Below are 161,761 nucleotides of genomic sequence, written 5' to 3'. Positions count from 1 at the left end.
TATGCACAAGGCCATGGGCCAAGGTGCCAACTCAGCTGTACAAGTGCCAACAGGATTGCTGCTCTCGGCGGGAGTCATTCTGAAACGATCAGTAAGGCAGTTCATGCTCAGCCTGAGCACCGAGGTCGAGGAGGCCGCCATCATCGACGGCGCGGGCCCCCTGCGGATCTTCGTCCGGATCATCCTGCCGATGTCGTCCGCGCCGATCGCCACCGTGTCACTGCTGATGTTCGTCAACGCCTGGAACGACTACTTCTGGCCGCTGCTGATCGCCAACGACCAGAGCGTCCAGCCCCTCACCCTCGCCCTCGGCGTCTTCAAGCAGTCCTCACCCCAAGCCGCCCCCGACTGGGCGGGCCTGATGGCCGCCGCCCTCATCGCGGCGCTGCCGATGCTGCTGCTCTTCATCGCCTTCGGCAAACGCATCGTCAACTCCATCGGCTTCTCCGGCCTCAAGTGACCAGTGAAAGAAGGAACCATGAGAGTTCGCAAGACTGTGGCTATGGGAGCCTCACTCACCCTGGCGGCCGTCCTTTCCGCCTGCTCCTCCAACTCCGGTAGCGGCTCCGGCTCCTCGGCCCTGAACTGGTGGACCTGGGACGACAAGCAGGCGGCCGCCTACAAGGTCTGCGCCACGGACTTCGAGAAGGCCAACCCGGGCGTCACGGTGAAGATCACCCAGTACAACGTCGTGGACTACTTCACCAAGCTGACCGCAGGCTTCGTGGCGGGCAAGGCCCCCGACGCGTTCCAGAACAGCGTCCAGTTCTTCCCGCAGTACGCCGACCAGAACCAACTGCTGCCACTGGACGACTACATCAAGAAGGACAAGTTCGACCTGTCGCGGTTCTCCGTCGGCGTCGACTCGTGGAAGTACACCGACGGCCACCAGTACGGCCTGCCCCTGGACTGGGCGGCCACCGGCCTGTTCTACAACACCGGCATGCTCACCAAGGCCGGTTACACCGCCAAGGACGTCCAGAACCTGAACTGGAACCCCGACAACGGCGGCACGATCGGCAAGATGATCGCCCATCTGACCCTCGACACCAAGGGCCGACGCGGTGACCAGCCGGGATTCGACAAGGCACACATCAAGACCTACGGCTTCGGCCAGCTGGCCGCCAAGGACTTCCTGGGCCAGTCCACCTGGAGCTCCTTCGTCTCCACGACGGGCTGGCGGCTCGGCAACAAGGCCAACTGGCCGACCGAGCTGAACTACAACGATCCGCGACTGGTGAAGACCATGGACTGGGTCCGCACCCTGGTGGCGAAGGGCTACGCGCCCAAGATCGGCACGTTCACCAACACCGTGTCCGACGTCGACCTGCTCTCCTCGGGCAAGGTCGCGATGGAGACGGGCGGTTCGTGGACGGCGTCCACCTTCGCCAAGATCCCCAACGTCAAGGTCGCAATCGGTCCCACGGTCCTCGGCCCCGACGGAAAGACACGTGCCGTCTTCAGCAACTCCAACGGCAACACCATCTGGGCAGGCACGAAGAACCCCGACCTGGCCTGGAAGTGGGTCTCCTACATGGGCTCCGAGACCTGTCAGACCAAGGCGTCGGCGAGCGGTACCTTCTTCCCCTCCATCCCCGCCTCGATGGACGCCTCCGCCAAGGCCCTCAAGGCGCAGGGCGTCGATCTCACGGTCTTCACCGACATGCTCAAGAACAAGGAGCTCTACCCCTCGCCGGACTTCCGCAACGGCGCGGCCCTGCAGGACGCGATCGAGCCTCTGATCGAGGCGTACTTCGCCGGGCAGAAGAACGACAGCGTCTTCGCCGACATGCAGGCCAAGACGAAGAGCATCCTGAACGAGAAGTGACCGCCGCCTCTTCGGCGCACCGCGGCCGGGACGCGGCCCGTACGGCGCGTCCTTCCGTCCTCCTCGAAAAGAGACCGCATGCCACCGCGAAGGTCAGCCTCCTCGCGAGGGTGCGGATCACCTCGCGCCGGCCGGCGTCCCACAGCAGGACCCCGCCGCCGTCACCGAGGCGGTCGCCTGGAGCCCCGACGGACGATGGGCCACGTCGTCCGCCGACACCGACGCACTGCCGTGGGAGACCGAGACCAGGTACACCTGGTTGGTGCCGCCCGCGCATCCGAAGCCCTGGACCGGCTGGCCGTCCTTCCCGGAAGAGCCGGCCTCCGCGTCCAGGCAGAAGCTGTCCGGGGCGGTGACCAGTGTCCGGCCTCCGGACGGACCGGAGGCGCCGAGGTCGGCGTCCAGGCAGCTGTGGTCGTCCTGATCGAATGACGGTGGCTCCTCCCAGAAGTACGCCACGAAGGCGCGAGCGTCGCCCCAGCGCGGTGGGTTTGTCTTTGCGGGCGTCCGAGTTCACCCGTTGTCCGCTGTTCCTGGTCTCGTCGGCCATGAGTGTGGTGAGGTGGCGGGGCCGCCCGCCGGGTCAGTCGTGGATGCGGAGGCCGGTGAGCCGGCTGACCGTGGCCGGGTCACGGTGGTCGAAGAACAGCGACTTGCCGGTGTCCAGGTCGGCGATGGACGCCATCTGGTCGTCGGTGAGCTCGAAGTCGAAGACGTCGATGTTCTCCGCCATACGGTCGGCGCGGACCGACTTGGGGATCGCGACGATGCCGCGCTGGGACAGCCAGCGGAGCACGACCTGTGCCACGGACTTGGCGTGCTTGGCGGCGATCTCGCTCAGGAGCGGATGCGTGAAGAGGTTGTTGCGGCCTTCGGCGAACCCGCCCCACGACTGGATCTGGACCCCGTGCTCGCGCATGACCTCTTGGTCGGTGGCGCGCTGGAAGAACGGGTGGGTCTCGATCTGGTTGACTTACGACGTCGTCGGACGCAAGAGGATCCAGAAGACCTTCCACCACCCCCAGGTCGGCATCCTCACCCTCAGCGGCCAGAGCATGCACCTCGAAGGCACCCCGGGCCAACGCCTCGGCGTCTACACCGCGGAACCCCGGCACTCCCGACCACGATGCCATGCTCCTGCTCGACGCGATCGCCCCCGAGCCCGCCAGACACCCGGACTTGAAGGCGAAGCAGCAAGCGCACTCACAGCCCTGACCGAGACCTCCGCGGCGGTCCAGTCAGTCAGGAAGGGCCACCGGGCGTCGGCCGGCAACTGCTCCGGCAGTCTCCACAGCCGTCGTGCGTTGTCCGTACCGACGGCGTGGCGGGCGACTCCATGCAGGTCTCTCCGCGCACGATCTTCCGCGGTCAGGGCCTGAGCAGTCGGTCCTGCTCCATCGGCGGAGTCCCGTCGTGCCAGGGCAGGGCCTTGCCGAAGCGGATCAGCTCGCCGTAGAGGGCGGGGTCGACGTCCTCGGTGAAGACCAGGTCGAGCACCGCACGGGCGGCCTCGGAAGGCGACTGGGCCTGGCTGAAGTCGCTGAACCAGGGCCGGGAGGTGGCGGTGTCGACCATGCCGGGACACACGGAGGCGACCAGGGTGCCGCCGGAGAGGTCGTGCTCGCGGCGTTCGGCCGCGACCGCGCGGACGGCGGCGACCTGAGCCACCTTCGAAGGCACGTTCAGCCAGCGTGGCCAGCCCGCCTCCTCGGCGGTCCTGTTGTGGATGGCGGCGCGCCAGGACTCGACGGCGTACTCGACCTGGTCGAGGCTCGCGCCGTCGAACAGGTGCTGCAGTCGCGGATTGAGGTGGCCGAGGGTGCCCAGGCTGCTGGCCACGACGATCAGTCGGCCGCCCGGACGCAGGACGGGGCCGAACGAGCGCAGGATCGCGTGGGTGGCGGTGTTGGAGACATCGATGAACTCGTCGGCGCGCTCGGCCTGGGACTCCTCGGGCAGCAGCCGGGCGATGGCGTTGGAGAGCACGACATCGACCCCGCCGTGCCGTGCCCGGAGTTCGTCGGCGAGTCGGGCGACGGCGTCGGTGTCGGTGACGTCCAGGACCCGGCCCTGGACATGGCCGCGTGTGCCCGGGAGTTGCGCCACTTCGCGGGCGGCGTCCGAGACGCGCTGGTGGCTGCGGCCGGTGAGCAGTACGAGGTCGTCGGGGCCCATACGGGCCGCCAGCCCTTCGGCGAGCGCACGTCCGAGTCCCTGGTTGGCGCCCGTGACGAGGGCGATTCGCGAAGCGTTCATGCATGCCACGCTAGAAACGCGGCAGCCATGAGTCCAACGAGATTCACGCACAGCTACTATGCGGAATCATCATGGATTTGGGAATCGTCATGGACTTCACGGATGTGTCACTGACGGCGCTGCGTGTCTTCCGCGCCGTGGCCGAACAGGGGACCTTCACCGCGGCCGCGGCGTCGCTGGGCTACACCCAGTCGGCCGTGTCCCGGCAGATCGCCGCGATCGAACGCGTGGCAGGAGCGGAGCTGCTGGAGCGGCGGCGTGACGGAGTACGGCTGACCGCGGCCGGCCTCGTCGTCATGCGCCGTGCGACGACCGTGCTCGACGAGATCGACGCGACCGCGCGGGAACTGTCCGGCCTGCCCGGGCAGACCGGGACGGTCCGGCTGGGCTGGTTCCCCAGTGCCGGAGCCGTCCTGCTGCCCCGAGCCCTGGTCGCGCTGCGCCGCACGGATCCCGGCCTGCGCATCGTCAGCCGCGAAGGCAGCACTCCGGCGCTCGTGCGCGCCCTGCGGGCCGGCAGCCTGGACCTCGCCCTCCTGGCGTCGGCGCCGCCCTTCCGCCCGCCGGACGCCGAGTCGCCCCCACTGGTGCTGCACACACTCACCGAACACGCGCTGTGTCTCGCGCTGCCCGCCACCCACCCGCTCGCCCGCGGCGACTGCGTCGACGTGGCCGATCTGCGCGGGCAGCGCTGGATCGCCGGCTCCTCCGCCGGTGAGGACCGGCTGATGGGGGTGTGGCCCGGTCTGGACGAACGTCCCGAGATCGCCCACACCGCCCGCGACTGGCTGGCCAAGCTTCACCTCGTCGCCGCCGGGTGCGGGCTGACCACCGTGCCGCCCGCACTCGCCCAGGCCGCGCCACCGGGGGTACGCATCCTTCCCGTGCGCGGCGGGCCCCAGGAGCAGCGGCGTCTGTTCCTGGCCCGTCTTCCCCACCCGCCGAGCGAACCGGTCACGCGTGTGGCCGCGGCCCTCCGTGCCGCGGCCCTCGACGGCGACAGGCCGGGCTCAGACCCGTGACCGTCCCGGTTCCCACATGTACGGTCCCGGGCCCCACATGTCACGGCCGGTTCGGGGCGATACGGACGTTGACGTTCTTCATCAGTGGCTGATCGCTTTGCGTGCTGTAGTCGGCCGCGCCGATGAGGGCGTTCATTTCGGGCATGTACCCCGCCGCGCAGCCGCGGGGCATGTCGTAGCTCAACGCCCGGTACCCGGTGAGGGAGCGCTTGCTGCCGTCCTTGGAGGTGGCCGTGATGTCGACCAGGCTGCCGGGAGTGATGCCGCGGGAGCGCATGTCGGCGCGGTTCATGAGAACGAGCGTGCGCAGGTTCTTGATGCCCCGGTAACGGTCGTTGTCGGAGTAGATGGTCGTGTTCCACTGGTCGTGGGAGCGCATCGTCTGCAGAACCAACATGCCGTCCTGGGGCACGATGTCCGGCAGCGCGGCGGCGGAGAACTCGGCCCGGCCGGACGGGGTGAGGAAGACGAGTTCGCGGGCCGGTTGCTTGATCCGGAACCCCAGCGGCAGTCGGACGCGGCGGTTGAAGTCCTCGAAGCCGTCCAGGGCTTGGGCCATGGTGTCCCGGATACGGTCGTAGTCCTCGATGTACTGCTCCCACGGGACGGCGCTGTCGGGAAGAGTCGCCCGCGCCATGCCGGCGATGATGGCGGGTTCGGACAGCAGATGCGGCGACGCCGGGCGCTTCATGCCGAGCGACAGGTGCACCATGCTCATGGAGTCCTCGACGGACGTGGACTGCAGCCCACGGCGCTGGTGGTCCTTCTCCGTCCGTCCCAGACACGGCAGGATGAGTGCCTTCTTGCCGTGGACCACGTGGCTGCGGTTGAGCTTCGTGCTGACGTGGACCGTCAGTCCGCAGCGCCGCAGTCCTTCCGCGGTGTACGTGGTGTCGGGTGCGGCCATCGCGAAGTTGCCGCCCATTCCGACGAACACCTTGACCGTGCCCCGGTACATCCCCTCGACCACGCCGATCGTGTCCAGCCCGTGCGCGCGGGGAGGGTCGATGCCGCAGACCTCGGCGAGCCGGTCGAGGAACTCGGGTGTCGGCCGGTGGTCGATGCCGCACGTACGGTTCCCCTGCACGTTGCTGTGCCCACGCACGGGGGACGGCCCGGCGCCCTCGCGCCCCAGGTTCCCGCGCAGCAGCAGGAGATTGACGATCTCCCGAACGGTGTCCACGCCGTGTTCGTGCTGGGACACCCCCAGACACCAGCTGATCAGGGTCCGGTCGGACCGCGAATACACCTCGGCGGCCTTCAGGATGTCCGCGCGCGTCAGCCCGGACTGGCGCTCCAGCTCCTGCCACGGTGTCGCCTCGCACAGGGCCCGGTACTCCTCGAATCCCTGGGTGTGGCGGTCGATGAACTCGCGGTCGAGTGCCTTCGGGTCCGAGGCCGACTCCTCGATCACCGCCTTGGCCATGCCGCGCAGGAGCGCCATGTCGCCGCCCGCACGGACCTGGAGGTTGAGCGTGCTCGTGCGCGTCGACTTGAACAGGGCCATGTTGACGAACTCGTGAGGGACGATGGTCCGGGTGGCGGCCGCCTCGATCAGTGGATTGACGTGCACGATCTGCGCACCCCGCCGGTATGCCTCGGCGAGCGCGGTCAGCATGCGCGGAGCGTTGGAGGCCGCGTTGACACCCATGATGAACAGGGCGTCCGCACTCTCCCAGTCCGCGAGGTCGGCCGTGCCCTTTCCGGTGCCGAGCGACGCCTGCAGGGCGCGTCCGGACGCCTCGTGGCACATGTTGGAGCAGTCGGGCAGATTGTTGGTGCCGTACTCACGGGCCATCAACTGGTACAGGAACGTCGCCTCGTTGCCGAGGCGTCCCGAGGTGTAGAAGGCGGCTTCGTTCGGGTCGTCGAGGGCCCGCAGCTCGCTTCCGACGAGCTCGAACGCGGCCTTCCAGGTGATGGGCTCGTAATGGTCCGTCTCCTCGTTGTAGACCATCGGCTCCGTCAGTCTGCCCGTGTCCTCCAGCTCGAAGTCGGTCCATGTCGCCAGCTCCGAGACGGAGTGCGCGGCGAACAGCTCACGGCCCGCACGCTTGGGCGTCATCTCCCAGGTGACGTGCTTGATGCCGTTCTCACAGATGTCGAGCTTGAGGCCCTTGGTGTCGTCGGGCCACGCGCACCCCGGGCAGTCGAACCCCCCGCTCTCGTGGTTCATCTTGAAGATGGCGCGTGGCCCGTCGATCAGCGCGTGCTCCCGCATGAGAACGTGCGTGACGCTCTTGGCGGCACCCCAGCCGGCGGCCGGATGATGGTAGGCCCGCTGCGACGGCTGCTGCTCGGTGGTGGGGCCCTCGCCTCCAGCCGGTGTCCCCCCGCCGTGCGGGGAATCGTTTTCCGCGACCGCCCTGTCGGCATCCGAGGTAGTCATGCTGATCAACCCTTCGTATCCGCGGTCGAAGGAGTATGTGGAAACGCTACAACCATCCTGTGGTTCCCTCAAACGGGCCACAGACTCGAACGCACCCCTCGTCATCATGCGGTGCCCGCCCTTCAGCGGGAGGGCTGGAGCCGCTCCAGGAACTCCTGGGGAGTGATGGCGGGACCTCCGTCCGTTTTCACGACAGGAATGACCTCGTCGTCGTACCGGACAACGGGTGTTCCGATCACACCGAAGGAATCGAAATTCCCGAGCACCTCTCCGGCCCAGGTGAGATACGTGCCGGCCGTGACCTTCGTGTCGAATTCGGCGTTCCTGAGTCCGTTCACCTGGTCGGCAAGGGACAGCAAGACCGAGACGTCGGAGAATTGATCGTCACCAGGGGGAACCGGTTGGGAGGCGAAAAGCGCCGTCAAGTAGTCGACGAACTGTCTCTGTCCCACGTCGCTCGCCGCGGCCAGCGCGCTCAGAGCACGCCGAGAACCGCTGCCGCCGACCGTGTCGTCGATTGTCGCCGCGAAATGAAACTTCGCCACGAACTTGCCGTCGTCGGCTGCTTGGCGAATGGTACCGAGAAGACTGTCCGCCATTCGGTGACTGGCCCGGTCGCGCAACTCGACGAACACTTCGAGGACGTGGGGTGCGTCCAGATCGCCGTAATACAACGCGGTGCCGTCCACGCCGGTCGAATGCGCGGGATTCATGGCACGAGTCCGGCACGGACGGGGGCGCGGAGCATGGCGGCCGATGGTTCGATGAAGGTGCTCGAGCAGTACATAGGCGCGCTGCTCCGCGGCTGCCAGTCGGGCGGGGTCGACATCCGCCGCGTACAGCTCCCCGGCGGCGGCGTCGTCCGCCTCGCGCAGCTCCACCACTGCCACCGCCAGCTGTGTCTGAACGGCAGAGTGCGGTACGGCGGCGGAGCCGGCCAGCGCCTGTTCGGCACGTTCGGATGCTTCGCCGCACGCGGCCAGCGCTCGTTCCACACGTGCTGCCGGGCGCCCGTGGACCACCAGCAGGGCACAGGCCAGACCGATGAGGATGCCGAGCACACTGCCCAGCGTCCGGTCGTGGACGAGCGTGCCCACAGGTGCCGGAGACGCCAGGTCGCTCAGCAGCAGCGCGAGCGGGGTGAGGAAGACGACGCCGAGGCCGTAGTTCCGGGCCACGGTGTATTCCAGCAGGAATTCGAAGACCACGATCAGGGCGACGAGAGCCGTCGGCGCCGGGTGGGTGGCCAGCACGCCGAACGCGATCAAGAGCCCTGCTGCCGTGCCCAGGGTGCGTTGGAGAGCACGCTGCAAGGTGGAGCGGACGTTGACGGAGTGCAGGACGGCGGCTGCGGAGAGCGCGGCCCAGTAGCCGTGTCCGAAGCTCAGGAACGCGGCCAGGCCACCTGCCAGGCCGGTGCCGAGAGCCATCCGGAACGCGGGGACGACAAGGACCGCGACATGGCCCGGGCTGGCGACACCGGGCCCCACGGTCAGTTCGGCGGCGCGCCGGGCCGCGGGACCGGCCTCGTCCGGATGGCCGATCGCCGTAGCGGCGGACAGGCCGGACAGGGCGGTCGGGGACATCGGGTGCGGCAGAGGGGATGGGAGACGGCGGTACCTGACGGTCAGGTGCCGAGCCTGCACACGCAGGTACCGCGCGGTCGGGGCGTCGGGCGCCTGCCGGCGTGCGGAGGTGATCAGGACTGACCAGGCGAGGTCGGTCAGGTAGACACATGTCCCGCTCCGCTCGCCGTGCCGCTGATCGGTTGTCAGGGGACACAGGCCGAGCGACTGATACGCCCGGAGCACGGCGGCGGTTGCCCGGTGCCGTGTCTGCCGGCTTTCATCGGCTCCTCCGGCGGGTTCCAGCAGGTCGGCGAGTTCGCGGAGGGCCACGGCCACCGCGAGCCGCTGCGGGCGGTCCGGGTGCACGAACCAGCCCACCAGTGCCAGTGCCCAGGCGGTTGCCGCGCCCGTTGCGGCGAGCCCTGTCTGGACGAGCACGTCGCTGAGCGTGTCGGCTGGGCCGTTGGCCGCCACGGCGAACGAGAAGAGCATCAGCACGGCACCGAGGCCACTCAGTCGTGTCGCGTCGCAGAGGAACTTCGCCAGGCCGGCCGTGACCGCCATCGCGGCGATCACCACGGCGGTGCCGATGCCTCCCGCTTGCGGATCGGTCAGTGCGGCGAGCGTCGCCCCAAGCCCGACGCACATCGTCATGGCCACCGCGGCTACGGCGAGGACGCGGGCGCGGCGGCGGTAGGGCAGGTTGCGCCCGAACGTGGTGGTGAACGCGCCCAGCATGGGGAAGACGGCGAGCGCGGTTCGTCCGGAGAGCACCAGTGGCGCCGCGGGCAGTGCCATGGCGAGCGCCGCGCGCAGAGCGAAGAGGAGCGCCCCATCCACTGCGTGCAGGGAGAGCGCGCCGCGCGGTGAGAGTGCGCGCGTCACATGGGTGCGGTGATGGTGGGACATGCCCACTTCTTCGACATCAGTGAACGAGGATTCCTGCGAAGAGGTTGATGGCGGTAGCCAGAATGCTGGTACCGAAGACGTACGACAGCAATGTGTGCCGGAGCACCATCGAGCGGACCACCGCACTGGAGACGTCGGTGTCGGAGACCTGGTAGGTCATACCGAGGTTGTAGCTGAAGTAGAAGAAGTCCCTGTACGCCGGCGGCTGGTCGGAGTTGAAATCGATCCCGCCCGCGGAATCCACGTAGAAGAGGTACGCGTAGCGGGTGGCGTACATCAGATGCAGTGCCGCCCAGGCCATGAACACGCCGAGCAGCGCCGTCGCGGCATGGCCGGTGTCGGAGTTGCCGAGCAGGAATACCACGATGCCGACCAGACCGCACAGAGCGACTGTGACGACGACGATTTCCTCGAGGACGGGACGCAGGTCCTCGCGTCGAGCGTTGCCTCGGGTCGAGGCGGCATCCATCGGCCACAGCACGATCCAGCCGACAACCACGAAGAATGTCTGGGTCGCGGCGATGCCCGCAAGAATGGCCAGCGGGGTGTCGCTGGACGATGCGACGGCCACGCCGACCGCCGCTCCGACGGCGACCGCGATGGCGAGCCGTGGGACTGCGGAAAGCGACAGACGGATGCTCACGCTCACAAGCCACAACGGTAGTGCTTCGTGGCTGCTCGGCACGGCGAGAGCGGGACCAGGGGGTGACGGTGTCCCGCCCATGGCCAGGACGTACGGGACGCCCACGCTTCGCGATCGTGTCACGAGCCCCTACGGGACCGGAACTCCTTCCTTGAGAAACCACAGACCTTCGATGTGCCCTTTTCCGTCGAAGACGACGCGGAAATCTCCGGGCTGCTCGGCCATGCGCAGTGATATGTCGACCACCGTCCGATCGCCGGATACGACCTGCCGGGGCTCCCCGTGTGACTGGTAGCGACCGAAACCGAGATGATCCTGGTATTGCTTCCACGCGTTCGCGAGAACCGCGGGATTTCCCTCTTGCCGAATCGACTCGTCGAAGCGCGCTGAGACGGCGACGAAGTTTCCCTTCACGACCTGGTCGAGGGTTTTGAGAGCGAGCTGTTTGTAAGGGGGCGGGCTGGGGGCCGTGACCGGTGCCGGGGCCACGACCGCCGGGTCGATGGCCGACGCCGCGTTCGATACGGGCCCGCTGACCAGCACCAGCGCGCTGGAAGCCACGGTGACGGCGAAACCGAACTTGCTGAGCCTGCTGAACATGGATCCTCCCACTGGGTGTCCGTGGCGCGATCATGGAGTGATCATGGGGCCTCTGACCTGACGGTTGTGACGGCGGCGCATCACCTCGAAGGGGAGTACCGAGGCCCCGCAGCAAGCGACCAATCCCACCCAGATCGGCAGCATGAAGATGAGTGTGAATGAGCTGACGATCCAGCCCGTAGTGAACGTCACGTCGGCCCATAGTGGAAAAAGCGCGAGCCGGGTGGAGAACAGAGGGATCGGTCGTCCTGGTCTGCGCGACGCGGCGTACTGCACATAGGTAACGCTGGACAATGCCCCGACGATGACGGCGGCCGTGGCGGTGATGATCTGCATGAGAATCTCCTGACCTGAGAAATTCTGTATCCAGAAAAGGTCACCGAGGGGCTTCGCGTCATGTCACGTAACAGCGTGACTTGAAATCAGGAACCGATCTTGATAAACGGGGTAGTCACGTACGAGTTGGCACACCACAGCAGGCTCCAGCGTCAACAGCGGCCACTTGCCCGCTTGCCACGCGACGTCCGATGACTCCTGGGGCGAGCGGTGCGGCGAGCTCACGACTATGCTCGCAAGCAGCGGAATCGCCCATCGTCACCCAGCTGTTCCACCTGCACAACGGGAGCAGGAATGACCAGTGAAGCCGGGCCGATCAGCGCCGCAGCCCGTCGGGCGCTCGAACAGGAACTTGCGGATCTCCAAGCCGAGCACAACGCGGTCGCGGCAACCCTGGGCGGCACAGACTCAGCGGGAGACACAGCGGATCAGGCCGACGAGTTGCAGCGTGCCACTCAGTTGGACCGCGTCGACGCCCGTATCACCGAGATCACCGTGCGGCTGGACGGGGCGGCAGAGGCTGGTCCGCCCCGCACCGACGTGGTCGGTCTGGGAAGCACCGTCACCGTACGGTTCGCGGACGGCGCCGAAGAGACGGTCCAGATCGGTGATGTCGCCGAGCGGTTGGACCAGACATTGGTCACCACCGACAGTCCTCTCGGCCACGCACTGCTCGGCCACCGTGCCGGTGACTCCGTCAGCTACGACGCGCCCGACGGACAGACGACCGTGACGGTGCTGTCCCTGGGCGCCCCGTAGGACCCGTATCGCCGGCTCCTGGGGCAATTCCCCGACCGCTCGGGCGTCGCGCGGTCACGAGCCGAGTGCCACCACGGCCTCGTCGGTGTACACGAGGAAGGTCATGCTCTGGCGGAAGTACAGCTCGATCTCGTTCGCGTCATGCGCGGTGTAGCCGATCGCGAGGTCCTCACCGAGCCGCAGTTCGAAGTCCCCACCACGGGTGGACAGCAGAAAGGCGCCGTCTACCGCGGGCGCCCAGATCGGTGGGGCGTCCAGCATCCGGCTGAGATGCTCGGTAATGGGATACCCGTGGTCGGACGTCTCGCTCACCAGGGTGTACGCGTCGGCGCCCAGCAGCAGCGAATACGGGCCGGCGACTCCGGCCAGGCGCAGGGTCGTCAGCGCGCGGCTGACGGCATCCGGGTAATCACGTGTCTCCGCGGGCAGGCCGTGCACCGGATGGGAGGTGCGCCTGCGCAGCCCGTCGATGCCCGCTGCCTCGTATCCCTCGAAGACGGCCCGGTCTTCGGTGAACGCCATGGCGCGCGCCGCGTCCTTGACCGGTTGCCAGTCGGAGTCGTTCGAGCCGCGTTCGACGTCGTCCACCGCGTCGCGACCGACCTTGAAGGGGACGCGCAGTTCGACCAGGGGCTGTGCCTGGCGCAGGAGAGCGGTGACGCCCGGTCCGGGCGCTTCGACGCGGGTGAGATGGCCGGTGCCGACCGAGGCAAGCGCGGGACCGTCGGGTCCGGTGACGTCCACGACACGACGGCCCCCCACGTTGCGCTGGAAGGTACGGCGGGCTTCCTCCTCGATCTGTGCCCATGCCTCGGGCGTGATCGGCGCGAGTTCGCGGTGCAGGTTGTTCATACCGTTGGGTGTGGACACGTGATCAGGCTCCTTTGAGACTGCCGATCCCCAGGGAGCCCTCGGCCGCCGACGCTCCGGTGGGTGCGGCGGGCGGGTCGTCGAGGAAGTCGGCGCTCGGTACGTAGAACAGACAGCCGGTGACCGCCGTGGAAAAGTCGAGGATTCGGTCGTGGGTATGGGGATGGTCACCGAGGAACATGTTCCTCAGCATCTGTTCGGTCACCTCGGGAGTGCGCGCATAGCCGATGAAGTAGGTACCGAACTCCCTTTGTCCGATGCTGCCGAAAGGCATGTTGTCACGGACGATCTTCCGTTCGTTTCCGTCCGCGTCGGTGATGGTGTTCAGTGCGACATGCGAGTCACCGGGCTTGATGTCGTCCGGCATTTCGACGTTCGCCAGCTTTGAGCGGCCGATGGCTTTTTCCTGTTCCTGCGTCGGCAACGCGTTCCAGGCGGCGAGGTCGTGCACGTACTTCTGGACGATCACATAGCTGCCGCCCGCGAAATCGGGGTCCTCGACACCGATGAACACCGCGTCGGACGCGACCTCGCCCTCGGGGTTCTCGCTGCCGTCGACGAAGCCGAGGAGGTCGCGCTCGTCGAAGTACTTGAAACCGTGCACCTCGTCCACCACGGCGACCGCTCCGTAGAGGCGTTCGCCGATCAGTTGGGCCAGTTCGAAACAGAGGTCCATGTGGTGGGCTCGCAGATGGAAGAGCAGGTCACCAGGGGTGGACGGGGCTCGGTGCCGGGAGCCCGTCAACGCGACGAACGGATGCAGATCGCGTGGGCGGGGTCCTTCGAAGAGCCGGTCCCAGGCGGCGGAGCCGATGCCGACGACACAACTCAGCTCCGCATCCGGAGCGCGGAAACTGACCGATCGTCGCAACCCGGCCACATCCTGGAGCAGGTCGCGAACAGCGGGCTCGCCGCCAGGTGCCATGGTGCACACGAGGAACAGGGCGGCTTTGGCGGGCGGGGCCATCACGGACTGCGACTCAACCACGGAGCCTGCCTCCTACTTGTCGTGGCTATGGCGCTACGCACGGCAGGATAACGTGAGGAAACAGACTAAATTCTAAGATTGGCTCACGGCGATGTCGACCGCTGCGGGTACACGGGCGCCCGCCTGCGTGAATCGCACCCGCCCCCTGATGGTCGAGGATTAGCACCGCAGCAATTGCGCCTTCTTCGTGAGGGAATCCTGGCGATCCGCAAAAAGGTTTGTGGCGGACAGGACTTCTAGGCGCTCGCGGGGGAGTGCGGCACCACGAAACCGCGCCCCTCCCGCGACGACGAGAAGACCCACTGGGGCGAACCGGGCTAGACCACGGGGCCGAGGTTGCCTTCCATGGTGGTCCGGGTGATCAGAGGGCGGCCCCAGAGGGCGAGGAGTTCGTTGGCGAGGGCCACGATCGGGAGCGGGTGGCGGGTGCCGTGGATCTCTATGGAGGCGGCCGACAGGCTGCGCGGGACGGCTCCGGCATCGAGCAGGACACGCCAGTCCTCCGGCCCGAGCTCCAGGAACTCGAGCCCGGTCAGCTTGGCGATCTCCGGCGGGTCGGCGAGCGTACCGGGGTAGGCGGTGAGAGTCCGTAGGCGGGGCAGTCCGGTGAAGGGAGCGAGGCTGAGCGGCTCTCCCTCCCACACGCCGATGGACAGGACCTCCAGCCCGGGATGGACGGCGGCCTCGACACGGCTCAGGTTTCCGACGTTGACGTAGGTCACGGCCGGTGGCTGGTCGCCGCAAGGGCCCCGGTGCCCTTCGCCGAGTCCGTTCATCACCAGGTCGGTCAGGGAGTCGGCGAGCAGGTCGCCGCCGACGCTCTGCTCATGGTCGAGCATGATGATCTGTCCTGCGTGTCCGCGCGGGCCCGGTGTCAGGTCGACCGCGATGCGGTCGCCGCCGCCGTTGTCGCCGAAGACGATCCAGCCGGGGGGCCGACCAGCCCCTGCACGGCGGCGTCGGGCGGGGTGACGACCGCCTTCATCGCCGCGAACTTCCAGGGGGACGGACGGGACTGCGTGTCGGCGAGGTACAGGTCATCCAGGGAGGAGAGCTCGCAGCCGACCGCATCGGAGACGCGCTCCGCCGCCTCGTAGCCGTCGTTCCAGTCCTCCCACCGTGCCCTGGTCACGCGGTAGAGCACCTTCAACTCGTCGGGCGACACGACGCCGAGGCGCGCTTCCGCGGCGGCGATCTCCGCCTCGGTGGCGCCGATGGCATCGGGGATCCGCTCGCGGAGCGTCCGCTCCAGCGACGCCAGATCCACCGACGGGGCGGGCAGCGCTCCGGGGATCCGTCGGGAAGGCGGCGCCAGGGCTCGGGGACGGCATCCTCGACCAGGATGAGCGAACCCGGATGCGGATTGCCGATGCCGGGGCTCCGCGGCGGGGCTGGGATTGAGCAGGTGGAGTACGGCACTCCCGTCGGGCGAGATCTCCGCCGCGAACGAGATGTCGTCGACACCCGAGTCCGCGAGTGCGTCGCGTACCCGCTCCACCGCGTCGAACTCGTCCTGCATGTCCTCCATCTGGAGGGCTCGTCCGGGTTGCGGGCGCCGCCGCGGCATGGGCAGGCTCCACCCGTGCCGGCCGATCTGTCCCGCCACGTAGCCGCCCGGTGCGGCGATGCTCTCCGCGTTGGCGGTCCGCGGAACCCGCAGCACGGGCTCCCAGGTCGCGAAGTCATGTATCGAGGACGACGGCGGCCTCCGGTTGCTCTGGTGAACTGGCCTCGCGCCCTAACGAGTACGCGCGTCTGATAGTCGGTCAAAGAGCCGAGGAGCGCCGCCGACCTGGGACGAAGGGACCTGTTCGGGCTCCCGTTCGTCGCCGGGAAAGCTGCACTCCTCAGGTGAAGAAGCGCATCGGGTCCTCCTCGCGTGTATGTGTGGAGGGAGACGGCGACTGCGTGGCGACACAGGCCGTCGCCGAGTTGCTCATGGCTACGAGTTGTAGCCTCCCGACACCTCGATGTCGGCCGGCCGGGTCGACCCGCGCCGCCTCGACGTGGTCGTCGCGAACCTGGTCGGCAACGCGCTCCGCCACGGCGCAGACCCCGTAGAACTGCTCCTGCACGCACCGGAGTCGGCGGACGCGGACGACACGGGGTGGGCGGTCATCTCATCGGTGGCCCAGTACGTTGACCACCCGCCCGTTGGGATCACGAACGAAGAACCGGCGCACTCCCCACTCTTCGTCCTGCAAGGGGTGCACGATCTCCGCGCCGCTGACGCGCATGACCTCATAGGCCGCGTCCACGTCATCCACCTCCACGCTCATGTCGGGCGTGACCGGTGCTGTCTTGTCACTGGTCATCAAGCTGACCTGTGCCGCCGGGTGGGACGGCGAGGCGAGCGTGACGATCCAGCCGTGGTTCATGACCTCTTCGAAGCCCAGCAGGCCGTAGAACTCCCGGCTCTCCCGCACGACTTCCGACTGGACATTGGGCACGACACGACGAACGGCCATCGACGACTCCAGGTGAGAGCGAATCTGTCCCTACGTCTCACCGTACGATGACGTCGCGGTCGGCCTCGGCGAAACCTCCTCGGGCGGCACTCGTCACCGTCCTGGTAGTCGCACCTGGACCTCCTGCAGCACCCACCCGTTGCCGTCCGGATCGCTGAACGAGGCGTACGAAGCGTAGCTGCGGCCCTCTGGATCGGGGCCGTCCGCCTGATCCTGCACTCCGGCGTCGTAGACGTTGTGGTAGATCTCGCTCACCTCGACGCCTCTGCTGATCAGGTCGGCACAGGCCTGCTCCAAGTCGGAGACCACAAGGTAGTTGTGGGCGGAGCCCGGCGCCGCGGGAGTGATCCCGCGGCCGAAGTGAATCGAGCATTCCGACCCTGGTGGCGTGAGCTGCACGAGCCGGAATCTCGGACTGGCCTCGAAGTCCGCATCGAGCCGCCACCCCAGGCTTCGATAGAAGTGCAGCGCGCGACTGACGTCGGTGACCGGGATGACGGCGACCTCGAGCCTCATGCTCATGGTCGGCTCCTTGACGACGTCCGTTGCGCCGTCCTGCTCTCTCTGCTGGGTGCTCATGGCGATCTCCCATGACGGCCGCCCGGTTCGGCTGTGGCCCCTGATAGGCCTCCACCGGCGGGAACCCGAGCACCGGCTCCGGGTCACCCATGGACCGACTACGCGGTAGTTGTCGTAGGACCGATGATATTGGCGATGGCGGCTGACGGCGCGCCGAGTTCGTCGTTCCCCGGGTGAACCAAGGCCACCGGAGATCCTTCATTGACATTATGCAGGTAAGTGCCTGCATAATGGAGTGTGACCCTCGAAGCCGGAGCGATGGACTTGCTCTTCAAAGCGCTGGCCGACCCCACCCGGCGGCTCCTGCTCGACCGCCTGCGCGAGCGCAACGGCCAGACGCTGAGCGAGCTGTGCGAGCGGTTGGACATGAAGCGCCAGTCGGCGACGCAGCATCTCGACATCCTGGGGCAGGCCAACCTCGTGACCGTCGTGCGACGGGGACGGGAGCGACTTCACTACCTCAACCCGACACCGATCCACGAGATGGAGGAGCGCTGGATATCGGGGTTCGACAAGCCCCGCCTGCAAGCGATCAGTGCCATCAAGAACCAGGCAGAGGAGTACGCCATGACCGACGGACCCACGTCCGTGCCGACCTACGTCTATGTCACCTACATCCGCGCAAGCGCGGAGCAGGTGTGGCAGGCCCTGACGGACGCGGACCTGACGGCGCGCTACTGGGGACACGCCAACGTCTCGGACTGGCAGCAGGGTTCGACCTGGGAGCACCGACGCGTCGACGGCTCAGGTGCCGTCGACGTCGTCGGTCAAGTGATCAAAACCGAGCCTCCGACGCGCTTGGTCATCACCTTCGAGGACGCCCCCGACGCCGAAACGCCGAGGGAACCGTCGGTGGTCACCTTTCTCGTCGAACCACACGAGGACATCGTCCGCCTCACCGTGACCCACGAGAAGCTCCCCGACCAGGAGATGCTCAACGGCATCTCGCGGGGATGGCCGGCCGTGTTGGCGAACCTCAAGTCGCTGCTCGAGACCGGCGATGTCCTCCCGCAGGCGCCATGGGAGATGTCTCCCGGGCACGCCTGAGACGGCACTCGCCACTGCCCTTCCCGTACTCACCCTCGCGAGCGTCCGCGGAAACCCACGCACGACCGCAGAAAGAAGTCGACATGATGGACACCACCCCGCTGCGGGACGCCTACCGCTCGCTGCTGGACGCTGCCGCCACCGTGGCCGGCTCCGGCGAGACGAGCCCCGTCCCGCCGGCCGGCGAATGGAACGCCGAGCAGATTCTGGCGCACGTCGCCCTCGTCAACGCCGCCACCATCGCCGCGGTCTCCTGCGTCGCCGCGGGATCGAACACGACGTACGACAACCGCATGGCGCTCGACACCTGGACCATCGAACGCCTCATCGCGCTCGCCGGCGGCAACACTGGGCTCCGAGACCGCATCCGTCTCCAAGGCGACGCCCTCTGCGCACTCGGCGGACCGACGCTGAGCGACGCCGAACTCGACACGCCCGTGCCGACCCGTCTCCTGTCCAAGGGCACCGTCCTGGTCGATCAGCCGATGCCGCTGAGAGACCTCATCACCGGCCTCGCGGAAGTGGAGCTGCCCGGCCACACCAAACAGCTCCTGGCCCTCCTGGGTTGATCACCCCCCGAGTTCTCACCCGGGCGTGGTCCGACGAGGCGGCCAGTAAGTAGAACTGAAGCTTTCCGAAACAAAAGCTAACTGGAACTTCTCCTTCTGGTCGCAGATGGTGGAGCCATGTCCACCCGCATCACGTCTCCCCGCTTCCTCGCCCTGGCCGGCACCGTGGTGCTGTGGGCGTCGGCCTTTCCCGCCATCAGGGTCGGCATCGACGGTCTGGGAGCGGCGGCGCTGTCGTTCCTGAGGCTCCTGATCGCCGCCGTCGCGCTGCTGGCCGTGGCACCCTTCGCGAAGGTACGGCTGCCGCGACGCGGCGACCTGCCGCTGATCACCCTGTGCGGGGTCACCGGCATGACCGCGTACCAGCTCCTGCTCAACTGGGGCGAAGTGCACGTGCAGGCCGGGACCGCGAGCCTGCTCATCGCGATCGCCCCCGTCTTCAGCGTGCTGCTCGGAAGTCTGTTCCTCGGCGAGCGGCTCACCCACACCATCGTCGTCGGCAGCGTCGTCGCGCTCGTGGGCGCGGCCGTCGTCAGCCTGGCCGAGGGCACCGGCGGGTTCTCCGTCTCGGCCCTCGTCATCCTGGCGGCCGCCGTGGTCCAAGGGGTCTACCACTTCGCGAGCAAGCCCCTGCTGCGCCACTACACCGGGCTGGAGGTCGCTACCTACGCGATGGTCGCGGGTACGGTCTTCGCACTGCCCCTGATCCCCGCCACCTGGCACGCGACCGCCCACGCCCCGGCCGCCGCGCTCGCTTCCGCCGCCTACCTGGGCCTCCTGCCCTCCGCCCTCGGCTTCGTCATCTGGGCCTACGCGGTTGCCCGGCTGCCGCTCGCCGTCTCCACCGCGGCCCTGTACCTGGTGCCGCCGGTGGCGCTGATCGTCTCCTTCGTCTGGCTGGGGGAGGTGCCCCGTCCCATCGCACTGGCCGGTGGAGCGATCAGTGTCGCGGGAGTGATCCTGATCAGCCGGCACAGGCAGAACCACAATGCCACCAACGCCCCCGCCGTGGACGGGTCCGAACCGCAAGGAGCCGCTTGTGCTTGACGTACGCCGCCTGCGCATCCTCCAGCACCTGGCCGCCTACGGAACCGTCGCGGCCACGGCGGATGCGCTGCACCTGACAGCACCGGCTGTCTCCCAGCACCTCGCCGCCCTGCAGAAGGAGGCCGGCACGCCCGTCGTCGAGAAACACGGCCGCACGCTGCGCCTGACCGCGGCCGGGGAACTGCTGGTGGCCCACACCGAGGTCATCCTGGCAGAGCTCGCGGCGGCCGAGTCGGGCCTGGCGGCGATGAAGGGAGGCCGCCGCGGCACGGTACGGATCAGCGCCTTCGCCTCCGCCGCCCGCACCCTCGTTCCACCCTTGTTCGAACGTCTCGCCGGCCCCGATATCGCCCCCGGCAACGGCACCGGTGCCGCCCGGGATCTCTCGCTACGGCTCTCCGTCCAGGAGCCCGACGAGGCCCTCGACGAACTCCACAAACGCTCGACCGACCTCGCCCTGGTGCACAGCTACACCGTGCTGCCGCGCAGTGTCCCCGCGGCGTGGGAGCAGTCGGTCCTGATGGAAGAACCGGTCCTGCTCGCCCTGCACCCCGACCGGGCCGGACTGGAGGGCCTCGCCGCCGGGCAGCCCGCGGACCTGTCCCGTCTCGCGCATCTGCCGTGGCTGACCCCCGGCCCGGAGACCTCCTGCTACGAGATGATCCAGCGGGCCTGCGGCGCGGCCGGCTTCGTCCCGGACATCCGGGCCGCCAGCAGCGATTTCTCCGTGCTGACGGCGCTGGCCGCCGCCGACGCCGGTGCCGTCCTGGTTCCCCGCATGGCTCTGCCGGACCACACCGCGCCCCTCAGTCTCCACCCCCTGGTCCGTCCCGTGTCCCGGACCGTCTTCACGGTCAGCCGCGCGGGCACCGGCAAGCACCCCGATCTGCGGGCCGTACTGGACCTGCTGCACGAGACGGCCACGGCGCTCGACGACAGGGGCGGCAACCGGCCCGGCCGGCCCCGGTGATCGTTGGCTCCGGCGGTGATGAGCCCCCCGCACTGGAGCACAGCGGCCGCCCCGCGCAACCTCGAAGAGCGCTGCCCCCTCATACCAGGGGAACCCACCCGGATACTCGGAGAGGAGCGCCTGTTGGCCGGTCAGTTGTCCCGCCGGAAGTTCATGGTCTACTCGCTCGCGGCGTCCACACTGACCGTCGCGGCGCCCATCGGCTGCGACACGTCGTCGGCGGAGGGTGTCGAGCCCACCGCGGCGGAGGTGCACGGGCCGTCCCGCGTCCTGGTGACCGGCGCGGACGACGAGATGCTGGTCCTGGAGGTCACCGCGGCCAACAAGGTGGTCGTACGACTGCCGCGCGTCGAGGTCGGGCAGGGCATCACGACCGCGGTCGCCATGATGATCGCCGAGGAACTGGACGCCCGGCTCGCCGACATCGACATCCCGCTCGCCGAGGCCCGCACCAAGGGGAACCAGTACACCGGCGGCTCAAGTTCCGTCCGTTCCCTGTACGGTCCCGCCCGCGCGCTCGCCGCCACCGCCCGGGCCCGGCTGGTGACCGCGGCCGCCCGGCGCTGGCACCTGCCCGCCCGGAGCCTGCGTACGCGGGACAGCAGGGTGGTCGCCCCCGACGGCCGTACGGCCACCTTCGGATCGCTGACTGCGGCCGCCGCCCGGATCCACCGGCCCGATGTGTCGAGCGAGCCCAAGCCCGCGTCCCGGCACAAGGTGATCGGACGGCCGACAGGCCGGATCGACGCGCGGGACATCGTCACGGGCAAGGCGAAGTACGCCGGGGACCTGGAGGTCGCCGGGGCGAAGCCGACCGTGGTGGCCCGGCCGCCGACGCTCGGTGGGCGCCTCGTGTCGGTCGACGACCGGGCGGCCCGCGCGATGCCCGGCGTTCACGCGGTGGTCAAGGTCGCCGGCGGTGTCGCCGTGGTCGCGGAGTCCTTCCACCACGCTTTCAAAGCCCGCGACGCCCTGCGCGTCACCTGGAAGCCCGGCCCGTTGGCGCCGTTGTCCGACGCCGCCATACGTTCCCGGCTACGGGCCGCCGTTCCCTCGGTCGGCGCGCCGCCGCGCGGATCGGCGCAGGTCGAGGGCGAGTTCGAGTTCGCCTTCGTCAGCCATGCCCCGATGGAAGTGCTGACGGCGGTGGCGGACGTACGCGCCGACGGTGCGGAGATCTGGTTCTCCTCCCAGACACCGATGGACGCGCGGGAAAGCATCGCCTCGGCGATCGGAGTGCCGAAGTCGAAGGTCCGGGTCCATGTCGTGCGCGGCGGCGGCTCGTTCGGCCGGCGGCTGAACTACGATGCCGCGATCGAGGCCGCCCTGATCTCGAAGGCGGCACGGCGACCGGTGAAGCTGATGTGGAGCCGCGGGGACGACATCCGGCACGGCCGGATGCGCCCGGCCTCCCATCACCACATCCGGGCCAGCCATGCGCACGGCAGGGTGGTGGCCTTCAGCCATGCGATGGCCTCGGTGAGTGAGTCGTTCGAGCGGCAGAGCCTGGCCGCTCAGGGCGGCGTGGCCGTGCAGGGCGGTGTGGCCACAGTGGCCGCGGGCCCGCTGCCCAGCGACAGCGGCCTCTACGACTTCGGGCGTGTATCGGGGAGTTCGGGCTCGGTTGAGCTGGCGATGCCCCTCGGAGCCTGGCGGTCGGTGGACTCCGGGACGATGCGCACCGCGGAGGAGATCGTCGTCGACGAGGTCGCCGCCAAGCTGGGCAAGGACTCGGTGGCCTTCCGGCGCGACACGCTCAGGAACAAGGCCGTCAAAGCCGTACTCGACAAGGTAGCGACCGCCGGGAACTGGGGTCGGCCCCTGCCGTCCGGCCAGGCACAGGGTGTGGCCGTCCACGAGGAATACGGCTCCTGCGTGGCCTGCCTGGTCGAGATCGACGCCACCGACCCGAAGAACCCGCGGGTGACCAGGGTGGTGATGGCGGCCGATGTCGGAATGGCCGTCAACCCGCGCGGACTCGAGGCCCAGCTCATGGGTACGGCCGTCGACGGCATCTCCACCGTGCTGCGGGCCGGACTGCACATCGACCGGGGTGCGGTGCGCGAGGGGAGCTTCGCCGACTTCCGCTACGCCCGCCAGCAGCACTCCCCGCTGCGCTTCGAGGCGTACATCATGCCGTCACGGCACGAGCCCGGCGGGGCCGGCGAACTCGGCGTGCCGGCGGCGGCCGGTGCCGTGGCGAACGCCTACGCCCGCGCGACCCGTACCAAGCCCCGCCGCTTCCCGATCAACTTCTGATCGCTGTCCGAGAAGGTGCTGATGCCCTCCTATTCCTTCGTCCTCAACGGAAAGCCGGTCACCGTCGAGGCCCCCGCCGACATGCCGCTCCTGTGGGTACTGCGCGACCTGCTGCACGTCACCGGGCCCAAGTACGGCTGTGGCGTGGGCGTTTGCCGTGCCTGCACCAGCCACCTGGACGGGGCGGAGATCCAGCCCTGCGTCGTCCCTGTCGCCGACTGCGTGGACCGCGGGGTCACCACCATCGAGGGCCTGGCCGACGGCGACACCCTGCACCCCGTACAACAGGCGTGGCTCGACTGCGATGTCGCTCAGTGCGGCTTCTGCCAGCCGGGCCAGATCATGGCCGCCGCGGCCCTGCTCAAAAGGACGCCCCGGCCCACCGACGACGACATCGACCGTATCGAGAACGTCTGCCGCTGCGGCACGTACTCCCGGATCCGTGAGGCGATCAAGAAAGCCTCCGCCGCCGACGACAATGTCAACCGCCCTGGTCGGAGCCGTCCTTGAGGCACGAGGTGGCGTTCGGTCCCGGTGGGGTCAGGCGTCCGCGACCGTCGCCGTGACGGGCGTGCCGATCTCGACCGTACGGCTGACCGTGCAGAGCCGTTCGTGGGAGGTCTTGACCGCTCGGGGGAGGATCGCGCGGGCGCGGTCGCCGAGGTCGCCGTCCGGGAAGGTGACGGAGAAGGTGACCACGAGGTCGGTCATCCGGTTTCCGGACTCGTCGCTGATCTTGTCGCCGGTGACGGAGACGGCGAACCCGGTGGGCTCCGCGTGGCGGGCGGTGGCGACATCGACGTCGGCCGCGGTGCAACCCCCGATCGCGGCGAGCAACAGCTCGACCGGGGTGAAGTCGGTGCCGCCGTGGGGATCGGAGCTGGTGCCGAAGCTGATCGTGCCGCCGCGGGGGTTCGTCGCGGTGAAGTGGCCGGTGCCGGTCCGCTGGATGGTGACGGAGCGCAGGGTGTTTTCGGTCATGCCGACGACACTAACGCGCAGGTTGAGAGACCTGGCTCTGTCGACGGTGCAACGCGAGAAACGGCGCCCGCGCGTCCCCGCGCCGGCTTACGGGGTGCTTCTCAGGGGGTGCAGTACGGCGGCGCCGACCCGCAGGAGCGCGGACAGGGGTGGCTCGACCCATCGGGTCAGTTCGCGCTGCAGGGCCGGGTCGAGCTCGATGGTCACCCGGACGTATCGGGTGTGCAGGTGAGTGACCTTGGCGGGGCGGGATGCGGCGACGTCGGGTTCGCGCTGCAGTGCCGCTCGGTAGGTGTCCTTGCGCTGGTTCACGCCTTGTCCTGACGTTTGATGAGTTCGTCTGCGAGGTCCATGTACGCCGAGCCCTTGACCTCGACCGGGCTGCCGAACGACTGGGCGTACAGGTCGAGTCGGGGAATGTGGGTGGACAGCACGTCGAAGCCCCGCTCGGTGAGGGCTTCGCGAGCGTCGGCGTCGGGGCCGGTGCGCGTGGCATCGGGACGATTGGTGCGGTTCAGCAGGACAGCGGCACGGGCCGGCTGCGCCCGCAGCGACTGCACGTCGCTCATCTCGCTGCCGATGGGCGCCATGCGATCCAGCTCGATGGGGGCCGGGGTCAGCGGCACGATCCACTCGCTCGCGTATCTCATGATGCTCCGCGCGATGTGGGCATGGTCCTCCAGCTGCGGGGCGTCGAACACCACGGACTGTCGGTTGCCGAGAAAGTCGTTCACGCGCCGGTGCACGTCGCCCACCGGAAAGGCGATCACAGGAAACGGGAAGCCTCCTGCCAGTTCGCTCCAGCGCAAGGCGGAGGAGGCGGGGTCACTGTCCACCAGCAGGGGTGAGAGGCCCGACTCGTGCAGGGCGTGGGCCAACCAGACCGCGCTGGTCGTCTTTCCCACTCCGGGTTTCAGGTTCACAAAGGCATAGCTCAGCGACACGAGACGCAACGCTAACGGTCGCGAGCGGCCGACTGCCGTCGGCGCGGCACACGCTCCCCCTTTTCACCCTGCGGCGCCGGGAATCATTCGTAGGGGCTAACGCGGGAGGCCGACGGCGGGTCAGTCGGCCAGTGCGGAGGCCAGTTCTCGCGCGGCTTGCACGAGTTCCTTGTCCGGTTCGTCGAGCAAGCGCTGGAGCGCCTCGCGATGGGCGCGTACGGCTCGACGTGCGTCGCGTTCCCATCCCACGTAGTTCTCGCGGCGATTGAGCAGCTTGGGGTAGGCAACGGCCGTACTCTCCCACTGCCGGGCGTCGGCGATGCTCTTCAGCAGCTGAAGGACCTGCACACGGCAGGGGACCTGAGGGAGCTCGGCGATTTCCCACAGGAAGGGGACCGTGGCGGCGGTGGCCTGGTCCACGACGAAGCCGTACTGGCAGATGCGTTGCCGTAGACGCGCGAGCGCGGCAACGGCGGTGTCTTCGTCACCCGTGGTGATGGCCGCGAGCAGGAAGGGGATGCCCGTGGCGGACCCGGTGGAATCCTGGAGCTCGCGCCATGGGACGTCTCTCAGGTTCTTGAGGGTTGTCTCCATGTCCGCTCCCACGAGAGGTGTTGCGTGATGCCGTGCGCCGGGAGGCTCTGCCGATGCGGCGCCGGTCATGTCGGACCCTGCCAGGGCGGTGATGTCGGCCGAGACAGGGGAGTGGGCAGCATCGCCCAGACGGTCTTGCCGGCACGTGAGCGAGTCCAGCCCCAGTGCTCGGACAGTTCTTCGACGATCCGCAGGCCGCGGCCGTGGACATCCAGCGGGGCGTCCGTGCGTGGGCAGACGGGCGGGCTGTCGTACTGATCGGTGACGGCGCACACGAGATGGGCGCGTCGAAAGGTCAGATTCAACCGCACGCCGTTCTGCCCGGCGGGGGAGTGCGGTGCCGCGTGAAGCACCGCGTTCGTGGCCAGTTCATTGACGATGAGGACGGCGTCGTCAATGCGGTGGTCCAACGCCCAGTGGCCAAGGGTGCGGCGGGTGAAGGCGCGCGCTTGAGCGAGCCCCTGGTTGGTACCGGTGATGCGCAGGCTGGCGAATCTGGGTGAGTTGCACGCGGGATCGCTCCCCCCGGGCCGCCCTTGCCCCGCGATGGAGGAGCGCGCTTCTTCCATGAGTGAGCCGGTCGGAGCGGCTCGACCCGACGATGGCGCGGCCTTGCCGCTTGCAAGGCTCGGTGCTTGGCGTGCAGGTAACGACACGACATCTCCCTGATGCGACGTCAGGTGCGGGGCGGCGACAGTGCGGTTGACGCCCGAGCTATTATCCATCCTGACAGCGCCCGTCGTGCAATTTCACGGGAAATTGCACGAGTGGGTGGCTGGGGCAGGCCGCGCGGGTTCGGTCCGCCCCAGTGGGCGGCCGACCTGTACACCGTGGTGGAACGTGAGCAAGGAGAGTGCGGTGCCGTCAGTGCGAAACGGAATGCGGGCCAGTTCACTGGGCGTTCGCTGGGTGAAGAGCCGGCACAGCAACGCCGAGGGCAACTGCGTCGAGGTGGCATCCCTGGCCGAGGGAGGTGTGGCGCTGCGCAACTCGCGCGACCCCGACGGGCCGGCCCTCATCTACACAGCGGCTGAAGTGGCCGCTTTCCTGGCCGGGGCGAAGGAGGGGGAGTTCGACCATCTGGTGTGAAGCGGAGTCGAACGATTCCACTTCTGCCGACGCGTGCGACAGTAGGCCGCGGGATGCGAGGATGGACTTCGTCGTCTGCCGTTCTACAGGGAGTCCAGGATGTCCGCCGAGTCACCTCGTGTCTCCCGCCTCGAACCGTATCTGACGCGGACCGAGCCCGCTCCGACCTTGCTGAAGATGCTGGTCGGTGTCCAGCTCGCGGGCATCCGCGAAGACGCCGGCCTCGCGCAGGAACAGGCCGCTCGCGCCATCGGGTTCAGTCCGGCGAAGCTGTCGCGCATAGAAGCGGGCAAGGGCCGTCGGCCGCCCACGGAAGGGGACGTCCGCGCACTGTTGGAGCTCTACAAGACCAACGACCACGAGGCGTCGGTTCTGCTCCAGTTGCTGCAGCGTGCCGGTGAGCCGGGATGGTGGCAGCGCTACGACAAGCGGCTGATGCCCGAGTGGTTCGATCGGTTGGTAGGGCTGCAGGAGGCCGCTGCGGCCATCCGCACCTTCGAGATCCAGTACGTCCCCGGTCTGCTGCAGACTCCGGCCTACACCAGGGCAGTCGTGGAGCGCGGTCTGCCCACGGCACCGGCCGGTGAGGTGCAGCGCCGTGTCGAACTGCGCATGCGCCGACGTGAACTGCTGGGTCGCGAGGACGGTCCGCAACTGTGGGCGATCATCGACGAGTCGGTCCTGTTGCGCGTACTGGGCAGCCGCGAGGTGATGCGCGAGCAGCTCGAGTACCTCGTGGAAATGGCTCAGCGTCCCCAGGTGACGTTGCAGATCGTGCCCCTGGACGTGACGAACGCCTCCGCGCCCGCCATCCCCATCACCTACCTGCGCTTCGGCGGCCTCGATCTGCCCGACATCGTCTACCTGGAGCACATCAGGAGCGCGAACTTCCTGGAGGACCGGGACGAGACCGAAGAGTACCGACTGGCTCTGGACCGTCTGGGAGACGAAGCCCTCACCCCGCGGGATTCACTGACGCTGTTGCGGGACACGACCGCGGGGCGCTATTCGACCTCGTGACCGCCTCCGGCTCCACCGGCCGAATCCCGGTGGAGCCGACGGGGGCAGTCCCGTGGTCCTGCGGTCTTATTGGATCCGGCCGGCGCCGCCGAACTCGACCCATTCCTGGGTGAGCTGACGGGGTGCGACCTCGCTGTCGGGCCGCCAGGTGGACACCTCCACCAGACCGGGCTCCAGGACGTCGAGTCCCTCGAACCACTCCGCCACGTCCTTCTCCTGGCGGACCCTGCCCCAATGACCCTGGGTCGCCTGATCCATGAAGTCGGTGACGAACTCCCGGACCTTCTCGTCCTCGCTGACCAGCTGACACATCACCATGAAGCTGCCGGGCACGAGCCGTTCGGCCACCCGGTGGGCCACGGCGAGCGGACCGTCGGCCTCGCCGTCCGGAATGCAGTGGAAGACCGAGTTGAACAGCACGGCTACCGGCTGCGAGAAGTCGAGCAGGCGCTGAGTGTCCGGGTGGGAGAAGATCTTCTCCGTGTCACGCAGATCGGCGTGGATGACCGTGGTGCGGTCATTCTGGTCCAGCAGCGCCCGTCCGTGCACCAGCACCATCGGATCGTTGTCGACGTACACCACGCGCGACGAGGGATCGACGCGTTGCGCGACCTGGTGGACGTTCTCCTGGGTGGGCAGGCCTGACCCGTGGTCGAGGAACTGCCTGATTCCGTACTCGGCTGCGAGCGTCCCGACGACCCGCTGCAGGAAGCGCCGGTTGTTCAGCGCCAAGGCGCGTGTGCTGGGCACGACCTTGTCCAGCTCCGCGCAGGCTGCCCGATCGGCCGCGTAGTTGTCCTTGCCGCCCAGGTAGTGGTCGTACATTCGAGCGGCCGTGGGTACGGTGGCGTCGATCTTCGTGGACAACTGCTTTCCAGCCTGCATCGTTCCCCCAGCTCCAAGCTGCTTCTAGTGGCTTGGCTTGACAGACAATACATCCTAGGCAGTGGGCAATTGGGGATACCAGCCTGTTGACCGAGGATCTCCGGGACAGCACCTGCGGGACCCTCTGGCCCGGCGCGTGTCCGGTCCTCGCCGTGGCACCGTGCGGCCGTGCCGCCCGGTGAGGAAACATGGGACCGCAAGTGATGAAAAACCGAGGTGGAGGTGCGGGTACATGCAGCACGAACGAGCGGGCACTCCGGCCGGTCCCGAGGACCTCGTCGACGTGGCCCGGCTGGTCACGGCGTATTACGCGCTGCACCCCGACCCGGCGGAACCCGGCCAGCGCGTGGCCTTCGGCACGTCCGGACATCGTGGGTCGTCACTGGCGACCGCGTTCAACGAGGACCACATCGCCGCGACGAGCCAGGCCATCTGCGAGTACCGCGAGGGCCAGGGCATCGACGGTCCCCTCTTCCTGGGCGCCGACACCCATGCCCTGTCGGAGCCCGCGAAGGTCACCGCACTGGAGGTGTTCGCGGCCAACGGAGTGTCGGTGCTCCTCGACAGCTCGGACGGCTACACGCCCACTCCGGCGGTCTCGCACGCCATTCTCACCCACAACCGCGGACGGACCTCGGGTCTCGCGGACGGGGTCGTGGTCACCCCCTCCCACAACCCGCCCGCCGACGGTGGCTTCAAGTACAACCCGCCGAACGGCGGCCCGGCCGGCTCCGAGGCGACATCCTGGATCCAGGACCGGGCCAACGAACTCATCGAGGGCGGACTCAAGGGCGTACGGCGCATCCCCTACACGAGGGCGCTGGCCGCCCCCGGTACCGGCCGCTACGACTTCCTCGGCACCTACGTGGCCGATCTGCCGAACGTGCTGGACCTGGACGCGATCCGCGCGGCCGGCGTGCACATCGGCGCGGACCCCCTGGGCGGGGCCTCGGTCGCCTATTGGGGACGCATCGCCGAACAGCACGCGCTCGACCTGACGGTGGTCAACCCGCTCACCGACCCGACCTGGCGATTCATGACGCTGGACTGGGACGGCAAGATCCGTATGGACTGCTCGTCGCCCTACGCCATGGCCTCGCTCATCGAGCAGCGCGACCGTTTCCGGATCGCCACGGGCAACGACGCCGACGCCGACCGCCACGGGATCGTCACACCGGACGCCGGGCTCATGAACCCCAACCACTACCTCAGCGCAGCCATCTCCTATCTGTACTCCCACCGGGACCAGTGGCCCGCGGACACCGGGATCGGCAAGACGCTGGTGTCGTCCGGCATGATCGACAGGGTCGCCGCCGACCTGGGGCGTCAACTGGTCGAAGTGCCCGTGGGATTCAAGTGGTTCGTGGACGGGCTGGTCAGCGGCTCACTCGGGTTCGGCGGGGAGGAGTCGGCCGGCGCGTCCTTCCTGCGCCGCGACGGTTCGGTGTGGACCACCGACAAGGACGGCATCATCCTGGCCCTGCTCGCCTCCGAGATCACGGCGGTGACCGGGAAGACCCCCTCGGAGCACTACACCGCGCTGACCGCACGCTTCGGCGCCCCGGCGTACGAGCGCATCGACGCGCCGGCTTCCCGCGAGGAGAAGGCCCTCCTCGCGAAGCTCTCGCCCGCGCAGGTCAGCACGCACACCCTTGCCGGAGAAGCGGTCACCGCGGTGCTCACCCATGCTCCGGGCAACGACGCGGCCATCGGCGGTATCAAGGTGACCACCGCCAGCGCCTGGTTCGCGGCCCGTCCTTCGGGCACCGAGGACGTCTACAAGATCTACGCCGAGTCGTTCCTCGGAGCCGATCACCTGCGCCAGGTACAGGAGGAGGCGAAGGCCGTGGTCTCGGCGGCATTGAGCGGCTGACAGCACGCGTGCGACCCGAGCGGATCCGGACAAGGGCTGTTCCCGCAACGGCCCTTGTCCGCAAAGGTCCTTCAGTCCGTCAACCGGCGTCCCGACCACCGCCTGCCGCTGCCGCCGAACTGCCTTCGGCCACGGTCGAGATGTCGATGTCCCACTCCAGGTGCTGGAGGAGGTCGTCGTCCCCGGGGCGGGGAGCGGGCGCTCTTTGACCGGCGCGTGACGGTGTGTGGAAGCCACGGGAGATCCTGCCGCTGGTCGTGATGTTGTGCTCCACGCGCGGGCGACGGAGGGCCTCGTAGAGGGAGAGCGCGGACTCGGTGTCGGGCGCGTCCCGCAGTGACTTCGCGAGTACGACAGCGTCCTCGAGCGCCATCGACGCTCCTTGCCCGGTCGCGGGGGAGGCCGCGTGGGCAGCGTCGCCAATGATCAGAGTCCGTCCGTGCCGCCATCGTGTGCCGGTCGGGATCTCGGTCGCGTTGGTGACCATGATGCGGTCGGTGGTGGCCGCGACCACGTCCGCGGCGGGAGTGGCGTCCCCGCGCAGCAACGGCACGAGCAGCCCACGCCAGTGGCCGGGCGTGCCGTGCGCGATGTCGTCGGCGGACAGCGGCGCACCGGCCACACGCGCGAACCAGTACGTCTCTCCGCCGGGCGACACCGCACAGCCGAAGGCGGCCGCCCCGCCCCTCACCATGGTGAAACGCCCGGTTTCCGCGACCAGGGGCGCCGCACTGGCGTAGCCGTAGAAGACGCTCTCACCCGCGAAGCAGGACTGTGTCTCAGGGGCGATCGATCCCCGGACGGTGGAGTTCAGCCCGTCGGCGCCGATCAGCAGGTCGCCGGTCGCGGAGGAGCCGTCGGTGAAACGTGCGGTGACGCGGTCCGGACCCTGCTCGACGGAGGCGAGCCGGGTGCCGCGCCGGAGCTTGATGCCCCGGCGTGCGGCCTCTGCCTGCAGGGCGGCGTTGAACTCGCCGCGGAGCAGGCACCGGTACGCGAGAAGCGGGTCGTGGGCCTCTCCGAGTGGCATCTGTGCCACCTCGGTGCCCGCTGCGTCGAGCACGCTCATGGAACGAAGCGGGAAGCCGACCTCGGTGACCGCGACGGAGGCGTCGATCTGGGCGAGGGCACGCATGCCGTTGCTCGCGAGTGTGAGGAAGGCACCGATGTCCTCGGCCGATTCGGGGTGCGCCTCGTACACGGTGACGTCGAACCCCGCCTTGTGCAGGGCCAAGGCCGTCGCCGTACCGGCGATACCGCCTCCGATGACAAGTATCTCCGTCATGTCGTATCCCCCGGCACCCGTTGGACTCTCGCTCGATGTACCCGCGCAGTGCCCAACGCGTGGGCGCCTGCGAGGGGTTCCCGACCGGTCCCTGGAACTTCCCGGTCGGAGACAGACGTGAGACGGCCGCCTTCTCAGGTGAGCAGGCCCAGGCCGCTGTACCAGAGTGGGCCGGGGTTGAGCCGGTCGCCGTGGAGCTTCATCATCTCGTCGAAGAACTCCAGCGGCGTCGGGTTGCCGGCGAGGAGTCGGATCGCGTCTCGCAGGTATCGGCCGGTCTCGTCCAGGATCCTCGGATCGTCGGGCAGGTCCCTGTTCTTGTGCCCGGCGACTACATGACGCGGGTGGAGCGCGGCGACCCGGTCGATACCTTCGAGCCAGGCCTGGAGGCCGCCGTTGCCGCCTTCCAGCATCATCTGATGCACACCGTTGTAGACGACGTCTCCGGCGACGACGAGACCGATCGACGGTACGTGCAGGACGCTGGAGTCGTCCGTATCGGTGTGGCCGGTCTCGACCGCGCGCAGGACCTGGCCCTCCAGGCGGAACCCCTCGGCCGGTACGGGAACGGCGAGTACCGGGGTGTTCTCGGGGACCTGGGAGAAAGTCCTCGCGAACCCCTCCTCCTTGCCCTTCAGTTGCTCCCGCATCTGCCAGATGGTGCCCTCGGTGGCGTACACGACGGTGTCGTCGTCCCCGAACTGCTCCAACAACGTCGCCGTGCCGAACCAGTGATCGGGGTGGCCATGGGTGATGTACACGTACGCGATCCGCTTGCCGGAGCGCGCCACTCCCTCGGCGACCTGTGCGATCTGCGGGTGGGTCAGCGGCGGATCGACCAGGGCGGCGTCCCGTTCCCCGTAGATGAGGGTGGAGGAGACCGGCGAGGAGACGATCTCGTCGCCGTTCGGCATCCGCAGATCGATCTTCCTGGGGACTCCGTCGGAGACGAGTACCTCGTAGGACAGGGGAGCGGAATGGCTCATTTTCGGCACTTTCCTCATGGATGAGAGACACCGCGAACCACTCTCACACGGAGGGAAGCGGCCTGCCCGTCGAAGGTCTGCGTGCGACCGATCCAGAGGGGGAGGTCGCGCCGGCCGCCCTGCCACTCGATGCCCGGCGGGCGTCCGCGCGATGCTGTCGATCTACCGCGCGCTGCTCCTCGACGCCGAACGGAACCGGCAAACAGTACTCCGGTCACCGATGAACGCCGAGCCCCCGAGCGCCGGCAAAAAGTGACGACATGATCTAGTTCCCCTTTCGGTCGGCTCTCACGGTGCGGAGGACGCTCTCGCGGAGCAGGGAGCGACGTTGTTCGTGAACTTCGGGGGGCTCCTGGGCGGTTGCCGCGTAGACGTTGCTGACCGGTGACCAGGCCATGGACATGGCGATGACCATGGCCATCACGTCGAACGGGTCTCCCTGGCGCACCAGGCCGGCGGCCTGGGCTTCGGCGATGGCACGCAACTTGCGGTCGTCGAGGCGGTCGGGATCGTCCACCAGGTGCCCGGTCGGGCGGCGCTCCAGGCGCGCCCAGGTGGCCAGCCGGATGAGGTCGGGGCGGCGGAGGTACTCGTCGTAGAGCCGTACGGCCCAGTCCGCGAGGTCGGTGGCGTCGATCGGGACGACGTTCACGATCCGCTCCAGCGAGCCGAAGAAGATGGCGTCGAAGAGCCCTTCCTTGTTTCCGAAGTAGGCGTAGAGCTGTGCCTTGTTCGTGCGCGCGGCGGCCACGATCCGCTCGATGCGTGCGCCGGCGATCCCGTGCTCGGCGAACTCACGGGTCGCCATATCGAGGATGCGCTGGTACGTCGCCGCTCCGCGCGAGGTCAGGGGCCGGTCTGTCATGTCCGCCAGGCTACCAAACAGAACAGTTGGTTTGCCTGGTGCGGCAGGTGTGTCTTCGCTGAGATAGACCGAACAGTCTGTTTAAGGAGATGCGCGGTGCGGACAACAACTGGCTGGCAGGCGGACGGCCCGACGGCGACGTGGGGAGTACGCCATGTGCCGGGCCGGCCAGGAGAACTTCTGCCACGCCTTCCCGACCCTGACCTACGGCGGCGTCGACCGGCACGACGGATCGACCACCCTGGGGGGCTACTCCCGCGAGTACGTGGTCCGCGACCGGTTCGCCCACCCTCTTCCCGCCGGTCTGGACCCGGCCGCCGCCGCTCCTCTGCTCTGCGCCGGGATCACCGTCTGGGAACCGCTGCACACCTTGGGCGTGGGGCCGCACAGTCGCGTCGCCGTGGCGGGGCCGGGTGGCCTGGGCCATCTCGCGGTCAAGTTCGCCGTGGCTCTCGGGGCTGACACCTCGGTCATCAGCCGCTCACCCGACAAGCTCGACGATGCTCGTCGTCTCGGCGCCCACGGTCTCGTCGTCTCCACGGACCCGGAACAGCTGGCCGACGCCCGTGACCGGTTCGACGTCGTCATCGACACCATCTCCGCCCCGCACGACCTGGGGCCCTATCTGCGCCTGGTCGCCATGGACGGGACGCTCAGCCACCTCGGACACCTCGGACCCGTCACCGTGGAGACCATCGACCTCCTCGTGGGACGCAAGAGGCTCAGCTCCGCAGGCAGCGGCGGCAGGCCCGCGACCACCGCCATGCTCGATTTCTGCGCCGAGCACGGCATCACCGCCGACATCGGGCTCCTCCCCTCGGCACGCGTGAACGAGGCCCTCGAACGCCTCGGCCGCAACGACGTCCGCTACCGCTTCGTCCTCGACATGTCCGACCTGGCAGCCTGAAGGAGGTGCCGCTCGGCTGAAATTCCGGCTCGGTGTCCGTCGGCCTGAACCTCAAGTCGTGCCGTGCGACGGCGACAAGAAGCGTGTGTTCACCCGCGACCGGTGCCCCGGGGGCGGGTACGAGGGCGGCGCCCCCACTCCACGGCGGCCGTCCCGATCAACCCTGGCGGGCCGCGTCGCGCTGTCGGGGTGTGTAGTCCGGCGGTCGTGGGGGACCATGGAAGGCGACGCGCCTGTGGAGACAGGCAGGCCGCGCTCCAGGCCGGCGGATCACCCCGCGTGCTGTCGGCCGCGGAAGGAGTGCCTGTGATGAGCGAAGCCGAATGGCCGTCGGGCATCGACTGGGCTCGCACCCGCCGCGACAGCGAGCCGTCGCAGCCGAGCGGGCTGATGGACCTCCTCGGCGTCGCGGCGACACTGCTGGACGCGGACGGAAGGATCGTCCTGTGGAGTCCCCAGGCGGAGGAACTGTATGGCTACACCGCGGAGGAGGCGCTCGGACAGTACGCCGCACTGCTGCTTGTCCGTGAAGAGGACTGGGACTGGGTGATCAAGAAGTTCGCCGAGGTCATGGAGACCGGTCAGGGCTGGGGCGGCACGTTTCCCGTCCGGTGCAAGGACGGGAGCAGCCGGCAGGTGGAGCTGCGCAACACTCGGCTGTTGGACTCCCGCGGCGACTTCTACGCTCTCGGGCTCGGCACCGACTCACCCACGCTCCGTGAGGTGGAACGGGATGTCGCCCTGTCCACCCGGCTGATCTCCCAGTCCCCCTTCGGGCTGGCGATCCTCGACACCGGCCTCAGGTACCTGGCCGTCAACCCCGCGCTGGAGCGGATGCACGGCCTCCCCGAGAAGGAGCACCTCGGCCGCCCCTACCGCGAGATCATGAGCCCCGACAAGTTCGAGGTGATCGAGGCCGCGATGAGGAGGGTCCTTGAGACCGGGGTCCCCCTGGTCGACGAGTCCACCGTTGTCGGCTTCACGCCGGCGGACCCGGAACAACGGCACGCGTGGTCGATCTCGGTGTACCGGCTGGAGGACACCCAGGGCCGTGTGCTCGGGGTGGCCGAACTCGTGGTGGACGTCAGCGAGCGCTACCGGTCGGCCATGGAGGCCACCGAGACCCGGCGGCGCCTGGCCCTGATCGCCGACGGCTCCGCTCGTATCGGCACGACCCTGGAGGTCGAAGAGACTGCCCGGGAGCTGGCCGAGGTGACCGTTCCCGAGTTCGCCGACATGGTCGCCGTCGACGTGCTCGACTCCGTCCTCGACGAGCACCGCTCCGCCTCCGAGAAGGGCCCCGCGCTCTTCCGCGCCCTCGCCGTGAAGGCCGCCTACCCCACCGATGCCGTCCGGGCCGCCGATCCCCCGGGCAACATCACCTCCTACGAAGCCGATCGCGTGGCCACCCGATGTGTGCGCACCGGCCGGCCCATCCTGATCGCCCACGCCGATGGGAACGACCTGAGTCGCATCGCCCGCGACGATCGCGCCGCCACGCTGCTGGCCCGGGCCGGGGTGCACTCCTACATGGCCGTCCCGCTGACCGCACGCGGCGCCGTCCTGGGCTTCCTGGGGCTCTCCCGCGCCCGGGACCCGCGGCCCTTCGACGAGGACGACCTCTCCATCGCCACCGAGCTCGCATTCCGCGCCGCGGTGTGCATCGACAACGCCCGCACGCACCAGAGCGTGCGCACCGCCGCCGAGACCCTCCAGCGCAGCCTCCTCCCCGACCACCCGTCCCGCCTTCCCGGCCTGCAGGTCGCTTCCCGCTACGTCCCGGCACAGGCCGCCTACGAGATCGGCGGCGACTGGTACGACGTCCTCCCGCTCGGCGGCGACAAGACCGCCCTCGTCGTGGGCGACGTCATGGGCAGCGGCATCGACGCCGCCGCGGCCATGGGGCGCCTGCGCACCGCCACGGCCGCCTTCGCCAGCCTCGATCTGGAGCCCGCCCGGGTTCTCGAGCAGCTCGACTCGATCACCTCCGGGCTGGAGCAGTACATCGCCACCTGCCTCTACGCGGCCTACGATCCCCACCGCGGAGAGTGCCGCATCGCCAACGCCGGCCATCTGCCTCCTGTCCTCGTGCGCAGTGGCGAGCGCCCACGGCTGCTCGAGCTGCCCGCCGGTATCCCTCTCGGAGTCGGTGGTGTCCCGTTCGAAGCGACCGCCGTCGAATTCGGCCTGGGCGACAAGCTGGTCCTGTACACGGACGGTCTGGTCGAGACCCGCCACGACTCCATCGACGAACGTCTCGCCGTCCTGGTCCACGCCCTGGAGGTGGCCGACTGCCCGTTGGAGGAGACGTGCGACCGCCTTCTTGAGGGGCTGCGACATCCGCGCGACCGCGACGACGTCGCTCTGCTGATCGCCCGCGCGGTACGTTCCCTGTGACGAGCACGCGCGGCCCGCCCGGCCGGGGAATGGTGCGGTCGGTCTCGTGCGGCGGTTACTTGCCCCAGATCTTCCGGTACGCCACCCGATAGCCCGACGGGTCCCAGGTCGTGGCCCCGTGGCTGTTGTCGGCCGTGGTGATGTGGACGGGGGCCACATATCCGCTGGCGGGCCGAGCCGAGAAGGCGCGGTTGAACTCGTCGACGATCTGCCAGCCCTGCAGGGACAGCGGCTCGGGGACGGTGGCGGCCTGGTACTGCTCGCTGTTGATGCGCTCGAAGGCGGAGGGGTCGCCGTCACCGGCGCCGATGTTGAAGGGCGGCCCGGCGCCGTTCCTGCCGGCGGCGCGGAAGGCGGGGGCGGCGTCGGCGAAGTACAGATCGTTGATGGCCACGGAGTAGCTCCACGTGCTCCCGAAACGGGAGAGGAGGGAGGAGATCTCCCGGGGGATGCGGCTGCTCGCGTCCGAGATCGGGATGTTCTCGTACGACAGGAGCCGCACGCCCGAGCAGGTGGAGAGGTCCCTCCTGATCAGCTCGGACTTGTTCCTGGCGAAGGGGATCGAGGCATCGGTGATGAGCACGACCCCGGCGTGGCCGTCGGAGTGCGCGATGATCCACTGGGCGCTGATTCCGGCCACGTCCTCGACCCGGGTGGTGACGTTGGTGAAGAGCCGGGGCCTTCGGCTGGGGCCGGGGGCGGCGACCGCGTGCCAGCCGATGAGCGGGATGCCTGCCTTGCCGGCCTGCGAGACCTGCCCTGACGTCGAGTTGGGGTCGAAGCCGCCGATGACGATGCCCGAGGGTTTGAGGGCCAGGGCCGTACTCATCGCCGCCTGGATGCCTGCGGGGGTGCCCCCGCCGTCGATCACCCTGACGCTCCAGCCGATGACCCGCGCGGCTTCCCGCACGCCGTTCGCGGCGCCTGCGACGCCGGGATTGGTCATGGCCTGGGCGACGTAGACGATGGTCTTGCCGGAGACCGCCGTGGGGCCGCTGGTCGGCCCGCTCCAGGGGACGTCGGTGTTTTCCGCCTGTCCGACGGCGGTCTGGGCGCGGTCCTGGATCGCGGGGCAGCCACCAGGGCCGGTGGGGAAGTCCCCCGGGCCGCTCGACGAGCCGCGTTCACAGCCCGCGAGGACCGTTGCCGCGATGAGCAGGGTGGTGGCGACGGACCGCGCCTTCATGACGCCGGGAGTGGCCTTGCGGTTGCCGTGCACGGGAGCTCCTCGCGGAGGAAGGGCGGAACGATGCGGCCGAGGGCATACGGGCGGTACCCGTGGCGCGGGTCATGGAGCAGTGCCCGCCGCACCACCGTCCCGCGTCGGGGAGGAGGGTGGCGGAGGCGGCGCGTCGGGCGAGTCGCGGGCCGCCGCGGCGCCGGTGCGAAGGCGGCGGGCGGAGTAGCCGGACAGACCGACAGCCACGAGCAGGGTGCCGCCGTAGAACAGCGGAATCGTCCAGAAGCCCGCGCCCATCTGACCGATGCCCGTGAGGCCGACGGCCAGGACGGCGACGGCGACGAGGGTGCCCATGGCGTTGAGGCGGCCGGGTCTGATCGCCGTGGAGCCGAGGAGGGCGGCGGCAAAGGCGGGCAGCAGGTAGTCGAGGCCGACGCTGGGGTTGCCGATCTGCTGCTGGGCCGCGAGCAGCACGCCGGCGAAGCCGACGATCAGCCCCGACGCGGTGAACGCGTAGACGGAGTACCTGCGCGTCGGGATGCCGATGAGGTCGGCGGCGCGCCGGTTCGCGCCGATGACGTACAGGTACCGGCCGAGCGGCAGCCGTTCCAGCACCAGCCAGAGCGCGACGGCGAGACCGAGCACGTAGAAGGCGGGGACGGGAAGGCCGAGGAACGTGGAGTCGTAGAGGTCGGTGAAGGCGGCGGGGAGGCCCTGCGGGCCGGGGACGATCCGGCCACCGTCCGTGATCCAGCCGGTCACGGCATACAGCATGCTGCCCGTCCCGAGAGTGGCGATGAAGGAGGTGATCCGGCCGAACTCGACGATGACGCCGTTCAGGACGCCCACGACCGCCCCACCGAGGAGCACCGCGAGGCAGGCGAGTGGCCAGGGCCAGCCGTTGTTGACGACGAGTTGCATCACCATGACGTGCGCCAGGCCGAGGCCGTAGCCGAGGGAGAGGTCGAAGCTGCCCGTCACGATGGGGACCATGGCGGCGAGTGCGAGGACGGCCGGGATCGACTGGGTGGACAGGATCGCGTCGACGGTGTCCAGGGTCGGGAAGGTACGCGGAAGAGCGAGGGAGAAGATCAGGAAGAGCAAGGCGGTGAGCGCCAGGAGGCCGTACCTGCCGATGAGGTGGCCGCCCGGTCCGCGCGGTCGCCGTGGCCCGCCCCGTCGGCCAGGATGTCGCAGCGGCCCCGGTCGCTGCGGCCGGGGTCGGGGAGCGGAGGGGGAGTCCGTCATGGGTGGGTCGCGGTTCCGGAGAGGGGCATGGCCGACGCCGCCCGGGTGAGCCCGGCGACGGTGAGGTCCGGACCGCTCAGCTCGGCCGTCACGGACCCGCGGACGAAGACCAGAGCGCGTCGGCACACGCCCGCGACCTCCTCGAAATCGGTGGAAATCAGCAGGACCGCGAGGCCGGCGGCCAGCCCGTCGTCGAGCAGACGGTAGATCGCGGCCTTGGCGCCGATGTCCACGCTCGCGGTCGGCTCCTCGAGGATCAGCAGGCGCGGGCCGATCCGGAACCACCGGCCGATCACGACCTTCTGCTGGTTTCCGCCGGACAGGGTGGCGAGGGGAGCCTCGCCGTCGGGGGGCCGCACCGAGAGCCGTTCGATCAAGCCGTCCGCCTCGGCGCGTTCGCGGCGGGGACTGATCCAGCTCAGCGCGGACAGGCCGCCCGCGCCGGGGTTGGCCAGGAGGTTCTCGCGTACCGTCAGCTCGGCGGCGCAGCCCTCCCGCTGTCTGTCGCCGCTCACGAAGCCCACCCCGAGGCCGACGGCATCGGCCACCGTACGCGGGCTGTACGGCTGACCGCCGAGCAGGACACGCCCGTCGAGGACGGGCCTCGAGCCGGCGAGGGCTCGGCCCAGGTCCATGTGCCCGGCGCCCGAGAGTCCGACCAGCCCCAGGACTTCCCCGGCCTCGAGGTCCAGGCTGACGGGTCCCGCGCCGGGGGTTCGTACGCCGTCGAGGGTCAGGACGGCCGGCCCGTCGGCCGGAACCGTGGCGGGCCGGTAGTCGGCCACCTCCTCGCCGACGATGTCGTGCACCAGACGGGCGGGGCTCCGGCCCGCCAGCGGGCCGTGGCTGACGAGGTGGCCGTCGCGCAGCACGGCGAAGGTGTCGGCGACCTTGTACACCTCGTCCAGCCGGTGGCTGACGTACAGAATGCCGTGCCCCTGGTCGCGCAGGGCGTGGAGCGCGCGGAAGAGCCGGGCGCAGTCCGCGGCGGGGAGTCGGGCGGTCGCCTCGTCCAGGACGATGAGCTTCGCGTGTGCCGCCAGGGCACGGGTGATGGCGACCAGCGAGCGCTCGGCGGGGGAGAGCCGGGCGATCGGCGCGTCGGGGTCGAGATGTCCGGCGACGATCCTCAGGGCGTCGGCACAGCGCTCCCGGGTCCGCCTCCAGGAAATCAGGCCGGCGCGTCGGGGGTAGCCGATGCTCAGGGCGATGCTCTCGGCGACCGTCATCCACTCCACGAGACCGAGGTCCTGGTGGATGAAGGACATGCTGCGGGAGGCGGCATGGCTTCCGAGCGGGTGCCCGTCCACCGTGATCTGCCCGGCATCGGCGTGGTGGACGCCGGCGAGCACCTTGATGAGCGTGGACTTTCCGGCGCCGTTGGGCCCCAGGAGGGCGAGGACGCTGCCGGCGTGGACGTCGAGGTCGACCCCGGCCAGCGCGAGGGTCCCGCCGAACCGCTTGCCGAGCCCGCGGATGCGGAGCAGCGGCGCCGCCCCCGAGGGTGGGACGTCCTTCGGGGAAGTGTCGGGAGCGTCATGCACGGACACCTCCGAGGGTCGCCTGGCGAGTTCTTCCCGACCTTCATCGTTGCAATTGGTGTGGCGAATCTGAGTATTTCAGACATCTTGCCCGCTGCTGCGACTCCAGCGGGTCAGTGGGCGCCCGAGCGCTCCGCGTGTCCCACGGTCACCTTTCCCCAGGCCGACGGTCGCGTCCGCTGGACTGCGCACGCAGTCCTTCATGTGCACGCAGTCCCTCATGCGCACGAAGTCCTTCAGGCGCCGTCGAGCCCGCATTCGGCCCAGATGACCTTGCCCTCGGGCAGATGGCGCGTACCCCAGCTCTGCGCCAGCTGCGCCACGAGGAACAGGCCACGGCCGCCCTCGTCGGTGCTGGCCGCCCGGCGCAGGTGCGGGGCGGTGTTGCTGGCGTCGGAAACCTCGCAGATCAGGGTGCGGCCGTGGAGCAGCCGCACCCGGATGGGCCCGGCGCCGTGGCGGATGGCGTTGGTCACCAGCTCGCTGAGCATAAGTTCGGCGGCGAACGCGGCCTCGTCGAGTCCCCAGTCGGCCAGTTGTCGCAGGGCGGCGGCGCGGACCTCACTGACCCGGGCCGGATCGGCGGGCAGGTCCCAGGCGGCGATCCGGTGAGGGTCCAGGGCGTGGGTGCGGGTGACGAGCAGCGCGATGTCGTCGCAGGGGTGGGCCGGCGCGACGGTTTCCAGGACCGCCTGACAGGTCTGCTCCGGAGTGCGCCCCGGGTGGGCCAGAACGCCGCACAGCTGATCGAGGACCACGTCGACGTCGCGGTGCCGGTCCTCGATGAGTCCGTCCGTGTAGAGGAGCAGCTGGCTGCCCTCGGGGAGGTGGATCTCGGCGGCTTCGAAGGGCAGGCCCCCGAGGCCGAGCGGAGGCCCGGCGGGCAGGTCGGGGAACGACACCGTGCCGTCGGGCCGCACCAGCGCGGGCGGAGGGTGCCCGGCCCTGGCCATGGTGCACTGCCGCGAGGTCGGGTCGTAGATGGCGTACAGGCAGGTCGCACCGATGACACCGACACCGGCGGCGGGTTCCTCCCGGTCCAGGCGTCCCACGAGGTTGTCGAGGTGGGTGAGGACCTCGTCCGGGGGGAAGTCGAGTTCGGCGAAGCTGCGCGCTGCGGTGCGCAGCTGGCCCATGGTGGCGGCGGAGAGCATGCCGTGGCCGACGACGTCCCCGACGAGGAGGCCGATACGGGTGCCGGAGAGGGGGATGACGTCGTACCAGTCTCCGCCCACGTCGGATTCGGCGGGCAGATAGCGATGAGCGACCTCGACGGCGTCCTGGTCGGGCAGTTCGTGCGGCAGCAGGCTGCGCTGGAGGGTCAGGACCATGGTGCGCTCGCGCGTGTAGCGCCGGGCGTTGTCGATGGACAGCGCGGCACGGTTGGCGAGTTCCAGGCCCAGCGAGCGGTCGTCGTCACCGAAGGGGGCGGGGTCCTGTGCACGGTAGAAGCTGGCGATGCCCAGGATCACGCCGCGGGCGACCAGGGGGACCGCGATGAGGGAGTGGACCTGGGTGAGCAGCCGTTCGGTGTGCTCGGGGTCCTGGGCGAGCCAGCCCGCGGCGGCCTTCAGATCCGGTTCCAGCACTGCCTGCCCGCTGGTCAGGCAGCGCATCTGGGGTGTGGTCGGACCGAAGTCGACCTGCTTGCCGACCGGGCTGAAGGGAAGGTCGTCGCGGATGCCGTGCACCACCGTGCGGTGCAGGTCAGTGCGGGGGTCGGCGGACTCCTCGCCCCGCAGTACGGCCTCGGGCAGGTCGATGGTGACGAAGTCGGCCAGTCGTGGCACCGCCGTCTCGGCGAGTTCCTGGGCGGTACGGCGCACGTCCAGGGTGGTGCCTATGCGGGCGCTGGCCTCGGACAGCAGCTCCAGGCGGCGCCGCGCGGCCAGGGCGTACGTCCCCACGCGCGGTTCCCCCACCATCACGAGCCCTGTCCGGGGCGGGGTGTCGAGGTGGTCGTCCGCCACGCCACCCCCGCCGACGGTGCCGAACGGGCCGTAGGTGATGCCGGGAAGGTGCCTGGACAACGCGGCGACGGACAGCCGTCCGGGGGCCGCCGCGGCCGGAATGAACCCGGGCGGCCGGACGGCGGTGACCACGGCGAGCCGGCTGGAGAAGCCCGGCGGTACGTCGACCCGGGTCGGGACGGCGAGGGGCTCTCGCGGTGGGGGGCCGGGGAGGACGGCCTCGATGGCAACGCCTTCCACCCCTGAGCCACTCCTCATCGGACGGCTCACGAGAGTGACCCGCCGGCCGTCGAGCAGGGACACGACGGCGGCGGCCCGCTGCCCGCGCGAGATCAGCTCGGCGGCCTTCTCCGTGAGCACCGCCCGGTCGCGGGGGTGCAGCTCGAGGGCCAGTTCGTCCACGCCGATGGTGTGGTGAAGGCCGACGGAGGCGACGGCTCCGGTGTCCAGGTACGCCCGCAACAGAGCGCGCTCACGTGCGGAACTCTGCCCGAGCAGCCGCCGCTCGATGGCCCGGGCCGCCCTGCGCAGCGTGGTCGCCAGCGCGGGGTCTTCGGTGCTGCTCGGATAGCCGAAGCACAGGACGCCCTCGATACGACCGCTGAGCGGATCGCGGACGGGAAGGGCGCGGCAGGCGCTTCGCTGGGAGCGCTCGGCGAAGTGCTCGGCACCGTGAACCCGGATGAGTTGCCGCTCCGCCAGTGCGAGACCGATGCCGTTGGTACCCGCGACCCGCTCGGCGAACACGAATCCCGGAACGCGCTGAAACGCCGGAAGGCTCCTGGCCAGCGACGCCTCTCCGAAACGGCGCAGGAGGACCGTCCCGCTCGCGTCGGCGACGGAGATGTTCATCTTGCTGCCGGCGAACCTGGCCTGCAGCCGGTCGAGCACGGGGACGGCCGCGCGGACGATCCGGGCGTCCCGGTCGAAATCCTCCCGGAAGGGCAGGTCGGCCTGGTCCGGCGAGAGGCCGAGGGAGCGGCTGCGCTGCCACGAACTCAGGATCGATGTGCGCACACCCGCCTCGACCGGCTCACCCTGAAGAAACCGCTCACGGGAACGGGCAGGCCCTGTGCCGCCTGTCGCGCGCCCCGTCGGCATCGGTTTCCCGCCGGTCAGAACCACGCTTTGCCTCACTCGCGTCTTCGACAGTCCATTCGTCGAAAATCACTTGGTATGCGCAAGAATACGGTTATTAAGGATGTGAGTCACGGTTTATGAGGCCTCGCACGCGTCAGGGCCGTACGGGGTTGTCACCGGAGGCGTGGACGGGATGGTGTCCGTCGTGGACCAGTACACCGAGGATCTGGACTCCGTGTCCTGCGCACCGACGATCCGCGCCTGCCCAGGCAATTCACTCGTCTGCTTTTCCATGAGCGCGCGTGCGGCGCAGCGGGGGCAGGCTGGCGTACGTCCCGCCGTCCTCGAAGGGGAGCAGCTATCTCTATGTCGCTCCTGACAATTTCCACGCGGTCTTCGCCGCGGACCTCCCCCGGACGACGACCTCGGTGATGGCCGCGGCCCAACGTCCGATCGCCTCCTCGGCCTTCGGCGACAAGGCGACTTCCGCCGCGTGGAGGACCATCCCGTCCTGGCACTGATGTACCGGCCGGCCCGGAAGCGGCAGGACTCGCCGCCGAGACAGAAGAAGGTGCTCCTCGCATCGTGAACACCGTGCAGAAGGTCGCCCTCATCACCGGCGCTTCGCAAGGCATCGGCGCCGCCCTGGTCACCGCCTACCGCGAGCTCGGCTACGGGGTCGTGGCGATCTCCCGCTCCATCGGCGATTTCAGCGACCCCCAGGTACTGGCCGTGCGGGCCGATGTGGCCGAGCCGGGCGTCGGCGCTCGCATCGTCGACGCCGCTCTGGGGCGGTTCGGCCGGATCGACACGCTGATCAACAACGCCGGAATCTTCATCGCCAAGCCGTTCACCGAATACACCGACGAGGACTACGACGCCGTGGCCGGGGTGAACCTGCGCGGTTTCTTCGAGGTCTCCCGCAGCGCCGTCGCCGCCATGCTCTCCCGGGCCGGTGGGGGCCACGTGGTGAACATCTCGACCAGCCTGGTCGACCACGCCGACTCGCAGGTGCTCGCGGCGCTCGCGTCACTGACCAAAGGCGGCCTGAACGCGGTCACCAAGGCGCTGGCGATCGAGTACGCGTCCCGCGGCATCCGGGTCAACACCGTCGCGCTCGGCACCGTCCGCACCCCGCTGCACCCGGCCGCGGAGTACGAGGCGCTCGCCGCGTTGCAGCCGGTCGGCCGGGTGGGCGAGATCGACGACGTGGTCGAAGCGATCCTGTACCTCGAGAGCGCCTCGTTCGTCACCGGAGAGATCCTGCACGTCGACGGCGGCCAGAGCGCGGGGCGCTGAGCGACGGTCCGCCGGCGCCGCGCGCTCCGGCCGCGACCTTCGGCTGCCGCCACGTCAACACCCGGTGACGGCCTGTTCGCGAAATACTTTCGGAAACGTGCCGGTGACATAGCGGCGTCGTGTCCCAATACTGTCTCCATCCGGCTCACGCCTCATTGAGCGGAATTCGCATCCGTGAGTAATCGAGGCTGCCGGCCTCACACTCCGTCAATCGGCAGTTCTCGATGCGGACTTCGTGCCGATCCTTCCAGGGGAATTGCATTGATACAGAAATTACGGAAGGCTCTCGCGTCGGCCTCAGCCGTCGGCGTCGGCCTGGCATTCGTCATCGCCTCCGCCGCGAGTGCGTCGGCATATCAGCCGAGCCCGTCGAACTTGTATGTCGCGGACAATCCCGCCGCGTGCAACAAGAATCCCTGCGTTCTGTACCCGAAGTCGGCCCAGCTTCCGAGCGGCCGGATCGTGGCAGCATTCGAGAACAGCCAGAGCGCTCCGGTGGGGCAGACGATGCCCATCTACAAGAGTGACGACGAGGGCACGACGTGGCAGAAGCTCGCCGATGTCAAAGCGCCCGCCTACCGGTCCAGTGATGCCCAGTACGCGAAGTACACGAGCAACTGGACGAACCCGTACCTCTACGTGCTCCCGCAGGACGTCGGAACCATGAAGGCCGGCACACTGCTTCTGGCGAGCATCGTCTCGGGGGACGACTACTACTACAAGGAGCAGAAGGCCGCGAACCCCAACTGGACTCCGTCCGGAGACGGGGACCGCAAGGACGTGGCGCTCGCGTTGTACTCCAGCACGGACGACGGCACGACCTGGAGCGTCCAGAACATCATCGCCACCGGCGGTTGGCAGGGCGGAAGCGCAGGAAGCATCGGCCGCGTCTCGAACGCCAACACCTCCGCGCAGGTCGACCCCATCTGGGAGCCGCACCTGACGGCCCGCAACGGCCGGCTCGTCGCCTACTACTCCGACGAGAACGACTACCTCGGTTACGACGCCGCAACCGGAGTGCCGATCCTCGACCCGGACAACGGCACGGCGCCGGACTCCGGCGGCCAGATTCTCGTTCACAGGACCTGGGACGGCAGCAGTACCTCCTGGAGCCAGCCGGTCGTCGACGTCCCGGGTTCCACCGTGGACCGGGGCAACGGCAAGACGGAGATCGGCGGCGGCCGCCCGGGCATGACGACCATCGCCCCGACCACCGACGGCAAATGGCTCCTCACCTACGAGTACTGGGGCGGCGGAACAGACGTCCGATACAAGCTCGCGGACGATCCCCTGAAGTTCTACGCATCCGCCGACGCCCCGATCACCAACCTGCCCGTGCCCACCGGCGGACACGCGCTGTCCACGGGCGGCAGCCCGGTGCTCCTCCCGATGCCGGACGGACGGATCGTCTACAACGCGTCGGGCAGCGGCAACGTCTGGGTGAACGAGTCCGGTCTCAGCAACGGGACCTGGAAGGAGTACCAGACACCCATCGCCGCCGGGTACAGCCGCAATCTCCAGTACGTCCAGGGAACGGGACGCGTCCTCATCCTCCAGGCATCCTGGAGCGGCGGAAGCGTCGGGCCCGTGCGCTATGCCGAGGTCGACCTCGGCCGGTCCGACGGTACCTACGACACCCTGGTCAACCGCCTGACCGGTCAGGTCCTCAGCCCCGACACCGGGAAGACGCAGGACGCGAACCTGACCGGAAACGTCCCCGACCTCGTCCTCAAGGCCCGGAACGCCACGGACGACTCGCAGCGCTGGCATCTCACGGCCAAGGGCGCCAACGTGACCCTGCTCAACAAGACCGGCGGCCGCTCGGCCGCCATCTGGACCGGCAGCGCGACGGCCGGGCAGAAGCTGGCCCAGTGGGTCGACGACGGCGCCACCGACAAGCAGTGGACCCTGGTCTCGTCGACCAGCGGGTACTACAACTGGGCGACGGCCAACGGGTCGCCCGTGGAACTCTGGACGGGCCTCGGCAACGCCACCCAGAGGTGGAGCCGGGCATAGCGCGCCGCGAGGGGTGCGGCACGCACCGGGCGTGCCGCACCCCTCGGACGGCGGTCAGTGGGACCTGTCCGTGTGCCGGGGAACGGACGTCGACGTCCGCAGCACCAGCTCCGTCGCCAGCTCGATCCGCGGGGACACGGGTGGCCGGCCCTCGGCGAGCTGTATGAGGACCCGAGTCGCCTCGTGCCCCAGTTCCTCGAACGGCTGGCGCACCGCGCTCAGGGGCGGACACGCCATGGCCGCGACCAGGGTGTCGTCGAAGGACATGACGGCCAGATCGTCCGGTACGCCGAACCCCTCCTGGCGGGCGGCCTCCAGCACACCGAGAGCCTGCGCGTCGCTGGCCGCGAAGACGGCCGTGGGCGGCTCGTCGGAGCGGAGGATCTGGAGGCTGGCGGTCAGCGCCTCGTCGTAGTCGAAGTCGGTGGAGCGGACGATCGACGGGTCGTAGACGATGCCGGCTTCCTCCAGGGCCGCCCGGTAGCCGTGCAGGCGAGCCGCCCCGGCCAGTGAGTGCGAGCGGCCCGCGACCATGCCGATCCGGGTGTGCCCGAGCCCGAGGAGGTGCTGCATCGCGTCCCTGGCCCCGTTCCAGTTGGTCACCCCGATGCTCGGGATGTCCAGGGACGGCGCGCTGAGCGGGTCGATCAACACCACCGGGAGACGCTGCTCGACGATGCGGCGCTGGTCGTCCTCCGCGAGCATCGAGATCACGATGATCAGCCCGGCGGCGCCGAGCGCCACGCACTCCTCCAGCCATCGTGAGATGGGCCGCCGACTCGTCGTCCCGGTCACCACGTTGATGCCGAGTTCGCCGGCCGCCTCCACGATTCCGCGGGCGACTTCCAGTGTGTAGGGCCCGGACATGTCCCGGAACACCGCGATGATCTGCCGGGGGCGGGCGGGCTCTCGCTCCCACGGGCGGACGTACCCGTTGCGCGCCAGCAGCTCCTCCACGCGGGCCCGGGTCGCCGCACCGACGTCACGGCGCCGGTGCACGACCTTGGACACGGTGCTGAGAGACACCCCCGCCTCGGCGGCGATGCCCGTCAGCAGCCCGTACTGCGCCTCCAGATGAGCCTTGCCCTGAGCTGCCACCCGATGCCCGCCCCATTGCCGACACCGATGCGCCGAAAACGCATCGAATCCCTGGTCAGAACCTCCGCCGCAAGCTAACGGGACCGCATGCCCAGGGGCAAGACCGGTGCCGCCGCCGCCATGCCGGCCCGGCTACGCCCGCTCGACGGTCACCTCCACGGTGTGGTGGCGTACGACCGTCGCGTCCCGTTCCTCGCCGACGAGGAGGACCGTTCCCCGCGCCGGTGTGTCCAGGCTCGATGACCCCGCGTACAGCAGGATCTCGCCGGGCTCGACCACGCGGTGCCCTTCCAGACCGGTGAAGGCCAGCCGGTCGGTGTGGACGGAGAAGCGGACGGTGGCCTGCTCACCGGGGTCGAGGCGGACCTTGGCGAAGGCCAGCAGCGCACGTACCGGCCGGGTGACCTGGGCGACCGGGTCGACGGCGTACAACTGGACCGTCTCGGCGCCGGGCAGGTCACCCGTGTTCCGTACCTGCGCGGAGACGCTGAACTCCCCGTCCGTAGGCACCTGTTCGCGATCGACGGCCATCCCGTCGATCGCGAAGGTGGTGTACGACAGGCCGTGCCCGAAGGGGAACGCGGGGGTCGGATCGAGGTTGGACAGCCAGCTCTGCCGGTCGCCCAGCGGCGGGTGGAGGTAGGTGTAGGGCTGGCCGCCGGGGGACATGGGGAGCTGCACCGGCAGCTTTCCGCTGAAGTTCGCCGTGCCGGCGAGGAGTTCGGCCACCGCCCGGCCGCCCTCCTCACCGGGCAGGAAGACCTGCACCATCGCGGCGGCGTCAGCGGCGAACCGGCCGACGGCGTAGGGGCGTCCACTGCTGATCACCAGGACGACCGGCTTGCCGGTCGCGAGGAGCGCCGCGACCAACTCCTCCTGCGCGCCGGGCAGTCGCAGATCCTCGACGTCGCAGCCCTCGCCGGAGGTGCCGACGCCGAACATGCCGGCCTTGTCCCCGACGGCCAGGACGGTCACGTCGGCGGTGGAGCAGGCTTCCACGGCGGCCGGGATGCCGGTGCGGTCCTCGTCGCGGATCGGGCAGCCCTGGACGAACTGCCAATCCGAGCCAGGCAGTTCGGCGGTCAGCGCGGTACGCAGGGACACCGCCTCCACCCCGTTGCCGAGGTCGTCGCGGTCGGCGAGGACGTGGTTGGGGAAGCTGTAGCAGCCGAACATGGTGCGGACGTCGTCGGCGCACGGGCCGATCAGGGCGATCCGGCCGGCCGAGGGGAGAGGCAGGGTTCCGTCGTTCGTCAGCAGCACGGCGCTCGACCGGGCGACCGCGTGGGCGAGTCGACGGTGTTCCGGCTTGTCCAGGTCGAGTGCGCCCGCGCGCAGGGCGGGCGGGCGCGGGTCCCAGCCCGGGGCGAGCAGCCCCAGCTCGATCTTCTGCCGCAGCACCCGGCGTACGGCACGGTCGACCGCGCTCTCGTCCACCTGCCCCTTCTCCACGGCGCTCACCAGTGCCTCGCCGAAGCCGCGCTGGTCGGGCAGTTCGACGTCCATCCCGGCTCGCAGGGCGAGGGCGCCGGCCGCGGGCAGGTCGGCCGCCACCCGGTGTGCGTTCACCAGGAACGGCAGCGACCAGTAGTCGGAGACGACAGTGCCCCCGAAACCCCACTGGTCACGAAGCACGGACGTCAACAGCCACTCGCTGGCGGCGGGCGCCTCGCCATCGATCTCGGCGTACGAGTTCATGACCGACCCCACACCCGCGGCGACGAGCCGTTCGAAGGGCGGCAGGATGACGTCGAACAGCTCCCGGCGGCCGAGCTGCGCGGGCGCGTGGTTGCGGCCGCCCATGGAGGCCGAGTACCCCGCGAAGTGCTTGAGGGTGGCGATCACCCCCGCGCTCTGCACACCCAGGACATACGCCTCGGCCAACTCGCCGACGAGATACGGGTCCTCGCCGAAGGTCTCCTCGCACCGGCCCCAGCGGTAGTCGCGGATCACGTCGACGACGGGGGCCAGCCCCTGGTGGACACCGGCCTCGGCCATGTCGGAGCCGATGGCCTCGCCGACCCGGCGGATCAGGGCGGGGTCGAAGGTGGCCGCCATGCCCAGGGAGGTGGGGTAGATCGTGGCGCCGTAGGCGGTGAAGCCGGTCAGGCACTCGTCGTGCGCCATGGCGGGGATGCCGAACCGGCTCTGGGCCATGACCTGCCGCTGGCGCCCGGCCAGCAGGCGGGCGTGTTCCAGGGCGGGCCGGGGGAGGGTGCCGTAGGGGCGGGTGAGCTGGCCCAGGCCGTGCCGGGCGGTCTCGTCGAGGTCGCCGACCCGGCCGAAGTGGTTGCTGCCCGGGGCGACTTCGGGGCCGTCCGCCTCGATGTCCTCCCAGGTGCTGCTCAGCTGTGCGACCTTCTCGGGCAGGGTGAGCCGGGCGAGCAGGGCCTCGACGCGCTCGTCGACCGGCAGCGCGGGGTCGGTCCAGGGGCGATCGGGCCCGGTGCTGTCTCCCGGGTGGGAGAGGCCGCCGTGGTCCGGCATGGTGGTCGTCATTCACGACTCCTCGGGGAGGTGCGGGGGCACGCGTCGCAGCGGCCGGGGGTCCACCCGGCCGCCGTCGCGGGACGCTGTGCTGAGAAGAAGGCGGGGATGCGGGCGGGGGCCCGCTACTTGGAGAATCCGGCGGTCAGGCCGGCCACGAGCTGGCGTCGGGCGAGCACGAACACCACCAGCACGGGCAGCGTGGAGAGCACCACCGCGGCCATGGTCGCCGGGACGTTGATACCGAACTGGCCCCGGTAGAGCGTCAGGGCGAGCGGCAGCACCGCCTTGTCGCCGCTCTGGGTGAGGATCAGCGGGAAGAGGAAACCGTTCCAGACCTGGAGGCCGTCGTACACGGCGACCGTCACCAGCGCCGGGCGGGCCAGCGGCGCCGCGAGCGACACCAGCATGCGCCAGTCGCCCGCGCCGTCGACGACCATCGCCTCGAACAGGGAACGGGGCACGTCCCGCAGGAAGCTCACCAGGATCAGCACGGTGATGGGCAGCGCGAACGCCACCGACGGCAGCACGATCGCCGCCAGGCTGTCGTACAACCGCATCCGGATGATCAGCAGGTACACCGGGATGATGACCGCCTGCAACGGGATCGCCAGGCCCAGCAGGAACAGCCGGAACGTCACCCGCGACCAGCGGCTGCCGGAGTCGCGGACGATCGCGAACGCGGCCATCAGGGCGACGACGACGGTGAACACGACCGTCGCCATGGTCACGACGGCGCTGTTGAGCAGATAGGTCGCGAAGTCGCCGTCCAGGACGGTCCGGTAGTTCGCCAGGGTGGGGCGGCCGGGCGGGACCAGCGGACTCGCCGTGGTGAAGTCCGTACCGCTGCGCAGACTGGTCACGACGAGCCAGTAGACGGGGACGACGACCAGCGCCGTCCACAGCAGCGCGGCGCCGCCGGTGACGGCACGGCGCAGGACCGTGGCCGCCCGGTGCGGCCAGGGGGCCCGCCGCGCCGTCACCGGACGCCCCGCGGCGTCCGCCCCGTCGTCCTTGCCGACACCTGCGCGGGTCCGTGTCAGGGTGGTGCTCACAGGCCCTCCTGTTGGCTGTCCATCCGGGTGAACCCGGACAGGCGGGTGGTCAGCAGCGACAGACCGAGGCCGAACGCCACCAGCAGGGTGGCGACCGCGCTGGCCCGGCCCATGTCGTGCGCCTGGAAACCCGTGATGTACATGGCCAGCGGCAGCACACGGGTGGCGGTGCCGGGACCGCCGGTGCCGCCGGACAGAACGAAGATCAGGTCGAAATACGTCAGCGAGCCCACCAGCATGAGCGTGCTGGACGTGACCATCGTGTACTTCAGCTGCGGCAGCGTGATGCGCAGGAACCGGGTCGCAGGACCGGCGCCGTCGATCGCGGCGGCCTCGTACAGCGCCGTCGGGATCTGCCGTATCCCGGCCTGGTAGAGCAGCGCGTGGAACGGCACGAACTGCCAGGCGATCACGAAGATCACCGTATACAGCGCGAGGTCCGGCGAGCCGAGCAGCGGCTTTGCCAGCCAGTGCAGTCCGGGCGTGGCACCGATGCCGAACGACGGGTCGAGCAGGGCCTGCCAGGTCAGTCCGATCGCCACGGCGGACAGCAGCAGGGGCAGGAACCACAGCACCGCGAAGAGTGAGCGCAGGCGTCCGTTCGGCGCCTGGAAGACACCGAGCGCGAGCGCCAGGGGCGTCTGGACCAGCCAGCTGATCACCATCACCTTGACGGTGAGCCACAGCGCCTGCCAGGTGGCGCCGTCCGTCAGGACGGAACTCCAGTTGCCGGCGCCGGCCCAGCCGATGGAGCCCAGGCCGTCCCAGCGGGCGAAGCCGAGCGCCACCACGCCCACGAGAGGGACCAGACCGAACAGACCGAAGAGGAGCAGGGCGGGGGCCGCCATGAGAGCGCCGCTGAAGCGACGCCCGCCACGGCCGGTCGTACGGGTCCTGGGGGTCGTACGGGGGGTGCGGAGCGTGGTGGCCACTACGAGCCCGCCTTGCTCATGTTCGCGCCGAACTGCTCGGGCTTGATCTGCCGCAGGAACGACTTGTCGACGTTGGTCAGCAGCGGGTCGGACTGGTCCGAGGGCAGGGCCTGGTCCCAGGAGAGCTGGAAGCTCGGGGCGTTCTGCACCAGGTCGTAGACGAACGTCAGCCACGCCTTGTCGGGCGACTTCGTCGCCGCCAGCTTCGACTCCAGACCGTTGACCGGCGGAACGCTGCCAGCCGCGAGGTAGGCGTCGACCTGGGAGTCGTCGAGGACGTAGTTCTTCAGGTAGGTGACAGCCGCGGACTTGTGCCCGCTCGACGCGTTCAGCGACAGGAAGTTCGAGGGGTTGCCGACGATGCTCTTCGCGTTGCCCGCGCCGCCGGTCAGCGCCGGGAAGGCGACATAGCCCAGGTCCTTCTTGACGAAGTCCGGTGCCGCCTTGACGAGGTTGGCGTACTCCCAGGTGCCCATCACCTCCATGCCCGCCTTGCCGGTGTAGAGCAAGGCCGTGGAGGCCCCCTGGTCGTAGTTCACGGAGGAGGCGTTGTTCCCGAACGCGCCGGCCTTGGCCAGGTCCTGGAGGTACTGATTCGCCTTGGTGACCGTCGGATCCGTCCACGCCGTGGCGTCACCGGAAGCGATCTTCGAGAAGGCGCGGGCCCCGCCCGTGCGGTCGAGCAGGTACTCCAGGTACATCAGCGTGGGCCACTTGGAGTTCGCCGCGAGGGACAGCGGAATCACTCCGTCGCCCTTCAGCTTCCCCACGGCCGTCATCAGCTCGTCGTACGTCTTCGGCGGCTCCACGCCCGCGCTCTTGAGAACCTTCTTGTTGTAGTAGAGGACGGCCGGGGCGAGGCCGTTGGCGGGCACTCCGTAGACCTTGCCGTCGAAGGTGGCGCTCTGCATCACGCTCGGCGTGAACCGGTCCGTCTTCACCTGTGCCGCCGTCAGCCCGTCCACCTTGCCCGCCTTGACGTAGTCGTCCAGCGCGCCGCCGCCCCAGTTGAAGAAGATGTCCGGCGCCTGGTTCGCGCCGAAGGCCACCCGCAGCTTCTGCTTGTAGTCGTCGTTCGCGTACAGCCGCAGCGTGATCTTCTCGTCGGGATGGTCCTTGTTGTAGGCGTCGACGGAATCCTTCAGGATCGTCTGGTCGTTCAGCGCCCACATCGTCAGGCCCTTCGCCGACGTCGTCGTGGACGGTCCCGAAGTCCCGCACGCGGCGAGGCCTATGGCCGCCGCGACGGTGACGGCGGACGCGACGACGCGCCGGGCTCTGATTTTCCGGAATCCGCGCATGTTCTGCCTCATCTCTCTGCACGCCATGGGTGCGTCAGGCAGATCGGAAAGCATTACGAAAGGCTTTCGGGTTTCCCGCCGAGGCGGCCTGCCTGCTGGATCGGGAGACTGACATGTCCTTCACACCCGGGACAAGGAGGGGAAATGCCTCGGTTACGAAAGACTTTCGTGACGCGGACTCCGCCCGTGGACACGTACGGCCTTCGGCATCGCATGAGGATCGAGCGGGGGAGAGACGCTGCGGTGGCGGGCCGTCGTTCACCCGAACTTCGGCCCGGGATCGAGCGCGGCAGGGTCGACATCCACTGTCGCGGCCGGCCGGACGACTCCCTGCTCGCGCAGCTTGCGCACACGCTCGTGCGCGGCACCAGGCCGGTGCCCAGGCAGCCGCCGACGGTGCTCGTCGTCGTGGTGTTGCGACGGCGGTATCGGACCCGGAATCCCGTCGGCGGGGCAAGGCGGCGCAGTGTCACGTTCGTGCGCCGGTACGCCGTGACCAGCAGCACCCGGTCTTCCAGCGCCAGGCTCCACGGCCGGTTCCGACGCCGTGATCACACCCACCACGCCGCGAACATCACCTCGGACCAGCCCGACGCCGAGACGATCCTTGCGGCTACGCTTCCACGGCGCAGCCGATGTTGAGCAAGACGGGGGAGATCGTGAACCGACCACTGCTGTTCCTCGACGTGGACGGGCCGCTCAACCCCTATGCGGCCAAGCCGCAGAAGCGCCCCGACGGCTACACCACACTCAGAGTGCCCCTGGACAGCGGAACTCCTGACGAACACAGAGGACTCTCGGCCCGGCGACTCCTGCGGGTCTGGCTCAACCCGGAACACGGGCGATCCCTGCTCCAGCTCGGCTACGAGCTGTGCTGGGCCACCACATGGATGGACGACGCCAACCGGTGGATCGCTCCGGTGCTCGGCCTTCCCGAACTCCCCTTCGTCGACTTCGGCGACGCGTTGTTCCAGGAGCGCCCCGACGGGGTCCACTGGAAGACCGGTCCCCTGGTGGACTACGCCAACGGCCGTCCCTTCGCCTGGGTGGACGACGAACTGAGCGATCTGGACCAGGCCTACGTGACCGCCCACCACCGCGGGCCTGGGCTTCTGCACCACGTCAACCCGCGAATCGGTCTGCGCGAGGACGACTTCCGCACACTCGCCGACTTCGCCCGGTCCCTGGACACTCCACGAGCCACCGGCTGAGTACCTCGCCAGTCCTTCAGAAGCTCCGTGCTCGGCTCCGCGATCACTGCGGGACAACGACCTTTAGGGTCTGCCGTATGACTCTCGCTTGCGATACAACCGGAGACGGTCCCGCGCTGGTACTACTGCACTCCGCGGTGTGCGACCGAAGGATGTGGGATCCGCAGTGGCCGGCCCTTGTCGATGCCGGATACCGGGTGGTGCGCTGCGACTTCCGTGGCTTCGGCCAAACTCCCTTGCCGGACCGGCGCCACAACGATGCAGAGGATGTGCTGGACCTGCTGGACGCCCTCGGAATCGAGCAAGCGGCGCTGATCGCCTCCTCTTACGGCGGACGTGTCGCCGTGGAGATCGCCGCACGCCGTCCGGACCGGGTATCCGCCATGGCGCTGTTGTGCGCCGGGCTGCCGGAGCACGAACCCACTGATGAGCTGCGCGCGTTCGGCGAGCGGGAGGACGCGCTGCTCGAGGCCGGCGATATCGCGGGGGCCGTGGAACTGAACGTCGACACCTGGCTGGGTCCGGACGCCGACGACGCGGTCCGGGAGAAGGTGCGCGGGATGCAACGGCATGCCTTCGAGGTGCAACTGGCCGCCCCTGAGGGGGCCGGGCGAAACGAGGTGGAGATCGACCTGTCAGCGATCAAGGCACCCTGTCTCGCTCTTTCGGGCGGCCATGATCTCGCGGATTTTCGGCAGATCGCGGCCCAACTGCCGGCCCTGCTCGCCGACAGCCGGCACCTCGAACTGCCCTGGGCCGGTCATCTCCCCAGTCTGGAGCGGCCCGCCGTCGTGACGGACCTGCTGACCGGCTTCCTGCGCGAGACGGTCCCCGCCGGCTGAGCGTGATGGCCGGGCGGCCCGGTCAGGACAAGCACTGTTTCCTCAGCGCGGGGACCGGAATCGAAGAGTGTGGTCCCCGTGGCTTGTCGCTGAGCCATTCCCACCTTGTCGTTCGGAGCAGCAGCGGCTCGTCGGGCCCGCGGTGTCGAGTCGGCAGAAGCACGATGCCTCGACCGGGACGTCCGCGAGCGCGGTGGCCATGGTGAGTTGCTGGGCGACGATGCGGGCTTCCCCCGTCTTGCCGAGCCGCAGGAGGCATTCGTGGAAACCGTGGAGTGCCCAGACGTTTCCGGGATGTTGTGAGGACCTGGGCAGCGTGTCGTCGAGTCCGAGGTCGGCCCGGTAGACCGCTTCGGCCTCCTCGACGCGGCCCTGTTCGAGCAGGAGCGCCCCGTAGGCGTGACGGGTCGGCTGCATCCAGCCCCACGGTTCGTCGTAGGGCAGGTGGTCGTCGAGTTCGATGGAGCGTTGCAGGGAGGAGAACGCGAGGTCGTACTCGCCCCTGCGGTACTCGAGTTCGCCGTCGAGCATGGCGGCGGCGATGGCCAGGATGTCCCGGCAGGTGTTGTTGAACAGCGTCCGCGTCTCGGGAACCCGTGCGACCGCGCGGCGGAACAGCTCTCGTTCGGCCGCGGCCTCGGCGGTCGCCCCGGTCGCGGAGTACGCCACTCCGCGCGCGTAGTGCAGCATCGCCGTGGTGACGCAGTACAACTGCTGGTCGGAGGGGACCGGCAGTGCGAGGATCTCCTCCCACCGGCCGAACCGGATCAGTACGTGCACCCGCATGGCGAGGAACCCCTCCAGCCAGTCGGCCATGGGCGGGCTCTCCACGCGCAGCAGATCCTCGGGGATGGACGCCTCGAGCTGCGCGGCCGTCTCCAGCGCCGTCCTGGACCGGCCGAGGAACATCGCGCCGTAGATCTTGAAGTGATAGTCGTGCGAGCGGTACAGCGTGTAGAAGTTCATCGCGCCGGCCCGTCGCAGGTACTTCTCGTCGGCCTCGATCGCGGCACTGTTGGCCGACACGACCCGTCGGTAGTCCCCGCACAGCACGTCGAGGTGGGAGGGCATGTGCTGCAGGTGCCCTGCGTCCGGTACCAGCCCCGGCAGCCGGTCGGCGACGGTGAGGGCTTCCTCCGGTGTCGGCGACATCTCCATCAGATGGATGTACATGTGCAGGATGCCCGGGTGGCGGGCGCCGGTTTCGGTCAGCAACGCGCGGTCGAGGACGGCCTTCGCGTCCAGCGTGCGCGCGCCGGGGGCGGGCTCGCCCGTGCGCAGGTCCCACAGTTGCCACGGGGTGAGGTTCATCAGCGCGTCCGCGTAGAGCGTGGCGACATCAGGGTCGTCGGGCGCGAGTTCGTACACGGCACGCATGGCCTCGGCGTACGGCTCGTTCCAGACGGAGCAGTCCTCGACGGCGCGCGAGGCGGGATAGCGCTCGCGCAGCGCCTCGATGAGCGCGCGCTCGATCGGCGTGGCCCTGCCGCACAGCGCGTGAGCCCATTCGACGGCGGCGTGCGTCCGTTCCACCGTGTGCCGCAGATCGACGTCGTCGAAGAACTCCCAGGGCTTGTTGTAGTTGGGGCCCAGGGCGTATGCGACACCCCAGTACGCCATGGCGCAGCCGGGATCCGCGGCCGCCGCCGATTCGAAGCAGGTAACCGCCTCTTCGTGGTTGAACGCGTAACTCCACACCAGACCGCGGTCGAACCAGCACTGTGCTTCCGGCGAACGGGTCGACACGGGCCGGGTCAAGGTCCCGAGGTCGAAGTAGTCCATGAGGATCTCCTGCAGAGGGATGCGGCTCGACGACACCGGCTTCTTCCTGCGTACAGCGTGCGCAGGCAGGCACCGGCAGTCTATTTCTGCGCTCCTTGCCGCCTCAGTACCCCATGTGGCCTCGTTGTGTCCTGCCCGGTCGGCACCGCGGAGCCTGACCAATCCGAGGGAGACCCTGGAGGCGGAAGAGCCCGGCAAATTCGCGGACTCCTCGGGGTGAACCCCGGGTGAAGGACGGCGTACAACCGTTGGCGCCCTGTGTGGGTCTTGATGGTTGCCGCGTGTGAGCAGCGCGGCCAACCACCTTCCACGCCTAGGGGTTTGCCTTGTCCTCTCGGAGATACCACCTGTCCGCCGTCGCTGTCGCCGCCGCCGTCATGGCCGTGACGGGGGCGGCCCCCGCGGTGTCCTATGCCGAAGACGCTCCCGCGGGCGCCCTCGCCGCCGCGGGCGCGGCGTCCGTGCGTGCCGACTTCGACGGTGACGGATACACAGATGTCGCGATCGCCGCCCCCGGCGGCACTGTCAACGGCAAGGCGGGCGCCGGATACGTCGCCGTCGTCTACGGCATGGCCGAGGGCCCCAACGGTGTCAAGCGCCAGGTGATCAGCCAGGACCGCTACGGGATACCCGGCACGGCGGAGGCGGGTGACCACTTCGGCGACCGGCCTACGGCGGCCGACCTGGACGGTGACGGATTCACCGACCTGGTGGTCGGAGCCCCGGGCGAGGACATCGGCAGCGCGCGTGACGTCGGGCTGCAGACCGTCGTGTGGGGAGGGGCGGGCGGGCTCGCCGCCGCCACCACGGTCGGACAGGGCCGGGCGGAGACCCGGGCCGGTGACTTCGACGGCGACGGGCACCTGGACCTGGCGACGGCCTATCAGATGCGGTACGGGCCCTTCAGCCGAAGCGGTGCAGCGGCCCGCACCGGTCCCCTCGTCGGCCTCGACGTCCGTGTCTACGCCATGGAAGCGGGCGATGTGGACGGCGACGGCACCACCGACCTGGTGGTCAGCAGTGGTTCTTGGGACTCGGACGACGGAGGGACGATCCCGCCGCCCCATCTGCAACTGCTGAAGGGGACTGAGAACGGTCTGGTGGCAGGGCCGTTCATCGCCTACCCCGACACCGTGTCCGCGGACAGCATCGCCCTCGGTGACATCGACGCCGACGGCCGGTCGGACGTCGTCTTCGGCCGCAGCACGGCCGCAGGGGGCGGTCTCGTGGGCGTGGTGCGCGGCACGGCGAACGGGTTCGCGGCGCGGGCCACACTGATCGGCCAGAACACCCCCGGAGTCCCCGGGGCGGGGGAGAACGGCGACCGCTTCGGCACCGACGTCTCCGTCGGCGACATCACGGGCGACGGATACGCCGACGTCGGCACCGGTGTCCCCGGCGAGGACCTCGCCGGCCGGACCAACGCCGGCACCTTCGCCGTCCTCAGGGGCAGCGCGACGGGTCTTTCCGGGACCAGGGTCCAGGTCTTCAGCCAGAACACGGCCGGAGTGCCCGGTACGGCCGAGAACGGTGACCGGTTCGGCAGCCGCACCGCCGTCGTCGGCGGGTACGTCGCCGTCTCGGCACCGGAGGAGAACAGCGGCTCGGGAGCCGTGTGGGTCTTCCGCGGCACCGCCTCCGGTGTCACCGCGACCAAATCGGTGAGCTTCGGACCGCGCACCCTGGCCGCGCCCGTGTCCGGCGCACGCTTCGGTGCCGCCTTCCACCGCTGACGGCCGCCTCGCGTCGCCGGACGGCAGAGGGTTCACCCCGGCAGGGAGCCTGCCCGCCCTGGAGCAGGCTCGGCGGAGACGAAACTGGCAGGCTGGAAGGACCCGGAGTCGGGGATCACATGCCCGGCCACTCACCCCCGGAGAAACCTCGTCATCGACTCGGCGGGTGTGCTGCGGCTGGCGCCGCGCCGGAGCGAGCACGTGGTGTGTGCTGGCGGTGGCCCCGTTCTGGGCGCCGGGGAGATGAGCTTCCGCGAGGAGTCCGGGCAGTGGGTGGTCGGTGAGGTGAGTAACCAGTCGACCGGATACTGCCCGGATATCAGCTCGTGGCCGGCCGTCGCGAAGGCTCTGGACGCAGCCGGGATTGGTCATCCTTCCGGCTTCACCCACGAGGTGGTCTTCCGGCGCTGTCTCGCCTGCGGTCAGGTGAACATCGTTCGGGAGGAGGACTTCGTCTGCGTCTTCTGTGACGAGGAACTGCCGCGGGAATGGAACGTGGAAGGGGCCGGGCGTTAGCGGACCGGGGGCTTGGCGGGCTTGTCGGTGGGGTTCTTGGGGCGCCTGTCGGGGCGGTAGCTGGGGCCGTTCATGATGACCTGGTGGCCGGTGTTGATGAGCCGGTCGAGGAGGGACTCGGCGACGACGGGGTTGGGGAAGAGGGGATACCAGTCGCTGGGCGCCCGGTTGCTGGTGATGATCAGGGATCGGCCCTGCCGCTCGGAGACGAGTTCGTAGAGGTCGTCGGCATGGGCTGCGGAGAGCTGGCGCATGGCGAAGTCGTCGAGGATGACCACGTCGGGCCGTACCAGTTCACGGATCCGTTTCTCCCAGGTGCGGTCCGCGTGGCCGCCAGCGAGTTCGGCGAGGATCCGGCTGGTCTTGGTGAAGCGGACGCGAGCGCCCTGGCATTACGGACTCGCCGGCGTGGAGCCAGCGCAGGGCTCCGAGGTCGCGGATCCGGGCGGCAGGGAGCTTCGAGGAGGCGGTGAAGTCGAACTCCTCCAGGGTGACCTGCTGCTCGAACTCCGCCCGCTGGAGCCTGCGTTGGAAGGCCACGGTCTCGCGGTGGGTGATCTCGTCCTGGCAGAGGACCTGAAGGAAGTCCAGATGGCCGAGTTCGCCGCCGTGGGCCTGGGCGAGGCGGCCGTCGAGAGTTTCCAGCATCCCGGACAGCCGCAGGGACTTGAGTGACTCGCGCAGGGCGGTGTCCATCACGGTCATCGTGCCGCCACCTCGTCTTCGCCGTGGACCTGGTCGTCGTGGGCGCCGTCCGGTGGGTCCGGGGGCGTGACGGAGCCGAAGAGCCCTTGCGGGCCGTGGAGGAAGGCCGCGGCGCCCGCGTCTCCGCTGGTCTTGGGCTCGGGATCGGTCTCGGTGCCGGTGACGAGGATGCCCTTGATGGTGCGGTAGGACGGGTCGCCGACCGTGATCGCTCTCGCGCAGGCGGCCTCCAGCCGTGTGTCGCCGTACTTCTTCCGCAGCCCGAGAACCCCCTGGGCGGCGCTGAGCCGGTAGAGCGCGCTGACTTCCAACAGCTGATTGACGGCCTCGCGGCAGGCGTCGGCGATCTCGGACCCCTGGGTGCGGCACCAGATGGGCGTCTTCATCTGGAAGGCGATCTTCTCTGGCGGGTAGTCGCTCTTGTCGGTGCGTTTTCCCTGTTCAAGGGCGGCATGGGTTTTGACCAGGCTGCCGTCGAGGAAGACCTGCACCATCGTGGCGGTGGAGCGGACGTCGACCCTGCGGCCGATCAGCTTCCAGGGCACCGAGTAGAGGGTGCGGCCGACCTTGATGTGGATGTCCGGGCCGACTACGGAAGTTCATCTAGACCACCTCGGTCAGGGGCGAGTGGGCGCCGGTGCCCGAGGTCTTTCGCTCGCGGCCCCCCTGAACCACAGGGGGTTCAGAGCCACCCGCGGCGGGCCGCCTGCGCGCCCGCCTGGAATCGGCTCGTCGCCCCGAGGCGGGTGGTCAGGTCGGTGATCCGGCGGCGCAGGGTGCGTTCGCTGAGGCCGAGTTGGCGGGCTATGGTCTCGTCCTTCAGCCCGGCATGGAGCAGGTGGAGCAGAGCACGGTCGGCCTCGCTGAGGTCGGGCTGCTCTTCCGTCTCCTGGGCCTCGCTGCCGAACACGGGGGTGGCCTGCTGCCAGCTGGCCTCGAAGAGCTCGACGAGGGCGTCGCACAGCGGTGACCCGTGGACCAGGGCGGCGGTACTACGCAGGCCGTCGGCGCCGGCGGTGAGCGGAACGAGGGCATCGCGGCGGTCGAAGACCAGCAGCTTCAGCGGCACATGGGGCCGCACCCGGGCCTGTTCCCCGAGGAGCACGAGATGCTGGAGCAGTTCCGCGTGCTCCGGGACGGCCAGCACCTGGCTCGAGTAGTTCGCCCGTGCCCGTACGTCACGGGCCAGCAGGTCCTCCTCGAACTGCAACGCACTCGCGTCGGCCGTGAGATAGGGCGGGGTGTCGAAGCACAGGACCTCGTGCTCGGCGCCCGCCATCAGCTCGGTCAACCAGGCGGTGATCGCGGTCGGCCCCTCGACGATCTCCACCAGTCGGCTCGGATCAGAGCTCAGCTTGCGCTCGTTGAACTCGTCCCCGTAGGCGTCCAGAGTGGCCGCCGCGCGTTCCAGCTCCAGACGGCGCGCGCGGATCAGGGCGGCCAGGCCGATGCGCGGGTCCACCGGGGCGTAGCGGGTGGGCCGTCCCGCCGAGGGGACCGCGAGGCCCGCGGCGACCAGTTCGTCCAGCATGCGGCGGGCCTGTGCCGTGCCGCAGGACTGGTGCCTGGCCAGTTCGGTCGCCGTCAGTGGCGGCGAAGCCAGGTCAACCGCATCAAGATGCTCAAGCGTCAGATGTTCGGTCGCGCGGGCTTCGCCCTCCTGCGGATAAGGGTTCTCATGTCCTGATCACCGAACCAGGCAGAGGAAGTCGCTGGCAGCACCGTCTGCGCATGTGCGAGCCTCCTTCTCTCAGACGCTGATCGAGAAGACTCTGATGACCCGCGACGACGCTCTCAAACAGCTCAGCCACATCGCGCGCGAGAGGGCATTCGGTAGGCACGTCGGGTCTGACCAGCTCATCCAGGCAGGGCTGAACGCGCTGATTGCCGGGGTTGAGAGTCCCTCCCTCGCTATGCTGGCCGGTCTCCTCCGAGGCGAAGAGCCCGAGGCTCCGGCACTCTTCGACCAAGTGCTGGAGGAGTTGGGACTGCTCTTCCACCCGCCCGCTGACCCTCGGGCCGCGAAGTGGGCGACGGCCTACTGGGTCGCCGGTCAGATCGCCGACGGATCCCTGGATCCCGCCGCTGGCACCCACCTCATCTGGGCAGACATCGCCTATGACCTCGGCTGCCCCGAAGAGCTGGAACCCCTTGTCCACTGCGCGCACAACCTGGACGGCTGGGAGGAGAGCTGGGGAGTCCCTTTCGAGGAACTCAACAGAGAAGCGGTTGAGGCAGCGAAGCAGTTCCTCAGCAAGCGGTCGGCAGCAGAGGCGGAAGACTGACCGCCGGTTCGTTGTCGCCATCGGGATTGGTCCAGCCGTTCCTCGCGCCCTCACTCCGCGTGGCCGCACCACAGAAGCTGAGCCAGAACCCGAGTTTTGACGGCACCGTGGTGCTTGCCAGGACAGCATGGGGATGCTCCTCGGTACAGGGGCTGGTCACACCGCTTTGTTGAGGGCAGGTTCTAATACCGATCCAGGCGGTGCGCGTACGGGGTCGGCAGAGACTGCGTGCCGCCTCTGGGGAACCAAGCCGTGCAAAGATCCCGGTACCGTTCGGGGACCGACATGCCGCGCGCGTATGCGTCATCGGTCGACCAGTAGCCAAGAAGCAGCCGGATGAGCGCCTTGTCATCGGGGAACAGATCGCCGCGTCGCAGCGCGTCGAACGCCTTGTCGTAGACCTGGTCCGACTGCTGCACGGCAGCCCGGCGCCGCAGCTCGGGCTCGAGCTTCCGCACCAGGGACGAGCGGTTCAAGACGGCGGCCATCATCCCGCCGCTCGGCGGAAATCTCTGCTGGTAGGTGCAGCCCATATGGCGAGCCACTCGGCCGATGAGGCTGTCGGCCGGCTCCCGCACGGTGAATTCGCTCAGACGCCGTTTCCAGCAGAGTCGGGCGATGGCCATGAGCAGCAGGCGTGCCGCGGCGGCATTCTCGGCCACCAGTTCGTCCACGGTCAGCGAACCCAGGGGGTCGCCGAACGCGCGGCCCTCCAGCACGGCATAGCCGGCGGCAGCACCATCGGTCTGCAGGATTAGGGTCTGCGACCCGGGCTTCCACGTGGCCTGGGGGATGAGCCGGTTCCAGCCTGCGTGCCGTGCGTGGGTCCAGGGCCGCTGGGCGTGCCCGGTGTTGTACATACGGATCATCGCCGGGAGATCGGCCGGAGAGCTGCTGCGGATGCCCGGGACGGCCGTACCCAGATCGTCTCCCGCCGCCTGTTCGACGTTGCGCACGGGGATGACCAGGTGCCCTTCGGCGACGGCTCCGACGAAACCGAACTGCTCGTACACCCCCTCGATACCGTCGGATACGCAGGCGACGTCCACCCGCTGTGCCATGCCTGCCAACGCCTGGCGGAGGAGTCGACTCATGTGCCCCTGACGTCGGAACCCGGGCTGGGTTTCCACGCCACCGATGCCTTCTGCGGCGACAGCCACCGCACCGAATCGCAATTCGAAGGAGAGCACCTCCAGCTCGGCGACCGGTTCGCCTCCAGCGGTCCGCAACCGGCAGCAACGCACTCGCAGACTGCGCACTTCTTGATCCGCGAGTTCGGTGTAAGCGACCCTTGGCTCATGATCCGACATGGAAGGTCCTCGGCCTCTTGATCGCACGGCGGTGCCGTCATTTCCCGCGAACATCAGCGATGTCCTTACCTGCCCACTGCTGCTGAAACCCGTCAACAAACGCTGCCACCAAAAGCGAACAAAGCCACCCTGTGTCCTTGCGCGACAGGGACGCGGTGCGCCCGGCACAGGGTTCGCGCCCGGCGGCCGGTCGGTGGGCTCGCAGTGCCGGCTTCTGTCGCTGAAGGCGAGCCGGGATCGCGCTGCTGCAGCCCCTGGCGGAGTTGGGCGAGTGCCCGGTGCAGTGCGCTCTTGACCGTGCCGGGCGCCATGCCGAGGGCGGTGGCCGTCTCGTCGGTGGACATCTGCCCCCACTACCGAAGGACCAGGACCGTGAGCTGTTGGGGCGGCAGTGTCTTGATGATGTCCATGAGCAGTGCACGGTCGGCGTGCTGCTCGGCCCAGTCCCCGACGGATGCGTCCGGCAGATGGGCGGTGGGGAACTCTTCGAGTTTCCGTGCCCGCCACCACTCGGTGCGCGTGTTGATCATGACGCGGCGTCACCCGGATCAATGGCCGCATCCGAGGTCACAGAGGGCAGCACGTGGCGCTGACTAAAGAAGGCGCTCCGGTTTGCCCTTCTGCCACGGGCGTGCGTAGCTTCTGCGGCCATAGCGCCGCGTCCACGCGGGAAGAGGGTCGGGGGAGGGGAGCCGTTCATGGCGGGGCGTCCGGAAAGCCCACTGGATCCAAGCGAGGGGCCGGTTGCGGGGTTCGCGGCCGAGTTACGCCGGCTGCGGGCCGCAGCCGGCAGTCCGAGCTACCGGGTGATGGCGCAGTGCACCGGTCAGGGGGCGAGCACGCTGTCGCAAGCAGCAGCCGGGGAGCGGCTTTCCAACCCTGACGGTCGTGCTGGCCTATGTGAAGGCGTGCGACGCTGATGTGGCCGAGTGGGAGGAACGCTGGCGCCAAGCAGCCGAGGAAGCGGCCGCCACCGGGGACCGGGACGATGATGCCGCTGCGCCCTACCGGGGTCTGGCCCGGTTCGAGCCGGGGGACCGGGACCTGTTCTTCGGCAGGGATGCGCTGGTCGACCAACTGGCCGCGCACATGGGCACCCATCGTCTGGTCGCCGTGGTCGGAGCCTCGGGCAGCGGCAAGTCCTCGCTGTTGCGCGCGGGCACTCCCAGAGTCAGCGCGAAACGACTCCCGAGGGGACTGCCGCAGCCAGACGACTCAACCGCTGGGCCGAACGCCCGAACCGCCGACCATGACCACACGCCTACCGGCGCGGGCTCTCACTCGCGGGGTCTCCTGACGGTGTGGCGGGCACGTATGTGTGAGGACTCAGCGGCGGTGGCCTCCGCCGATGACCACTCGCAGCAGGGTGAAGCGCACCACGGTCACCAGGGCGAAGCTGGGTACCAGCACCAGGGTCTCGCGTGCAGGTGAGGCGGTGGGCCGGTAGTGGCGGAAGAGCAGGACTGCTCCGGATGTGACCAGGTACGCAAGGACGAACAGGACGCCTGCCACGAGGTGTGCCCGGACGGCACGGACCGGAGAGCCGCGGAAGGTCAGCCGCCGGTTCGCCTCGGTGTTGAGAACGGTGACGACGCCGAGCGAGGCGAGATTGGCCACAAGAGGAGGCGACCAGTGGCGCAGCCCCCAGTACAGCAGAGCCTGACCCGCTGTGGAGGCGACGCCGATCATGGCGAACCAGCCGGCCTGTCTGGTCAGGGTGGCGTGGCCGGGCCGGTCGGAGGCGCTGTGCCGTGCGCTGGGGCGTCGCACCTTTTCATCATGACCCGGGGCACGGGGGATCTGGGGGACTGCCTGAAGCAGCGGTTCGACCGTTCGGCTGATGACAGACACCCGCTTGCACCTCAAGGTCCGGTCAGCCGGTCTGGTGTGTGTCAGCTTGTGAATGTCTTGTCCGTCAGGCACGGGGCGAGGCATGGAACCGCCCCGTCGTTGGGGCCGCTCAGCGACTGGAGGCGAGGGCCGATGGAAAGTAGCGGACGGCCGTCGGGGCCGGGGCCGTCCGGCGGGCCGCAACGCAGGAGATCGGCGCCGAAGCGACTGAAGCGCGTACGTGGCGCTGTGGCTGCCGCCGCGGCTGCGGGCCGTGCTCGGACTCGTGCAACGGCACAGCGTGTCGGGCAGCTGCCCCCGCCACCGGGTCCGTTCCGTCCTGGGTTCTGGCGCAGTCCGATCCGCGGGCCTTGGCTGACGTCGGTGTTCGGCCTGGTCCTCCTGGTCGGTATTCCGCTGCTGTTCGTCACCGGGGTGCTCTCCTACGCCTCCTACAACCCAGGGCTGAGCCCCCTCAATGACGAGACTCCCGACAAGGGCGTGCTGGGTTTCTATCTGTTCAGCTGGCCCACACACCCCTACTGGCTGTACCGACTGCTCCAGGGCGTGCACGTGACGCTGGGCGTGGTCCTGGTGCCGGTGCTGCTGGCCAAGCTGTGGTCGGTGATCCCGAAGCTGTTCGAATGGCAGCCGGTGCGCTCCGTCGCCCACGGGCTGGAGCGGCTGTCCCTGCTGATGCTGGTCGGCGGGGTCATCTTCGAGTTCGTCACCGGCATCTTCAACATCCAGCTCTACTACGTCTTCCCGGGCTCGTTCTACCGCCTGCACTTCTACGGCGCCTGGGTGTTCATCGCCGCCTTCGTCGTCCATGTGTGCCTCAGACTCGGCCGGATGACCCGGGCCCTGCGCTCACGCGGCCTGCGCGCCGAACTGCGCACCGGCCTCGCCCGCACCGTGCCCGAACCACCCGATCCCGACGGCCTGGTGGCGGACGCCCCCGCCCCGCCGACGATGACCCGCCGCGGCGCGGTGGGCATGGTGGGAGCGGGCTCGCTCCTCCTCCTCGCCGTGACCGCCGGACAAAGCATCGGCGGCTGGATGCGCGCCACCGCGCTCCTCGCACCGCACAACCGCGACCCCGGCAGTGGCTCGAACGCCTTCCAGATCAACAAGACGGCGGCGAAAGTGGGCGTCACCCCCGCACTCGTCGGCCCCACCTGGCGACTGGAGGTCCACGGGCGCGGAGCGCCACAGGTCTTCACCCGCGAGCAGCTCCTCGCCATGCCCCAGCACGCCGCCGCACTCCCGATCGCCTGTGTGGAGGGATGGTCCACCGACGACCAGCACTGGAGCGGTCTCCGGTTGGCCGACCTCGCTGCCATGGTCGGTATGCCCGTTGCAGGAAGCGTCTTGGTCCAGTCGATTCAACCCCCCGGCCCCTTCACCAGGGTAGTGCTGCGGGGCAACCAGATCCACGACCCCCGAGCGCTGCTCGCCCTCCGCGTCAACGGCGCGGATCTCTCGCTTGATCACGGCTATCCGGCCCGCATCATCGTCCCGGCCAACCCCGGCGTGAACAACACCAAGTGGGTCCACCGGCTCACCTTCAGGGCGTGACCATGGCACGATTTGTCCGCTGGTACGGCTCTGGACCTCTGCACCTTCTCGTCCTGATCGCCTCATTCGCCCTCACCGGCTACGCCATGGTGCGCCTGTTCGCGGTCCAGCCTTGGGAGGTGGCGATCTGGTTCGTGGGGGCGGCGATCCTCCACGACCTGATCCTGCTGCCCCTGTACTCGCTGGCCGACCTGTCGGCCCTCTACGTACTCCGTCACCGCGCCGCCGACAGCCCGACGGTGCCATGGATCAACTATCTGCGCGTCCCCACCTTCCTGTCAGGTCTGCTCCTGCTGGTCTGGTTCCCCCTTGTCTTCCGCCTCGCGGTCCCCTACCCCGGAGACACCGGGCTGTCCGACAGCGTCTACCTCGGCCGATGGCTGGCGATCACCGGCGTGCTCTTCGCCGCCTCCGCCGTGGCCTTCGCGGCGAGACTGCGCCGCGGCCGGCGGGCTGCCCGTGGTGACGAGAGCCGACCCGCCTCAGGTGGTGGCGCCGCACCGTGACGACTGACGAGGACGAGTTGTATGGCGCCGACGGGGATCCCTACGCGCTGGCTCTGCGACCCGGCAATGGACCGGTGTATCTACGGCTGGTCGACGGGCGCCGGATCCGGATGCCGGTCCATCGCTGGCACGAGCGGCCCACGGAGGCCGACAAGACCGTGCTGGAGCGCTGCATCGGCCCCGTCCTCGATGTCGGCTGCGGGCCGGGCCGCATGTGCAGGACACTCCTGAGCCGGGGAGTCTTCGCCCTCGGGGTCGACATCGCGCCTCGCGCGGTCGCGCTGACCACGGCCCTGGGAGGCCTCGCGATCTGCCGATCGGTCTTCGACCGGCTGCCGGCCGAGAACGGCTGGCGGACGGTGCTCCTCATCGACGGAAACATCGGCATCGGAGGCGACCCTCAGGGCCTGCTGCGCCGCTGCGGCGGGCTCATCGCCCCCGCCGGGAGCCTCGTCGTCGAGGTGGACCCACATGACGTCGAAGAGCTTTGCGCCGCCCGGTTCGAGGACCTCCATGGGCAGAGCGGTCCGTGCTTTCCCTGGGCGCGGCTGGGGCGACGAGCGCTCCACCGGATTGCCGCTGATCTTGACCTCAGCGTCACCGACCAGTGGACGAGCGGGCACCGCTGCTTTGCCACCCTCGTCCACCAGGGATCACCCTCGGACTGCTCTGACGTGGAATCACCGTGATGAGACGGGCGGGATCACCGTCGTCCGAGCCGAAGCCTGTCACGCTCCTGATGATCAAAGTCGCCGCGCTCGGTCGCGAGCTTACGTGTTCTTCGGGTTCCCAGCCCAGGCCGCGTGGAGGTCCCTCCCTATCGTTTGGGGGCCGGCCGCCCTACCAGCGCATGCCGAGGGCGTCGAGTTCCGCTGTCCAGGAGCGGCTTTTCTGATGAGGAGTTGCTGGTTTGGCCTGGGCTGATTCAGTTTGGTGACAGTGGCGGTGGTTCCTCGGTCTGGGGTTGGAGGGCCGGGGGACGGGGTGGGTGGAGGGGGTCCCCACCAACACCACAACCAGCCCATAACACTCGGAGCGTCGGAGGTAGGCGGGCAGGCTCTGTGCTACGCGGCCGCTTGGGGGGCCGGCACGGGCGTTTCAAACCTTATAGGCGGATAACGAGAATAGCGGCGGGCGGCGCCACAGCCGCCCGCCCCAGTTTCTCAACGCAGGGAGATTCAACCGTGGGACAGCTTGGTCCATCTGCGGAACAGCAAGGTAAGTCGCGCATGTTCTACGTCTGGTCATCAATTGCATCAGCAGTCCTAGTGATCGCCGGAGTGGCACTCGCGATCATGGGTAACGCCGCAGGTTGGGTACTGGTTGTCTTCGCTGCCGTTATGTGGACGGGACTCTTCCTCACTCTCAGGTATACGAAGCAAGCGCAGCCCTGAGCGGCATCGCGGGCAGGTCTCCTGGCCTGCAATCTGAAGTCTGGCCGCGTAGATGCGGAGTAGCGTGAGGCCCCTCGTCGGTATTGACGTACGGACCTCTCGTTACTGTCATTACAGAATGAATCGCGGACGGGCATGTCGACCTCCATGACGACCGACTTCCCCGTCGCCGGCATCGGGGGAGCCGGCGACCAGGTCGACAGCCGTCGGTGTCCGGATCCTGGCCGGGTCGACGGAACCGGTGGCGCAGCCCTACCGTTTCGCCGGCAACTATCAGGACCCCACGGGCCTCTACCGCCTGCAGGCCCGCTACTACGACGCCAACATCGGCCGCTTCACCCAGTCCGACCCCTCCGGCCAGGAACAGAACCCCTACCTCTACGCCGAAGGTGACCCCGTCAACCGCATCGACCCCGACGGCCTGCCTGCTCAGCCTGGGCAGCATCGGGGACGGACTCGGCATCGCGACCATGCTCTACGAAGGATTCACCAGCGGAACGGGAGCGGCCGAGAAGGCGACCGCAGGCATGATCGCGGACATCGGTATCACGGGCCTCTGCGAGGCTGGAGCCGCGGCGTTTACCGGACCGGGTGCCGTCCCCGCGCTGCCCTACTGCATGACTATCGGCGCGGCTGCAGGCGGCTACATCGGTGCCACCCACAAAAGCTGACGGGGCAATCGCGGGTGCTGGAGCCGGCATTGCCCTGCTCCAGCACCCGACCTTTCGAACGGAGAGAATGAGATGATCAGACCAGGAAGAGGGCGTCAGATCCTGCTCTTCGGCATGCTGGCTCTCGTCTGCGGCGCACTTCTTCTGCTGCTGGTCAGCCCCGAACTCGCCGACGTGCTGAGCACCATCATCCGACGCGTCCGAGATGCCGGCGGCGCGGTTCCCATGGTCACGGCCTACGACATCCACGAGCGCGTCTGGAACCCGCCGATGCCGCTGCTGTTCCAATACCGGTACGTCACCGAGCACCGCCAAGTCACCGCGCACGCCATCCGAGGCATGATCAACGGTGTCCTCGTCGGCGCAGGCCTCACCGGCCCGGACGGCGAGCCGCTTCGGCCCCAACCGCACGACTTTCGCAGGATGTTGGTCACGGACGTGGTCTCCAACGGACTTCCGCCCCACATCGCCCAGGTCATCTGCGGACACAGCGACATCAACACCACCATGGGCTACAAGGCGATCTACCCGCAGGAGGCCATCGAAGCGCACCGCTCCTTCATCACCCGGCGCCGGGCGAGCCGCCCCAGCGAGGAATACCGCACCCCCACCGAAGAGGAATGGGAGAAGTTCCTCGGCCACTTCGAACGCCGCAAGGTCTCGATCGGAACCTGCGGACGAGCCTTCGACACACCCTGCATCCACGAACACGCCTGCGTCCGCTGTTCCGTGCTGCGGCCCGACCCGACCCAACGACCCCGCCTCGTCGAGATCATCGACAACCTCAACGCACGCATTGAGGTAACCGAACGCGAGGGCTGGCTCGGCGAAGTCGAAGGGCTCCAGGTCAGCCTCGCCGGCGCCAAAGCCAAACTCGCTCAGATCGACCAGCGAACGACCGTCACGCTCGGCGTGCCCGACCTCAGCCGCATCACCGGACGCACCGTCACAAGTAATGGACAAGGAGATCTGTGACGTCGGGACTGACTCCGAAGGTGATCAAGCGTCCCAGAGGTTGCACCAAGCATCGATCGTGCTTCTGGACGCATCAGCCCACGCGCCTGCTGTTCCGCGGGTATGCGGAAGCGCATCGACCCACCGTTCCCAAAGACCGTCGCGGACAACGAACCGCTCGGCATGGCTCGTGCCCAACTGGGAGTCCAGTCGCAGCAAAGCCCCCAGGGCGGGGCCCTGGTCGTACCGGCACTCCAAGTGAGGAAGATACCGATCCAAGTAGGACACCAAGATCTCCGCATCGTTTTTGCCACCGAACCGGGCGAGCGCGAAGCAGTAGCCCTGACCTGCATACGTCAGCTCGCTGGCCAGCAGCAGTTCTCCGATGCGCTCCCGCCACCCAAACCGTCGAGCCACCCCAACGAGCCATGCAGCGGTCAGTCGGGAACGCCATTCGTATCCGAGCAAAGCACCGATCTCCTCTGGACTCACTTGAAGAGCATCGGCTCGCAAGGCGGCAGTGAACGCAGCCCGCTCCGCTTCTCCAAGTCGGAGAAAACCACCGCCCAGAAGTTTCAAATATCGCCGCTCATTGGAGACATAGCGGGCCACAACGTGTCCTTGGCCAACGTCTTGCGGATGCTGCACGCTCATCGCCGCATCATGGCTCATCCCCCGGAGGGACGCCACGAGAGGGGCTCCAGGGCCGCCTCCGACTTAGTTCAGAGAATCCGAGACGCTGATCACCTGGGCCGCCATCACCCTCATGACCAGGCGTCTCGCACGGAAGGGGGCCACCCCCAGCTGGCCGAGGAAACCTCCGGAGCATTTCACGGTCGACGACAGGCAGCCTGTTTGAGGAGCCAGCTCTGTGCTGCCTGCAGGACCTCGTCCCGGTTCCGTGCCACCGGGCGTGGGTCTTTGACAATCTCCACGTCAGGAGGAATCGGCGCGTCGTATGCACGGCCCGTTCGGTCCGCGTCCTTGACTTCCGTGAGGGCCAGCACAGCTCCGTCGGCTAGGTGGTACAGCTTGTTTCCCGTGGGGACGCCGTAGGTCGGCTCGCCGAAGAACCGAGTGTCAGGACGTCCCCGGAAGGCCACCACGACCGCTTCACCCGAACTGCCTGTTCGCTTACCGGTCAGGACCGCGACCGGCGGGGCGCTCTTGGCGAACGGACGGCCATCGTCCCAACCGACCAACTTGCCGTCTACGTATGGACTGCCGTGCTTGATCGACCAAACGGACTTGCTGCCGTCGACATCCACGAACGCACCGACCGTGCCATCGCCCAGGATCGGACCCACCACCTCAAGCATCGGCCACATGTCACCCCCGGTGTCCGAGCGCAAATCCACCACCCAGCCGCAGGCTTCACCCGCGCCGGCCTTCGCCACGCCACTCCGGCCCTGCCGCACGTACTGGTCGTACGCCTCTTGAGACCCCTGCACACCAGGCAGGGAAATGTAGCCCACACCGCTTTTCAGAGAACGGCCTGCTAAGCCATCGAAGTTGACCGCGGACGCTCCGAAACGCTCCTTCGCCTCATCCGGCTCCCAGAACAAACTGTGCCCGTCGCCCAGCGCATACAGAGCCGAGTCGATCGCCCCGTACGTGCCCGCCGTCTTCTGCGCGCCGCGCGCCTGCGAGAACGCCCTGCTCCGCAAGTCTGACCAGTCAACCTTGTGACGAAGAAGAGAGTGCTTCTCCATGATGTTCAGCGCCTGCGACAGGTAGGTCCGCGCACTGGGCGACATGTCGGTAGCCGCTGGATCGTCCGAACGGCGCGTGCACCCCGTCGCGGCGACCGCTATTCCAATCAGGCCAGCGCAGACCGCCATGCGCAATGAACGTTCCCGCCGCATCCATCCCCCCGAACAGGCTCTCGACTCACGAGTAACCCTAATTGACGATCAGCTACCGACGAAGCACCACAGATCAGAAACACGCACTCATCGGTTTACGCACGCCTTCCCGCGCCCCTATCCGCGGGCCCGCAGGACGACATGCGGCCTTCGGTTCGACTTTCAGCGCGCTGGCATCATCACTGATGAAGATCTGCGAATCGGCCAGCCCTGCTCTCGTTTCCGACTTGGTTGACGGCAAAAATGCCCGGACCCGTAGCTTTGGCGCTCGGTGCAAAGTAGCGATGCCACGGCTGAGCCGTGCCCCCGCCGCCTTCGCGGCGGGACGCGCGAGCGAACCGGATCCGGGCGTGAATCGTCTGGGTTGACGAGTACCTCGGCTACGTTTGCGGAGAGGGCGGATATGGGGTGGGCGCGGACGCAATTGGGCGGTCGGTACCGGCTCGACGAACCGTTGGGCCACGGCGCGATGGGCGAAGTATGGCTCGCCGAGGACTTGGAGCTACACCGGCGCGTAGCCGTGAAGCTGCTGCACCCTCGGCTTCCGCAAAACCCCGCAGACCAGCGTCGGTTCCTCCTGCGGTTCGAACGTGAGGGACGGGCCACCGCCCGGTTGCAGCACCCCAACATCGCAGCCGTCCACGATGCCGGGAAGCACGGGACAACGCCCTACCTGGTGCTGGAGTACCTGCGCGGCCGCGATCTGCGAGCGGTGCTGGCCCGGGACTATCCCGGCGGCATGCCGCCTGAACAGGCGCTCGCCTGCGCCGGCCAGATCGCCAGCGCGCTGGCGGCGGCACACGCCGCGGGCATCGTGCATCGCGACATCAAGCCGGCCAACGTGATGATGCTGGACGACGGTACGTGCAAGGTATGCGACTTCGGGATCGCGCGCCTGCTCGACTCGGCGGACCCCCAGTTGACACAGACCGGGAGCGTGATCGGCACTCCGGCGTACATGCCACCGGAACAATTCGACGGCGTCCCCGTAGACGCGGCCGCCGACGTGTACGCCTTGGGCGCCACGCTGTTCCACCTGCTGACCGGGCGTCCGCCCTTCCTGGAATCCCGGTTCGCCACGCTTCGCGCGCTGCACGCCTCGGGCCAGATGCCGCAGGTCAGTTCGCTGCGAGCCGAGGCGGCGCCGCTCCTGGACGCTCTGGTCGACCGGATGCTCGCGCGGCAGGCGTCCGACCGTCCGACCGCAGCCCACGTCGCCGCACGTCTCGGTGACCCCGCCCTGGCCGTGCCCCGTGCGCAAAGCGCCCCGCTGACCGACATGACGGCCGCCGCGCACGCGGCGCGACGCATCGAATTCGGTGGCACCCGAGGGCGCGTGCTGGCCACAATTGCTGCCGAAATGGCCAAGTCAGCCCCCGAGGAAGCGCGCAAACTGCGGGCGGAAGCGGCCGTCGCGGTGCGGAGCGAACGGTACGTCTCGCACCTGGATCTCATCGCTATTGCTCAGGCCATCCGGCCGCACGATCCACCTCACGCGGCAGAGCTGCTGACCGAGGCGGAGCGGCATATGCGAGGCGAGGCCGCGTCGGACGACGCCCCGGCGCTCCACCGGTCCGCCCGAGCGTTGAGCCAGTGGGACCTGCTGCGGCTATCCCGGGTGTGGGCCCTTGTGGACCTGGGGAAGGCCGAGCGCCTGGCCGGCGAGATCGCCGACATGGAGGCCCGGGACGACGCGCTGTGCGGAATCGCGCAAGAAGCGGCTCGGACGCGGCCGGGCGCAGCGGTGCGCATCGCGAGCGACCTCTGCGGCCTCGGACGGAACCATCGGCTGGAGCGCATCGCCGGGACTTTGGCGGAGGTGGACACCGAAGCCTGCCTGCAGGTCATGCGGATGCTCGATCCGGCGTCGCACACACCGGTGAAGTCGGTGTTCCGTGCCCTGGCCGCCTGCGACCGCGGCGAGGCCGAGCGGGTCGCCACCGCGCTCCCCGATCCCGATCTGAGAGCGCACGCACTCACGGCGATCGCCTGCCTTGTGGCGGGCGACGACGCGACGCGGACGCAGCGGATCCTCGCGACCATCGACGCGGACAACCGGCGCTGGGCGCGGCAGGACGTCGCCTTGGCCATGCTGGACGTGGATCCGCGCGCTGCCGCGGCCTTGCTCGCGTCGGCGGACTTCGACCGGTACGAGGAAGCGGTCGTGTTCCGCATCTGTCGGCAACTCGCGCCGGTCGTACCGGACCTCGCCGAGCGCTTGGCCCGACGTATGCCCGGTTCCTTCGACCGCGCCACGGCGCTGCGGTGCGTCGCCGCCGCTGTCGCGGGCTCCAGCCCGGCACGTGCGGCGGCGCTGCTGGACGACGCCGTGCGGCAGGCGGAGGAGTGCGCGCACCGGAGCGCGATGCCGATGCCGCTGGCGGAGTTCGCCGCCGAGGTGATGCCGCTGGATCCAGTGCGCGCCGCCGCGCTGTTCAAGGAGGCCGCCCGCATGGCCATGGCAAGGAGAATCGGCGTCCGGCGCGGCAAGGACACACAGCTCGAGGGGGCTGGTTCTCGCGCGATGCAGTTGCTTCAGGTCGCCGAGGCGCTCGCGCCCTTCGACGTCGCGACCGCCGAACGCCTGGTCTTCAAGGCGAGGATCGAAGCCAGGGATTGTTGGATGCTCAATCGTGTCGCCGCGGCGTTCGCCGCAGTCGACCCCGCCGCCGCGGCACGTGTCGCGGGACGCGCCCCCACGCCGCACCGGCGCGCCGAGGCGCTGACGGCGGCGGTCCCTGTGGCGGCGGCTGCCAACCTGCCCGCGGCGATGCGCATGGCCGAGCAGATCACCTCCCAGTTCGACCAGGACCGCGCTTGGGCGGCCATCACCACGGTGCTCGTCTCCGGATCCGCCGACGCTGCCGTGCGGTTCGCACGCACGCTCGCCGAGTCGCTGGAGGCCGCCGAGCCTCGGGGCTGGAGTCGGCGTACGCTGCCCGTGGTCGTCGTCGAGGAGATCGCCGCCGTCGACCCCGCGGCGGCCCAACGCCTGCCTCGTCACCGCGCTCGCCATCGGCGACCAGGACCGTGCCTGGGCGGCGATCGCGGGGGGTTGGGCGGGGGTGTGTCACCACTGCAAGGGCATTCCGGAGTACGACTGCCTGCCCGGGGTGTGTCCCAAGGGCCGTTCGGGGCGCGGCTCCGGGGAAGCGCGAGCTGACCAGGGCTCCGCAGCACCCCGAACCCTGCCGTCCCCAGCACCGCCCTCCGAGCCGGCGGCCACGGTCCGCGTGGACCGAGCGGTCGACAAGGGCTCGACCGAGAGCGCCGGGTAGTTCGCTTTTACGAACTCCCGGTCGTGCCGGTGTTGGCCTGGCGGCGGTGGGACCCACGCTTGGAAGGTAGAACAAGCTCAGGGAACTTCGCAGTGGCCATGAGCCGTACCAGTCCAGCCAGGCGGCAAGACCTGGCTGGTAACTTGACCCCATGACGGTGGCATTGATCGACTCAGGGCTTGGCCTCCTTTCCACTGCGGGCTGGCTTCGGCACCTCGCCCCGGAACTCGATCTGCTTCTGCTTCTGGACCCCGACGGCGCTCCCTGGGGATCGAGAACGGCGTCCTTCGTTACGGACCGTCTGTTCACCGCGGCTCAATTGGCCGTCCAGCGGGGCGCGGAGGCCATCGTGGTCCCCTGCAACACCGCCACCGTCACCGCGATCGACGCTCTGCGCGAGAGGTTCGAACCGCGCGTGGCCGTGATCGGAACCGTGCCCGCCGTGAAATCGGCCGCGGCAACCAGTCAAAGCATCGCCGTGTGGGCAACCGTCCGGACCACGTCGAGTGACTACCAGGATCGCTTGATCGCGGACTACGCGAACGGCATGCCTGTCGCGCGTGTCGCATGCCCCGGTCTGGCCGAGGCGATCGACCAGGGCGACCTGGCCGCAGCAGCAGAAGCGATTGCCGACGCAGCCGAGCGAACCCCCAAAAATTGCGACTCCGTGGTGCTGGGATGCACGCACTACCCCCTTGTGGCGCCAGAGATTCTGCAGAGCCTGCCCACCGGAACCACCCTGTACGACAGCGCGGAGGCAGTCGCTCGCCAAACACTGCGGCGATTGGACCGAACCAGGGAATCGCACAGCATCATGGGCTCCATCGACGTGGTACTCAGCGGTCGCCGCGGAAACCTCCCGGCAGGCGCCCACGCCCACCCAGTGGGCCGCGCCCTTGCCGCAGCAGGGCGAGTACCCAGCGAAATTCTCATCTCCGCCGCAACTCGCTCCCCGATGGCTGCACCGGCGATCTGAGCAGCCCCAGATCCTCTGCACCTTCTCGGCCAGGCGTACAACTACGCTGGCCATCGCTGCATGACAACCGGTGTCCACGACCAAGGTGGAAGCCCCGCCGCAGCGCGCCACCGTTTCCCGTACATCACGACAGACCCCAAAGGCATGGCTGCCGAGGACCCAGTGCATGTCGCGGAATACGACGAACGCAGGTGGGAGGAGCTGTACCGGCAGAACGTCGAAGACTGGGAGAACCCGCTGCCCATGCCCTTCGGATGTCCTCTGCACGGTGTGACACTGCGGTGACGCTGCGATCGTTGCACTCGCGGGCTGCATGCAGCAATCGGCGCGAAATTTTGTTCGGCCGCTCCGGAGCAAGGCCTGCCCGAGTGCTCCCAGTTCGCCAGGACCGGCGGGCGGTTCACCCGCGCAGGTCCTCGGGCAGTTTGAAGGGGCTCGGCCGGATCCTCGGCCGAGCCCCTTCGGCATCTGTTGAACCGCGCCCCTGTGGCCGCCGGTTACGAGATGTGCACCCCGTCTGCCTCGGCCGGTGCTCCCGTCGGGGCGCGCAGAGCCGGTCGCCGCGGGGGCGGCAGCAAGGTGCCCGCCAGCGTTGCGGCGACGCCGAGGCCGGCGGCCACCGCCATTGCCGCTCCGAAGCCGTTGCTGAAGGCCGCGGCGGAGGTGTAGCCACCGGAGGCGGCGAAGACCGCGGCGGTGATCGCGACGCCGAAGGCTCCGCCGAGCTGTCGCATCGTGCTGTAGGCGCCGGAGGCCTTGCCGATGTCGGCGGGTGTGCTGGTGCTGACCACCGCTTTGGTGACGGCGGGGATCGCCAGGGCGAAGCCGATGCCCGCGAGGCTCAGCGGGACGACCTGGGACGCGTACGAGAGGTGCGGGGCGGCGATCAGGGCGATCCAGGCCGTGCCTATCGTCTGCAGGGCGAGGCCGGCGACGACGAGAGAGCGTTCGCCCCAGCGGTCGGCGAGCGCCCCGGTGCGTGAGGCGAGCAGGACCACGAAAGTACCCCACGGGAGCAGCCGCAGACCGGCGCCCAACGGGCCCTGGCCCAGGGTGACTTGCTGATACTGGGCGATGAAGAACACCGAGGCGGACATCGAGCCGCTGAGCAGGAACATCACTGCGTTGCCCGCCGAGAACGCCCGGGAGCGGAACAGCCGCAGCGGCAGCATCGGCGTACGGGCCCGGGACTGCCACACCAGGAAGACAACGACCAGGACCGCTCCTCCGGCCAGCGCACCCGTCACCTCTCCGCTGCCCCAGCCCGCCGCATCCGCCCGGACCAGGCCCCAGACGAGCCCGAACGCGGCCAGGGTGAAGAGCAGCAGGCCCGGGAAGTCCACCGCCGTGCCCTGGCCGAAGCCCTCCTTGATCCGGGCGAGCACGAAGGGGATCGCGACCAGGCCGACGGGCACGTTCAGCCAGAAGATCCACTGCCAGGCCAGTCCCTCGGTGATCACGCCGCCCAGGACCGGGCCGAGCAGCACAGCGAGGCCGGTGACGCTGCCGTAGACGCCGAGCGCCCAGCCGCGCCGCTCGGGCGGGAACGCGGCGTTCAGCAGGGCCAGGGCGAGCGGCATGACGGTCGCCGCGCCGATGCCCTGGACGGCGCGCGCCGCGATCAGGGTGCCGGTACTGGGGGCCAGCGCGCATGCGGCCGACGCCACGGCGAATAGGGCGAGCCCGGCGACGAACAGCCGCCTGCGGCCGAAGCGGTCGCCGAGCGACGACGTGGTCATCAGCAGGGCCGCGAAACTGAGGGTGTAGGCGTTGATCGTCCACTCCAGGTCCTCGATCGACGCATGCAGGTCGCGCTGGATCGCGGTCAGCGCCGTGGCCACCACCAGCAGGTCGAGGACGACCATGAACGAACCCACCGAGGCGAGCGCGAGCGTCCACCGTTGCGCCGCCGTGACGGACTTCTCGTTGCTGTTCACTGGTGCTCCCGTCGCCGTGTGTCTGCAGTCGTGCTGTCGGTGGTGAAGACACGGGATGGTCCGGAAACTGGGCGGCGAACGGTCGCGGATTCTGCGGTCGGCTGTGGATTGCGCGGACGGTCGGGATTCGGCGACCAGTTTCGGCCGCCGTGGGTGTCATAACTGTCGACGAACCCGAACTGCCCAAACCCTCGACGAACCGGAACCTGGGAGGCGATGTAATGCCGAGCGAGGAGATGCCGATGCCGATGCCGATGCCCATGTCGACGCTCACGCTGGAGCGGGCGCGGGCGGGCGACGGGCAGGCGTTCCGTGAGCTCACCGAGCCCTACCGGCGCGAGCTGCAGGTGCACTGTTATCGCATCCTCGGCTCGGTGCAGGACGCTGAGGACCTGCTGCAGGAGACCCTGCTCGCGGCCTGGCGCGGGCTCGACGGGTTCGAGGAGCGGTCGTCGCTGCGCTCCTGGCTGTACCGGATCGCGACCAACCGCTGCCTGAACGCGCTGCGGGACGGCAGCCGCCGGTCCGGCGAGGGCTGGGCGTACCGCTTGGAGGTTCCGTTGCCCGAACCCACCCGCCGCGGTGACCCCAGCTGGCTGGAGCCCTATCCGGACGTGCTGCTCGCCGGGCTGCCGGACGCCGCGCCAGGACCGGAGGCCCATTACGAGACCAAGGAGGCGGTCTCCCTGGCGTTCCTCGTCGCGCTGCAGCACCTGCCGCCCCGGCAGCGGGCGGTGCTGGTCCTGCGGGACGTGCTCGGTTTCCGCGCGGCCGAGGTCGCCGGAATGCTCGACACCAGCGTCGACTCGGTCACCAGCGCGTTGAAACGGGCCCGCGCCACGCTCGCGACCCGGCTGCCCGCGGACGCCCACGCCGAGGCGGAGTTGCCGTACTCACCCCGCGAGCGCAAGCTCGTTGACGACTTCTCCCTCGCCTTCGAACGCGCCGACGTCGACGCGATCCTCGCGCTGCTCACCGACGACGCGTGGCTGACGATGCCGCCGCTGCCGTACGAGTACCAGGGACTGGAGGCCATCGGCCACTTCCTGAGGACGGTCGCGCTGCGCGACGGCCGCCGCTTCCGGCTGGTGGCCACGCACGCCAACGGCCAGCCCGCGTACGGCGTTTACCTCGTCGATCCGAGGACGCCGATCGCGCATGCCCACGGTCTGCTCGTCCTCACCCTGTCCGGGCACCGCGTCTCGGCGCTGACCCGTTTCGTCGACAACGGCCTGCTTCCTCGCTTCGGCCTGCCCCGCTCGCTACGCGCTACCGGCGCCTAGCTAGGAACTGTCCGGCCGATCAAGAAACAGATCGATCCAGCTGGCTTACAGGGGTGCGATTGTGGACGCATGAGCGATCTCAAGGTGCCGCCACCCCCGCCCAGAAACGAACTGGCCGCAGCCTTCCACTGCCCCGTCCCACCGGCTGACCGGCAAACCCCGCCCGCCACGACCCGAAGAACCCTGGAGAACCCGACCACCCCGCCGGGACTCCGCCATGCCCGAGCACCGAAATCACCTCGGCCACCCGGCAGTTACCCCTCGGCGACGCCTCATCACCCCAACCGAAACGGCGAGGGTAAGAGTCTCGATCAACGACGGCACCGCACACCCACCCTTGCTCAGCACCCGCACGCCTCACGGCGGGCTCGACCCCGCGACGGTAGAAGCCGACACGACCGGCCACATCCCAAACTCCTGCGAATCACCCCAATGAGGCACCCCCACAAGATCTGCACCCATTGACGTTCGTCCCTCCCGGGCCGGGCCTGCACCGCGTTCACCGTTTCAGGCAGCGGGCAGGACGGGACACCGTCCGTTCAGCGGCGCGGCGTCGGCGGCTGCAGACCGAACGCCGCGGTGTTCAGCCAGTGCCGCATGGCCTGTGCGATCGGGCGCTCGACGAACCGGTGTACGAGATACGCCAGTACGACCAGAGCGGTCACCGTGACCGCGACCAGGACCGAGGGGTCGACCCGGTCGCCGTAGTGGTGCGCGACGGTCATTCCGATCGTGTCGTGCAGCAGGTAGAGGGGGAAGGTCATCGTGCCCGCGACAGTCAGTCCGCGCCAGCGGATCCGGCGGGTCCAGCCGAGTGCGATGGCGGCGATCAGCAGGAAGAACACCGTGGTCACCACGATCAGCCAGCCGCGCCAAGGTGCCCAGGTGTCCCAGTTGTTGCGGCCGCCGACGGGTGCCAGCAGGAAGTGCAGCGCCAGCAGCCACGACATGGCGACGATGCCCCACAGCAGCGGTGTCGGCCGGTACCGGTGCATGAGGTAGAAGGCCATGCCCGCGATGAAGTACGGGGCGGATGTCGGGTTGACCATCAGTGAGAGCAACGGGATCTGGGCGCCGGGCGCCAGCACCGCGGCGACCGTCCACAACCCGCAGAAAATCACGACCCGTTGGTAGCTGAGGCCCTTCCACACCACGACCGCGAAGGTGAGGTAGAAGCAGAGCTCCGGCCAGAGCGTCCAGTAGACCGAGTCCAGGTTGTCCACGCCGAGCGGGGTCTGCAACATCGTGAAGTTCGCGAAGAGCAGCCGCGGGTTGGGGTGCCCGAACGGGCTGTTGGTCAGGTAGATGACGCACGCCGACACCACGATCGCGATCCAGTACATCGGGTACAGGCGGGTGACGCGCGAGATGAAGAAGTCGCGGGGGGTGCGCCCCCATGCGCTCATGCAGATGACGAACCCGCTGATCAGGAAGAACAGGTCGACGCCGAGCCGGCCGTAGGCGAAGTACCTGTGCGCCTCGGGGAACGTGCTCTGATACGGGCGGCCCCAGATCGTGATCATCGACCAGGGGGTCTGGCCGACGAAGTGGAACAGCACCACCGCCAGCGCCGCCAGGAACCGCAGGCCGTCCAGCGCGGCGAGCCGGTCCCTGCGGACGGCCGGCCTGGCCACGATCACCCGCCCCGGAGGCGCCGCCCGCGGGAGCGGCACACTGGGTGCGACCGCCCCCTCGTTCCCACGCCTCGTGGCCACGTCGACCCGTCCCCTGTGCTCCGCCTGGGTCATGCATCCCCGTTCCAGTGTTGCTCTTTGCTGTCAAGGCCCTATGAACCCCGATCACATGACCAACGGGCAGACGGAATGGTTGCCGAGCACACGATCTCCTGTTGCGGGACGCGTGACGGCCCGTCCGGTCGACCTCATCAAGACCGAAGCAGAACAGCGCGCGCGGACTGTCTGGCCGACTGCGGCCCGGCAACTCAGTTCCGCAAGGAGTTCCGCGTGCAGCCGGGGCCAGACACCTGCTTCGGTCCAGTCCCGCAGGCGGCGCCAGGCGGTCACGCCCGAGCAGCCCACCGCACTGGCAGGCACATCCCGCCAGGCCGCACCTTTGCGCAGCACGTAGACAATGCCGGCCAGTGCAATACGGTCAGGCACCCGAAGCTGGCCTGGGTGCCAGCGCCTTCGGGCGGGCTGCGGCAGCAGTGGGGCTATGCGCTGCCACAGGGCATTAGGGACAAGATCATCGGACACTCCGCAGACCCTGCCGATGAAAATCGTCGCCCATCAGCCGACACGCCCTCCCCAGTCCGCACACACCACCCCGAGGGAATTGCTCCGGAATCTCCCGGCAGTGAGCCCTTGCCTTCGCCCACCCGCAGGGAGCAAGATCCTCGCGCTGATCAAACGGAGATCGGGTGCCTGCGGTTCATGGAGTTCTAATGAGTGGCTTGGCCTGGTGCATCGTGCTCGTCACTGCCTGGATGAGCTGGTCTGTCTGGCGTATGGACGTGCTGCCAGCCTGGTGGCGCCGGCTGCCGATGCTGCTTCTCGCCGCCGGAGTGGCGGGGGTTGTCTCCGCATCGGAGCAGATGTTCGGAACCCCGGCGGACCGGATCGTCGCGGGTTCGAGCCTCGTCCTGGTCCTGGCCGCGTGGGCGGTGAGTCTGGGGGAACGCCGAAGGCAGGGTACTGGCCGACACTAGGGTGCCGTCCCTCGTGTGCCCCGGAACTCGGTAGCGGTCGACACGGGCACAGACCCTCCTCTTGAGAAACGTGCCAAAGCGATGCTCGCGGCTACGACGTGCGGATCGTGGACGGCACGCTGGTCCCGGTCCGTGACCGCAAGGTCGGCGCCTCGAGCCGCAACTACCGGTTCTCCGCGAACGTGCAGGTCATCATCGACGCCGACACCCGCCTGGTCGTAGCCACCGCCCGCCCGGCCCCGGGCTGCACGGCCGACGCCCATGTATGGCGCGACTCCGGCCTGCCGCAGCAGTGCCAGGGCGTCACCGTGCTCGGCGACGGCGCCTACATCAACACCGGCCTGGTCGTCCCGCACCGCAAACGACCCGGCCGGGCCCTCCTGGCCGGCGAGGAAGCCGACAACGCGGAGCATCGCCGGGTCCGTGCGCGGGTCGAGCATGCGATCGGCCGGCTGAAGAACTACAAGATCCTCCGCGATTGCCGACAGCACGGCGACGGCCTCCACCACGCAGTCCAAGCTCTCGCCCACATGCACAACCTCGCCCTGGCCACCTGATCAGAACAGCCATGATCGCCCTCTGGCCTGCAAAAACACGGCCTTCTGCAACACCCTTTACTGATCGTTTCAGAATGAGCCGCTGGCTGACCGCCCACCGTCGTCCTCTGCCAGCCGGTCCGCGGCATCGACGGGCCGTGCGGCGGGCTCGAGTGCCAGGAGGGGCCGCAGCTGCTGGATGACCCTGCACACCGTGGCAGGCGAGACCCCGAAGAGCGGCGCGAGCTGCCGCATGGTGAGGTTCGTGCGGTAGTAGACAGCCACCAGCAGCACCCGGTCGGCAAGCGGCAGACACCACGGCCTCCCGATGCGCGGCCCGCCGCCACCCCTCTCCCGCACCACCTTCAACAACCGCTCGAACTGCTTCATCGGCAGCCCCGTGAACGTCTCCACCCATAACGGATCAGCCGTCAACACCCCACGCATACAAGGGAAATGCCCTGATCACGGCCTTCTGCAACATGCTTTAAGTCGAACTTCATCGATGCGCTGCGGCTGTTGACCGACCCATTGGACGGGCGGCGCAGTAGGTGGTGGGAGACGGATGATGTCCATGCCTGGACTGAGAGCAGCGCTGAACTGGCCGCGGTGTACGGCGGATTGGAGCCTGCAGAGGCAGGCACGCACCTGCAGGCATTGGTGGGTGCGGCCGAAGAGGCCGGCCTGCCGGATGGTCACCGTGCCCGTTACACCGTGCAGTTCACCCGGCCGGCCGTCGACGCGAGGCCGCAGCGCCCGGCGCGGTCGGCGGGCCGACTGCTGGATGACCTGGAACCGGAGGCGCGCCGCACGATTCGGCACGTCTACCTGCCGCCGATGCGCAACGCCCAGCAGGAGCTGGCCTCCAGCTCCGGCAACCGGCTGCGGCTGATCCTCGCCGCCGAACTGGGCGGGGAGGAAGCCATCAAGGCCTTCGAGACGGAACAGGTCCAGCACTTCCGCGGCCTGGAGCGACACGACAAGATCAAAGCAGCCCGCAAGCGCATCAACGACCCGCTCGCGCTGCTCCCAGGAAGAAGAAGACCGAACCGGACGACGACAAGCAGACCGAAGCCGCGGGCGAGGGCCCGACCTGTGACCTCATCGCTGCTGCGGCCGCACCTGCAACGGACGACGGTAACGGTGACAGTGAGGACGACCCGCAGCCGGAGGTCGGCTTTAACCGCGCCTCCCACCTCAGACGTCACCTGCTGCAGTGGCAGGTGCCGGAGAGCGCCTTCCACATCGCCGAAAGCAAGCCCACTCTGGAACCGGAGCTGATGCGCGCCGAAAACCGTTCCCTGCTCGGAGAGGTCTTCTTCGACCTCCGCCCACGCTCCGACCATCACTGGGAGCCGGTGGAGAAAGCTGCCACCGACGAGGCGCGGGCCGCCGCGTTCGGAAGCCTGTTCACCTCCGCCACCGTCAAGCTGCCCAAGGGCGACTACGCCTACCGCCTGGCCGAGCGCCCCACCCTCAATCCAGACGGCTTTGAGGTGCCCGAGCATCCGGCCACCGCCATCCGCTGGATCGCAGGAGTGGACGGCCAGAGCGCATGAGCGAGAGCCGACAGTGGGCGCTATTTGATCCGAGGCGCGCGTCAGCCCACCATGATCCTCGTCCCGCGCACCGCGGAAGATCTTGAACAGGCCGACGCGGCGGCCCGTGAACTTGGTGGCCTGGTGGCGCGCGAGGAGTTCTTCCAGCAGCGGCTCGGTGAGGTCTTCACGACGGGGGCTGCCGTTCTGGCCGCGCCGCCCCCTTCGTCAGGCGCCGCACGGTTTACGGTAGGGGTGGATCCGGCCGACCGTCTGCTCCCAGCGCGTCCGGCTGATCGGGTGCGGGCCGAGGGAGCAGAGGTAAAGGTAGGCGTCCTTGGCCTTGTAGTCGGTGAGCCGGATGCCTTCTCCGCCGCCAGGCAGCCGGTTTGTCGTCATAGCCAGCGTCCGGCCGTCGGGGCTGAACTCGCCCGCCTGCGCGTACGGGTCCGGCAGTGTGCCTTGGTCCGAGGGATGCGCGGGGTTCCCTACGTCCCATAGGTGGGCCTGCCCGTAGGCCGGCTGCTCGGCCAGGGTGCGCAGGTCGGGGCTGAGCGAGAATGCCGACAGCTTGCCGTCTCCGGTGACCACCCCGATCTTCTTCGGGTGTGCGGCGGTGTCGCCTATGTTCCACAGTGTGATGCTGGAGTCGTTGGCGGTCGACACGGCGAGCGTATCTTCGTTGATGAAGCCCGCACTCTCCACTTTTGCCGAGATTCCTCCCGAGGAGATCTCATTAGGATGCCTTGGATCCGTCAGGTTCCACATGAACAGGGGGCCCGTGTAATCCCACATGGCCAGAAGATGCGTCTTGTCGTTGTACGCGAGACCGCTGATGTTGGTTGGCTGACGGAAGCGGAATAGGCGCTGCGGCGTGGTGATGTCGCCGATGTTCCACAGGTTGGCCCCCGTGTCATCCCAGACCAGCAGTAGGTTGTCGTTCAGCAAGTGCGTGAAGACCTGCGAGAATTGGCCTTTGTCGTGCACCGGGATCTTGCGGCCGTGCTGGGGGCTGCCAGGGTCGGTAATGTCGAAGATGGCGACAGCCGGGCGGTCTGCGGTGCTCACTGCAAGGGTCCGTCCGTCGTTGGAGACTGTTGCGTTGCCGACCGCGGCGAACTGTGACTTCCGCCTGGGTTTCCGGGGGGCGTGCATGTCCCACAAGGCGACTTTGTTCCGGTCCTTGTTCTGGGTGATCAGTGTCCTTCCGTCGCCGATGAAGTCGGCGTGGGCCCACTCCTGCGGGAATGTGTAGGCGACCGTGGGGTGGTGGGGGTCCGCGACGTCCCAGATCTGGGTGCGGCCCGGCGGGGTGGTGGGCGCTGAGACCGCGAGCAGCCGCCCGTCGGCGCTGAACGCTGTGCCAGGCGTGCCCGAGCCGGCTGCGGCGACGTCGCCTGGTAGCGCGGGCGGGCTTGCCGAGGTCCACAGTGCAACCGGGCCCTTGTCGCCGCCGCTGGCGAAGGTGGAGCCGTCCGGGCTGTAGGCGACTGCATAGACGGGCAGCGTGGTGGGATAACTGGTGAAGACGTCGATCCGTCGGGTGTCCGGGGGGCCGGCGTCGCCGGTGTTCTCCCACTGCTCGACCGTCCCAGTCGCGTCGGCGGCGAGGAACGTCCTGCCGTCCGGCTTGAAGGAGATCGACAAGATGGCGCCCTGACCATCCACCGAAAACGGTTCCACGTTCCTGGCCGTGGGGCGGTCGATTCTGGTGGTGTCCCAGACCGCCATAGCACCCAGCACCCCGCCGGCAGCGAGCAGAGTGCCCTGCGGGTTGAAGGCCAGGCTCTCGACGGAGTTGGCCCGCAAGGTCGCCGCCGGGGCCTTACCGGCCCGGCCGTGAGTGTCGAGGTCCCAGAGGGTGACCCTGCTGGTGCCCCGGCCGCCCCCGGTCGCCGCGGTGCCGACGGCGAGTGTCTTGCCTTTGGGCGCGAAGGCGACGGCATGCACGTCTGCTGTGCCAGCGGTCACCTGCGGGAGTTGTGTGGGGCGGTCGGCGGAGGTCGTGTCCCACAGGTGGACGACTCCGTGGGCGCCCGTCACGGCGAGCAGCGAGCCGTCCGGGCTGAAGGCGATGTGCGGCGGCAGGATCGCCGGGCTCGTTTGGTGCGCCGTCGAGACGGGCTTGGCCGGGTCGGTCAAGTCCCACAGGGTCAGCGAGCGCTCTGTCTGGACGGCGAGCGTGTTTCCGCCGGGCCGGTAGGCAATGGCCGCGAGCCCATCGGTGTGGATGACCGCGCGGGCGACCGGCCGGTGGGGGTCGGAGATGTCCCACAGCCGTACCGTGCGGTCCTTGGCGGAGGCAGCGAGGAGGCGGCCGTCGCCGCTGTAGGCCACGTTGAACACTCGGTCGGTGAGCCCGGTCAGGGCGGCGGGAGCCGTTGTCACGTACGAGTGCAGCACACTGGCGCTGGCCTCGGAGGTGGGAGAGACGTCGTAGGCGGCCAGGCTCAGCCCGAGGGCCGTCGCAGGGTCGCCGTCGCGCAGTGAGTCGGCGAGCAGCGCGAGTTGCCGGGATGCGATGACGTCTGCCCGGTCAGCTGCGACCCGGCTTTGCCACACGGCGATCAGGCCGCTGAGCAGGGCGGCGATCAGTACGCCCACGCCGGCCGCCACCTCTACTCTGCGGAGCCGGTGCCTGCGCACGCTCCGCGCTAGGAAGCGCTGTTCGGTGGCTGCGAGTGCAGCACGATGGCTGGCGTCGGCGAACCACTTGCGGGCTTCGGCAAGACGCGGGCCGCCGTACAGGACCGTACGGTCGCGTGTTCTGTCCCACTCGCGTGCCGCGTCAGTGAGCTGACGGTGGATCAGCAGTCCGCGCCGGTCCTCGTCGATCCACCCCCGCAGCCGCGGCCACGAGCGCAGCAGGGACTCGTGGGCGATCTGGGCGGTGTGGCCGTCGACAGTGATCAGCCGCGCGTCAGCCAGTGCGTTCAAGGCTGCCGTGATGTGAGCCGCCTCGGATGCCGGGCGCACTGCGGCCAGCTCGGTCAGGTCGACCCGCCGCCGAGTGTCCTCGAAGTCCCCGCCGACATGCACCATGCGCAGGAGCAGCAGCCGGGCAGCCTGGCGGCCGCCGGGGTCGAGCCCTTCGTAGACGCGGTCGGCCTCCCGGGTGACGGCATTCCATACTCCACCGCTCGCCTCATACCGCCGGATGAGCAGATCGCGGCCGTCGCGGTGCACCCAGGTCTGCTCCAGGGCATACGAGAGCAGGGGGAGAAACCCGGACTCGGTGGGCTCCCGCCGGTCCCCGCCGATCCGCAAGTCGCGCAGCACCAGACCGCTCAGGCCCTCCTCCAGCCGGTAACCGGCCACCGCAGCGGGCCGCTCGATGGCGTCCCGGAGTTCGTCGGGGGTCATCGGCACCACCGGCACCTGGTACTCCCGGAACGTTGGGGCCAGTTCAGGGTAGGCAAGGCAGCGGCTGTAGAAGTCGGCGCGGACCGCGGCCACGACCATGGCCGTCGCGGGCCGGGACCCGTCAGGTCTGCCGACCGAGCACAGCGCCTCGACGAAAGCGCGGCGCTCGACCTCGTCGGCGCACTGGGTGAACAGCTCCTCGAACTGGTCCACCAGGATCAGCAGCCGGCCGTCGTCCCCGTCCTGTCGGCCCAGTGCCTGCCTGATCAACGTGGACAGCTGTTCCGGATGCTCGCGCAGCCGCGCGGCGAGCGCATCCTCGGGCATCTCGACATCCTGGGCAAGTCGCCTGGCCAGCGTGCTCAGCGGACGTTCCCCAGGAGTCAGCGAAAGGTGCGGCCAGGTTTCCGATCCGGTAACCCGCAGCTCTCCGCTCCGGATCGCTGGCACAAGTCCGGCATGCAGCAGCGAGGACTTGCCCGCGCCCGACGGCCCGACGACAGCGACCGGGCCGCCTTTGTCAGACCATTCCGACATCTTCCGCAGCACCTCACCGACGAGCTTCTCCCGGCCGAAGTAGTACGCGGTGTCGTCTGTGGTGAACGAGCGCAGACCTCGGTACGGGCACGGCGGTTCGGGCCCTTCCTGCTCCGGCCCCGGCGCATTGTCCGGCACTCGCGCTGGGCCGGCCGCCGGATTGTTCGCCAGCACCAGCTCGCCCGCACGGTCGCTGAGGTGCCGGTGCGGCTCCGGCAGCCCCTGACTGGGTAGCGTGCGTCGCAGATGCCGGTAGGCGTCCTCGACCGTCAGATCCGGCAGCCCAGCGGGGGCGCCCTCGCGTAGGAAGGACAGCAGCTCGCCGGTGAAGGCCGTGTACTGTGCCCCGACCGGGGCCAGGGCCTGCTCGTCGGCGGATGCCGACGTCAGCACGTATGTCCCGCCAAGAGAGGCGAGTTCGAAGGCACGGGTGGCCGCGGTGCCGAACGTACCCCGGGCACGCCCGGCGAAGCAGCAGTCGAGCACCACTACGACCGAGCGGGCGCGGCACTCGCTGAGGGTGTCGCGCACGGCTTGGTACGGCAGCGCCTTGTACGCCAGGCCGGTCACTGGGTCGTCGGTCGCCCGCGTCGCCAGGTACAGCTCGTTGCCCAGGCTGACCAGGCCGTGGCCCACGTAGTACACGAGCAGGGTGTCGGTGGCCTCCCTGGCCACTGCGGTCAGGGCGGTACCCAGGACGATCGGGTTTTCAGGGTTGGTGACGGAGTCCAGGTGCTCTGGCCGCAGACCGCACCGCTCCACCAGAGTCAGACCCAGCTCGCGTACCGTCTCCTCGACAGCCGGCACGTCAGGCAGCAGCGAACCTGGCACGTGACGGCCCGAGCCCACAATCAGGGCGCGGGAGCCCTTTGAATTCAGCGCGGTCGGCCGGTTCAGTGAACCAGACGGCGTCATGCGCCTTCCGCCCCTTCTTGGGCGGGACCAAGATCCCGCGCCAGGCGCTCAGCCGTCTCCCGCAGCTCCTGCGCCGTCTGAGGCCGCACGAGGTCCGAACTGATCTCCACCGTCGAGCCGTCGGCCCTGATGATCTTCACCTCCATCCGACCTGCCCGTCGCCTCAGCCACGTCACCGCGACCGTCGCGAACACCGTGAAGGCCCCGCCGTTCCCGAGGGCGACCGCCAGGGCCTCCATCCCGGTGCCGAGCGTGCCATTCTCGGGTGCCCCGGCTACCAGCCGTACCCGTCCCCGCAGTGATTCGTCGGCAATGAGCCACTCCCGCAGCGACCGCAGCTCATCTGATGAATGCATGCCTGCAACTTCCACCCGTACTTCCACGCGGACATGGTGGCACCAATTCTCTTGCCCTGACAGTTAGTTGACCCCACCTTTCGCCCCATCCGCCACTACTGAGAGCCGGTAACGGCACCGTGCGAACAGGGCCTTGGCGGTAGGCGAACGGCTCGGAGGCCGTGTACCGCTGGGCGATCGCCCAGCGGTAGAACAAGGAGAGGATGCCGTGCAGGCGCAGCCCGGCGGAGGCCAGGTTGCAGCTCCGAGGTTCACGCCGTGCTTGTTGTACAGCTCCAGACAGGTCTCGTAGTCGGCTGGCCGCCAACCCTGCACAGTCGGGATGATGTCGAAGTCGGGGTCCTCGGCCATCAGGTCGACGAAGTTACACATGGGCGGTCGATGTGCTCGCGCACGGAAGCGAGATTTGCTCGGGTCGACGTCCGAGAGACCGTTCAGGAGTGGCGATGGCCGGTTCCGCGAAGCCATCGGCTTCGCGGCGGAGAGGTGGCTGGCCTCTCCCTACCGACCATCGTGCGGCGTCTGGCCCGCCGGGAGTTCGTCGATCCCTTAAACCAGAGGCCGCGGTCTTAGAAGCTGTTGTCTTTCCGGGTGTGATTGGCGTGTTTCCGCTGGTTGCGGATCGGTGCGTAAGACCCGTGGGAGTAGTGGTCTGTCAGGTCGTCGTTCCCCGGGAGGTCTCGAATGCCGTCAGTCGTTGGACTACTGGAACAGCACGAGCTCTTTGCTCGGCGTCGGGTCGATGGCCTGCGTGAGGAGGCCGACCGCATTCAGGCCGAGTTGGCCGCGGCCGAGGAGGAATGGCAGGAGTGGGCGATCGCCCGGCGGCGGGTTGATACGGTTCTGGCTCCGGACAGCGCCGCTGACGCCGGCCCCCGAGCTGCCGCCCGGGCCTCGGGATGCGGCCAACCCGAAATCGCAGGTGCCGGTGTGGCGTGAGGAGGTCGCCTCTTCGGTGCTGTCGGTCGAGTACCAGCGCATCCTTCAAGCCGTCGCGGACCGTGTCCGTCTCGGCCAGGGGCCGCTGTCCTGCCAGGAAATGGCCGCAGTGTTCGGCATGGACGTGGTGCCGGCGCGGGTGGAGGCCTTGCGGTCGAAGGCGAAACGCCTGGTCGCCCGAGGCTGGCTGGCCGAGCCCGCACCCGGCCGGTTCACCCTCGTCCCCGGTGGGGCCGGGCCAGGCGACGGGTCATGAGGGCGGCCATCGACCAGTAGATCATCGCCTCGGCACTGGCGATACGACGCTCGAAGTCGCGGGCCAGGCGGCGGCTTCGCATCAGGTGCGCGAAGAGACGCTCGACGATCCACCGCTTGGGCAGCACCACGAATCCCTTCATGTTGTCGCTGCGCTTGACGATCGCCAGGACCAGGGCGAACGCGGCCAGGCAGTGCTCGACCAGACTGCCGGTGTAGCCGCCGTCGGCCCAGACCAGGGCCAGGCGATGGTGAGCGGCAGCCACCTGTTCCAGCAGGATGTGGGCAGCGGCGCGATCGCCCACATCCGCAGCGGTGACCATCACGCCCAGCAGCAGGCCGAGGGTGTCGACCACGACGTGCCGCTTGCGTCCGTTGACCAGCTTGACGCCGTCGAAGCCCACGCGTGCAGGCGCCGACCACGGCATCCGCCTTGACCGACTGCGAATCAATCACCCCAGCCGTCGGCAGGGCATTGTGCCCTCCCCTCTCCCGGTCCTGCCCGCGCACCCGGTCATGGAACTCCCGGACCAGGCCGCGATCGCGCCAGCGGCGGAAGAACGCATAGACCCGGTCCCACGGCGGGAAGTCGGCCGGCATCGCCCGCCACTTGATGCCGTTGTCCACGAGATAGCCGATCGCGTCCAGCATCGCCCGGTGGCAGTACGCTTCCGGCTGCCCGCCCTGGCCCTGCATCCAATCTGGCACCGGCAGCAGCGGCCGCACCACCACCCACTCCGCGTCCGTCATGTCGCTCGGATACCGACGCTCTCGCAGGCGATTGTCGGCAGCGTTTCCGAACTGGTGAGCCAGACAGTCGCAGTCCCGAGTACCCGCGGTGGGCTGCACGGGCATCGGCACGCACGACTGCGACACCAGGGCCTCCTGATGCTCGGTGATTCGACACCAGCGAGCTGTTCAGGAGGCCCTCCTCGCATGCGCCGAGCACCCGACGACCATCCAATCGCGACGGCCGTTCGAGCACCAAGTCCCCAGAGCATTACGACAAAAGCTACTTACGCGTCGGGGTGCTCCGGCAGGACGAGCCAGTCCGACCAGGAGATCTCGCGGCCGAGGAAGCGCGGCTGCTCGAACGGCCAGTCGGCGGCGATCCACTGCGGCACCAGCTCGTCCAGGGCCTGCTCGACCTTGCTGCCCACCAGCTCGTCCACCACCCACCAGGAGATCTCGCCGTCCGCGCCGGCCCTCTCCGGTGGGTCGATGTAGACGCAGCCGAGCAGAGCTGTCTCCGCCGCGTCGAACAGCGCGTAGTTGAAAGACTGGTGTGCGGCGATCTCCTTCTCGTGCCGCAACAGGTCGGCCTGGTCGGCCTCGTAGGTCATGGTGGCCGCGGGCCAGCCCCAGGCTGGGCCGAAGATGGTCCACAGCCGCTCGCGCGAACCCATCACAGCCGGATAGTCGAGCGGGGTGTCCGCCTCCCGGATCGGCCGCAGGTGATGACCACTGCCCGGCAGCGGTACCAGGACGGGATGGACGAAGTCATCGGGGAGCCAGCTCATAGCGCCCGACCGTAGCAGCGCGCGGCCGTCCGCTCCCCTGGATTTTCCCCGTATACCGCCAGGCCCTGCTCTCATGCCGGGCAGTGCCCGCGATCACCCGATCGAGACTCCCGTTCGATCGACAGACTCCATAATCGGTATGGCAACGGCTTCTAAGCTAAGCGAAGCCCGAAAAAAATCTACACAAGACTACCCGATGATCACACGATGTGACCATCGGGTAGTCTGTGTTCGATTGTGGCACCTCAAAATCGGACAGACCATCTTGTCCAGGGGTGAATTAAACGAACTGCCCGAAAGGGGAGGCAGCGCCGCAACCGGCCCCCTGCTTCCGGGCCGAGAGCCAGGCCCAGGTAGACCCGTGCCGGCGGTCACGCTTTTCTTTCCCCATGATCTGCATGATCAGCGTCACACAATTCCGTGACCACAGCCCTGGGGAACGTGACCGTCGACAGCAAAGGCCCGCAGCTATCGAGGAAGGCCCTACTTCCGCCCGGCCGACGGGACCGGAACCGTGGTGCCTCCCGTTCCCCGTTCACCGGCGAGCATCCACCCCCACGTCGTCAGCGAGATCCGGTAGATCCGCGCGGAGGACTTCGCGGTGCCCGCACCGGTGAGGTACCGCTCGACCGCCGCGGTGTACGACGAGGGCGGGGGGACAGGGGCACCACCCGGGCGCGCGGCCGGTCCGCTATTTCCGTGAGCACTGTCGCCAGATCATGAGCGCTGTCCGAGCAGACGGAGTTGCACGTACAGGTCGCCCGGGGCTCGTCCGCGGAGGCCGGTCTGGCCTTGCCCGGTCAGGCGGATGCGAGTGCCGTCCCGGACGCCGGGCGGGATCCTGACGGAGAGGGTGCGTCGGGTGCGTACTCGCCCCTGGCCGGTGCACTTGTCGCAGGCAGTGGAGGCGACTGTGCCGCTGCCGTCGCAGGTCTCGCACCGTATGGCCGTGTCGAAGCTGATCTTCTTGATGGTGCCGGACCGGGCCTCCGCGGAGTCGATCCAGCGGACCAGCAGAACCGTCGGCTTGAGGTCCGAGCCCAGGCCACTGCCCTGAGCGAGGTCGGCGACAGCGCCCGCCGGGCCCCGCGACCAGCACGGCAAATGATCTACAAGGGATTGTTGGCGAACCCTTGCCACCCTCTTACTGATCATGGCTGTTGCGCCGCGTACGGTTCCCGTAGCGGGGTGTCCCGTCAAGGATCTTCGAACAAGGGGAACGGATGACACCCAGTCGCCGGGCAGTGCTGGCGGCCATGGCGGGAGGCGCGCTCGCCGGCTGTGCGGGCCCCCGGAGCGCGGCCGACCGCAGCGCTTCCGTCACCGGTTCTCCCTCCACATCCGCGGCGATCCGACCCAGTACGAGCGCGCCGGGCTCCAGCCCGTCGGCCACCGCGCCCAGCACGTCACGCGCCGTCACCCGCGCCGACATCGTGGCCCGGTACGGGCACGCGGTGCCGCATACCTGGGGCTTCGACGCACCCGCCGTGGTCCATGCGCTGCCGGCCGCCGAACGCGCGATCGCGCTGACCTTCGACGCCTGCGGCGGCCCGGGCGGCAGCGGCTACGACCGTGCGTTGATCGACTTCCTGCGCAGACGGGAGGTACCGGCGACCTTGTTCATCAACTCCCGCTGGATTGACGCCAACCCCGCCGTCTTCCGCCGGCTGGCCGCCGAGCCGCTGTTCGAGATCGCCAACCACGGCACCCGCCACCGCCCGCTTTCGGTCACAGGCCGCTCCGCCTACGGGATCCCCGGCACCCGCAGCGCCGCCGAGGTGTACGACGAGATCTCCGGCAACCAGACCAAGCTCACCCGGCTGCTGGGCACGCCGCCACGCTTCTTCCGCTCCGGCACCGCCTATTGCGACGACGTCGCGGCACGGATCGTCACCGCTCTGGGAGAACGCTTCGTCAGCTTCTCGGTCAACGGCGACGGCGGCGCCACCTTCACCCCCGAACAGGTCCGTTCCACCGTCGCCGCCGCCCCCGGCGGATCCATCGTCATCTGCCACATGAACCACCCCCGCGGCGGAACTGCCCGAGGCATCACCGCCGCCGTCCCCCAGCTGCTGGCCACCGGCCACAGTTTCACCCGCCTTTCGGACGCTCTCCACTGACGCTGCGTCCCGGCCGGAGCGGCGGCTGCCCCGAGGCGTCGGTGCAGGGCCTCGATCTTCCAGTGGTCGCGGACGAGTTGGGCGAGTTGCGCTCGATGGGCCGCGGTGGCCCGCTCGGCGGTCAGGCTGGTGACGGCGTAGAGCGTCTTGACGGTGGTCCTGCCGGTCTTGCGGTCAGTGCGCCGGCGCCTGATCTGGACGGCCTGGCGGGCTCCGGGGGAACAGGAGGCTGTTCACGGTGGCGACCTTGATCCGGCGCATCTCCGAGCGGCCGTGGCCGATGTCCCGGGTGCGTCCCTGAAGTGGGATGTCCTTCCAGGGAAGGGACTTGAGCTGCCGGCGCAGCTTCTTCTGGTTGCCCTCGACGATCACGATGGAGTGGGCGCCCCGGCCGAGGAGGTAGCCGGAGTGCTCACCCTGGGTGTGCACCGCGTCGCTGGTGACGACGGTTCCTGCCAGGTCGGCGACGGTGTCCAGCAGCGGCTTGAAGCAGGTGGTGGATCTTGCGGCCCTTGGCTCCGGCCGCGCCGCGCAGGCTTTGCCGTCCACCGCGCGGCCCGCGCAGCCCTTCCGCATCTGCGGAGCCGTTTCCCGTACAGGTGAGCTGCGACCGCAGGGCGCCGGATCCGCTCCCGAGCTCTTGTCTGCCGACGAAGGCCTTATCCAGGATCGCCATTGCGGCCTTGCCGTCCGGAATGGCACTGGACGAAGACGCACTCGTACGGGGCGTGGGCGACGATGATCCGGCCGGCTCACTGGGGTCGCAGGCCCCGGTGAGCGCCGCCGCGGCCACGAGGCACAGCGCCGCCGCGTTCCGTCGGGCTCCGGTTCGCGTCACGAATTCTGTCGCCCAATCGACATATCGCCCTTGAGCGGGTCCTTCACGACAATGGTCTTCGTCTTGACGTTACAGGGAGGCGCGATCCACGTCTTCACGGCGGTGAGCTTCCAGCCCACCTGCCCGCGGACGGCCCGGTACCCCTTGTTGGCGGTGTTCGTGTCGGTGACGGTCTACGTGCCCCTCCAGGTCCACGAGTTGCTGATCTTGGTGTCGACCTTCACCTTGGCCTTTTCGACGACAATGCTGGCCTCGGCGTACGTCGGAGGATCGTTCACCTCAGGGCAAGCCGCGGCGACCTGCGGCCTCTTGGCGGCGGTCTTGTCTCCGGTGAAAGTGAACTCGATTTCGTCATTGACGTGCGCGACGGTTCCGTCGTTCAGAACGCCCTGTGCGTCGTCAGCCGGTACCGGTTCGTCGTCCGACGTGGCAGCGCCGGCGTTGGTTGCCGCAGCCGCACGCCCGCAGCGGTCACGAAGCAAAGCGCGGTACGCGGGAGCTGGCGCGGAGTGCAGCGGCGATGTTGTGGGTGCCGGCGATGCGTAAGGCGCCGCATCCGGCGAGCCAGGCCTTGGTGCGCGGGCCGCCTCATCGCGTCAACGCAGCAGCGATCCAAGCCGGTTGACGACCGGCGAGGCGCGCTCAGGCGGAGGGTGCGCGGCGGGAGTTGGCCCGCAGAAGAAGTGCGGTGCCGACTGCGGCGGCGAGGAGGACGCCGCCCGCGGCCCAGGCCACCGTACTGGTGCGGAATGTCCCGGCTGAGTGCTCTGCACCTTGCTGCGCAGCGCAGGCTTTTCCGGGTGCGGCGGGGGTGATACGCAGACGGGCCCATGGCTTGCCGGGGCCGGCCTGGTCGGCGTCATGCCGGTAAACGACATAGACGCCGGGTGCGGAGTCGCATCTGAGGGTGGTGGTGGCGGTCAGGACGGCTCTGGCTCCGCGCAGGACGGAGCGGTCGGTGAATGCGCGGGAGGTGAGGGTGATGTCACCGTCCGATCCCTCGTCATAGTTGTCGGTGATCGTGACGCGGCTGCCGGCCCGGAAGGTCCGCACGTCCCATTCCGACTGGGGCCACGTCCTGTCGGGAGCCCAGCGTTCCTCCAGGCTGGGCGGGGACAGCTTCCGGACCTTGTTCCGGCAGACGCGGCGTGCCGCCTCGTCGGTGGCTTCAACGCGGACGCGTGCCCAACGGAACGGATGCTCCTCCGGGCCCACGTCTCCGGCGCCGTGCAGCAGGACCGGGTAGGTGCCGGGCCGGGTATCGCAGGCGACGGTCACGGTGGTGGTCAGCAGCGGATCCATCATCCGCAGCTTCCCTGCCCTGATGAACGCGGATGAGGTGATGGTCTCGGCGTAACTGGCCTCGCTGGTCTTGGCATTGACCGTCAGTGCGTCGCCGGGACGCACCGACCGGACGCTTCCGAACGGGAGGGACGACTCGAGCGGGGAGGCCGAGGCCGACCCGGCTGCCAGAAAGGACAGCAGGAGAGGGAGTGCCGCCCACGCGGTCCTGCGGAGTCGGTCCATCGCCTCGCCCATCACCTGTTTGACGCTATGTCAGTTGTTACTCGATAGTACAGTTTCATCGAACATGCGTACGACCAAAGGAAGTTCGGGGCTCGCTCACCGCACGGCCCCCTACAAGACGGAAAGGCACCTTGTTGCGTTCCAGACACAGATGGATTCCAGCCCTGGCGCTAGCCCTGTCGTCATATTCCCTCCCCAGCCTTCGGCCGGGAGGTGCCCCCAGCCCCGCGGCGCTGTGACGACAGGGCCTAGCCGTCAACTGCCGCCGCCCGCCGGGCCTTCGGGCCAGGTTGGCTGCGGTGGTCGGCCAGCCACGCGCCCACCAACCGGTCGAGCGCATCGGCATCGAGGTGGGCCAGGGTGCGGCGGATGGTCGTCTCGCGCGGCACCGGCAGGGTGCCGCTCAGAGCGCAGCGGCGCGCGCCGAGACGGTCCAGGACCGCCGGTGGCGCATCGGCGGCCCACTCGCTGATCGCCGGCAGCGAGGTCGCGCCGGTCGGTACCGCTCAGGCCGCGAGTGCCAGCACGTCCACCAGGCCATGGCGCACGTCGCGCGGCTTGCGGGGGTCGGGAACCCCGGCCAACCGGGCCAGCAGCCCCGGCAGTTCATCCTCGGCGGCGTCAGGCTGATCCCGGAGTTGGTGAAGGACGGGCGGGATCGGAGAAGATGCGACAGCGGGCACTGACTTCCGTAGGGATCACTGGACGGAGACATGGACGGCGCGAGCGGCCGTGAGGCCGCTCTGCGCCTCTGTCCGCCGGGAGTCAGCGCGGCGCCGTCGTCGGCCACGAACGCGGGTACGGCACGCGCAGCGTCTGCGTCTCGACAGGGGTGTGCTCCGCGGCGGCGTGCAGGCGCCCGTCGCGAAGGACGACGGCGCCGCTGCGGAGCATCATGGCGATGAGCTCGGCGGCGAGTGCCTCGGGCGTGCGGCCCAGAAGGCGCGCGGCGTCGGTCAGCCAGGCCCGCGCGTGCAGGTACGGCTCGACCTCGTCGTCGGGGATCCCGCCGCGGATCATGAGGGCGAAGGCGAAGACCCGCCGGACCCGTACCAGATGGCTCCGTCGGGGTCGTCGACGAGACGCCGAGCACGGCGCAGCGCGGTGACGAAGGCCGCGCCGGGGTCGGCGGGGATCGGCCCGTGCGAGGGGAGCAGCACGCGCGGGGCGAGGTCGGCCATCCGCTTCAGGGAGGCGAGAGCGGTGGCTGCCGCGTCGGGCCCGTCGAGGGCGAGGTTCACCCAGCCGACGTCGTAGTCCGACAGCGCGTCCCCGACCACGAGGAGCCGCTCTTCCGGCTGCCACAACGCGAGGTGCCCGGGCGTGTGCCCGGGGGTGCGGACCACTTCCCAGTCGGCAGCACCGAGGCGGAGGACCTGACCGTCGTCGAGCGCCATGTCGATGGTGTACGGGCTCACGGGCTGGTCGAGGTATTCCGCAGCGCAGCAGCCCGGGTCCCGGCACGCGACGGCGTCCGCCTCCGGGGCGCCGGCCGCGATGCCGGCGCCGCCCGCCTGCAGGAGGCCACCGACGTGGTCGGAGTGCCAATGGGTGTTCACGACCAGGCCGACGTCTCCGGCGTGGGCGCGGGCCCAGGCGGCCGTGTCCTCGGCGTGGCCGACGAATCCGCTGTCGACCAGGGCGGGTTGGCGTCCGTGGAGCAGGAGCAGGTTGGCGTCGGGAAACGGCCTTTGCTGCCAGGTCACCCAGGACGGCAGCGGCCGCGGGCTCACCGCTCAGGCCTGTTCACGCGGATCAGCGTCTGCTGGCCGTTGGCGACGAGCGACCGCCGGCCGTCCTGGACGCCGAACACCTCCAACTGGCACACGGTCAGGGTGCGCCCGGACTTCAAGACCGTTCCGACTGCCTCGATGTGGTCGCCGACGGTGGGCGCCAGGAGATTGATCTTGTACTCGACCGTGAGCACGTCGGTGTTCTCCGGGAACAGCGTGAACGCGGCGTAGCCGCCCGAGGTGTCCGCGATCGCGCTGGTGGCGCCGGCGTGGAAGTAGCCATGCTGCTGCGTCACTTCGGGCCGGCTCGGGAGGAGGATGTGCACACGGCCCGGCGCGATCTGCGTGATCCGTGCACCGAGGAGGCCCATCAGCCCCTGACGCTCGAAACTCGTCCGGATGCGCGCCTGCACCTCGGGGCTCGCCTGTTCCTGCTGCGCCTGCTCTTCCATGTGCTCTCCTTCGGCGGACATCACGCTGTTGAACGCGTTCGGGCGGGTCCGTCAGCCGGCCAGGCGTTCCACCAGTAGGAACCCACCGATGACGATCATCATGGCACCGGAGGCGCGGGTGACTGCCCGGGCCGCCGAAGGCCGGGTCTTCAGGACGGTGCGGGCCAGCATGCCGACGGCGAGGTAGACCACGGCGCAGGCGGTCATGTGGAGCGTGCCGAGCAGTCCGGTCTGCGCGGCGACCGGCCAGCCCGCCCCGGCGTCGATGAACTGTGGGAACAGCGAGAAGTACAGAAGCAGCGCCTTCGGGTTCAGGCCGCTGATGCCGGCTCCCCTGAGCATGATCCGCCGGCGCGAGGAGGGCATGCCCTCCGCGGACGCGCCCAGGACCGCCGGCCGCGACAGGACACCCCGGCCCAGCCACATCAGGTAGGCGGCCCCGGCGACGGTCAGCGCGGTGAGAACGGTGGCCGAGTTCGCCACGATCACCACCAGGCCGGCCACGGCGAGCACCGTGTATCCCGCGTATCCGGCTATCAGTCCGGCGACCGCCGGGACGACCGACCGGTCGCGTAGCCCAGCCGTGATCGCGTAGGTCCAGTCCGCGCCCGGGGTGAACACCAGCAGCAGATCCACTGCCAGGAAAGCCGCCACCGTCGTCGTGTCCATCGATCGTTCCCTCTCGCGTTCCTTGCCGTGAGAGGGAAGATTAGGTGTGATTTGCCCGAAGGTGTTTCTGTCTTTTCTCCATGATCGCGCCTGATGGGGGAAAATCTGTCTCATGGATGCCCTGGACCGGAAGATTCTTACCGAGCTACAGCTGGATGGCCGTCTGACGGTGACCGAGCTGGCCGCCCGCGTGAAGCTGAGCGTCTCGCCCTGCCACCGCCGCCTGCGTGACCTCGAACGCGAGGGCGCGATTCGCGGCTACCGCGCGGTCGTCGACCCGGCCGCCGTCGGTCTCCACTTCGAAGCCCTGGTCTTCGCCACCCTGCGCTGGGAGGACCGTGACACCGTCTCCGCGTTCGAGGAGGCCGTGGCCGCCGTCCCGCACGTGATCCAGGCCCAGCGCCTGTTCGGTGAGCCCGACTATCTCCTGCGCGTCGCCACCGCCGACCTGGCCGCCTTCCAGCAGCTGTACGACCAGCGGCTGGCCACCCTGCCGGGCGTCCAGCGCCTGACCTCCACCCTTGTCATGAAGCACGTCGTTGACGATCGCCCACTGCCCGAGTAGGCCATTTCGATCGTGGTCTTCTTGGGCCGGCGCGCCCGCGACTCCGGTCCGGAGCGCGGTCCGGACAGGGGAGTTGGCTTGACCGATTTCGGGCGCGTTGCCGGACTGCCCCTGGCCGCCCCTCGCTGCCACCGTGTTCTCCGACTCGACCTGACCCGGACTGGTGTCCGGGAGTGCGGCCGTCAGAGCGCGGCCGGGGCGGTCGCCAGCCGGTCGAGTATGAAACGACCGGCCCGGTCCAGTGCCGCGTCCGCTTCGTCGAGCGAACCGGTGAACGACTGGAAGACGTGTGGCACGTCGGCGGTGACGTCGAGGATCACATCGACACCGGCTGCGGCCGCCCGCGTCGCCAGTCGGGTCGAGTCGTCGAGCAGCACCTCGTTCGTTCCTGCCTGCAGCAGCAGCGGCGGCAGCCCGGCGAGGTCGGCGTGCACCGCGGGGCTCAGCAGTGGGTGCCGCGGGTCCTGGCCCGACAGGTAGTGGGCGCCCAGACGCTGCAGCGACTGGCGGGTGAACAGCGGGTCGATCCCGTCCTTGGTCGTCATGCTCTCGCCGCTGCGGGTCGCGTCCAGCCCGGGCGAGAACGCGACCACCCCGGCCGGGCGCGGCAGGCCGGCGTCACGCGCGGCGAGCACGGTCGTGATGCTCAGCCCGCCGCCGGCCGAGTCCCCGGCCAGTACGATCCGCTCGGCCGGCACACCGTGCTCGAGCAGGTCGCGGTAGGCCGCGACGCCGTCGTCGATCGCGGCCGGGAACGGATGCTCCGGTGCGAGCCGGTAGTCGAGCGAGACGGCCCGGGCACCCGTACGCCGCACGAGCGCCGCGGTGATGTGCTGGGCTGTGGCGGGCGAGCCAAATATCCAGGCCCCGCCGTGGAAGTAGAGGATCGTCCCTCCGATCGGCCCGTCCTGCGGCTCGATCTCCAGTGCCGGGCGGCCACCGAGGCTGCTCGGGGTGAGGGAGACTCCGAGCGGCGATGGGCTACCGGCCATCATCGCGGCGAAAGCCACGCGCAGTTCGTCCGGTGTGCGACTGGCGTCGAACGCCGCCGATCGCAGCAGGGCGTCAACCGTCGCGCGCTGTTCCTTGCTCATGCTGTCCTCCGTGTCGAGGTGAGTGCGGGATCATGACCCCGGGGCGAGAGCTCGACTATATTCCAAGGAAGATACTTCCTGAGAAGATGGGGTGCCATGTGACCAATCACGCACAGGTGTTCGCCGACCTCGTCCGGTACGAGACGAGGCTCTACAACGTCCTCGGCGAGCGTCTGCGGGCCCAGCACGGGTTGACCGCCAGCCAGTTCGAGTTCCTACGGATCATCGGCGGCCGTGACGACTGCCGGGTGAACGACCTCGCCCAGGAGGTCGCCATCACCGTGGGTGCGACCAGCAAGGGGGTCGACCGACTCGAGGCCGCAGGGTGGGTGAGTCGCCGTCCCAACCCGCAGAACCGCCGCTCGTCGCTGCTCGCCCTGACGGAGGCGGGCCGGCAACTCCTGGATGCCGCCACGCCGACCTTCGAGAACGAGTTGCGCACATGGCTCGCCGACCCGTTGACCGCGCGGTCACTCGAACAGCTGGCGACCGCCCTCGCCCAACTGCGGGGGACTGTCGAGGACGCGCGTGTCGGCATGCCCTCAGGCTGAACGATCGCGGCAGCCGTCGACGTCGAACGGCTCGGAGGATATGCCCGATGTCGAATGGCCGACACGTGGCCGAGTCGCGGGTGGCATGGCGGCGAGGGATAGCGGCGCCTGCGCACCAAGCGTCAGTCCAACGGCCCCACAAAGCCTGACGGTTATCGCTGCCCCCACTGCCGAACCGTCAGCTGCCCGCGGAGGCCGCCAACTACAGGTCAGTACAGCGACAACTACGGGCCAGGACGCCTCGCCCACCACAAGATGTCCGTCTCGCCGACTCGAAGGCCGGGCTCGCCGCGTGGATCGTCGAGCCGGTCAGAAACGCGCGTCCACGTCAGCCCAGTGGATGACGTGTCCGGGCTCCTGGCGGTCGCCATGCGCGGCGGTGAGCTGGTCGATGATCTCCAGCCCGCGGCCGTGCTCGCCGCGGGTGCAGCTGACTGCCCAGTCGCCGTCCACGGCGGCCGGGCCGCCGTCGGAGATTTCGATGTGCACGCGCCGGGTGTCCGGGTCGCGGCTCAGGTCGAGGTTCAGTGGGGGCTGTGCGTGCTCCACGGCGTTGGTGACGAGTTCGGAGACGGTCAGCAGCACCGAGTCGGCCGTCTCATCGGCGACGCTCCACTGAGTCAGGACCCTTTTGGTGATCCTGCGGGCTTCTGAGGCGGCTTCCGGGCGGTGCGCCAGGAGCCAGGCGCCCCCCGATGCCTGCGGGCGCCGGGCAGCGGCGTGCCACGCGGAGAGGTCCGGGGTGTAAACGCAGGTCACGGTCATCACCTTCTTCCGGCGCCGCGATGGCGCCTTGGTCGTGACCAGAACCCCTAACGGTTCACGATCAGATATATCACCGATCTATATAGACTGTCTATATAGATCGGTGATATAGATGAGGGTATGGATGAGACACCTGAAGAGGGTCCCCGGGAGGTGGCGGCGGCGCTGAACGAGCTGACCACCGGAGTGGCCAGGTACCTCCTGTCGGACCGGCAGGGCATGAGTCTGACCACCGTCGCGGTGCTCAACAGGCTGGAGCGGGAAGGTCCGATCCGGCTGACCGCGCTGGCAGCGGCGGAGGGCATCGCTCAGCCGTCGATGACCGTGCTGGTGCAGCGGCTGGAAGCCCAAGGTCTGGCAACGCGAGTGGGCCATCCCGAAGACGGACGGGTGCGCGTCGTCGCCATCACGGACGCCGGGCGCGAGCTGATGGCCCAGCGCCGGCGCACGCAGACCGCCCGGGTGGCCGACCTTCTGGCCGCGTTGCCCGAGCAGGACGTGCAAGCGCTGCTCCAAGCCATGCGCACGGCCCTGCCCATCGTCCAGCGGATGGTCCAGGCCGCCCCGTAACCCGGGGTTCCCAGTGGCGGGTCAGCCCCCAGAACCTCCGGGCGGCGCTCTCAGGTGTCCTCTCCTGCAGGCGGGACCTGCTCCGTTGCCCGTCGCGCCCCGCGCGCGCCGGGCCCCGGTCCTGGCGCCTGCCCCATATCGGAGTTCCGGAAAGGCCGGAAAGGGCGGAGATCCCATGAACACCATCTCGACACCCGGCACTGACGCGCCGTCGGCGGAGGCACCGGAGTACCCCATGACCCGGGCGGCCGGCTGCCCGTTCGACCCGCCGCCGGCCCTGCGCACCCTGCAGACCGAAGCCCCGATCAGCCGGGTCCGGCTGTGGGACGGCAGCACCCCATGGCTGGTCACCCGCTACGAGGACCAGCGGGCGCTGCTGACCGATCCGCGGATCAGCGCGGACAGCACTCACCCGCACTACCCGCACGTGGGCGCGGGCCAGAAGGAGCGCCGGAGGCAGTCGCGGAGCTTCGTCGCGATGGACGATCCGGAGCACGCCCGGCTGCGCCGGATGGCCACCGCGGCCTTCTCCATCAAGCACGTGGAGGCGCTGCGGCCGGCCATCCAGAAGATCGTGGACGATCTGATCGACGAGCTGCTGGCCGGCCCCAAGCCGGTGGACCTGGTCCAGGCGTTCGCGCTGCCGGTGCCGTCGCTGGTGATCTGCGAGCTGCTCGGCGTCCCGTATGCCGACCACGACTTCTTCCAGGCCAACAGCAAGGTGCTGGTCAAGCGCACCGCCACGCCGGAGCAGGGGCGGGCGGTCACCAAGCGGCTGGTCGACTACCTGGAACGGCTGATCGGCGACAAGCTCGTCCACCCGGCGGACGACCTGCTCTCCACGCTGGCCGCGCGGGTCAGGGCCGGGGAACTCTCCCGACGTGAAGCGGCCGACATGGGGTTGCTGCTGCTGGTCGCCGGGCACGAGACCACCGCGAACATGATCGCGCTGGGCACCCTGGCCCTGCTGCAGCACCCGGACCAGCTGGCCCGGCTGCGCGAGAGCGACGACCCGAAGGTGGTCGCCTCGACGGTCGAGGAACTCCTGCGCCACCTGAGCATCGTGCACAGCGGACGGCGCCGTGTGGCCCTGGAGGACATCGAGTTCAGCGGGGTGACGATCCGCGCCGGCGAAGGTGTCATCGTGGCCAACGACATCGGCAATCGCGATCCCGCCGCCTTCCCCGACCCCGACCGGCTGGCCATCGCCCGCGACGCGCGCCATCACGTGGCCTTCGGCTTCGGTGTGCACCAGTGCCTGGGCCAGCCGCTGGCCCGGGTGGAACTGCAGGTCGTCTACGGCACCCTGTACCGCCGCATCCCGACCCTGCGGCCGGCGGCGGACCTCGACCAGATCCCGTTCAAGTACGACGGGCTCGTCTACGGCGTCTACGAACTGCCCATCACCTGGTGACCGCGGCCAAGTGCCGCGCGGGAATGGAGGATCCGATGAAGGTGATCGTCGACCAGAACAAGTGCGTCGCTTCCGGCCAGTGCGTGTTGGCCACGCCGGAGGTGTTCGACCAGCGCGAGGAGGACGGCATCGTCGTCCTGCTCAAGAAGACCCCGCCCGAGCACCTGGTGGACGACGTCCGGCAGGCCGTCGTCCTCTGCCCGGCCCAGGCGATCTGGGTGGAAGAACAGGAGGACGTGAAAGAACAGGAGGACAGGAAGTGAAGCGGATCGTCATCGTCGGAGCCTCGGCCGCAGGTCTGACCGCGGCCGAGACCCTCCGCCGCCGAGGCTGGGACGGCGACCTCACCCTGATCGGCGAGGAGCCACATCCGCCGTACGACCGGCCTCCACTGTCCAAGCAGATCCTCACCGGCGCCTGGAAGCCCGAACGGACCACCCTGCGCTCCCTGCAGGACCTGGCGAGACTGGAGGCCGACCTGCGGCTCGGACAGCGCGCCACCGCCCTCGACGTGGAGGGCGGCCAAGTGCGCCTCGGCAACGGCGAGAGCATCGGCTTCGACGGTCTGATCATCGCTACCGGTGTGGCCCCCCGGCACCTTCCCGACAGCGATCTGGCCGGGGTCCACGTCCTGCGCACGCTCGACGACGCTCTCGCCCTGCGCGCCGCGCTGCTCACCGGGGCCCGGGTGGTCGTGGTCGGCGCCGGATTCCTCGGCACCGAAGTCGCCGCGGCGGCCCGGACCATGGGCTTGGAGGTGACCCTGGTCGAGCCGGAGCCCGTCCCGGTGCGGCGCCCGTTCGGCGACCGCGTCGGAGCGCTCATCGCCGACCTGCACCGCGACCACCACACGCGCCTGCGCTGCGGGATACCGGTGCGCCGGCTGTGCGGCGCGGGCGGCCGGGTGACCGGGGTGGAACTCGGCGACGGCACCACGCTGCCGGCCGACGTCGTCGTCCTGGCCCTCGGCTCCACGCCCGCGACCCGTTGGCTGACCGGCTCGGGCCTGCGACTGCGGGACGGGGTGGAGTGCGACGCGCTGTGCCAGGCCGCACCCGGCATCTACGCCGCCGGCGACGTCGCCTCCTGGCGCAACCCGCACTTCGGCATCCGCATGCGACTGGAACACCGGATGAACGCCACCGAACAGGCCATGGCCGCGGCCGGCAACCTGCTCGGCGACGCCAAACCGTTCTCTCCCGTGCCCTACTTCTGGACGGACCAGTACGACACCAGGATCCAGGCGTACGGCATCTTTCCACCCGGCTCGGACGTGCGGATCGTCCACGGTGACCCGGTCGACGGCTACTTCGCCGCCGCCTACGGGCACCACGGGAGGGTGGTCGGCGTACTCGGCTGGAACACCCCCCGCCAAGTACGTACGCTGCGCCGCCTGGTCGTCGAACGCGCGTCGTGGACAGCCTTCACGACCACACCCGCGCTCCTCCCCGCAACCGTGAACTAACCCCAGCCACAGGAAGCAATGCGGGAGAACGACCTGATCCGCCGGACAGGCCTAGCCGCGTGCGAGGCCGTCGATCATCAGGGCGAGGGTGAAGTCGAACCGGTCGTGGCCCTCGCCGGCGGTGAGCTCGGCCGCGTAGCGGGTGGTGTGAGGGAAGGTCTCGGCCGGCAGTGCGCTCAGTCGGCGCTGGAGCTCGTCGGTGTCGACGACCCAGTCCGCCTCGTTGTGGACCTTGCGCTGCTTCACGATGGAGATCTCCAGGCAGTAGCCCGCCACGTACAGCAAGAGGGCGTCGATGGCCCAGGCGGCGGACTGCGGGGCGACGCCGCCGGCGAGCAGGATGGCCAGCATGCCTTCACTGACACGCAGGGTCTCGAGGTCGGTGGGGGCCATGGCGAGCGCGGCGCGGGAGATTCCGGGGTATTTCAGGTACTGGTCGCGCATCTGGGCGCACACGCCGCGGATCTGCTCCCGCCAGGCTGAGGGGTCGGGCTCGGGTAGTACGAGCTCGGCGCACAGCCGCGCGATGAGCAGTTCGTCGAGGTCGGCCTTGTTGACCACGTGGGCGTAGAGCGAGGCGGGTCCGGTGTCGAGCGCGCCGGCCAGCCGGCGCATGGTCAGTGCCTCGTAGCCCTCTGTGGCGATGACGCCCAGCGCGGTGTCGATGACCTGTTCCACGGTGATCGGGGCCTTGCGCCGCCGCGGCCTGGGGGCGGCTTCGACCTCGGGGTTCGGCAGATGGTGGCGCGCCGCGCGTCGCTCTCTCGGGTTCACCCGACCACTATAACTTGACACGAACGCTGTTCGTGCATAGAACACTGTTCGTGAACACGAACGTGAACCAGGATGTGGACGTGACCGTGGTCGGAGCCGGGCCGGTGGGCCTCGTGCTCGCCGCCGAGCTGGCGCTCTCCGGGGCGACGGTGCAGGTACTCGAGCGACGAGCCGAGCCGGACGAGTCGATGAAGGCGCAGTCGATCAACATGCCGACGGCCGAGGCGCTCGACCGCCGCGGCCTGCTGCCTGCCGCCGAAAAGGTGCAGCGAGAGATACTCGAGCGGGTGGGATCGTTCGCCCGCACGGTCGGCGACCGGACGCCCGGTGAGGGCCGGCGAGCGCCCGCCCCGCGGTTCACCGGGCACTTCGCGGGAATGGTCCTCGACGCCGACCTCGTGGACTGGTCCGATCCCGACCTCGTCGCGCACACCGCGGCCGACGGAGCGCGGATGGTGCCGCAGCGTGAGCTGGAGGCGCTGCTGGCCGACCATGTCGCGCGACTCGGCGTACCGGTACGTCGCGGGGTGGAGGTCACCGCGCTGGAAGACACCGGCGACGGCGTGCTCGTCGGCACTACCGCCGGCACGGTGCGCACCGGGTGGCTGGTCGGGTGCGACGGCGGGCACAGCGCCGTGCGCCGCCTCGCGGGCATCGACTTCCCCGGCACCGACCCCGAACTCACCGGGTACCAGGCGGTCGTCGACATCGCCGACCCGGAGAAGCTCGCGAACGGATGGGCGTGGTCGCCCGAGGGGGTGTACCGCTACGGGCCGCAGCCCGGGCGGGTGGCCACCGTGGAGTTCGACGGCCCTCCCGCCGACGTCCCCCACGCTCGGCTTCGCTCGCGCGAGAGGACCCCCATGGCGCCGGTCACCCTCGAGGAGCTGCAGACCAGCCTGCGCCGGGTCTCGGGTACCGACGTCACGCTGACCGCGCTGCGCGCCACCCCGACCCGCTGGACCGACAACACCCGCCAGGCCGCGGCCTACCGGTCGGGACGGGTACTTCTGGCCGGCGACGCCGCGCACGTGCACCCGCCGTTCGGCGGCCAGGGGCTCAACCTCGGGGCCGGCGACGCGATGAACCTCGGGTGGAAGCTCGGCGCCGTGGTCGCCGGGTGGGCACCCGAAGGGCTGCTCGACACCTACGACGCCGAGCGCCGTCCCGTTGGCGCCTGGGTGCTGGACTGGACGCGGGCCCAGATCGGGGTGCTGCGCGGGGATGCCAAGTCGGCCGCGCTGCGGGGGATCATGGCCGATCTGCTGAGCACTCGGGCGGGCACGACCTACGCGGTCAAGAAGATCTCCGGAGTCGACCAGCGCATCGACCTGCCCGGCGACCATCCGCTGGTCGGCCGGTTCGTCCCCGACCTGTGGCTGAGGGACGGCTCCCGTCTGGTCGACCACGGTCACGGCGGCGGGTTCCTGCTGCTCGACCGCACTCCGGACGGCGCGTTCGCCCGCCTCGCTGCGCCCTGGGCAGGGCGAGTGAGCAGCGTGAGCGACGGCCACGCGACGCCGGCCGGGGTGTTGGTACGCCCGGACGGGGTGGTCGCCTGGGCCTCCGACACCACCGACGTCGCCGGCCTCGAATCCGCCCTGCACCGATGGACCGGCGCGCCGTCGCCCTCACCCGAGCACGAGCCGGTGCGCTGAAACCCGGTCCGTGTCGACGACAGGGCCCAGGCCGATGAGAACAACAACTCCTTCGGCCGGAGTGCGACCTCTTCCACGGCCCCGAACTGTCAGCCAGGGGCCGGGGTTTCGCGGCTGCGTGGGGCCGGCTACGACGGCGCGGGGTCGGTCGGATTTTGGCGGGTGGTGATTCCGGTGAGGATGAGGTCGATGCCGGCGAGGAACTCTGTTCGGTCGTCGTGATCGCGTAGCTGGTCTGCGATGTTGCGGGTGAACGGGTACTCGTCGGGATCGAGGTTCGCCCATGCGGCCGAGACGGTGTTGAGGAACTCGGTCCGGTTCGTGTCCGGCTGATGTCCGCGGGCGTTGGCCGCGTTCTGTCCGCCGACTCCGAGGATGTAGTTCAGCAGCGCGGACGCGGCGGTGAACTGGGTGGTGTGGGGTACTCCGAGCGTTTGGACCTGGCGTCCGAGGTGTTCGAAGACCCGCAGCATCGGTGACTGTCCGGGCGCGCGGGCGAGTTGGGTGCCGAGCCACGGGTGGGCGTCGACGGCGTCGAATACGCCCAGCGCGAGGGCACGGATCGCTTCCTGTGGCGTCGTATCGGCGGTGTCGGCGGTCATGGTGGCGGCGACGACGGCGTCGGTGGCGGCATGGAGGAGTTCGTCCTTGCCCGTGACATGCCAGTAGATCGCACCGGGCCCGGTGGCGAGGCGCTCGGCCAGTGCGCGGAAGGTGAGTGCGCCCTCGCCCGCCGTGTCGAGAAGCCCGATCGCGGCCTTGACGATGCGCTCCCGGGAGAGCGGTTCCTCTCGTCGCTCCGGACGACGGGACCTGGTTGCCATGCATACATCCTGGCACACGCCTGGAACACTGTTCCAGCTTGACATCTCTGGAACACCGTTCCAGGCTGTGCTGGAACAACGTTCCAGAGGTTGACTGCCGGGTGCCTGCCCGGCAGACGTGCGACACGCAAGGAACCACCATGACCACTGACGTCACGATCATCGGTGCCGGGCTCGGAGGGCTGACCCTCGCCCGCGTCCTCCACGTCCACGGCATCCCGGCGACGATCTACGAGGCCGAGACCTCGCCGACCGCCCGTACGCAGGGCGGCATGCTCGACATCCACGAGTACAACGGGCAGCTCGCCCTTGCCGCGGCCGGCCTCTTCGAGGAGTTCCTCGGCCTCATCCACAAGGGCGGTGAGGCCTCGCGGGTGCTCGACAAGGACGGAACCGTGCTCCTCGACGAACCCGACGACGGTACCGGCGGGCGACCGGAGGTCCACCGCGGCGCCCTACGGCAGATTCTGCTCGACTCGCTGCCGGCCGACACGATCAAGTGGGGGCACAGGGCCACCGCGGTCCGGCCTCTCGGGTGCGGCCGGCACGAAGTGACATTCGCGGACGGGGCGACCGTGGAGACCGGTCTCCTGGTCGGCGCCGACGGCGCGTGGTCGCGGATCCGTCCGCTGCTGTCCGACGCCACACCCGAGTACGTCGGCATATCCTTCGTCGAGACGTACCTGTTCGACGGCGACACCCGCCACCCGGCCGGCGCACAGGCGGTCGGCGGCGGGGCGCTCTTCGCACTCGCACCCGGGAAGGGGATCCTCGCCCACCGGGAGCCCGGCGGCGTCCTGCACACCTATGTGGCACTCAACAAGCCGCAGGAGTGGATCGCCGCCCTCGATTTCACCGACGCGGGCGCGGCTACGGCCAGGGTCGCCGAGGAGTTCGACGGCTGGGCCCCGGAACTCACCGCGCTGATCACGGACGGCGAGACCGCTCCGGTTCCGCGGACCATCAACGCCCTGCCGACCGGGCACCGGTGGGACCGCGTTCCCGGCGTGACGCTGCTCGGCGACGCCGCCCACCTGATGTCACCGTTCGCCGGCGAAGGTGCCAACCTCGCCATGTACGACGGCGCCGAGCTCGGCAAGGCCATCGCCGCGCACCCGGACAACATCGAGGCCGCGCTCACCGCGTACGAGGAAGCCCTCTTCCCGCGGAGCGCCGCTGCCGCCACCGAGGCTGCCCAAAACCACAAGCTGTGCTTCGACGACAACGCCCCATACAGCCTCATCGACCTCATCACCGACCACCAGCTGGCCGACTGAACCTCGGCCACTCCAGCGATCCCGCGGCAGCCCCTACCGGCACACGGGAGCAAGGAGGCGCGTGACCGGCGGAGCCTGCGGACAGTCACGGCCGAGAGGCGGCGGCCGGCCCCGTTGTGGTTCGGTTCTGCCCGCGCCGAAGGTTCCGTTCAGCCGGACGGTCATCCGATGACGAGCGGGAGCTTCGCGGCCAGGTCGCCCAGTTCGGCCTCCTCCGCGTCGGTCGGCGCACGTCGTCCGGTGCCGACCAGCAGCGCTTCCTTGTCGGACAACGACGCGGGGAACGCGGTCTGGGCGATCTTCTCCAGCAGCTCGCGTGACCGGGCAAGTCCCTCCGCGGGCGGTCCCGCCAAGTCCGGGAGACACGCGACCAGGTCGAGGTGGTGCAGCGTCCACTCCAGGACGTACGCGGAGAGGTAGTCGCCCGCGGTGAGGACCTCGTCGCGGGTGCTGACCCGGAGGCCCGGGTCGGCGAGTTCGGCGGCGCGACCGGCGGCGGAGCCGACGTCGTCCAAGTGGAACTTGAGCAGCCGCGGCTCCTCGTACGCGGCGGCCAGGCGGACGGTCAGAGCGTCGAGCGGGTCGTCACCGGTCGGCGGCGCTTCGGCGACGTCCCAGTACGTCACCGCGTCGCGCGTGGGTTCCGTCCCGGCGGGGGTCACGAGGGTGATCAGGACGTCCTGCGCGTCGATGATCAGGTGGCACACCAGGTCCCGTACGAGCCAGCCGGTACAGCCGGACGGCCGGGTGAAATCCTCGTCCGGGAGCTCGGCGACCGCCGTGCGCAACGCTGTCCACGAGAGTGAGAAGAGATCCACACCGGCAACGTAGTGCGGTGCCGGAATGTCGGACAGGCACATTCGGGCTACCCGTGAGCGGCTCCGCTGTCGGCACCCGCCGCACTCGTTGTCCACACACCTCACAGGTCACAGCGCGATCCGGCAAGAGGAACCGTTCGGGCCAGGGCGTCCAGCCGTGCTTCGACGAAGGCCGGCTTCCGCCCCCGGCCTCGCACCGGCGCCTGCGCGGCGCCGGCTCCGCCGGGGAGCGGCGGCTCGTCGAACCGGTGCTCGTGGAGTTTCCCGCCCGGGGCACCGCAAGCAGGCGTGGGGTCAGCCCCGTTCCGCGTCCAGCCACGCCAGGATCTCGGGGGTCACGGGGTCGGTGATGTCGGCGAACTCGTCGTGCTTCTTCAGGAACTTCGCGACGTAGGGGCACACGGGCACGATCCGCATACCGAGGTCGCGCACGTCGGTGAGCGCGTACTCGACCAACCGCGCGGCCAGGCCCTGCCCGGCGAAGGCCTCGTCGACTTCCGTGTGGAAGAAGACGCGCTGTTCACCGCGGTCGCGGTAGGCGGTGAGGCCGGCGCGCTTGCCGTCGACCAGGATTTCGTAGCGATGCCTGGCGTCGTTCCGCTCGACGGTCGGAGCGGCGGGAGACTCGGTCATGAGGTGCCTTTCGGGTGCGAGTCGGCGACGCGGCGGGTTGCCGCGCGGCGCGATGGTGGCATGCGGAAGAACGGGAGCGGGAAGACGGTCGCCCGGGTACCCGTCGACGGCGCCGAAGCGATCGGAGGCGTTCGCCCAGTCCTCCCGGGCGCGGACGATGTCCTCATGGCTGCGGCCGATGAAGTTCCACCACATGACGATCTCCTCCTCGAACGGGGTTCCGCCGAGCAGTACGGTACGAGCCGGGTCGTCCGACTCGTTCACCAACGTCAGAGCGGCGGTTCCGGCCTCGGCGTAGCCCAGCTCCGCCGGACGCAGCAAGGTGCCGGCCATGCGGACGTCTCCCTGGTCGACGAGCAGCCCGTGCTCGAAGCCGGGCTCCACGGCGAACGTGACCGTCGCGCGCGGCTCGAGGACGATCTCGGCGCCCAGCAGCGGTGTGAAGGTGCGCACCGGGGACTCCCGACCGGCGAGGGAGCCCAGGAAGACCCTGATCTCGGCCCCGTCGACCCGCAGGGGCTCGGGTACGTAGTGCTGGAAGTCCCGCTCGGCGTGCCGGTGTGCCTCGGGCAGCGCCACCCACAGCTGAACGCCGTGCAGGACCGTGGTGCGCGGGGTGGACACCTCCGAGTGGCTGATGCCGTGCCCGCCTGTCATGAGGTTCAGCTCGCCGGGCCGTACGTACGCGTGGCTGCCGAGGCTGTCGCGGTGCTCGATCTCCCCGCTGAACAGCCAGCTCACCGTCTGCAGTCCGGTGTGCGGATGCGGGGCGACCTCCATGCCGCCCGTCTCGGCGATGTCGTCGGGACCGTAGTGGTCGGCGAAGCACCAGGCTCCGATCAGGGTCCGCGCGCGCTGCGGCAGTGTGCGCCGCACGGTCATCGCGCGCGGGCCGCCCAGGGGTACGTCACGTGGGGCGAGAACGTCGACATCGCTCACCGGGGACCGCCTTCCGTCACCATGATAGTTTCAGATTCAACAATGATACGCGGAGCATAGTAGGACGGAGTCCGGGGTTGAGCAGCTACGCGACAGGAACCGCGGCGCAGCGGATCTTCATCGACAAGCAGAGCCCGAAGGCCTACCACGCGCTGGTCCAGACGTCGGAAGCGGTGCGCGCGACCGCCGCCGACGCGGGGCTCGACCGGACCGTGGTCGAGCTGATCAACCTCCGCGTGTCGCAGATCAACGGCTGCGCCTACTGCCTGAACGTGCATACCCGGGCCGCCCTGCGTGCGGGCGAGACGGCGCAGCGGCTCGGAGTGCTGGCCGCCTGGCGGGACACCGAGCTGTTCACTCCCGCGGAACGCGCGGCCCTCGCGCTGGCGGAGGCGACGACCGAGCCGACCGACGCCGCCGCGCAGGAGACCGCCTGGGTGGCCGCCCGTGACGCCCTCACCGACGACCAGATCTCCGCGGTGATCTGGGTGGCGATCACCATCAACGCGTTCAACCGGGTCTCGATCATGAGCAAGCACCCGGTGCGATCGGAGCGCTGATCGAGCCGGGGGAGCGGAGGTGGTCGATCGCCTCGGCGAGGTTGGCGCGGGTCTGCAACCGCTCGCCTTCGTCGGTCAGCACCACATGGTGTGCGTCGGCCATGCCGTGCTTGGCGGCCATGAAGTCCATGAAGCGCTCCATCCACGAACACCGATGGGGGTTAGGGAACGCCGAGTTCGAACAGGGCGTACCCCGCGTATGAGCCGGAGGCGAGCGCGGCGATTCCGAGGACGGTGCACAGTACCGGCGTGCTGAGCCGGCGCATGGCGACGGCGCACGGGATGAACAGGGGGAAGGCCGGGAGCAGGTAGCGGGAGATGTTGCCGAAGATCTGCTGGCTTCCCAGGACGAGCGCGATCGTCAGGAGGGTGTGGACGACGAGGACCGCCGGCGGGCGGAGCCGGAGCAGCAGCGGCAGCACGATCAGGGCCAGCAGGACCGTGCCGACGCCGATGAGGTCTTCGTAGGGATACGCGAAGAGGTAGTCGAAGTGGCCCACCGGGAGGGACGCGAACACGTCGAGGGTGTGTTTGCCGTAGTCGAACGTGTGGGCCCAGGCGCCTTCCTGGAGCTTGAAGTACCCGCCGTAGTCGCCCATCCGGTATCCCACCCAGCCGAGGTAGCCGAACAGCCCGAGGGGGGCGATCGCCACGGCGACCAGCGGGCGCAGAACCGTGGCCCGACGCTTCTTCCCGTCCGGGCCGGGGGCGTCTCCCCAGCGGCGGACCTCCTGCCGTTGCCGGTGGATGGCCAGCAGCGCCGCGACCGTCAGTGCCGCGATCAGCGCGGTGGCCGTCGGACGAGTGAGACCCGTGGCGCAGGTCAGGATGCCGGCGGTGATCCAGTGGTGGCGCATGACGGCGTAACAGGCCCAGGCTGCGAGGGCGACGTAGAGGGACTCCGAGTAGCCCGACCACTCCATGCCGGATCCGGGCCACACGGCCCAGAGGCCGGCTGCGGCCAGCCCGGCCCGCCGACCGCCGATCCGTGCGGTGACGGCGTGGATCGCCAGGGCGGCGACGAACGAGGCGGCGACCGAGACCAGCAGGCCGGCGCCGAACAGACCCAGGCCGGTGCAGGAGGAGACCAGCCGCATCAGGGCCGGGTACAGCGGGAAGAACGCCGCCGAGTTGCCCTCGATGGTGATCAGGCCGCCGCCCGCACCGGGTACCGGCACGAGCGCGGGGTGGTAGCCGTGCGCTGCGATCTGCTGATACCACCAGCCGTCCCAGGTGGCCAGGACATCCCAGGCGTGGGCGCCGCCGCCGAAGCGGGGGTGCTTCTTGCGGAAGTCCCCGGAGGAGTCCAGCAGGTACATGAAGACGCAGAAGCCGATGAGCTTCAGCGCACCGTACAGCGCGAGAACCGGGCCGTGGTGCTCGGCCGCCCGGCACAGTCGCACCCACCGTTGGCGGGCGGCGGAGGTGAGGGAGAGGAAGGAGGGAGACGGGGCGGGGGGCAGGCCGGTGTCGTACGGCGGTTCCGTGGCGGGCGAACGGCCTTCGGCGTGGGGCCCGTTGCCCTCGTACGACGGAGCGTTCGCGAGACTCGGGTCGTTCATCGGGGCTCGGCTCCTGTTCCGTTGCCGCGGGGGGTGGCGGTGAACACCCAGGCCCGCAGGAGCAGGAAGCGCAGCAGTGTCGCGACCAGGTTGGCGATGACCAGCACCGCGACCTCCGTGGGCCGCGCGGGCCCCGGCGCCCAGCGGTGCAGCGCGGCGAGCGAGCCGCTGGTGAGCGCCAGGCCGAGGCCGAAGACCACCAGACCCTTGGCCTGCTGGCGCAGCGCGCCGCCCCGCCCGCGCAGCCCGAAGGTGAGCCGCCGGTTCGCGGCCGTGTTCGCGACGGCGCAGACCAGCAGCGCCCACGCGTTGGCGCCCTGCGGCCCCGCCACCGGGCGCAGGGCCGAGTAGAGGAGGACGTAACCGACCGTGCTCACCACGCCGACGGCTCCGAAGCGCAGCAACTGGGCGGCCAGTGGCCCCGGCGGATCACCTCCGGCGGCGCGCCGCAGGGCCGCCGTCGGGAGCGTGCCACGGGCGAGCGCCCTGCTGATCCTGACGATGCCGCGCAGGTCGGCCACGGCCGTCGAGACCAGATCGACCCGGCTGTCGGGGGCGTCCACCCAGTCGACGGGCACTTCGTGGATGCGTAGCCCGGCCCGCTCGGCGATCACCAGCAGTTCGGTGTCGAAGAACCACTCCGAATCCTTCACCAGGGGCAGCAGCCGCTCGGCGACATCGCGCCGGACCGCTTTGAAGCCGCACTGCGCGTCGGAGAAGCCGACGGCGAGGGTGGAACGCAGCAGGACGTTGTAACAACGGGAGATGATCTCCCTTTTGGGCCCGCGTATCACCCGGGAGCCGCGGGCCAGGCGGGTGCCGATGGCTATGTCGGAGTGGCCGGAGATCAGCGGGGCGACCAGCGGGAGCAGCGCGTTCAGTTCGGTGGACAGGTCCACGTCCAGGTAGGCCAGCACCGGGGCGGGCGAGCGCGACCAGGCGACGCGCAGGGCTCGGCCGCGCCCCTTCTCGGCCAGCCGTATCCACTCGGCCTCCGGCAGTTCGGCGGCCAGCCGGGCCGCGATCCGCGGGGTGTCGTCGGTGCTGGCGTTGTCGGCGACGGTGATGCGGAACGGGTACGGGAACGTCTCGCGCAGGTGCGCGTGCAGCCGCCGCACGCTCGGCTCCAGATCCGTCTCCTCGTTGAACACGGGGACGACCACGTCCAGTACGGGGTCCGGGTGGTCCGCCGGCAGCGGCAGGCGGAGCGGAAGTCGGTCCATGGGCAGTCCCGTCGCGAGGTTCAGCGGGGCGGACCGTACGGTCTTGGTCATGGTTCATCCGGGTTTCTGTGCTGTCGCAGGGCATGCCGAAGGTGCTCACGGCGGAGCTGCGATGAGGGAGTAGGGCCAGGGCGGAATAGCGCCTAGGAACAAGGAACGGTGCGGAAGTTCAGTGGGGGAGCGGTCAGGGCGGCGGTGCGGCTCGGCGGCGAGCGAGCGGCGGCTACCCGGTGCCGGTCGCGCTGACGAACGACGAGGGCTCGAGTGTCGTCGTCGGCGGGGACGACGGCGTGATGCTGCCGCTCGGCGTGGCCGATATGGTGGCCGGTGGACCGGCGGTCGCGGTCTCGGAGGGACCGGAGCCGACCGAGATCGAACTCTCTGTCGAACTCCCTGTCGTGATCGGCGTCGTGGGGGCCGACTCGGTGGAGCTTGCGCTGGAGGGTTGGGTCGGGGACGGCATGCTGGTCGGGGAGGAGGAGCCGGTCGCGGGCCGCGGCGCGGGGGCCTGGGGCTGGTCGTGGTCCGGCGCGTGCGGCAGCAGGAACAGGCCTACGCCGAGCCCGGCGGCCACCACTACGCAGCCCACGGCCTTCTGCGCCGCGCGGACCCGGCGGCGGACGAGCACTCCCGTCCTGAGCCGGTCCTGCTGCGCGGGCTCGAAAGGGGTGTACTCCTGGGCGTCGCGCATCATCCGCGCCAACTCCCGCTCGAAGTGATCCATGCTTCCCTTCACCCCACCGGCTCGATGACATCGCCCAGGATCTGACGCAGTCGCGCCACACCGCGTGACGCGTGGGACCGGGCGGTGCCCAGTGGGCATCCCAGAATCTCCGCGACCTGTTTCTCGGGCAGGTCCTGGTAGTAGCGCAGCACCACGGCGGCCCGCTGCCGGGCCGGCAGCTCGGCGAGGGCAGCTTCCAGCCGCGACCGCTCCACCACGGCGGCGGACTCGTCCCCGGTCTGCGCCAGGTCTGGCAACTGCTCCACGGGCCGCTCGCCCCACCACCGCCGACGGGCGGAACGGGCGGCTGCGCGTGCCAGGACCTTGCGTACGTACGCCTCGGGCGCCTCGTCCGCGACCTTCGGCCAGACGAACCAGAGCTTGACCAGGGCCTCCTGGAGCAGGTCCTCGGCGCGGTGCCGGTCACCTCCGCAGAGCAGACGGGCCAGGTGGAACAACGCCGACCAACGGGCCGCAACGAACCCGTCGAAACTCTCGGCCTGAGCCTGTTCCATCCGCACCGTCCCCGCACTTGCCAGCTTCGTACACCTGGAGAAAGACGTTGGTGAGCACCTCGCTATGCACTTCCGGCACGTGATGCGGGTCACGTCCGGCGAGGATGCCGTGGCGCGGGGGTGCCCCGGCTTCCCGGTAGTCCGGCCAACAGGGCACGGATGCTGCGCGGTTGCCCCTGGTTCGGCTCGTGTACGGCGCCAACGGGGGTGGAGCGGGACGCGTACGTGGCTCACACCGCGACGGTTACCTCACTTGCTCCACCTGGGAGTCAGAACAACTGTCCCAGCCGGGAGTCGAGAACCGCATAGTCGCGGTCAGTCAGACCATGGCGGGGATCGACCCGGTACAGCAGGGCGTTCGCTGGGTGGTGAGCGGCGACCCAGGCCCGATCGGTGTCGGTGACCTCGTCGTCGACCCAGACGAATGGGCGCCCCGCCGCCCAATCGACAAGGGTGCGGGTCTTCCAGTGCAGTCCGTTCCACTCGTCCTGATCATCGATGTCGGACGGTTCTGGCCAGACCACCACAGCCAGCTGCGGCAGACCAATGAGCGGGGCGATGCACTCGTTCGCGTCAGCCATCCATGTCGTGGCCCAGACCACCTCGCACGGGAGCGCCGCCAGCCGAGGCCCGTGCTCGGGGTCGAGGCGCGCCAGGAGCGGATTCGCATCGCCATCGAGCGGTCCAAGGCATGTGGCATGGGCCGGATATTGCTCGGGCGCCGCGCCGAACGGGATGAGCGGTCCGTCGACATCGAGAAACAGCAGCGGACGCTGCGGAGAGCCAGTCACGCCGGCACGATAGCGGCAGATCACGACGGGACCGGGCCGGAACCTTTCCCCGAACCGGCAGACAACTGCTGCTGCTGCTGGAAGTGAACAAAGCCGGTGCGGGGCGAGCGTGCCGGTCCGATCCAATCGAGGCCTGCCGGTCGTCCGTCAGAGGGAAGCGGACTCGCCATCAGGTGTCCCTGAGTTCCCGCACTCCAAACCGTGGATACGTTGCGTGCGCAGCCGGCACGCGGCCCACGGTCATGCCGCGGCCTCATGGATCACCGCACGAGAGCGGAAACGGAATGGCAGTCCCACGTATGAGAACGGCCGCACGCATGGGCCTGGGTGCCGTCATCGCGACCGTCTGGCCAATGGTGCTGATGTCGGCCGAAGCGAACCCGTCGCACGACCTGGTGGCCCCCAAGCACTACCCCACGATCCAGGCCGCGGCCGAAGCCGCCGAGCCCGGGGACCGGATCCCTGTCCGGCCCGGCGTCCACGAGGAGCAGGCGGTGATCGACAAGTATGTGTCGATCACCGGCTCGGAGGCCCGGAAGACGACGATCCTGGCTCCGCGGACGCTGGTCGCCGGCGAGGACGGCGGTACCTCGATCGTCGAGATCCACAGCGCTGCGTCCGCCGCGCCGGCGCAGCTCGTCGTCAGCGGGCCGGGCTCTGGGGCGTGCAGCGACGGCGCACTCGGCTCCGGTGTCCGAGTGCTGAGGGGTGCCCGGCTCGACCTCGGACACGCCCGCGTCACCCACATCACCGGCACAACCGCGGCGCCCTGCCCCCACAGTGCGGTCGCCGCATTCGTAGGGGATCTCCCCACCCGAACGGGATCGGTGCCGATCCACGACACCGAGATCTCGGACTACCAGGGTTCGGACGTCACCGTCCTCAACGACCGGTCGAGCGCAACGATCGTCGACAGCACCGTCACCGGGCACCCGCGCCTGTCGACCGACGGGATCGGGTTCGTGGCGGGCGCGGTTGTGCAGGACAACCAGCGCGTAGGCAACCACATCGGGATCTACGCCGGGCGGCGGATCCGGCGCCCGGCCGGCACCCACCAACTGGTCCCGGATCCGTCGCCGTGAGGGCCGCCCACAGCCACGAGCAACCTCAGCCGACGCTGCCGTACTCCACGGGGAAGTCCGGGGGCCAGGGCTGGGCGAAGTCCAACAGGGACGGGTCCTCGAACTTGCGGTCCGCCTCGCGCCACGAGGGTTCGGCGGAGACGACGAAGCTGTCCCCGTCCGTTCCGTCGACGGCGGTGGCGTCGCTGGGCAGCAGCGGCTGCCGGTGCCCTGCAGGACGGTTCGTTCAGGGTCCGCCACGGCCGGATCGAAGGCGGTGTCGTAGAAGGGCCGATGGCGAACCCTGATGCAGTCCAGCCCAGGACGCAGTGCGGCCCCTGACCGGGCCCGCCGTCGGCGAGGTTGAACCGCCGGTGGCGGCCGAGTCGCGCGAGGTCGAGTGGTGCTGAGTTCGTTGCAGGGTGTCGGATGGCTTGTCGGGATAGGCGAGGGCGTGGCGGGATAGAGGCTCTGTGTCGTTCAAGCTTCGGAGGCTGTGATGATCGTCCCGTTCGGGGTCCGTGATTTTCTGGAACGTGCCGTCACCGTGTATGCCGACCGGGTCGGTGTGGTGGACGAGCCGGACCAACCGGCTGAGGTCTGGGAGGGGCTGACGTACGCGCGGGTGGGGGAGTTGGCGCGGGCTCAGGCTGCCGGGCTGGATGCGCTGGGTGTGCCGCTGGGCGCTCGGGTGGCGGTGGTCTCGCCGAACAGCGCGCGGCTGCTGACGTCGTTCTTCGGTGTCAGCGGTCACGGTCGGGTGCTGGTTCCGGTCAACTTCCGCCTGACGGCGGACGAGGTGAGCTACATCGTGGGTCACTCGGGGGCCGATGTGCTTCTTGTCGATCCGGAGTTGACGGAGCGTCTGGCCGGTGTCGACTGCCGGCACCGTTTCACGCTCGGGGCCGCTGCCGACGCCGAGCTGTACCGCTTCGGCACAGCCCCGCGGGCCTGGGAGCCGGACGAGAACGCCACCGCGACCATCAACTACACCAGTGGCACGACGGCCCGGCCCAAGGGGGTGCAGATCACCCATCGCAACATCTGGGTGAACGCGGTCACCTTCGCGTTGCACGCCGGGGTGACGGACCGGGACGTGTATCTGCACACGTTGCCGATGTTCCATGCCAACGGCTGGGGCATGCCGTTCGCGATGTCGGCCCTGGGCGTGCGACAGATCGTGCTGCGCAAGGTGGACGGGGCCGAGATCCTGCGCCGGGTGGCCGAGCACGGTGTGACGGTGATGTGCGCGGCGCCTGCGGTCGTGGGGGCGGTGCTGGCCGCCGCCGAGTCCTGGGAGGGGGAGATCCCCGGCCGTGACCGGGTGCGGATCATCGTCGCGGGCGCTCCGCCGCCGACCCGGACGGTCGCGCGCGTGGAGTCGGAGCTGGGGTGGGAGTTCATTCAGATCTACGGCCTGACCGAGACCTCGCCGCTGCTGACCGTCAATCGTGCCCGCGCCGAGTGGGACGGCCTCGGCGCTGCGGAGCGGGCGGAGAAGCTGGTGCGGGCCGGTGCTCCCGCGCTGGGCGTGACGCTCAGGACGGACGCCGAGGGTGAGATTCTCGCGCGCTCGAATGTGGTTCTGGAGGGGTATTGGGAGCAGCCGGAGGAGAGTGCGCGGGCGTTGTCCGGGGGGTGGTTCCACACGGGGGACGGGGGATCGATCGGCGAGTACGGCCATCTGACGATCAGTGACCGTAAGAAGGACGTGATCATCACTGGCGGGGAGAACGTGTCGTCGATCGAGGTGGAGGACGTGCTCTTCAGCCATCCGGCGGTTGCCGAGGTCGCGGTGATCGGGGTGCCTGACGAGAAGTGGGGCGAGACCGTGAAGGCCCTGGTGGTTCTTGTTCCCGGCGTGCGGGTGACGCAGGACGAGCTGATCCTCTTCTGCAAAGAGCGTCTTGCCGGTTTCAAGGCGCCGACTTCGGTGGAGTTCCGGGAGGAGTTGGCGCGTACGACGACCGGCAAGCTCCAGAAGTACAAGTTGCGGGAGCCGTATTGGGAGGGCCGCGAGCGGGGCGTTGGCTGAGCTGTCTGCCGGGTGGGTGCCGATGGTGGTGGTGAGGCCCTGCGTCAACTCACCTCGTTCGGCCGGGAACCGCTGGGCCAGGAAGACACGCCGTACAGGGTCTGAGGGTTGGCCGGCGCGTCCTGGTTCGGGTGATCGTCAGACGTGCACTGGTGCCCGCTCGTCCAGGAGGCCTTCGCTTCGCAGATCGTCCCAGACCTGAGCCGGGATCGCCGCGCCGAACGCCACCACGTTGCGGCGTACTTCGTCGTCGGTACGCATGCCGACCACGATGCCCGAGACGGCTGGGTGGCGGAGCGGAAAGGCCATCGCCAGCTTCGGCAGCGTCACACCGTGTGTTTCGCAGACATCGGCGATGCGCTGCGCGCGCTCAGGCATCCGCGGCGCGGCGGGCGCGTAGTCGAAGGTGGCACCCTCGGCAGGTCGGGCCGTGGCGAGCAGCCCGGAGTTGAAGACCGACGCCGCGAGTACCGAGACCCCCCGGTCCGTGCAGGCGGGCAGCAGTTCGTCGAGGGCGCTCTGGTCCAGAAGCGTGTAGCGGCCGGAGAGCATGACGACATCGACGTCCGACTCCTCGACCAGCCGGGTCAGTTTGCCGGGGTGGTACATCCCCGCGCCGATCGCGCCCACCACCCCCTGGGCACGCAGTTCGGCGAGGGCCGGACAGCCCTCGCGCAACGCATCCTCGACATGCTTCTCCGCGTCGTGCAGGAACAGCACGTCGATACGGTCGACGCCCATCCGCTCGAGCGAGTCCTCCACGCTGCGCAGAACACCGTCCCGCGTGAAGTCGCACACTCGACGGTGTGTTGCGGGCACCATGAAGTTTTCGTCCATCCGGCCCGCCGGGTCCTGCGGGACCAGCAGCCGGCCGACCTTCGTCGACAGCGTCACCTCCTCACGCGGCTTGCCGCGCAACAGACCACCGGTGCGGCGCTCGGAGTGGCCGATGCCGTAGTGCGGAGAGGTGTCGAAGTAACGGATCCCGCTGTCCCAGGCTGCCTCAAGGGCTCCCGCGGCGGTGTCGTCGTCCAGCGGCGCGAAGAGTCCCCCAAGTGGTCCACCACCGAAGGGTCGCTAATCTCGGCCGTCATGAACCAGCGGCGGCAGAAGAAGCTCTCCCATCATCTCTTCGCAGCGATTCCGGTGGGTGACACCGCCCGCGTGAAGGCGGTTCTGAGGGCCGGGGCCGACCCAGAACGAGCCGACAGCGAGGGCACCACCCCTCTCTATGAGGCATCCGTGAACGGGGAAGTCGAGATCGCCCGCCTGCTCCTGGCGGCCGGGGCGTGTCCTGACACCGAGAGCAGGGGACTCGGCGCGGACGGCACACCCCTGTGCGCGGCAGCGTGTTGGGGGCACACCGAGACGGTGCGCGAACTGTTGGCGCACGGCGCCGATCCGAATCTCCGAGAAGATCACGGCACCGGCTGGTCCCCCCTGGGCTGGGCACTCCACGGCCCTCATCCCGAAACTGCAGATCTCCTCACCATCGCGGGCGCGACGCCGCGCGGAGGAACCGCATAGCACCACCGCTCGCCATCACGGATCCCGTCAGCACACCTGGCGGGATCGACGATTCGGCAGGGCGGACTCAGGCAGAGGCCCTGAGGAATTCGATGAGCGCCGCGTTCACCTCGTCCGGGCGTTCCTGCTGCGTCCAGTGTCCGCAGCCGGTCAGTTTGATGGGTTTGCGCCAGAGGTTGGGCATGAGGTCGGGGAGGCGCTCGATGAGTTCGGGAGTGCCGGGGAACGCCGGGACCAAGTCGCGGTCGCCGTACATGTACAGGGCGGGCCGGGTGACGACGGCGCCGTGCCAGGGAGCGGTCAGTTCCCAGTTGCGGTCGAGGTTGCGATACCAGTTGAGTGCCCCGGTGAAGCCCTTGGAAAAACTCTCGGTGAGCGCGTCTAGATCGTCCTCGGTGAACCAATCCGGCAGCACCTCGGGGTCCGGCATGGCGGCGAGCCAGCCCCGCTCGGGGTCGACCAGCGGCTGCATGCCCTTCTGGGCGCCCGGAGCGTCGCCGGAGGCCGAATAGAAGAACTTCCGCAACGCGGTGCGGGTGTCCTTGGCGAACTCGGCGTCGGCGACACCGGGGCGGTTGAAGTAGTTCCAGTAGAAGCGGCCTTCGAACCTCTTCTCCATGGCGGCCAGCGGAGGCTCCGTCCCCCGGAACGGGGGCGGCACGCTCAGGCCGGCCACCCCGAGCACCATGTCCGGGCGCAGCAGCGCGGTGTGCCAGGCGACCGGCGCGCCCCAGTCGTGCCCGACGACGTACGCCTTCTCCTCGCCCAGGGCCTGGATCAGTCCGACGACGTCGCCGACCAAGTGGAGGATGGTGTACGCGTCGACGTCGTCGGGATGGTCGCTGCGTCCGTATCCACGCTGGTCGGGGGCGACCACTCGGAAGCCCGCTTCGGCCAGAGGGCCGAACTGGTGGTGCCAGGAGTGCCATGACTCGGGGAAGCCGTGCAGGAGGACTACCAGAGGGCCGCCGCCTTGTTCGGCGATGTGCAGCCGAACGCCGTTCACGTCAACCATTCGATGCTCAACCATGTGCGTAAGCGTACGTGCCGTGATCTTCGGGCTTGGCCTACCGGCGGCCCGCCTCGCTTGTGTCGCTCGTGCCGCGGGGAGCCGGCGGAGCGACTCGGATGGGATTACCTGGTCCCCACCAGTCGGGCCGCATAGGGTGACTGCCGATCCAGCCGATGCTCGGAGGGGATGCGCGGACAGCCCGGATGCGTGTAGCTCGGGCGGGGCAGGGTGACGCCTTCCGAATCGGTGGAGGCGTGCCTGGGTGCCCTGTAGGTGTAGGGATCGGCGAACGGGTCCAGTGCACGTCGACTCGATACGCAGGCGTCGCTCTTCGGTTCGGCGGGCCCGGCGGCCGGCGCCGCGGGCCGGGCCGGGCCGGGATCGAGGACCGTTTCGCACGCGCAGCCATGTCGACGTCAGGTGTTGACGAGTGCGCGTCTTTCGTCCGGGCGGAGCGTGTTGGCGGCAGACGGCTTGGGCGCCGGTCCCGGGTCTGCAACAATGCACGAAACGGAACTTCGCTCCGCAGATGATACGGAGCAATGTTCCGCTTCGCAAGTCTCATGGAAGGGTCGCCGCGGTGAACGACAGCGGTCAGGGCACGGAAAGTGCGGCGGGATCCAAGCGCAAGGATGCCCGGCGTAATCGACAGACCTTGCTGGATGCGGCCGCCACCGTCTTCGTCACCTCGGGTGTAGAGGCTCCGGTACGCGATATCGCGGCCAAGGCCGGCGTCGGGATGGGCACGATCTACCGGCACTTCCCGACACGGGCGGACCTCATCATCGCGGTCTACCGTCACCAGGTCGACGCCTGCGCCGAGGCCGGTCCGGCTCTACTGGCGAGCTGCGCCACTCCTTATGCCGCGCTGGGGCAGTGGATCGACCTCTTCGTCGACTTCCTGGTCACCAAGCACGGACTCGCTGCCGTGCTGCAGCCCGACAACGCCGGTTTCGACACGCTGCACACCTACTTCCTCGACCGGCTCGTGCCGGTGTGCGACGAACTGCTCGACGCCGCGGCCGAGCGCGGCGAGATCCGCTCCGGCCTTGAGGGCCTTGAGCTGATGCGAGGAGTGGGCAACCTCTGCGTCGGTGCGGACAGTGATCCGCGCTACGACGCACGCCGACTGGTCGGCCTGCTCATCGCCGGACTGCGCCAGCCGCAGTGACGATCGGCAGGACGTCTATGAAGAACCACCTTCATCACACCGACCTCGCAGCCGTGCGGCTATCGGCGACCGCCCTGTTTCCGCTCGCTGCGCCGCACCGCGCGACGCTGCTTCCCCGGCAAGGTTGCGGCCAACTCGCCCACCAGGGAGACGTCGTGGGGTGCGCCGTTCCTGCTGCCCCGGCACCACCACACCGGTGGGCCGGCCGACTCCGTTTCGCCTTCGCTCCGGTACCAGCCTTCAGTGGTCCCTGAGGGACGAGGGTGCATGCCGATCTTGTGTTCCCAGCAGATCGGCCAGACCTGCCGGAGTAGCTCGATTGGGCGGCGGGCGATGGTGCTGGTCGTGACCGGGACCGATGTGGGAGGACGAGAAATAGTTCACTGGCCATCACGGGGGACAGGGGCGAGGGAGGTTTTGGGCGCCGGCTCATTCTCATGTCGCTCTGCATGGGTGCTGGTGGCGACGTCGCCACCAGCACCACGTCACGGCCTGCCACTGATGCCGGCACGAGATCACGGCCGCGTCGGCAGGGGCGTTCAGCCCTCGGTCACTCCCGCGGCGGCCGTCTTCTTGGTCTTGGCGCGGGTCGGTGCGCCAAGTGCCCAGAAGATCACGCCCGTGACGATGAAGACGGCCAGCGGCACGGCCTCCGTCAGCAGATACGTCCAGCGCTCGCTGTAGCTCCAGCCGTCCGGTCGGAAGTCCGAACTGAACCAGTCGAAGGGCGCGCCCGGGACCAGCAGCTGCACCGAGGCGAACAGGATCAGCAGCGTCAGCACGATCGTGATCGGCCAGGCAGCGGGAGCCCGGTAGGCACGCTCCACCTGCGGGTACTTGCGGCGGAGCACCGGCAGCGCCGGGAAGATGCCGAGGTAGCTGATGAGCGTCGTGGAGACGGCGAGTCCGAGCACGGCGCCGAAGAGCTTGCCCGCGTCACCGCCGGTGAGCTGGTGGGCGAGGATCAGCACGCCGGTGGAGAGCACTCCGCTGAGCAGGTTGACCCGGACCGGCGTGCCGAACCGCTCGGAGATCACACCCAGGCCGCGGGGCGCGGCGCCGTCGTACCCGGAGACCGCCAGCGCACGGTCCGAGCCCATGATCCAGGTGACGCCCGAGGAGAGCACGGTCAGGATGAACATCACTGCGGCCAGATCGCCGAGCACGGTCCCGGCCCCGCTGAGGGTGACCGTGCCGTCGGACGCGACGTGGCCGCCGTAGACGGTGAAAACCTGGCGGATGGCATCGAGGAAGCCGCCGAGACCGGTGATGGCCTTGACCGGGAGGACCAGCAGGATGCCGAGAATGGGCAGGCCGTACAGCAGCACGCCGAGCCCGGCGGCGCGGAAGATGCCGTACGGGATGTCCTTCTGCGCGTCGGTCATCTCGTCGCCCGCGGTGTTGGGCAGTTCGAAGCCGACGTAGTTGAACATCAGGACCGGGACCAGGCCGACGAAGCCGGCATACGTCGGGGAGAAGTCGGCGAAGCCGAAACCGTGCAGGCCGTGCTTGAAGGCGTAGATGACCACGGTGAGCGTGAACAGGCCGAGCAGCACGAAACGGGACCACGCCCCGGCGGTGGGGATCCACTTGCCGACATCGAAGGAGAGGATCGCCGCGAGCACGCCCACCCAGATGAATATCAGTGTGAAGGCGTAGAAGGCCGGGGTGCTCAGATCCTTGCCGTCATTGAAGAAGGTGGTGAACGCGGCGACGGCCGAGACGGAGAGAGTGCCGCCGAGCCACACCGGATTGGTCACCCAGTAGAGGAAGTTGTTGACCGCTCCGGCCAGCCGCCCGAAGGCCCGGCTGGTCCAGATGTACGGCCCGCCCTCCTCCGCGAAAGCCGTGCCGAGTTCCGCGGTGAGCAGTGCTGACGGCACGAAAAAGATGACGGCCAGCACGATCAGCCAGGTGAACGCCTCCGCTCCGGAGGCGGCCACCGTACCGATGGTGTCGAGGCCGACGAGGGTGCAGACCAGGAAGAACAGGATGTCGAAGCGGCCGAAGTGTTTGCGGAGTTTGTTCCGTTCGGACTCCGCTGCGAGAGTGGTGGTGTCCACCTCGATTTTGGACAGACCAGCGGACACCCGGGCCTCCTGCTGATAAGCGTCGATATGTTCGGCACATGGTGTGTCGGTGTTCCGACGGGCGACAAGGGTTGAATCCCATTCTTGACCAAATCCCAAGTTCGGCACACCGCCGGAAACGCCGTCGAAATGTTTTCGCTACGTTGCGGGGAAAGTCAGTGACAGCGTGAAGCGACCGCCCGAATCGTTCCACCGACGGCGGAGTACGAACCCGGCGGCCGCCGGCTCCGCGCGGACGCCGTCCTGGCGGAATTGCGCGGAGATCTCGGTGCGCGGCTCCTCGGCCGAGGCGAAGTCGACAGTCAGATCCGGCGCGAGGATCTCGGCGGTGGGACGGAACGGGCGCGCGGCCGCATTTCGGCACACTCCTACTCGCGGTCCGTCGGTCCGTCGGTCCGGCGGTCTGACGGTTCGTCGGTCTGACGGTCCGACGGTCTGACGGGCGTAGGCCTGGGCCTCGTATCCAGTTGCTTGTCCGCCCAGGCGGCGTTGACCTGTCCACCTCGGCCCGGTGCCGCAGGGCACCAGGCCGTCAGACCGGTCTCACGCGGGATCCGGGCGTTTCAGGCGCTGGTGGTGTCGTCGTATGCCAGATTGCCGCCCAGTTCGCGGGATGCCTGGGCTTGGGCCAGGAGTTCTCTGGCCTTGCCCTCGACTCCTTCGATGGCGTCCGCGCCGGCGACGAAACGCAGCAGCGGCTTGTCCTGGTCGGCGATGGTGAGCAGCGCGCGGGCGAGCTTGGCGGGGTCGCCGGTCTGCCGGCCGTTCATGTTCTTCCAGGCCGCGACGGTGGCGGTGGTGCGCTCGGTGTAGTCGTCGATGGTCGGCTCGGGCCAGGTGGTGGAGGCGTCCACGAGCAGTTCGGTGCGGAAGAAACCGGGCTCCACGACCGTGGTGTGGATGCCGTAGGGCTCGACGTCGTAGCGCAGCGACTCCATCCAGCCCTCCACGCCGAACTTGGAGGCGGCATACGCGACGCAGAACTCCTGGCCGATCAGACCGGCGGAGGAGGAGAGCGTGATGATGTGGCCGGCGCGCTGCTTGCGCAGGACGGGCAGGACAGCGCGGGTGACGTTCATCGGGCCGAAGAGGTTGGTCTCGATCTGCTCGCGCATCCGCGCGGGCGTGATCTCCTCGAAGTAGCCGGCGAAGAAATTGCCGGCGTTGTTGACCAGGACGTCGATGCGGCCGAAGCGGTCGACGGAGGTTTGCGCGGCGGCTTTCGCGTCGTCCAGGCTGGTGACGTCGAGTTTGGTGGCGAGCAGGTTGTCCTGGGGACCGCCGAGGGTCTTCTCGATCTCTTCGGGGCGGCGGCCGGTGGCGACGACCTGGTGGCCGGCGGCGAGGGCTTCGCGGGCGATGTCCGTGCCCAGTCCGCGTCCGGCGCCGGTGACGAGAATGACCTTGCTCATGAGGAGTTCCTTTCAGGTGCCGTGTCCGGCACTCGGTGTTGTGCGGTGATGACGCGTGGTGTCCGTCCCGGAAGGCAGCCGGGCGGCGGTTGGCTGGTGGACGGGTGAGGGGAGTGGACGGGGGCCGACGCGGGCGGACGGGGTCAGGCCTGGTCGGTGGGCATGATCCACAGTTCGCCGACGGAGGCGTGGCGGGGTCGGGTGACCATGTAGGCGACGCCGTCGGCGATGTCGTCGGGGGCGAGAACCTCGGTCTGCTCGTAGAAGGTGCCGATCGCTTCGCGTATCTCGGGCTTGTGGTCGTTGTGCGAGCCCAGTTCGGTGTCCACGCCGCCCGGCTCCAGGACGCCGACGCGGACGTGCCGCTGGGTGACCTCCTGGCGCAGGGACTCGGTGAAGCCGTTCACGCCGAACTTGGTGAGGTTGTAGACGCCGTAGCCGTTCCAGGCGACGCGGCCCGCGATCGAGCTGATGTTGACGATGTCGGCGACCTTGCGGGGGCCGTCCTCGGCGGCCTCGAGCAGGTGCGGGAGGGCGGCGTGGGTGGTGTGGAGCAGGCCCTGGACGTTGACGGCGAGCATGCGCTCCCACTCGTCGACGTCCGCACCGACGACGGGACCCAGGAGCATCAGGCCGGCGTTGTTGACCAGGGTGTCGAGGCGCCCGAAGTGCCCGACGGTCTGCTGGACGGCTGCCTCGGCCTGGCGGCGATCGGTGATGTCGGCTTCCACCACCAGGGCGGTGCCGCCCGCCTTATCGATCTCGGCGGCGACGTCGTTCAGACGGCCCTTGCGGCGGGCCACGAGGGCGACGGAGGCGCCGTCCTCGGCGAGCCGGCGGGCGGTGGCCGCGCCGATACCGCTGCTCGCGCCGGTGACGAGCGCGACGGTGCCGGTCAGTTTCGATGCCATGGGGGTGTCCTGTTCTTCTTCTTCGGTTCTCTGGACGTGCCGTGCACGGTCGGCGGGGGCGGACCCTTCCGTGCCGAGGGGCGGGGCGAGCGCCGGTCGCCGCATCGGCGCGGCGGCGGGTGCGGCGGCCTGGAGCGGGCGCAGGGGATGCGGGTGAAGCGGAGCGCTGCTACGCGGCCGGTATGGCGCCCATCTGCTGAAGGATGCTCAGCATGTCGAGCTGGTCGCGCTCCGCGACGATCTTGCCGTGGTCCAGGCGGTTGAGCGCCATCCTCTCCGCGCGGATGGCCTTGCCCGTGTGGTGCGGCCCGCCGTACCGGTCGCGTCCGCAGCACCCGATCCGAAGGCCGAGAGGGTGAGCGCTGCCGGCGTCGGGAGTACGACGGCCGGCTTGGCGTATCGACGCATTGCTCGTCCTTCTGATTCTGTTCCGGAGGATCGTGTGGGTGTTCCGGAGAATCGCGGCGCGGACGGAGCCGCGAAGAGGCCGGTGACGCGCGGCAGATATGCCGCCGTGTCCGGGCGATTCACACCGCCGTGGGCGGTGCACCATCTACAGAACCGGTTGTCACGGGACGGCGGGAGACCCTGATGAGAGGGGGTACTGGGAGGGACCCCCAGCCATGTGGAAGCGCTCGTAGAGTGGAGCCCATGGCAGGCAGAAACGTCCCTTACGACACCAACCGCGATATCCGTGGTGATTTCCGCGCGGAGATCCGGGAATTCCTGGGCACGCGACGGGCCAGGGTCACCCCGGAGCAGGTCGGACTGCCCATGTACGGAGACCGCCGACGGGTCACCGGGCTGCGCCGCGAGGAGGTCGCCCTGCTCGCCGGCATCTCGAGTGAGTACTACACCCGCCTGGAACGCGGCAACGCCACCGGCGTCTCCGAGAGCGTCATCGACGGCATCGCGCGAGTGCTGCGGCTCGACGAGGCCGAGCGAACCCACCTGCTCGACCTCCTGCGCGGCGCCAGCACGACCCGTCCGCCGCGCCGCCGACCGGCCCAGCAGCGCGTCCGCCCCACGGTGCAGCGCGTCCTCGACTCGATGCTCGGCACGCCCGCGTTCGTACTCAGCGGACGCCTGGACATCCTGGCCGCCAACCATCTCGGACGCGCACTGTTCTCGCCGGTCTACGCCGACCCGGTGCGGCCGCCCAACAACGCCAGGTTCGTCTTCCTCGACCCCGGCGCGACCGAGTTCTTCCGCGACTGGGACAAGGTCGCAGGCGACACGGTCGCCATGCTGCGCGCCGAAGTGGGCCGCGATCCCTACGACCGGCGGCTGTCGGACCTGATCGGGGAGCTGTCCACCCGCAGTGAGGAGTTCCGCCGCCGCTGGGCCGCCCACAACGTCCGGATCCACACCACGGGCATGAAGCTCCTCCATCACCCCGTCGTCGGGGACCTCGACCTGCCCTTCGAGGCCTTCCCGCTGGGGGCCGACGCAGGCCAGAGCCTTCTCACGTACACCGCCGAGCCCGGGTCACCTTCGCAAGAGGCCCTGAACCTGCTGGCCAGCTGGGCCGCGGCCGACGAGGACATCGAGCGGTCCGCGCCGACCAACGACTCCGAGCCGACTGAGCCGGCCGAGACACCCGACTGATCGAGGGGCCGGGGCCGGGCGGGTCGGTCCGGGGGAGTCGTCAACGTCTTCGGCCGCTCGCGCGGACTGGATCGACCGAGCGTCCGTCACCAAGGGGAACCCCTTTGCGTCTGCGTCTGCGTCTGCGTCTCGTCGCCTCTGCACGGCCGCTCACAGGTGCGTGCGGGCCGCCGTCCGCGCGGTACTGTCGGCCACATGCGGAACGCGCCTGCCAATGCCCTCGGCGACTTCCTGCGCGCCAGCCGTTCCCGCCTGGAACCGTCCGATGTCGGACTGCCCGTCGGCGGCGGCACCCGCAGAGTGAAGGGCCTGCGTCGGGAAGAGGTCGCCGTGCTGGCCGGCGTGAGCGCCGACTACTACATCCGCCTGGAACAGGGCCGCGAGACCAACCCCTCACCGCAGGTCGTCGACGCGCTCGGCAGGGCACTGCGCCTGGGCGCGGATGCGCGCCCTCACCTGTTCCGCCTCGCCGGCATCAACCCCCGCACGAAGGCCGACAGCTTCCGTGACCAGGTACACCCCGACCTGCTGCGGCTGCTCGACGCCTTCCCGACGGCCGCGGCCTACGTCATGGGTCCCGCGTTCGGCATCCTGGCCACCAACGCCATCGCCGAGGCCCTCCTGTCCCCCTTCAAGGGGGAGACCAGCATGCCGCGGATCCTGTTCACCCACCCGCGGGCCCGCGAGGTCTTCCCCGACTGGCGGTTGGTCACCAGCGCGACCGTGTACGCGCTGCGCCTGAATGCGACCCGGTTCAGCGACGCCCCCGAGATCGGCGACCTGGTCCAGGAACTGCTGGAGGCGTCAGAGGAGTTCCGGACCCTGTGGAACGACCAGACTGTCGGGACCCTCACCCGCGCCCACAAGGTTTTCGTCCACCCCGAGGCCGGCCGCGTCGAGCTCACCTACCAGAGCTTCGACGTGCACGACGCGCCCGGCCAGGAGCTGCTGGTGGGCTCGGCAGAGCCGGGAAGCCGCAGCGCGGAATCCCTGACGTACCTTGCGTCCATGACCGCTCCCCGCTCCTGACGCGCGCCTCGGGGACATGAGACCGCGCGTCGGCGCGACGACCTGCGGGGCAGCGTCAGCTCTGGGCCGTGGGACGGACGACGATCTCGTTCAGGTCGACGCCTGAGGGCTGGGCGATCGCGTAGCCGATGGCCTCGGCGACCGCCGAGGCGGGCAGCCCGATCAGCTCGGTGACACCGCGGGCCGCGCCCTGCGCCTGAGCGTCACCGCCCTTGTCGGCCAGTTCGGAGCGGGTGAAGCCGGGACTGACGACCGTGACCCGGATGTCGGAGTTCTCCTGCCGCAACCCCTCGGACAGGGCTCGCACCGCGTACTTGGTCGCGCAGTACACCGCAGCCGTGGGGTCGACCCGGTGGGCGGCGGTGGACGCGATGTTGACGACGTGCCCGGACCGGCGTTCCAGCATCGACGGCAGCACGGCCGCGATGCCATGGAGCACGCCCCGCAGGTTCACGTCGATCATCCGGTCCCACTCCGCGACGCGCAGGGCTGCCAGCGGTGCCAGCGGCATCACCCCCGCGTTGTTGACCAGCACGTCGATGCGGCCGTGACGGGCCAGCGCCCCCTCGGCGAAGGCATGGACGCCGGCCTGCTCGGTGACGTCCAGTTCGGCGTACTCGGCGCTGAACCCGGTCTCCCTCAGCTCCTTGGTCAGCAGCGCGAGGCGGTCGGCGCGCCGGGCCCCGAGGACGACGTGGTTGCCGGCCGCGGCCAGGTGGCGGGCGGTCGCCTCGCCGATGCCGCTGGACGCCCCGGTCACGAGGACGATCTTGCGGTCGGACAGGATGGAAGTGGTAGTCACAGGACCCTCCGGAGTGGGGTGAAGCTCGGTATCGGCGATCGCCGACAACCCGAGTCTTCGCCCACGCGACTCCGGCAAGAAGGCCACGCCGAGGTGGGTGCCGCACACCCTCCTTCGCGTTACGTGGGTAGACCGACTCCTACCTACTCATCTGCCGGTCGGCAGGGCGCGCTGTGATACGGCCCCGGCGGCCAGGGTGGTGTGTAGGGGCAGATGTATGGCAGGGATAATCGAAAACCGAGCGTGACGCGACCACGCCGAAGCCCTGCCCATCAACCTGCTTCAGCGCTATCGGCTCTACGTGGATGAGCGACCCATCAGTGCCACCCGCGGGCGTTGAGCCGGGCGGCCTGGCGCGTCAGGTGGTCGCGCTCGGCGAGGTTGGGCGCCTTTTGGGCCGCCTCGGCGTACAGCCGTGCCGCCGTCGCCAGGTCGCCGTCGCGCTCGTGGAGGTACGCCGCCACCGCGGCGTGGCGGGGCAGTGAGTCGTCCAGTGCCACGAGTGCGGCCAGGCCGGCGCGTGGTCCGTCGGCTTCGCCGACGGCCACCGCGCGGTTGAGCCGGACGACCGGGCTGTCGGTCAGGCGCGCGAGCTCGTCGTACCACTCGACGATCTGCACCCAGTCGGTCTCCTCCGCGGTGGGCGCGTCGGCGTGGAGCGCCGCGATGGCGGCCTGGGCCTGGAACTCGCCCAGCCGGTCGCGGGCGAGGGCCGCCTGAAGGATCTCGACGCCCTCGGCGATCGACTCCGTGTCCCACCGGCCGCGGTCCTGCTCGGCGAGCGGCACCAGGCTGCCGTCGGGCGCGGTCCGGGCAGCGCGCCGGGCATGGTGGAGCAACATGAGGGCGAGCAGCCCCGCCACCTCGGGGTGGTCGATCGCGGCCGCGAGCTGCCGGGTGAGCCGGATGGCCTCGGCGGCGAGGTCGACGTCGCCGGAATAGCCCTCGTTGAAGACCAGGTAGAGGACGCGCAGCACGGTGGCGACGTCACCGGGCTGGTCGAACCGCACGCCGGAGACCGTGCGCTTGGCCCGGCTGATGCGCTGCGCCATGGTCGCCTCGGGCACCAGGTAGGCCTGGGCGATCTGGCGGGTGGTCAGACCGCCGACGGCGCGCAGGGTGAGCGCGACCGCGGACGACGGCGTCAGCGACGGGTGGGCGCACAGGAAGTAGAGCTGGAGCGTGTCGTCCACCGCAGGCGCGGGCCCGGGCGCCGGCTCCTCGTCGACGAGGTCCTCACGTCGGCGGCGGGCGGCCTCCGCCCGGGTCGCGTCGAGGAACCGGCGCCAGGCCACGGTGACCAGCCAGCCCTTCGGATCCCGCGGCGGGTCGGCCGGCCACACGCGGACCGCCTCGACCAGCGCGTCCTGCATGGCGTCCTCGGCCGCCGCGAAGTCGGCTCCGCGACGGACGAGGATCCCGAGCACGCTCGGTGTGAGGCTCCGGAGCAGGGCCTCGTTCACTTCGGAGGTCACTCCGTGACCGTGGGATGCCGCACGCCCAGGAACGGACGCAGTTCGAGCCACTCGTGGATCGGCTCCCCGCCCTTCCCAGGGGCGGCCGACAGTTCCCCGGCCAGCTCGACGGCGCGCTCGTAGCTGTCGACGTCGATCACCATCCAGCCGGCGATGAGGTCCTTGGTCTCGGCGAACGGTCCGTCGGTGACCGGAGGGCGCCCCTCGCCGTCATACCGGACGAACGTCCCCTCGGGGGCAAGCGCCTGGCTGTCGACGAACTCGCCGGTCCCCTCGAGCCGGTCCGCGAAGTCGCGCATGTACTGCACGTGGGCCGAGATCTCCTCCGGCGTCCACTGGTCCATGGGTACGTCGTTGACCGCAGCCGGGGCGCCGCGGTAGTGCTTCAGCAGCAAGTACTTGGCCATCGTGTTTCTCCTCCGTGCTGGTGCGACCCATTGTGGTCGCGCTCATTACGGGGACGGAGCCAGCCACGGATTCTCGACATCGCCGTCTGTCTTCTTTGGCTCTCGCAGATGAGCCTGAACGAGCCGGCGAAGACGGTCCGGCCCGCCGAAGCCGTCCAAGGCCATCCTCGACTCGGGCGCGCCGGTACCGGCCGAGGTGCTCGCCGACGCGTGGTAACCCTTCGGAGATCGCGGACGACGCCGGTGTTACGCCGGCCCTGGTCCATCGGTACTTTGTGTCCGAGAGCTGGAAACACGGATCCGGGAACCCTTCCGAGGCCTACTTGTGGGCGACGAGTCCGAGGCCAGGATTCGCCTGCTCGAATGCCTCATCGCGGGCTTCGGCCGGTTCGGGACCGGAGTGCTCGTGGAAGAAGAGAGTGACGAGCGCTCCCCGGAGGAGGACGTGGCCATCGGACGTCGGCTCGCACACATGCTCAAGGCTTGCCTGGACGACTGACCTCTTTCTGGGCCGTCGCTGGTGATGCGGCGCAGATCGCAGGCGGACGGTCGCGTGCGCGCCCAGCGACGAGGGCGAGCCCGATTGTCCTCTCGCTGAGCTGAGCCTGGAGAGCACCGGGACGTCAGCAGGTCGGCGGAACAGTAGGTACGGTACTCAGGCCCGGAGCCCGAAACGCAGAGCGGCGGCAGGCATGCCACCAGCCGCTGATTGGCTCTCGCTCTGAAAACGGCGCGCCTGGGAGACTCGAGATCTCATGCCGTACTTGAAGGAGTCGTGATGCAGGTAGCCGTGGTCACCTTCGACGGGTTCAACGAACTCGACAGCTTCATCGCTTCCGCGCTGATCAACCGGTGCCGTAGGGACGGCTTGGAGGCCTTCATCACGACGCCGACGCCGGTGGTCACGTCGATGAACGGCGTCGAGGTGACCGGGCAGCGCCCGATGGAGTTCGTGACCGAAGCCGACGTCGTGCTGATCGGCAGCGGAGTGAAGGCGCGAGAGGTGGTCGCCGACGACCGGCTCATCTCCAGGCTGCCGCTCGACCCTTCGCGACAACTGATCGGTTCACAGTGCTCCGGCGCCCTGGTGCTTGCACGGCTCGGTTTGCTGAGTGGCATGCCGGCTTGCACGGACATGAAGAGCCGGCCCTTTGTCGAAGCCTGCGACGTCACCGTGCTGGACGCGCCGTTCCACGCCGAGGGGAACATCGCTACAGCGGGCGGCTGTCTGGCGTCCCAGTATCTCGCCACGTGGGTGATCACCCGCATGCTAGGGGAGGACGCCGCGCGCGACGTCATCGGGTACGTGGCTCCGGTCGGCGAAAACCAGGAGACTGTCGAGCGCGCCCTGCGTGCCGTCCACGCGGGCGAGGCCGTACTGGGCTGATGCCCCGCGTTCAGCCGACGCCTGGCCGAGTTGTACGACAGGAGCCGGTTCACGGTCGGTCGGCCGGGCCGTGGCCGAGATCTGCGGGCTGCTGACGGCGAGCGATTTTGCTGTGACCGGTCCGGACCGGACCGGTCTGCGGCTGCGTACGTTGGACGACGTGTGCGCGTACGCCGAGACCGAAGGGGTCACACCGCGCCTTGACGGTACCGAGGCGCAGGCCCGGCACCCGAAGTCGCACCGCTCAGAGACCCTGGCCTACGTCTCGGCGAGGAAGAATCAGAACACCGAGACCTACGACAGCACCCGACGCCGATCCCAGCCGCGCATCAGCCAACAACGGCCCGATCACCGCCCACGCCCGATCAGTCACCTCATGACGACGCACCACGAACAGACCAAAGACCCAACCACTTTGCGGACACGACATAGCCCGTAGCCCCTGGCTGGACGGGCGGCAGCGCGTGGTGGTGTTGTTCCCACGGCACGGATGCCGTGGGAAAGCTCGTGCGCGGGTCCTACGAGGCCGTTGTTCCGACGGCCACTCGCCCTGCGGGCCGAACGGCTGGAGCTTCGGCCTGCCGAACGAGGAGTACCTCACCCCGTCCGACGGAAAGACCTTCGACGGCGAGGGCATCCCCCCTGACATCCGCACAGGCAACTTCGTTCAGGAGATCGCCAAGGGCACCCACGACTCCGCGTTCCCACAGGCTCTCGCGGTAATACGAGCGCCACGCTGAGTAGTGCCACTCGCGCACCCCCTTGCCCGGCAGTACGTCATCGGCCGGGGTGCTGTCTGTTCTCGTGGACGTCATCCCGCTTCGCCGCCGCACAGGTCGAGGTCGAACTCATACCGCTGGTCGCGGCCTCGACCGTCGTAGTGTCCTTCGCGGACTGCGAGTCGATCACCCCCGCCGTCGGCTCCGCATCCCGGCCCTCTGCTTCATGGGTCGCGCGGAGCCGGTCGGGCAACTCGCTGGTCATCCCCTGCCTCCGCCAGCGGGTGACGGACAGGTGCACCGCTTTCCACGTCCAGTAATCCGCAGGCAGCGCAGGTCACTTCACGCCTGATCCCAGTTCCGTCACCTCACCCTGAGTCGCAGCTGCCGGATCACGAGGACGACCAGGGCGATCGCCAGCGCAAGGCCCAAGGCGTCGAAGACTCCGACCGCCACGTAAGGCGCGCCGAGAAGTCGCGGAAGCTGACCGAACAGTAGGCAGAGCCCACTAAACAGTGGGTACATCCACCGGATGGGACCGCCGAAACGGTGTTTGGAAGCCGTGTTTGCCAGCTCCGCCTTGCCGCGGGACGTCAAGCGGAGGGCAAGGCCGAAGATCACGAAAACCCCGCCGAGTCCAACAAGTAACCAGTCCTGGACCTGCAGCATGGTGCCCCCTTGTGCGTCGAGACGTCTCTGCGTAGGCCGCAGCCGGGTGGGGAGCATACAGCGGCGGGGCAGGGGCTTTCCACGTTTCTGCAGGCCACACCGCGCGCTTGCCTGCGCATGAGCCTCTCCCGGTAGGCGTCCCGTGATCGCTGTGATCGCAATGCTGGCGCTGCGGTCCGTGGGGCCCCAAGTCCGGGCAGTCGTAAGGCCCCTGGTAGGAACGGTCTCGCGAAGGAAACATCCGACCGAGGGGCCTCACGTGCCGATCAGCGTCACATACACGGCCGTGTTCGATGTGAAGCGGTCCACCGCCGAGCATCGCGTCGGGCCACGCTGGCAGAACCCCAGATCTCCCGCGCCGACTCGTGCGGCCCCGCATGCACTGGCGCTGCAGTGACGCTCGATCGGCGGCGGCCCTGAACGGCGGGCGCGCTCACCCGCCCGGCGCCCCGCCGGCCGCGAAGTTCGAGAACCAGGTGAGCATCTCGGAGTGGGTGACTGACCCTTCGCTGCTGACGGCGCTGACAGGGGAACCCTGCAGGATGCGCTTGACGGGTACTTCGAGCTTCTTGCCGGTGAGCGTGCGCGGGACGGCGGGGATCGGCACGATCACGTCGGGCACGTGACGCGGGGACAAACGGCGTTTGACGGCCGTGGCGATCCGCTCGCGCAACCCGTCGTCGAGGGTGGTGCCGTTGGCGGTCACGACGAAGAGCGGCATGAAGTAGCCGCCGTCCGGCTGCTCCACGCCGATGACGAGGCTGTCGGCGACTTCGGGGATCTGTTCGACGACGGCGTAGATGTCGGCGGAGCCCATCCGTACGCCCATGCGGTTGAGGGTGGAGTCGGAGCGGCCGGCCACGACGACCGACAGGTCTTCGTCGACGGTGACCCAGTCGCCGTGCCGCCAGACCCCGGGGTAGGTGTCGAAGTAGCTGGCACGGTAGCGGGCGCCGTCGGGATCGTCGACGAAGTGGAGGGGCATGGACGGCAGCGGCGCGGTCACCACCAACTCGCCCTGCTCACCTGTCAGGGGGCGCCCGTAGGGATCCCACGAGGCCAGCGCGACGCCGAGTGAGGGGCATTGGATCCGGCCCACTCGTACGGGCAGCAGGGCGGAACCGCCGGCGAGTACCGAGCAGACGTCGGTGCCACCACAGATCGATTGCAGCCAGACGTTCGGTGCGAGCCGGTCGTGGACCCAGCGCCAGGTGCTGGCAGGGAGGGACGATCCGGTCTGGAGTATGGAGCGCAGTCGGTCGAGGCCGAACTCGGCCGCGGGACGCGTATCCGATTTCTCCACGGCGGCGAGGTAGGCAGCGCCCACGCCGACCATGGTGGCGCCGGTCTGTTCGGCCACCCGCCAGGCCCCGTTGACGTCCGGAAAGGTGGGGCTGCCGTCGTACAGGATGATCGTGCTGCCGTGGAGCAGGCCGCCGACCAGGAAGTTCCAGACCATCCAACTCGTGGATGTGAGGAAGAGGTAGCGGTCGTCGGGGCGCAGATCCGCGCCCAGGCCGAGTGCCTTGAGCAGTTCGACCACGATGCCGCCGTGACTTTGGACGATCCCCTTGGGTATCCCGGTGGTCCCCGATGACCACAGGATCCACAGCGGGTGGTCGAAGGGCACGTCGGCGAATTCCAGTGGCGATTCGGCGGCCGGCAGAGCGGACCAGGCATGCTGACCGATCTCGGGCCGCGTCGACCAGGGCTCGGTCGGGGCCGTGAAGAGGTTGTCGACCGTGAGGATGTGACGGAGGGTGGGAAGTCCGTCCGCGAGCTCGGCGACCTCCGGGCGTTTGTCGTATGTCTTGCCCCCGTAGCGATATCCGTCCGCGGCGATGAGGACGGCCGGCCGCGCCTGCCGCAGCCGGGCGAGCACGCTGGGCGTGCCGAAGTCCGGGGAGCACGCCGTCCAGACGGCGCCGACGGCGGCCGTGGCCAGCAGGGCGACCACGGTCTGGGGGAGGTTGGGAAGGTATCCGGCCACGCAGTCGCCGGGCCCGACGCCCAGGCGACGCAGGGCCGCCGCGACGTCCGTGACCTGGTGGCGCATCTCCTGCCACGAGGTCTCCACGGGTGTGCCGCCCTCGGCCACGCTGACCAGCGCCGGGCCGGCGTCGGTGGCTTGGGCGAAGCACCGCTCGGCGAAGTTCAGGCGGGCGCCGGGAAACCACTTGGCACCCGGCATCGACGCATCGCCCAGCACCTCGTCGTACTGGGTGACCGCGTCCAGCCCGTAGAACTCCCACACAGCCGACCAGAAGCCGGGCAGGTCGGTGGAGCTCCAGCGCCACAGCTCGGCGTAGTCGGAGAAGTGCAGCCCCCGCACCTCGCTCACCCATTCCATGAAGCACGCGACGTTGGAATCCTCCAGCTCACGCTGAGTGGGAGACCACAGGAGGTCGGGGTCGGTGTTCATCGTTGCCTTTCGCGGGGGCTGCATGGCGGGCGGGCGCTCAGTCGAGTTCGATGTCGAGTTCGATGTCGATTGCAACTTCGAGTTCGCGGAGCAGTTCCTCCGCGCGCGGCCACGGGCCGTAGCCGGAGGCCGGGTTGAGGTGGCCGACCTCGCCGAGTTCCACGAGGCGGCCGCCCCAGTCGCGGGACAACTCGGCGACGCGCTCGACGCTGCCCAAGGGGTCGTTCGAACTGGCCGCGACGATGGTGGAGAACGGCAGCGGGGAGCGGGGCACCGGTGCCCAGCCGTTCTCGTCGAGCACCTCGGGGGTGGGGTATCCCTCCGGCAGCGGCTTCTCGAAGTCCGGCGGCGTCACCAGCAGCGCCCCCCGTACCCGGGCCTCGTGCCACTGGGCCCAGTGGACGGTGGTGATCACACCGGCGCTGTGGGCGACCAGCACGACGGGCCCCGCGATCTCCGCGATCACCTCGTCCAGTGCGGCCACACGGGCCTCCCGGCTGAGCTGGTTCTGCGTCAGCGGGGGAACCGTACGGACGGTACGCCCGGCCTCGGCGAGCCGGTTGGCCAGCAGCGTCTGCCAGTGCTCCTCGACGTGGTCGCGCAGGCCGGGGACGATCACGAGGACCGGCTCGGTGGTACGGCTCATGAGGACACCTCCGATTCCTTCGGCTCCGCCACGGGGGCGCGGTCGGTCAGGCGACGCAGATCACGGTCGTAGTAGTGGCGGCCGATCAGGAAGGCCACGGTGGCCGCGAGCGCCGTCAGAGGGACGATCCGCAGCGCGCCGAGCAGACCCATGCTGTCCGCGAGCGCGCCGGTGGCCGCGGGCCCGGGCGCCAGTCCGAGCAGGCTGTTGGCGAGAGTGAGCGTGGCGAAGGCCGTCGCGGAGATGGACGCGGGGGTCAGATTGGCCACCATGGCGGCGGCGGGACCGGCCGTGCCGGCCGACAGCAGGGCTCCGGCGGCCAGCATCACCAGCTGCGGCGGGCCGGTCGGCAGCCGGAACGCGGTCATGAGCAGGACGAGCGAGCCGATGCTGCAGGCGATGGCCACGGACCATTTCCGGATCGGGAACGCCTGGGCGATCCGGTCCGAGGCGATCCCGCCGACAATCATGCCTATGCCGATGATCAGGACGAAGACCCCGGCGGTCGCACCGGCCTTCGCGGTGGTCATGCCGTAGTAGCGGTTGAAGTAGCTGGGCAGCCAGGCCATGAGCGCGGCGGCGATGAACAATTGGAGTCCGCTGCCGACGTAGGCGCTGATCACCGAGACGGAGGAGAACAGCCGCGGCAGGAGCGCGCGCAGGTCGCCGCGTGGGCCGGCGTCGGTCTTCGCGTCGGTGGAACTCGCTCGCGGAGCCAGCCTCTTCTCCGTGACCACGCAGCCGTAGACCCCGGCCAGCACGAGTCCGAAGATGCCCATGACGCCGAACGCCCAGCGCCAGCCGAACTGCTGGGCCACGGCGCCGCCGATCGACACGCCCAGGACCGAGCCGAAGGCCCCGCCCGCGATGAAGGCGCCGGAGAGGGTGGCCCGCAGGCCGACCGGGAAGATGCTCAGGACGACGGCGATGCCGATGCTCCCATATGCCGCCTCACCGATGCCGACGAAGAGGCGGCCGGCGAACATCTGGCCGTAGCTCGCGGACACCGCGCAGCCCAGGGTCGCCACGCTCCACATCGTCGCGGCGAACAGCAGGCTCCTCACCCGGCCCCAGCGGTCCGCCAGGAGCGACATGGGAACGGTGAGCAGACCGACCATGAGGGCCACGATGCCGCTGAGCGAGCCCAGCCTGGCGTCGGAGAGCAGCCATTCGGCCTTGAGCATCGGGAAGACGGCGTTGAGCACCTGCCGCGACATGTAGTCGGACAGCAGCAGGCCGAAACTCAGGGCGAAGACCACCCAGGCGTACCGTCGGGACACGGGCCATCCGGACGAGACCGTCGTCTCTGTCTTCGGGATGGGCTCAGCAGTGGTGTGCAACTCCATTGTCATCACCTCACGTGCTTTCGAAGGAATGGTCAGAACGGTCTGTCGCCGACGATCCCGGCGCGCTCCATACGGCGGACGGCGGGCCAGTAGTCCTGGACGGCGTAGTGCTGGGTGGAGCGGTTGTCCCAGATGGCGACGCTGTTCGGCGTCCAGCGCCAGCGCACCTGGTACTCGGGGATCGCGGCCTGGCTGATCAGGTGGTTCAGCAGGAGACCCGCGCCCGGGGCGTAGTCCTGCCCGAAGCGCACGTTCTCGGGCGTGTGGTAGTTGACGAAGTGGGTGGTGAAGGCGTTGACGAAGAGGATCTGTTCGCCGGTCTCGGGATGGGTGCGCACCACCGGGTGCTCCGCGTCGGGGAACCGCGCCTTGAGCGCCTGGCGCGCGTCCTGTGGCAGGACGGCACCGAACGTGGCCTCGATGCTGTGCCGGGCCCGGAGCCCCTGGATCTGTGTCTTGATGTGCTCCGGCAGCCGGCGGTGGGCCTCGGCCATGTTGACCCACATCGTGTCACCGCCCACCGGGGGCGACTCGACGCAGCGCAGAACGGCGCCCATCGACGGGTTCTCACGCCAGGTGCCGTCGGTGTGCAGGGCGTTCTCGTAGTGCTCCGGAGCGCTGTCCAGGTCCTTGTAGATGCGCACCAGGCCGGGGTGGTCGGGGTCGCTGCCGGCCACGGGGTGGTCCTCCAGCGGGCCGAAGCGCTCGGCGAAGGCGACGTGTTCGGCGCGCGTGATGTCCTGGTCCCGCAGGAACAGCACCTTGTACTGCAACAGCAGGGCCCTGATCTCGGCGAACAGGCCGTCGTCCCGCGAGGCGTCGCCGAGGTTCACGCCGAAGAGCTCGGCGCCGATGGTGCAGGTCAGTGGTTCGACCCTGATCGAGCCGCGGGAGTGGGCGCGCACCAACGCGGGCGCGCCCTCCAGCGGAGCGAGAGACTCTTTCATGGTGCTTCCTCCCGGAGAGGGCGTGATGCGTGTGATCCAGCAGGGGCTCAGAGGACGAAGACGGACGATCCCGTGGTCCGTCCCGCCTCCAGCTCGCGGTGCGCCCGTACGGCGTCCTCGAGCGCGTAGCGCTGGTTGATCTCGATGGCGATGCGCCCGGAGGCGACGTGGTCGAACAGCTCGCCCGCCAGCTCGGCCCGCTCCGCAGGGTCGGCGATGTAGTCGGCGAGCGCCGGCCGGGTGACGAACAGCGAGCCGCTGACGGCCAGTTGCATGGCGTCGATGGGCGGGACCGGACCGGAGGCCGTACCGAAGCAGACGAGCAGACCGCGGCGTCGGAGCGAGGCGAGCGAGGCGGCGTAGGTGGTCCTGCCGACACTGTCGAAGGCGACCGGGACCCCGGTGCCATCGGTCAGTTCGCGCACCCGCTCGGCCACGTTCTCGCGCTGGTGGTGGATGACGTGGTCGCAGCCGTGGGCGCGGGCGAGTTCGGCCTTCTCCTCGGTGGAGACGGTGCCGATGACGGTCAGTCCGAGCAGCTTGGCCCACTGGCAGACGATGAGGCCGACGCCTCCCGCCGCCGCGGTCAGCAGGATCGTGTCGCCGGCCTTCAGCGGGTGGATCCTGCGCATCAGGTACGCGGAGGTGAGGCCGCGCATGGTCATTGCGGCGGCGGTCTCGAAGCCGATGCCGTCCGGCAGCCGGATCAGGGAGTCGGCGGGCATGACCCGTTCCGTGCTGTAGGCACCGAGCGGGCTTCCGGTGTACGTGACCCGGTCCCCCTCGGTGATCCGGGTGACGCCCTCGCCCACCGCCTGGACCACCCCCGCGGCCTCGACGCCCAGTCCGGCCGGCAGCGGCGCGGGATACAGGCCGCTACGGAAATAGGTGTCGGCGAAGTTGAGTCCGACGGCTTCGTGCCGGATCAGTACCTCGCCCGGGCCGGGGTCGCCGACGACGACCTCGTGCAGGCGCAGGACTTCGGGACCGCCGGTTTCCTTGAAACGAATGGCGTGAGCCATGGGCGTGCTCCGTTGTTCAGGGGAGGTGAGGAGGAGGGGAAGGGCCGCCGGGCCGGGGGCGTGGCCCGGCGGCCTCATCGGCCGGCGCGGCTACGCGGCGGTGCCGTGTTCCCGTGCCGCGATCAGACGTCGCGCAGCATGAAGCCGCGCCGACCGGGACGGCGGTTCGGCACCATGCCGAGGCGGGCCAGCGTCTCGTCGGCGCCGGAGTAGTACTCGCCGAGCTGGTAGATCTTCTTGGCCTCGGCGCCGGTCGCGACGTCGCGGCCGAGCGCCTCGGAGAGCTGCACCATCTGCTCAACCTGCTCGACGGTGGTCATGCGCTCGCCCTTGCGCCGCCACAGGTTGTCCTCGTTGCCGACGCGTACGTGGACCCCGAGCGCGATGCCGATCGCGTTCATCGGTGCCACGGCACGCATGGAGCTCTCGATGGTCAGGACGGCGCCGTCCGGGGTGCGGCGGACGAACTCGATCAGGTCGGCCGGGTGGCGCCCCGCGAAACCACCGCCGATGGCCACGTAGTTGAGGATCAACGGACCGGTGTGGACGCCGGCCCGGATGAGCCGCTCCACGGTTTCGAGCTGGGCCAGTGTGGCGAGCTGGAAGTGCGGCTGGATGCCGTTCGCCCGCAGGCGCTTGAGGTGCTCGAGGTAGAAGTCGGGGCCCGCCTCGACGACCATGTCGCGGTATGCCTTGTAGTACTCGGGCTTCGCGATCGAGGTGCCCTCCAGGTCGTCGTCGGTCATGATCTCGACGATGTTCATCTGGCTGGTGTTGATCGCGATCGTCACCTGGTCCGGCGCGGGGGTGAGGTCGGCCAGCATGTGGCGGGTGTCGTAGCTCAGCCACTTCGCCTCACTGCCCTCGTCCTCCGGGGCGAAGGAGATCGAGCCGCCGATCTGCAGCACCATGTCCGGCACGGCCTCACGCAGCCGGCCCAGGAGCTCGTTGAACATGGACATCCGCTTGGAGCCCTTGCCGTCGAGCTCTCGCACGTGGATGTGGAGCACGGTGGCGCCGGCGTTGTAGCAGTCGACCGCCGCCTGCACGTGCTCGTCCATCGTCAGGGGGAGGTCGTCAGCGTCCCCAGGCAGCCACTCCGGCCCGTAGGGAGCGGCCTGGATCACCAGCTTTTCCTGGTTCTCGGGGAAGAGCGAGTCGTCGTGGAAGTGCACGGTCCGTCTCCTTCATAGGATCGGTGATCACTCGCCGGGAGCATCGGCGTGTGCGATGCGGGGGCCTGGAATGCCCAGCGGGGATCGATGCGGGTCACCGGGGGACAGCGGGCGCATGGCAGCCCGGTACGATCGGCCGGTCCGGAGCAGGAGTGCACAGGGGAACACGCCCTCCTCCGGCGGCCGACCGCGTCTCTGCGGTGGTGCCAAGGTAGGGCCGAGCACCCGGAGCTGTTTGACTCTCGGTGACAGATGATTTGCCATTTGGGGACATCACTGCCGACGTGCCAGGCGCCTCAGGCACGCACGGTCAGGCCCCGGCCCCGTCCGCGGTATCAGTCCTGATGGGGGAGTTGCTGTCGGCTCCTGGCGCTGCGCCACGCCCTGGGGCTGCACCCGAACTGCTCGCGGAACCAGCGCGAGAACCCGCTCAGTGACGAGAACCCCAGCAGGTCGGAGATCTCCGTCAGCGAGCGCCGTGGGTTCGCGACGAACTGCTCAGCGAGGTGCGTGCGGGTGGCGTTGAGGAGCGAGGAGAAGGTCTCGCCCGAGGAGGCCAGGTGCCGGTGGACGGTGCGCCGATCGACGCCCAGGCTCCGTGCGACCTGCTCGATCGAGCAGCGCCCGGTCGGCAGCAGGACCTCGATCAGCTCGCGCACCCGGTCCGCGGCAGTGGTGTCCCTGGGGACCGCGATCGCTTCGAAGTACTGGTGGGCGTACTCCCGCAGCAATGGATCCGCCATCGCGTTGGGCGCTTGGAGATCGTCGGCGTAGAAGACGATGCCGTCGAATTCGCGGTCGAACTCCACGGTGGTGCCGAACGCGCGCCGGTGGGTCGAGATGTCCGCCGGGGCAGGGTGCCTGAACCATACGGAGAGCGGCTGCCACTGGGCATGACGGAAGTCACGCAGGATCCGGTGGTAGGCGGCGATGGCCAACTCCGTGGCCTGCCGGGCTTGCATCGCTTCGCCGAGCCGCAGGCCGACCTTCAGCGTGGCCAGCCCGTCCCCCTCGGACAGCCGGGTGTCCAGGACCTCGTTGTACATGTGCTGGTGACGGATCAACAGCCCCAGTGCGCTCCGTACGTCGGGTTCCTCGCGGACGACCAGACTGATGGGGCCGAGGTTGGAGAAGCGCCGGAACTCCGCCATGCGCACGCCGAAATCCTCGTGGCCCGAGGTGGCTGCCGACAGTTCCAGCACCTGGACCGCGGCAGCGCCGGAGATCCACCGGTCCTGGATCGTGAGGGCGGCGGTGTCCAGGCCCACGTGCTTCATCAGCGGCTGAGGGTCGATACCGAGCGAGCGGCACAGCTCGACATAGCCGCTGAGGGCTGCGGTGCGGACCAGAGGCCTCATGCGCACGCTCCAAGGGTGTCTCACGACCATGTCCCGAAAAGATAAATCTCATGTCACCCCAGGACAAGCATCGGCGTGGGTGGGCAACCTAACATGGCGCCGTTCACCGGCCCGGTCCCCTGGTGCCCAATGCCCCGGGCCGGTGAACGCGTGACGGTTACGGAGGCGCACATGACCGGTACGACGGACGCAGGTGAGGCGCTGCACGCCCCCTGCTCGGGCCCCACGGTGTGGCAGGGCGGCGATCTGGCGAACAGCGAGGAGTGGATCCTACGGCTCACCTCGCACCACCTCGCCGAGATCGACTCCGCTCTGCGGGAGGCGCGCAGGCGTGACCTCACGCTGCTGAAGCTGAGAGCCGCCGACTTCCCGCTCCCCACGCTCGCCGGTGAGTTGGAACGCGTCGGCGAGGTACTTGAGCACGGAAGGGGGTTCGCGCTGGTCAAGGGCATCCCGGTCGAGCAGCTGGGCGAGGTGGCCGCCGGTGCGGTGTTCTGGGGCCTCGGTCAGTACCTCGGGCGTCCGGTCCCGCAGAACGCGGACGGGCACATGCTCGGCCACGTCCGGGACACCGGCCGCAGTATCGCCGACCCGGCAACACGCGGCTACCAGACCCGGACGGCGCTGCCGTTCCACACCGACGGGGCCGATCTGCTCGGACTGCTGCCCCTGCGGACGCCCCGCACCGGAGGGCGCACCTCCCTGGTCAGCTCGGCGGCGGTGTACAACGCGGTGCAGGGCCTCCGCCCCGATCTGGCCGAGCGCCTGTACCGCACGTACTTCTTCGACCGTCGGCAGGAGCACCCTCCCGAGGAGGCGCCCTACGTGGCCGCCCCGCTCGCCGCCCGGCCGGGAGTGGCATTGAGCATGCGCTACAACCGGTGCTACCTGGAATCCGCCCAGCGCTTCCCACAGGTGCCCCGTCTGGAACCGGCGGACGCGGAGCTGTTCGACCTCATCGACGAAGTGGCCGCCTCCCCGGAGTTCCGGCTCGACATCGACCTCCAGACCGGGGATCTGCTGCTGCTCAACAGCCACACGATCATGCACGCGCGATCGGAATTCGAGGACGACTGTCAGCCCGAACTCAGGCGCCATCTCCTGCGACTGTGGCTGGCCTTCCCGCACCGCCCCCGTATCGACGGCGCTCGCAACGGGGTCACCCCGCGCGATGTGATCCGACCCCGCAGCGCCGCGTCGCGGGCCGGGACGAACTCAAGGAGATTGCCGACATGACCAACCTCGCCGCGTTCCTGGTCGACTCCGCTGCGGCCCAGGGTGATCGCATTGCCGTGCGCCACGACGACAGCACGCTCACCTATGCCGAGTTGGACGACGCGAGCGCCAGAGTCGCCGCCCTCCTTCGCGACCGCGGCCTGCGGCCTGGCGACCGCGTCGCGCTGACCATGCCCAACGTCCCGCTGTTCCCGGTCGTCTACTACGGCATCCTGCGGGCCGGCGGCGTGGTCGTACCGATGAATCCGCTCCTCAAAGCCCGCGAGGTGGCCTTCACCCTGCGCGACTGCGGGGCGCGGATCGTGCTGGTGTTCCCCCTGTTCGCGGACGACGTGGCGAAGGCCGCCGCAGAGACCGGAACCGAATGCCTGGTGACCGAGCCCTTGGCCTTCGACGACATGCTGCGGGCCCGCGCACCGATGCCCCGCATCGTCGACCGGACCGATGACGACCCGGCCCTGATCCTCTACACCTCGGGCACGACCGGGACGCCGAAGGGGGCCGAACTGTCGCACCGGAACCTGGCCACCAACACCGCCACCACGGCCGAGACACTGCTTCAGGTCGGACCTGACGACGTGCTCTTCGGCGGCCTGCCCCTCTTCCACGCCTTCGGCCAGACCTGCGCCCTCAACACGGCCGTCGCCGCCGGCGCCACACTGACCCTGCTGCCGCGGTTCGAGCCGCAGCGTGCCTTGGAGATCATGGCCCGTGACGGGGTCACCGTGTTCCTCGGCGTGCCGACGATGTACGCGGCGCTGCTTCATGCCGAACTCCCCGAGGGCTTCGACGCCGGCCGGCTGCGCCTGGCCGTCTCGGGCGGCGCCGCACTTCCGGTGGAGGTGCTGCACGGCTTCGAGCGGCGCTTCGGCGCCACCGTACTGGAGGGATACGGACTCTCCGAGACATCGCCGGTCGCCGCGTTCAACCACCCGGATCGCCCGCGCAAGGCAGGCTCGATCGGGCTGCCCATTCGAGGAGTCGAGATGAGGCTTGTCGCCGAGGGCGGCGCCGCGGTGCCCCCGGGCGAGGTCGGCGAGATCGCGATCCGCGGCGACAACGTGATGACCGGCTATTGGAACCGCCCGGAGGCCACCGCGGAAGCGATCCGTGACGGATGGTTCCACAGCGGTGATCTGGCCCGCGTCGACGAGGACGGCTTCTATTTCATCGTCGACCGAAAGAAGGACCTGATCATCCGCGGCGGCTACAACGTCTACCCGCGCGAGGTCGAGGAGGTGCTGTACGAGCACCCAGCCGTCGCCGAGGCCGCGGTCGTCGGCGTGCCGCACGCGGTCCACGGAGAGGAGATCGCGGCGGTGATCACGCTCCGGCCCGGTGCCCATGCCACGGCCGAGGAGATCCGCGATCACGTCAAGGACCGGGTGGCGGCGTACAAGTACCCCCGGATCGTCACCTTCACGGCCGAGCTCCCCAAGGGCCCCACCGGCAAGATCCTCAAGCGCGAGATCGTGGTCACCGGTCTGTGAACCGCGTGCCGGTGCGTTGAGCGCTGGGCCGGTGCTCGTACGCGGGGCGGACGAGGATGCCGCTGCCACTACGGCGCGTGCCTGCCGGGCACGCCGTAAGGCCTGACCTCGCGGGATGGGCTGAGGTCGCGTCCCGCGAGGTCTGTAGCGACAGTGCTGTAGCGATGCGGAGTTCATGACTGCGCCGCCCCCCCCGCCTGAGGGGCTCGCATCGACCGAGCGAGCCGATGCACTACCCCATCAGGCGCGGCGCGAGTAGGGCGTTGCTACCACGTCACCGGCAGCTCCAGTGGAAAGCGCCGGATCGTCTCCGTGTCCCACCGCACTTTCTCCGGCGGCACCGCAAGCCGCAGCTTGGGGAAGCGCTGCAAGAGGCGCCCGATCGCCACTTCCAGCTCCGCCATGGCCAAGGGCACCGCGATGCAGCGGTGTCCGCCCCACCCGAACGTCATGTGAGGCTGGTACGGCCGGTCGGGGTCGAGAACGTGCGGGTCGGGGAAGCGCTTCGGGTCACGGTTGGCCGTCAGGTACGACACGTGGACGAAGTCGCCCGCCCGGATCCGTGCGCCGTCCAAGTCCACATCCTCAAGGGCCACCCGGGGGATACCGACCCCCTTGCGGAACGGGATGTGGCGAAGCATCTCCTGAAGGACGTCGGTCAGGGTGTCCGGCCGACGCCTGAGGTGTTCCATCAGCTCGGGACGCGTCAGGAGCAGGTATGCGATGTCGCTGATCTGGCACGTCGCCGTGTCCTGGCCGCTGAGTGTCAGCGTCAGTGCCATGACCGCCAGTTCCCTGTCGTCAAGCTGGTCCTCGCCGTCCCGCGCTGCGGCCATCGCGCTGATGAGGTCCTTGCCGGGTGAGTTCCGGCGCTGCTCGACGAGTTTGGCGAAGTACGCCGTCAGATCGGCTTTGGCGCTCGCCGCGGCCTGCTTGTTGCCCGCGCCGACGACGAGCAACTGGCGCACCGACTCCTGCATCTGGGGCCAGTCCTCCTGTTCGACGCCGAGGAGGTCCAGGATGGTGTGCTGGGGAAGCGGGTCGGAGAGGTACTGAACCAGGTCCGCCGACGGCCCGTCCTCCTCCATCTTGTCCAGCAGTACGTCCGCGAGCCAGATGATCCGGCTCCGCATCCCGTCGACCTGCTGCTGGGTGAAGGCCTGCGAGGCCAGCTGGCGGACGCGGCTGCTGTGCGGCGGGTCCATCACGTTGATCGATTCGGGCGAGACGATGGGCTCCGGAGTCAGCCGGGGGTAGTCGTGGCCGATGATGGCGGCCCGGCTGAGCCGGTGATCGGTGGTCACCTGTTTGACGGAGTCGAAGCCGGTGATCATCCAGGCGTCCGCATCGCCGTAGGGAAGCCGGACGCGTGTGGGGGAATCGCGGTCCATCAGGTCCGCGAGCTCAGGGTCGAACTCCAGGGCTTCACTGAAGTCGAACGGGCAGATGTTTGTCTCGTTGTCCGCGGTCATCAGGCGGCTCCTCCGGGCATGGGTACGACGTTGGTGGTGTCCACAGCCCGGCGAATGGCCCTGGCGAGGCTGACGGCATCGCCGACGGCCCGGTAGTGGACGAAGAACAGGCGTGGCTCGTCGGTGAGGTCGTGATGGTGTCCCTCGACGAGTTCGACGCCACCGCGCGGCAGGGCCACGAGGGCGGGGCGGACCTCCTTGGTGATCATGATCGGTTCACCGCTGCGGGCGGCCCTTCCGCCGCCGAGCGGCTGGAAGTTGACGGAGGCGGTGGCGCCCAGTCCGGGAGGCAGGCGCGCAGGGCCGTCGGCGACGGTCTCGCGGCGGACACCTAAAATGCCGCAGTTCGCGCTCGGTGACCACGGCGGCGCCCATCAAAAGCGTGCTGTGGTCTGCGTAGCGGACGAAGGACACGTGCGTGCCCAGGACCAGCGCGCGGTTGATCCGGATGCCGCGGGAGAAAGCCGTGAGGCCCCGGCACGGCATCCCGGCAGGCATACCGGTGAGTACGGGCGCAAGGGCGGCCGCGGCCGGCACACGGCGCCGGGGCGGGGTGAGTCGGTAGCGGGTGTCCTGTTGTCGCTTGTCAGCCATGTCATATGCCTCCTGGCGCGATGGAAGCACAGGAGACCTCGTGGACCGCTGATCGGCACAGCCACATCCCGCCAGGTGGGCTAACTGGCCGCCGCCTATGGACCGCAGCTGTACGGCAGCGCGCCGCGGAAGCCATCGACGTCGGCGGTTACCCCGGCCGGCACCGTCACATAACGCTGGCCATAGCCGTCCACGCCTGCCGGACCGTCCTGGGCGCTCGCCGGCTGGATACGGGCAGCAGAAACGGACCCTCCGACCTCATCCTCCTGAGCGTCGCCGAGGTTCTCGCTCAGCATGGGTCCGTCTCCGGGCCTGGCACGTCCCGCGGGGACGCAGCCGGATTCTGCGGATCTGGCACTGGCGCCCGGGGCGCCCGCTGCCGTCGTGAAACGATGCCCGACCCGGCCACCGACCCTACGGTGATGGCATGACGGTGCTCAACGGTTGGAGGCGGCGAGGGCGAGCCCGGAGCCGCACGCTCGACGCCTTGGGCGTGGCTGTGCTGTGCGTGCTGTCGGTCGTGGCTGCCTCGGTCGACCCGCGCGAGCACGAGTTCGTGTTGCGCTGGCCCGCCGTGGTGCTGGCTGCCGTCGGCTGCTCCGCGTTGCTCTGGCGGCGTCGTCACCCGTTCGGCGTACTGGCCGTCACCATTGGCTGCGGCGTGATCTTTCAAATGCTCGGCTTTCGGGAGAGCCCGCTGGTGACAAGCCCGGTTCTGGCGTCCGTCTACAACGTGGCCCTGCGGACCGACCGGCGTACCGCCTGGACCGCGGCAGCTGTCTCCGCTGCCGTTCTGGTAGGTGCCGACGCGGTGTGGACCTCGGATTCGTGGCTCGACCCGGACAAGGCTGCCATGGTGGCCTGGACGGCCCTGCCTGCCGCCGTCGGGGACGGGCTGCGCTCACGGCGCGCCTATGTGGCGGCCGTGGTGGAAAGAGCGGAGCACGCCGAGCGCACCCGCGAGCAAGAAGCACAGCAGCGAGTGGCGGCCGAACGTGTCCGGATCGCACGCGAGCTGCACGACATCGTCGCGCACCACATCGCCTTGATCAACGCTCAGGCAGGCGTCGCCGTCCACCTGGTGGACCAGCGTCCGGAACAAATCCTGACAGCTCTGGAGAACATCCGGGACACCAGCCGCTCCGCGCTGGACGAACTACGGGTGACCGTAGGCCTGCTGCGGCAGTCCGACGAGCCGGTGGCGCCCCGCGACCCGATGCCGGGCCTTGCGCAAGTACCGGCACTTCTCGCGTCGTTCGAACGCGCCGGGCTGGCCGTGAGCCACACGTGGCAGGGCACCACGGAACCGCTGGAGCCGGCGGTCGACCTGGCCGCGTACCGCATCGTGCAGGAGTCCTTGACCAATGTGCGCAAGCACGCCGGGGCCGACCATGCCCGGCTGTTCCTGCACTACCACTGTGAACGGCTGACGATCACCGTCGAGGACGACGGGTGCGCCGGACCGCACCATCCTCACCCGGGGGCCGGGCACGGGCTGATCGGGATGCGTGAGCGGGCTACCACGATCGGGGGCACGCTGTATGCGGGAGCGCGCCCCGAGGGCGGTTTCACCGTGACCGCGGAACTCCCACTGCGCCCCAGTCCGGCAGGGAATCGGAGACACGAGCATGACGATCCGCGTACTGCTTGCCGATGACCAGGCCCTGCTGCGGGGCACCTTCCGCATGCTGTTCGACGCCACGGATGACATGGAGACCGTGGCCGAGGCGTCCAACGGCCGTGAGGCGGTCGAGCTGGCCGGCTCACAGCGCCCGGACGTGGTCCTGATGGACATCCGCATGCCGGAGATGGACGGCCTCGAGGCGACACGGCTCATCACCGAGTCCGAGGGCCTCGTAGATGTGAAAGTGCTCATCCTGACCACCTTCGAAGACGACGAGCACGTCGCCGACGCACTGCGTGCGGGTGCGAGCGGCTTTCTCGGCAAGGGCGCGCGGCCCGAGGAGCTGCTCGATGCCGTCCGCACGGTCGCAGACGGCGAGGCACTGCTGTCCCCGTCGGCGACGCGAGCATTGATCACTCGATTTCTGGCCCAGCCGGACCCATGCCCGGCGGCCGTCCATGAGCGGCTGGAGAGCTTGACGCCGCGGGAACGCGACGTCACGAGCCTCGTCGCCCTGGGCCTGTCCAACGACGAGATCGCCGAGCGCCTGTTCGTCAGCCCGCTGACCGCCAAGACCCACGTCAACCGGGCCATGACCAAGCTGGCAGCCCGTGACCGCGCCCAGCTCGTGGTCATCGCCTACCAGTGCGGGCTGGTCAGTCCGGCCACGGAACCGGATCATTCCCAGCAACCCGCATGATCGCCGGCACGGTACGCCCAGCTTCTGCCCCAGCCGCAGGCCGACGTACCGCGTACTGCAACCGTGGTAGCCGGAAGTCGCTGCGAGGGGACGACGCGCTGAGGGCCGCTTTTGGGCCAAGGTGAAACCCTGAACGGAGGTTTCGCCATGACCGCAGCCCACTGCCTGACGAAGTCCGACGAGAAGACGGCCGACGAGGAGTGCCGCACGATCCGTGGACTTCTGGCCGGAAACGAACGCAAGACCCTCGCACCCGATGAGGCAGGCGCCGTGCGGGCTCACCTGGCAACCTGCAACACATGCCGGGACGAGTACGACCGCCTCGCAGCCGTGCCCGCACACCTGTCTCTTCTGCGCGACGCCCTGGCCCGCGGCAAAGGCCGAAGCACGCGGACGCACGCGGCCACCCGGCCTGACCGCGGCCACGCGTCGCCCCGTCACCGCAGGCCACACCGAGCGAACGTGACCATGCAGCTCACGCTGTCCCAATGGGTCAGCCGGACCACGTCGCACATCAGGTGAGCACACCCCGCGGAGCGACGACGTGCCTGGGCCGAACGGCAAGGGGACCCTTCTGCGGCGTCTCACTGGCGACCGGCGAAGAGCACTCGTACGGTTGATGAAGAGACGGACGGCGGAGGGGTCCACCGCCGCGACCGGGCCTGAGGCCTGTTTGTCGCGATCGGCCGCACCCCGCGTACCGAACTGTTCACGGGGCAGCCGGAGTTGGACGACACCGGCTGCCTGAAGGTGCGGTCACCGTCGGCGCGTACGAACACTCCAGACGTATGGGGTGTGGGCGATGTCGCCGACCACGCTTACCGCCGGCCATTACCGCCGCCGCATCCGGCTGCGGCTCTCGTCCGACTCTGCGTATCCACCGGGCGTCGTGGCTGACCAGATCACCACCGCACCCAGCCCCGCCTCGCCCGCCCAACTCCTCACCGCCCAAACGCGGGCCTCGCGGGCACGCACAACCGAAAGCCAGGAGCACCACCACCCTGATCTGTCGCGCGCCACAGCGCCTCCGTGAAGCCGCGCAATCCGTCACGTAGCCGGGGCGCGGCCCCACGGACGACATCTCGACATGACGACTTGCCCGCCCCGGGCGGAGGCGATGTGCCGCAGCATGGCCGCCATGGTGCGACGACCCGCCAACTCGAAGGTCAGCGCCCTGAAGGCGCCCCGAAGCTGCCCGCTTACCACGGAACAGCGGGCCGGACTCCCACCGTTTTGGGCCGCGGGACGCCTCGTATGGCGCCGGTCGGACGACAGCCGGGAGGCGGAGGCCAGACCTCCGGCCGGCCGATCGCGTCGAGTGCCACACCGTAGGCGAAGTCGACGGTCAGAGCGACACGCAGTGCACGGCACCGAGCGGCCTGTGCCGTGAGCCGTACGGATGCGGCCCACGAGCACGTCGAAGTCCGGAAGCCCGGAGCCTGCGAAGGGTGGCGTCCGTGACGGGAGTGATGCCCAGGCGGGCGAACTGGACCGCGACTCGCCACAGTTCGGGCGGCACGGCGCCGGGCCCGCGGAAACGGAGCCGTTCATCGGCACGCCACAGCCGGGCGGTCGGAGCGTCGGCCGGATCACGCTCCAAAACTTCTCCTCGACTTCCTGGGCCGGCTACGGCGGCGCGCTGCCGGTTCGGAAGCCAAAGTCAGGCCCACTTCGACCTGGAATCGCGCACGGTGTGCTTGCCGCGCGGGTCAGTTTCGGGCGACTCAGGACGTCGGTGCTGTCGAGGAACTGGTCCACGGAACCGACAGGGAGCAGATCGCGAAACGGCGAGCCCGCGATGCGGCCGTGAGGGCCGTGGTGAAACGCTCGGCGCGCAAGACCCGGAAGGGGCGGGAGCGGTACGGGCGGCTGGCGGGGGCGACGCGGTCGGTCAGGCCCAGTTGGTTGAGCAGGCCCGTGACCGCCTCGGGCGTGCGCCAGATGCTGCTCGCGGTCGCGCCAGTCGGTGACGGCGAGGCTGGCGGTGAGGTCGGGGGTAAGGCTCTGCCTGGAAAACGGCCACGACGTTGACAGTTCCCCACGACGTAATGGGAGGGACGGGTGGCCTGCGCGGTGAGCGCGTCGAGCCGGCCCAGTCGGCGCAGCAAGCGTGTGGCGTTGGGAGCAAAGTGGATCCCGGCACCTGGCACGGCACAGGCTCAGCGGCGCGGCCAGCCTCCGATGCCCGCCCCACGACGATGGCCCTCATGCCACGACCTTACTTGGCCGGCGTGGACCGCTCGGTGCGGCCGAAGCATCGCGCCTCCAAGTGCGCGACCATCATCTCGGTCACCATCATCTCGGTCACCATCATCTCGGTCGGGGCATCGAACAGAACTCCGGTGCTGTACAAGGCCTTTCTGGCACCCCCCAGGGGCGGCCTTGATGACAGTCGTCCGGCAGCCCGTGTCATGGACGGCGATCCCGGGCCGGTCGACGCCACGATTACGACAGCACGTGAGCGTGGAGAACCCGGGCATCGCCTCTCGTCCGGCCGGTGTGGCTGTGGTCGGTCTCCTGTCGTCGACGGTCGCGTTCAGGCTGCTCGCGGGTCACACCCAGGCGACGAGGTCGTACCGCTCGTCGCTCGCCGCCTCGTCCCACAGGAGCGTCGTCTGATTCCGTGCAGCGACAGCGGGCACGGGAACAGCGCGACTGGTGCCGACTCCTCGAGGGGCGACAGGCCCGGGCCGGACGTTCCAGTGGTCACCGCGCAAGGTGAGGGAGACCGCGGACAGGGGCGGCACATCGAAATGCCAGAAGGCCGTTGGTGGGGCCGACAGAGCATGGACGAGCGCGGCCCGGATGATGGACGGCTCGGTGATGGCCAGTGCGTCGCCCGTGCCAGGCGGCACTCTGCTCAGCCAGTTGGCGGTTCGGCGACAGAGTCGGCGTACCGACTCGCCTCCGTGTGGCGCGGCATCCGGGTCCGTAAGCCAGGCGCCGTACCCGTAGGGGTCGTCCGCGGTGACTTGGCCGACCGTGCGCCCACGCCACGTGCCGTAGTCGAAGTCGCACAGTGCGGGTTCGAGCGTGGCGTTCAGACCGAGAGCGTCGGCGATCTGCGCGCAGCGGGTCGACGGCGCCCGGATGGCCAGCGAGTACGGGGGGAGTGCTGCGCCGACGAGGCGTGCCTCGCGCAGACCGCGCTCGCTGAGGAGACCGTCACCGAAGACTGCGTTCCTGCTGGTGTCCCCGGCTGTCGCGCACATGAATGTCAGGCGGACCGACATCGGCTTACCTCTTTCCTGGCCCGGCGTGACGCCGGATGGTGTGAGAGCTTCGGAAACCGTGGGCGCCGCGTAATCGGCGATGGAGGTTGCGTCCCGGCAGGGGTTCTCTCGACCACAGTCGGCTAGTTGATCAGTCGAGCGGGTGTGGTGGCGGCGTGCAGCATGTATTCCAGTGGTCCTCGCCGGAAGGCCCGCGTCCAGGCGACGGCCAGCAGCATGGTGGCCGCGGTCAAGCAGGCCAGGGCCGGCAGGGTAGCGGCGGCCGGCAGGTCGTCGATGCCCAGGGTCTTGATGGCGACGATGTGGCCGACGTAGGCGGTCAGGGAGACCGAGCCGACCGCGATGACGGGCGCGGCAAGCCGCCGAAGGCGGGCCCATCGCTCCGCGGCGACGAGGCAGGCGGCGATGACCACGAGGCCGACGCCGGTGTTACCCAGGATCGACCATGTCGTCTGGCTGTGCGGCGCGGCCACCAGCAGCCAGTCCGGGGTAGTGGTGGTGGGGTCGCCCACAGCGTCGGACCACCAGGCCGATGAGGCCGCCCCGCCATCCGTCGTCGCGCTTACGGCTGCATGCGCGCCGGGGACAAGGTTCAGGGCCAGCCACGAGCCGCCGTAGCCGAGCAGGGCCAGTGCGCTGCCGAGGAGAGCGACCTTGGCGCGTATGCCGGGCCTGGCGAGGTTGAGCCGGCCCACCGCCATTCCGGCGATGACGAAGGGCAGCCAGGTCAGTACCGGGTACGCGCCGGTGATGAACAATTCAACGATCCCGTCCGAATCGGTGATCCGGGCCAGCGGGTCGTGGGCGATGACGGCATCGGTCCAGCTGCCGCCCTCGACCGCAGCCCGCAGCAGATACAGGACTTGGGGCAGTACGAGCGCAGTCGCCGTGGCGATGACGGCCAGGGTGCCGGCCCGCAGCCGGTACAGCGGAAGGGCGAGGAGGAAGACCATTCCGTAAGCGGCGAGGATCACGTCGACCGAGGTGTCCAGGGAGGTCAGGGCATATCCCAGGGCAACCAGAATGGCGGAGCGGATCAGTACCCTGCCCATGGCCTGCCGCCCGGACTGCCCGGTCCGTGGCTGCGGCCGACCGGTGAGAAGGACGAGGGTGAACCCGGCAAGCAGGGCGAACAGGGCGGAGGACCGGCCACGCGCCACCTCCATCACCCCGCCCAGCGGGCCGCCCACCGAGGGATCGGGACCGATGTGGGCCGCGTACATGCCGAACACCGCCAGGCTGCGGGCCAGGTCGAGGCCGATCAGCCGTCCTGTTGACGTTGTAAGGGAGGGGGCAGGGCCTGCCCCCACAGTGGATGCCGCCTCGGACGGCGCGACCGCTGATACGACGTGCAACATGTGATCCAGGGTCCTGGACGGGGTGCCGTCACAACCATCCGGCAGGTGTCCGGAACCGCCCCCGCCGACTGGCCGAAGCAGCCCCCGCCGACTGGCTGGATTCAGTGACTCAAACCGCCGGGAGTGTCACGGCATGGTACGAATCGGACAGTGGTCCGATGGCGATTGGAGCACCCGTGATCCGAGTATTGGTGGTCGACGACGAGGCCCTGATTCGTAAGGGTTTTCAGTACATCCTCGACGCGGCGCAGGACATCGAGGTCGCGGCGGCGGTCCCCGGCAGCCAGGCGCTCCAGGCGGCGCAGGAGATGTGTCCTGACGTCGTGCTCCTGGACATCCGGATGCCGGACGTCGACGGCCTCACCGTCCTGGCCGGCCTCCGCCGGCTGCCCCACCCTCCGGTGGTGGCCATGCTCACGACACTCGACATGGACGAACACGTGGCAACAGCACTGCGCTCGGGCGCCGCGGGCTTCCTGCTCAAGGACACCGACCCCGAGCAGCTTCCTTTCCTAGTGCGGACCCTGGCCGACGGCGGCACCGTACTGTCGTCCAAGGTCACCCGGACGGTCGTGGACACGCACCTGAACGCCGGCCCCCAGGAACCCGCTGCCCGCAGCCTCGCCCTGCTCGCCGAACGGGCTTGCCCTCTCGAACCGCCGTGGGACCAGGAGGGGGGATGATCCCTCGCCGGCTGCACGCCCCGCTGCTGGACGCCACCCTCGTCGGGGCCTCGCTGCTCGATGTGTGGGTCAAGGTCCACATTGACGAACCGCTGCGCCTGGGTTGCGCCCTGGTTGCCGCCCTCTCGCTTCTCTTGCGGCGTCGTCGGCCGCTGCTTACTTTCCTGCTCACTCTGCCCGCCGTACTGGTCTCCGACGCGGTCTTCGCCGCGCTGGCCGCGCTGTACACCCTCGCCTCATTCACCCGACACCGCACCCTGCTGGCCGTCTGCGCGGCGACATTCACGATCTGTGACATGACCTCATGGCCGTCACTGCACCTCAACCTCGCGGCCACCGCGACCTTCGTCACCCTGGGCTACACCGCGGCGACGGCGGCCGCTCCGGTCTTCCTGGGGCAACTCGTCCAGACCCGGCGCGATCTGTCGCAGCGGCTCGCCGAGATCTCCGAGGCGCGCGACCACAAGCGGCTGCTGACCGCCCAGGCCGTGCTGGCCAGGGAACGCGCGCAGCTCGCCCGGGAGATGCATGACGTGGTCTCCCACCAGGTCAGTCTGATCGCGGTGCGGGCCGGAGCCCTTCAGGTCGGCACCCGGGACGCCGAAGTCAAGGAAGCCGCCGCCACGATCCGGCGGCTGAGCGTCCAGACCCTGGACGAACTGCGGCACATGGTCAGCGTCCTTCGCGCCTCCGGGGGCCGCCCCACGGAGCTGACACCGCAGCCGTCCCTGGCCGACCTCGAGCGGCTGGTCGACAACAGCGGCATCCAGGTCGAGCTGCAGACCGATGTGTCCGACGGCCTTCCGCCCACCGTTCAGCGCGCCATCTACCGCACCGTCCAAGAAGCGCTGACCAATGTACGCAAGCATGCCCCCGGGACCAGCGCGACGGTTCGCATCAGCCACGAGGGTGGCTCTGTCCGTGCCACCGTCACCAATACCGCACCGACCCGGCCTCCTCTCCCTCTGCCAAGTGCCCACCACGGTCTGGTCGGCCTGGGGCAGCGCGCCGCGCTCCTTGGGGGCACCGTCACCTCCGGCCCAACGGCCGACGGAGGCTACGAACTGCACCTGGAGCTTCCAGTCGAGAACACGTCGTGACGGCCTACTGGCCTCCCTCATGCCCTGAAAAGATCAACCTTCTTAGCCGGTCCGGCGATTTCTGCGGGTGCTCATGGTTGAACGGTTGGTACCCGACGGTGTGTGGGAGATGTTTCAGCGGGTGCTGACGAAGTAGTTGACGCGGCCACAGGGCGGCGGCCGGAGGCGCAATGGGGAGCGCGAGGCGCTGGCGGCGACCTCCTTGATGGCGACCCCGGCCCCGGCGGAGGCGTCTTGCCGGTTTCAAGGCGGTCGACTTCGGTTGAGTTCCGGGAGGAGTTGGCGCGTACGACGACTGACAAGGCCCAGGAGTGCCAGTTGCGGGAGCCGTATGGGGAGAGGCACGGGCCCGGCGTTGGCTGACGGGTTGTCGTCTGCCGGCTGGGTGCCGGTCCGTTGCTGCCGGATGTTGCTGCGCGGGTGCCGGTCGGGGGTGCCGTAGTCGTCCTGCTGCGGGGGATGCCGCGTCACGTTGCCGGTTGGTTCAGGTGGTGGTGGGGGTGTGGGTGGTGAGTTGTGCGGTGAAGACGGTGGTGTTGTTTTGGTGTGCGGTGAT

The 161,761-nt window shown here is 69.2% G+C and carries 146 protein-coding genes and 18 pseudogenes; 66 read left to right on the top strand and 98 right to left on the bottom strand.

Features of this window, described 5'->3' with window-relative positions:
• Nucleotide 1 precedes the first annotated feature (1 nt).
• Both ACIQTP_RS38835 and ACIQTP_RS38830 read left to right on the top strand, forming a co-directional pair.
• The gene (locus ACIQTP_RS38835) at nt 2-460 is read left to right on the top strand and encodes an ABC transporter permease subunit (protein ID WP_403408823.1); all 459 of its coding nucleotides are present in this window, start codon (nt 2-4) and stop codon (nt 458-460) included.
• A gap of 42 nt (nt 461-502) precedes the next feature.
• On the top strand, nt 503-1,828 hold the full coding sequence (locus ACIQTP_RS38830) for an ABC transporter substrate-binding protein (RefSeq protein ID WP_403408821.1): 1,326 nt from the start codon (nt 503-505) through the stop codon (nt 1,826-1,828).
• Nucleotides 1,829-1,945: 117 nt separating this feature from the next.
• Here ACIQTP_RS38830 and ACIQTP_RS38825 read toward each other — a convergent pair whose 3' ends face one another.
• Both ACIQTP_RS38825 and ACIQTP_RS38820 read right to left on the bottom strand, forming a co-directional pair.
• Complete coding sequence (locus ACIQTP_RS38825) at nt 1,946-2,287, bottom strand: hypothetical protein (protein WP_403408819.1); 342 nt, start codon at nt 2,285-2,287, stop codon at nt 1,946-1,948.
• Between the two features lie 124 nt (nt 2,288-2,411).
• A pseudogene (locus ACIQTP_RS38820) lies at nt 2,412-2,801 on the bottom strand (aldo/keto reductase); the annotation flags it as partial.
• Here ACIQTP_RS38820 and ACIQTP_RS38815 point away from each other — a divergent pair.
• A pseudogene (locus tag ACIQTP_RS38815) lies at nt 2,791-3,043 on the top strand (transcriptional regulator); the annotation flags it as partial. The pseudogenes ACIQTP_RS38820 and ACIQTP_RS38815 overlap by 11 nt on opposite strands.
• 153 nt (nt 3,044-3,196) lie before the next feature.
• On the opposite strand, the gene ACIQTP_RS38810 reads toward ACIQTP_RS38815, so the two are convergent.
• Nucleotides 3,197-4,084 carry an SDR family NAD(P)-dependent oxidoreductase gene (locus ACIQTP_RS38810; RefSeq protein ID WP_403408817.1) on the bottom strand — a complete coding sequence of 296 codons (888 nt, stop codon included), beginning with the start codon at nt 4,082-4,084 and terminating at the stop codon, nt 3,197-3,199.
• Between the two features lie 89 nt (nt 4,085-4,173).
• On the opposite strand from ACIQTP_RS38810, the gene ACIQTP_RS38805 reads away from it, so the two are divergent.
• Complete coding sequence (locus ACIQTP_RS38805) at nt 4,174-5,106, top strand: LysR family transcriptional regulator (RefSeq protein WP_403408847.1); 933 nt, start codon at nt 4,174-4,176, stop codon at nt 5,104-5,106.
• A gap of 40 nt (nt 5,107-5,146) precedes the next feature.
• Here ACIQTP_RS38805 and ACIQTP_RS38800 read toward each other — a convergent pair whose 3' ends face one another.
• The 5 genes from ACIQTP_RS38800 to ACIQTP_RS38780 form a co-directional block, all read right to left on the bottom strand.
• On the bottom strand, nt 5,147-7,495 hold the full coding sequence (locus tag ACIQTP_RS38800) for an FdhF/YdeP family oxidoreductase (RefSeq protein ID WP_403408815.1): 2,349 nt from the start codon (nt 7,493-7,495) through the stop codon (nt 5,147-5,149).
• A 122-nt stretch (nt 7,496-7,617) separates the two neighbouring features.
• Nucleotides 7,618-9,972, bottom strand: a complete 2,355-nt coding sequence (locus ACIQTP_RS38795) for an FUSC family protein (protein WP_403408813.1) — start codon at nt 9,970-9,972, stop codon at nt 7,618-7,620.
• Nucleotides 9,973-9,988: 16 nt separating this feature from the next.
• A complete protein-coding gene (locus ACIQTP_RS38790; RefSeq protein WP_403408845.1) occupies nt 9,989-10,615 on the bottom strand; it encodes a DUF1345 domain-containing protein in 627 nt (208 codons plus the stop codon).
• Nucleotides 10,616-10,744: 129 nt separating this feature from the next.
• Nucleotides 10,745-11,215, bottom strand: coding sequence for a DUF3887 domain-containing protein (locus tag ACIQTP_RS38785; RefSeq protein WP_403408811.1), 471 nt, complete (start codon nt 11,213-11,215; stop codon nt 10,745-10,747).
• Nucleotides 11,216-11,245: 30 nt separating this feature from the next.
• Complete coding sequence (locus ACIQTP_RS38780) at nt 11,246-11,551, bottom strand: hypothetical protein (RefSeq protein WP_403408809.1); 306 nt, start codon at nt 11,549-11,551, stop codon at nt 11,246-11,248.
• Nucleotides 11,552-11,845: 294 nt separating this feature from the next.
• Here ACIQTP_RS38780 and ACIQTP_RS38775 point away from each other — a divergent pair, with 294 nt between their 5' ends.
• Entirely contained in the window at nt 11,846-12,310 is a 465-nt protein-coding gene (locus ACIQTP_RS38775; protein ID WP_403408807.1) for a GreA/GreB family elongation factor, read from the top strand.
• 54 nt (nt 12,311-12,364) lie between these two features.
• On the opposite strand, the gene ACIQTP_RS38770 is transcribed toward ACIQTP_RS38775, so the two are convergent.
• The 6 genes and pseudogenes from ACIQTP_RS38770 to ACIQTP_RS38745 all read right to left on the bottom strand — a co-directional run bounded on the left by ACIQTP_RS38770 (nt 12,365) and on the right by ACIQTP_RS38745 (nt 17,158).
• Nucleotides 12,365-13,162 carry a family 1 encapsulin nanocompartment shell protein gene (locus tag ACIQTP_RS38770; RefSeq protein WP_403408843.1) on the bottom strand — a complete coding sequence of 266 codons (798 nt, stop codon included), beginning with the start codon at nt 13,160-13,162 and terminating at the stop codon, nt 12,365-12,367.
• A gap of 22 nt (nt 13,163-13,184) precedes the next feature.
• The gene (locus ACIQTP_RS38765) at nt 13,185-14,168 is read right to left on the bottom strand and encodes a Dyp-type peroxidase (protein ID WP_403408805.1); all 984 of its coding nucleotides are present in this window, start codon (nt 14,166-14,168) and stop codon (nt 13,185-13,187) included.
• Between the two features lie 317 nt (nt 14,169-14,485).
• Nucleotides 14,486-15,666 (bottom strand): annotated as a pseudogene (locus ACIQTP_RS38760) (SMI1/KNR4 family protein).
• Nucleotides 15,667-16,015: 349 nt separating this feature from the next.
• Complete coding sequence (locus ACIQTP_RS38755) at nt 16,016-16,243, bottom strand: hypothetical protein (RefSeq protein WP_403408803.1); 228 nt, start codon at nt 16,241-16,243, stop codon at nt 16,016-16,018.
• 45 nt (nt 16,244-16,288) lie between these two features.
• Nucleotides 16,289-16,636 (bottom strand): VOC family protein, encoded by a 348-nt coding sequence (locus ACIQTP_RS38750; protein ID WP_403408801.1) that lies wholly within the window; start codon nt 16,634-16,636, stop codon nt 16,289-16,291.
• 93 nt (nt 16,637-16,729) lie between these two features.
• Nucleotides 16,730-17,158: a VOC family protein gene (locus tag ACIQTP_RS38745; RefSeq protein WP_075032068.1), complete on the bottom strand. Its 429-nt coding sequence runs from the start codon at nt 17,156-17,158 to the stop codon at nt 16,730-16,732.
• Nucleotides 17,159-17,473: 315 nt separating this feature from the next.
• Between ACIQTP_RS38745 and ACIQTP_RS38740 the strand changes: the two genes are divergently transcribed.
• From ACIQTP_RS38740 to ACIQTP_RS38715, 6 genes are all read left to right on the top strand, one after another.
• Nucleotides 17,474-18,262, top strand: coding sequence for an ArsR/SmtB family transcription factor (locus tag ACIQTP_RS38740; protein WP_403408799.1), 789 nt, complete (start codon nt 17,474-17,476; stop codon nt 18,260-18,262).
• Nucleotides 18,263-18,345: 83 nt separating this feature from the next.
• A complete protein-coding gene (locus ACIQTP_RS38735) occupies nt 18,346-18,831 on the top strand; it encodes a hypothetical protein (protein WP_403408797.1) in 486 nt (161 codons plus the stop codon).
• Nucleotides 18,832-18,948: 117 nt separating this feature from the next.
• Nucleotides 18,949-19,878, top strand: coding sequence for a DMT family transporter (locus ACIQTP_RS38730; protein WP_403408795.1), 930 nt, complete (start codon nt 18,949-18,951; stop codon nt 19,876-19,878).
• Nucleotides 19,871-20,848, top strand: coding sequence for a LysR family transcriptional regulator (locus ACIQTP_RS38725; RefSeq protein ID WP_403408793.1), 978 nt, complete (start codon nt 19,871-19,873; stop codon nt 20,846-20,848). Before ACIQTP_RS38730 ends, ACIQTP_RS38725 begins: the two co-directional genes overlap by 8 nt.
• Before the next feature lie 153 nt (nt 20,849-21,001).
• Nucleotides 21,002-23,107: a molybdopterin cofactor-binding domain-containing protein gene (locus ACIQTP_RS38720; RefSeq protein WP_403408840.1), complete on the top strand. Its 2,106-nt coding sequence runs from the start codon at nt 21,002-21,004 to the stop codon at nt 23,105-23,107.
• A 21-nt stretch (nt 23,108-23,128) separates the two neighbouring features.
• A complete protein-coding gene (locus ACIQTP_RS38715) occupies nt 23,129-23,617 on the top strand; it encodes a (2Fe-2S)-binding protein (protein WP_403408791.1) in 489 nt (162 codons plus the stop codon).
• 30 nt (nt 23,618-23,647) lie between these two features.
• On the opposite strand, the gene ACIQTP_RS38710 is transcribed toward ACIQTP_RS38715, so the two are convergent.
• From ACIQTP_RS38710 to ACIQTP_RS38690, 5 genes are all read right to left on the bottom strand, one after another.
• Complete coding sequence (locus ACIQTP_RS38710; protein WP_403408789.1) at nt 23,648-24,088, bottom strand: OsmC family protein; 441 nt, start codon at nt 24,086-24,088, stop codon at nt 23,648-23,650.
• Between the two features lie 87 nt (nt 24,089-24,175).
• The gene (locus ACIQTP_RS38705; RefSeq protein WP_099945399.1) at nt 24,176-24,400 is read right to left on the bottom strand and encodes a hypothetical protein; all 225 of its coding nucleotides are present in this window, start codon (nt 24,398-24,400) and stop codon (nt 24,176-24,178) included.
• Nucleotides 24,397-25,032: an AAA family ATPase gene (locus ACIQTP_RS38700; RefSeq protein WP_388127328.1), complete on the bottom strand. Its 636-nt coding sequence runs from the start codon at nt 25,030-25,032 to the stop codon at nt 24,397-24,399. Before ACIQTP_RS38700 ends, ACIQTP_RS38705 begins: the two co-directional genes overlap by 4 nt.
• 120 nt (nt 25,033-25,152) lie before the next feature.
• Nucleotides 25,153-25,626, bottom strand: coding sequence for a hypothetical protein (locus tag ACIQTP_RS38695; protein WP_403408787.1), 474 nt, complete (start codon nt 25,624-25,626; stop codon nt 25,153-25,155).
• A gap of 65 nt (nt 25,627-25,691) precedes the next feature.
• The gene (locus tag ACIQTP_RS38690; protein WP_403408785.1) at nt 25,692-26,195 is read right to left on the bottom strand and encodes an ATP-binding protein; all 504 of its coding nucleotides are present in this window, start codon (nt 26,193-26,195) and stop codon (nt 25,692-25,694) included.
• A 310-nt stretch (nt 26,196-26,505) separates the two neighbouring features.
• Between ACIQTP_RS38690 and ACIQTP_RS38685 the strand changes: the two genes are divergently transcribed.
• Together ACIQTP_RS38685 and ACIQTP_RS38680 are read left to right on the top strand one after the other, a co-directional pair.
• Nucleotides 26,506-26,715, top strand: coding sequence for a DUF397 domain-containing protein (locus ACIQTP_RS38685; protein ID WP_402034111.1), 210 nt, complete (start codon nt 26,506-26,508; stop codon nt 26,713-26,715).
• A gap of 99 nt (nt 26,716-26,814) precedes the next feature.
• The gene (locus ACIQTP_RS38680; RefSeq protein WP_403408783.1) at nt 26,815-27,735 is read left to right on the top strand and encodes a helix-turn-helix domain-containing protein; all 921 of its coding nucleotides are present in this window, start codon (nt 26,815-26,817) and stop codon (nt 27,733-27,735) included.
• Nucleotides 27,736-27,801: 66 nt separating this feature from the next.
• Here the strand turns inward: ACIQTP_RS38680 and ACIQTP_RS38675 are convergent, their stop codons facing one another.
• Nucleotides 27,802-28,620, bottom strand: coding sequence for an SAM-dependent methyltransferase (locus ACIQTP_RS38675; protein WP_403408781.1), 819 nt, complete (start codon nt 28,618-28,620; stop codon nt 27,802-27,804).
• A gap of 232 nt (nt 28,621-28,852) precedes the next feature.
• On the opposite strand from ACIQTP_RS38675, the gene pgm reads away from it, so the two are divergent.
• The gene (pgm, locus tag ACIQTP_RS38670; RefSeq protein ID WP_403408779.1) at nt 28,853-30,493 is read left to right on the top strand and encodes a phosphoglucomutase (alpha-D-glucose-1,6-bisphosphate-dependent); all 1,641 of its coding nucleotides are present in this window, start codon (nt 28,853-28,855) and stop codon (nt 30,491-30,493) included.
• A gap of 79 nt (nt 30,494-30,572) precedes the next feature.
• Here the strand turns inward: pgm and ACIQTP_RS38665 are convergent, their stop codons facing one another.
• The 3 genes from ACIQTP_RS38665 to ACIQTP_RS38655 form a co-directional block, all read right to left on the bottom strand.
• Nucleotides 30,573-31,778, bottom strand: a complete 1,206-nt coding sequence (locus tag ACIQTP_RS38665) for an FAD-dependent oxidoreductase (protein WP_403408777.1) — start codon at nt 31,776-31,778, stop codon at nt 30,573-30,575.
• Nucleotides 31,779-31,912: 134 nt separating this feature from the next.
• Nucleotides 31,913-32,764: an MBL fold metallo-hydrolase gene (locus ACIQTP_RS38660; RefSeq protein WP_403408775.1), complete on the bottom strand. Its 852-nt coding sequence runs from the start codon at nt 32,762-32,764 to the stop codon at nt 31,913-31,915.
• 265 nt (nt 32,765-33,029) lie between these two features.
• Nucleotides 33,030-33,629 carry a TetR family transcriptional regulator gene (locus ACIQTP_RS38655; RefSeq protein ID WP_403408773.1) on the bottom strand — a complete coding sequence of 200 codons (600 nt, stop codon included), beginning with the start codon at nt 33,627-33,629 and terminating at the stop codon, nt 33,030-33,032.
• A gap of 142 nt (nt 33,630-33,771) precedes the next feature.
• Between ACIQTP_RS38655 and ACIQTP_RS38650 the strand changes: the two are divergent.
• Nucleotides 33,772-34,536: pseudogene (locus ACIQTP_RS38650) on the top strand (zinc-binding dehydrogenase); the annotation flags it as partial.
• 309 nt (nt 34,537-34,845) lie between these two features.
• A complete protein-coding gene (locus tag ACIQTP_RS38645) occupies nt 34,846-36,933 on the top strand; it encodes a SpoIIE family protein phosphatase (protein WP_403408771.1) in 2,088 nt (695 codons plus the stop codon).
• 55 nt (nt 36,934-36,988) lie between these two features.
• Here the strand turns inward: ACIQTP_RS38645 and ACIQTP_RS38640 are convergent, their stop codons facing one another.
• The 4 genes from ACIQTP_RS38640 to ACIQTP_RS38625 all read right to left on the bottom strand — a co-directional run bounded on the left by ACIQTP_RS38640 (nt 36,989) and on the right by ACIQTP_RS38625 (nt 43,973).
• On the bottom strand, nt 36,989-38,152 hold the full coding sequence (locus tag ACIQTP_RS38640) for a substrate-binding domain-containing protein (protein ID WP_403408769.1): 1,164 nt from the start codon (nt 38,150-38,152) through the stop codon (nt 36,989-36,991).
• Nucleotides 38,153-38,221: 69 nt separating this feature from the next.
• Complete coding sequence (locus tag ACIQTP_RS38635; protein WP_403408767.1) at nt 38,222-39,361, bottom strand: ABC transporter permease; 1,140 nt, start codon at nt 39,359-39,361, stop codon at nt 38,222-38,224.
• Entirely contained in the window at nt 39,358-40,905 is a 1,548-nt protein-coding gene (locus tag ACIQTP_RS38630) for a sugar ABC transporter ATP-binding protein (RefSeq protein WP_403408765.1), read from the bottom strand. The genes ACIQTP_RS38635 and ACIQTP_RS38630 overlap by 4 nt, the downstream gene beginning before the upstream one ends.
• Nucleotides 40,906-41,138: 233 nt before the next feature.
• Nucleotides 41,139-43,973: a SpoIIE family protein phosphatase gene (locus ACIQTP_RS38625; protein ID WP_403408837.1), complete on the bottom strand. Its 2,835-nt coding sequence runs from the start codon at nt 43,971-43,973 to the stop codon at nt 41,139-41,141.
• Nucleotides 43,974-44,254: 281 nt separating this feature from the next.
• Here ACIQTP_RS38625 and ACIQTP_RS38620 point away from each other — a divergent pair, with 281 nt between their 5' ends.
• The 3 genes from ACIQTP_RS38620 to ACIQTP_RS38610 all read left to right on the top strand — a co-directional run bounded on the left by ACIQTP_RS38620 (nt 44,255) and on the right by ACIQTP_RS38610 (nt 47,267).
• Nucleotides 44,255-44,473 carry a hypothetical protein gene (locus tag ACIQTP_RS38620; protein ID WP_403408763.1) on the top strand — a complete coding sequence of 73 codons (219 nt, stop codon included), beginning with the start codon at nt 44,255-44,257 and terminating at the stop codon, nt 44,471-44,473.
• Nucleotides 44,474-44,537: 64 nt separating this feature from the next.
• Nucleotides 44,538-45,251 (top strand): SDR family NAD(P)-dependent oxidoreductase, encoded by a 714-nt coding sequence (locus ACIQTP_RS38615; protein WP_403408761.1) that lies wholly within the window; start codon nt 44,538-44,540, stop codon nt 45,249-45,251.
• A 462-nt stretch (nt 45,252-45,713) separates the two neighbouring features.
• Nucleotides 45,714-47,267, top strand: a complete 1,554-nt coding sequence (locus tag ACIQTP_RS38610) for an RICIN domain-containing protein (protein ID WP_403408759.1) — start codon at nt 45,714-45,716, stop codon at nt 47,265-47,267.
• 54 nt (nt 47,268-47,321) lie between these two features.
• On the opposite strand, the gene ACIQTP_RS38605 is transcribed toward ACIQTP_RS38610, so the two are convergent.
• The 7 genes and pseudogenes from ACIQTP_RS38605 to ACIQTP_RS38575 all read right to left on the bottom strand — a co-directional run.
• Nucleotides 47,322-48,365 carry a LacI family DNA-binding transcriptional regulator gene (locus ACIQTP_RS38605; RefSeq protein WP_403408757.1) on the bottom strand — a complete coding sequence of 348 codons (1,044 nt, stop codon included), beginning with the start codon at nt 48,363-48,365 and terminating at the stop codon, nt 47,322-47,324.
• 132 nt (nt 48,366-48,497) lie between these two features.
• Nucleotides 48,498-50,864, bottom strand: a complete 2,367-nt coding sequence (locus tag ACIQTP_RS38600) for a glycoside hydrolase family 3 N-terminal domain-containing protein (RefSeq protein ID WP_403408755.1) — start codon at nt 50,862-50,864, stop codon at nt 48,498-48,500.
• Nucleotides 50,865-50,977: 113 nt separating this feature from the next.
• Entirely contained in the window at nt 50,978-51,907 is a 930-nt protein-coding gene (locus tag ACIQTP_RS38595; protein ID WP_403408753.1) for a carbohydrate ABC transporter permease, read from the bottom strand.
• Nucleotides 51,904-52,755: a carbohydrate ABC transporter permease gene (locus ACIQTP_RS38590; protein ID WP_403408835.1), complete on the bottom strand. Its 852-nt coding sequence runs from the start codon at nt 52,753-52,755 to the stop codon at nt 51,904-51,906. Before ACIQTP_RS38590 ends, ACIQTP_RS38595 begins: the two co-directional genes overlap by 4 nt.
• A gap of 83 nt (nt 52,756-52,838) precedes the next feature.
• On the bottom strand, nt 52,839-54,140 hold the full coding sequence (locus ACIQTP_RS38585) for an extracellular solute-binding protein (RefSeq protein ID WP_403408751.1): 1,302 nt from the start codon (nt 54,138-54,140) through the stop codon (nt 52,839-52,841).
• Nucleotides 54,141-54,413: 273 nt separating this feature from the next.
• A pseudogene (locus ACIQTP_RS38580) lies at nt 54,414-54,521 on the bottom strand (Lrp/AsnC family transcriptional regulator); the annotation flags it as partial.
• A gap of 59 nt (nt 54,522-54,580) precedes the next feature.
• Nucleotides 54,581-54,685: pseudogene (locus ACIQTP_RS38575) on the bottom strand (IS5/IS1182 family transposase); the annotation flags it as partial.
• A gap of 114 nt (nt 54,686-54,799) precedes the next feature.
• Here ACIQTP_RS38575 and ACIQTP_RS38570 point away from each other — a divergent pair.
• Nucleotides 54,800-55,351, top strand: coding sequence for a hypothetical protein (locus tag ACIQTP_RS38570; protein WP_403408833.1), 552 nt, complete (start codon nt 54,800-54,802; stop codon nt 55,349-55,351).
• A gap of 77 nt (nt 55,352-55,428) precedes the next feature.
• Nucleotides 55,429-56,193, top strand: coding sequence for an alpha/beta fold hydrolase (locus tag ACIQTP_RS38565; RefSeq protein ID WP_403408749.1), 765 nt, complete (start codon nt 55,429-55,431; stop codon nt 56,191-56,193).
• 42 nt (nt 56,194-56,235) lie between these two features.
• Here the strand turns inward: ACIQTP_RS38565 and ACIQTP_RS38560 are convergent, their stop codons facing one another.
• A complete protein-coding gene (locus ACIQTP_RS38560) occupies nt 56,236-57,975 on the bottom strand; it encodes a hypothetical protein (protein WP_403408747.1) in 1,740 nt (579 codons plus the stop codon).
• 326 nt (nt 57,976-58,301) lie between these two features.
• Between ACIQTP_RS38560 and ACIQTP_RS38555 the strand changes: the two genes are divergently transcribed.
• Nucleotides 58,302-59,708 carry a hypothetical protein gene (locus ACIQTP_RS38555; RefSeq protein ID WP_403408745.1) on the top strand — a complete coding sequence of 469 codons (1,407 nt, stop codon included), beginning with the start codon at nt 58,302-58,304 and terminating at the stop codon, nt 59,706-59,708.
• Between the two features lie 243 nt (nt 59,709-59,951).
• On the top strand, nt 59,952-60,224 hold the full coding sequence (locus ACIQTP_RS38550; protein WP_403408743.1) for a hypothetical protein: 273 nt from the start codon (nt 59,952-59,954) through the stop codon (nt 60,222-60,224).
• Here ACIQTP_RS38550 and ACIQTP_RS38545 read toward each other — a convergent pair.
• The 4 genes and pseudogenes from ACIQTP_RS38545 to ACIQTP_RS38530 form a co-directional block, all read right to left on the bottom strand.
• A complete protein-coding gene (locus ACIQTP_RS38545; protein ID WP_403408831.1) occupies nt 60,221-60,577 on the bottom strand; it encodes an ATP-binding protein in 357 nt (118 codons plus the stop codon). The two genes, ACIQTP_RS38550 and ACIQTP_RS38545, sit on opposite strands and share 4 nt — an antisense overlap.
• Nucleotides 60,519-60,929, bottom strand: a complete 411-nt coding sequence (locus ACIQTP_RS38540; RefSeq protein ID WP_403408741.1) for an ATP-binding protein — start codon at nt 60,927-60,929, stop codon at nt 60,519-60,521. The genes ACIQTP_RS38545 and ACIQTP_RS38540 overlap by 59 nt, the downstream gene beginning before the upstream one ends.
• Nucleotides 60,926-61,510, bottom strand: a pseudogene (locus ACIQTP_RS38535) (Mu transposase domain-containing protein); the annotation flags it as partial. The gene ACIQTP_RS38540 and the pseudogene ACIQTP_RS38535, both read right to left, overlap by 4 nt.
• 101 nt (nt 61,511-61,611) lie before the next feature.
• Nucleotides 61,612-62,460 carry a LuxR C-terminal-related transcriptional regulator gene (locus ACIQTP_RS38530; RefSeq protein WP_403408739.1) on the bottom strand — a complete coding sequence of 283 codons (849 nt, stop codon included), beginning with the start codon at nt 62,458-62,460 and terminating at the stop codon, nt 61,612-61,614.
• Nucleotides 62,461-62,704: 244 nt separating this feature from the next.
• Here ACIQTP_RS38530 and ACIQTP_RS38525 point away from each other — a divergent pair, with 244 nt between their 5' ends.
• Nucleotides 62,705-63,214, top strand: a complete 510-nt coding sequence (locus ACIQTP_RS38525) for a hypothetical protein (RefSeq protein WP_403408737.1) — start codon at nt 62,705-62,707, stop codon at nt 63,212-63,214.
• A 182-nt stretch (nt 63,215-63,396) separates the two neighbouring features.
• Here ACIQTP_RS38525 and ACIQTP_RS38520 read toward each other — a convergent pair whose 3' ends face one another.
• Both ACIQTP_RS38520 and ACIQTP_RS38515 read right to left on the bottom strand, forming a co-directional pair.
• A complete protein-coding gene (locus ACIQTP_RS38520; protein ID WP_403408735.1) occupies nt 63,397-64,524 on the bottom strand; it encodes a GNAT family N-acetyltransferase in 1,128 nt (375 codons plus the stop codon).
• A 92-nt stretch (nt 64,525-64,616) separates the two neighbouring features.
• Nucleotides 64,617-65,063, bottom strand: a pseudogene (locus ACIQTP_RS38515) (sigma-70 family RNA polymerase sigma factor); the annotation flags it as partial.
• A 349-nt stretch (nt 65,064-65,412) separates the two neighbouring features.
• Between ACIQTP_RS38515 and ACIQTP_RS38510 the strand changes: the two are divergent.
• A complete protein-coding gene (locus ACIQTP_RS38510) occupies nt 65,413-65,955 on the top strand; it encodes a hypothetical protein (protein ID WP_403408733.1) in 543 nt (180 codons plus the stop codon).
• On the opposite strand, the gene ACIQTP_RS38505 is transcribed toward ACIQTP_RS38510, so the two are convergent.
• Nucleotides 65,851-66,294: a GtrA family protein gene (locus tag ACIQTP_RS38505; protein ID WP_403408731.1), complete on the bottom strand. Its 444-nt coding sequence runs from the start codon at nt 66,292-66,294 to the stop codon at nt 65,851-65,853. The genes ACIQTP_RS38510 and ACIQTP_RS38505 overlap by 105 nt on opposite strands.
• Before the next feature lie 213 nt (nt 66,295-66,507).
• On the opposite strand from ACIQTP_RS38505, the gene ACIQTP_RS38500 reads away from it, so the two are divergent.
• The 6 genes and pseudogenes from ACIQTP_RS38500 to ACIQTP_RS38475 all read left to right on the top strand — a co-directional run bounded on the left by ACIQTP_RS38500 (nt 66,508) and on the right by ACIQTP_RS38475 (nt 71,478).
• On the top strand, nt 66,508-67,932 hold the full coding sequence (locus ACIQTP_RS38500) for a molybdopterin-dependent oxidoreductase (protein WP_403408729.1): 1,425 nt from the start codon (nt 66,508-66,510) through the stop codon (nt 67,930-67,932).
• 2 nt (nt 67,933-67,934) lie between these two features.
• The gene (locus ACIQTP_RS38495; protein WP_403408727.1) at nt 67,935-68,438 is read left to right on the top strand and encodes a hypothetical protein; all 504 of its coding nucleotides are present in this window, start codon (nt 67,935-67,937) and stop codon (nt 68,436-68,438) included.
• Complete coding sequence (locus tag ACIQTP_RS38490) at nt 68,435-69,127, top strand: class I SAM-dependent methyltransferase (RefSeq protein ID WP_403408725.1); 693 nt, start codon at nt 68,435-68,437, stop codon at nt 69,125-69,127. Before ACIQTP_RS38495 ends, ACIQTP_RS38490 begins: the two co-directional genes overlap by 4 nt.
• 946 nt (nt 69,128-70,073) lie before the next feature.
• Nucleotides 70,074-70,196 (top strand): annotated as a pseudogene (locus ACIQTP_RS38485) (RHS repeat-associated core domain-containing protein); the annotation flags it as partial.
• 25 nt (nt 70,197-70,221) lie between these two features.
• Nucleotides 70,222-70,503, top strand: coding sequence for a hypothetical protein (locus tag ACIQTP_RS38480; RefSeq protein ID WP_403408849.1), 282 nt, complete (start codon nt 70,222-70,224; stop codon nt 70,501-70,503).
• Between the two features lie 72 nt (nt 70,504-70,575).
• Complete coding sequence (locus tag ACIQTP_RS38475) at nt 70,576-71,478, top strand: tyrosine-type recombinase/integrase (protein ID WP_403408723.1); 903 nt, start codon at nt 70,576-70,578, stop codon at nt 71,476-71,478.
• 24 nt (nt 71,479-71,502) lie between these two features.
• Here the strand turns inward: ACIQTP_RS38475 and ACIQTP_RS38470 are convergent, their stop codons facing one another.
• Nucleotides 71,503-72,111, bottom strand: coding sequence for a DUF6000 family protein (locus tag ACIQTP_RS38470; protein ID WP_403408721.1), 609 nt, complete (start codon nt 72,109-72,111; stop codon nt 71,503-71,505).
• A gap of 176 nt (nt 72,112-72,287) precedes the next feature.
• A complete protein-coding gene (locus tag ACIQTP_RS38465; RefSeq protein WP_403408720.1) occupies nt 72,288-73,214 on the bottom strand; it encodes a S41 family peptidase in 927 nt (308 codons plus the stop codon).
• Nucleotides 73,215-73,725: 511 nt separating this feature from the next.
• Between ACIQTP_RS38465 and ACIQTP_RS38460 the strand changes: the two genes are divergently transcribed.
• Complete coding sequence (locus tag ACIQTP_RS38460) at nt 73,726-76,485, top strand: protein kinase (protein ID WP_403408718.1); 2,760 nt, start codon at nt 73,726-73,728, stop codon at nt 76,483-76,485.
• A 266-nt stretch (nt 76,486-76,751) separates the two neighbouring features.
• The gene (locus ACIQTP_RS38455; RefSeq protein WP_403408716.1) at nt 76,752-77,576 is read left to right on the top strand and encodes a glutamate racemase; all 825 of its coding nucleotides are present in this window, start codon (nt 76,752-76,754) and stop codon (nt 77,574-77,576) included.
• A 497-nt stretch (nt 77,577-78,073) separates the two neighbouring features.
• On the opposite strand, the gene ACIQTP_RS38450 is transcribed toward ACIQTP_RS38455, so the two are convergent.
• Nucleotides 78,074-79,513, bottom strand: a complete 1,440-nt coding sequence (locus ACIQTP_RS38450) for a DHA2 family efflux MFS transporter permease subunit (RefSeq protein ID WP_403408714.1) — start codon at nt 79,511-79,513, stop codon at nt 78,074-78,076.
• A gap of 242 nt (nt 79,514-79,755) precedes the next feature.
• Here ACIQTP_RS38450 and ACIQTP_RS38445 point away from each other — a divergent pair, with 242 nt between their 5' ends.
• The gene (locus ACIQTP_RS38445) at nt 79,756-80,796 is read left to right on the top strand and encodes a sigma-70 family RNA polymerase sigma factor (RefSeq protein ID WP_403408712.1); all 1,041 of its coding nucleotides are present in this window, start codon (nt 79,756-79,758) and stop codon (nt 80,794-80,796) included.
• A 539-nt stretch (nt 80,797-81,335) separates the two neighbouring features.
• Here ACIQTP_RS38445 and ACIQTP_RS38440 read toward each other — a convergent pair.
• Both ACIQTP_RS38440 and ACIQTP_RS38435 read right to left on the bottom strand, forming a co-directional pair.
• Nucleotides 81,336-82,430 (bottom strand): acyltransferase family protein, encoded by a 1,095-nt coding sequence (locus ACIQTP_RS38440; RefSeq protein ID WP_403408710.1) that lies wholly within the window; start codon nt 82,428-82,430, stop codon nt 81,336-81,338.
• Nucleotides 82,431-82,694: 264 nt separating this feature from the next.
• Nucleotides 82,695-83,012 (bottom strand): annotated as a pseudogene (locus ACIQTP_RS38435) (transposase); the annotation flags it as partial.
• A 188-nt stretch (nt 83,013-83,200) separates the two neighbouring features.
• Between ACIQTP_RS38435 and ACIQTP_RS38430 the strand changes: the two are divergent.
• Complete coding sequence (locus tag ACIQTP_RS38430; protein WP_403408708.1) at nt 83,201-83,464, top strand: hypothetical protein; 264 nt, start codon at nt 83,201-83,203, stop codon at nt 83,462-83,464.
• A gap of 98 nt (nt 83,465-83,562) precedes the next feature.
• Nucleotides 83,563-84,021 (top strand): transposase family protein, encoded by a 459-nt coding sequence (locus ACIQTP_RS38425; protein ID WP_403408706.1) that lies wholly within the window; start codon nt 83,563-83,565, stop codon nt 84,019-84,021.
• 96 nt (nt 84,022-84,117) lie between these two features.
• On the opposite strand, the pseudogene ACIQTP_RS38420 reads toward ACIQTP_RS38425, so the two are convergent.
• A pseudogene (locus tag ACIQTP_RS38420) lies at nt 84,118-84,447 on the bottom strand (transposase family protein); the annotation flags it as partial.
• A 72-nt stretch (nt 84,448-84,519) separates the two neighbouring features.
• Between ACIQTP_RS38420 and ACIQTP_RS38415 the strand changes: the two are divergent.
• The gene (locus tag ACIQTP_RS38415) at nt 84,520-85,281 is read left to right on the top strand and encodes a hypothetical protein (RefSeq protein WP_403408704.1); all 762 of its coding nucleotides are present in this window, start codon (nt 84,520-84,522) and stop codon (nt 85,279-85,281) included.
• On the top strand, nt 85,281-85,559 hold the full coding sequence (locus ACIQTP_RS38410) for a hypothetical protein (RefSeq protein WP_403408702.1): 279 nt from the start codon (nt 85,281-85,283) through the stop codon (nt 85,557-85,559). The genes ACIQTP_RS38415 and ACIQTP_RS38410 overlap by 1 nt, the downstream gene beginning before the upstream one ends.
• Nucleotides 85,560-85,766: 207 nt before the next feature.
• On the opposite strand, the gene ACIQTP_RS38405 is transcribed toward ACIQTP_RS38410, so the two are convergent.
• Together ACIQTP_RS38405 and ACIQTP_RS38400 are read right to left on the bottom strand one after the other, a co-directional pair.
• Nucleotides 85,767-90,245 (bottom strand): caspase family protein, encoded by a 4,479-nt coding sequence (locus tag ACIQTP_RS38405; RefSeq protein WP_403408700.1) that lies wholly within the window; start codon nt 90,243-90,245, stop codon nt 85,767-85,769.
• Nucleotides 90,246-90,349: 104 nt separating this feature from the next.
• The gene (locus ACIQTP_RS38400) at nt 90,350-90,736 is read right to left on the bottom strand and encodes a hypothetical protein (protein ID WP_358741373.1); all 387 of its coding nucleotides are present in this window, start codon (nt 90,734-90,736) and stop codon (nt 90,350-90,352) included.
• A gap of 657 nt (nt 90,737-91,393) precedes the next feature.
• Here ACIQTP_RS38400 and ACIQTP_RS38395 point away from each other — a divergent pair.
• Nucleotides 91,394-91,904, top strand: a pseudogene (locus tag ACIQTP_RS38395) (hypothetical protein).
• Here ACIQTP_RS38395 and ACIQTP_RS38390 read toward each other — a convergent pair.
• From ACIQTP_RS38390 to ACIQTP_RS38375, 4 genes and pseudogenes are all read right to left on the bottom strand, one after another.
• Nucleotides 91,861-92,307, bottom strand: a complete 447-nt coding sequence (locus ACIQTP_RS38390; RefSeq protein WP_403408698.1) for a transposase — start codon at nt 92,305-92,307, stop codon at nt 91,861-91,863. The pseudogene ACIQTP_RS38395 and the gene ACIQTP_RS38390 sit on opposite strands and share 44 nt — an antisense overlap.
• Before the next feature lie 172 nt (nt 92,308-92,479).
• A pseudogene (locus ACIQTP_RS38385) lies at nt 92,480-92,599 on the bottom strand (transposase); the annotation flags it as partial.
• 320 nt (nt 92,600-92,919) lie between these two features.
• Nucleotides 92,920-93,423 (bottom strand): N-acetyltransferase, encoded by a 504-nt coding sequence (locus tag ACIQTP_RS38380; RefSeq protein ID WP_403408696.1) that lies wholly within the window; start codon nt 93,421-93,423, stop codon nt 92,920-92,922.
• 717 nt (nt 93,424-94,140) lie between these two features.
• Nucleotides 94,141-94,527, bottom strand: a complete 387-nt coding sequence (locus ACIQTP_RS38375) for a DnaJ C-terminal domain-containing protein (RefSeq protein WP_403408694.1) — start codon at nt 94,525-94,527, stop codon at nt 94,141-94,143.
• 119 nt (nt 94,528-94,646) lie between these two features.
• Between ACIQTP_RS38375 and ACIQTP_RS38370 the strand changes: the two genes are divergently transcribed.
• Nucleotides 94,647-95,543 (top strand): polysaccharide deacetylase family protein, encoded by an 897-nt coding sequence (locus ACIQTP_RS38370; RefSeq protein WP_403408693.1) that lies wholly within the window; start codon nt 94,647-94,649, stop codon nt 95,541-95,543.
• Between the two features lie 174 nt (nt 95,544-95,717).
• Here the strand turns inward: ACIQTP_RS38370 and ACIQTP_RS38365 are convergent, their stop codons facing one another.
• The 9 genes and pseudogenes from ACIQTP_RS38365 to ACIQTP_RS38325 all read right to left on the bottom strand — a co-directional run bounded on the left by ACIQTP_RS38365 (nt 95,718) and on the right by ACIQTP_RS38325 (nt 100,762).
• Nucleotides 95,718-96,119 carry a hypothetical protein gene (locus ACIQTP_RS38365; protein ID WP_403408691.1) on the bottom strand — a complete coding sequence of 134 codons (402 nt, stop codon included), beginning with the start codon at nt 96,117-96,119 and terminating at the stop codon, nt 95,718-95,720.
• A 435-nt stretch (nt 96,120-96,554) separates the two neighbouring features.
• Nucleotides 96,555-96,863, bottom strand: coding sequence for a hypothetical protein (locus ACIQTP_RS38360; RefSeq protein ID WP_403408689.1), 309 nt, complete (start codon nt 96,861-96,863; stop codon nt 96,555-96,557).
• A gap of 160 nt (nt 96,864-97,023) precedes the next feature.
• A complete protein-coding gene (locus ACIQTP_RS38355) occupies nt 97,024-97,788 on the bottom strand; it encodes a hypothetical protein (RefSeq protein WP_403408687.1) in 765 nt (254 codons plus the stop codon).
• Nucleotides 97,789-98,156: 368 nt separating this feature from the next.
• Nucleotides 98,157-98,402, bottom strand: a pseudogene (locus ACIQTP_RS38350) (ISAs1 family transposase); the annotation flags it as partial.
• Between the two features lie 12 nt (nt 98,403-98,414).
• Complete coding sequence (locus ACIQTP_RS38345; protein ID WP_403408685.1) at nt 98,415-98,591, bottom strand: hypothetical protein; 177 nt, start codon at nt 98,589-98,591, stop codon at nt 98,415-98,417.
• Nucleotides 98,592-98,673: 82 nt separating this feature from the next.
• Nucleotides 98,674-98,928 carry a hypothetical protein gene (locus ACIQTP_RS38340; protein ID WP_403408683.1) on the bottom strand — a complete coding sequence of 85 codons (255 nt, stop codon included), beginning with the start codon at nt 98,926-98,928 and terminating at the stop codon, nt 98,674-98,676.
• The gene (locus ACIQTP_RS38335; RefSeq protein WP_403408681.1) at nt 98,925-99,641 is read right to left on the bottom strand and encodes an MBL fold metallo-hydrolase; all 717 of its coding nucleotides are present in this window, start codon (nt 99,639-99,641) and stop codon (nt 98,925-98,927) included. Before ACIQTP_RS38335 ends, ACIQTP_RS38340 begins: the two co-directional genes overlap by 4 nt.
• The gene (locus ACIQTP_RS38330; protein ID WP_403408679.1) at nt 99,638-100,093 is read right to left on the bottom strand and encodes a PaaI family thioesterase; all 456 of its coding nucleotides are present in this window, start codon (nt 100,091-100,093) and stop codon (nt 99,638-99,640) included. The genes ACIQTP_RS38335 and ACIQTP_RS38330 overlap by 4 nt, the downstream gene beginning before the upstream one ends.
• A 51-nt stretch (nt 100,094-100,144) precedes the next feature.
• A complete protein-coding gene (locus ACIQTP_RS38325; protein ID WP_403408677.1) occupies nt 100,145-100,762 on the bottom strand; it encodes a LysE family translocator in 618 nt (205 codons plus the stop codon).
• Between the two features lie 112 nt (nt 100,763-100,874).
• Here ACIQTP_RS38325 and ACIQTP_RS38320 point away from each other — a divergent pair, with 112 nt between their 5' ends.
• The gene (locus tag ACIQTP_RS38320; RefSeq protein WP_101403125.1) at nt 100,875-101,327 is read left to right on the top strand and encodes an Lrp/AsnC family transcriptional regulator; all 453 of its coding nucleotides are present in this window, start codon (nt 100,875-100,877) and stop codon (nt 101,325-101,327) included.
• Between the two features lie 182 nt (nt 101,328-101,509).
• Here the strand turns inward: ACIQTP_RS38320 and ACIQTP_RS38315 are convergent, their stop codons facing one another.
• Nucleotides 101,510-102,421 (bottom strand): alpha/beta hydrolase, encoded by a 912-nt coding sequence (locus ACIQTP_RS38315; protein ID WP_403408674.1) that lies wholly within the window; start codon nt 102,419-102,421, stop codon nt 101,510-101,512.
• Between the two features lie 98 nt (nt 102,422-102,519).
• Between ACIQTP_RS38315 and ACIQTP_RS38310 the strand changes: the two genes are divergently transcribed.
• Nucleotides 102,520-102,972, top strand: a complete 453-nt coding sequence (locus tag ACIQTP_RS38310; RefSeq protein ID WP_403408672.1) for a MarR family winged helix-turn-helix transcriptional regulator — start codon at nt 102,520-102,522, stop codon at nt 102,970-102,972.
• Nucleotides 102,973-103,281: 309 nt separating this feature from the next.
• Here ACIQTP_RS38310 and ACIQTP_RS38305 read toward each other — a convergent pair whose 3' ends face one another.
• Nucleotides 103,282-103,731 carry an ATP-binding protein gene (locus ACIQTP_RS38305; protein WP_403408670.1) on the bottom strand — a complete coding sequence of 150 codons (450 nt, stop codon included), beginning with the start codon at nt 103,729-103,731 and terminating at the stop codon, nt 103,282-103,284.
• A 126-nt stretch (nt 103,732-103,857) separates the two neighbouring features.
• On the opposite strand from ACIQTP_RS38305, the gene ACIQTP_RS38300 reads away from it, so the two are divergent.
• From ACIQTP_RS38300 to ACIQTP_RS38285, 4 genes are all read left to right on the top strand, one after another.
• Nucleotides 103,858-104,307, top strand: a complete 450-nt coding sequence (locus tag ACIQTP_RS38300) for a MarR family winged helix-turn-helix transcriptional regulator (RefSeq protein WP_403408668.1) — start codon at nt 103,858-103,860, stop codon at nt 104,305-104,307.
• A 175-nt stretch (nt 104,308-104,482) separates the two neighbouring features.
• Complete coding sequence (locus ACIQTP_RS38295) at nt 104,483-105,721, top strand: cytochrome P450 (protein WP_403408666.1); 1,239 nt, start codon at nt 104,483-104,485, stop codon at nt 105,719-105,721.
• A gap of 35 nt (nt 105,722-105,756) precedes the next feature.
• On the top strand, nt 105,757-105,984 hold the full coding sequence (locus ACIQTP_RS38290; RefSeq protein ID WP_403408664.1) for a ferredoxin: 228 nt from the start codon (nt 105,757-105,759) through the stop codon (nt 105,982-105,984).
• Nucleotides 105,981-107,186, top strand: coding sequence for an NAD(P)/FAD-dependent oxidoreductase (locus ACIQTP_RS38285; protein ID WP_403408662.1), 1,206 nt, complete (start codon nt 105,981-105,983; stop codon nt 107,184-107,186). The genes ACIQTP_RS38290 and ACIQTP_RS38285 overlap by 4 nt, the downstream gene beginning before the upstream one ends.
• Before the next feature lie 51 nt (nt 107,187-107,237).
• Here ACIQTP_RS38285 and ACIQTP_RS38280 read toward each other — a convergent pair whose 3' ends face one another.
• On the bottom strand, nt 107,238-107,960 hold the full coding sequence (locus tag ACIQTP_RS38280) for a TetR/AcrR family transcriptional regulator (RefSeq protein WP_403408660.1): 723 nt from the start codon (nt 107,958-107,960) through the stop codon (nt 107,238-107,240).
• Between the two features lie 50 nt (nt 107,961-108,010).
• Between ACIQTP_RS38280 and ACIQTP_RS38275 the strand changes: the two genes are divergently transcribed.
• A complete protein-coding gene (locus ACIQTP_RS38275) occupies nt 108,011-109,618 on the top strand; it encodes an FAD-dependent oxidoreductase (protein ID WP_403408658.1) in 1,608 nt (535 codons plus the stop codon).
• Between the two features lie 128 nt (nt 109,619-109,746).
• Here the strand turns inward: ACIQTP_RS38275 and ACIQTP_RS38270 are convergent, their stop codons facing one another.
• Complete coding sequence (locus ACIQTP_RS38270; RefSeq protein WP_403408656.1) at nt 109,747-110,442, bottom strand: TetR/AcrR family transcriptional regulator; 696 nt, start codon at nt 110,440-110,442, stop codon at nt 109,747-109,749.
• A gap of 140 nt (nt 110,443-110,582) precedes the next feature.
• Between ACIQTP_RS38270 and ACIQTP_RS38265 the strand changes: the two genes are divergently transcribed.
• Nucleotides 110,583-111,719, top strand: a complete 1,137-nt coding sequence (locus tag ACIQTP_RS38265; protein ID WP_403408654.1) for an FAD-dependent oxidoreductase — start codon at nt 110,583-110,585, stop codon at nt 111,717-111,719.
• 161 nt (nt 111,720-111,880) lie between these two features.
• Here the strand turns inward: ACIQTP_RS38265 and ACIQTP_RS38260 are convergent, their stop codons facing one another.
• Together ACIQTP_RS38260 and ACIQTP_RS38255 are read right to left on the bottom strand one after the other, a co-directional pair.
• The gene (locus tag ACIQTP_RS38260; RefSeq protein ID WP_403408652.1) at nt 111,881-112,537 is read right to left on the bottom strand and encodes a maleylpyruvate isomerase N-terminal domain-containing protein; all 657 of its coding nucleotides are present in this window, start codon (nt 112,535-112,537) and stop codon (nt 111,881-111,883) included.
• Between the two features lie 294 nt (nt 112,538-112,831).
• Nucleotides 112,832-114,109: a bifunctional pirin family protein/GNAT family N-acetyltransferase gene (locus tag ACIQTP_RS38255; protein WP_403408650.1), complete on the bottom strand. Its 1,278-nt coding sequence runs from the start codon at nt 114,107-114,109 to the stop codon at nt 112,832-112,834.
• Between the two features lie 77 nt (nt 114,110-114,186).
• Here ACIQTP_RS38255 and ACIQTP_RS38250 point away from each other — a divergent pair, with 77 nt between their 5' ends.
• Nucleotides 114,187-114,669: a carboxymuconolactone decarboxylase family protein gene (locus tag ACIQTP_RS38250; RefSeq protein ID WP_403408648.1), complete on the top strand. Its 483-nt coding sequence runs from the start codon at nt 114,187-114,189 to the stop codon at nt 114,667-114,669.
• Here the strand turns inward: ACIQTP_RS38250 and ACIQTP_RS38245 are convergent.
• From ACIQTP_RS38245 to ACIQTP_RS38220, 6 genes are all read right to left on the bottom strand, one after another.
• Entirely contained in the window at nt 114,635-114,799 is a 165-nt protein-coding gene (locus ACIQTP_RS38245) for a hypothetical protein (protein WP_403408646.1), read from the bottom strand. The two genes, ACIQTP_RS38250 and ACIQTP_RS38245, sit on opposite strands and share 35 nt — an antisense overlap.
• A gap of 31 nt (nt 114,800-114,830) precedes the next feature.
• Complete coding sequence (locus ACIQTP_RS38240; protein WP_403408644.1) at nt 114,831-116,231, bottom strand: hypothetical protein; 1,401 nt, start codon at nt 116,229-116,231, stop codon at nt 114,831-114,833.
• Nucleotides 116,228-117,454: a glycosyltransferase gene (locus ACIQTP_RS38235; RefSeq protein ID WP_403408829.1), complete on the bottom strand. Its 1,227-nt coding sequence runs from the start codon at nt 117,452-117,454 to the stop codon at nt 116,228-116,230. The genes ACIQTP_RS38240 and ACIQTP_RS38235 overlap by 4 nt, the downstream gene beginning before the upstream one ends.
• Before the next feature lie 223 nt (nt 117,455-117,677).
• Nucleotides 117,678-118,178 carry a cellulase gene (locus ACIQTP_RS38230; protein WP_403408642.1) on the bottom strand — a complete coding sequence of 167 codons (501 nt, stop codon included), beginning with the start codon at nt 118,176-118,178 and terminating at the stop codon, nt 117,678-117,680.
• Nucleotides 118,179-118,186: 8 nt separating this feature from the next.
• Nucleotides 118,187-118,693: a SigE family RNA polymerase sigma factor gene (locus tag ACIQTP_RS38225; protein ID WP_403408640.1), complete on the bottom strand. Its 507-nt coding sequence runs from the start codon at nt 118,691-118,693 to the stop codon at nt 118,187-118,189.
• A gap of 269 nt (nt 118,694-118,962) precedes the next feature.
• A complete protein-coding gene (locus tag ACIQTP_RS38220; RefSeq protein WP_403408638.1) occupies nt 118,963-119,484 on the bottom strand; it encodes an HAD domain-containing protein in 522 nt (173 codons plus the stop codon).
• A gap of 299 nt (nt 119,485-119,783) precedes the next feature.
• Here ACIQTP_RS38220 and ACIQTP_RS38215 point away from each other — a divergent pair, with 299 nt between their 5' ends.
• Nucleotides 119,784-120,566: a hypothetical protein gene (locus ACIQTP_RS38215; protein ID WP_403408636.1), complete on the top strand. Its 783-nt coding sequence runs from the start codon at nt 119,784-119,786 to the stop codon at nt 120,564-120,566.
• A gap of 478 nt (nt 120,567-121,044) precedes the next feature.
• Nucleotides 121,045-122,580 carry an AMP-binding protein gene (locus ACIQTP_RS38210; protein WP_403408634.1) on the top strand — a complete coding sequence of 512 codons (1,536 nt, stop codon included), beginning with the start codon at nt 121,045-121,047 and terminating at the stop codon, nt 122,578-122,580.
• 138 nt (nt 122,581-122,718) lie between these two features.
• On the opposite strand, the pseudogene ACIQTP_RS38205 reads toward ACIQTP_RS38210, so the two are convergent.
• Nucleotides 122,719-123,639: pseudogene (locus ACIQTP_RS38205) on the bottom strand (aldo/keto reductase); the annotation flags it as partial.
• 33 nt (nt 123,640-123,672) lie between these two features.
• On the opposite strand from ACIQTP_RS38205, the gene ACIQTP_RS38200 reads away from it, so the two are divergent.
• Nucleotides 123,673-124,107 carry an ankyrin repeat domain-containing protein gene (locus tag ACIQTP_RS38200; RefSeq protein ID WP_403408632.1) on the top strand — a complete coding sequence of 145 codons (435 nt, stop codon included), beginning with the start codon at nt 123,673-123,675 and terminating at the stop codon, nt 124,105-124,107.
• A gap of 67 nt (nt 124,108-124,174) precedes the next feature.
• Here the strand turns inward: ACIQTP_RS38200 and ACIQTP_RS38195 are convergent, their stop codons facing one another.
• Complete coding sequence (locus tag ACIQTP_RS38195) at nt 124,175-125,137, bottom strand: alpha/beta fold hydrolase (RefSeq protein ID WP_403408630.1); 963 nt, start codon at nt 125,135-125,137, stop codon at nt 124,175-124,177.
• Between the two features lie 562 nt (nt 125,138-125,699).
• Between ACIQTP_RS38195 and ACIQTP_RS38190 the strand changes: the two genes are divergently transcribed.
• Nucleotides 125,700-126,290, top strand: a complete 591-nt coding sequence (locus ACIQTP_RS38190) for a TetR/AcrR family transcriptional regulator (RefSeq protein ID WP_403408628.1) — start codon at nt 125,700-125,702, stop codon at nt 126,288-126,290.
• Nucleotides 126,291-126,829: 539 nt separating this feature from the next.
• Here the strand turns inward: ACIQTP_RS38190 and ACIQTP_RS38185 are convergent.
• The 4 genes from ACIQTP_RS38185 to ACIQTP_RS38170 all read right to left on the bottom strand — a co-directional run bounded on the left by ACIQTP_RS38185 (nt 126,830) and on the right by ACIQTP_RS38170 (nt 130,703).
• Nucleotides 126,830-128,380 carry an APC family permease gene (locus ACIQTP_RS38185; RefSeq protein WP_403408626.1) on the bottom strand — a complete coding sequence of 517 codons (1,551 nt, stop codon included), beginning with the start codon at nt 128,378-128,380 and terminating at the stop codon, nt 126,830-126,832.
• Nucleotides 128,381-128,518: 138 nt separating this feature from the next.
• Nucleotides 128,519-128,746: an L-histidine N(alpha)-methyltransferase gene (locus tag ACIQTP_RS38180; RefSeq protein WP_403408624.1), complete on the bottom strand. Its 228-nt coding sequence runs from the start codon at nt 128,744-128,746 to the stop codon at nt 128,519-128,521.
• A gap of 197 nt (nt 128,747-128,943) precedes the next feature.
• Complete coding sequence (locus tag ACIQTP_RS38175) at nt 128,944-129,792, bottom strand: SDR family oxidoreductase (protein ID WP_403408622.1); 849 nt, start codon at nt 129,790-129,792, stop codon at nt 128,944-128,946.
• A gap of 143 nt (nt 129,793-129,935) precedes the next feature.
• The gene (locus ACIQTP_RS38170; protein WP_403408620.1) at nt 129,936-130,703 is read right to left on the bottom strand and encodes an SDR family NAD(P)-dependent oxidoreductase; all 768 of its coding nucleotides are present in this window, start codon (nt 130,701-130,703) and stop codon (nt 129,936-129,938) included.
• A 651-nt stretch (nt 130,704-131,354) separates the two neighbouring features.
• On the opposite strand from ACIQTP_RS38170, the gene ACIQTP_RS38165 reads away from it, so the two are divergent.
• Nucleotides 131,355-132,311, top strand: a complete 957-nt coding sequence (locus tag ACIQTP_RS38165) for a helix-turn-helix domain-containing protein (protein ID WP_403408618.1) — start codon at nt 131,355-131,357, stop codon at nt 132,309-132,311.
• A 195-nt stretch (nt 132,312-132,506) separates the two neighbouring features.
• Nucleotides 132,507-133,340, top strand: a complete 834-nt coding sequence (locus tag ACIQTP_RS38160) for a helix-turn-helix transcriptional regulator (protein ID WP_403408616.1) — start codon at nt 132,507-132,509, stop codon at nt 133,338-133,340.
• A gap of 55 nt (nt 133,341-133,395) precedes the next feature.
• Here ACIQTP_RS38160 and ACIQTP_RS38155 read toward each other — a convergent pair whose 3' ends face one another.
• From ACIQTP_RS38155 to ACIQTP_RS38145, 3 genes are all read right to left on the bottom strand, one after another.
• A complete protein-coding gene (locus ACIQTP_RS38155) occupies nt 133,396-134,142 on the bottom strand; it encodes an SDR family oxidoreductase (protein ID WP_403408614.1) in 747 nt (248 codons plus the stop codon).
• Nucleotides 134,143-134,459: 317 nt separating this feature from the next.
• Entirely contained in the window at nt 134,460-135,605 is a 1,146-nt protein-coding gene (locus ACIQTP_RS38150) for an RNA polymerase sigma factor (RefSeq protein ID WP_403408827.1), read from the bottom strand.
• Between the two features lie 8 nt (nt 135,606-135,613).
• On the bottom strand, nt 135,614-136,024 hold the full coding sequence (locus ACIQTP_RS38145; protein ID WP_403408612.1) for a YciI family protein: 411 nt from the start codon (nt 136,022-136,024) through the stop codon (nt 135,614-135,616).
• A gap of 325 nt (nt 136,025-136,349) precedes the next feature.
• Between ACIQTP_RS38145 and ACIQTP_RS38140 the strand changes: the two genes are divergently transcribed.
• Both ACIQTP_RS38140 and ACIQTP_RS38135 read left to right on the top strand, forming a co-directional pair.
• On the top strand, nt 136,350-136,523 hold the full coding sequence (locus ACIQTP_RS38140; RefSeq protein ID WP_403408610.1) for a hypothetical protein: 174 nt from the start codon (nt 136,350-136,352) through the stop codon (nt 136,521-136,523).
• A gap of 279 nt (nt 136,524-136,802) precedes the next feature.
• Entirely contained in the window at nt 136,803-137,411 is a 609-nt protein-coding gene (locus tag ACIQTP_RS38135) for a DJ-1/PfpI family protein (RefSeq protein WP_403408608.1), read from the top strand.
• A gap of 777 nt (nt 137,412-138,188) precedes the next feature.
• Here ACIQTP_RS38135 and ACIQTP_RS38130 read toward each other — a convergent pair.
• The 9 genes from ACIQTP_RS38130 to ACIQTP_RS38090 all read right to left on the bottom strand — a co-directional run bounded on the left by ACIQTP_RS38130 (nt 138,189) and on the right by ACIQTP_RS38090 (nt 147,715).
• Complete coding sequence (locus ACIQTP_RS38130; protein WP_403408606.1) at nt 138,189-138,395, bottom strand: hypothetical protein; 207 nt, start codon at nt 138,393-138,395, stop codon at nt 138,189-138,191.
• A gap of 98 nt (nt 138,396-138,493) precedes the next feature.
• Nucleotides 138,494-138,799 carry a hypothetical protein gene (locus tag ACIQTP_RS38125; RefSeq protein ID WP_403408604.1) on the bottom strand — a complete coding sequence of 102 codons (306 nt, stop codon included), beginning with the start codon at nt 138,797-138,799 and terminating at the stop codon, nt 138,494-138,496.
• A 433-nt stretch (nt 138,800-139,232) separates the two neighbouring features.
• Nucleotides 139,233-141,221 (bottom strand): acetoacetate--CoA ligase, encoded by a 1,989-nt coding sequence (locus ACIQTP_RS38120; RefSeq protein WP_403408602.1) that lies wholly within the window; start codon nt 141,219-141,221, stop codon nt 139,233-139,235.
• A gap of 37 nt (nt 141,222-141,258) precedes the next feature.
• Nucleotides 141,259-141,867, bottom strand: a complete 609-nt coding sequence (locus ACIQTP_RS38115) for an RBBP9/YdeN family alpha/beta hydrolase (RefSeq protein WP_403408600.1) — start codon at nt 141,865-141,867, stop codon at nt 141,259-141,261.
• Nucleotides 141,864-143,147: an MFS transporter gene (locus tag ACIQTP_RS38110; protein WP_403408598.1), complete on the bottom strand. Its 1,284-nt coding sequence runs from the start codon at nt 143,145-143,147 to the stop codon at nt 141,864-141,866. The genes ACIQTP_RS38115 and ACIQTP_RS38110 overlap by 4 nt, the downstream gene beginning before the upstream one ends.
• A 98-nt stretch (nt 143,148-143,245) precedes the next feature.
• Nucleotides 143,246-144,160 (bottom strand): TauD/TfdA dioxygenase family protein, encoded by a 915-nt coding sequence (locus ACIQTP_RS38105; RefSeq protein WP_403408596.1) that lies wholly within the window; start codon nt 144,158-144,160, stop codon nt 143,246-143,248.
• 47 nt (nt 144,161-144,207) lie between these two features.
• Nucleotides 144,208-145,182: a quinone oxidoreductase family protein gene (locus ACIQTP_RS38100; RefSeq protein WP_403408594.1), complete on the bottom strand. Its 975-nt coding sequence runs from the start codon at nt 145,180-145,182 to the stop codon at nt 144,208-144,210.
• 122 nt (nt 145,183-145,304) lie between these two features.
• Nucleotides 145,305-146,357 (bottom strand): 3-keto-5-aminohexanoate cleavage protein, encoded by a 1,053-nt coding sequence (locus ACIQTP_RS38095; RefSeq protein ID WP_403408592.1) that lies wholly within the window; start codon nt 146,355-146,357, stop codon nt 145,305-145,307.
• A 335-nt stretch (nt 146,358-146,692) separates the two neighbouring features.
• On the bottom strand, nt 146,693-147,715 hold the full coding sequence (locus ACIQTP_RS38090; protein WP_403408590.1) for an AraC family transcriptional regulator ligand-binding domain-containing protein: 1,023 nt from the start codon (nt 147,713-147,715) through the stop codon (nt 146,693-146,695).
• A gap of 171 nt (nt 147,716-147,886) precedes the next feature.
• Here ACIQTP_RS38090 and ACIQTP_RS38085 point away from each other — a divergent pair, with 171 nt between their 5' ends.
• Nucleotides 147,887-148,951, top strand: a complete 1,065-nt coding sequence (locus ACIQTP_RS38085; protein ID WP_403408588.1) for a TauD/TfdA family dioxygenase — start codon at nt 147,887-147,889, stop codon at nt 148,949-148,951.
• Nucleotides 148,948-150,441 (top strand): long-chain fatty acid--CoA ligase, encoded by a 1,494-nt coding sequence (locus tag ACIQTP_RS38080; RefSeq protein WP_403408586.1) that lies wholly within the window; start codon nt 148,948-148,950, stop codon nt 150,439-150,441. The genes ACIQTP_RS38085 and ACIQTP_RS38080 overlap by 4 nt, the downstream gene beginning before the upstream one ends.
• A gap of 266 nt (nt 150,442-150,707) precedes the next feature.
• On the opposite strand, the gene ACIQTP_RS38075 is transcribed toward ACIQTP_RS38080, so the two are convergent.
• Nucleotides 150,708-151,913 (bottom strand): cytochrome P450, encoded by a 1,206-nt coding sequence (locus ACIQTP_RS38075; RefSeq protein ID WP_403408584.1) that lies wholly within the window; start codon nt 151,911-151,913, stop codon nt 150,708-150,710.
• Complete coding sequence (locus ACIQTP_RS38070; RefSeq protein WP_403408825.1) at nt 151,913-152,194, bottom strand: DUF1259 domain-containing protein; 282 nt, start codon at nt 152,192-152,194, stop codon at nt 151,913-151,915. Before ACIQTP_RS38070 ends, ACIQTP_RS38075 begins: the two co-directional genes overlap by 1 nt.
• A 462-nt stretch (nt 152,195-152,656) precedes the next feature.
• On the opposite strand from ACIQTP_RS38070, the pseudogene ACIQTP_RS38065 reads away from it, so the two are divergent.
• The 5 genes and pseudogenes from ACIQTP_RS38065 to ACIQTP_RS38045 form a co-directional block, all read left to right on the top strand.
• Nucleotides 152,657-152,777 (top strand): annotated as a pseudogene (locus tag ACIQTP_RS38065) (IS701 family transposase); the annotation flags it as partial.
• A gap of 157 nt (nt 152,778-152,934) precedes the next feature.
• The gene (locus ACIQTP_RS38060; RefSeq protein WP_403408581.1) at nt 152,935-154,164 is read left to right on the top strand and encodes a sensor histidine kinase; all 1,230 of its coding nucleotides are present in this window, start codon (nt 152,935-152,937) and stop codon (nt 154,162-154,164) included.
• Complete coding sequence (locus tag ACIQTP_RS38055) at nt 154,136-154,831, top strand: response regulator (RefSeq protein ID WP_403408579.1); 696 nt, start codon at nt 154,136-154,138, stop codon at nt 154,829-154,831. The genes ACIQTP_RS38060 and ACIQTP_RS38055 overlap by 29 nt, the downstream gene beginning before the upstream one ends.
• Before the next feature lie 147 nt (nt 154,832-154,978).
• Nucleotides 154,979-155,353: a zf-HC2 domain-containing protein gene (locus ACIQTP_RS38050; RefSeq protein ID WP_403408577.1), complete on the top strand. Its 375-nt coding sequence runs from the start codon at nt 154,979-154,981 to the stop codon at nt 155,351-155,353.
• Nucleotides 155,354-155,497: 144 nt separating this feature from the next.
• Nucleotides 155,498-155,686 (top strand): annotated as a pseudogene (locus tag ACIQTP_RS38045) (FAD-dependent oxidoreductase); the annotation flags it as partial.
• 1,363 nt (nt 155,687-157,049) lie between these two features.
• On the opposite strand, the gene ACIQTP_RS38040 reads toward ACIQTP_RS38045, so the two are convergent.
• The 3 genes from ACIQTP_RS38040 to ACIQTP_RS38030 all read right to left on the bottom strand — a co-directional run bounded on the left by ACIQTP_RS38040 (nt 157,050) and on the right by ACIQTP_RS38030 (nt 159,422).
• Nucleotides 157,050-157,184, bottom strand: a complete 135-nt coding sequence (locus tag ACIQTP_RS38040; RefSeq protein WP_403408576.1) for a hypothetical protein — start codon at nt 157,182-157,184, stop codon at nt 157,050-157,052.
• A 199-nt stretch (nt 157,185-157,383) separates the two neighbouring features.
• On the bottom strand, nt 157,384-158,064 hold the full coding sequence (locus ACIQTP_RS38035) for a histidine phosphatase family protein (RefSeq protein WP_403408574.1): 681 nt from the start codon (nt 158,062-158,064) through the stop codon (nt 157,384-157,386).
• A gap of 122 nt (nt 158,065-158,186) precedes the next feature.
• Nucleotides 158,187-159,422 carry a DUF418 domain-containing protein gene (locus tag ACIQTP_RS38030; RefSeq protein ID WP_403408572.1) on the bottom strand — a complete coding sequence of 412 codons (1,236 nt, stop codon included), beginning with the start codon at nt 159,420-159,422 and terminating at the stop codon, nt 158,187-158,189.
• Between the two features lie 176 nt (nt 159,423-159,598).
• On the opposite strand from ACIQTP_RS38030, the pseudogene ACIQTP_RS38025 reads away from it, so the two are divergent.
• Together ACIQTP_RS38025 and ACIQTP_RS38020 are read left to right on the top strand one after the other, a co-directional pair.
• Nucleotides 159,599-160,063, top strand: a pseudogene (locus ACIQTP_RS38025) (response regulator transcription factor); the annotation flags it as partial.
• A 38-nt stretch (nt 160,064-160,101) separates the two neighbouring features.
• The gene (locus ACIQTP_RS38020) at nt 160,102-161,205 is read left to right on the top strand and encodes a sensor histidine kinase (protein WP_403408570.1); all 1,104 of its coding nucleotides are present in this window, start codon (nt 160,102-160,104) and stop codon (nt 161,203-161,205) included.
• The last annotated feature ends 556 nt before the right edge of the window (nt 161,206-161,761 follow it).

It is taken from the genome of Streptomyces sp. NPDC090798 (genome assembly GCF_044768965.1).
GTDB lineage: Bacteria > Actinomycetota > Actinomycetes > Streptomycetales > Streptomycetaceae > Streptomyces.
This window is presented reverse-complemented; position numbering and strand designations above follow the sequence as displayed.

What these genes read in the sequence shown, in the direction of transcription:
- ACIQTP_RS38495 (WP_403408727.1), top strand. Translation starts at nt 67,935, where the DNA reads ATGGCACGATTTGTCCGCTGGTACGGCTCTGGACCTCTGCACCTTCTC.
- ACIQTP_RS38635 (WP_403408767.1), bottom strand. Translation starts at nt 39,361, where the DNA reads ATGACGGACTCCCCCTCCGCTCCCCGACCCCGGCCGCAGCGACCGGGG.
- ACIQTP_RS38340 (WP_403408683.1), bottom strand. Translation starts at nt 98,928, where the DNA reads ATGATCCGCGGCGGGATCCCCGACGACGAGGTCGAGCCGTACCTGCAC.
- ACIQTP_RS38690 (WP_403408785.1), bottom strand. Translation starts at nt 26,195, where the DNA reads ATGGAAGAAGCGCGCTCCTCCATCGCGGGGCAAGGGCGGCCCGGGGGG.
- ACIQTP_RS38270 (WP_403408656.1), bottom strand. Translation starts at nt 110,442, where the DNA reads ATGGCAACCAGGTCCCGTCGTCCGGAGCGACGAGAGGAACCGCTCTCC.
- ACIQTP_RS38745 (WP_075032068.1), bottom strand. Translation starts at nt 17,158, where the DNA reads ATGAGCATGAGGCTCGAGGTCGCCGTCATCCCGGTCACCGACGTCAGT.
- ACIQTP_RS38295 (WP_403408666.1), top strand. Translation starts at nt 104,483, where the DNA reads ATGAACACCATCTCGACACCCGGCACTGACGCGCCGTCGGCGGAGGCA.
- ACIQTP_RS38470 (WP_403408721.1), bottom strand. Translation starts at nt 72,111, where the DNA reads ATGAGCGTGCAGCATCCGCAAGACGTTGGCCAAGGACACGTTGTGGCC.
- ACIQTP_RS38080 (WP_403408586.1), top strand. Translation starts at nt 148,948, where the DNA reads ATGACCAACCTCGCCGCGTTCCTGGTCGACTCCGCTGCGGCCCAGGGT.
- ACIQTP_RS38660 (WP_403408775.1), bottom strand. Translation starts at nt 32,764, where the DNA reads ATGAGCCATTCCGCTCCCCTGTCCTACGAGGTACTCGTCTCCGACGGA.
- ACIQTP_RS38315 (WP_403408674.1), bottom strand. Translation starts at nt 102,421, where the DNA reads ATGAGCAAGGAACAGCGCGCGACGGTTGACGCCCTGCTGCGATCGGCG.
- ACIQTP_RS38290 (WP_403408664.1), top strand. Translation starts at nt 105,757, where the DNA reads ATGAAGGTGATCGTCGACCAGAACAAGTGCGTCGCTTCCGGCCAGTGC.
- ACIQTP_RS38810 (WP_403408817.1), bottom strand. Translation starts at nt 4,084, where the DNA reads ATGAACGCTTCGCGAATCGCCCTCGTCACGGGCGCCAACCAGGGACTC.
- ACIQTP_RS38030 (WP_403408572.1), bottom strand. Translation starts at nt 159,422, where the DNA reads ATGTTGCACGTCGTATCAGCGGTCGCGCCGTCCGAGGCGGCATCCACT.
- ACIQTP_RS38720 (WP_403408840.1), top strand. Translation starts at nt 21,002, where the DNA reads ATGGTCTACTCGCTCGCGGCGTCCACACTGACCGTCGCGGCGCCCATC.
- ACIQTP_RS38500 (WP_403408729.1), top strand. Translation starts at nt 66,508, where the DNA reads ATGGAAAGTAGCGGACGGCCGTCGGGGCCGGGGCCGTCCGGCGGGCCG.
- ACIQTP_RS38680 (WP_403408783.1), top strand. Translation starts at nt 26,815, where the DNA reads ATGTCCGCCGAGTCACCTCGTGTCTCCCGCCTCGAACCGTATCTGACG.
- ACIQTP_RS38560 (WP_403408747.1), bottom strand. Translation starts at nt 57,975, where the DNA reads ATGGACTACTTCGACCTCGGGACCTTGACCCGGCCCGTGTCGACCCGT.
- ACIQTP_RS38130 (WP_403408606.1), bottom strand. Translation starts at nt 138,395, where the DNA reads ATGACCAGCGAGTTGCCCGACCGGCTCCGCGCGACCCATGAAGCAGAG.
- ACIQTP_RS38160 (WP_403408616.1), top strand. Translation starts at nt 132,507, where the DNA reads ATGCGGAACGCGCCTGCCAATGCCCTCGGCGACTTCCTGCGCGCCAGC.
- ACIQTP_RS38540 (WP_403408741.1), bottom strand. Translation starts at nt 60,929, where the DNA reads ATGACCGTGATGGACACCGCCCTGCGCGAGTCACTCAAGTCCCTGCGG.
- ACIQTP_RS38590 (WP_403408835.1), bottom strand. Translation starts at nt 52,755, where the DNA reads ATGGCGGCCCCCGCCCTGCTCCTCTTCGGTCTGTTCGGTCTGGTCCCT.
- ACIQTP_RS38100 (WP_403408594.1), bottom strand. Translation starts at nt 145,182, where the DNA reads ATGGCTCACGCCATTCGTTTCAAGGAAACCGGCGGTCCCGAAGTCCTG.
- ACIQTP_RS38445 (WP_403408712.1), top strand. Translation starts at nt 79,756, where the DNA reads ATGCCGATGCCGATGCCCATGTCGACGCTCACGCTGGAGCGGGCGCGG.
- ACIQTP_RS38830 (WP_403408821.1), top strand. Translation starts at nt 503, where the DNA reads ATGGGAGCCTCACTCACCCTGGCGGCCGTCCTTTCCGCCTGCTCCTCC.
- ACIQTP_RS38235 (WP_403408829.1), bottom strand. Translation starts at nt 117,454, where the DNA reads ATGGACCGACTTCCGCTCCGCCTGCCGCTGCCGGCGGACCACCCGGAC.
- ACIQTP_RS38240 (WP_403408644.1), bottom strand. Translation starts at nt 116,231, where the DNA reads ATGAACGACCCGAGTCTCGCGAACGCTCCGTCGTACGAGGGCAACGGG.
- ACIQTP_RS38675 (WP_403408781.1), bottom strand. Translation starts at nt 28,620, where the DNA reads ATGCAGGCTGGAAAGCAGTTGTCCACGAAGATCGACGCCACCGTACCC.
- ACIQTP_RS38430 (WP_403408708.1), top strand. Translation starts at nt 83,201, where the DNA reads ATGAGTGGCTTGGCCTGGTGCATCGTGCTCGTCACTGCCTGGATGAGC.
- ACIQTP_RS38800 (WP_403408815.1), bottom strand. Translation starts at nt 7,495, where the DNA reads ATGACTACCTCGGATGCCGACAGGGCGGTCGCGGAAAACGATTCCCCG.
- ACIQTP_RS38710 (WP_403408789.1), bottom strand. Translation starts at nt 24,088, where the DNA reads ATGACCGAAAACACCCTGCGCTCCGTCACCATCCAGCGGACCGGCACC.
- ACIQTP_RS38775 (WP_403408807.1), top strand. Translation starts at nt 11,846, where the DNA reads ATGACCAGTGAAGCCGGGCCGATCAGCGCCGCAGCCCGTCGGGCGCTC.
- ACIQTP_RS38245 (WP_403408646.1), bottom strand. Translation starts at nt 114,799, where the DNA reads ATGGACTTCATGGCCGCCAAGCACGGCATGGCCGACGCACACCATGTG.
- ACIQTP_RS38120 (WP_403408602.1), bottom strand. Translation starts at nt 141,221, where the DNA reads ATGAACACCGACCCCGACCTCCTGTGGTCTCCCACTCAGCGTGAGCTG.
- ACIQTP_RS38585 (WP_403408751.1), bottom strand. Translation starts at nt 54,140, where the DNA reads ATGCGCGGATTCCGGAAAATCAGAGCCCGGCGCGTCGTCGCGTCCGCC.
- ACIQTP_RS38740 (WP_403408799.1), top strand. Translation starts at nt 17,474, where the DNA reads ATGGACTTGCTCTTCAAAGCGCTGGCCGACCCCACCCGGCGGCTCCTG.
- ACIQTP_RS38665 (WP_403408777.1), bottom strand. Translation starts at nt 31,778, where the DNA reads ATGACGGAGATACTTGTCATCGGAGGCGGTATCGCCGGTACGGCGACG.
- ACIQTP_RS38715 (WP_403408791.1), top strand. Translation starts at nt 23,129, where the DNA reads ATGCCCTCCTATTCCTTCGTCCTCAACGGAAAGCCGGTCACCGTCGAG.
- ACIQTP_RS38165 (WP_403408618.1), top strand. Translation starts at nt 131,355, where the DNA reads ATGGCAGGCAGAAACGTCCCTTACGACACCAACCGCGATATCCGTGGT.
- ACIQTP_RS38770 (WP_403408843.1), bottom strand. Translation starts at nt 13,162, where the DNA reads ATGAACAACCTGCACCGCGAACTCGCGCCGATCACGCCCGAGGCATGG.
- ACIQTP_RS38565 (WP_403408749.1), top strand. Translation starts at nt 55,429, where the DNA reads ATGACTCTCGCTTGCGATACAACCGGAGACGGTCCCGCGCTGGTACTA.
- ACIQTP_RS38105 (WP_403408596.1), bottom strand. Translation starts at nt 144,160, where the DNA reads ATGAAAGAGTCTCTCGCTCCGCTGGAGGGCGCGCCCGCGTTGGTGCGC.
- ACIQTP_RS38735 (WP_403408797.1), top strand. Translation starts at nt 18,346, where the DNA reads ATGATGGACACCACCCCGCTGCGGGACGCCTACCGCTCGCTGCTGGAC.
- ACIQTP_RS38525 (WP_403408737.1), top strand. Translation starts at nt 62,705, where the DNA reads ATGACCCGCGACGACGCTCTCAAACAGCTCAGCCACATCGCGCGCGAG.
- ACIQTP_RS38475 (WP_403408723.1), top strand. Translation starts at nt 70,576, where the DNA reads ATGATCAGACCAGGAAGAGGGCGTCAGATCCTGCTCTTCGGCATGCTG.
- ACIQTP_RS38230 (WP_403408642.1), bottom strand. Translation starts at nt 118,178, where the DNA reads ATGGATCACTTCGAGCGGGAGTTGGCGCGGATGATGCGCGACGCCCAG.
- ACIQTP_RS38685 (WP_402034111.1), top strand. Translation starts at nt 26,506, where the DNA reads ATGCGGGCCAGTTCACTGGGCGTTCGCTGGGTGAAGAGCCGGCACAGC.
- ACIQTP_RS38465 (WP_403408720.1), bottom strand. Translation starts at nt 73,214, where the DNA reads ATGTCGCCCAGTGCGCGGACCTACCTGTCGCAGGCGCTGAACATCATG.
- pgm (WP_403408779.1), top strand. Translation starts at nt 28,853, where the DNA reads ATGCAGCACGAACGAGCGGGCACTCCGGCCGGTCCCGAGGACCTCGTC.
- ACIQTP_RS38370 (WP_403408693.1), top strand. Translation starts at nt 94,647, where the DNA reads ATGACACCCAGTCGCCGGGCAGTGCTGGCGGCCATGGCGGGAGGCGCG.
- ACIQTP_RS38460 (WP_403408718.1), top strand. Translation starts at nt 73,726, where the DNA reads ATGGGGTGGGCGCGGACGCAATTGGGCGGTCGGTACCGGCTCGACGAA.
- ACIQTP_RS38795 (WP_403408813.1), bottom strand. Translation starts at nt 9,972, where the DNA reads ATGTCCCACCATCACCGCACCCATGTGACGCGCGCACTCTCACCGCGC.
- ACIQTP_RS38170 (WP_403408620.1), bottom strand. Translation starts at nt 130,703, where the DNA reads ATGGCATCGAAACTGACCGGCACCGTCGCGCTCGTCACCGGCGCGAGC.
- ACIQTP_RS38020 (WP_403408570.1), top strand. Translation starts at nt 160,102, where the DNA reads ATGATCCCTCGCCGGCTGCACGCCCCGCTGCTGGACGCCACCCTCGTC.
- ACIQTP_RS38530 (WP_403408739.1), bottom strand. Translation starts at nt 62,460, where the DNA reads ATGCTGGACGAACTGGTCGCCGCGGGCCTCGCGGTCCCCTCGGCGGGA.
- ACIQTP_RS38455 (WP_403408716.1), top strand. Translation starts at nt 76,752, where the DNA reads ATGACGGTGGCATTGATCGACTCAGGGCTTGGCCTCCTTTCCACTGCG.
- ACIQTP_RS38645 (WP_403408771.1), top strand. Translation starts at nt 34,846, where the DNA reads ATGAGCGAAGCCGAATGGCCGTCGGGCATCGACTGGGCTCGCACCCGC.
- ACIQTP_RS38200 (WP_403408632.1), top strand. Translation starts at nt 123,673, where the DNA reads ATGAACCAGCGGCGGCAGAAGAAGCTCTCCCATCATCTCTTCGCAGCG.
- ACIQTP_RS38060 (WP_403408581.1), top strand. Translation starts at nt 152,935, where the DNA reads ATGACGGTGCTCAACGGTTGGAGGCGGCGAGGGCGAGCCCGGAGCCGC.
- ACIQTP_RS38805 (WP_403408847.1), top strand. Translation starts at nt 4,174, where the DNA reads ATGGACTTCACGGATGTGTCACTGACGGCGCTGCGTGTCTTCCGCGCC.
- ACIQTP_RS38625 (WP_403408837.1), bottom strand. Translation starts at nt 43,973, where the DNA reads ATGCCGACGGGGCGCGCGACAGGCGGCACAGGGCCTGCCCGTTCCCGT.
- ACIQTP_RS38215 (WP_403408636.1), top strand. Translation starts at nt 119,784, where the DNA reads ATGAGAACGGCCGCACGCATGGGCCTGGGTGCCGTCATCGCGACCGTC.
- ACIQTP_RS38325 (WP_403408677.1), bottom strand. Translation starts at nt 100,762, where the DNA reads ATGGACACGACGACGGTGGCGGCTTTCCTGGCAGTGGATCTGCTGCTG.
- ACIQTP_RS38695 (WP_403408787.1), bottom strand. Translation starts at nt 25,626, where the DNA reads ATGGAGACAACCCTCAAGAACCTGAGAGACGTCCCATGGCGCGAGCTC.
- ACIQTP_RS38330 (WP_403408679.1), bottom strand. Translation starts at nt 100,093, where the DNA reads ATGGAAGAGCAGGCGCAGCAGGAACAGGCGAGCCCCGAGGTGCAGGCG.
- ACIQTP_RS38175 (WP_403408622.1), bottom strand. Translation starts at nt 129,792, where the DNA reads ATGAGCAAGGTCATTCTCGTCACCGGCGCCGGACGCGGACTGGGCACG.
- ACIQTP_RS38520 (WP_403408735.1), bottom strand. Translation starts at nt 64,524, where the DNA reads ATGTCGGATCATGAGCCAAGGGTCGCTTACACCGAACTCGCGGATCAA.
- ACIQTP_RS38380 (WP_403408696.1), bottom strand. Translation starts at nt 93,423, where the DNA reads ATGAGCTGGCTCCCCGATGACTTCGTCCATCCCGTCCTGGTACCGCTG.
- ACIQTP_RS38050 (WP_403408577.1), top strand. Translation starts at nt 154,979, where the DNA reads ATGACCGCAGCCCACTGCCTGACGAAGTCCGACGAGAAGACGGCCGAC.
- ACIQTP_RS38145 (WP_403408612.1), bottom strand. Translation starts at nt 136,024, where the DNA reads ATGGCCAAGTACTTGCTGCTGAAGCACTACCGCGGCGCCCCGGCTGCG.
- ACIQTP_RS38055 (WP_403408579.1), top strand. Translation starts at nt 154,136, where the DNA reads ATGACGATCCGCGTACTGCTTGCCGATGACCAGGCCCTGCTGCGGGGC.
- ACIQTP_RS38785 (WP_403408811.1), bottom strand. Translation starts at nt 11,215, where the DNA reads ATGTTCAGCAGGCTCAGCAAGTTCGGTTTCGCCGTCACCGTGGCTTCC.
- ACIQTP_RS38035 (WP_403408574.1), bottom strand. Translation starts at nt 158,064, where the DNA reads ATGTCGGTCCGCCTGACATTCATGTGCGCGACAGCCGGGGACACCAGC.
- ACIQTP_RS38365 (WP_403408691.1), bottom strand. Translation starts at nt 96,119, where the DNA reads ATGCGGAAGGGCTGCGCGGGCCGCGCGGTGGACGGCAAAGCCTGCGCG.
- ACIQTP_RS38210 (WP_403408634.1), top strand. Translation starts at nt 121,045, where the DNA reads ATGATCGTCCCGTTCGGGGTCCGTGATTTTCTGGAACGTGCCGTCACC.
- ACIQTP_RS38750 (WP_403408801.1), bottom strand. Translation starts at nt 16,636, where the DNA reads ATGGCCGTTCGTCGTGTCGTGCCCAATGTCCAGTCGGAAGTCGTGCGG.
- ACIQTP_RS38115 (WP_403408600.1), bottom strand. Translation starts at nt 141,867, where the DNA reads ATGAGCCGTACCACCGAGCCGGTCCTCGTGATCGTCCCCGGCCTGCGC.
- ACIQTP_RS38320 (WP_101403125.1), top strand. Translation starts at nt 100,875, where the DNA reads ATGGATGCCCTGGACCGGAAGATTCTTACCGAGCTACAGCTGGATGGC.
- ACIQTP_RS38225 (WP_403408640.1), bottom strand. Translation starts at nt 118,693, where the DNA reads ATGGAACAGGCTCAGGCCGAGAGTTTCGACGGGTTCGTTGCGGCCCGT.
- ACIQTP_RS38090 (WP_403408590.1), bottom strand. Translation starts at nt 147,715, where the DNA reads ATGAGGCCTCTGGTCCGCACCGCAGCCCTCAGCGGCTATGTCGAGCTG.
- ACIQTP_RS38265 (WP_403408654.1), top strand. Translation starts at nt 110,583, where the DNA reads ATGACCACTGACGTCACGATCATCGGTGCCGGGCTCGGAGGGCTGACC.
- ACIQTP_RS38730 (WP_403408795.1), top strand. Translation starts at nt 18,949, where the DNA reads ATGTCCACCCGCATCACGTCTCCCCGCTTCCTCGCCCTGGCCGGCACC.
- ACIQTP_RS38300 (WP_403408668.1), top strand. Translation starts at nt 103,858, where the DNA reads ATGGATGAGACACCTGAAGAGGGTCCCCGGGAGGTGGCGGCGGCGCTG.
- ACIQTP_RS38085 (WP_403408588.1), top strand. Translation starts at nt 147,887, where the DNA reads ATGACCGGTACGACGGACGCAGGTGAGGCGCTGCACGCCCCCTGCTCG.
- ACIQTP_RS38780 (WP_403408809.1), bottom strand. Translation starts at nt 11,551, where the DNA reads ATGCAGATCATCACCGCCACGGCCGCCGTCATCGTCGGGGCATTGTCC.
- ACIQTP_RS38655 (WP_403408773.1), bottom strand. Translation starts at nt 33,629, where the DNA reads ATGACAGACCGGCCCCTGACCTCGCGCGGAGCGGCGACGTACCAGCGC.
- ACIQTP_RS38835 (WP_403408823.1), top strand. Translation starts at nt 2, where the DNA reads ATGCACAAGGCCATGGGCCAAGGTGCCAACTCAGCTGTACAAGTGCCA.
- ACIQTP_RS38550 (WP_403408743.1), top strand. Translation starts at nt 59,952, where the DNA reads ATGAGCTTCCGCGAGGAGTCCGGGCAGTGGGTGGTCGGTGAGGTGAGT.
- ACIQTP_RS38195 (WP_403408630.1), bottom strand. Translation starts at nt 125,137, where the DNA reads ATGGTTGAGCATCGAATGGTTGACGTGAACGGCGTTCGGCTGCACATC.
- ACIQTP_RS38410 (WP_403408702.1), top strand. Translation starts at nt 85,281, where the DNA reads ATGCGCGCCGAAAACCGTTCCCTGCTCGGAGAGGTCTTCTTCGACCTC.
- ACIQTP_RS38600 (WP_403408755.1), bottom strand. Translation starts at nt 50,864, where the DNA reads ATGACGACCACCATGCCGGACCACGGCGGCCTCTCCCACCCGGGAGAC.
- ACIQTP_RS38075 (WP_403408584.1), bottom strand. Translation starts at nt 151,913, where the DNA reads ATGACCGCGGACAACGAGACAAACATCTGCCCGTTCGACTTCAGTGAA.
- ACIQTP_RS38125 (WP_403408604.1), bottom strand. Translation starts at nt 138,799, where the DNA reads ATGCTGCAGGTCCAGGACTGGTTACTTGTTGGACTCGGCGGGGTTTTC.
- ACIQTP_RS38135 (WP_403408608.1), top strand. Translation starts at nt 136,803, where the DNA reads ATGCAGGTAGCCGTGGTCACCTTCGACGGGTTCAACGAACTCGACAGC.